Annotated in this window: 213 protein-coding genes and 1 pseudogene (2 of these 214 running past the window's edge); 113 read left to right on the plus strand and 101 right to left on the minus strand. The window is 71.2% G+C overall.

Annotated elements, in window-relative coordinates:
* The 4 genes in view from KK087_RS02470 to KK087_RS02485 are tightly spaced (each overlapping or abutting the next) and all read right to left on the minus strand, a layout consistent with a single transcriptional unit that may run on beyond the window.
* Window positions 1-626, minus strand: partial view of a hypothetical protein gene (locus tag KK087_RS02470; RefSeq protein ID WP_214564093.1) — the 5' portion only. Its footprint begins 253 nt before the window's first position; only the first 626 of its 879 coding nucleotides appear in the window; it begins with the start codon at window positions 624-626; the stop codon falls past the left edge of the window.
* Window positions 623-1147, minus strand: coding sequence for a glycosyltransferase (locus KK087_RS02475; RefSeq protein ID WP_214564094.1), 525 nt, complete (start codon window positions 1145-1147; stop codon window positions 623-625). The genes KK087_RS02470 and KK087_RS02475 overlap by 4 nt, the downstream gene beginning before the upstream one ends.
* A complete protein-coding gene (locus tag KK087_RS02480) occupies window positions 1144-1599 on the minus strand; it encodes a glycosyltransferase family protein (RefSeq protein WP_214529968.1) in 456 nt (151 codons plus the stop codon). The genes KK087_RS02475 and KK087_RS02480 overlap by 4 nt, the downstream gene beginning before the upstream one ends.
* Window positions 1596-2702 (minus strand): glycosyltransferase, encoded by a 1107-nt coding sequence (locus tag KK087_RS02485; RefSeq protein ID WP_214564095.1) that lies wholly within the window; start codon window positions 2700-2702, stop codon window positions 1596-1598. The genes KK087_RS02480 and KK087_RS02485 overlap by 4 nt, the downstream gene beginning before the upstream one ends.
* A gap of 57 nt (window positions 2703-2759) precedes the next feature.
* Between KK087_RS02485 and KK087_RS02490 the strand changes: the two genes are divergently transcribed.
* The gene (locus tag KK087_RS02490; protein ID WP_214564096.1) at window positions 2760-3299 is read left to right on the plus strand and encodes an acyltransferase; all 540 of its coding nucleotides are present in this window, start codon (window positions 2760-2762) and stop codon (window positions 3297-3299) included.
* A 14-nt stretch (window positions 3300-3313) separates the two neighbouring features.
* On the opposite strand, the gene KK087_RS02495 is transcribed toward KK087_RS02490, so the two are convergent.
* The 4 genes from KK087_RS02495 to KK087_RS02510 form a co-directional block, all read right to left on the minus strand.
* A complete protein-coding gene (locus KK087_RS02495) occupies window positions 3314-3841 on the minus strand; it encodes an LbetaH domain-containing protein (RefSeq protein ID WP_214564097.1) in 528 nt (175 codons plus the stop codon).
* An 83-nt stretch (window positions 3842-3924) separates the two neighbouring features.
* The gene (locus KK087_RS02500; RefSeq protein ID WP_214545109.1) at window positions 3925-4359 is read right to left on the minus strand and encodes a DUF3060 domain-containing protein; all 435 of its coding nucleotides are present in this window, start codon (window positions 4357-4359) and stop codon (window positions 3925-3927) included.
* The gene (locus KK087_RS02505; protein ID WP_214564098.1) at window positions 4356-5807 is read right to left on the minus strand and encodes a tyrosine-protein kinase domain-containing protein; all 1452 of its coding nucleotides are present in this window, start codon (window positions 5805-5807) and stop codon (window positions 4356-4358) included. Before KK087_RS02505 ends, KK087_RS02500 begins: the two co-directional genes overlap by 4 nt.
* A gap of 137 nt (window positions 5808-5944) precedes the next feature.
* Complete coding sequence (locus KK087_RS02510; RefSeq protein WP_214564099.1) at window positions 5945-7960, minus strand: Ig-like domain-containing protein; 2016 nt, start codon at window positions 7958-7960, stop codon at window positions 5945-5947.
* Between the two features lie 418 nt (window positions 7961-8378).
* Here KK087_RS02510 and KK087_RS02515 point away from each other — a divergent pair, with 418 nt between their 5' ends.
* The 5 genes from KK087_RS02515 (at window position 8379) to KK087_RS02535 (ending at window position 13013) form a co-directional block, all read left to right on the plus strand.
* Window positions 8379-8573, plus strand: coding sequence for a hypothetical protein (locus KK087_RS02515; protein ID WP_214564100.1), 195 nt, complete (start codon window positions 8379-8381; stop codon window positions 8571-8573).
* A gap of 273 nt (window positions 8574-8846) precedes the next feature.
* Window positions 8847-10712 (plus strand): molecular chaperone DnaK, encoded by a 1866-nt coding sequence (gene dnaK / locus KK087_RS02520; RefSeq protein WP_017886379.1) that lies wholly within the window; start codon window positions 8847-8849, stop codon window positions 10710-10712.
* 2 nt (window positions 10713-10714) lie between these two features.
* Window positions 10715-11374, plus strand: coding sequence for a nucleotide exchange factor GrpE (locus KK087_RS02525; RefSeq protein ID WP_214564101.1), 660 nt, complete (start codon window positions 10715-10717; stop codon window positions 11372-11374).
* A 41-nt stretch (window positions 11375-11415) separates the two neighbouring features.
* Window positions 11416-12417, plus strand: coding sequence for a DnaJ C-terminal domain-containing protein (locus tag KK087_RS02530; protein ID WP_214564102.1), 1002 nt, complete (start codon window positions 11416-11418; stop codon window positions 12415-12417).
* Between the two features lie 176 nt (window positions 12418-12593).
* The gene (locus tag KK087_RS02535; RefSeq protein WP_214564103.1) at window positions 12594-13013 is read left to right on the plus strand and encodes a heat shock protein transcriptional repressor HspR; all 420 of its coding nucleotides are present in this window, start codon (window positions 12594-12596) and stop codon (window positions 13011-13013) included.
* A gap of 75 nt (window positions 13014-13088) precedes the next feature.
* Here KK087_RS02535 and KK087_RS02540 read toward each other — a convergent pair whose 3' ends face one another.
* Window positions 13089-15167: a hypothetical protein gene (locus KK087_RS02540; protein ID WP_214564104.1), complete on the minus strand. Its 2079-nt coding sequence runs from the start codon at window positions 15165-15167 to the stop codon at window positions 13089-13091.
* 115 nt (window positions 15168-15282) lie between these two features.
* Between KK087_RS02540 and KK087_RS17765 the strand changes: the two genes are divergently transcribed.
* Complete coding sequence (locus tag KK087_RS17765; protein WP_214564105.1) at window positions 15283-16422, plus strand: class I SAM-dependent methyltransferase; 1140 nt, start codon at window positions 15283-15285, stop codon at window positions 16420-16422.
* A 22-nt stretch (window positions 16423-16444) separates the two neighbouring features.
* Here KK087_RS17765 and KK087_RS02550 read toward each other — a convergent pair whose 3' ends face one another.
* The 3 genes from KK087_RS02550 to KK087_RS02560 all read right to left on the minus strand — a co-directional run bounded on the left by KK087_RS02550 (window position 16445) and on the right by KK087_RS02560 (window position 19810).
* Window positions 16445-17803: a M60 family metallopeptidase gene (locus KK087_RS02550; RefSeq protein WP_214564106.1), complete on the minus strand. Its 1359-nt coding sequence runs from the start codon at window positions 17801-17803 to the stop codon at window positions 16445-16447.
* A complete protein-coding gene (locus tag KK087_RS02555) occupies window positions 17800-18894 on the minus strand; it encodes a M60 family metallopeptidase (protein ID WP_214564107.1) in 1095 nt (364 codons plus the stop codon). The genes KK087_RS02550 and KK087_RS02555 overlap by 4 nt, the downstream gene beginning before the upstream one ends.
* A gap of 85 nt (window positions 18895-18979) precedes the next feature.
* Window positions 18980-19810, minus strand: coding sequence for an aldo/keto reductase (locus KK087_RS02560; protein ID WP_214564108.1), 831 nt, complete (start codon window positions 19808-19810; stop codon window positions 18980-18982).
* A gap of 112 nt (window positions 19811-19922) precedes the next feature.
* Between KK087_RS02560 and KK087_RS02565 the strand changes: the two genes are divergently transcribed.
* Window positions 19923-24152, plus strand: coding sequence for a CLIPPER-2 domain-containing protein (locus KK087_RS02565; RefSeq protein WP_214564109.1), 4230 nt, complete (start codon window positions 19923-19925; stop codon window positions 24150-24152).
* A gap of 54 nt (window positions 24153-24206) precedes the next feature.
* On the opposite strand, the gene KK087_RS02570 is transcribed toward KK087_RS02565, so the two are convergent.
* Window positions 24207-24626, minus strand: coding sequence for a hypothetical protein (locus KK087_RS02570; RefSeq protein ID WP_027464885.1), 420 nt, complete (start codon window positions 24624-24626; stop codon window positions 24207-24209).
* Window positions 24627-24863: 237 nt separating this feature from the next.
* Here KK087_RS02570 and KK087_RS02575 point away from each other — a divergent pair, with 237 nt between their 5' ends.
* The 18 genes from KK087_RS02575 to KK087_RS02660 all read left to right on the plus strand — a co-directional run bounded on the left by KK087_RS02575 (window position 24864) and on the right by KK087_RS02660 (window position 47145).
* Window positions 24864-27518 (plus strand): glycoside hydrolase family 2 protein, encoded by a 2655-nt coding sequence (locus tag KK087_RS02575; RefSeq protein ID WP_214564110.1) that lies wholly within the window; start codon window positions 24864-24866, stop codon window positions 27516-27518.
* A 267-nt stretch (window positions 27519-27785) separates the two neighbouring features.
* The gene (locus KK087_RS02580) at window positions 27786-29168 is read left to right on the plus strand and encodes a sugar transferase (RefSeq protein WP_214564111.1); all 1383 of its coding nucleotides are present in this window, start codon (window positions 27786-27788) and stop codon (window positions 29166-29168) included.
* 151 nt (window positions 29169-29319) lie between these two features.
* A complete protein-coding gene (tatA, locus tag KK087_RS02585; protein WP_214564112.1) occupies window positions 29320-29604 on the plus strand; it encodes a twin-arginine translocase TatA/TatE family subunit in 285 nt (94 codons plus the stop codon).
* Between the two features lie 121 nt (window positions 29605-29725).
* Window positions 29726-31126, plus strand: a complete 1401-nt coding sequence (locus KK087_RS02590) for an MFS transporter (protein ID WP_214564113.1) — start codon at window positions 29726-29728, stop codon at window positions 31124-31126.
* Window positions 31127-31179: 53 nt separating this feature from the next.
* Window positions 31180-33348, plus strand: a complete 2169-nt coding sequence (locus KK087_RS02595; RefSeq protein WP_214564114.1) for an ATP-dependent Clp protease ATP-binding subunit — start codon at window positions 31180-31182, stop codon at window positions 33346-33348.
* Between the two features lie 74 nt (window positions 33349-33422).
* Window positions 33423-33977 carry a DUF2231 domain-containing protein gene (locus KK087_RS02600; RefSeq protein WP_214564115.1) on the plus strand — a complete coding sequence of 185 codons (555 nt, stop codon included), beginning with the start codon at window positions 33423-33425 and terminating at the stop codon, window positions 33975-33977.
* Between the two features lie 45 nt (window positions 33978-34022).
* Window positions 34023-34676 (plus strand): response regulator transcription factor, encoded by a 654-nt coding sequence (locus KK087_RS02605; RefSeq protein ID WP_214528815.1) that lies wholly within the window; start codon window positions 34023-34025, stop codon window positions 34674-34676.
* Window positions 34673-35836, plus strand: coding sequence for a sensor histidine kinase (locus tag KK087_RS02610; RefSeq protein WP_214564116.1), 1164 nt, complete (start codon window positions 34673-34675; stop codon window positions 35834-35836). Before KK087_RS02605 ends, KK087_RS02610 begins: the two co-directional genes overlap by 4 nt.
* Window positions 35837-35883: 47 nt before the next feature.
* Window positions 35884-36432: a hypothetical protein gene (locus tag KK087_RS02615; RefSeq protein ID WP_214564117.1), complete on the plus strand. Its 549-nt coding sequence runs from the start codon at window positions 35884-35886 to the stop codon at window positions 36430-36432.
* Window positions 36429-37550 (plus strand): peptidoglycan-binding protein, encoded by a 1122-nt coding sequence (locus KK087_RS02620; protein ID WP_214564118.1) that lies wholly within the window; start codon window positions 36429-36431, stop codon window positions 37548-37550. The genes KK087_RS02615 and KK087_RS02620 overlap by 4 nt, the downstream gene beginning before the upstream one ends.
* The gene (locus KK087_RS02625) at window positions 37547-38236 is read left to right on the plus strand and encodes an ABC transporter ATP-binding protein (protein WP_214564119.1); all 690 of its coding nucleotides are present in this window, start codon (window positions 37547-37549) and stop codon (window positions 38234-38236) included. The genes KK087_RS02620 and KK087_RS02625 overlap by 4 nt, the downstream gene beginning before the upstream one ends.
* The gene (locus tag KK087_RS02630; RefSeq protein ID WP_214528820.1) at window positions 38233-39420 is read left to right on the plus strand and encodes an ABC transporter permease; all 1188 of its coding nucleotides are present in this window, start codon (window positions 38233-38235) and stop codon (window positions 39418-39420) included. The genes KK087_RS02625 and KK087_RS02630 overlap by 4 nt, the downstream gene beginning before the upstream one ends.
* 288 nt (window positions 39421-39708) lie before the next feature.
* Window positions 39709-41034 (plus strand): sugar ABC transporter substrate-binding protein, encoded by a 1326-nt coding sequence (locus KK087_RS02635; RefSeq protein ID WP_214528821.1) that lies wholly within the window; start codon window positions 39709-39711, stop codon window positions 41032-41034.
* Between the two features lie 3 nt (window positions 41035-41037).
* On the plus strand, window positions 41038-42096 hold the full coding sequence (locus KK087_RS02640; protein WP_214564120.1) for a carbohydrate ABC transporter permease: 1059 nt from the start codon (window positions 41038-41040) through the stop codon (window positions 42094-42096).
* Window positions 42093-43049, plus strand: coding sequence for a carbohydrate ABC transporter permease (locus KK087_RS02645; RefSeq protein WP_307859936.1), 957 nt, complete (start codon window positions 42093-42095; stop codon window positions 43047-43049). Before KK087_RS02640 ends, KK087_RS02645 begins: the two co-directional genes overlap by 4 nt.
* Before the next feature lie 112 nt (window positions 43050-43161).
* Window positions 43162-43950 (plus strand): DeoR/GlpR family DNA-binding transcription regulator, encoded by a 789-nt coding sequence (locus KK087_RS02650; RefSeq protein ID WP_214528823.1) that lies wholly within the window; start codon window positions 43162-43164, stop codon window positions 43948-43950.
* Window positions 43947-44960 (plus strand): 1-phosphofructokinase family hexose kinase, encoded by a 1014-nt coding sequence (locus KK087_RS02655; protein WP_214528824.1) that lies wholly within the window; start codon window positions 43947-43949, stop codon window positions 44958-44960. The genes KK087_RS02650 and KK087_RS02655 overlap by 4 nt, the downstream gene beginning before the upstream one ends.
* 76 nt (window positions 44961-45036) lie before the next feature.
* Window positions 45037-47145, plus strand: coding sequence for a PTS fructose transporter subunit IIABC (locus tag KK087_RS02660; RefSeq protein ID WP_214564121.1), 2109 nt, complete (start codon window positions 45037-45039; stop codon window positions 47143-47145).
* Window positions 47146-47333: 188 nt separating this feature from the next.
* Here KK087_RS02660 and KK087_RS02665 read toward each other — a convergent pair whose 3' ends face one another.
* A complete protein-coding gene (locus KK087_RS02665) occupies window positions 47334-49034 on the minus strand; it encodes a beta-N-acetylhexosaminidase (RefSeq protein ID WP_214564122.1) in 1701 nt (566 codons plus the stop codon).
* 50 nt (window positions 49035-49084) lie between these two features.
* On the opposite strand from KK087_RS02665, the gene KK087_RS02670 reads away from it, so the two are divergent.
* Window positions 49085-50269 carry an ROK family transcriptional regulator gene (locus tag KK087_RS02670; RefSeq protein ID WP_214564123.1) on the plus strand — a complete coding sequence of 395 codons (1185 nt, stop codon included), beginning with the start codon at window positions 49085-49087 and terminating at the stop codon, window positions 50267-50269.
* Window positions 50270-50320: 51 nt separating this feature from the next.
* Window positions 50321-51091, plus strand: coding sequence for a DedA family protein (locus tag KK087_RS02675; RefSeq protein ID WP_250900756.1), 771 nt, complete (start codon window positions 50321-50323; stop codon window positions 51089-51091).
* Window positions 51092-51094: 3 nt separating this feature from the next.
* Here KK087_RS02675 and KK087_RS02680 read toward each other — a convergent pair whose 3' ends face one another.
* The gene (locus KK087_RS02680) at window positions 51095-51298 is read right to left on the minus strand and encodes a hypervirulence associated TUDOR domain-containing protein (RefSeq protein WP_214528828.1); all 204 of its coding nucleotides are present in this window, start codon (window positions 51296-51298) and stop codon (window positions 51095-51097) included.
* Between the two features lie 200 nt (window positions 51299-51498).
* On the opposite strand from KK087_RS02680, the gene KK087_RS02685 reads away from it, so the two are divergent.
* On the plus strand, window positions 51499-52551 hold the full coding sequence (locus tag KK087_RS02685; RefSeq protein WP_111224826.1) for a serine/threonine-protein kinase: 1053 nt from the start codon (window positions 51499-51501) through the stop codon (window positions 52549-52551).
* A gap of 82 nt (window positions 52552-52633) precedes the next feature.
* Complete coding sequence (locus tag KK087_RS02690) at window positions 52634-53254, plus strand: phosphoribosylanthranilate isomerase (RefSeq protein WP_214528829.1); 621 nt, start codon at window positions 52634-52636, stop codon at window positions 53252-53254.
* Between the two features lie 173 nt (window positions 53255-53427).
* Here the strand turns inward: KK087_RS02690 and KK087_RS02695 are convergent, their stop codons facing one another.
* The 3 genes from KK087_RS02695 to KK087_RS02705 form a co-directional block, all read right to left on the minus strand.
* Entirely contained in the window at window positions 53428-54186 is a 759-nt protein-coding gene (locus KK087_RS02695) for an HAD-IIB family hydrolase (RefSeq protein ID WP_214528830.1), read from the minus strand.
* A gap of 82 nt (window positions 54187-54268) precedes the next feature.
* Complete coding sequence (locus KK087_RS02700; RefSeq protein ID WP_214528831.1) at window positions 54269-54703, minus strand: acyl-CoA thioesterase; 435 nt, start codon at window positions 54701-54703, stop codon at window positions 54269-54271.
* A gap of 100 nt (window positions 54704-54803) precedes the next feature.
* Window positions 54804-55400 (minus strand): nitroreductase family protein, encoded by a 597-nt coding sequence (locus KK087_RS02705; RefSeq protein WP_214564124.1) that lies wholly within the window; start codon window positions 55398-55400, stop codon window positions 54804-54806.
* An 84-nt stretch (window positions 55401-55484) separates the two neighbouring features.
* Here KK087_RS02705 and KK087_RS02710 point away from each other — a divergent pair, with 84 nt between their 5' ends.
* Both KK087_RS02710 and KK087_RS02715 read left to right on the plus strand, forming a co-directional pair.
* On the plus strand, window positions 55485-56408 hold the full coding sequence (locus KK087_RS02710; RefSeq protein ID WP_071246473.1) for an AEC family transporter: 924 nt from the start codon (window positions 55485-55487) through the stop codon (window positions 56406-56408).
* A gap of 342 nt (window positions 56409-56750) precedes the next feature.
* Complete coding sequence (locus tag KK087_RS02715) at window positions 56751-57158, plus strand: four-helix bundle copper-binding protein (RefSeq protein ID WP_214564125.1); 408 nt, start codon at window positions 56751-56753, stop codon at window positions 57156-57158.
* A gap of 49 nt (window positions 57159-57207) precedes the next feature.
* Here KK087_RS02715 and KK087_RS02720 read toward each other — a convergent pair whose 3' ends face one another.
* A complete protein-coding gene (locus tag KK087_RS02720) occupies window positions 57208-57456 on the minus strand; it encodes a nuclease (protein ID WP_214528834.1) in 249 nt (82 codons plus the stop codon).
* Window positions 57457-57591: 135 nt separating this feature from the next.
* Window positions 57592-58428, minus strand: coding sequence for an exodeoxyribonuclease III (locus tag KK087_RS02725; RefSeq protein ID WP_214564126.1), 837 nt, complete (start codon window positions 58426-58428; stop codon window positions 57592-57594).
* A gap of 210 nt (window positions 58429-58638) precedes the next feature.
* Here KK087_RS02725 and KK087_RS02730 point away from each other — a divergent pair, with 210 nt between their 5' ends.
* From KK087_RS02730 to KK087_RS02755, 6 genes are read left to right on the plus strand one after another with little or no spacing between them, the layout of a single operon-like run.
* Entirely contained in the window at window positions 58639-59133 is a 495-nt protein-coding gene (locus tag KK087_RS02730) for an Asp23/Gls24 family envelope stress response protein (RefSeq protein WP_110858766.1), read from the plus strand.
* Window positions 59130-59321 (plus strand): DUF2273 domain-containing protein, encoded by a 192-nt coding sequence (locus KK087_RS02735; RefSeq protein ID WP_027464859.1) that lies wholly within the window; start codon window positions 59130-59132, stop codon window positions 59319-59321. The genes KK087_RS02730 and KK087_RS02735 overlap by 4 nt, the downstream gene beginning before the upstream one ends.
* Window positions 59318-59689 (plus strand): hypothetical protein, encoded by a 372-nt coding sequence (locus tag KK087_RS02740; protein WP_214528836.1) that lies wholly within the window; start codon window positions 59318-59320, stop codon window positions 59687-59689. The genes KK087_RS02735 and KK087_RS02740 overlap by 4 nt, the downstream gene beginning before the upstream one ends.
* The gene (locus KK087_RS02745) at window positions 59686-60300 is read left to right on the plus strand and encodes a hypothetical protein (RefSeq protein WP_214564127.1); all 615 of its coding nucleotides are present in this window, start codon (window positions 59686-59688) and stop codon (window positions 60298-60300) included. The genes KK087_RS02740 and KK087_RS02745 overlap by 4 nt, the downstream gene beginning before the upstream one ends.
* Entirely contained in the window at window positions 60297-60899 is a 603-nt protein-coding gene (locus KK087_RS02750) for a hypothetical protein (RefSeq protein WP_214564128.1), read from the plus strand. The genes KK087_RS02745 and KK087_RS02750 overlap by 4 nt, the downstream gene beginning before the upstream one ends.
* A gap of 10 nt (window positions 60900-60909) precedes the next feature.
* Complete coding sequence (locus KK087_RS02755) at window positions 60910-61713, plus strand: phosphotransferase (protein WP_307859937.1); 804 nt, start codon at window positions 60910-60912, stop codon at window positions 61711-61713.
* Window positions 61714-61741: 28 nt separating this feature from the next.
* Here the strand turns inward: KK087_RS02755 and KK087_RS02760 are convergent, their stop codons facing one another.
* The 7 genes from KK087_RS02760 to KK087_RS02790 all read right to left on the minus strand — a co-directional run bounded on the left by KK087_RS02760 (window position 61742) and on the right by KK087_RS02790 (window position 69461).
* A complete protein-coding gene (locus KK087_RS02760; protein ID WP_214564129.1) occupies window positions 61742-62329 on the minus strand; it encodes a hypothetical protein in 588 nt (195 codons plus the stop codon).
* A gap of 159 nt (window positions 62330-62488) precedes the next feature.
* Complete coding sequence (locus KK087_RS02765) at window positions 62489-62947, minus strand: hypothetical protein (RefSeq protein ID WP_214564130.1); 459 nt, start codon at window positions 62945-62947, stop codon at window positions 62489-62491.
* Window positions 62948-63068: 121 nt separating this feature from the next.
* Window positions 63069-63656, minus strand: a complete 588-nt coding sequence (locus tag KK087_RS02770) for a hypothetical protein (protein ID WP_214564131.1) — start codon at window positions 63654-63656, stop codon at window positions 63069-63071.
* Window positions 63657-63727: 71 nt separating this feature from the next.
* Window positions 63728-64408 carry a hypothetical protein gene (locus KK087_RS02775; protein ID WP_214564132.1) on the minus strand — a complete coding sequence of 227 codons (681 nt, stop codon included), beginning with the start codon at window positions 64406-64408 and terminating at the stop codon, window positions 63728-63730.
* Window positions 64405-66171, minus strand: a complete 1767-nt coding sequence (locus KK087_RS02780; protein ID WP_214564133.1) for an alpha/beta hydrolase — start codon at window positions 66169-66171, stop codon at window positions 64405-64407. The genes KK087_RS02775 and KK087_RS02780 overlap by 4 nt, the downstream gene beginning before the upstream one ends.
* A 193-nt stretch (window positions 66172-66364) precedes the next feature.
* Window positions 66365-67717 (minus strand): M23 family metallopeptidase, encoded by a 1353-nt coding sequence (locus KK087_RS02785; protein ID WP_214528845.1) that lies wholly within the window; start codon window positions 67715-67717, stop codon window positions 66365-66367.
* A 76-nt stretch (window positions 67718-67793) separates the two neighbouring features.
* A complete protein-coding gene (locus tag KK087_RS02790) occupies window positions 67794-69461 on the minus strand; it encodes a hypothetical protein (RefSeq protein ID WP_214564134.1) in 1668 nt (555 codons plus the stop codon).
* Window positions 69462-69558: 97 nt separating this feature from the next.
* Between KK087_RS02790 and pyrE the strand changes: the two genes are divergently transcribed.
* From pyrE to KK087_RS02805, 3 genes are all read left to right on the plus strand, one after another.
* Entirely contained in the window at window positions 69559-70110 is a 552-nt protein-coding gene (pyrE, locus tag KK087_RS02795) for an orotate phosphoribosyltransferase (protein WP_214528847.1), read from the plus strand.
* Window positions 70107-72383: a septum formation family protein gene (locus KK087_RS17770; RefSeq protein ID WP_214564135.1), complete on the plus strand. Its 2277-nt coding sequence runs from the start codon at window positions 70107-70109 to the stop codon at window positions 72381-72383. The genes pyrE and KK087_RS17770 overlap by 4 nt, the downstream gene beginning before the upstream one ends.
* Before the next feature lie 252 nt (window positions 72384-72635).
* Window positions 72636-73280, plus strand: a complete 645-nt coding sequence (locus KK087_RS02805; RefSeq protein WP_214564136.1) for a HEAT repeat domain-containing protein — start codon at window positions 72636-72638, stop codon at window positions 73278-73280.
* A gap of 375 nt (window positions 73281-73655) precedes the next feature.
* Here the strand turns inward: KK087_RS02805 and KK087_RS02810 are convergent, their stop codons facing one another.
* Window positions 73656-74345 carry a metal-dependent transcriptional regulator gene (locus KK087_RS02810; RefSeq protein WP_214528850.1) on the minus strand — a complete coding sequence of 230 codons (690 nt, stop codon included), beginning with the start codon at window positions 74343-74345 and terminating at the stop codon, window positions 73656-73658.
* A 451-nt stretch (window positions 74346-74796) separates the two neighbouring features.
* Here KK087_RS02810 and KK087_RS18010 point away from each other — a divergent pair.
* Window positions 74797-74976: pseudogene (locus KK087_RS18010) on the plus strand (CPBP family glutamic-type intramembrane protease); the annotation flags it as partial.
* Between the two features lie 273 nt (window positions 74977-75249).
* On the opposite strand, the gene KK087_RS02820 reads toward KK087_RS18010, so the two are convergent.
* A complete protein-coding gene (locus tag KK087_RS02820) occupies window positions 75250-76047 on the minus strand; it encodes an HAD-IIA family hydrolase (protein WP_214564137.1) in 798 nt (265 codons plus the stop codon).
* A gap of 179 nt (window positions 76048-76226) precedes the next feature.
* Here KK087_RS02820 and KK087_RS02825 point away from each other — a divergent pair, with 179 nt between their 5' ends.
* The 3 genes from KK087_RS02825 to KK087_RS02835 all read left to right on the plus strand — a co-directional run bounded on the left by KK087_RS02825 (window position 76227) and on the right by KK087_RS02835 (window position 81234).
* Complete coding sequence (locus KK087_RS02825; protein ID WP_214564138.1) at window positions 76227-79679, plus strand: SdrD B-like domain-containing protein; 3453 nt, start codon at window positions 76227-76229, stop codon at window positions 79677-79679.
* A 181-nt stretch (window positions 79680-79860) separates the two neighbouring features.
* A complete protein-coding gene (locus KK087_RS17180) occupies window positions 79861-80559 on the plus strand; it encodes a TetR/AcrR family transcriptional regulator (protein ID WP_214564139.1) in 699 nt (232 codons plus the stop codon).
* Window positions 80560-80586: 27 nt separating this feature from the next.
* Window positions 80587-81234, plus strand: coding sequence for a TrmH family RNA methyltransferase (locus KK087_RS02835; protein ID WP_214528855.1), 648 nt, complete (start codon window positions 80587-80589; stop codon window positions 81232-81234).
* Between the two features lie 94 nt (window positions 81235-81328).
* Here KK087_RS02835 and KK087_RS02840 read toward each other — a convergent pair whose 3' ends face one another.
* The gene (locus tag KK087_RS02840) at window positions 81329-82318 is read right to left on the minus strand and encodes a LacI family DNA-binding transcriptional regulator (RefSeq protein ID WP_214528856.1); all 990 of its coding nucleotides are present in this window, start codon (window positions 82316-82318) and stop codon (window positions 81329-81331) included.
* Window positions 82319-82536: 218 nt separating this feature from the next.
* Here KK087_RS02840 and KK087_RS02845 point away from each other — a divergent pair, with 218 nt between their 5' ends.
* Both KK087_RS02845 and KK087_RS02850 read left to right on the plus strand, forming a co-directional pair.
* The gene (locus KK087_RS02845; protein ID WP_214564140.1) at window positions 82537-83433 is read left to right on the plus strand and encodes an endonuclease domain-containing protein; all 897 of its coding nucleotides are present in this window, start codon (window positions 82537-82539) and stop codon (window positions 83431-83433) included.
* A gap of 10 nt (window positions 83434-83443) precedes the next feature.
* Entirely contained in the window at window positions 83444-84247 is an 804-nt protein-coding gene (locus tag KK087_RS02850) for an NAD-dependent epimerase/dehydratase family protein (RefSeq protein ID WP_214564141.1), read from the plus strand.
* Between the two features lie 73 nt (window positions 84248-84320).
* On the opposite strand, the gene KK087_RS02855 is transcribed toward KK087_RS02850, so the two are convergent.
* The 3 genes from KK087_RS02855 to KK087_RS02865 are packed head-to-tail and all read right to left on the minus strand — an operon-like array spanning window position 84321 to window position 87837.
* Complete coding sequence (locus KK087_RS02855; RefSeq protein ID WP_214564142.1) at window positions 84321-86402, minus strand: YhgE/Pip domain-containing protein; 2082 nt, start codon at window positions 86400-86402, stop codon at window positions 84321-84323.
* Complete coding sequence (locus KK087_RS02860; RefSeq protein ID WP_214564143.1) at window positions 86399-87184, minus strand: P-loop NTPase family protein; 786 nt, start codon at window positions 87182-87184, stop codon at window positions 86399-86401. Before KK087_RS02860 ends, KK087_RS02855 begins: the two co-directional genes overlap by 4 nt.
* On the minus strand, window positions 87181-87837 hold the full coding sequence (locus KK087_RS02865) for a TetR/AcrR family transcriptional regulator (RefSeq protein WP_214564144.1): 657 nt from the start codon (window positions 87835-87837) through the stop codon (window positions 87181-87183). Before KK087_RS02865 ends, KK087_RS02860 begins: the two co-directional genes overlap by 4 nt.
* Before the next feature lie 160 nt (window positions 87838-87997).
* On the opposite strand from KK087_RS02865, the gene KK087_RS02870 reads away from it, so the two are divergent.
* Complete coding sequence (locus KK087_RS02870; protein WP_214564145.1) at window positions 87998-91645, plus strand: S8 family serine peptidase; 3648 nt, start codon at window positions 87998-88000, stop codon at window positions 91643-91645.
* Between the two features lie 177 nt (window positions 91646-91822).
* Entirely contained in the window at window positions 91823-91987 is a 165-nt protein-coding gene (locus KK087_RS02875) for a hypothetical protein (RefSeq protein ID WP_155896763.1), read from the plus strand.
* Window positions 91988-92091: 104 nt separating this feature from the next.
* Here the strand turns inward: KK087_RS02875 and KK087_RS02880 are convergent, their stop codons facing one another.
* Window positions 92092-92265, minus strand: a complete 174-nt coding sequence (locus tag KK087_RS02880) for an antitoxin (RefSeq protein ID WP_214564146.1) — start codon at window positions 92263-92265, stop codon at window positions 92092-92094.
* A gap of 208 nt (window positions 92266-92473) precedes the next feature.
* Between KK087_RS02880 and KK087_RS02885 the strand changes: the two genes are divergently transcribed.
* Together KK087_RS02885 and KK087_RS02890 are read left to right on the plus strand one after the other, a co-directional pair.
* Window positions 92474-93820: an adenylosuccinate synthase gene (locus KK087_RS02885; RefSeq protein WP_214528864.1), complete on the plus strand. Its 1347-nt coding sequence runs from the start codon at window positions 92474-92476 to the stop codon at window positions 93818-93820.
* A gap of 2 nt (window positions 93821-93822) precedes the next feature.
* A complete protein-coding gene (locus tag KK087_RS02890) occupies window positions 93823-94380 on the plus strand; it encodes an arsenate reductase/protein-tyrosine-phosphatase family protein (protein ID WP_250892817.1) in 558 nt (185 codons plus the stop codon).
* A 60-nt stretch (window positions 94381-94440) separates the two neighbouring features.
* On the opposite strand, the gene KK087_RS17775 is transcribed toward KK087_RS02890, so the two are convergent.
* The gene (locus KK087_RS17775) at window positions 94441-97020 is read right to left on the minus strand and encodes a LamG-like jellyroll fold domain-containing protein (protein WP_214564147.1); all 2580 of its coding nucleotides are present in this window, start codon (window positions 97018-97020) and stop codon (window positions 94441-94443) included.
* A gap of 131 nt (window positions 97021-97151) precedes the next feature.
* On the opposite strand from KK087_RS17775, the gene KK087_RS02900 reads away from it, so the two are divergent.
* From KK087_RS02900 to KK087_RS02915, 4 genes are all read left to right on the plus strand, one after another.
* Complete coding sequence (locus KK087_RS02900) at window positions 97152-97643, plus strand: SRPBCC family protein (RefSeq protein WP_214564148.1); 492 nt, start codon at window positions 97152-97154, stop codon at window positions 97641-97643.
* 261 nt (window positions 97644-97904) lie between these two features.
* On the plus strand, window positions 97905-98879 hold the full coding sequence (locus tag KK087_RS02905; protein ID WP_214528868.1) for a CPBP family intramembrane glutamic endopeptidase: 975 nt from the start codon (window positions 97905-97907) through the stop codon (window positions 98877-98879).
* Window positions 98866-100254: a sensor histidine kinase gene (locus KK087_RS02910; protein ID WP_214564149.1), complete on the plus strand. Its 1389-nt coding sequence runs from the start codon at window positions 98866-98868 to the stop codon at window positions 100252-100254. Before KK087_RS02905 ends, KK087_RS02910 begins: the two co-directional genes overlap by 14 nt.
* Window positions 100251-100922 carry a response regulator gene (locus KK087_RS02915; protein WP_214528870.1) on the plus strand — a complete coding sequence of 224 codons (672 nt, stop codon included), beginning with the start codon at window positions 100251-100253 and terminating at the stop codon, window positions 100920-100922. The genes KK087_RS02910 and KK087_RS02915 overlap by 4 nt, the downstream gene beginning before the upstream one ends.
* A gap of 5 nt (window positions 100923-100927) precedes the next feature.
* Here KK087_RS02915 and KK087_RS02920 read toward each other — a convergent pair whose 3' ends face one another.
* Both KK087_RS02920 and KK087_RS02925 read right to left on the minus strand, forming a co-directional pair.
* On the minus strand, window positions 100928-101422 hold the full coding sequence (locus tag KK087_RS02920; RefSeq protein ID WP_214564150.1) for a hypothetical protein: 495 nt from the start codon (window positions 101420-101422) through the stop codon (window positions 100928-100930).
* Window positions 101423-101454: 32 nt separating this feature from the next.
* Window positions 101455-102261 (minus strand): SGNH/GDSL hydrolase family protein, encoded by an 807-nt coding sequence (locus KK087_RS02925; RefSeq protein WP_214564151.1) that lies wholly within the window; start codon window positions 102259-102261, stop codon window positions 101455-101457.
* Window positions 102262-102433: 172 nt separating this feature from the next.
* Between KK087_RS02925 and KK087_RS02930 the strand changes: the two genes are divergently transcribed.
* Complete coding sequence (locus KK087_RS02930; protein ID WP_214564152.1) at window positions 102434-103072, plus strand: TetR/AcrR family transcriptional regulator; 639 nt, start codon at window positions 102434-102436, stop codon at window positions 103070-103072.
* A 158-nt stretch (window positions 103073-103230) separates the two neighbouring features.
* Here the strand turns inward: KK087_RS02930 and KK087_RS02935 are convergent, their stop codons facing one another.
* Complete coding sequence (locus tag KK087_RS02935) at window positions 103231-104514, minus strand: PP2C family protein-serine/threonine phosphatase (protein ID WP_214564153.1); 1284 nt, start codon at window positions 104512-104514, stop codon at window positions 103231-103233.
* 74 nt (window positions 104515-104588) lie between these two features.
* The gene (locus KK087_RS02940) at window positions 104589-105311 is read right to left on the minus strand and encodes a CPBP family intramembrane glutamic endopeptidase (RefSeq protein ID WP_214564154.1); all 723 of its coding nucleotides are present in this window, start codon (window positions 105309-105311) and stop codon (window positions 104589-104591) included.
* A 152-nt stretch (window positions 105312-105463) separates the two neighbouring features.
* Between KK087_RS02940 and KK087_RS02945 the strand changes: the two genes are divergently transcribed.
* From KK087_RS02945 to KK087_RS02970, 6 genes are all read left to right on the plus strand, one after another.
* Window positions 105464-106915, plus strand: coding sequence for a tyrosine-protein kinase domain-containing protein (locus tag KK087_RS02945; RefSeq protein ID WP_214564155.1), 1452 nt, complete (start codon window positions 105464-105466; stop codon window positions 106913-106915).
* Window positions 106916-106930: 15 nt separating this feature from the next.
* Window positions 106931-107878, plus strand: coding sequence for a beta propeller repeat protein (locus KK087_RS02950; protein ID WP_214564156.1), 948 nt, complete (start codon window positions 106931-106933; stop codon window positions 107876-107878).
* Window positions 107879-107892: 14 nt separating this feature from the next.
* Window positions 107893-109335 carry a sugar transferase gene (locus KK087_RS02955; protein WP_214564157.1) on the plus strand — a complete coding sequence of 481 codons (1443 nt, stop codon included), beginning with the start codon at window positions 107893-107895 and terminating at the stop codon, window positions 109333-109335.
* 80 nt (window positions 109336-109415) lie between these two features.
* The gene (locus KK087_RS02960) at window positions 109416-110408 is read left to right on the plus strand and encodes a glycosyltransferase (RefSeq protein ID WP_214564158.1); all 993 of its coding nucleotides are present in this window, start codon (window positions 109416-109418) and stop codon (window positions 110406-110408) included.
* Between the two features lie 29 nt (window positions 110409-110437).
* A complete protein-coding gene (locus KK087_RS02965) occupies window positions 110438-111634 on the plus strand; it encodes a lipopolysaccharide biosynthesis protein (protein WP_214564159.1) in 1197 nt (398 codons plus the stop codon).
* A gap of 8 nt (window positions 111635-111642) precedes the next feature.
* Window positions 111643-112377, plus strand: a complete 735-nt coding sequence (locus KK087_RS02970) for a hypothetical protein (protein ID WP_214564160.1) — start codon at window positions 111643-111645, stop codon at window positions 112375-112377.
* Here KK087_RS02970 and KK087_RS02975 read toward each other — a convergent pair.
* On the minus strand, window positions 112267-113736 hold the full coding sequence (locus tag KK087_RS02975) for an O-antigen ligase family protein (RefSeq protein ID WP_214564161.1): 1470 nt from the start codon (window positions 113734-113736) through the stop codon (window positions 112267-112269). The genes KK087_RS02970 and KK087_RS02975 overlap by 111 nt on opposite strands.
* A 48-nt stretch (window positions 113737-113784) precedes the next feature.
* Between KK087_RS02975 and KK087_RS02980 the strand changes: the two genes are divergently transcribed.
* A complete protein-coding gene (locus KK087_RS02980) occupies window positions 113785-114414 on the plus strand; it encodes an acyltransferase (RefSeq protein WP_214564162.1) in 630 nt (209 codons plus the stop codon).
* A gap of 13 nt (window positions 114415-114427) precedes the next feature.
* Here KK087_RS02980 and KK087_RS02985 read toward each other — a convergent pair whose 3' ends face one another.
* From KK087_RS02985 to KK087_RS02995, 3 genes are read right to left on the minus strand one after another with little or no spacing between them, the layout of a single operon-like run.
* On the minus strand, window positions 114428-115561 hold the full coding sequence (locus KK087_RS02985; RefSeq protein WP_214564163.1) for a glycosyltransferase: 1134 nt from the start codon (window positions 115559-115561) through the stop codon (window positions 114428-114430).
* Window positions 115548-116660, minus strand: a complete 1113-nt coding sequence (locus KK087_RS02990) for a glycosyltransferase (RefSeq protein ID WP_214564164.1) — start codon at window positions 116658-116660, stop codon at window positions 115548-115550. The genes KK087_RS02985 and KK087_RS02990 overlap by 14 nt, the downstream gene beginning before the upstream one ends.
* Entirely contained in the window at window positions 116653-117177 is a 525-nt protein-coding gene (locus KK087_RS02995) for an LbetaH domain-containing protein (RefSeq protein WP_307859941.1), read from the minus strand. Before KK087_RS02995 ends, KK087_RS02990 begins: the two co-directional genes overlap by 8 nt.
* Before the next feature lie 125 nt (window positions 117178-117302).
* Between KK087_RS02995 and KK087_RS17780 the strand changes: the two genes are divergently transcribed.
* Window positions 117303-118550 carry a glycosyltransferase family 4 protein gene (locus KK087_RS17780; RefSeq protein WP_214564166.1) on the plus strand — a complete coding sequence of 416 codons (1248 nt, stop codon included), beginning with the start codon at window positions 117303-117305 and terminating at the stop codon, window positions 118548-118550.
* A 24-nt stretch (window positions 118551-118574) separates the two neighbouring features.
* On the opposite strand, the gene KK087_RS03005 is transcribed toward KK087_RS17780, so the two are convergent.
* Window positions 118575-119078: a serine O-acetyltransferase gene (locus KK087_RS03005; protein ID WP_214564167.1), complete on the minus strand. Its 504-nt coding sequence runs from the start codon at window positions 119076-119078 to the stop codon at window positions 118575-118577.
* Window positions 119075-120211, minus strand: coding sequence for a glycosyltransferase family 4 protein (locus KK087_RS03010; protein WP_214564168.1), 1137 nt, complete (start codon window positions 120209-120211; stop codon window positions 119075-119077). The genes KK087_RS03005 and KK087_RS03010 overlap by 4 nt, the downstream gene beginning before the upstream one ends.
* A 244-nt stretch (window positions 120212-120455) precedes the next feature.
* On the opposite strand from KK087_RS03010, the gene gmd reads away from it, so the two are divergent.
* The 4 genes from gmd (at window position 120456) to KK087_RS03030 (ending at window position 125247) form a co-directional block, all read left to right on the plus strand.
* Window positions 120456-121484, plus strand: a complete 1029-nt coding sequence (gene gmd / locus KK087_RS03015; RefSeq protein ID WP_214564169.1) for a GDP-mannose 4,6-dehydratase — start codon at window positions 120456-120458, stop codon at window positions 121482-121484.
* Window positions 121484-122455 (plus strand): GDP-L-fucose synthase family protein, encoded by a 972-nt coding sequence (locus tag KK087_RS03020; RefSeq protein WP_214564170.1) that lies wholly within the window; start codon window positions 121484-121486, stop codon window positions 122453-122455. The genes gmd and KK087_RS03020 overlap by 1 nt, the downstream gene beginning before the upstream one ends.
* 35 nt (window positions 122456-122490) lie before the next feature.
* Window positions 122491-124311, plus strand: coding sequence for a DUF4012 domain-containing protein (locus tag KK087_RS03025; protein ID WP_214564171.1), 1821 nt, complete (start codon window positions 122491-122493; stop codon window positions 124309-124311).
* Between the two features lie 378 nt (window positions 124312-124689).
* Entirely contained in the window at window positions 124690-125247 is a 558-nt protein-coding gene (locus tag KK087_RS03030) for a hypothetical protein (protein WP_214528890.1), read from the plus strand.
* A gap of 82 nt (window positions 125248-125329) precedes the next feature.
* On the opposite strand, the gene KK087_RS03035 is transcribed toward KK087_RS03030, so the two are convergent.
* The 3 genes from KK087_RS03035 to KK087_RS17785 are packed head-to-tail and all read right to left on the minus strand — an operon-like array spanning window position 125330 to window position 127313.
* Window positions 125330-125620 (minus strand): hypothetical protein, encoded by a 291-nt coding sequence (locus KK087_RS03035; RefSeq protein WP_250900759.1) that lies wholly within the window; start codon window positions 125618-125620, stop codon window positions 125330-125332.
* 47 nt (window positions 125621-125667) lie between these two features.
* Entirely contained in the window at window positions 125668-126831 is a 1164-nt protein-coding gene (locus KK087_RS03040; RefSeq protein ID WP_214564173.1) for an ATP/GTP-binding protein, read from the minus strand.
* 14 nt (window positions 126832-126845) lie between these two features.
* A complete protein-coding gene (locus tag KK087_RS17785) occupies window positions 126846-127313 on the minus strand; it encodes a VanZ family protein (RefSeq protein ID WP_214564174.1) in 468 nt (155 codons plus the stop codon).
* 259 nt (window positions 127314-127572) lie between these two features.
* Between KK087_RS17785 and KK087_RS03050 the strand changes: the two genes are divergently transcribed.
* The 3 genes from KK087_RS03050 to KK087_RS03060 all read left to right on the plus strand — a co-directional run bounded on the left by KK087_RS03050 (window position 127573) and on the right by KK087_RS03060 (window position 134160).
* Window positions 127573-127902 (plus strand): hypothetical protein, encoded by a 330-nt coding sequence (locus KK087_RS03050; protein ID WP_214564175.1) that lies wholly within the window; start codon window positions 127573-127575, stop codon window positions 127900-127902.
* A gap of 101 nt (window positions 127903-128003) precedes the next feature.
* Entirely contained in the window at window positions 128004-128333 is a 330-nt protein-coding gene (locus KK087_RS03055; RefSeq protein ID WP_250892803.1) for a hypothetical protein, read from the plus strand.
* A 247-nt stretch (window positions 128334-128580) separates the two neighbouring features.
* Entirely contained in the window at window positions 128581-134160 is a 5580-nt protein-coding gene (locus KK087_RS03060; RefSeq protein WP_214564176.1) for an Ig-like domain-containing protein, read from the plus strand.
* An 86-nt stretch (window positions 134161-134246) separates the two neighbouring features.
* On the opposite strand, the gene KK087_RS03065 is transcribed toward KK087_RS03060, so the two are convergent.
* The 3 genes from KK087_RS03065 to KK087_RS03075 all read right to left on the minus strand — a co-directional run bounded on the left by KK087_RS03065 (window position 134247) and on the right by KK087_RS03075 (window position 136421).
* A complete protein-coding gene (locus KK087_RS03065; protein WP_214564177.1) occupies window positions 134247-134978 on the minus strand; it encodes an SOS response-associated peptidase in 732 nt (243 codons plus the stop codon).
* 108 nt (window positions 134979-135086) lie between these two features.
* A complete protein-coding gene (locus KK087_RS03070; protein ID WP_214564178.1) occupies window positions 135087-135722 on the minus strand; it encodes a hypothetical protein in 636 nt (211 codons plus the stop codon).
* Window positions 135723-135725: 3 nt separating this feature from the next.
* Entirely contained in the window at window positions 135726-136421 is a 696-nt protein-coding gene (locus KK087_RS03075; RefSeq protein ID WP_214564179.1) for a hypothetical protein, read from the minus strand.
* A gap of 250 nt (window positions 136422-136671) precedes the next feature.
* On the opposite strand from KK087_RS03075, the gene KK087_RS03080 reads away from it, so the two are divergent.
* Window positions 136672-137097, plus strand: coding sequence for an organic hydroperoxide resistance protein (locus KK087_RS03080; RefSeq protein ID WP_214564180.1), 426 nt, complete (start codon window positions 136672-136674; stop codon window positions 137095-137097).
* A 10-nt stretch (window positions 137098-137107) separates the two neighbouring features.
* Window positions 137108-137494, plus strand: a complete 387-nt coding sequence (locus tag KK087_RS03085; RefSeq protein WP_214543859.1) for a YchJ family protein — start codon at window positions 137108-137110, stop codon at window positions 137492-137494.
* 42 nt (window positions 137495-137536) lie between these two features.
* Here the strand turns inward: KK087_RS03085 and KK087_RS03090 are convergent, their stop codons facing one another.
* A complete protein-coding gene (locus KK087_RS03090) occupies window positions 137537-138403 on the minus strand; it encodes a shikimate dehydrogenase family protein (RefSeq protein WP_214564181.1) in 867 nt (288 codons plus the stop codon).
* A gap of 58 nt (window positions 138404-138461) precedes the next feature.
* On the opposite strand from KK087_RS03090, the gene KK087_RS03095 reads away from it, so the two are divergent.
* Window positions 138462-139469, plus strand: coding sequence for an iron-siderophore ABC transporter substrate-binding protein (locus tag KK087_RS03095; RefSeq protein WP_307859945.1), 1008 nt, complete (start codon window positions 138462-138464; stop codon window positions 139467-139469).
* 132 nt (window positions 139470-139601) lie between these two features.
* On the opposite strand, the gene KK087_RS03100 is transcribed toward KK087_RS03095, so the two are convergent.
* A complete protein-coding gene (locus KK087_RS03100; RefSeq protein WP_214543856.1) occupies window positions 139602-140006 on the minus strand; it encodes a DUF1304 domain-containing protein in 405 nt (134 codons plus the stop codon).
* A gap of 60 nt (window positions 140007-140066) precedes the next feature.
* Here KK087_RS03100 and KK087_RS03105 point away from each other — a divergent pair, with 60 nt between their 5' ends.
* Genes KK087_RS03105 through KK087_RS03115 form a run of 3 tightly spaced genes read left to right on the plus strand, consistent with a single transcriptional unit; the run spans window position 140067 to window position 141939 of the window.
* On the plus strand, window positions 140067-140426 hold the full coding sequence (locus KK087_RS03105; protein WP_214528902.1) for a chorismate mutase: 360 nt from the start codon (window positions 140067-140069) through the stop codon (window positions 140424-140426).
* Window positions 140423-141508 (plus strand): lactonase family protein, encoded by a 1086-nt coding sequence (locus KK087_RS03110; protein ID WP_214564182.1) that lies wholly within the window; start codon window positions 140423-140425, stop codon window positions 141506-141508. The genes KK087_RS03105 and KK087_RS03110 overlap by 4 nt, the downstream gene beginning before the upstream one ends.
* A 2-nt stretch (window positions 141509-141510) precedes the next feature.
* Entirely contained in the window at window positions 141511-141939 is a 429-nt protein-coding gene (locus tag KK087_RS03115; protein WP_214564183.1) for a GNAT family N-acetyltransferase, read from the plus strand.
* Window positions 141940-141956: 17 nt separating this feature from the next.
* Here the strand turns inward: KK087_RS03115 and KK087_RS03120 are convergent, their stop codons facing one another.
* Genes KK087_RS03120 through purS form a run of 4 tightly spaced genes read right to left on the minus strand, consistent with a single transcriptional unit; the run spans window position 141957 to window position 146242 of the window.
* Window positions 141957-142877: a 2-hydroxyacid dehydrogenase gene (locus KK087_RS03120; RefSeq protein WP_214564184.1), complete on the minus strand. Its 921-nt coding sequence runs from the start codon at window positions 142875-142877 to the stop codon at window positions 141957-141959.
* A 13-nt stretch (window positions 142878-142890) separates the two neighbouring features.
* On the minus strand, window positions 142891-145272 hold the full coding sequence (purL, locus tag KK087_RS03125) for a phosphoribosylformylglycinamidine synthase subunit PurL (RefSeq protein WP_258373872.1): 2382 nt from the start codon (window positions 145270-145272) through the stop codon (window positions 142891-142893).
* A 17-nt stretch (window positions 145273-145289) separates the two neighbouring features.
* The gene (purQ, locus tag KK087_RS03130) at window positions 145290-145985 is read right to left on the minus strand and encodes a phosphoribosylformylglycinamidine synthase subunit PurQ (RefSeq protein WP_027465024.1); all 696 of its coding nucleotides are present in this window, start codon (window positions 145983-145985) and stop codon (window positions 145290-145292) included.
* Between the two features lie 5 nt (window positions 145986-145990).
* On the minus strand, window positions 145991-146242 hold the full coding sequence (gene purS / locus KK087_RS03135; RefSeq protein WP_017886272.1) for a phosphoribosylformylglycinamidine synthase subunit PurS: 252 nt from the start codon (window positions 146240-146242) through the stop codon (window positions 145991-145993).
* Window positions 146243-146420: 178 nt separating this feature from the next.
* Between purS and KK087_RS17600 the strand changes: the two genes are divergently transcribed.
* Together KK087_RS17600 and KK087_RS03145 are read left to right on the plus strand one after the other, a co-directional pair.
* Window positions 146421-147029, plus strand: coding sequence for a PadR family transcriptional regulator (locus tag KK087_RS17600; RefSeq protein ID WP_214528906.1), 609 nt, complete (start codon window positions 146421-146423; stop codon window positions 147027-147029).
* On the plus strand, window positions 147026-148570 hold the full coding sequence (locus tag KK087_RS03145) for a DHA2 family efflux MFS transporter permease subunit (protein ID WP_214564185.1): 1545 nt from the start codon (window positions 147026-147028) through the stop codon (window positions 148568-148570). Before KK087_RS17600 ends, KK087_RS03145 begins: the two co-directional genes overlap by 4 nt.
* A 95-nt stretch (window positions 148571-148665) precedes the next feature.
* Here KK087_RS03145 and KK087_RS03150 read toward each other — a convergent pair whose 3' ends face one another.
* Window positions 148666-149487 carry a cytochrome c oxidase assembly protein gene (locus KK087_RS03150; RefSeq protein ID WP_307859947.1) on the minus strand — a complete coding sequence of 274 codons (822 nt, stop codon included), beginning with the start codon at window positions 149485-149487 and terminating at the stop codon, window positions 148666-148668.
* Between the two features lie 166 nt (window positions 149488-149653).
* Window positions 149654-150967 carry an acyltransferase family protein gene (locus KK087_RS03155; RefSeq protein ID WP_214564186.1) on the minus strand — a complete coding sequence of 438 codons (1314 nt, stop codon included), beginning with the start codon at window positions 150965-150967 and terminating at the stop codon, window positions 149654-149656.
* Window positions 150968-151136: 169 nt separating this feature from the next.
* Between KK087_RS03155 and KK087_RS03160 the strand changes: the two genes are divergently transcribed.
* Window positions 151137-151634, plus strand: a complete 498-nt coding sequence (locus KK087_RS03160; RefSeq protein WP_250892804.1) for a Fur family transcriptional regulator — start codon at window positions 151137-151139, stop codon at window positions 151632-151634.
* Between the two features lie 95 nt (window positions 151635-151729).
* Window positions 151730-153247, plus strand: a complete 1518-nt coding sequence (locus tag KK087_RS03165) for a catalase (protein WP_214528910.1) — start codon at window positions 151730-151732, stop codon at window positions 153245-153247.
* Between the two features lie 140 nt (window positions 153248-153387).
* Here KK087_RS03165 and KK087_RS03170 read toward each other — a convergent pair whose 3' ends face one another.
* From KK087_RS03170 to KK087_RS03180, 3 genes are all read right to left on the minus strand, one after another.
* Window positions 153388-153954 (minus strand): GNAT family N-acetyltransferase, encoded by a 567-nt coding sequence (locus tag KK087_RS03170; RefSeq protein ID WP_214543848.1) that lies wholly within the window; start codon window positions 153952-153954, stop codon window positions 153388-153390.
* Between the two features lie 110 nt (window positions 153955-154064).
* Entirely contained in the window at window positions 154065-154934 is an 870-nt protein-coding gene (locus tag KK087_RS03175; RefSeq protein WP_214564187.1) for a VOC family protein, read from the minus strand.
* Between the two features lie 68 nt (window positions 154935-155002).
* Window positions 155003-155788 carry an SDR family oxidoreductase gene (locus KK087_RS03180; RefSeq protein ID WP_214564188.1) on the minus strand — a complete coding sequence of 262 codons (786 nt, stop codon included), beginning with the start codon at window positions 155786-155788 and terminating at the stop codon, window positions 155003-155005.
* A 127-nt stretch (window positions 155789-155915) separates the two neighbouring features.
* On the opposite strand from KK087_RS03180, the gene KK087_RS03185 reads away from it, so the two are divergent.
* The 4 genes from KK087_RS03185 to KK087_RS03200 all read left to right on the plus strand — a co-directional run bounded on the left by KK087_RS03185 (window position 155916) and on the right by KK087_RS03200 (window position 159780).
* Window positions 155916-156491, plus strand: a complete 576-nt coding sequence (locus KK087_RS03185; protein WP_214564189.1) for a hypothetical protein — start codon at window positions 155916-155918, stop codon at window positions 156489-156491.
* Complete coding sequence (gene lepB / locus KK087_RS03190; protein WP_214564190.1) at window positions 156488-157132, plus strand: signal peptidase I; 645 nt, start codon at window positions 156488-156490, stop codon at window positions 157130-157132. Before KK087_RS03185 ends, lepB begins: the two co-directional genes overlap by 4 nt.
* Window positions 157129-157956, plus strand: a complete 828-nt coding sequence (locus KK087_RS17790) for a helix-turn-helix transcriptional regulator (protein WP_214564191.1) — start codon at window positions 157129-157131, stop codon at window positions 157954-157956. Before lepB ends, KK087_RS17790 begins: the two co-directional genes overlap by 4 nt.
* Before the next feature lie 207 nt (window positions 157957-158163).
* Window positions 158164-159780 carry an MFS transporter gene (locus KK087_RS03200; protein WP_214528917.1) on the plus strand — a complete coding sequence of 539 codons (1617 nt, stop codon included), beginning with the start codon at window positions 158164-158166 and terminating at the stop codon, window positions 159778-159780.
* Here KK087_RS03200 and KK087_RS03205 read toward each other — a convergent pair.
* Complete coding sequence (locus tag KK087_RS03205) at window positions 159761-160078, minus strand: hypothetical protein (RefSeq protein WP_214528918.1); 318 nt, start codon at window positions 160076-160078, stop codon at window positions 159761-159763. The genes KK087_RS03200 and KK087_RS03205 overlap by 20 nt on opposite strands.
* A gap of 88 nt (window positions 160079-160166) precedes the next feature.
* Between KK087_RS03205 and KK087_RS03210 the strand changes: the two genes are divergently transcribed.
* Window positions 160167-161381 carry a PP2C family protein-serine/threonine phosphatase gene (locus tag KK087_RS03210; protein WP_214564192.1) on the plus strand — a complete coding sequence of 405 codons (1215 nt, stop codon included), beginning with the start codon at window positions 160167-160169 and terminating at the stop codon, window positions 161379-161381.
* A 193-nt stretch (window positions 161382-161574) separates the two neighbouring features.
* On the opposite strand, the gene KK087_RS03215 is transcribed toward KK087_RS03210, so the two are convergent.
* Complete coding sequence (locus KK087_RS03215) at window positions 161575-162444, minus strand: phosphoribosylaminoimidazolesuccinocarboxamide synthase (RefSeq protein ID WP_214564193.1); 870 nt, start codon at window positions 162442-162444, stop codon at window positions 161575-161577.
* Window positions 162441-163709 carry a phosphoribosylamine--glycine ligase gene (gene purD, locus KK087_RS03220; protein ID WP_214564194.1) on the minus strand — a complete coding sequence of 423 codons (1269 nt, stop codon included), beginning with the start codon at window positions 163707-163709 and terminating at the stop codon, window positions 162441-162443. The genes KK087_RS03215 and purD overlap by 4 nt, the downstream gene beginning before the upstream one ends.
* Window positions 163710-163766: 57 nt before the next feature.
* On the opposite strand from purD, the gene KK087_RS03225 reads away from it, so the two are divergent.
* Window positions 163767-164138 carry a sterol carrier family protein gene (locus KK087_RS03225; protein ID WP_214528922.1) on the plus strand — a complete coding sequence of 124 codons (372 nt, stop codon included), beginning with the start codon at window positions 163767-163769 and terminating at the stop codon, window positions 164136-164138.
* Between the two features lie 291 nt (window positions 164139-164429).
* On the opposite strand, the gene KK087_RS03230 is transcribed toward KK087_RS03225, so the two are convergent.
* Window positions 164430-167018 carry a LuxR C-terminal-related transcriptional regulator gene (locus tag KK087_RS03230; protein WP_214564195.1) on the minus strand — a complete coding sequence of 863 codons (2589 nt, stop codon included), beginning with the start codon at window positions 167016-167018 and terminating at the stop codon, window positions 164430-164432.
* A 108-nt stretch (window positions 167019-167126) separates the two neighbouring features.
* On the opposite strand from KK087_RS03230, the gene KK087_RS03235 reads away from it, so the two are divergent.
* Window positions 167127-167528, plus strand: a complete 402-nt coding sequence (locus KK087_RS03235; protein ID WP_214528924.1) for a hypothetical protein — start codon at window positions 167127-167129, stop codon at window positions 167526-167528.
* A gap of 84 nt (window positions 167529-167612) precedes the next feature.
* On the opposite strand, the gene purF is transcribed toward KK087_RS03235, so the two are convergent.
* On the minus strand, window positions 167613-169070 hold the full coding sequence (purF, locus tag KK087_RS03240) for an amidophosphoribosyltransferase (protein WP_214528925.1): 1458 nt from the start codon (window positions 169068-169070) through the stop codon (window positions 167613-167615).
* A gap of 74 nt (window positions 169071-169144) precedes the next feature.
* On the opposite strand from purF, the gene purM reads away from it, so the two are divergent.
* The gene (gene purM / locus KK087_RS03245; RefSeq protein ID WP_214564196.1) at window positions 169145-170260 is read left to right on the plus strand and encodes a phosphoribosylformylglycinamidine cyclo-ligase; all 1116 of its coding nucleotides are present in this window, start codon (window positions 169145-169147) and stop codon (window positions 170258-170260) included.
* Between the two features lie 487 nt (window positions 170261-170747).
* Here purM and KK087_RS03250 read toward each other — a convergent pair whose 3' ends face one another.
* The gene (locus KK087_RS03250) at window positions 170748-170966 is read right to left on the minus strand and encodes a DUF3073 domain-containing protein (protein ID WP_017886249.1); all 219 of its coding nucleotides are present in this window, start codon (window positions 170964-170966) and stop codon (window positions 170748-170750) included.
* Window positions 170967-171124: 158 nt separating this feature from the next.
* Here KK087_RS03250 and KK087_RS03255 point away from each other — a divergent pair, with 158 nt between their 5' ends.
* On the plus strand, window positions 171125-172252 hold the full coding sequence (locus tag KK087_RS03255) for an NAD(P)-binding domain-containing protein (RefSeq protein WP_214564197.1): 1128 nt from the start codon (window positions 171125-171127) through the stop codon (window positions 172250-172252).
* 128 nt (window positions 172253-172380) lie between these two features.
* On the opposite strand, the gene KK087_RS03260 is transcribed toward KK087_RS03255, so the two are convergent.
* From KK087_RS03260 to KK087_RS03275, 4 genes are all read right to left on the minus strand, one after another.
* Window positions 172381-172821, minus strand: a complete 441-nt coding sequence (locus KK087_RS03260; RefSeq protein ID WP_214543836.1) for a DoxX family protein — start codon at window positions 172819-172821, stop codon at window positions 172381-172383.
* 120 nt (window positions 172822-172941) lie between these two features.
* Window positions 172942-173217: a DUF3072 domain-containing protein gene (locus KK087_RS03265; RefSeq protein ID WP_017886246.1), complete on the minus strand. Its 276-nt coding sequence runs from the start codon at window positions 173215-173217 to the stop codon at window positions 172942-172944.
* A gap of 133 nt (window positions 173218-173350) precedes the next feature.
* Complete coding sequence (locus KK087_RS03270; protein ID WP_214528930.1) at window positions 173351-174103, minus strand: hypothetical protein; 753 nt, start codon at window positions 174101-174103, stop codon at window positions 173351-173353.
* A gap of 11 nt (window positions 174104-174114) precedes the next feature.
* The gene (locus KK087_RS03275; RefSeq protein WP_214564198.1) at window positions 174115-176352 is read right to left on the minus strand and encodes an APC family permease; all 2238 of its coding nucleotides are present in this window, start codon (window positions 176350-176352) and stop codon (window positions 174115-174117) included.
* A gap of 129 nt (window positions 176353-176481) precedes the next feature.
* Between KK087_RS03275 and KK087_RS03280 the strand changes: the two genes are divergently transcribed.
* Window positions 176482-176934: a MerR family transcriptional regulator gene (locus KK087_RS03280; RefSeq protein WP_214564199.1), complete on the plus strand. Its 453-nt coding sequence runs from the start codon at window positions 176482-176484 to the stop codon at window positions 176932-176934.
* 146 nt (window positions 176935-177080) lie between these two features.
* Here the strand turns inward: KK087_RS03280 and KK087_RS03285 are convergent, their stop codons facing one another.
* From KK087_RS03285 to yczE, 3 genes are all read right to left on the minus strand, one after another.
* A complete protein-coding gene (locus KK087_RS03285; RefSeq protein ID WP_214528933.1) occupies window positions 177081-177662 on the minus strand; it encodes a PadR family transcriptional regulator in 582 nt (193 codons plus the stop codon).
* Window positions 177659-178537, minus strand: a complete 879-nt coding sequence (locus tag KK087_RS03290; protein ID WP_214564200.1) for a DUF4097 family beta strand repeat-containing protein — start codon at window positions 178535-178537, stop codon at window positions 177659-177661. Before KK087_RS03290 ends, KK087_RS03285 begins: the two co-directional genes overlap by 4 nt.
* Before the next feature lie 157 nt (window positions 178538-178694).
* Window positions 178695-179384 (minus strand): membrane protein YczE, encoded by a 690-nt coding sequence (gene yczE, locus KK087_RS03295; RefSeq protein WP_214564201.1) that lies wholly within the window; start codon window positions 179382-179384, stop codon window positions 178695-178697.
* A gap of 61 nt (window positions 179385-179445) precedes the next feature.
* Here yczE and yczR point away from each other — a divergent pair, with 61 nt between their 5' ends.
* From yczR to KK087_RS03310, 3 genes are all read left to right on the plus strand, one after another.
* Entirely contained in the window at window positions 179446-180897 is a 1452-nt protein-coding gene (gene yczR / locus KK087_RS03300; RefSeq protein ID WP_307859949.1) for a MocR-like transcription factor YczR, read from the plus strand.
* Between the two features lie 87 nt (window positions 180898-180984).
* Complete coding sequence (locus KK087_RS03305; RefSeq protein WP_214564202.1) at window positions 180985-181659, plus strand: DUF6518 family protein; 675 nt, start codon at window positions 180985-180987, stop codon at window positions 181657-181659.
* Window positions 181660-181736: 77 nt separating this feature from the next.
* Window positions 181737-185183 (plus strand): efflux RND transporter permease subunit, encoded by a 3447-nt coding sequence (locus KK087_RS03310; RefSeq protein WP_214564203.1) that lies wholly within the window; start codon window positions 181737-181739, stop codon window positions 185181-185183.
* On the opposite strand, the gene KK087_RS03315 is transcribed toward KK087_RS03310, so the two are convergent.
* Window positions 185180-185467: a hypothetical protein gene (locus tag KK087_RS03315; RefSeq protein ID WP_214529181.1), complete on the minus strand. Its 288-nt coding sequence runs from the start codon at window positions 185465-185467 to the stop codon at window positions 185180-185182. The genes KK087_RS03310 and KK087_RS03315 overlap by 4 nt on opposite strands.
* A gap of 89 nt (window positions 185468-185556) precedes the next feature.
* A complete protein-coding gene (locus KK087_RS03320; RefSeq protein WP_214564204.1) occupies window positions 185557-186573 on the minus strand; it encodes an alpha/beta hydrolase in 1017 nt (338 codons plus the stop codon).
* 164 nt (window positions 186574-186737) lie between these two features.
* On the opposite strand from KK087_RS03320, the gene KK087_RS03325 reads away from it, so the two are divergent.
* Entirely contained in the window at window positions 186738-187592 is an 855-nt protein-coding gene (locus KK087_RS03325) for a PPK2 family polyphosphate kinase (RefSeq protein WP_214564205.1), read from the plus strand.
* 270 nt (window positions 187593-187862) lie between these two features.
* A complete protein-coding gene (locus KK087_RS03330) occupies window positions 187863-189929 on the plus strand; it encodes a DEAD/DEAH box helicase (protein ID WP_214564206.1) in 2067 nt (688 codons plus the stop codon).
* A 136-nt stretch (window positions 189930-190065) separates the two neighbouring features.
* Here the strand turns inward: KK087_RS03330 and KK087_RS03335 are convergent, their stop codons facing one another.
* Both KK087_RS03335 and KK087_RS03340 read right to left on the minus strand, forming a co-directional pair.
* Entirely contained in the window at window positions 190066-190575 is a 510-nt protein-coding gene (locus KK087_RS03335) for a mycothiol transferase (RefSeq protein WP_214564207.1), read from the minus strand.
* A 36-nt stretch (window positions 190576-190611) separates the two neighbouring features.
* On the minus strand, window positions 190612-191178 hold the full coding sequence (locus tag KK087_RS03340) for a MarR family winged helix-turn-helix transcriptional regulator (RefSeq protein ID WP_214564208.1): 567 nt from the start codon (window positions 191176-191178) through the stop codon (window positions 190612-190614).
* Window positions 191179-191386: 208 nt separating this feature from the next.
* On the opposite strand from KK087_RS03340, the gene KK087_RS03345 reads away from it, so the two are divergent.
* From KK087_RS03345 to KK087_RS03360, 4 genes are all read left to right on the plus strand, one after another.
* Window positions 191387-191986, plus strand: a complete 600-nt coding sequence (locus KK087_RS03345; RefSeq protein ID WP_214529175.1) for a M73 family metallopeptidase — start codon at window positions 191387-191389, stop codon at window positions 191984-191986.
* Between the two features lie 67 nt (window positions 191987-192053).
* Entirely contained in the window at window positions 192054-193247 is a 1194-nt protein-coding gene (locus KK087_RS03350) for a S24/S26 family peptidase (protein WP_214564209.1), read from the plus strand.
* A gap of 61 nt (window positions 193248-193308) precedes the next feature.
* Window positions 193309-194472: a metallophosphoesterase family protein gene (locus KK087_RS03355; protein WP_214564210.1), complete on the plus strand. Its 1164-nt coding sequence runs from the start codon at window positions 193309-193311 to the stop codon at window positions 194470-194472.
* Window positions 194472-197456 (plus strand): AAA family ATPase, encoded by a 2985-nt coding sequence (locus tag KK087_RS03360; RefSeq protein ID WP_214564211.1) that lies wholly within the window; start codon window positions 194472-194474, stop codon window positions 197454-197456. Before KK087_RS03355 ends, KK087_RS03360 begins: the two co-directional genes overlap by 1 nt.
* A 114-nt stretch (window positions 197457-197570) precedes the next feature.
* On the opposite strand, the gene KK087_RS03365 is transcribed toward KK087_RS03360, so the two are convergent.
* Window positions 197571-197747, minus strand: coding sequence for a hypothetical protein (locus tag KK087_RS03365; protein ID WP_214529195.1), 177 nt, complete (start codon window positions 197745-197747; stop codon window positions 197571-197573).
* Window positions 197744-198553, minus strand: a complete 810-nt coding sequence (locus KK087_RS03370) for a class E sortase (RefSeq protein WP_307858419.1) — start codon at window positions 198551-198553, stop codon at window positions 197744-197746. Before KK087_RS03370 ends, KK087_RS03365 begins: the two co-directional genes overlap by 4 nt.
* Window positions 198554-198648: 95 nt before the next feature.
* Between KK087_RS03370 and KK087_RS03375 the strand changes: the two genes are divergently transcribed.
* A complete protein-coding gene (locus tag KK087_RS03375; RefSeq protein ID WP_214529171.1) occupies window positions 198649-199083 on the plus strand; it encodes a GNAT family acetyltransferase in 435 nt (144 codons plus the stop codon).
* 154 nt (window positions 199084-199237) lie between these two features.
* Here KK087_RS03375 and KK087_RS17795 read toward each other — a convergent pair whose 3' ends face one another.
* Window positions 199238-200161, minus strand: coding sequence for an EamA family transporter (locus tag KK087_RS17795; RefSeq protein WP_214564212.1), 924 nt, complete (start codon window positions 200159-200161; stop codon window positions 199238-199240).
* A gap of 36 nt (window positions 200162-200197) precedes the next feature.
* Between KK087_RS17795 and KK087_RS17800 the strand changes: the two genes are divergently transcribed.
* The 6 genes from KK087_RS17800 (at window position 200198) to KK087_RS03410 (ending at window position 206348) form a co-directional block, all read left to right on the plus strand.
* Window positions 200198-201346, plus strand: a complete 1149-nt coding sequence (locus KK087_RS17800) for a CPBP family intramembrane glutamic endopeptidase (RefSeq protein WP_214564213.1) — start codon at window positions 200198-200200, stop codon at window positions 201344-201346.
* A 9-nt stretch (window positions 201347-201355) separates the two neighbouring features.
* A complete protein-coding gene (gene recQ / locus KK087_RS03390; protein WP_214545365.1) occupies window positions 201356-203206 on the plus strand; it encodes a DNA helicase RecQ in 1851 nt (616 codons plus the stop codon).
* Window positions 203207-203293: 87 nt separating this feature from the next.
* Entirely contained in the window at window positions 203294-204040 is a 747-nt protein-coding gene (locus KK087_RS03395) for a lysophospholipid acyltransferase family protein (protein WP_214564214.1), read from the plus strand.
* Between the two features lie 135 nt (window positions 204041-204175).
* Entirely contained in the window at window positions 204176-204523 is a 348-nt protein-coding gene (locus tag KK087_RS03400) for a hypothetical protein (RefSeq protein ID WP_214529166.1), read from the plus strand.
* A gap of 157 nt (window positions 204524-204680) precedes the next feature.
* Window positions 204681-205409, plus strand: coding sequence for a M23 family metallopeptidase (locus KK087_RS03405; protein ID WP_214564215.1), 729 nt, complete (start codon window positions 204681-204683; stop codon window positions 205407-205409).
* A 102-nt stretch (window positions 205410-205511) separates the two neighbouring features.
* Window positions 205512-206348 (plus strand): NAD(P)-dependent oxidoreductase, encoded by an 837-nt coding sequence (locus tag KK087_RS03410; RefSeq protein WP_307859957.1) that lies wholly within the window; start codon window positions 205512-205514, stop codon window positions 206346-206348.
* 9 nt (window positions 206349-206357) lie between these two features.
* Here the strand turns inward: KK087_RS03410 and KK087_RS03415 are convergent, their stop codons facing one another.
* Complete coding sequence (locus KK087_RS03415) at window positions 206358-206561, minus strand: hypothetical protein (protein WP_214529164.1); 204 nt, start codon at window positions 206559-206561, stop codon at window positions 206358-206360.
* An 83-nt stretch (window positions 206562-206644) separates the two neighbouring features.
* The gene (locus tag KK087_RS03420) at window positions 206645-207163 is read right to left on the minus strand and encodes a MarR family winged helix-turn-helix transcriptional regulator (RefSeq protein WP_214545369.1); all 519 of its coding nucleotides are present in this window, start codon (window positions 207161-207163) and stop codon (window positions 206645-206647) included.
* Window positions 207164-207295: 132 nt separating this feature from the next.
* On the opposite strand from KK087_RS03420, the gene KK087_RS03425 reads away from it, so the two are divergent.
* Window positions 207296-208189: an alpha-E domain-containing protein gene (locus tag KK087_RS03425; RefSeq protein WP_214529162.1), complete on the plus strand. Its 894-nt coding sequence runs from the start codon at window positions 207296-207298 to the stop codon at window positions 208187-208189.
* A 173-nt stretch (window positions 208190-208362) separates the two neighbouring features.
* On the opposite strand, the gene KK087_RS03430 is transcribed toward KK087_RS03425, so the two are convergent.
* The 5 genes from KK087_RS03430 to KK087_RS03450 form a co-directional block, all read right to left on the minus strand.
* The gene (locus tag KK087_RS03430; RefSeq protein WP_214564217.1) at window positions 208363-209700 is read right to left on the minus strand and encodes an MFS transporter; all 1338 of its coding nucleotides are present in this window, start codon (window positions 209698-209700) and stop codon (window positions 208363-208365) included.
* Complete coding sequence (locus KK087_RS03435) at window positions 209697-210107, minus strand: MarR family winged helix-turn-helix transcriptional regulator (RefSeq protein WP_214564218.1); 411 nt, start codon at window positions 210105-210107, stop codon at window positions 209697-209699. The genes KK087_RS03430 and KK087_RS03435 overlap by 4 nt, the downstream gene beginning before the upstream one ends.
* Before the next feature lie 220 nt (window positions 210108-210327).
* Window positions 210328-211272, minus strand: a complete 945-nt coding sequence (locus tag KK087_RS03440; RefSeq protein ID WP_214564219.1) for an acetamidase/formamidase family protein — start codon at window positions 211270-211272, stop codon at window positions 210328-210330.
* Window positions 211273-211449: 177 nt separating this feature from the next.
* On the minus strand, window positions 211450-211719 hold the full coding sequence (locus KK087_RS03445) for a hypothetical protein (protein WP_214529159.1): 270 nt from the start codon (window positions 211717-211719) through the stop codon (window positions 211450-211452).
* A gap of 11 nt (window positions 211720-211730) precedes the next feature.
* Window positions 211731-212888 (minus strand): inorganic phosphate transporter, encoded by a 1158-nt coding sequence (locus KK087_RS03450; protein WP_214545374.1) that lies wholly within the window; start codon window positions 212886-212888, stop codon window positions 211731-211733.
* Window positions 212889-212976: 88 nt separating this feature from the next.
* On the opposite strand from KK087_RS03450, the gene KK087_RS03455 reads away from it, so the two are divergent.
* The 3 genes from KK087_RS03455 to KK087_RS03465 all read left to right on the plus strand — a co-directional run bounded on the left by KK087_RS03455 (window position 212977) and on the right by KK087_RS03465 (window position 215543).
* Window positions 212977-213846, plus strand: coding sequence for an alpha/beta hydrolase (locus tag KK087_RS03455; RefSeq protein ID WP_214564220.1), 870 nt, complete (start codon window positions 212977-212979; stop codon window positions 213844-213846).
* 131 nt (window positions 213847-213977) lie between these two features.
* Window positions 213978-215027 carry a lipoate-protein ligase LplAB gene (lplAB, locus tag KK087_RS03460; RefSeq protein WP_214564221.1) on the plus strand — a complete coding sequence of 350 codons (1050 nt, stop codon included), beginning with the start codon at window positions 213978-213980 and terminating at the stop codon, window positions 215025-215027.
* 186 nt (window positions 215028-215213) lie between these two features.
* Complete coding sequence (locus KK087_RS03465; RefSeq protein WP_111088717.1) at window positions 215214-215543, plus strand: hypothetical protein; 330 nt, start codon at window positions 215214-215216, stop codon at window positions 215541-215543.
* A gap of 37 nt (window positions 215544-215580) precedes the next feature.
* Here the strand turns inward: KK087_RS03465 and KK087_RS03470 are convergent, their stop codons facing one another.
* Window positions 215581-215871: a GNAT family N-acetyltransferase gene (locus KK087_RS03470; protein ID WP_027465074.1), complete on the minus strand. Its 291-nt coding sequence runs from the start codon at window positions 215869-215871 to the stop codon at window positions 215581-215583.
* Between the two features lie 113 nt (window positions 215872-215984).
* Here KK087_RS03470 and KK087_RS03475 point away from each other — a divergent pair, with 113 nt between their 5' ends.
* Window positions 215985-216875, plus strand: a complete 891-nt coding sequence (locus tag KK087_RS03475; protein ID WP_214564222.1) for a DNA-methyltransferase — start codon at window positions 215985-215987, stop codon at window positions 216873-216875.
* 211 nt (window positions 216876-217086) lie between these two features.
* On the opposite strand, the gene KK087_RS03480 is transcribed toward KK087_RS03475, so the two are convergent.
* From KK087_RS03480 to KK087_RS03530, 11 genes are all read right to left on the minus strand, one after another.
* Window positions 217087-219579 carry an MDR family MFS transporter gene (locus KK087_RS03480; RefSeq protein ID WP_214564223.1) on the minus strand — a complete coding sequence of 831 codons (2493 nt, stop codon included), beginning with the start codon at window positions 219577-219579 and terminating at the stop codon, window positions 217087-217089.
* Between the two features lie 222 nt (window positions 219580-219801).
* Window positions 219802-221421, minus strand: coding sequence for a phosphoglucomutase (alpha-D-glucose-1,6-bisphosphate-dependent) (gene pgm / locus KK087_RS03485; RefSeq protein ID WP_214564224.1), 1620 nt, complete (start codon window positions 221419-221421; stop codon window positions 219802-219804).
* Between the two features lie 145 nt (window positions 221422-221566).
* Complete coding sequence (locus KK087_RS03490; protein ID WP_128781611.1) at window positions 221567-221812, minus strand: hypothetical protein; 246 nt, start codon at window positions 221810-221812, stop codon at window positions 221567-221569.
* Window positions 221813-221938: 126 nt separating this feature from the next.
* Window positions 221939-222535: a response regulator transcription factor gene (locus KK087_RS03495; protein WP_214564225.1), complete on the minus strand. Its 597-nt coding sequence runs from the start codon at window positions 222533-222535 to the stop codon at window positions 221939-221941.
* Window positions 222532-223713: a sensor histidine kinase gene (locus tag KK087_RS17805; RefSeq protein ID WP_214564226.1), complete on the minus strand. Its 1182-nt coding sequence runs from the start codon at window positions 223711-223713 to the stop codon at window positions 222532-222534. The genes KK087_RS03495 and KK087_RS17805 overlap by 4 nt, the downstream gene beginning before the upstream one ends.
* Window positions 223710-224648: an alpha/beta hydrolase gene (locus tag KK087_RS03505; RefSeq protein ID WP_214564227.1), complete on the minus strand. Its 939-nt coding sequence runs from the start codon at window positions 224646-224648 to the stop codon at window positions 223710-223712. Before KK087_RS03505 ends, KK087_RS17805 begins: the two co-directional genes overlap by 4 nt.
* A gap of 184 nt (window positions 224649-224832) precedes the next feature.
* Complete coding sequence (locus KK087_RS03510; protein ID WP_214529145.1) at window positions 224833-225495, minus strand: class I SAM-dependent methyltransferase; 663 nt, start codon at window positions 225493-225495, stop codon at window positions 224833-224835.
* Window positions 225492-226169, minus strand: coding sequence for a TIGR04282 family arsenosugar biosynthesis glycosyltransferase (locus KK087_RS03515; protein ID WP_307859952.1), 678 nt, complete (start codon window positions 226167-226169; stop codon window positions 225492-225494). The genes KK087_RS03510 and KK087_RS03515 overlap by 4 nt, the downstream gene beginning before the upstream one ends.
* On the minus strand, window positions 226166-226915 hold the full coding sequence (locus KK087_RS03520) for a glycosyltransferase family 2 protein (RefSeq protein WP_214564228.1): 750 nt from the start codon (window positions 226913-226915) through the stop codon (window positions 226166-226168). The genes KK087_RS03515 and KK087_RS03520 overlap by 4 nt, the downstream gene beginning before the upstream one ends.
* A 456-nt stretch (window positions 226916-227371) precedes the next feature.
* Entirely contained in the window at window positions 227372-228442 is a 1071-nt protein-coding gene (locus KK087_RS03525) for an NAD-dependent epimerase/dehydratase family protein (protein ID WP_214564229.1), read from the minus strand.
* A complete protein-coding gene (locus KK087_RS03530) occupies window positions 228439-229383 on the minus strand; it encodes an MTAP family purine nucleoside phosphorylase (protein ID WP_214564230.1) in 945 nt (314 codons plus the stop codon). Before KK087_RS03530 ends, KK087_RS03525 begins: the two co-directional genes overlap by 4 nt.
* Window positions 229384-229489: 106 nt before the next feature.
* On the opposite strand from KK087_RS03530, the gene KK087_RS03535 reads away from it, so the two are divergent.
* Window positions 229490-230686 carry the 5' portion of a molybdopterin molybdotransferase MoeA gene (locus KK087_RS03535; RefSeq protein ID WP_307859953.1) on the plus strand. It continues 45 nt past the right edge of the window, so only the first 1197 of its 1242 coding nucleotides appear in the window; it begins with the start codon at window positions 229490-229492; the stop codon falls past the right edge of the window.

Here is a 230686-nt window from a genome sequence, read left to right on the forward strand (position 1 = left end):
AGCGCGTCGAGGAGCGACGGCGGGTAGAGGACTCCGGACACGCCGGTCAGGAACGACGCGTGCGAAGGAGTCGTGCTCCGACAGGGCGGCCAGGTCATGTACGGCGCCAGGGTCGAGTCCCCTGTCAGGACGATGCGGTGGGCCCGATGACAGTGGATGGTGTCCGGAGCGGCGGTGTGGGCGTCCAGCAGCGCTCGCAGCCATGCACGGCCGTAGCGGATGTCGTCGTCCGCCGTGACGAGTGGGAAGGTGTGGTGCTCCTCGGACTGCACGTACGGCCACCACTTGCCGTGCGGACCGACCGGCTCGCCGACCCGCAGTTCGAGCCCACGCGCGATGAGCCGGCGGAGCGGACGGGAGCGCAGGGCACGCTCGCGATCGGCCTGGTCGTCGACCCAGAGGACGAGGCGCTGCGGTCGCGCACTCCCGCTGACGATGGACTCGATGGCCAGCGACACCGACCGGAGTCGGCGGCCGTGCGAGGTGAGCGACACGACGACGGGTGCGGTCCCGGTCACCGGACGCGTCCGGACGGCGTAGCCCGCGGCACGGCAGAGCTGCGCCACGGAGACCAACGCGGCGACCGTTGCGCGTCGGACGAAGGACCTCCGAGGAGCGAGCGTCATGCGACGTCCCCGAGCACACGCCAGACATCGGTCCGGAAGCGTGCGGCGTTCTCGGCGGACCGGTCGGCAGCCTGGCGGCACCGTCGCTGTCGGTCGGCGCAGTCCAGCTGGTCTTCCTCGGCGAGGGCTGTGGCGAGTCGTCCTGCGGTCTGGAGGTCGAGCGCGAGGCCCGCGCGGTCGAGCTCCCGCGCGAAGAGGACCTGGTGGTCGTCGACGTGCTCGTCGAACGCGAGCTGCCGTCCGAGGACGAGGGGCCAGGCGCCCGCAGCGAGGGCGCCGAACACGGTGCCGGGGCTGCACTGACTGACGACCACGTCGGCCCAGGCGAGGTGTGCCTGCATGCCCGGGGCGTCGAAGTAGTCCGCAGCGGCACGGATGCTCGGGAGGTGGAGGTTCCACGCGCCGACCCCGTACTGGACGACCCACTCGTCGTCGGGCCGGACGAGGAGTGTCTGCTGGGCGGCGTCGAGGAGGCGCTGGAACGGCTGCTCGTGCGTCCCCACGGTGAGGAGGACCTTCATCGGCTGACCGCCACACGTTCGCGCCGCGGGAACCCCGCGAGCTGGTCGTCCCACTGGGCGATGAACCGGTCAGTCACTGGTCGGACCAGCTTCGCCGTGAGCGTGGGGTTGTCGATCCGGTCGACGCACTCGATGAAGACGGTGGGCGTCCGGAAGAACAGCTTCCCCAACCAGAAGAAGGGGACAGCTGCGGCGGCACCGCTGCTGACGATCAGGTCGGGACGTTCCTGGCGCAACGTCCGGGCGGCGATCACGAGGTTCCGGACGAGCGCGGTGACGCTCCGGTTGGTCGGCCAGTGCAGGCCGTACGCGCGGTGACCAGCGACCTTGGCGACGGCGTCGGGCTTCATGAACGTCGCGATCGCGACGTCGGTGCCGTCCGGTGCCGGGAGGAGCGCGAGCAGCTGGTCGAGGTGGCCACCACTGCTGCAGACGAAGAGGATGTTGGTCATGCTGGGGACTCCATGAGGTCGTGTGTGCGCCGCTCCCACAGAGCGACGGCGTGGTCGAGCGTCACCGGTTCGATGTAGGTGTCGCAGTCGTCGAGACGGGGCCGCGGTGCGTGCAGTCGCGCGTGCAGACGGGCTTGCAGGTCCGGCACGGAGCCGTTCTCGAAGAGTTCGAGGAGGTCGTTCCGCACCCCGAGCAGCGCCTGCATCTCCGACGGGCCGATGGTGTCCGCCGCGAGGACCGGGGTCCCGACCGCGAGGGCTTCGAGGAGGACGATCCCCCAGGCCTCGCTCCGCGCGCTGTGGACGAGGACGTCGGCTGCTGCCACGAAGGAGTACGGCTCGGCGTGGGCACCTTCGACGGACACCGTCACGAGCCCCTTCGGGTCGTGGTGCCGAGCCAGTTCCTCTGCGAGCGGTCCGGCGCCGACGACGCGCCAGCGCACCGGGACGCCGAGGCCTTCGAGGGCTGCGAGCGTGACGTCCAGTCCCTTGCGTCGGATGAGGCTGCCCACCGAGACGACGGTGAACGCAGCGTGGCGTTCGCGAGGGCTCGCTGCAGCGGCCGTCCGGATCGCGACCGGGTCGACGGTGCTCGGGATGACGGCGGGTCGGTGGTCGAGTCGGTAGACCTCGGTCATGGAGTCGGCGACCGTGTGCGTGTTGGCGGAGAGGGCCTGTCGAGCTCGGAAGACCGATCCGATCAGGTGTTGCTTGAGTCGACCGAAGCGGATGTACTCGGCGTGGTCGGTCGGGTCGAGGTCTTCGCAGTAGTTGAAGACGTGGTGGGCGACGGATCGGCGCCGGTCGATCATGGCGCACGCGAGGATCGACGACCAGAGCTTCACGACGACGAGCGATCGGGGCAGCGATCGGAGCACCGCGTGCAGTCGTCGTGCGACGTCGACGGTTGCCGCATGGCTCTCGATCCCGAGGACGTGGACGGAGACGTCCGCGCGCAGCAGCGTGACGAGGCCGCCTCCGCCGGAGTGGAGGACCACGGCGACCCGGTGGCCGTTCATCGCGAGTCGGTTGGCGACGATGACCGTCTGGCGTTCTGCACCACCGAAGCGGAGATGCGGCTGGACGAAGATGTAGGAGGCCACGGGGTCCTTCGGGATAAACTAGTATCTGATATGTAAACGCTACATGAGAGGAACGCCATGCGCAATCGAGTCCCGCTCCGCATCCCGCGACCCTGGGTGTTCGCAGTCGTGTCGCGTGTCGCAGGCGGCGATGTGGCCGCCCGCCGACTGGGCGTCGAGGTCGGGAGCGGATGCCGCATCTACTCGTGCCGCGTCGCCTCGGAGTACTCGATGGTGTCCATCGGCAACGACACGACGATCTCCGTCGACGTGCTCTTCGTCACCCATGACGGCACCGGCTGGTTGTACCGGGACGAGCGCGGTCGTCGGTACCGGTACGCGCCGGTGAGCGTGGGGGACCGGTGCTTCATCGGGGCCCGGGCCACGCTCATGCCCGGGGTCCGGATCGGCTCGGACTCCGTGGTCGCTGCCGGGGCGGTCGTCACCAGGTCGGTGCCGGATGGCTCGATCGTCGGCGGTGTGCCCGCGAAGGTGATCGGGCGGACCAGCGATCTCATGGCGAAGATCGCCACCTGGCCGGCCGAGGACGACAAGCGCGGTCGGACCGCTGCGGAACGGATCGCGTCCATCGCCGAGGGCCATCAGCCCCTGGGGTGACGACCCGTCGCCGACTACGGCCGGGTCTGGGTGATGACCCGAGCGGGGTTGCCGACGGCGACGCCGCCCTCGGGGACGTCGCACAACACGATCGCGCCGGCCCCGATCCGGGCTCCAGCGCCGATCTCGATGTCGCCGAGGATCTGCGCGCCAGCGCCGACGTCGACACGCGGGCCGAGCCGGGGTACCCCGGGAGTCGACTCACCTGATCGACGAACGCCGATCGTGACGTTGTGCCGGAGGGTGCTCTCCGGACCGATTGCTGCTGCCTCGTGGACCACGAGTCCACGGCAGTGCGGCAGGGCCAGCCCGGGGCCGACCTGTGCACCGAGCGGGATCTCGGCGCCGAGCACCGTCGTCGACACCACCCGGTAGGTGATGCGGAGCGGAGCCGCCAGGAGGCGTGGTGCCGCGGGCAGTGCCTGCGTTGCCCGTGCGACACGGAACAGCCAGAGCATCGTGCGGGCCGAGCGGCCGACGTTCGCCGCTCGGTCCTCCTTGATCTCGTATTGCAGGGTACGCAGTGACTCGATGTAGCTCATGGTGCCTCCGTCCGGACGTCCAGGTCACGTGCAACGGCACTGATCGGGAGCAGGCGTCCTGCCCCGATCAGTGCCGCGTGTCGTCAGTGTGCAGCGATCGAGTTGTGCTGGCCGAGGTCCTGAACCGCGGCCTCACCGGAGTACTCCACGGTGTTGTCGGACCCGGGCACCGTGATGCTCTTCGCGCTCTTGACGTCGATCGTGGCACCGCTCGCTTCGACGAGGAGGTCGTCGACGGCGCCGAGCGTGATCGTCGACCCGTCCTTGGCGGCGCCCAGCACGGAGACATGCGTGCAGTCGCCCACGGAGAGCGGCTTCTCAGCCGTGGCATCGGAAGCGTCGATCGTCGCGAGACCGTCGATGCACTCGTTGTAGACGGTCTCGTTGGCGGCGCTCGTCTTCGTCGGGGAGGGGGTCGGAGAGGAGGTCTTGTCCGGGTTCGCACCGCCGCTGCAGCCGGTGAGTGCGGCAGCCAGGGCGGCGCCGAGTGCGACGGTGACGATGGTCTTGCGCTTCATGGGGTTCTCTTTCTGTCAGAGGTGGGACGGTCGGTGGGCAGCTCGCGGGTTCGCCGACCCGGCTTGGGGGCGCTGGGGGTGCTGAGAGCTGCGTTCTCAGCTGCGTAGTAGGTGTCGTAGGCGCCGCGGTCCTTGGTGGGGACCATCGTCATGACGACCCCCAGCGTCTTGCTGCCGATGCTCCGGAGGGCATCGAGTGCCGAGGCGAGCTGCTTCTGCGTGACGCGGCGGACGGAGGAGATGACGACGGCGCCGCCGGTGAGGCGACTGAGGACGGCCGCGTCAGTGACCGGCAGCAGTGGCGGTGCGTCGAAGATGACGAAGTCGAACTCGGTGGTCAGTTGGTCGATCAGGGCGAGCATCGCGTTGCTCCCGAGGAGCTCGCTCGGGTTGGGCGGGATCTGGCCCGCCGGCAGGACGGAGAGGCTGCCGCGTCCCCACGGGATCGTCACGTCTTCGAGCTCGGTCCTGCCGATGAGGAGGTCGGAGAGCCCGACTGCCCCCTCGATGCCCATGAGCTCGGCGATGCGAGGACGCCGGAGGTCGGCGTCCACCAGGACGACGCGAGAACCGCTCTCCGCCATGGTGATCGCGAGGTTCGCGGCGGTGGTCGACTTGCCCTCTGACGGGACGGCCGAGGTGATGGTGAAGCTCCGACGCTGCGCATCGGTCTCCACGAACTGGATGTTCGTGCGCAGGGAGCGGAAGGACTCCGCTCGGGGATTCCGCGGATCGGAGTGGACCACGAGCGGGTTCGTCGTCGCTGCGGCGTCGAACCCGATCGCCCCGAGGACCGGCACCGAGGTGACACGGACGACGTCCTCTTGTGTCCGCACCTTGGAGTCGAGTGTCTGTCGGACGAGCGCTCCACCCACGCCGAGTGCGAGTCCGAACGCGAGCCCCAGTGCGACGTACTTCACGAGGTCTGGTGAGCTCGGTTCTCCGGGGACGAGCGGCGGCTGCACGGTCTCGATCCGGACGAGTGAGGCGCCACCGTCGGTCGGCTTCTCGAGGTTCTCGGTGACCACGTGCGTGAAGCTGGAGATGACGGCCGCGGCGACACGGGCTGCTTCCTTCGGGTCGTCCTCGGTCACCGAGATGTCCAGAAGCACACTGTCGACCGTGGCGGTGGACGTCACGTGTTGCGCGAGCTCGGTCACCGTGGTGTCCAACCGGAGCTCGTCGATCACGGGTTGCAGCACGCTCGCGCTCCGGACGACCTGCACGTAGGAGTTGACCTTCTGCTGTGCCGCGTTGTTGCCCTGCGCCAGGTCGGTCACGTCCGGGGCGCCGGGCTGCACCGACACGAAGACCTGACCGGTCGAGCGGTACTGGGGGCTGCTGACGACGGCGATGAGCGCGCCGACGCCGCCCCCGACGACGGTCGCCACGAGGAGCACGACCAGCGAGCGGCGGATGATGCGGAGGAAGTCGGCGAGCGTCATCATGCTCCAGTTCGGGTTGATGTATGCCGTTAGTATATCACATGAGATGACAAGAGCGGCGACTCCGTGGAGTCGCCGCTCTCGTGGTTCCGGCTGCGGTCAGCTGACGGGGTCAGCTGGCCAGGGTCAGACGCCGGCGGTCAGTTGGCGGGGGTGAGGTGGACGCCGGTGATGTTGGTCGGCTCGCCGTCGACGGGCTGCTGGACGAGGGTGAGGTCGTAGGTGATCCCGGGGGCGAAGGCTCGGCGGATCTCCCAGTGGCCGTTGTCGTCGACCTCGGTCTTGAAGATCTCGTTGTTGTTCCAGGCCGGTGCGATGGCGGTGATCGTCGCGCCGCGGGTGCCGGTGCCGGTGAAGGACACGGGAACCCCGGCTTCGAAGGTGGAGTCCATCGTGGGCGTGGTCAGGGTGAACGGACGGTCGATGCCGGTGGCTTCGAGGGTGAAGGTGTTCGACAGTGACGTGGTGCCGTCGGCGCGGAGCTGCTTCGCGGTCAGCTCGTAGGTCGCGGCGGGGCCGTAGGCGCGGACGATGTTCCAGTTGCCCTGGGCGTTGGCGGTGGCGGTGCCGTAGACGGTGTCGTTCCACTGGAAGCGGAGCTCGATCTTGGCGAACGGGGTGGCGGTGCCGGTGACCCGGGTCGGCTCGCCGGGCTTGTAGGCGTGGTCGGCCGGTCCGGTGATCACGACCTCCTGGTTGCTGATGCCCTCGGGGTCGAGGTTGAACATGGTGGAGGTGGACGTGGTCTTGTCGAAGCGGGTCTGCGTCGCGGTCAGTTCGTACTTCGCTGCCGGGCCGAAGCCGCGGGTGATCGACCAGTTGCCGTTGATGTCTGCCTTGGCCGTGCCGTGGACGGTGTCGTTCCACTGGAAGCGGAGCTCGACCGTGGCGTAGGGGGTCGCGGTGCCACTGATCGTGGTCGCTCGGTTCGGCTGGTAGGTGTGGCTGGTCGGCTCGGTGATGACGACATCGCGCGCGGTCTGGGCGCCGTTGGGGGTGACCGTGATCGTGTCGGAGGTGGTCAGGTTGCCCTTGGAGTGCTGCTGCGCGGTGAGGGTCTTCGCGGTGTTCGAGGGTTCGAGTTCGACCTCCGTGCTGAAGGTGCCGTCGCTCTCGACCGTGGTCGTGACCGGCTTGGCGCCGCCGGTGATGGTGACCGTGGTGCCCGCCTGGCCGGCACCCGTGACGGTGACGGCGCCGGGGATGACCGTCGAGGAGGCAGGGTCGTCGAGCGTGACCGCGGCGCCGTACTCCGCGGTGGTCTCAGCGGTCTGGATGCCGTCGATGCCGGACTGTTCGATGCGGATCTTCTGGTCGCCCGCGCCGATGGGGTCGATCGTGGTCGACCAGGTGCCGTTGTTCACCACGGCGGTGCCGATGGCGGTGGTGGAGTCGCCGGCGTAGAGGGTGATCGTGGCGCCGTCGACACCGGTTCCCGACACGGTTGCCTTCTGGGTGACGTCGTCTGAGAACGTCACCTTGCCCGTCGGGGCCGCGACACTCGCGGTGACGGTGGTGGTGGTCTTGCCCTCGGCGCGGAAGTCGTTCGTGCTGCTCGTGCCGCTGAAGACGAAGTCCATGGCGCTCGGCTCCTCGGGAGCTTCGTCGCCGGCGGTGACGTCGATCATGAAGCGGTACTGCTGGTCAGCCGGCCGCTCGCTGGCCCAGTCCGCGTCGAACGTCAGGGTCGTGTTGTCGTTCGACAGGGTGGCGTTGGTCAGCGGGATGGAGGTGGAGGCGTTCCATGCGGTGTTGCCGACGCGGCGCCAGGAGCCCTGGATGGTGTCCTGCTCGGAGAAGGTCGCGCCGTCCGGAGCGGTCAGCACGACGGTGCCCTCGGTGTCGGTTCGCGAGACGCGGTTCTCGACGACGAACGGCACCTGGGTGGTCGCATCCCGCTTGAGCTCGACCGGCCCCTGGTCAACTGCGAACAGGCCCCCGCCCTCGACGATTGTCGCGTACACGGTCTTGCGGTCGAACTCATCGTTGTCGATCTTCTGGATCACGACCAGGTCGTTCTTGCCAGGCTTCAGTACGGACACCGTCATCGACCAGGCGCCGCTGGCGTTGACGTCTGCACTCTGTTCACCGATCCACACCTTGGCACCCGGCGTCGCCATCCCCGACACCACCGCCGTCTTCGCAATGTTGTTCACCTTCGTGACACTCGCACTCAGGTCGGAGGTGTGCGGGGCAAGGAACTGGCCCTGAAGCTTGGCCGCGTGGTTGCCATTCGCGTCAGCACGCCAAGAACTGGACGTGTACGTCAGATAGTTGCCTGTCTTGGCCAGGATCCTGTACGCACTCGGCCCGCCATAGAGCCTGAACGACTGGCTATCTGATCCGTCACATCGGTGGTTCGTGATGGCAACCTGGGCCGCGCTGATCTGCAAGCAGACATTCGATGCACTGCCGGTTCCACGGATCTCGCCCCAGGTTCCCGAGGCTGGGAAAGTCCAGACGGCAGCATCGGCTGCTGCGGCATTCGCGGAGTCCTGCTTGCTTCCACCGCTCATCACTCCGTTGTCCACTGGAGCGTGGGCACCGCGATATCCGTATCCGTAACCGTTGGTGATGACCTCCACCACGAACTTGCCGATGAGGCGGTTCCCGAGGGTTGTGGACGTGTTAGCCGGCTCAACGTCCGAATCCGGTGCCGCCGCAGCTGATGCGGCCGTGGATCCGAAGGAAAGACCGCTGACGATGGTGGCTGCGACCAGGCCGGCGGCACCCATGGACTTGAGGGCAGTCGAGGCCCTCTTCTTGTGAGACATGTGCATCTTTCAGGACAGGCCGCAGACCGCGGCTGTTCGGGAAGGGGAGCACGCGCGCTCACCGAACGGCTCGCTGCGCATGTGTATTCAGAATATCACGTGAAATACCAACATACGAACGCGCTACCGCGCCTCGCCGGCGACCTGAGAGTTGAGTGTGACCGGCGCAAGTTCCCGTGCTCAAAGTTGACGCAACTCCACTCAGGAGTAGAGTTGAGTGCATCGGACGCAAGTCCAACGACTTACCCCCAAGCAAGAGGAGCAACACATGGGACGTGCAGTAGGCATCGACCTCGGAACCACCAACTCCGTCGTCTCCGTTCTCGAAGGTGGCGAGCCCACCGTCATCGCCAACGCCGAGGGCATGCGCACGACGCCGTCGATCGTGGCGTTCACGAAGGACGGCGAGGTCCTGGTCGGCGAGACCGCCAAGCGTCAGGCCGTGACGAACGTCGACCGCACCATCGCGTCGGTCAAGCGCCACGTCGGCACCGACTGGACCACCGAGATCGACGGCAAGAAGTACACGCCGCAGGAGATCTCGGCTCGCACCCTCGGCAAGCTCAAGCGCGACGCCGAGCAGTACCTCGGCGAAGACGTCACCGACGCGGTCATCACCGTGCCGGCGTACTTCAACGACGCCGAGCGCCAGGCCACGAAGGACGCCGGTGAGATCGCCGGCCTCAACGTCCTCCGCATCATCAACGAGCCGACCGCGGCAGCTCTGGCCTACGGCCTCGACAAGGGCAAGGAGGACGAGCTCATCCTGGTCTTCGACCTCGGTGGCGGCACGTTCGACGTCTCCCTGCTCGAGGTGGGCAAGGACGACGACTTCTCGACGATCCAGGTCCGCGCGACCTCCGGTGACAACCGCCTCGGTGGCGACGACTGGGACCAGCGCATCGTCGACTACCTCGTCAAGAAGTTCAAGGACGAGCACGGCGTCGACCTGTCCACGGACAAGATCGCCAAGCAGCGCCTGAAGGAAGCGGCTGAGCAGGCCAAGAAGGAACTGTCGTCGCAGATGTCGGCGAACATCCAGCTCCCGTACCTGACGCTCACCGCCGAGGGCCCGCTGAACCTGGACGAGACCATCTCGCGCGCGCAGTTCGAGCAGATGACCTCCGACCTGCTCGACCGCACCAAGAAGCCGTTCAACGACGTCATCAAGGAAGCGGGTGTCTCGGTCAACGACATCGCCCACGTGGTGCTCGTCGGTGGCTCGACCCGCATGCCCGCCGTGGCCGAGGTCGTCAAGTCGCTGACCGGTGGCAAGTCCCCGAACCAGGGTGTCAACCCGGACGAGGTCGTCGCCGTCGGCGCCGCACTGCAGGCCGGCGTGCTGAAGGGCGAGCGCAAGGACGTCCTGCTCATCGACGTCACGCCGCTGTCGCTCGGCATCGAGACCAAGGGCGGCCTGATGACGAAGCTCATCGACCGCAACACCGCCATCCCGACCAAGCGGAGCGAGACCTTCACCACCGCTGACGACAACCAGCCGTCGGTCGCGATCCAGGTCTTCCAGGGCGAGCGCGAGTTCACCCGCGACAACAAGCCGCTCGGCACCTTCGAGCTCACCGGCATCGCCCCGGCTCCCCGTGGCGTCCCGCAGGTCGAGGTCACCTTCGACATCGACGCGAACGGCATCGTGCACGTGTCCGCCAAGGACAAGGGCACCGGCAAGGAGCAGTCGATGGTCATCTCCGGCGGCTCGTCGCTGCCGAAGGAGGACATCGAGCGCATGGTCCGCGAGGCCGAGGAGCACGCCGCCGAGGACAAGGCCCGTCGCGAGGCAAACGAGCGTCGCAACCAGGCCGAGCAGCTCGTCTACTCGATCGAGAAGCTGATCAAGGAGAACGACGAGAAGCTCCCCGCGGACGTCAAGTCCGAGGTGCAGGCCGACGTCGACGCGCTCAAGTCCGCACTCGCGGGCGAGGACGACGACGCCGTGAAGACCGCCTTCGACAAGCTCAACGAGTCGCAGGGCAAGCTCGGTCAGGCGATCTACAGCCAGCAGGACGCAGCAGCCGGTGCCGCCGGTGGCGAGCAGCCCGCGGGTGAGCAGCCGGCCGACGACGAGGACATCGTCGACGCCGAGGTCGTGGACGACGAGGACGACAAGGACAAGAAGTAACGATGACGGATCCCAAGGACAACGTGCCGAACGAGGAAGACCCCCAGGTCGAGGGCGACGCCACGAACGCGGCCGAGCCCGAGGACCTCATCGAGGCGGAGGGGCCCGACGTCGAAGTACCGACGGACGGCCCCGCCGCCGGGGGCCCGGCGGCCGAGGCGGCGAACGACCTCTCCCCGGAGGACGAAGCGCTGCTCGCCGACGCCGCCCGCGGCATCGCCGAGGACAAGCTGGGCACCGACGACCGTGACCTCGTCGCCGAGATGCGTGCGGACATGCTCCGTGCGCAGGCCGAGCTGGTGAACTTCCGGAAGCGCGTCGAGCGTGACCGTGAGGCCAACCGCGAGGTCGCGATCGCCGAAGTGGTGCGGGCCCTGCTGCCGGCGCTCGACGACCTCACCCGGGCCGAGGCCCACGGTGACCTCGCCGAGGGACCGATGCAGGTCATCGGCCAGAAGATCCGCGGGGGCTTCGAGAAGTTCAAGCTCGTGCAGATCGGCGAGAAGGGCGAGGCGTTCGACCCGAACATCCACGAGGCGATCGTCCAGCTCCCCACCCCGGGTGCCACCGGACAGACCGTCGCGGACGTCGTCGAGCCGGGCTACAAGCTCGGTGAGCGCGTCCTCCGCGCGGCCAAGGTCGCGGTGGCGGTCCCGGCCTGAGCCGGGTCCCCACGGTGACGACAGAAGAAGGCAGGTGATCCATGGCCAGTCAGGATTGGTTCGACAAGGACTTCTACAAGGTCCTCGGCGTGTCCAAGGACGCCTCCGACGCCGAGCTGAAGAAGACGTACCGGAAGCTCGCGCGGCAGTTCCACCCGGACTCCAACCCGGGTGACGCCGCCGCCGAGAACCGCTTCAAGGAGATCAGCGAGGCGTACTCGGTGCTCTCCGACAAGGAACAGCGGCAGGAGTACGACCAGGTCCGCGCCATGGGCTCCGGCGCCCGCTTCACCGCGGGCGGCGGGGGCCAGGGCGGGTTCGAGGACGTCTTCGGCGGGATGTTCGGGCAGCAGGGCGGCGGACAGCGTGTCCGCTTCGGCCAGGGTGGCCCGGGCGGCGCCGGCGGCTTCGAGGACATCCTCGGCGGGATGTTCGGCGGGGGTGGCGGCTTCGGCCAGAACTCCGGGGGCTACCGCGGCTTCGGGGGGCCCACGAAGGGCCGTGACGTCACGGCGTCGACGACGCTCGACTTCACCACGGCGATCGCCGGTGACACGGTCAAGCTCTCGCAGGGCAACGGCCGACCGGTGAACGTCCGGATCCCCGCGGGCGTCGCCGACGGTCAGAAGATCCGACTCCGCGGTCGCGGCGAGCCCTCGCCGGACGGTGGTGAAGCCGGTGACCTGGTGGTCGCCGTGTCGGTCCGCAAGCACCCGGTCTTCGAGCGCGACGGACTCAACCTGCGCGTGGACGTCCCCGTGACCTTCACCGAGGCGGCACTCGGCGCGACGATCGAGGTCCCGACGCTCGGTGGTTCGCCCGTGAAGCTCAAGGTCGCCCCCGGCACGCCGTCGGGTCGCGTCCTGCGCGTCAAGGGCCGCGGCGTCACGACGAAGAACGGCACGGGCGACCTGCTCGCGACCGTCCAGGTCGCGGTGCCGTCGCACCTGTCGGACAAGCAGCGCGAGGCCGTCGAGGCACTCGCGGCTGCGCTGCCCGACGAGAACCCCCGCGAGGACCTCCTCGCCAAGGCGCGCGACTAGCGTCGCGCACTGAATGCAGTAGACCCAGCCTGGGCCCACGCCGCCGGTACCGGCCCGTCGCGAAGCGGCGGGCCGGCCGTGCCGGTGGGGAGAGGCTCGGCGCGGCTTCCCGGCGGACGCTCGCTGAGCCTCCAGGCTGGTTTTCACCCCACGCGGACGACGGAAAGGAGCGCGCCATGACCGACCTGGACGAGAACTCGCCCGTCTTCGCGATCGCGGTCGCCGCGGAGCTCGCCGAGATGCACCCGCAGACGCTGCGGCAGTACGACCGGCTCGGCCTGGTCGTGCCGGGACGCACCCGGGGTGGGTCGCGGCGCTACTCGATGCGCGACGTGGTGCAGCTTCGCGAGATCGCGCGCCTCGGCTCCGAGGGAGTGTCGCTGGAGGGCATCCGGCGGGTGCTCGACCTGGAGAACGAGAACAAGGCGCTCCGCGATCGTGTGCGGGAACTCGAGTCGGCGCTGGCCGACCAGCTCATCAACCGGCCCGGCGCACGGGTGTTCGCCGCCACCGCGAGTGGTGCGGCGATCTCGCTCAAGGCGGGGTCGCGGCCGCAGCGGAACACGCAGATCGTGTTGTACCGCGGGCCGCGCTGACGGCGACCGGACCGTCGCATGCACGGGGAACGCCCCGGACAGCACTGCTGTCCGGGGCGTTCGTCGTGCTGAGGGTCAGGACTTCGGGGCAAGGGGGGACTTGACCTGCTTGACGACGTCGCCGTCAGCGTCCTGCCGGAACGCCGCGTCGCCGTACTCCCAGTCGGCAAGGCTGCGCTCGATGGTCCAGACGCCGGAGGAGTTCGCCTGCGTGGTCAGGTCGTAGCGTGCGTTGCTGGGGTCGAAGCCTGCCGGGTTGAAGGTCACGGTCGCGCCGGGGGTCGCCGTGCCGGTGAAGCGCTGCCGCCCCGGTGTGAACGTTCCCTCCTGGTGCGAGGTGAGGGCGAGGTCACGCGGTGCGGCGTCCTCCACCTCGGGGATCAGGGGGGACTTGACCTGCTTGACGACGTCGCCGTCGGCGTCCTGCCGGAACGCCGCGTCGCGGTACTGCCAGTCGGCGAGGCTGCGTTCGATCGTCCAGACGCCGGAGGAGTTCGCCTGCGTGGTCAGGTCGTGTCGGGCGTTGCTGGGGTCGAAGCCGGCCGGGTTGAAGGTCACGGTCGCGCCGGGGGTCGCCGTGCCGGTGAAGCGCTGCCGCCCCGGTGTGAAGGTCCCGGCCTGGTGCGAGGTGAGGGTGAGGTCACGCGATGCGGCGTCCTCGTCGGCGGTGAACGCGATGTTCCGCATCACCGACGTGCGGCCGTCGGCGGTGGTCTGGGTGAACGTCAGGTCGTACCCGGCAGTGCTGGTCAGGTCGGCGGAGGCCTTCCACGTCCCCACGCCGGAGCGCGCACCGGCGACCGGCGTCTTGAAGAGTTCACGGCCGCGCTGGTCGGTGGCGGTGATCGTCGCGCCGGCCTCGGCCGTGCCCTCGAACGCGCGAGCGCCGGGCGTGTACGTGTTCTCGTCCTTGACGCCGTCGACCTGCAGGAGACGGGGGAGGGCCACGCGCTCCGACAAGGAGGAGAACCCCTGCCCGTCGAAGCCGACGTTGGCGATCTCGAGCTGCTTGCCGGTCTCCTGAGCACGGATGACGTAGCTCCAGATCTCCTTGCGCGGAATGCCGGCGATGACGCGGTCGCCGTCGAGGATCCAGAGCGCCGCGGCGCCGTCCGCTTCGCCGACGACCTGGACGCGGCCATCGGTGTGGACGTACACGGAACTCAGCGTCGGCTTCGGCACCGAGGCATCGGTGGGGAGCTGCGCCAGCGGGGCTGCGGTGCGGCTCGAGGGCGTACCGTCGGCGGCCTTCGCGACGACGTAGACCGTCGATCCGAGGCGGTCTTGGGGGATCCGGGCGACGTAGCCGGTCTCCTCGAGCGTCGCGTCGGCGATCGTCGCGCCGGCCGCGTCCTGGACGGCGACCGAGGCGACCGAGTCGTCGTACTTGCCGGTCAGCACGAAGGAGCCGTCGAGCCGCCGTTCGGTCGTCTGCAGCGTGGGTGCAGTCGGCGCGTCCGATGCCGCCGGGGAGAACCGCACGTCGCGGAGCTCGTTCGTCCGGCCGTCGGTCGTCGTCTGCGTGAGGGTGATCACGTGGTCGGAGTCGGAGAGGTCGGCATCGGCGTTCCAGGTGCCGGTCCCGTTGCGTGCCCCGCTGACCTCGGTCGTGAACAGGGTGGCGCCCGACGTGGAGTCCTTCGCGACGACGGTGGCGCCGGCGGTTGCACTGCCGGAGAAGTGGGTGGTGCCTGGCGTGAACGTGTTCTGCTCCTGCAGCCCGTCGACACGGATCATCAGGGGCATGGCGATGCGCTCGGTGCGGGTCCGCGAGCCGTCCGCGGCGGTGTGGACACGGATGACCTCGAGCCCGAGGTCCTTGTGGCGGTCCTGCACGTTCAGGAAGAACGCGCCGCCCGCGGGTGAGTGGTCGAGGACCTCGTCGCCGGCGAGCAGCCAGACCGCGTCACGCCCGGCGTCACCGGCGACGATCCGTGCGCCGTGGAGCGTGCTCCAGTCCTGGAGGAAACGGGGCGCGCTCAGCGCCGGGTCCACCGTGATCGCGTCGAGGTCGTGGGCCGCGGCGGTCGAGGCATGCGTCGCGAGGGTGGACGGGGCAGCGGTCGCGGCGGCGGGCGTCAGCAAGCCGAAGCCGAGGGAGGCGGTGAGGACGCTGCAGACGACGGCAGCGCGACGGAACGGGGAGGGTGCCATGTGAGGACTCCTTTGACGGGGATTGACAGTCTATTGACATGTAACATTCCGAATCTGGTCACATGTCGGGTGCGATCCTCACCGCGTCACGTCAGCCGCCGGGTACGCTGACGCGGTGCCAGACTTCGCCGACCTCTTCCGCCGACGCGACGACGACGCGCCCGACCTCATCGCGATCGACGGCACCGACCGCTTCCTCCTCGATGAAGCACCGCACGTGCACGGCGACGCGCTCCGCCAGCCCGGCGAGGTCGCTGTGGTCGACGATCGGTACGGGGTGCTGACGCTCGGTCTCATCACGCAGTACGGCGCGAGCGACATCCGGGTCGTGCAGGACTCCTTGGTGGGCGAGCGGGCGCTCGAGGCCAACGCCGGCACGTTCGGGCTGCGGGGGTTCCACCACCCCGACTCGTTCGAGGACGCCTTCCGCGACGTCCGGCTCGTGGTGCTCCGTTTGTCGAAGTCGCACGACCGACTGGACGAGATCGCCCGCGCCGTCGCCCGGTTCGCGGCGCCCGACGTGGTGCTGCTCTGCGGTGGCAACGTGAAGTTCATGCACGTGACGCAGAACGACGTGCTGCGGCGGTCGTTCGGCGAGGTCACGGCATCGCGTGGTCGGGGCAAGTCGCGCCTGCTCATCGCGCAGGACCCACTGCAGGCACAGGCCAACCGTGCCGCGACGACGAATCCCTGGCCCCGGTCGGTGCACGTCGACGACCTCGGCATGACCCTGGTCGCCCACGGCGGCGTGTTCGCCGGGACGTCGCTCGACCACGGCACCCGGGTGCTGCTCGAGGCGATGGACGCTGCGGTGCCGTCGGCGCGCACCGTGGTGGACCTCGGCTCCGGCAACGGGGTCATCGCGGCAGCGATCGCGCTGCGCCGCCCGAACGTCCGCGTGATCGCCACCGACGTCTCGCGCATCGCGGTCGAGTCGACGCGCGCCACCGCCGAGGCCAACGGTGTCGCCGACCGGGTGACGGCGGTCCGGACCGACGCCGGCGACGAGCTCGCGGCGGGGTCCGCACAACTGGTGCTGTGCAACCCGCCGTTCCACGCGGACACCACGGTGACCACGGACGCCGCCGAGGCGATGTTCCGGAACGCGGCCACGATCCTCCAGTCCGGCGGTGAACTGTGGTGTGTCTGGAACTCGCACCTGCGGTACCGGCCGTCCTTGGAGCGCGCGGTGGGACCGACGCGTCAGGTCCTCCGGACGGACCGGTTCACCGTGACTGCCTCGCGCCGCGCGTAGCGGGCGGCCTGCCGGTCGGCGGTCAGCTCACGACGCGGGTCGCCGCCCCGTCGGCCGTGCCCGTGACGGTGTAGCCGAGCCCACTGGTCCCAGCCGGGGCCCCGCGGGTGACCCGGACGAGCGGTGACCAACGGATCAGGGTGCCGGACGGCAGGTCGATCGCGATCGGATCCAGCGTGGCGGTGAGCACGGTGCCCGAATCGTCCGTGGAGGCCCCTCCGAGATCCAGGGTGGGCGCCGGGGTCCAGGAACCTCCGGGGCGACGGACCTCGGCGATCAGGGTGGTCTGCCCGGGAGCGAAGGTCGTCGCGTCCGGAGCGGTCAGGGTCACCGAAGCGCTGAGTCGTGCGATCGGCCGCGTGGTCGCGAGCCGCGCTTCGACACGCGTGTCCATGCCGCGGGACAGCGCCACCGACGCACCCGGACTCGGGACGATCGGATCAGCGGCCATCGGCTCGAAGCGTCCGTCCACGATCCGGTAGCGCTGGACCGTGGCGGGGTCCGCCTGCTGGAGCACGTTGTCGGCCCAGCGGTCGAGGCGCGACCGCGCCTCGGCATGGCGCACCTCGAGCACCTGACCGTCCTCGTAGGCCTGCGCGAACCCGGATGCCAAGGCGTGCGCGTTCTCGTTGCCGCGAACCGACCACGTGCCGATCTGCTCGCGGCGGTCCGCGCTGCGGAGTGTGAAGCCGACGTACTCGTTGCCGCCCCACGAGGCGTGCGCGTTGTACGTCGTCCCGGCGAAGAGCCGCAGGACGCGCTCCCTCGGGTCCGTGACCAGACGCATGACGTTCCGCTCGGCGAGCCCGTCGAAGGAGAACATGTCCCCGGGGGTCACGGTGACCGGGCGGGTCAGGACCTCGCGGATGCCCAGGCTGTTCCGGAGCGCCACGAGCAGCGTTCCGGTCCCCGTCGCGGTTGCCGAGACGAGTTGCCCGGCGTACTCGGGCACGCCGTGGCCGTCCGTGTTCTGCAGGTCGGTGACCTCGGGTGTCTGGTCGAGGCGCTGTTGTCCCACCACGACCGACGGCTGGTCTCCGGTGATGCGGCCGACCGGGACGGCGTACGGGTCGAGGTCGTGGTCGAGGCTGTCGGTCGCGGACGTCCGGTTCTCCCAGATGTCGGTGGTGAGCGGGGGGAGTTCGGCGAGCACTGCGGAGGTCTCCGCGGAGAGCGGGAATCCCCACTCGGCGAAGAACGGGCGGAGGTCGCGGTCGGCGATCGTCGCGGCCGTCCGCGCGAACAGCTGGTGCTTCGAGTCGCCGTTGTCCGGCGTGCTGACCTCGCCGAGCGCGAGGCCGGTCCGGAGGGCCTGGTTCAGCCGGGGGTAGAAGTGCTCGCCGAAGCTCCGACGGAGCTGGTCGAACATGAGGATCTTCACCCAGCGTCCTGGGAGTGGTAGGCCCGCTCGTCGAGCGGCTTCGCGAAGTACGCGGCGACCGCGGACGCGCTCTGGCGGTCGAGTCGGTTCTCGCCGCTGATCGCGTGCTGGACGTCGAGCACGGAGGTGTTGACGACGACCTCTCCCATGCCCGCCCAGTTGTACGCGGGCGTCTGGTACGTGTGGCCGACCTCGTGCCAGAAGCCCCACATGTCACCCGGTGCCGCTGCGAGCAACTCCGATGCGGCGCCGCTGCTCCGCGGCATCGTGATCCGGTCGTGCCCGGCGCTCGCGTAGGCACCACCGGTGTCGGGCATCGTGATGTGCAGGCGCTGCGGGGACTTGCGTGCGAGCCCGACGGCGTCGTCGAGGAGGCCGAAGTGCGCGTTGGTGAGTCCGACGACACGGTCCCAGAGCTCGACCCGGCCGGAGAGGTCTCGCGGAATCCGTGAGAACGCGCCGTTCGGTGGCTCCGAGAACGTCCGCGCACCGATGATCGTGACGAAGGCCGCGTCGTCGTTCTCGCCCATGTCGCTCGCGAACTCGTCGTCAGAGGTCGTGCCGAGGATGAAGGCAGGCAACGCCTCGCCGCCACGGACGGTCACGTCGTGCGAGCCGGACGGGGACCGGTCGATCAGGTAGACGAGCCCGTCCACCGGTGCGGTCACGGTGGTGGTCCCCTCGGCGACCGGGAAGGTCTTGATGCCGACCGCCGATCCCTCGTTGTAGGCGCCGTAGTTCCCGTAGAGACCGATGCCCACCTGCATCGCGGGCGCACCGGCAGGCAGGGTCACCTCGACCTCGGTGCCCTTCGGTGCGAAGCGGGAAGCGGGCTGCAGGTCGCTGTGCCGGTAGCTGCGGCCCTCACGGCGTCGCTCCGTCTCGGCGTCGCCCTGGCCCCAGACCCGCACGGTCGTCGCGAGGTCGTCATCCGTGTGCACGATCGAGGCCCTGCCTGCCGGGGCCGTCGAGGACGAGGAGGGTATCGGAGCCGATGCTGCCCCGACGGCGGTGATCCCACCGCCGACGATCGTGCCCGCGACGACGAGGACAGTGGTGAGGACGCGTGAGGACAGGATCGCATAGCGCATGAAATAAGAATATCAGATACGGGCCGGCCGAAGCGCGAAAGAGGGCGGCCGCGCGCTGCGCGACCGCCCTCCGATGAACTCCTGACTACGCCGGCACGTAGTCGAACGTGTCGGGGTCCGGGCCGGTGCGGTGGCCCTTGTCGAGTGCGGTGATGTCCGTCATGTCCTCGTCGGAGAGCTCGAAGTCGAAGATCGCGAAGTTCTCCTCGACCCGGGCGCGGGTGACGGACTTCGGGAACACGATGTCGCCGCGCTGGATGTGCCAGCGGAGGACGACCTGCGCCGGAGACTTGCAGACCGACGCGGCGATGCGGGTGATGGTCTCGTCGTCGAGGACGAGGCCCTGCGCGATCGGGGACCACGCCTCGGTCGCGATGCCGAGCTCGCGGTTCACGGCGCGGAGGTCGTCCTGCACGAGGTACGGGTGCACCTCGATCTGGTTGACGGACGGCGGGACGTCGGTCTCGGCCCGCAGGCGGCGCAGGTGGTGTGCCTGGAAGTTCGAGACACCGATCGAGCGGGCGGTGCCGGCGTGGTACAGCTCCTCGAGGGCCTTCCACGTCGGGACGAAGTCCGACACGGTGGGCAGCGGCCAGTGGATGAGGAACAGGTCGGTGTAGCCGCCGAGCAGGTCGGCCGACTTCTTGCCGTTCTCCAGCGCAGCCTCGGGGTCGTGGAAGCCGTTGTTGAGCTTCGAGGTGACGAAGATCTCCTCGCGCGGGATGCCGGACGAAGCGATGGCCTCACCGACCTCCTTCTCGTTGCCGTACATCTCGGCGGTGTCGATGTGGCGGTAGCCGACCTCGAGCGCAGCCAGCGTGGCGGCCTTCGTCTCGGAGGGGTCGATCTGGAAGACACCGAAGCCGAGCTGCGGGATGGTCTTGCCGTCGTTCAGGGTGATGTTCGGAACCGTCATGACTCCAGGAAACACCCGAGCGGCTCCCAGTTGTCCGGGCAGCGTCCAGCCAAGTAGCCTCGCCAGGACTCGAGTTGTCATAGACATTTCACATGTTTGATATTCTGCCTGGATGAACAGACACCATTTCCGGCGACGCGTCGGTCGCGGCGCCGCTGTCGTGACGGCTGCGGGCCTGCTCGCGACGCTTTCGGCGCCCCTCGCCGCGACAGCGGTCAGCGGCCAAACCGTCCTCACGCCCGCTCCGACGACCACGACGGTGGGGGAGAACGACCCGCGAGTGCTGTTCGTGGAGGACTTCGAGCACGGCGTCGGCACCACGCCGATCATGCTCGACCAGTACATCGGTGTCGACGGCGCGGAGTACACCGCCGATCCGGCGTGGATCAACGCCGCGGAGTGCAACGGCATCATCACGAGCCACAGCAGCACCGCTGTCTCGGGATGCAATGCCAACGGCGAACTGCGCGCACTCGGGTCCGTCCTCGGACAGATCACTGGCGAGGACCGCGAGACGAACCACGTGGTCAGTGCCTGGACGTCATCTCGGACCCTGCCGACGAACGGTGTGCAGATCGAGTCGCTCGACGAGTTCTCGCTCGGGGCGTCCGGCCGCTACGTGTCCTTCGGCGTGAGCGCCGCGGCCGGCGCCTGTGTCGGGTACGCCCACCCGCTGCTCGACTTCCTCCTCGTCGACGGCACGGTCGAGCGCCCGGTGTCGAGCCGCCCGATCGACCCTTGTACGGATCCCCGGTCGACGAGCTACACGGTCGACGGAGCCACCTACCAGGGCGGGCAGTTCGTGTCGTCCGGCGGCATCCTGTTCTCCGGAGAGACCCTGCGGTGGCGTCTCCGGAACGCACAGTCGTCCGCCAACGGGAATGACGGAGCCTTCGACCACGTGACCATCGTGGACTCGACCCCGACGCTGGCGAACGAGTTCACGGGCGCTCCGATCGTCGGCGACACCGCCCGCATGACGATCAGGGTCGTGAACACGAGCGAGCACGGCTCGAAGCCAGGCTGGTCGTTCTCCGAGGAACTCCCGGACGGTCTCCGCGTCGCCGCCGATCCGAAGACCACGACCAACTGCGCCGCGTCGGACCTCGACGTCGTCGCCGACGGCGGATCCGTCGGCGCCAGCGGGAACCTGGCGCTGGACGCGGTCGACTGCTCGATCTCGTTCGACGTCACCGCGTCGGCATCGGGCACCTACGTGATCGACGCCGACGACGTGACCGAGCGTGTCGGGCTCGACCTGCCGGCGTCCGCGAGCGTCACCTTCGCTCCCGAGCAGAACCAGCTCCGAGTCGTGGACCGCGCCGTCCTGACCGGCGGCAACGAGGACGGCGTCGCCGACCTCGGTGAGTCGGTCGCGTTCCACAGCACGGTCGAGAACGCCGGTGACGTGCTGGTCCGCGAGCTCGCGCTCACCGGTACGAACGGTGTCGTCACGTGCGACACCGGTCAGCTCGAGGCTGGTGCGTCGACTTCCTGCGCCACGGAGGCGCGTCCGGTCAGCCAGGCGGACATCGACCGCGGGTCGATCGACGACTCCCTCACGGCTGAGGCCACCTCTCGCTCCGGCGAGTCCGTCACGGCGACGGCGACGGCGACCGTGCCGACCACGCAGGTCGCCCCGGCGGCGACGCTCGAGCTCACACCGGCCGTCCACGGTGGTGCCCCCGGCGTGGGTGACGACGTCGGACTCACCGTGACCGTGACGAACGCCGGCAACATCTCGCTCAGTGGCCTCGCGGTCACCATCGCCAACGAGTCCGGCATGACCGTCGACTGTCCGGCAGTGCCACTCGCGCCCGGTGCGTCGGTGGAGTGCGAGGTGACGGGAGCGCACCGTGTCTCCCAGGCCGATGTGGACCGAGGAGCAATCCCGTTCACGGCGAGCATGACCGCCGTGGGGCCCGCCGACCAGCCTGTGCGCACTGATGCGAGGACGTCCCAGCCGACCGTCGCGCAGGCGCCTGCGCTCGGCACCTCGGTCACGGCCGACCTCGACGCGGCTGGTGCCGCGCCGGCCCCCGGGGACCGGATCGACCTCGCCGTCACGGTCCGGAACACCGGGAACGTGACCCTCACGGACGCCGCTTCGACCTTCGCCGACCGCGAGGGGCTCGAGGTCACGTGCGCCTCGGACCCGGTGGCAGTCGGTTCTGAGGTCGAGTGCACCGTCTCCGGGTACGCGCTGACCCAGGCGGACATCGACGCCGGTGTCGTCGACTTCGCCGTCGACTCCACCGCAACGACGCCGACCGGCGCGACGGTGTCGGCGAAGGACACGGCCTCCGTGACCGTGGACCGTCGGAGCGGCGTCGTCGGCACGCTCACCGCAGGGCTCCGCGGAACGGACGCACCGAAGGCAGGAGACCCGGTGTCCCTCGACGTGCACGTGCGGAACTCGGGCAACGTGACGCTGCGGGACTTGGTCGCGGTGATCGACGGTCGCGAACTCGCCGTCACCTGCCCGGACGGCGCGCTGGTTCCGGGAGCCGAAGTCGACTGCGCCGTCGAGGACCATGAGCTCACGCAACGGGAGATCGACGCCGGGAAGGCCGACTTCGGCCTCACTGCGACGGCGGAGGACCCGGCCGGCTCGACGGTCCGGGGGTCCGACGCAGCCTCGGTTGCGCTCGCCCGAGCGGGTGCCCTGTCCCTGAGCGCCACGAGCGTCCTCGACCCGACCGAGCACGAGGTGCCCGAGGCTGGAGACCGGGTGACGGTGACGGTCACGCTGCAGAACACCGGCAACGTGACCCTCGACGACCTCGCCGGGAAGGTCTCCGACCGTGCGGGCATGACGGTGACCTGTCCCGACGAGTCCCTCGCTCCCGGTGAGCGAGTCACCTGCGAGGTCGGCTCGTACACGCTGACCCAGGCGGACGTGGACGCGGGGTCCGTGCGGTTCGCGCTCCAGGGCACGGCGACGGATCCGGACGAGTCCCCGGTCGAGGCAGCCGGCGAGACCGCCACGACGATCGTCCGTGCGCCGTCGATCTCCTCGGCTGGGACCGCGTCCGTCGACACCGAGGGGCGCGACCACGGCACGGCCGGTGACGCTGCCTCCCTCAGTGTGACGGTCGAGAACACCGGCAACGTCACCGTGTCGGACCTCGTCGGCGCGGTCGAGGACCGCACCGGGATGCTCGTGTCGTGTGCTCCCGACGCCCTGGCTCCCGGGGAGACGGTGACCTGCAACGGTGGCACGACCCCGGTGACCCAGGCCGAGGTCGACGCCGGTGAGGTCGCGTTCGTCGTCGTCTCCTCCGCCACCGGCTCGAACGGGCAGGGCGTCGTCTCGACAGCGGAGGCCACTGCGGCGATCAAACGCGCCCCCGCCGTCGACGTCACCGTCGTCGCGCACCTGGCGGCCTCGGACCACGCCGTCCCGCACGCTGGCGACCACGTCAACGTGGCGGTGCGCGTGGCGAACGCCGGCAACGTCACCCTGTCGGACGCGACCGCCGAGCTCGTCGAGCTCGCTGACATGCCGGTCACCTGCCCCACCGCCGACCTGGCTCCGGGAGCGACGATCGACTGCGTGGTGGAGGACCACGTCCTCAGCCAGTCCGACGTGGACCACGGGGTCGTCCCGGTCGCCGCGGTGGCGAACGCCGCCGGGCCGGACGGCACCCCGGTCGACGACCGGGACGACGTGCGGGTCGGGCTGACCGCGGCGAACGTGCTCGACCTCTCGGCCGAGCCGCTCCTGCACGGTGCGGGCGACCGGGTGCGCGTCATCGGCGAGGACCACGTCCTGCGACCGGGCGACCGGGTCTCCGTGCGGTACCAGGTCGTCAACACCGGGAACACCACGGTCACCGACCCGCAGCACGCGGACGGCACGTCCGCCCTGGACTGCTCGGCGGCGCCGCTGCGGCCCGGCGAGCGAGCAGTCTGTGACCGGGCTGAGGTGCACGTCGTCACGGACGCGGACGCGGACGCCACGGCTGGTGAGGTCGTGTTCGTCGGCCAGGTAGCGGGACACGCACCCCGTGCGGACGGCTCCTCGACCGAGGCGCCCGGCGCGGCCAGCACCGGGCAGCTCGCCCCGGTCAGCACCACCCGCGGCGCGGCGAGTGCCGGCAGCGCGACGGCGGAGCCCGTGTGGGTCTTCTCGGAGCGGGTCCGCACGACGCTGACGGTGGAGCCCGCCCCGGTCGTCCCGGCTGCGGCCGGTCCGCTGGAGCTCGCCTTCACCGGCTCGGAGATCCTGATGGTCGGGGTCCCCTCGGCGATCGTGCTCCTGCTCGCCGGCGCCGTCCTGATGCTCCGTCAGCGACATCGCGCCGCCAGTTCAGACAGTGTCGACGACCGCCAGGTCTGACACCGCTCAGCACAACCGGCCCTCGGCTCCGCTCGCGGAGGCGGGGGCCGGTTGCTACGCGAGCGCAGCCGTGATGTACGCCTGCAGGGCCTGTCCGTACGCGATCGCCGGCACCTCGGACGCGAAGCTGCGGTCGGCCCCGCCGATCGTCGCCGTCACCGTGAAGACCACGCGGCCGCCGACCTGCACCCGCGTCAGGCCGATGAACGAGGGCCCGAGCAGTTCGCGCAGCTGGTCCTCGCGGGGCAGCCAGAGCGACTCGGTGGCGGTGACCGAGTCGAGCGCCCACTCGGTGGTCCCGTTGAAGCCGAGGATCGTGCCGGTGGGGGAGTCGTGCCGCTCGACGGTCATCTCGGACACCGTGTAGACGTCGTCGTCGATGCCCGGCTTGTCGATCACGAACCGGTCCCCGGTCTCGGGGTGCCAGCGGAGGCCGGCGTCGCGGAGGGACCGGGCGAGTTCGACGGTGATCACGTTCCCACCTTGCCCGCGTGACCCGCCCCTGTCACCACCTAGGTTGCCGAAAGCATCCCGTACTAGCATCGCCGAGCACCCCTCGCGCGAGCGCAACCCGTTCGCGCGCGCGACGTGACGACGCCCGGGCAACCGGCACCGCGCCTCCGGACCGTCAAGACCGGTCGTGGGGCGGGCCGCCGGCCGGCGTCCCGACCGAGGCTGACGGACACCCTGCCGCCGAAGAGAAGGACCCGCATGACCCTCGACCGCGAGGAACTCCGCGACGACTGGACCGTGACCATGGCCGGAGGGACCGGTGCACCGGACGGTGTCGCCGGCCGCACCATCCCGGCGACGGTGCCGGGCCAGGTGCACACCGACCTGGAGCGGGAGGGCCTGCTGCCGGACCCGACGTTCGACCGGAACGAGCAGGCCGCGAAGTGGGTCGGCCGTGCCGACTGGGCCTACCGGCGCACGGTCGACGTCGACCCGCGCGGCCACGAGCGCGTCGACCTGGTGTGCGACGGCCTGGACACCGTCGCGGAGCTCAGCCTGGACGGCGTCGTCGTGGGCACGACCCGCAACATGCACCGCCGGTACCGCTTCGACGCACGGGTGCAGACCGGCTCGGGCGGCGCCACGAAGGACCTCGAGATCCTGTTCGAGTCGCCGTACCGCGAGGCCGGCCGGGTCGCCGCGAAGGCCGGCAGCATGCCCGGTCCGTACGACGAGCCGTTCCCGTACATCCGCAAGATGGCCTCGAACTTCGGGTGGGACTGGGGCCTCACGGCGGTCACGAGCGGCCCCTGGCGGCCGGTCGCGATCGAGCGCTGGTCGACCGCGCGCCTGCGCGAGGTCCGCCCGCTCGTCGACGTCGAGGCCGGCGAGGGCGTGCTCGACACGCACATCACCGTCGAGCGCTCGGGCATGAACGACCTGGACCAGGACGGCGAGGACGACGACCTGGTGCTCGTCGTCACCGTGAGCGGTGAGACCGAGGCCGGGGGCACCACCCGTCAGCGGTCCCGCGCGCAGCTGACCCCGAAGGACGACGAGACGGTCGTGACCGTGCGTGTCCCCGAAGCGCGGCGCTGGTGGCCGCGCGGGTACGGCGCGCAGGCGCAGTACGACGTCGTGGTCGAACTGCAGACCGTCGACGGCGAGGTGCTCGACCGCGACACGTTCCGTACCGGTTTCCGGTCCACGCGCATCGACACCCAGGTCGACGGCATCGGCCGTCCCTTCGCCGTCCACGTCAACGGCACCCTCGTCGACGTCCGCGGCGTCAACTGGATCCCGGACGACGTCATCGTCTCGCGCGTCGACCGTGCCCGGCTCGAGTCCCGGCTGGGCGCCGCTGCATCGCTGGGCACGAACCTCGTGCGTGTCTGGGGCGGCGGGGTGTACGAATCGCGCGACTTCTACGAGGTCTGCGACGAACTCGGACTGCTCGTCTGGCAGGACTTCCCGTTCGCGTGCTCGGCCTACCCCGAGGTCGAACCGATCCGCAGCGAGGTCATCGCCGAGGCGCGCGACAACGTCGCCCGGCTCGCCCGCCACCCCTCGCTGGTGGTGTGGAACGGCAACAACGAGAACATCTGGCTGCACGACGCCGACGGCTGGGGTGCGGAGCTGGGCGATCGGGGCTGGGGCCTCGACTACTACCTCGACCTGCTGCCGACCATCGTCGACGCGGTCGACCCGTCGCGCTTCTACACGGTGGCCTCGCCGTGGTCCGGCTCGGAGTCGCTCCCCGCGAACGAGGTCGACCACGAGACGCACCACTCGTGGGACGCCTGGAACCGGCTGCCCGACACCGCCTACCGCGAGTCGGTGCCGCGGTTCGTGTCCGAGTTCGGCTGGCAGGCGCCGCCCGCCTGGCGGACGCTGCGTGAAGCGGTCACGGACTCGCCGCTCCGGGTCGACTCGCCCGGTGTCGTCCACCACCAGAAGGCCGCGGACGGGATGGCCAAGCTGGCACGCGGACTCGAGCCGCGCTTCGGCGCGGTCGACCCGGCCGCGTTCGACGCGTGGCACTACCTGACGCAGCTGCAGCAGGCGCGGGCGATCGCGACCGGCATCGAGCACTGGCGCACGCACTGGCCGCGCAACACCGGCGTCGTCGTGTGGCAGCTGAACGACCTGTGGCCGGTGGCGTCGTGGTCGGCGATCGACTCGGCGGGGCGGCTGAAGCCGCTCGCGCACGAGCTGCGCCGGCTGTACGACGACGTGCTGCTGACGATCCGTCCGGTGTCGTCGGTCTCGGTGACGCCGGGTGCGGAGCGGACTGGAGGCCCGGATCACCCGGGTGGGTCGGCTCCCGTCGGCGAGACGGCCGATCTGGGCGAGCTGGCGGACACCCTGTCGCTGGGGGTCTCACCCGGCGCGTTCGGGTCGTCGCCCGTCGAGGTCGCCGTCCGGTCGACGCGCGGTGGGCAGGACAGCGTGGTCCGGGTGCGCCGGGTCACCACGGCCGGCACGATCCTGGCCGAGGTGTCGCTCCCGGTCCGGCTCTCGGCTGCTGGCGTCGCGGTCGTGGCGCTGCCCGAGTCGGTGGGCGTCGTGGACGACCCGACGAACGAGCTCATCGTAGCCGACATGGACTGGCGCCGCGCCGTGTGGACCCCCGGTCCCGACGCCGCGATGCGCTGGCAGCCGGCGCGCTACCGCACCTCGTTCGCGGTGGTCGACGGTGGCCTGGACCTGGCCGTCGAGGCCGATTCGCTCGTCCGCGACCTGCTGGTGCAACCGGACCGGGTCGCCGCCGGTGGAACCGTCGACCGCGGGTTCATGACGCTGCTGCCCGGCGAGCGGGTGGTGTTCCGGCTCGGCGGTGTGACCGAGGCCGACATCCCGGCACTGCGTGCGGCACCCGTGCTCTGGAGTCTGGACCGCGTCCTCGCTCGTTGATATACAGAACGACACGGTGATATATTCACTGTTGCGCCGCTCGTTGTCGTGACCTGAGCGACTCCGGCGTCCGATCGGCCTCCTCGTCGACCGGTCGACAGGAGGTCTCACATGTCGCTCGCCATGCGTCCACCCACCGGAGTGGTCCCGACCGTGCGGATTCCACCCGTGCATGTTCCACCCGAGCCGGGGATCGCCTCCGTCGCTGTCACTGCGTCGCACCGCACGGTCGCTCCGGCGGGAGCGCGCCGAGGGTTCGTCCCCGCGGTGGCGCTGCTCGACCTCGTGCTGCTGCTCGCCGCGTTCGTCATCGCCCACGTCGTGCGGTTCCCCTGGGAGCTCGGGTCCGTCCGACCGCGGTCGGGCTGGTTCGAGTTCGTCGTCGCCCCGGCCATCGTCGTGGTCTGGATGCTGCTCCTCTCGGCGTTCCGGACCCGCGACCCACGGATCGCCGGCATCGGCAGCGACGAGTACCGCCGTCTCGTCACCGCCAGCCTCGTCGCCATCGGCGGTGTCGCGGTCGTGGCGTACGCGGCGCAGCTCGACCTGGCTCGCGGGTACGTCGCGATCGCGTTCCCCCTGGGCTTCGCGTTCCTGGCGCTCGGTCGCAAGGGCGTCCGGACGGTGCTCGCCCGGAGCCGCGCCCGGGGTGAGCACCTGCAGGACGTCCTGATCGTCGGCGACGCCGAGGACGTCCGGTACGTGGGTGCGCGGATCGCGGCCGCGCCCAGTGCCGGCTACCGAGTGCGTGCCGTCGTGACGGACTGCGTTCCGGTCGGGGCCCGGGTCGACATGGGGGTGTCGACGGCTCCGGTCGTCGGCGGTGTCGAAGACGTGCTCGCACATGCCCGGAGCGAGGACGTCTCGGCCGTCGTCGTCGCGGGTGCTGTCCGTGGTGGGCACGCGCGCCTCCGTCGGCTCGGGTGGCAGCTCGAGGAGCACGGCGTCGAACTCGTGGTGTCCTCTCCCCTGGCCGACATCGCCGCGGGGCGGGTGCACGAGCGCCCCGTCGACGGGCTGCCGCTCATGCACGTCGAGACACCCGACTACCGCCGACGCGCGGGCAAACGGGCACTCGACGTCGTGGGCGCCGCGCTCGGCCTGATCCTGCTCTCCCCCGTCCTCGCCGTGGTCGCGCTGGCGATCCGCGCCGACGACGGCGGGCCGGTCTTCTTCCGGCAGGTCCGCGTCGGCCGCGGTGGCGCCGAGTTCCCGATCCTGAAGTTCCGGACGATGTGTGTCGACGCCGAGGCGCGCATGGCTGACCTGCAGTCCGAGAACGAGGGCGCCGGTCCGCTGTTCAAGATGAAGGACGACCCGCGGGTGACCCGGGTCGGAGCGTTCCTGCGACGCACCTCGCTCGACGAACTGCCGCAGCTGTGGAACGTGCTCACCGGTTCGATGAGCCTGGTCGGCCCACGTCCTGCCCTGCCGCGTGAGGTCGCGCTGTACGAGGACTTCGCGGACCGCCGACTCCTCGTCACCCCGGGGATCACCGGCCTGTGGCAGGTCAGCGGCCGTTCGGACCTCGACTGGGCCGAAGGCGTCCGGCTCGACCTGCACTACGTCGAGAACTGGTCGTTCCTGCACGACCTCGTGATCCTCGCCCGCACCGTCCCGTCGGTGCTCCGGTCGCGCGGCGCGTACTGAGCGCTGCGCTTCCCTGTGCGAACCGTGACGGTTCCGGGGGCCGGCCTGGGCATCCAGGGGCGGGGGAGTTACGATGAGGTCACACGGACTTCCGTTGCGTTGGTCGACGATGACCGGCAGGCAGCGACCAGTTCCAGATCAAGGAGTCAACATGTGGCAAGGCTTGGGCGGGGTTCACCTGCTGATCATCCTCGGCATCATCATCCTGCTGTTCGGCGCGACCAAGCTCCCTGCGCTCGCCAAGGGCCTCGGCCAGTCCATCAACATCTTCAAGAAGGAGATGTCGGACGACGAGAAGAAGGCCAAGGCGGAGAGCGCAGCCCAGAACGGCACGGTGCACACCACCACCGTTCAGAACGTCCCCGCTGAGCCCGCCGCCGGTCCGGTCCTGAACCCCGAGCCGAGCGCGCAGCCGAACACCGACTCCCGGCGCTAGGGCACCCGCCCCGTCCTGTCGGCAGCCCCCGCGACCACCTCGGTCGCGGGGGCTTCCTCGTGCGGGGCTCGTTCCTGCACACGGAGTAGCCCCCGGGTACCGCGTGCCGCAAGATGAGCACATGACCGCCCCCGCGCCCCACGCCGTCGCCCCGCTCCGGGACGACCGGCGGATCGTGCTGGTGGTGGCGATCCTGGCGTCGTTCGTCGTCGGGCTCGACTCGAGCGTCGTGAACGTCGCACTCCCCGCGATCCGGCAGGAGCTCGGCGGCGGACTCGTCGTGCAGCAGTGGGTCGTCGACGCCTACCTCGTGACGCTCGGCTCGCTCATCCTGGTCGCCGGCAGCCTGTCCGACCTGTTCGGCCGGGTCCGGATCATCACGTGGGGGCTCGTGGTCTTCGGCATCGCCTCGGTGGCGTGCGCGATCGCCCCGACCGGCGAGGTGCTCATCGTCGCCCGGGCGCTGCAGGGCGTGGGTGGGGCGCTCGTCATGCCGAGTGCGCTCGCCCTGATCGTGGCGGCGTTCCGCGGGGCGGCGCAGGCGAAGGCGATCGGGACCTGGACGGCGTGGTCGAGCGCCGCGACCATCGTCGGGCCCGTGGTCGGCGGGTTGGTGGTGGACGGCATCGGGTGGCGATGGATCTTCGTGCTGACCGCGGTGCCGATCGCCGTGACGATCCCGTTGGTCCTGCGCATCACGGGCGACGTGCACCCCGCCGTCCGCCCGCGCATCGACGTGGTCGGTGCCGTACTCGCCGTCGTCGGGGTCGGCGGTGTCGTGCTCGGGCTGATCGAGCAGGAGCGGCTCGGGTGGGGCACACCGGTGGTGGTCGCCGCGCTCGTCCTCGGTGCCGCAGCGCTCGCAGCGTTCGTGCCGTGGGAGCTGCGGGTGACGCGGACGACGGGGTCGCCGCTGGTGCCGCTCGAACTGTTCCGGGAGCGGAACTTCACGGTCGGCAACCTGGCGACGCTGTCCATCTACGGTGCGCTCGGCATGGTGTTCTTCGTCGTCACCCTGTTCCTGCAGGAGGTCTGGCGGTTCCCGGCCTGGCTCGCCGGCCTCGCGACGCTGCCCCCGACGATCATGCTGCTCGCGCTCTCCACCGCCGTCGGAGCGTCCGCCGGTCGGTTCGGCCCGCGGTGGTTCATGGCCGCCGGGCCGGCGGTCGGTGCCGTCGGTGCGCTCCTGCTGCTGCTCGCCGGCGACGACCCGAACGGGTACTGGTGGTCGGTGTTCCCCGGGCTGGTGCTGATCGGCGTGGGCATCGCGCTGATGGTCACGCCCCTGACGAGCGCGGTGCTCGGGTCGGTGCCGCAGTCCGAGGCCGGCGCTGGATCGGCCGTGAACAACGCGGTCGCGCGGATCGCCGGACTCGTCACGGTGGCACTGGCCGGCGTGGTGCTCGGCGGCGAGGTCAGCGTCGACGGGCTGCACCGGGCCATGGTGGTGATGGCGCTCCTGTTGCTGGCCGGTGCCGTCGTCTGCGCCGTCGGAATCCGGAATACGTCCGCGCGGACGTAAGTTGAGTGGAGTAGACTCAACTACAGGACCACCGCAACGAAAGGACGGAACGCATGGCGAACCTCCAGGGCGCTCCTGACTCCCAAGAACGACAGAAGACCGCCCTCGAGCAGTACGGCATCGACCTCACGGCGATCGCCCGCAGCGGCAAGCTCGACCCCGTGATCGGACGCGACTCCGAGATCCGGCGCGTCTCCCAGGTGCTCACGCGCCGCACCAAGAACAACCCCGTGCTCATCGGTGAGCCCGGCGTCGGCAAGACCGCCGTCGTCGAAGGGCTCGCGCAGCGCATCGTCGCCGGGGACGTCGCCGACTCCCTCAAGGACAAGCGGCTCATCTCGCTCGACATCTCCGCCCTGATCGCCGGCGCCAAGTACCGCGGCGAGTTCGAGGAGCGGCTCAAGTCCGTGCTCAAGGAGATCAACGACTCCGACGGCCAGGTCATCACCTTCATCGACGAGCTGCACACCCTGATGGGCGCCGGTGGTGGCGAGGGGTCCGTCGCGGCGTCGAACATGCTCAAGCCGATGCTCGCCCGCGGTGAGCTCCGGCTGATCGGCGCGACGACCCTCGACGAGTACCGCGAGTACATCGAGAAGGACGCCGCGCTCGAGCGACGCTTCCAGCAGGTCTACGTGGGTGAGCCCAGCGTCGAGGACGCCGTGGCGATCCTCCGCGGGCTCAAGGAGCGCTACGAGGCGCACCACAAGGTGACGATCAACGACTCCGCACTGGTCGCCGCCGCGAGTCTGTCGAACCGGTACATCTCCGGCCGCCAGCTGCCCGACAAGGCCATCGACCTGATCGACGAGGCCGCGAGTCGGCTCCGCATGGAGATCGACTCGAGCCCGGTCGAGATCGACGAGCTGAAGCGGAACGTCGACCGCCTGCGCGTCGAGGAGTTCGCGCTCAAGCAGGAGAAGGACGACGCTTCGAAGGCCCGCCTCGAGACCCTGCGCAACGAGCTGCACACGCGCGAGGAACGGCTGGCCGAGCTCGAGCAGCGCTGGCAGGCCGAGCGCGCGAGCCTGAACCGCATCGGTGAGCTCAAGCAGCAGTTGGACGACCTGAACATGCGGTCGCAGCGGGCCCAGCGCGAGGCCGACTACGAACTCGTCTCCCGGTTGGAGTACGGCGAGAAGCCCCGGATCGAGGCCGAGCTCGCCGCCGCCGAACAGGCCGAGAGTGCCGACCGGATGGTGAACGACAGCGTCACCGACGAGGACATCGCCGCCGTCATCGCGCAGTGGACGGGCATCCCGCTCGGCCGACTGCTGCAGGGCGAGACCGAGAAGCTGCTGCACCTGGAGAGCGAACTCGGCCGCCGGATCATCGGGCAGCGCACCGCCGTGACGACCGTTTCCGAGGCCGTCCGTCGTACCCGCGCCGGCATCTCCGACCCGGACCGTCCGACCGGTTCGTTCCTGTTCCTCGGCCCGACGGGCGTCGGCAAGACCGAGCTGGCCAAGGCGCTCGCCGAGTTCCTGTTCGACGACGAGAAGGCCCTCGTCCGCATCGACATGAGCGAGTACGGCGAGAAGCACTCCGTGGCTCGCCTGATCGGTGCCCCGCCCGGGTACGTCGGGTACGAGGCCGGTGGACAGCTGACCGAGGCCGTCCGCCGCCGCCCGTACTCGGTGATCCTGCTCGACGAGATCGAGAAGGCGCACCCCGAGGTGTTCGACGTGCTGCTCCAGGTGCTCGACGACGGCCGCCTGACCGACGGCCAGGGGCGCACGGTCGACTTCCGGAACACGATCCTCGTGCTGACGTCGAACCTCGGGTCGCAGTTCATGACGGACCTGTCCCTGAGCGACGTGCAACGGGAAGAGGCGGTCCGTGAGCTCGTGCAGCAGGCGTTCCGACCCGAGTTCATCAACCGGCTCGACGACATCGTGGTGTTCCAAGCCCTGACGGCCGACGACCTCGGGCAGATCGTGTCGCTCTACGTCGACCGGCTCGCCCGCCGCCTGACGGACCGTCGGCTCGAGCTCGCGGTCACGCCACAGGCACGCAGCTGGCTCGCGGAGCGCGGGTACGACCCGCTGTACGGCGCGCGGCCCCTTCGTCGTCTGATGCAGCGGCAGATCGACGACAAGCTGGCACGCGCGATCCTGTCGGGTGACGTCCGCGACGGCGACACCGTCCGCGTCGACGTCGCCGCGGACGGCGACGGCCTGACGGTCGAGCCCTTCGAGCTGGCCGAGATCGTCGAGGAGTAGCCCACCAAGACGAACGGGAGGCCCGTCGCCGGTTCCTGGGACCGGTGATGGGCCCGTCGTCTAGCGTCCAGGGCATGCCAGAGATCCGCGCGATCCGCCGCCTCACCGACGCCGTCGAGCACGCGAGCGTGCTCGACAAGGCCGTCGACATCGACCGTGCCGTCGTGAACGCCCTCGCGAAGCCGAAGGCCCTGCGCCAGCTGCTCCACGGTGTGCCGTTCGGCCACCCGATCCACCCGCTCATGGTCCAGGTGCCGCTCGGCGCCTGGATCTCCGCCGCGGTGCTCGACCTGCTCGGCGGGAAGGGCAACGCGAAGGCCGCCAAGACCCTGGTCGGCGTCGGGGTCGTCTCCGCGGGCAGCGCCTCGGTCGCCGGGTACGTCGACTGGTCCGAGCTGAACCGCGAGCAGCTCCGCACCGGATGGGTGCACCAGGCCGTGAACTGGACCGGCCTGTCGCTGTACGGCCTGTCGTGGCTGCAGCGGAAGCGGGGCAACCACGGCGCCGGCAAACTGCTCGGCTTCGCGGGTCTCGCCGTCGTCAGTGTCGGCGGCTACCTCGGCGGGCACCTGTCCTACCGCCAGCGCGCCGGCGTGAGCGACCACGGCGAGGTCCCGTACGACGCCTGACCCCGCTCACAGCCTGCACAGAGGTACGTCACGTGTGATGTATCGATGCGCGTACTCGTGGTGGACGACGAACGGTCCCTCGCCGACCTCATCGCGACGGGCCTGACCCGTCAGGACATGGCGGTCGACGTCGCCCACCGCGGCGACGACGCCGACGAACTGCTCTGCGTGAACGACTACGACGTGGTCGTGCTGGACCGCGACGTGCCGGGTCTGCACGGCGACGAGGTCGCTCGGCGGCTCAACGCCCGTGGTGCGATGACACGGATCCTGATGCTGACGGCGGCGACGACCCTGGCGGATCGGGTCCACGGACTCGAACTCGGTGCGGACGACTACCTGACGAAGCCGTTCGAGTACCCCGAGCTCGTCGCCCGGGTCCGCGCCCTCGGCCGACGGAGTGTCGCGCCCGTCGCTCCTGTGCTCGAACGCGCGGGGCTCGTCGTCGACACGAACCGCCGGATGGCCATGCGCGACGGGCGGCCGCTCGACCTCACGTCGAAGGAGCTCGGGGTGCTCGAAGCACTGCTCCGCGCCGACGGCCGCGTCGTGCCGGCCGAGGAGCTGCTCGAGAAGGTCTGGGACATGAACGTCGACCCGTTCACCGCGGCGGTCCGTGTCACGATGTCGAAGCTCCGGCGGAAGCTCGGGTGCCCCGACCCGATCCGGACGGTGCCCGGGCAGGGCTACGCGCTGTGAGCAGGTGGTCGCGCGGCTGGAGCATCCGGACCCGGACCGCCGTCACCTTCGCCGTCGCCGCGATGGCGCTGGCGACCGGGGTCGTCGTGTTCAGCAACGTGATGTCGCTGGCGGGTGTCGGTGCCGGCCTCGACAACGCAGCGGTCCGGCGGGCCGTCCCCTCGGAGGGCGGTGCCTCGGCCGTACCCCGGCCCGTCGCACCGGACAGCGGTGCACCGGGCGACGGCACGGCCGTGGCGGTGATCCAGCTCGTCGCGGCGCAGCAGTGGCAGTGGTCGGCGGTCGGGATCGGCGGCGCAGGGCTGGCAGCCGGGGGCATCGGGTGGCTCGTCAGCCGTCGGGTGCTCCGACCGATCGACCGGATCACGGCGACCGCGAACCGGATCTCGGCCTCGAACCTGCACGAGCGGATCGCGCTCGACGGCCCCGACGACGAACTCCGGCGACTCGCACGCACCGTCGACGATCTGCTGGAGCGGCTCGAGACCGCCTTCGAGAGTCAGCGGCGGTTCGTCGCGCAGGCGTCGCACGAACTCCGCACCCCGCTCGCCGTGCAGCGCGCCGCCGTGCAGATCGGGCTGCACGACGACGCCGACCGGCAGGACGTCCGGGCCGTCCGCGAGGAACTGCTCGAGCAGAACCGGCGGACCGAACGGCTGGTCGAGTCGCTGCTCGTGCTCGCCGAGGCGGATCGCGGGTTGGCGGGCACGACGCGGACCGTCGATCTCGTGGAGGTGACCGACGCGCTGACGGCGGCGGTGTCCGTGACGGCGGCCGAGGCGGAGGTGACCGTGACCCACGAGCGCCGCGCCGGGCCTGGCGGTCTGGTCGTCACGGGAGAACCGACGCTGCTGCGCCAGCTGCTCGGCAACCTGGTCGGCAACGCCGTCGAGTACAACGAACCCGGCGGGTTCGTCCGCGTCACCACGTCGGCTGACGGGTTCGTCGTCGAGAACTCGGGGCCGATCGTGCCGGCGGGGGACGCGCCCCTGCTGGTCGAGCCGTTCCGCCGCGGCGCGTCCGCCACCGGTGCGGGGCGGCACAGCGGGCTCGGGCTGTCCATCGTCGCCGCGATCGTGCAGGCGCACGGATGGCGGATGATGATCACGGCGCGGCCGGTCGGCGGACTCGTCGTCCGCGTGGGTGTTTCGTCGGTGTGACCCGGCGGGCACGCGGCCCGAAACAGTCGGTGCGCTGTCCTGGGGACATGGACATCACGAAGACCATCCGACGGAACCGATCCCTGCTCGCCGTGGCCACCGCGGTCGTGCTCCTGCCCGCCGTGCTCACGGGGTGCTCGAGCGGTGGTCCGGGTGGCGGACCCACCGACACGACCGGCACCGCGGCGGCCGGCGTCACACTCGCCGAGTGCATGCGCGACCGCGGGTACGACATGCCGGATCCCGGGAACGGCGGGCCCACCGTGCAGCTGAGCGCGCCGGACGGCGTCGACGAGGAGCAGTACCGCGATGACCTGACGGGGTGTCTCGACGACACCGCGGGAGCGGGGGAAGCGGATGCTGCGAAGCCCGCGCCCGGGATGGCCGGGAAGGCACTCGAGGCCGCCGCCTGCATCCGGGAGCACGGGTTCTCCGACTACCCGGACGACGAGGAGGGCTGGATCGCCTACCAGCCCGAGGACGAGGCCGCCTTCGACGAGGTCGCCCGGTCCTGCGACGACCGGGTGTTCGGCTCGAGCGGCCAGGGCTCGAGCGGCCAGGGCTCGGGCTCGAGTGGAGAGGACGCTGACTCGTGACGACGAGTGTGCGGCGACGGGCGGTCCTCGCGGCCGTGACCGTGCTGACCGTGATCGCCGTCGGCACCGGTGTCTGGGCGGTCGTCGGTGTGTCGACCGGCGCCCCGGCCTCGGCGGACGCCGGCGCCGGTGCGTCCCCGGCGACGACGGCCACGGCGACCGTGACCGAGGGCGACCTCGTCGACTCGAAGGTCTTCGCGGGGACACTCGGGTACGGGGCGGCTGTCGGGGTGCCCGGCGCCGCGACCGGCACGCTCACCTGGCTGCCGCGGCCCGGTGCCGTGATCGAGCGTGACGGCTCCCTGTACGCGGTGGACGAGCGTGCCGTGCGCTCGATGTACGGCACGGTGCCGCTGTGGCGCACGCTCGAGCGCGGGCGGACGGGCACCGACGTGCGGCAGCTCAACGAGAACCTGGCAGCGCTCGGGTACGACGTCGCCGTCGACGATGCGTTCGGACCACGGACGGAGCGCGCCGTGCGGCAGTGGCAGGTGGACCGCGGGCACGAGACCACCGGGGTGCTGACGGCCGACGACGTCGTCTTCGTGGACGGCCCGGTTCGGGTGGCGGCGGTCGACGGACGGCTCGGGCAGACGGTCGGGGGCGGCGCGGGTGCGTCGGCCGGTGCGGCCGGGCAGCCGGCCGGCTCCGGCACGGGGGCGGCCGAGGACGTGCTGCAGGTCACGAGCACGAAGCGGATCGTGCGCGTCACGGTGTCCCAGCGCGACGCGGAACGACTGTCGGTCGGCACGGTGGTGGACGTGCGGGTCAACGGTGCGGGGGCATCGATGGTCGGCGAGGTCCTCGACGTGCAACCGGACACGGAGGACGACGGCGGCACGAAGGCCGACGTGTCGATCGGGTTCGAGGCGGGTGACCGGAGGCTGCCGGCGGCCGCGTCCGCGCAGGTGGACGCGAAGGGCGCCACCGAGCGGCACGTGCTCTCCGTCCCGGTCGCCGCACTCGTCGCCGGGGCCCGCGGGACCTACGCGGTCGACGTGGTGCAGCGCGACGGCACCACGAAGCGCGTTCGGGTCGAGCCCGGCTTCACGGCTGACGGCCGGGTGGCGATCACCGGTGCCGTCGCGGCGGGCGACCGGGTGGTGGTTCCCCGATGACCGCGGAGACCGGTGCCGATGCCGTGCTCTCGCTCCACGAGGTGACGAAGGTCCACGGCGACGTCCACGCCCTGCGCGGGGTGTCGCTCGAGGTCGGCGCCGGGGAACTCGTCGCCGTCGTCGGACCGTCGGGCTCGGGCAAGTCGACGATGCTCAACGTGATCGGCACGCTCGACCGGCCGACCTCGGGCACCGTCACGATCGCGGGCAACGACGTCGCCGCGATGTCGGACGACGCGCTCTCGCAGCTCCGGGCCGACCACATCGGCTTCGTCTTCCAGCACTTCCACCTGCAGGCCGGTGCGACCGCGCTCGAGAACGTCGCCGACGGCCTGCTGTACACGGGTGTGGCGCGACGCGAGCGGCACCGGCGCGCGGTCCATGCGCTCACGAGCGTCGGGCTCGGTGAACGCGCCGACCACCGGCCGCACGAGCTGTCGGGCGGCGAGAAGCAACGGGTCGCCATCGCCCGAGCGATCGTCGGGGACCCCACGATCCTGCTCGCCGACGAGCCGACCGGGGCACTCGACACGGTGTCCGGCGCCGCGGTCGTGGAACTCCTGCGGGAGCGCAACGCAGCGGGCACGACGGTGGTCGTCATCACGCACGACCTGGACCTCGCCGCGTCGCTGCCCCGCCAGGTCCGGATGCGGGACGGCCGGATCGAGCACGAGGGCGCCCGGTGAGCCGGCGACGGTCCGTCGGCGCGGTCGACCTGCTCCGCCTCGGGGTGTTCGGGTTGCGGACCCGCCCGGGCCGCGTCGTGCTGTCGGCGCTGGGCATCGCGATCGGCATCGCCGCGATGATCGCGGTGGTCGGCATCTCGTCGTCCAGCAAGGCGAAGGTCGACCAGGTGCTCGACGCCCTCGGCACGAACGTGCTGACGGCGACCCCGGCGCAGGGCTTCGGGGAACCGGTCCCGTTGCCGTCCACCGCCCTCGAGTCGGTGCTGCGACAGGACGACGTCGAGTCGGCCGCTGCGGTCGGCACGGTGCCGGACACCGGGGTGTACCGGAACCCGTACGTCCCGGCGCCGCAGACGAAGGGCATCGGGGTGCTCGCCGCGTGGGGTGACCTCCCGGAGGTCCTCGGCGGTGAGCTCGCCGCTGGTCGGTGGATCGACGACGCGGTCGGGGCCCCGCCGCAGGTCGTGCTCGGGTCACAGGCTGCGGCGGTGCTCGGCACGGAGGACCTGCGGCCGGACAGCCGGGTCTGGATCGGTGGACAGTGGGTGCAGGTGGTCGGGGTGCTCGAGCCCGTCGCGCTCGCCGAGGACCTCGATTCGCGGGTCTTCGTCCCGCGCGGGTTCGCCGAGCGGCTCGGCTTCGACGGTGCGCCGACCGCGGTGTCCACCCGGGTCGACCCGGCGCACGTCGAACGGTCGCGGGACCGGCTCGCAGGGGCCATCCGTCCGGGTGCCCCGCAGGACGTCGGGGTGACGCGACCCTCGGACGCGTTGGCCGCGAAGAACGCGACCGACGACTCCTTCACCGGGCTGCTCGTCGGCATCGGTGGCGTGGCGCTGCTGGTCGGTGGGATCGGGGTGGCGAACACGATGGTGATCACCGTCCTGGAGCGTCGAGCCGAGGTCGGCGTCCGCCGTGCCCTCGGTGCCCGTCGTCGGAGCATCCGTGACCAGTTCCTGGTCGAGTCGTTGCTGCTGTCGTTCCTCGGCGGGGTGGCCGGCGTGGTGATCGGCGTCGGCGTGACGGTGGTGTTCGCGGTGACGCAGGGCTGGCCGGTCGCGTTGCCGGTGTGGGCCGTCCTCGGGGGACTCGGCGCGACGGTGGTGATCGGCGGGGTGTCCGGGCTCTACCCGGCGGCACGCGCGGCGCGGATCCCGCCGACGTCCGCCCTGGCGGCCGTCTGACGCGTGCGGTGGACGCGCGTACGGGAGGCCCGGTGCCGGCCCGGCGGACCGACACCGGGCCTCCAGGCGGTGGCTCGCATCCGCCGGACGCGAGTCGCAGATCATGCCTGGTCATGACCACCTGGTCAAGCATCTGCGTCGATCTGTTCGACATCCGTGATGCCCCGGAAACACGCGGATCGAAAGACGTCACAGGGACCGATCCAACGGTTGACAAGGTGCCCCCGAGGGTCTTCTATTGCCGAATACGCAACGTCCTTTCATAAAGGTCGGACCAAGGGAGTCATCGTGACACGCACGCGTTTCGCCGCACTCGGTGCGCTCGCCCTCGCAGGCGCGCTCACCCTCACCGGGTGCTCCGCCGGGAGCAACGCCGCTTCCGACGGCGGCACGAAGTCCATCGGCACGCCCGATGGCGAGGGCAAGACCATCACCGTCTGGATGATGAACGGCGACCTGAGCGACAAGGTGCTCGACGCCGCCGGCAAGCAGTTCACCGCCGACACCGGGGCGAAGGTGACGATCCAGACGCAGCAGTGGGACGGGATCACCACCAAGCTCACCACGGCGCTCGCGCAGAGCGACGCCCCCGACGTCGTCGACCTCGGCAACACGCAGGTGCCCGTCTACGCGGCCGCCGGTGGGCTGACCGACCTGACGCCGTACCGCGACGAGCTCAAGGACGGCCAGACCTGGCTCACCGGGCTCGAGGGGCCGGCCACCGTCGACGGCAAGCTCTACGGCGCACCGCTGTTCGCCGGCAACCGGGCCGTCATCTACGACAAGCAGGTCTGGAAGGACGCCGGTGTGACCGACGTGCCGACCACCTACGACGAGCTCACCGCCGACCTCGACAAGGTCAAGGCGGCCAACCCGGCGAGCGACTTCTCCGCCTTCTACATGCCCGGGCAGTACTGGTACGGCGGGCTGCAGTGGGTCTGGGACGCCGGCGGCGAGATCGCCACGGACAAGGGCGGCAAGTGGACCGGCACGCTCGACTCCGCGGACGCGGTGAAGGGGCTGACCGCTTGGAAGGACTTCCAGAACGCGTACTCGGCGAAGTCCACCCAGGACATCAACACCGACAAGCCCTCGCAGAGCGACGTCTTCGCGCAGGGGAACACCTCGGCGTTCCTCGGGTCTGCATGGGAGATCGGCTCGATCACCACGGCGAAGCCGGAGCTCGCCGACCGCATCGGCACGTTCCCGATGCCGTCGTCGACGGCGGGGAAGACGCAGCCGGTGTTCCTCGGCGGCTCGGACCTCGGCATCCCTGCGAAGGCGAAGAACCAGGAGCTCGCGCTCTACTACCTGAAGATCCTGACCTCGAAGGAGTTCCAGCAGGACCAGGTGTTCGGGGTCGACGGCTGGGAGCCGAACTCGACCGAGCTGCTCGATGCCGTTGCCGCCGACGTCGACGAGCTGCACAAGCCGTACTTCGAGGCGGCCGGCACGAGCCGACCGACCCCGGCCACCCCGGGCTGGGCCACCATCGAGGGCGATGCGTCGTTCCAGTCGATGTTCGCCGACGTCGCCACCGGTCGGAAGTCGCCGGAGCAGGCCGCCGAGGGCTTCTCGAAGCACCTCACGACCGCGCTGAACGCGCAGCCCTAGGCGATGACCTCGACTGCGGAGCCGGTGACCGACGCGGAGCAGTCCGCGCCGGTCACCGGCGGGCGGGCCGGCGGCGGGCGGGGCGCCGGCGGCCGGCGGGCCGGCGGGCGGGTTCGGGGCCCGTCGAGGGGTTCCCGTCGGGGCGTTCGCGGCGCGGGTCGTCGGTCGCCGGTCGGGTCGCGGGCACCGCTCGTCCTGCTGGCGCCGGCGGCGCTGCTGCTCCTCGCCCTCGTCGTCTACCCGCTCGTCCGGCTCGTCGTCATCTCGTTCCAGGACTACGGGCTGCGGGCGATCTTCACCGGGGAGGCCGGGTTCACCGGGCTGACGAACTACACGGACGTGCTGACCGACGCGTCGTTCTGGCCGGTCATCCTGCGCACCGTGCTCGTGACGGGTGCGATGGTCCTCGGCACGATCGTGATCGGCATGGGGGTGGCGCAGCTGCTCACGCGACTCGGCGTCGCGATGCGCACGGTCGTCAGCGTCGTGCTCGTGTTGGCCTGGGCGATGCCGAACGTGGCCTCGAGCCTGGTCTGGCAGTGGCTCTTCCAGCCGTTCTACGGGGTGCTCAACTGGCTCATCACGCAGCTGCGGGTGTTCGGGGACCACACGCAGGACAACTGGGCGTCGCACCCGGGGCAGGCGTACACGATCGTGCTGACGCTCGTCATCTGGCAGGCCGTGCCGTTCGTGGCGCTGACGCTGTACGCGGCGCAGTCCCAGATCGCGCCGGAGTACTACGAGGCCGGTGCGCTCGACGGGGCGTCGGTGTGGACGATGTACCGCGCGATCACGCTGCCGGCCCTCGCGCCGACGCTGCTGCTCGTGTCGATCCTGTCGGTGATCTGGGACTTCAACGTCTTCAACCAGATCTGGCTGCTCACCCGCGGTGGGCCGGAAGAGGCCACGCTGACCCTCGGCATCTGGACCTTCGTGCAGTCGTTCGTGTCCAACGCCTACGGGCAGGGTGCCGCGATCGCCGTGATCTCGACCCTGATCCTCGGGGTGCTCACCAGCTACTACATCCGCCGGCTCGTCCGCAGCGGTGAGGAGGACCTGTGACGTCGACCACCACCCCCGGTGTGACCGGTGTGACCGGGGTGACCGGGGTGACCGGGGTGACCGCGTCCGGGACGCGACCGGACGTGGCGGGCGCGAGCCGCGCCTCCAGGCCTGGTCGGCTCCGGACGCGCGGACGCAAGCCGCGTGTCGTCGCGAACACCATCGCCGTCGTGTTCTGCCTGGTCTGGGTGTTCCCGATCTACTGGATGGTGAACACGGCCTTCAAGCCCGCCGACGAGGTCACCACGATGACCCCGATCTGGGCGCCGCTGCACCCGACGCTCGACAACTTCACGCGGGCACTCACCCAGGAGGGTTTCCTGGTCTACCTGCGGAACTCCACGATCGTCGTGGTGGCGGCCGTGCTGCTGTCGATCGTCGTCGGGTTCCTCGCGTCGGCGGCGCTGTCGCGGTTCCGGTTCCGCGGGCGGCGGGCCGTCCTGGTCGCGATCCTGTTCGTGCAGATGATCCCGTCCGGTGCCCTGCTCATCCCGCTGTTCCTGTCGTTCCAGACCCTCGGGTTGCTCAACAGCTACGTGGGACTGATCCTGGTGTACGTCGCGAGTGTGCTGCCGTTCTCGATCTGGGTGATGCGCGGGTTCTTCGTGGCCGTCCCCGTCGAGATCGAGGAGGCGGCGAAGGTCGACGGTGCCGGCACGTTCCGGATCCTGTGGAGCGTCCTCTTCCCGCTCGTCATGCCCGGGGTGATCGCGACGAGCGTGTTCGCCTTCATCGCGGCGTGGAACGACTACCTGATCGCGTACGTGATGCTCAAGGACCAGGGGATGTACACGCTGCCGGTGTGGCTCGCCGGGTTCTCGACGAACAAGGGCACCGACTTCGGCGGGCTGATGGCGGCGAGCGTGCTGTTCTCGATCCCGGTCGTGGTGTTCTTCCTGATCGTGCAGCGCCGGCTGGTCAGCGGGATGACGGCGGGTGCCGTGAAGGGGTAGGACGCGGACGGCCGGCACCTGCGAGCGTGTTGGTTTCAGGACGGAACGGTTGCGTTCCTGTGGGTTTCGGACGTACAGTGCTCGAAACCCAACGGAACGAAGGAGTTCGGGCATGTACGCAACCGAGCGGCACACCGCCATCGCCGCCGAGCTGCAGTCCGCCGGTCGCGTGTCGGTCGCCGGTCTGGCCGAGCACTTCGACGTCACCACCGAGACCGTGCGCCGTGACCTCGATGCGCTGGAGTCCGCCGGGGTCCTGCGCCGGGTGCACGGGGGAGCGGTCCCCGTCGGCAGGTCGAGCGTCGTCGAACTCAGCGTCGCCGAGCGCGAGGGTCAGCACGGCACCGCGAAGTCCTCGATCGCCCGTGCCGCGATGCGCCTCGTCCCGCCCACCTTCACCGGCTCCATCGCCCTCGACGCCGGCACCACCTGCGCCGCCGTCGCCTCCGAACTCGCACGCTGGGAGCCCGAGACCACCGGCTCGACCATCACCGTCATCACGAACTCGGTGCCGATCGCCGCGACCCTGCAGCACAGCGACCACCTCGAGCTGCACCTGCTCGGCGGGCGGGTCCGCGGGGTCACGAGCGCCGCGGTCGGCACGGCCACCGTCGAGCAGATCGGCGCGCTCCGCCCCGACATCGCGTTCATCGGCACGAACGGCTTGTCCGCAGGCTTCGGTCTGAGCACCCCCGACGAGTACGAAGCCGCGGTGAAGGGCGCCTACGTCCTCGCAGCCCGCCGGGCCGTGGTGCTCGCCGACGCCGCCAAGCACGGCGTCGAAGCCCTGATGCGGTTCGCGCGCCTGGACGAGATCGACACGCTCGTCACGGACGAGCAGCCCCCGGCCGACCTCGCCGGTGCGCTCGCCGACGCCGACGTCGAGGTGGTCGTGGCATGACCCCCCGCACGGACCCCGGCGCCCGGATCGTCACCGTCACCCCGAACCCGTCGCTCGACCGCACCATCGAGCTCGCCGGCGAACTGCAGCGCGGCGCCGTCCAGCGCGCGACCCGGTCCACCGCGGAGCCCGGCGGCAAGGGCGTCAACGTCTCGCGCGTGGTGGTCGCGAGCGGCGGGGACACCGTCGCCGTCCTGCCCGGCGACGAGCTCGACCCCGTCCTCCTCGGCCTGGCCACGCGCGGCATCCCGACCGCCGCGCTGCCCATCGGCGCCCCGCTCCGCTCGAACGTCACCGTGACCGAGCCGACCGGCACCACCACGAAGCTCAACGAACCCGGGCCCTCGCTCGCCGGCCGCCTCGACGACCTCGCCGCGCTGGTCGCGGACACCGCCGCCGCGACCGCCACCGGTCCCGCCGCCCGCTGGGTCGTGGTCGCCGGGTCGCTGCCGCCCGGTCTGCCCGACGACGCGCTCGCCGTGCTCGTCCGTGCCGTCCGCGCCCGCCACGGCGCGGCCGTGCGGATCGCCGTGGACTCGTCGGGCGTGCCGTTCACCGCACTGCTGCAGTCCGGCGAACGGATCGACCTGGTCAAGCCGAACGCCGAGGAACTCGCCGAGGTCGTCGGCGGCGACCCCGAGGAGTACGAGCGCGACCTCGACGCCGCGGTGGCCGGGGCCGAACGACTCCGGCAGAAGAACGTCGGCACGGTCCTGCTCACCCTCGGCAGCGCCGGCGCCGTGCTGGTCTCGGACGAGGGGGCCTTCGTGGCCGCCGCGCCGACGATCGTGGCCCGCTCCACGGTCGGCGCGGGGGACTCCTCGCTCGCCGGCTACCTGCTCGCCGAGGTCGCGGGGGCATCGCCCGAGCAGCGCCTCGCCCAGGCCGTCGCCACCGGTGCCGCCGCCGCCGCACTCCCCGGCAGCGACGTCCCGGCACTCGACCACACCGACCCGACGGCGGTCTCCGTCCGGGTGCTCGCCACGCACCCGGCCCCGGGACCCGCCTGACCCACTCACCACACCCGATCACCCCACGAACACCTGCACCACCGCGCGATCAGCGCCATTGCGAAGGAGCAAGCACATGTCCGCAGACTCGAGTCCGCGCCTCATCAGCGCACAGCTCGTCGGCCTCGACGAGGACCTCGGTGCCACGTCCACCGACGTCATCCGGGTGCTCGCCGACCGCGTCGCCGCGACCGGCCGCGCCGCCGACGGTGCCGCGCTCGCCGACGACGCCATCAAGCGCGAGGCGAGCGTCGGTACCGGCGTCCCCGGCGGCATCGCGATCCCGCACGCCCGATCGGCGTCGGTGGCCGAGCCGACGCTGGCGTTCTCGCGTCTGGCCCGGAAGGTGCCGTTCGGTGCCCCGGACGGCGACGCCGACATCGTCTTCATGATCGCGGTGCCCGAGGGAGCGGACAAGGACCACCTGACGGTCCTCTCGACCCTGGCCCGGGCGCTCATCCGCGAGGACTTCACCGCCGCCCTCCGCGCTGCGACCACCCCGGACGAGATCGTCCAGCTGGTCGACCACGAGGTGAGCGGCGAAGTGGCCGAGGCCGGCGTCGGGAAGGCGAGCAGTGCCTCCGCTCCGACGACGGCCGACGGCGCGACCGCCGCTGCCCCCGCACCCGACCGCAAGGTCTTCGTCGGCGTCACCGCGTGCCCGACCGGCATCGCACACACGTACATGGCTGCCGACGCCCTCGTCGCCGCAGCCCAGCGCGCCGGTGCCGAGATGCACATCGAGACGCAGGGCTCCTCGCAGGTCGAGCCCCTCGACCCGGCACTCATCGCCCGCGCCGACGCCGTCGTGTTCGCGGTCGACGTCGACGTCCGCGACCGCGGTCGGTTCGCCGGCAAGCCGCTCGTGTCCGGGCCCGTCAAGCGCGGTGTCGACGAGCCCGACAAGATGATCGCCGAGGCCATCCGCGCCTCGGAGGACCCGCACGCCGCACGCGTGCAGGGCGGCGCCGCCGTCGAGGGCGAGTCCACGGCCAAGAACGAGCACTTCGGCCAGTCGCTCAAGCGCTGGCTCCTCACCGGCGTCAGCTACATGATCCCGTTCGTCGCCGGCGGCGGGCTCCTCATCGCGCTCGGCTTCCTGCTCTCCGGGTACGGCATCGCGCTGGACCACGGTGACTCGGGGATGAGCAACGCCGCCTACACGCTCACGAACTCCACGCTGCTGAACCTGCCGCCGGAGGGCCTCGGGTACTACCTCGGCGCCGCCGCGTTCCAGATCGGACAGGTGTCGCTCGGGTTCCTGGTCGCCGCACTGGCCGGGTACATCGCCTACGCCATCGCCGACCGGCCGGGCATCGCGCCGGGCTTCGTCGCCGGTTCCATCGCCGTCTTCATGAACGCCGGGTTCCTCGGTGGCCTGGTCGGCGGCCTCATCGCCGGTGCCGCCGCGTACTGGATCGGCCGCATCCCGACCTGGCGCTGGCTGCGTGGCCTGATGCCGGTCGTGATCATCCCGCTCTTCGCGTCGATCATCGCCTCGGGCCTCATGCTCCTGGTGCTCGGCGGTCCGATCGCCTGGCTGATGGTCCAGCTCACCGGGTTCCTCAACTCGCTGTCCGGCGCCTCCGCGGTCCTGCTCGGGATCATCCTCGGCCTGATGATGGCGTTCGACCTCGGCGGGCCGGTCAACAAGGTGGCGTACGCGTTCGCCGTCGCCGGGCTCGGTGCCGGGACCGCGAGCAACACGGTGCCGTTCGAGATCATGGCCGCGGTGATGGGTGCGGGCATGGTGCCGCCGCTCGCGATGGCACTCGCCTCGACGCTCTTCTACCGCAAGGGCTTCACGAAGCCGGAGCGGGAGAACGGCAAGGCCGCCTACCTGCTCGGCCTCTCCTTCATCTCGGAGGGTGCGATCCCGTTCGCCGCAGCCGACCCGCTCCGCGTCATCCCCGCGTCGATGGTCGGGGCTGCGGTCACCGGTGCGATCTCGATGGCGGTCGGCGTGACGTCACGGGCGCCGCACGGTGGCGTGTTCGTGTTCTTCGCGATCGGCAACTTCTGGGCCTGGCTCGGGGCGGTCGTGCTCGGTGCGTTCATCTCGGCCGGTGTGCTCGTCGCCCTGAAGAAGTGGGTCCGTCGTCGCCCCGTCGACGAGGCCGCTGCGGGCAGCGAGGCTGCCGTGGCCGGCGACACGGTGGGCCAGCGCGCGCCGGTCGCCGCGTAGTCGACGCAGCACACGACGGACGGGAGGCCCGGTGCCAGCTGGCACCGGGCCTCCCGTCCGCTGTGTGGTCGCGACGCACCGCCGGCCGCGCGTCGGGCGGTCACGTCACGTCGCTGGCGTGGCGCCCACACGTCGGAACCTGACCGCTCGGCTGAACCGAGCGGGGTGTCGAAACCGCTCGAGGTGCGCTACTCCGCGATGTTGGCGGTGACCGCGTCGATGTAGGCGGCACGCTCCTCGCGCGAGTGCGGGCGCCCCGGCACACCCGGTCGCTGCTCCCACGGGAACGGCCCGGCGTCGTGCCGGTACTCGATGCCCATCGCCTCGAGCCGCGCCGTGTGCTCGGCCAGGCGCCCGCGGAACTCGGCGAGGTCACGCGGCCCGGCCACGTCGGCCGACCACAGGGCCTCGGCGAGGGCGGCGACGCGGGGGAAGAGCTGGTAGTCGAGCCGCCGGGCGGTGTCGACGTGCTCCGTCCACATGTTGCCCTGGCCGCCGATGACGTGGGCGCGCTCGGCGTCGGTGAGCCCGGACGGCACCGGGTCGAAGGCGAAGACGTCGTCGACGGTGAGCACGATCGAGACCGGGATCGGCTCGGTCGGCAGGTCGCTCTGGCGGTAGTCGAGGTACACCTGGTCGTCCGGCGAGGAGATGACGTCGTGTCCGCGTCGGGCGGCGGTCCGCGCGCCGGTCAACCCGCGCCACGACACGACGGTGGCGGACGGGTCGAGCGTGCCGCCCTCGAGGACCTCGTCCCACCCGAACGCCCGCCGGCCGTGCGACTCGACGTGCGCGGCGAGCTGCCCGATGATCCAGGCCTGCAGCTGTTCCTCGTCCTGCAGCCCGAGCTCGCGGATGCGCTCCTGCGTGCGGGGGTCGGTCTCCCACTGCACCTTCGGGCACTCGTCACCGCCGATGCCGATGTAGGCGGAGGGGAACAGTGCGATCACCTCGTCGAGGACGTCCTTGAAGAAGTCGATCGTGGTGTCCTCGGCGTTGAGCACGTCGTCCGCGATGCCCCACTCCGTCCAGACCTCGACCGTGCGGTCCGGGTGCACGCCGAGTGCCGGGTACGCGGCCAGGGCTGCGCGGACGTGCCCCGGGGTCTCGATCTCGGGGACGACGGTCACGAACCGGTCGGCCGCGTACGCGACGATCTCGCGGATGTCGTCCTGCGTGTAGTACCCGCCGTGCGGGCGGCCGTCGAACCCGGCGACGACGAGCTCGCCGTCCGGCCCGGGGACGTGCGCGCCGACCTGGGACTCCCGGCGCCAGGACCCGACCTCGGTGAGGCGCGGGTACTTCCGGATCTCGATGCGCCACCCCTGGTCCTCGGTGAGGTGGAAGTGCAGGCGGTTGATCCGGTGCGCGGCGAGCTGGTCCACCACCCGCATGACCTCGTGCTTGGTGCGGAAGTGGCGGGCGACGTCGAGCATCACGCCGCGCCAGGCGAAGGCGGGGGCGTCCTCGACGACCACGGCGGGGACGGACCACGGCCCGGTCCCGACGCGGCCGTGGCGGTACACGTCGGCGGGCAGCAGCTGCAGGAGCGCCTGCACGCCGTAGAACACCCCGGCGGGCGAGCCCCCGACGACGTCGATGCCGTCCGGGGTCACCGTGAGCCGGAAGGACTCGGCCCGGTCGCCCTCCGGCGTCGTCGGACCCGCGGGCAGGGACGGGTCGTCGGCGACCCGCAGGGCGATCGCGCCGGTGCCCGGTGCCGTGTCGTCGAGGGCGTCGCGCACCGGCAGTTCGGTCGATCCCCGCAGGGTCTGCTGCAGGTACAGTCGGACCGGCTCGCTCGCCGGGTCGGCGGCGATCCGGGTCGACGGGGTGATCGCGAAGGCCCCGGCACCGGGAGCGGTGCGGCGCGGTCGTGGGACGAGCATGTCGGAGCCACCATTCCTCAATGATCTTTCGTAATGTGGAGGCTATGGCCGTGGAGCAGACCGTGTCAACGACGCCGAGTGGGATCGGGACGACCCCCGGGGTCCTGCGGCAGATGAACTCGCGGGCGATCCTCGACGAGCTCCTCCGCGACGACGTCTCCCGCACGGTCACCGAGCTCAGCCGCACGGTCGGACTCTCCCGCCCCACCGTCGAGGCGGCGCTGGCCGACCTCGTCGACGAGGGCTGGGTGACCGAGGCCGAGGTGATCGCCACCCCGAACAAGGCCGGCCGACGGGCCAAGCGCTTCGCCGCCGACGCGTCGGCCGGGTCCGTGCTCGGCGTCGACCTCGGCCTGCACGGGATCGTCGGGGTGCGTGCGGACCTGCGCGGCGTCACGCTCGCCCGGGTCGAGGAGCGCTACGCCGACCTCGCCGACGCCGAGCAGGCCTGGCTGAGCGTCCAGGACGTCGTCCGACGACTCACGTCGTCCGAGGGCGGCTCGGTCGGAGACGCAGTCGGTGGCACCGGCGGTCCTGCGGGTGGTGCGCCGGTGCTCGCTGCGACGTTCGGTGTCCCGGCGGTCGTGGACCGCGACGGCGCGATCGACTACACGGTCGCGGTGCCCGAGTGGGTCGAGCGCCGGGTACCCGGCCGCATCCAGGACCTCTTCCCCGGGATCGCGACCTTCTTCGACAACGACGCCAAGCTCGCCGCCACGGCCGAGGCCCGGTGGGGGTGGTTCCGCGGCGTGCAGGACGGCCTGTACCTCGTGATGGGCCGGCAGATCGGTGCCGCCATGGTGATCGACGGCTCGCTGGCGCGCGGGGCACACGGCGCGGCCGGCGAGATGGGCGGCATCGCCTCGACCGGCTGGCCCGCCGCGCCCGCCCGCCTGGAGGCCCGGATCCCGTCCGACACGGACCTCGAGTCCGTCCTCGCCGCGGCCGGGCACGGGTCGGAGCCGGCGGTCGAGACCGTCCGGGCGTTCGCGGCCGACGTGGCACCCGGCGTCGTCCAGCTCGTGACGACGATCGACCCCGAGGTCGTCGTCGTCGGTGGCGAGGTCCTGCCGGCCGCCGAGGTGTTCTGCGCCGCGCTCGACGAGATCGTGACGCCGCGGCTCCGGCACCCCGTGCGGTTCGTCCCGTCGACGGTCGGACGGGACGCCGTCGCCCGGGGTGCACTTGCCCGGTCGCTCGCCCACGTCCGGTCCGCCCACATGGGACTCGGCTGACACCCAGGTGGCGCGCCGGGTCCTGACAGGGCGTTCAGGGATGCTGGGGGGATGACGACTGCCGTGACCGCCCGTGCCATGACCGTCGCCAGTGGCGACTCCACCGCTCCGTCGGACCTCGGTGGGCTCTCCGGCCTGGTGCTGCAGCTGATCGACGCGCTGGGGGAGTGGGGCGTCGGGCTGATGCTCTTCGTCGAGACGGTGTTCCCGCCCATCCCGTCCGAGGTCATCCTGCCGCTGGCCGGGTTCCTGGCGGGAGCCGGCCAGATGAACCTCGTGCTGGTCCTGGTGCTGGCGACGATCGGTTCGTACCTCGGGGCGCTGGTGCTGTACTGGCTCGGCGCGAAGATCGGCTTCGAACGCACCACACGGTGGTTCGGCAAGCTGCCCCTCGTCGACGAGGACGACTTCCGCAAGGCGGCCGGCTGGTTCCACCGACACGGCAAGAGCGCGGTCTTCTTCGGCCGGTTCGTCCCGATCGTCCGGAGCCTCATCTCGCTGCCGGCCGGCGCCGACCGCATGCACCTCGGCACGTTCTCGGTGTTCACGATCATCGCGAGCGGCATCTGGAACAGCGCACTCGTGCTGCTCGGGGCGGCGTTCGGCTCGCAGTACGACCAGGTCGAGGCGTACACGGAGTGGATCGACCGCGTGCTCTACGTCGCGATCGCGGTGGTCGTGGTGACCTTCGTCGTCCGCCGGATCCGTCGCGTCCGTGCCGAGCGGCGTGCGGGCGGCCGCGATGACCACGGCGACGACGCCGGCAGCCCTGCCGTGGGCGGTGCCCGGGGTCGTCGTCGCGCCGAGTCCGCCCGCGACTGACCCTCAGGCCTTCGTCAGTGCCGACTCCTTGTGAGCGGCCTGCTTGCCGCTCTTCTCCGACTCGACGATCCAGTAGGGATCGTCGTCGGTCGGCGTGAAGTGCTGCCCGTCGAACTCGAAGTCGCTCGTCCGCTTCCGCACGAGCCTGCCGGTCGTCTTCCCCTGCGAGGTGTTCCAGTGCACCTCGTCGCCCTTCGACAACGCCATGCTGTCCTCCTTGCGCGGTCTTCGTCCTGGTGGATGTCGGACTGTACCCCGCCGGATCCCCGGAAACTCAGGGAAGCAGGGCGGTCACGATGTCGTAACGACCATGCGGATCAAGAGTCGGACGCGTACCGTTTCCCATGAGCCCCACACGCCGGCAGCGGCCGCGGAACCACGGAGCTCTGGACGGGACGACGGACACCATGACCCTGCTGGACAGCGCGCGGGCGGACACGGTCCTCTCTGCGCGGTACCGGCTCGTGAAGCTCATCGGCACCGGCGGCATGGGGTCCGTCTACGAAGCCCGTGACGAGCACACGTACCGGGCCGTGGCCGTGAAGCTCTTCGCGACCCCGGACAAGATGACCACGGCGGACCGCGTCCGTCAGGAGCGCGAGATCCGGTTGCTCAGCATGCTGTCGCACCCGGGCCTCATCCCGCTGTACGACGCCGGCACCCACGAGTTCGAGGACGGTCCGCACCGCTTCATCGTGATGGAGCTCATCGCCGACACGACGCTCCTCCGCCGTCTGTCCGAGGGGGCCCTGCACAACTACGAGGTGGCCGACCTCGGTGCGCAGCTCGCCGACGCCCTGGCGTACGTGCACTCGCGCGGCATCGTGCACCGCGACGTCAAGCCGGCCAACATCCTGATCAGCGACGAGGGCTCGTCCGGCTTCGCCCGCACGGTCAAGCTCACCGACTTCGGCGTCGCCCACTTCGTCGACGGCTCGCGCCTGACGAACGACGGCACGGTCATCGGCACCGCCGCCTACCTCAGCCCGGAGCAGGTCGCCGGTGAACCGATCAGCTTCGCGACGGACGTCTACTCGCTCGGCCTGGTGCTCCTCGAGGCGCTGACCGGCAAGCAGGAGTACTCGGGCACCCTGATCGAGGCCGCACTCGCCCGGCTCCGTCGCGACCCCGAGATCCCGGACGACGTCGCCGACGAGTGGCGCGAGCTGCTCAGCCGGATGACCGCCCGTGACCCGGAGCGCCGGCCCACCGCGGTGGCGATCGCCAACGCGCTGCGCGGCGGCTCCACCCAGATCACCGGCCCGGTGCCGCTCGGCCCGGAACGCGTGAAGCACCAGCGCGACCACCGCATGCACCGTGCCGCCCACCGGCACGCCAGGCGCGGCACGTTCTCGGCTGTCCGCCGCTGGCGTCGCCGGAACGTCCTGGTGGGCTCGTTCGCGGCCTTCGGGGTGACCGCAGCGTGCGTGGCGGCCTACGTCGCGGGCGCCCTGCACTGAGCCCGGAGCCCGGAGCCCGGAGCCCGGAGCCCGGACGGCCCGCGTGTCCCGTTCGTCCGTGGTCCCTGGCAGGATGGACAGCATGACCGACCAGCGCTGGATCAAGATATGCGGCCTGTCGACGCCCGACACCGTGGACGCCGCCATCGACGCGGGTGCCGACGCCGTCGGGTTCGTCTTCGCGGCCGGCAGCCCCCGGACCGTCACCGCCGACCTCGCGAAGGAACTGGTGGAGCGGGTGCCGGACGGCATCGACGCCGTCGGGGTCTTCCGTGACCAGAAGATCGACGAGATCGTCGGCATCGCGTCCGAGGTCGGGCTCACCACGTTGCAGCTGCACGGTGGCGAGTCGGCGTCCGACTTCGCTCGCGCCCGCGACGCCGGCTTCTTCACGATCCGCGCCATCTCGGCCGAGGCCTACCTGCGCGAGACGCCCGAACAGCGCGCAGCGTTCGACCACGACCTGCTGCTGCTCGACGCAGCCGTGCCCGGCAGCGGCCGGCTCATCGACCCGGCCACGATCAGCGGCGTCGACGAGGCCTGGATCCTCGCCGGCGGCCTGACCCCCGCCAACGTGGTCGCCGCGGTCGAGGCACTCGACCCCGACGGCGTCGACGTCTCGAGCGGCGTCGAGTCGGAGCGTGGCGTCAAGGACCCCGCGAAGATCCGCGCCTTCGTCGAGGCCGTCCGCAGCCTGGGCTGACGCACGCGGCTGCCGGACTGGAGGCGCGGTGTGGGCCCGCCACGGGCCTCCCGTCCGCCGTGCCGGCCGTCTCGGGCACGCAAGACGCCGGCGGGCTCGTTCGGCGCCGCCCTGCACGCGAGACGCCGCCGAATTCGGCGGCGTCTCGGCGTGACGCCGGCGTCTTGCCGCGGTCAGCGCAGGGTGGGGATGAGCTCCGTCAGGAACGCGTCGGTGTCCTCCCAGCCCTCGACCGCGTGGCAGGGCACGCCGAGCGCCTTCACCGGGTAGTCGTTGCCCTCGGGGTCGAGGCGGTCGCCGACGAAGAGCATGTCGTCGAGCGCGATGCCCGTGATCTCGGCGAGGCGCTGCATGCCGTACGCCTTGTCGATGCCCTTGCGGGTGATGTCGATGCTCGTGGAGCCGCCCGAACGGACCTCGAGGTCGGGGAGGTCGGCCTGCACCAGACGGCGCAGGTGGTCCTTCTTCTCGCCGGTCGGGTCCCACAGCTTCTTGACGTCGACCGGGGCCGACTGGCCGAGGGCCGAGAACGTGATCTGCGACCCGCGGTCCTCGAGGATGGCACCCCAGGTCTCGGGCTCCCAGTAGCCGGCTTCCTTCGCCCGGGCCTCGACCGCGGCGAGGGCGCGGTCCTTCTGCTCGTCGGTGAGGTCCTCGGCGTACTGCAGCGCCCAGTCCTGGTCTTCCCAGCGGTAGTACCGGGTGCCGCAGGTCGGCAGGAGGTGCAGGGCGTCGAGCGTCAGCCCGTCGCGCTGTCGCAGCGGGGTGACGAGCTGCTGCTCGAACTGCGTGAAGTTGCCGCCGGAGATGACCGCGACCGGCACGACCTCGAGCAGGGACGCGAAGGTCTCGAGCATGCGGGGGTCGAGGGAGGACTTCGACGGGGCGAGCGTGTCGTCCAGGTCGAAGGCGACGAGGCGGGGCGTGGTCATGCCCCTGATCCTGCCAGAGCCCGCCGATCACCTGCCGGGTGCGGGGATCTCCGAGCCACGGTGCTGCGCGATGTCTGCGGGGTCACGCGCGATGCGTGGCGGGGACCCGGTCGCGGGCGTAGGTGATGTCCGTGTAGCCGTGCGGGGCGGGGTTGCCGTCCTCGTCGAGGTTCACGAACACGACCTCGTCGATGGTCAGGATGCTGCGGTGTGTGAAGAGGTTGCGTGCCTCGGCCCGCATGGTGAGCGACGTCCGGCCGAACCGGGTGGCGACGAGGCCGATCTCGACGATGTCGCCCTCCTTCGCGGAGGACAGGAAGTTGATCTCCGACATGTACTTCGTGACGACCTTGCCGTTGCCGAGCTGGATGATCGCGTAGACGGCGGCTTCCTCGTCGATCCAGCGGAGCAGGCTGCCCCCGAACAGGGTGCCGTTGGCGTTGAGGTCCTCCGGCCGCACCCACTTGCGGGTGTAGAAGTTCATCTCCGGTGCGACGTCGTCCTGGTGCTGCTCCATGTCCCGTCATGGTACGCCGACGGCCGCGCCCCCGCAGGGTCGCGGCCGTCGTGACGATCGCGGGCGGCCCGGGGCCGGCGCGCCCCGGGTGCTGCGGTTGCTACTCCTTGACGAGGACGACCTCGTCGAGGGGGATGCGGGTTCGCGGGGCGACCTCGCGCTCGGCGGCCTTGTCGTCGAGCTGCGACGGGTGCGCGACGGTGCCGATCGCGGTGACGGTGTACGGCACGAACCGCTCCGGCAGGTCGAACGCGGCACGGAGCCCGGCGGCGTCGATGCCCGCCATCTGGTGCACGTGCAGGCCCTCGGCGTGCGCCTGCACGGTCAGCGCGGCGAGCGACTGGCCGAGGTCGTACTGCGCGAAGGGGCGCTCGTCGCCGTCGGCGGTCACGGTCTCGAGCACGCCGACGACGAGGGCGCTGGCGCGGAAGGCCCAGGCGGCGTTGAAGCCGAGCAGGTTCTCGTTGATCTTCCGGAACGTCTCGGTGCCGCGGCGGCCGGCGATGAAGCGGCGGGGCTGGAAGTTCATGGCCGACGGTGCCCAGCGAGCGGCCTCGAGGACGGCGTCGAGCTGCGCGTCCGAGATCGTCGCGGTCTCGTCGTAGGAACGGGGGCTCCACCGCTCCTCGAGCAGCGGCACCAGCGGCTGGCTGGAGTCGGTGGACCGGGTCAGGGTGTCGGCGTTCGTCGAGGTCATGGTGCCGTCAACGGTATTCGATGCGTACGCATTTCCGACCTGAGTGACGTCACATCCCGTCCCGCAGGTGCCAGGATGGACGCGATGGGTGGCGTGTTGACCGGCTTCGCGATCATCGGCGCGATCATCGCCGGTGGGTACGTCGTCGGGCGCATCGGACTACTGGGCCCGCACGCGCAGTTCGTGATGAGCCGGCTCGCGTTCTTCGTGCTGATGCCGTGCCTGCTGTTCCACACCATCGCCACCGCCGACATCGCGTCCCTGCTGTCGTCGATGCTCTGGGTCTCCCTGCTGAGCGCCGCCGTGGTCGCCCTCGGTGCCGCCGCCGTGTTCCGCCTCGTGCTGCGCCGGCCAGTCACCACGACGACCGTCGGGGCGCTGGCGTCGAGCTACGTCAACGCGAACAACATCGGGCTGCCGGTGGCCGTCTACGTGCTCGGCCAGGCGACCGCGGTCGTGCCGGTGATCCTGCTGCAGCTCGTCGTGATGGCGCCGATCGCGCTGACGATCCTGGACGCCGCGACCGCGGGTGGTGGCGGATGGGGCCGACGGATCGCCGGGCCGTTCCGGAACCCGATCATCATCGCCTCGCTCGTCGGGCTCGTGTGCTCGGCAACCGGGATCACGCTGCCCGACCCGGTGCTCGAGCCGTTCTCGCTCGTGGGTGCGGCCGCGGTACCCGTCGTGCTGCTGTCCTTCGGGATGAGCCTGCACGGTGCGACCCCGCTGCGGGACCCCGCGATCCGGACCGACGTCATCGTCGCGTCGTCGATCAAGCTCGTGGTGATGCCGGCCGTGGCGTTCGTCTTCGCTCGGTTCGTGTTCGGGCTCGGCGACCAGGAGGTCTTCGTGCTCACCACCCTCGGCGCCCTGCCGGCGGCGCAGAACGTCTTCAACTACGCGCAGCGGTACGGGGCAGCGGTGCCGGTGGCCCGCGACGTCGTGCTCATCTCGACGCTCGGCTCGGTGCCCGTGCTCGTCGCGATCGCCGCCCTGCTGCACCCGTAGCGCGCGCTGGACGCGCCGTCGTGTTGTCGAGACGCCTCGATGTCGCCGAGACGCCGCCGGATTCGGCGGCGTCTCGCGCGCGTGCGGGCGTCGTGCGGACACGCCGGCGTCCCCCGCGCCCTCGACGCGCGTCGGGACGGACGGGAGGCCCGTGGCGGGGGCGCACCGGGCCTCCCGTCCGGCTGTGGTGGCGGCCACCGCGGATGGTGAGCAGCAGGGGTCGGGTGGCGGTCGCGGACTCGGCCATTCCTGCCTCACGAAGCGCGGACGGCGCGCGCGTACCCTGGCGGGCACGCGGGGCGGACCGCTCCGTGACCGATGACCACGACGAGGAGAGCTCCGATGGACACGATGGCGATGATGCAGAACATGTCGAAGACGGACATGCCCATGGAGATGGACATGGGCATGATGCAGGACACGATGATGGCGATGAACGCCGCGTCGATGGCCGCGACGATGTGCTCGGCTGCCGACATGCGGATGGGCGGCGAGATGGCCACCTGCGCCGCGATGTGCTCGAACACCGCGATGCTCGCCGACACCGGCATGCGGATGATGATGCGCCCGATGGGGATGGACATGCCCGCGATGCAGGCGATGCTCATGGCCGTCGTCGCGATGGGCACCGCGTGCGCTACCGAGTGCCGCCAGCACCAGGACATGGACGAGTCCTGCCGCTACTGCGCCATGGCCTGTGACGAGATGGTCGCGAAGTGCCAGGCGATGCTGGGCTCGATGACGGCCTGAACCGGTCCGCCCGCGTCACGCGACGCGCGCGCTGAGCGACGCGTGCGCGCTACGCGACGCGCGCGGTGGTCTGCCGACCGCCGGCGCTGAGGATCTCCGCGACCGGGTGGTGGGCGACCGGCTCGCCGACCGACAGGACGCCGTCCGCGTCCGCCACCCGGAGCTGGGTGATGTCCCCGTCGAGGAACAGCACCACCGCGTCGGCGGTGCGGGTCTCGACGACGATGCCGTCGCGCCACGCGCCGGGGGCAGCGCTCGCCATGACGCGCTGGATGGGAAGGATCGTCGTGCGGGACATGGCTTCACCTGCTCTCGAAGGGGTTCGGTGCAGGAAACCTACGTCGGCGTGACGGACGGCTCAATCGCGGCGGACGCCGGGCGTAACAGAGCCGGACGGGCGCCGATCCGGGCCGGGCCGGCGACCCGACTCCGATCAGAAGATCATCGGGCGGTCGTCGTCGAGCGACGTGTCCAGGTCGAGGTCGACCACCACGGGGACGTGGTCGCTCGGGGCGTCGCCCTTCCGCTCGTTCCGGTGGATCGAGGCGTCGGTGACGACGTCGGCGAAGGCCTGCGAGCCGAGCACGAAGTCGATGCGCATGCCCTCGTTGCGCGGGAACCGCAGCTGCTTGTAGTCCCAGTAGGTGTAGCCGTCGGGCACGATCGGGCGGACGACGTCCTGCAGGCCGCGGGCCTCGAACTCGCGGAACGCGGCTCGCTCGGGGTCGCTGACGTGGGTGGACCCCTCGAAGACCCGCATGTCCCAGACGTCCTGGTCGAGCGGTGCGACGTTCCAGTCGCCCATCAGCGCGAGCGGGGTCTCCGGGGACGCCTCGATCCACTCCGAGGTGCGGTCGGCCAACTGGGCGAGCCAGTCGAGCTTGTACGTGTAGTGCGGGTCGCCGACCTCGCGGCCGTTCGGCACGTAGAGGCTCCAGAGCCGCACGCCGTCGACCGTGACGCCGATGGCGCGGGCCTCGACCGGCAGGTCCGGACCCTCGTGGCCCTTCAGGAACCCGGGCTGGCCGGGGAAGTCGCGGGTGACGTCCTCCATCGGCAGCCGGCTGGCGAACGCGACGCCGTTCCACTGGTTCAGGCCGTGCGCCTCGACGTGGTAGCCCGCGGCCTCGAACTGCTCGACCGGGAACTGCTCCGGCTTGCACTTGATCTCCTGCATGCCGAGGACGTCGACGTCCTCACGCACCAGCCAGTCGACGATCCGACCCACTCGGGTGCGGACGGAGTTCACGTTCCAGGTCGCGACGCGCATGGAACAAGAACCTACCGGTGCCGACTGACGACGAGGTCGGCGTGGGCAGCGGTGCGGGCGAGCGGGACGAGTGCCGTCCGTGCGGCGTCCGGGACGTGCGTCGTCCGGGACGTGCGTCGTCTGTGCGGCGTACGGGACGTGCGTCGTCTGTGCGGCGTCCGGCACGATGGTGTTCGCTGGAGGCCAGCAATCGATCGCACGGAGGCAGCAATGGCATCGACGACGAACCGCGTCGACGGGACCACGACCGGGGCCACGCTCGGCACCGGGGCCGGGAGCACCCAGCCCGCCGGCACCACCACGACGCAGGTCACCGCCAAGGGCAGGACCATCATCGACGACACGGTCGTCGCCAAGGTCGCGGGCATCGCCGCCCGCGACGTCCCCGGCGTCTTCGCGCTCGGCGGCAACGCCTCGCGGGCGTTCGGCGCCATCCGCGACGCGATCGGCTCGAGCGCGCTCGGCCAGGGCGTCCGCGTCGAGGTCGGCGAAACCCAGGTCGCCGTCGACCTGACCATCGTCGTCGACTACCCGACGCCGATGATGGAGGTCGCCTCCGCGGTCCGTGCCGCCGTCACGAACGCCGTCACCGAACTCGTCGGCCTCGAGGTCACCGAGGTCAACATCGCCATCAACGACGTGAACATCCCGGCGCTCAACGGCGTCGCGGACGAGCTCGACACCCGGGACGGTCGGGTCCGGTGAACGCCACCGTCGTCGGGATGGGCACCGGGGCCCTGCTCGCCATCGTCGCCGTGACGCTCGGGTTCTGGGCGTTCGTCGTGGTCGCCGTCTGCATGGCCGTCGGCGCCCTGGTCGCCCGCATCGTCACGGGTGACGTCGACTTCCGTCGCCTGCTCGACGTGCTGCGCGGACGCCGGAGCTCGTCGTGAGCGACGCCGCCGTCGCCACGACCGGCGACAGCGGCGTCCGGCTCCGCGGCTCCGACCGCATCGGCACGTCGGCGCTGGTGCACACCGCCCAGGCGGTCGCCGCCGAGGCGCTGCGCGTGGCCTTCCGGGAGGTCCGTGCCCGGGTCGCCGACGACGGTCGCGGCGCGCTGGCGGTCGAGATCACCGCCCCGCTCGCCCTGCCGGTGCTGGGCTCGCACGCACTGCCCGACGAACCCGTCGTCGCCACGGCGCACCGTGCCCGCGGCACGATCGCCGAGCGCTTCCGGACCATCACCGGCCGACAGGTCGCCCGGGTCACCGTGACCTTCGCGTCGTCGGTCGTGGAGACCCCGAGGAGGGTCCGGTGACCGCCTCACCCCTGGTCGGCGAGCCCGCTACCGACCACGTCGCCACGTACCGCCGACTGCTGCGCCGTGAGACCCACGTCTCCCGCTCGGCCGCTGTGGTCGTCGCGATGCTCATCGCCCTCGTGCTGGCCGCTGTCGCGATCTTCGCCGGTGCGCTCGTGCTGCTCGACCAGAACGTGCTCGGCGTCGACCCCCGTGCCGTCGTGGACGCCGTTCGTGCGGCACCGGACGGACTCGACACCACGATCGTCCTGGCCGCCGCCTCGCTCGTCGCGCTCGTCGGGCTCGTGCTCCTGCTGCAGGGGATCCTGCCTCAGCGCCGCCCGCGGCACGCGATGTCGTCGGACCGCCTCGCCGTGGTCGTCGACGACGAGGTCCTGGCCTCCGCTGCGGCCCGCGCCGCTCGATCCGCGACCCGACTCGGTGCCGACGCAGCGGTGGGCACCGTCGGCCGCCGCACGGTCGACGTCGTGCTCCGTCCGCCGGCGGGGGTGGACGTCCCCTCGGTCGCCGCCACCGAGGCCGTCGAGCGTGAGTTCGCCCACATCGACGCGCAGCCGCCGCTCACCGCCCGGGTGCGGGTGCAGCCGACCGGACGGGTGGACGGATGAACGCCACGAACCGTGGGCTCGGCCGTGCGGCACTCGTCGTGCTCGGGCTCGTCCTGCTCGTCGCAGGGGTGGCCGCGATGCTGGTGCAGACCGCGCAGGGGCTGCCGGTCGTCGCGTCGTGGTGGCGCACGGCGGGCGATGCGCTCGCCACACTCGGCACCGGGGCGCCACGTGACGACTCGGTGTTCGCGTGGACCTGCGTGCTCGGCGGTGGCGTCGTGCTCGGCGTGCTCGCACTCGTCGTGCTGACGACGCTCGGCGGTGGCCGCGAGAGCACCGTCGTGGACAGCGACGGTTCGGCCGACGGCGTCGCCGGCTCGGTGCGCATCGAGTCCACGGCCGTGCAGCACGCGCTCTCCTCGGCCATCGGTGCGATGCCGCAGGTCGGCTCGCTCGCCGTCGACGTCTACCGGGTCCGTGGTGGTCGGGCGATCCGGGTGCGGGTCCGTCCGCGCCGGGGTGCCGCGCCGCGGGAGATCACCGAACGGGTGGAGGCCATGGTCGCCGACCTCGACGCCCTGCTCGGTGAGCGCCTGCCCGTGCTGCTCGAGATCGCCCGTGGTGGGTCGGGATCGTCCCGGCCGGACCGCGTGCACTGAGCGTCGCCTGGTGCGCTCGATCGGTGGACTGCCCCGACCGGGCGAGACCGTCCCGGTGCCGCACGTCGTCGCCGAGGCCGCTCGGGGGCGTGAGGTCGCCCTCGTCTGGCACAACCAGATCGGCGGGACGACGTTCCGCATCGGGCCGGACGCGCACGCCGAGGAGTTCGTGAAGGTCCTGCCGCACGCCTACGGTTCGTGGATCGGCGGTGAGGTGGCACGGCTGACGTGGGCATCCCGGTACGCCCGGGTGCCGGAGGTCATCGGCCATGGCTCGGACGACGACGGCGTCTGGCTGCACACCCGCGCGGTGCCCGGCTGGAGCGCCGTCGACCCGCGCTGGCACGACGACCCCCGGACCGCCGTGGTCGCGGTGGGGGAGGGCCTGCGCGCACTGCACGACACCCTTCCTGTCGACGACTGCCCGTTCACGTGGTCGACCGCGGACCGGCTCGATCGCGCACGCGGGGCTGCCGCCGACGCTGCCGCCGACGCGGTCCGCGGTCCGGGCGGTCTCGGTCCGGAGCCGCCGACCGACCGGATCGTCGTCTGTCACGGTGACCCGTGCACGCCGAACACGCTCATCGGTGCAGACCGGCGGTGGAGCGGGCACGTCGACCTGGACGCGATGGGCGTCGCGGACCGGTGGGCGGACATCGCGGTGGCGACGATGGCTCTCGGCTGGAACTACGGACCCGGGTGGGAGCCGCTGTTCCACCGGGCGTACGGGCTGCCGGACGACCCGGAGCGCACCGCCTGGTACCGGGCGCTCTGGAACGGGGACGTGGACGACGTGGGGCCTGCGGCGCGCTGAACCGGAGCCGTCGTGGTGCTCGATCCGATCAGATCTTCGGCGGGTTGATGATCGGGTCGTCCCACTGGGGGAAGTCCGGGTAGACGCCGGGGAGCGACCGGTCGGGGAAGTCCGCCCGGGAGCGTCCTGCCACGGCTCGCCGGAGCTTGTGTGCGTCATTGGTCCAGAAGGGTTCGCTGTAGACGGTGAGTGGGTTGTCGCCGTTCTCCTGTGCGGTGTACTGGATCTGCCAGCCGTCGCCGGTGGTGGCCCAGATTTCTTGGTCGCCGGTGATGGTGCGGCGTTCGATGGCCCAGCCCTGCTCGGTGAAGTAGTCGATCATCGGTTTGAGTGCCTGCTGTTGGTCGGTGCCGCTGGGCGGGGACCAGAGCCGGGTGGTGCTCATGTCGTAGCTGTTCTTCGTTTCGGAGCCGGTCAGGGGTGCGACGCCGTCTCCGCCGATGCCGGGGACGTCGTCGTCGCCGCCCCATTCCCATTCGCCGTCGGGGACCTGGAGTTGCGCGGCTTTCAGGAGCCGCTGCATGTGCTCGTAGTGGTCGCGGTAAGCGTCGTACTCCTGGTGGAGAGACATCTCCGCGACGTCGTCCTGGGTGAGGCCGGCTGCGTCCGTGGGCATCTCGGTTCCTCCTGCCGCGCACCCCGACAGCAGCCCGAGCGTCAGGGCAGCAGTCGTGATGGCACGGAGCATCGGGTCAGATCTTCGGCTGATTGATGATCGGGTCGTCCCACTGGGGGAAGTCCGGGTACACGCCGGGAAGGGACCGATCAGGGAACTTCACGATCGAGCGTCCGTAGATGGCCGTCGAGAGCGCTTGGCGTCGTTGGTCCAGAAGGGTTCGCTGTAGACGGTGATGGGGTTGTCGCCGTTCTCCTGGGCGGTGTACTGGATCTGCCAGCCGTCGCCGGTGGTGGCCCAGACTTCTTCGTCGCCGGTGATGGTGCGGTGTTCGATGGTCCAGCCCTGTTCGGTGAAGTAGTCGATCATCGGTTGCAGGTCGCGTTGCTGGTCGGTGGGGCCGGGTGGGGACCAGAGTCGTGTGGTGCTCATGTCGTAGCTGTTCTTCGTGTCGGACCCGGGCAGCGCTGCGACGCCGTCTCCGCCGATCCCGGGTAGGTCGTCGCCGCCACCCCACTCCCATTCTCCGTCGTGGACCTGGAGTTGCGCGGCTTTCAGGAGTCGTTGCATGTGTTCGTAGTGGTCGCGGTAGGCGTCGTACTCCTGGTGGAGAGACATCTCTGCGACGTCGTCCTGGGCCAGGCCTGCTGCGTCGGTGGGCGCTTGTGTTCCTCCGACTGTGCAGCCGCTGAGGAGTCCCAGGGCGAGGACCGCCGTCACGAGGGCGCGAAGCATCGGGTCATATCTTCGGCGGGTTGATGATCGGGTCGTCCCACTGGGGGAACGCCGGGTAGACGCCGGGGAGTGACCGCTCGGGGAAGTCGGCCCGGGAGCGTCCTGCCACGGCTCGCCGCAACTTGTGTGCGTCGTTGCTCCAGAAGGGTTCGCTGTAGACCTCGAGCGTGTGCCGGCCGTTCTTCTGCGCCGAGTAGATGATCTGCCAGCCGTCACCGGTGGTGGCCCAGACCTCGTGGTCGCCAGTGACTGTGCGTTGCTCGATGTCCCAGCCCTGCTCGGTGAAGTAGTCGATCATCGGTTGGAGGTCCCGCTGTTGGCCGGTGGCGCCAGGCGGGGACCAGAGCCGCCCGCTCCGCATGTCGTAGCTGTTCTTCGTGTCCGAACCCGGTAAGGGGGCCACGCCGTCGCCGCCGATCTGCGGGATGTCGTCGCCGCTGTCCCATTCCCATTCGTCCTCGTGGACCTGGAGTTGCGCGTTCCGCAGGAGTCGCTGCATGTGTTCGTAGTGGTCGCGGTACGCGTCGAACTCTTGGTACAAGGACATCTCGGCGACCTCGTCCTGGGTGAGGCCGGCTGCGTCGGTGGGCATCTGGGTTCCTCCTGCCGCGCACCCCGACAGCAGCCCGAGGGTCAGGGCGGCAGTCGTGATGGCATGGAGCATCAGATCTTGGGTGGGCTGACGATGGGGGATTCCCAGGACGGGAACGAGGGGTAGACGCCCGGGAGCGATCGATCGGGGTAGGCCCCGTCGTTCCGTCCTCCGACTGCCTCGGAGAGTGCATCCGCATCGTTGGTCCAGAAGGGTTCGCTGTAGATCTCGAGTGAGTACCTCCCATTCGTCTGCGCTGTGTAGATGATCTGCCAGCCGTCCCCGGTGGCCCCCCAGACTTCGTGGTCGCCGGTGATGTCGCGTTGCTCGATGGCCCACCCCTGGTCGGTGAAGTAGTCGACCATCGGTTGCAAGTCGCGCGCCTGGCCGGTCGCGCCGGGTGGGGACCAGAGCCGTCCACTGCGCATGTCGTAGCTGTTTTTCGTGTCGGACCCGGGCAGCGCTGCGACGCCGTCACCGCCGATCAATGGAACACGGTCGCCGCCATCCCACTCCCATTCGCCGTCGTGGACTTGGAGTTGCGCGGCTTTCAGGAGTCGTTGCATGTGTTCGTAGTGGTCGCGGTAGGCGTCGTACTCCTGGTGGAGAGACATCTCCGCGACGTCGTCCTGGGTCAGGCCAGCTGCGTCCGTGGGCATCTCGGTTCCTCCTGCTGCGCAGCCGGTCAGCAGTCCCAGGGTCAGGACTGCCGTCGTGATGGTGCGGAGCGTCGATTGCATGGTGTTCATCATGGCTTCCCCGTCGCGATGATCTTGGCGATGGTCTGCTGCGACGTGGCGTCGCGGGACAGGTAGCCGACGCCGCTGTCCGGGTACATGTCGTGACCGGTGACGGCTTTGCTACCGGCAGCGGCAGCGGCAGCGGCCTCGGCACTGAACGTGCCGACGTCGGGCAGGTCGCGAGGATCGGTGCGCCCGATCCTCCCGAAACTCGCGGTGTGGTCCTCGGCACCTTCGGTAGCGTAGACACGGCCCACGTTGAGGTGCTCTGGCGTCGTGGTGTCGGTGAACCCGACCGAGCCGTAGGTGACGAACGATTCCACGCGGTGCCGGGTCTGCGCGAGTGCCTCGGCCGCGGTCGTGGAGCCGTAGGAGTGTCCGAGGACGGTCACGGACTGCGGTGCCGTGCTGCGGCTGTCGTGGATGCCGTCGAGGAACGACGCGAGGTTCGCTCCGCCCGCGTTCGCGCGGTCTTGACCGGGGACCTCGATGACACCCGGGGCGCGGTAGCCGATCCACGATACGATCGAGAAGGAGTCGGCTACCGATCCCTTGCGGGAGGCTGAGAGGAGCAGTTCCTTCGCAGCACGGACCTTTTCATCCATACTGTCGAGGGTGGTCATCGCGCCGGGGACGTTGACGGTCACGTTGGATGCCGTGTCCAGATCGCCGAGTGCGACGGCGGCGACGAGCGCTCCGTTCGACACGCCGAATCCGACGAGCTGTGCGACGGCGCTCGAAGGGGCTCGAAGATCTGCCGCCAAGCGATCGGCACGCTTGAGTGCGTCGCCGAGGCCGATGACCTGCACCCGGAACTCGTCGAGGCTGACCGCACCGTAGGTGTACGGCAGCCCCATCAGCCGGTACAGCCGCTCCGGGTCTCGTACCGCGGCCGAGAGGACGGCCCGGGACGCGATGTCGCGCTGCGCTGCCGGAACGCCGTCGAGTCCTGCGAACTGCAGCTGCGTGGTCAGGGGCAACGCCCGGACGTCGGCGTCGGTGAAGCCGAGCGCGGCCCAGGCCGCTGCGACCTCCGCCGGGGTCAGGGACGGATCGAGCAGCCGCTGCAGCCCGAGTGGGAGTTTGGAGGTGCCGGCGACGTCGAGTGCAGCGTTCGCGAGGGAACCGCCGCCAGCGGCGCTGAACGCGCTGGCGATCCGATCGATCCACGATGCGTCGTCGGCGTTCTCGGCGAGGTAGTCGGCGAAACCACCTGGCAACGACGCCCCGTCGACCGGGACCCAGCTGCAACCGCTGCGGAACACGGTCCACGCGTTGCGCACCCGCACGAGGTCTTGCTCCGTCGAGGAGTCCTGCACCCGAGCCACGGCAGCGAACTTCCGCAGCCGAGCGGGATCTGCCCCGCTCCGTTCTCCGGACCGGCCGCCGGTGCGCTGCCGGGAGCGCGCGCTGAACACCGCGGACACCGGAGAAGGTCGCTGTGGCGTGCCCGATGGTTCAGGGTCGAACACCGAGCTGCTCCAGTCGAGCACGGGCTGCATCGGGAGTCCGCCGCCGGCGCGAACCAGGTCACGGTCGGCCTCGCGCTGCCGCCACGCGGCGACGTCCGCCAACCGCTTGCGTTCGGCGTCGGCCTGCCGCTGCACTGCCCGGAGCTGCTCGACCAGGGACTCGAGCGCCTTCGCCAGCCGGATCCGGTCTTGTGACTCCGTGAGCCGTGCGGCCTCGAACAACCTCGAGTACGCGCCGTCGAAGTCGAGCAACGCGGCGTCGGCGATGCTCTGACGCGGTGCTGCGCTGGCTCGCAGTGTCATTGCCACCTCCACACCGCGATCGATCAACCGCGACGCCGCGGCGTCGTCGAACTCGATTCCCATCGTCCCCCCCATACCTGACCGGCCCCCTGATGGAACCGTAGCAGCGGAAGCACGAACGGTGAAGTTTCACGCCGATATGTGGAGAAGTTACCGCGGCGATGCGCGGCGGTCCCCACCGGGACCGTTCGGGTTAGAAGGCGACGCCCCGCGCCGACATGAACGGCACCGGGTCGGTGGTGGCGCCGTTGATGTGCACCTCGACGTGGCTGTGGCAGCCGGTCGAGGCCCCGGTGGAGCCGACGAGCGCGATGAGCTGCCCCGCGGAGACCTGCTGGCCGGTGGCGACCCGGAAGCCGCCGTCGACGATGTGGCCGTACGCGGTCTGCACCCCGCCACCGTGGCTGATGCGGACGTAGTTGCCGTAGCCGCCGTACCAGCCGACGTAGTCGACGGTGCCGGACGACGCCGCGACGATGGGCGTGTAGCAGCCGCTGGCCAGGTCGGTGCCCTCGTGCATGGTCACGGCACCGGTGATCGGGTGCACGCGGTAGCCGTAGGGGCTGATCACGTAGCCGCTCGCCGGACGGACCCAGCCGGTGCCCGAGCCCGCGCCGACGGAACCGCCGCCGCCCGAACCGCTGCTGCCGGTCGAGCCGCCACCAGACGGAGCGCCCCCACCGGAGTTCGCGGCGGCCTGAGCGGCGGCCGCGCGCTGTGCGGCGGCTGCGCGCTCTGCGGCTTCGCGCGCCGCCTTCTCCTCCGCCGCCTTGCGGACGCGCTCACCCTTGGCGAACTCGGCTTCGGTGCGGACACGGCCGGAGGTCAGGGTCGCGAGCTGGGCGTCGAGTCGTGCCTTGTTGGACTGCTGCTCGTCGTAGGCGGCCTGTGCTGCGTCGGAGGCCGACTGGGCTTCCTGCATGCGGTCCTGAGCTTCGGCGGCGAGGTCGCCCAGTGCTTCGGCGGCCCGGTCGGCCTGGGCCTCGAGCGAACGGGCGACGGCGGCGTCGGCACTCGCGGCGGCCTGGACGCGCTCGGCCTGCTCCGAAAGCTTGCTCAGCGCACCGAGGTTGTAGAGGAGGTCACTGGCGTCTTCGCCCTGGGTGATCACCGACGTGGTGACGTCGGCACCGCCGGAGCGGGACATCTGCGCGGCGAACTGCCCGGCCTGCGCGGCGCTCTGGTCGGCGACCTTCGCGTGGTCCTTCGCGTCGGCGCGGAGCTGCTGTTCCTTCTCGGCGGCGGTCTGGGCCTTGCGCTGCGCCTTGTAGAACACGTCACCGAGCTTCTTGGCCTTTGCCTCGGCAGCCTCGACCTTGGCGTCCAGCTCGCTGATGATGCCCCGGATCTCGGTGATCTGCCCCTGCTTCGCGGACTCCTTGCCGCGGGCGGACTTCACTTCGTCCCACGTGGGGTAGCTCACCGCCTGGGCTGCCGGGGCGTCGGCGATGACCGTGCCGACGAGGCCCGCGAGCGCGAGGCCGGTGACGGCGAGGCGCAGGCGCACGGGGACACGGGGGGCGCGGGGGCTGGTGGGGCGAGACATCGAGCACGAGCCTATACATCCGTACAGCGAGTATCGGACGGCGACGCGCCGCTGTGGACAACTTCAGCAGTGCACGTCAGAAGCCACGGTCACGGCGGATGACCTCGGCGCTCCCGACGACCTCGCGCCGCAGGACCGCTTCGCCCGCGGTGCCGGCGTAGTCGTAGACGTCGAAACCCGTGCAGTGCGTGATGGTCGCCGGTGCGCCGAGGGAGTCCTCCACGGCCGTCGTCCAGAGGTCGTGCGAGCCGACCACCACGAAGGTCGGGTCGGCGTCGCGGTAGGCGCCGAGGTCGACGAGCCACGGGTACGTCTCGAAGGTGTCGCGGACCTGCAGGAGCTCGACGTTCGTCGCCGCGTAGGTGGCGAGGGGCCGCACGGTCCAGAACTGTCCGACGCCGGTGACCTCGCGTCCGTCCGCCCAGCGGTCGAGGCACGCAGCCGCCGGGTACCGCGCGGTCGCCACGGCGTGCGCGGTCCTCGGGGCCACCGCGATCCCGACCGCGAGCACGGCGGCCATCGCGACGGCGACGCCGGCGCGCACCCCGCGGCGCGGACGGTGCACGCGGGTGCGGCGGACCGCGGTGCGGGTGAGTTCGGCGACGGCGACGAGCGCGAGCAGCGGTGCGGTGACGATCGGCTGGAGGTAGCGGGGGGTCTCGGACCCGGCGACGACGACCCCGACGGAGACGGCGACCACGGTGACCAGGGGGAGCAGCGTGGCGACGAGCACGGTGCGGGCGGTGTGGACCCGCCAGGCCCAGACCGTGCCGCCGACGGTGACGAGCACCCCGGCGAACAGCAGCAGGAGCCCGAGGTCGCCCGCGGCGGAGCCCGCCCGGTCGTCGGTCAGTGCCGCGAAGAACCGCACGGTGGCACCGGCCCGCGACGGCTGCACGTACGTCGCCGGGTCGAGCGAGACGAAGGGCCGCAGCGGGATGCGCACCAGGTACCCGATGACCGAGCCGACCGTGACGGTGCCGCCCAACAGCACCGCCGGGTGCCACGGCACCCGTCGCGCGAGCACCAGGAGCCCGAGCGTGACCACCACGGGAGCCGCCGACCACGGCACGTACAGCGGGTTCGACGCCGTCGTGCACGCGGCGACGAGTCCGAGCACCACGAGGAGCGGCACCGACGCCCGCCCGAGCCGCACCGCACGCAGCACGAGCACCGCGGTGCCGAGCATCGCCAGCACGGCGCCGTAGTAGTAGGTGGTCGTGAGCAGCAGGGACGCCAGCTCGAGCGAGGTCGCCGTCGCCGACGACTCGGTCAGCACCAGCAGCGTGACGATGCCGAGCGCCCCGGCGGACACCGCGATCCGGGCCGGGCGGCCGGCTGACGGCATCAGCTCGTTCGCGGCCGCCCGCACCAGCGCGTACACGGCGAGGAGCACGAGCACCCCGTTCAGCGCCAGGGCCTGCTGCGGCGTCGCGGTGACGAACGAACTGACCAGGTACGCGGGCAGCTCGGGGAAGAAGAACAGCGCGGGCGACATCGCCCACTCAAACGGCTGCCCGGCCTGCACCGAGCGCTCGACGAGCGGCAGCAGCACCGAGTCGCCGTCGTACCAGAGCAACGCCACCCGGTCCGTCGCGATGACGTGACGCAGGGCGATGACGGCCAGGGCCAGCGCGACCAGGCCGCCCAGGGCCTCCCGACCGATCCTGACGGCCACGGGGCCGGGCCGACGGCCGCCGGACGGAGCCGGCGCCACGGCGGGGCGGCGCGGTGCTCGGGACATGCCCCGGAGCGTACCGAGGCAGCCTCGGTGCCGGCGCTCGATGACCCCACAGGACGGGGGAGCGGGCTGCGAGCCCGACCGACTACCCTTGTGGGCTGTGACCGACGCGCGCGAACAGTTGATCCAGTACATCTCCTCCGAAGCGGTGTTCCACGGCGACTTCACCCTGACCAGCGGGAAGAAGGCGACGTACTACATCGACCTGCGGAAGGTCAGCCTGGACCACCGCGTCGCGCCCCTGATCGGGCAGGTCATGACCGAGCTCGTGCAGCAGGTGCCGGACGTCTCCGCCGTCGGTGGCCTCACCATGGGCGCCGACCCCATCGCCAGCGCCGTCCTGCACCAGGCCGCCGCGCAGGGCCTGACCTACGACGCCTTCGTCGTGCGCAAGGAGCCGAAGGACCACGGCCGCGGCAAGCAGGTCGAGGGACCGGACCTCAGGGGCAAGCGCGTCGTCGTACTCGAGGACACCTCCACCACGGGCGGCTCGCCGCTCAAGGCGGCCGAGGCGCTCGAGCGCGAGGGCGCGATCGTCGCCGCCGTCGCGGTCGTCGTCGACCGGGACACCGGTGCGAAGGAGACGATCGAAGCGGCCGGGTACCCGTACTTCGCGGCCATCGGGCTGGCTGATCTGGGGCTGACCGCGTGACCGGGGAGCGTCCGGACGACGCACGCGAACCCGACGGCACCGCCGGCCCGGCAGACGGGGACGACGGCCTGGAGGCTCGGCGTGCGTCCGGATCGGACGCTCCGTTCCACGGTCTCCGCAGCGCTGCGGACATCTTCGGTGCTCCGCGTGGCGAGGAGGACTGGCCGTCGCGGCGGGAGCGCCGGGAGGCCGAGCGCACCGCTCGGGAGACCGGCGCACCGCTGCCCGAGCCCTTCGTGGCGGACGCGGACGCGGAGGCTGCCGATCCTGCTGCTGATGCTCCGGCTGCTGACGCTCCGGCTGCTCCGGTGCTCGACGACGGGGCGACCCAGGCCATCTCGATGCCCGCCGAGCTGCTCGCGCCGTCGGAGAACCCCGACGCCGCCGTCGAGCACGAGCGCTCCACGCTGCACGACCGGATCCCGGCCGCCGCCGACGTTCCACCGGACTCCACCGCACCGCACCCGTCCTCGATCGTGCTGCCCACCGCCCAGACCCACCGAGACGAACGGGCTGCCGCCTCGAAGGCCATCGAGGACGAGCGCCGACGGGTCGACCCGTTCGGCGAGGGCCGTGCCGACGTCGACTGGCTCGGCCGTGCGACCGGATCGCACCCGGAGCCCGTCGCCCCTGCTGCGCCGCAGCCCCTCGGCGTCGAGAACGTGCTCCCCCCGACCGAGGAGCCGCCGACCTTCACCGACCTGCTGCGCATCACGAGCACCGGGCCGGTGCCCACGCAGACCGGCGCGCACGACCGGCCGTTCGACTGGGCGATCCACGACGACGAGGCCGGCGAGGTCCCGGCGACGCTGACCACCGACTCGTTCGACACCACCGCGCTCGCCACCGGGTCCTGGTCGCTCGCCGACGAGTCCGACGACGAGGACGAGGTCGTCGCGGGCGAGGTCGACACCCCGGCGGACGGGCTGCCCCAGGCACCGCGCACGTACCCGGTGCCGCCGGCCGTCCCGGTGCCGCCGGTGGTGCCCCCGGCGGTCCCCGCTGCGGGTGCCGCTGCCGCCGTCGCTGCCGGCGCTGGTTCGTCGGACGCGAGCGAGGCCGCGGAACCGACCGAGGCCGTGGAAGCACCCCGTGGGCCCGCCGGGGACGACGTGCCGGACGCGACCGAGCGCCTCCAGTCCGATGCCCCGACCACCGCGTTGCCGGCTGCCGGGACGCCCTGGTGGTCCGAGCCCGACGCGACCGTGCCGCCGACCGCTGCGCCGCCGCTCGTCCAGCCGGCCGCCGACGAGCCGTCCTACCCGGCGCACCTGCCGCCCTCGGTGGGACAGGACCTCGACGCCGTGCTCGGGCTTCGCGGGAACGACACGGGCCCGCAGCCGGAGTCCCTTCCGGCCGCTGCGCCGGAGGACCTGGACCAGTCCGAGTGGGACGGTCGCGAGACCAGCGACACGAGCGCCATCAAGGACCTGTTCGGCACCGAGGCCGTCGGGCAACTCGGCGGCACCGGCTACGACCCGGAGGACACCGGGACGCGGATGATGCCCGCTGCCGCCGTTCCCGCAGCTGCTGCTCCTGCTCCTGTTGCTCCTGCTGCCTCCCGCTCGGCTGTTGGTGCTGCTGGCGGTCCGGACCGTGAGCCCGGCGAGCGCGACAACTTCATCAACGAGGGCTTCGCGCGGCTGCGGAACGAGGGCAAGCGCGGCAAGCAGCTGCTCATCTGGGGCTCGATCGCCCTGATCCTCGTGCTCATCGTCCTGGTGTTCCTGCTGTCGAAGTGGATCCTGGGGAACAACATCGCCGACCAGGCCGTGCCGACGAAGTCGCCTGCTGCGGCCTCCTCGGCACCGGCGACACCCACCGCTGCGCCGTCGGAGTCCGCCTCGCAGCCGAGTGACGCCACGGCACCGGGCACCACGCTGCAGTTCGCCACGACGCCGGCGTTGCCCGGTGAGCACGCCTGGACCGACCTCGCCGGCGGGGAGTGCCTGTCGCCGTTCACGAACGCGTGGTCGCAGACCTTCACCGTCGTCGACTGCGCGACGCCGCACATCGGGCAGCTGACCGCACGGCTTGCCGTCGAGGGGGACACCTACCCCGGCGCCGAGGCCCTGGCGACCCAGGCAGCCGACCAGTGCCAGTCCGACGCGGCGCTGAACGCCTCGGCCGCTGCGGCCGTGGGTGACGTGCAGGTGCAGGGCTCGTACGCGCCGGACCAGGCGACGTGGGACCAGGGCAACCGGTTCATCTCGTGCTTCGTGACGCGGTCGTCGGGGCAGCCGCTGACCGGGTCGCTGGCGCCAGGGGCGTAGGGGCGGGGCGGTCGGTGCGGTCGGTTGCCGGGTCCGACGCGGAACGACGATGTCGACGTCGTACGACAACGACATCGTCGTTCCTCGTGCGCCGGGACTGTCTGCGTGTGCAACGAACGACATCTCCGCTGTCGTACGACAACGACATCGTCGTTCCTCGTGCGCCGGGACTATCGACAGCGGACCGCACGGCTCCCGACGCTGTGCCCCGAGGCTTGACACGGCCCCGGCGCGAGGGGCTTCGATGGTGAGATGACCGTGCTCACCGATGCCCTCGCCGACCCGCGATCCTCCGTCCGCCTGCAGGCCGTGATGGCCGCGGGGACCACCCCGGACCCGGCAGACATCGACGTGCTCGTCGCGCAGTGCGCCGTCGAGCCGGACTTCTTCGTCCGCGACATGCTCACGTGGGCGCTCACCCGGCACCCCGCCGAGGACGTCGTCGCGCGCGTCCTGCCCGAGCTCGAGCGCCCCGAGCCGCAGGCCCGCAGCCAGGCGCTGCACACCCTGTCGAAGATCGGCGACCCGGGCGCGTGGCCCGCGGTGCGCCCGCTGCTCGGGGACCGGGACGACGAGGTGCTCCGCGCGGCCTGGCGGACCGCCGTCGCGCTGGTGCCCGACGACGAGCGGGCGTCGCTCGCCCGGACCCTCGCGGTGCAGCTCGGCGTCGGCGACCGGGAGCGTCGGCTCAGCCTGTCGCGTGCCCTGGTGGGACTCGGCGAGGACACCGTCGCGCCGATCCTCGCAGCGGCCGCCGACCGGGGGACCGACGCCGTCCTGGAGCACGTGCGCGAGACCGAACGACTCCTGCACGACCCGGACGCTGCGTCCGCGCTCGCTGTCGAGCGGGCCCGGCGCGAGGTTGCCCTCGGCCGGACCCGGTCCGTCAAGGGCTAGGGCCTGCGGGCGCGCCCGGCCGGGAGCGCCGGGTGGTCGCGAACCGTCGGCTGCGGGGCTCCCGGGCGACAGATGGTGACTTCTCGACGGACGTGAGCGGGGTGTCGTGACCGGTGGGGGCGCCGGACGGGAGGCCCGTGGCGGCCGCGCACCGGGCCTCCCGTCCGACGCCACGCGCGTTCGCGGGCCGCGGTGCGGTCATGACGCCCCGTGCGCTGGGCACCGGGTGGTCGCGAACCGTCGCCTGCGGAGGCTCCCGGACGACGGTTCATGACCCCTCGGCGGATGTGAGCGGGGTGTCTCGACCAGCCGACCAGCCGACCAGCCGACCAGCCGACCAGCCGACCAGCCGACCACCCCGCGCGCGCAGCGCCGTCAGTCGCCGTCGGGCGCGAGCCAGATTGCCGACGCGGCCGCGGCCGGCAGGTCGACGAGTGACTCCGAGCCGTCGGTGGACCGCCGTGACACCGCGATGACGCCGGCGTAGTCCCGCACCCGCTCGACCCGCAGGTGTGTGCCGAGCCCGACCCCGAGCTCGTCGAAGTACCGCAGCAGCGAGGGGTCGTCGTCCGAGACACGGTCGACGGTGCCGCACGCTCCCGGCTCGATCGCGCCGAGGAGGGTGCCGGGGGAGTCCGGCACGATGCCGTCGGCGCCGGGGATCGGATCACCGTGTGGGTCGTGCGTCGGGTGGCCGAGGTCGGCGTCCACCCGGTCGAGGAACTGCTCCGACACGGCGTGCTCGAGGGCCTCGGCCTCGGTGTGGACCTCGTCCCACGAGTAGCCGAGCCGCTCCACCAGGAACGTCTCGATCAGCCGGTGCCGCCGGACCATCGCCACCGCGACCTGCTGCCCGAGCGGGGTGAGCACGACGCCGTAGTACGGGGTGTGCTCGATCAGGCCGTCACGGTCGAGCTTCTTGAGGTTGCCCGAGACCGTCGACGCCGACACCTTCAGGGACGCCGCGATGTCCCGCGTCGCCAGGCCGGGTCCGCCGCGCTCGCTGGCCTTCCAGATGAGCTTGACGTAGTCCTCTGCCATCGTGGACAGGGAGGGCAGGCGCATACCGCCAATCGTACGTCCCGCCTGGTACAACCAGCAGATGACCACCACCGCCCCCGTCCGAGCGCCCCGCCGTCGCTGGCCGGTGCCGCCGTCGCTGCTGCTCGGGCTCGCGCCGATCGTGGTGTTCGCGGCGATCAGCGCCTGGCGGTCACGGCCGAGCGACGACTACGCGACCCTCGGGCAGACGGTCGACAGCGTCGTGCACGCCCTCGTCATCCCCGAGGGCATCGCCGTCGCGGCACTGGCCCTGTTCGTCACGGCGCTCGGCTGGTGGCGGATCGCCACGGTCGACCCGGTCCGGACGCGACTGCGGTGGACGATGGTCGCGCCGATCCTCGTGCTCGTGGTGTGCGTCGTCCGGCTGCCCCTGATCGACTGGTCGGCGCTGCCCGCGCACTACTTCCTGCTGCTCGCGGTCGGGGTGCTGTTCGTCGGGGTCTTCGAGGAGCTGATGGCCCGAGGCACCCTGCTCGTGGGGCTGCGGCGACGGCTGCCGGAGATGTGGGTGTGGGCCCTGTCGTGCGCGCTGTTCGGGCTGCTGCACCTGCTCAACGCGCTCGCGGGCGCCGGGATCGGGCCGACGCTGGTCCAGGTGGTGTTCGCAGCGTCGTTCGGGTCGACGCTGTACGTCGCGCGTCGGCTGACCGGCTCGCTGCTCGCCCCGGTGCTGCTGCACGCCTTCTGGGACTTCGGGTCGATCGGGTTCTCCGCGACCGTGGACACGAGCGACTCGGGGCGCGTGGTGCTGCTCGGTCTGATCGGGCTGTTCTCGTTCGGGGTGCTCGCGTTCGGCATCGTGGCGGGCGGGATCATCGCCTGGTACGACGACCGGCCCCGTCGGCTCGCGCCGCGGTCGCGTCCGGTTTCGGGGTCGACGCGCGTCAGCGGTCGCGTCCGGCCGGGGCTAGAGCTCGACCTCGAACGGCTCGGTGCGCACGAGCTCGTGCACGCCGGAGATGACCTCGCTCGGACGGAACGGGTACCGGTCGATCTCCGCCTGGTCGCTGATGCCCGTCATGACGAGCACGGTGTGCAGCCCCGCCTCGATCCCGGCCTGCACGTCGGTGTCCATGCGGTCGCCGATCATGCCGGTGTTCTCGGAGTGCGCCCCGATCCGGTTCATCGCGGAGCGGAACATCATCGGGTTCGGCTTGCCCACCACGTAGGGCTGCTTGCCGGTTGCCTTCTCGATCATCGCGGCGATGGCGCCGGTGGCCGGCAGGACCCCCTCGGCGCTCGGGCCGGTGGCGTCGGGGTTCGTCACGATGAACCGGGCTCCGGCGCGGATGAGCCGGACGGCCTTGGTGATCGCCTCGAACGAGTAGTTGCGGGTCTCGCCGACGACGACGTAGTCGGGAGCCGTCTCGGTCATGATGAACCCGGCCTCGTGCAGGGCAGTCGTCATGCCCGCTTCACCGATGACGAACGCCGAGCCGCCGGGCATCTGTGACTTGCAGAAGTCGGCGGTCGCGAGCGCGCTCGTCCAGATCCGCTCCTCGGGCACGTGCAGGCCCGATCCCCGGAGCCGGGCGCTGAGGTCGCGCGGCGTGAAGATCGAGTTGTTCGTCAGCACGAGGAACTCGGTGCCGTCGTCGAGCCACTGCTGGATGAGCTCCGGGGCGCCGGGGAGCGCCTGGTTCTCGTGGACGAGCACGCCGTCCATGTCGGTCAGCCAGCACTCGACGTCTTCTCGGGTCGCCATGGCCCTCACCCTACTGCGCAGGGGTTCACGCCTGCCGTCGCGATGCTCGGCAATCACCATCAACGATATTCGGAACATGAATAATTGTTGTGAGATGCAATATGTGCGTACGCTGCCGGTCGGGGCGGTCCTCGTCCCCACGATCTGCGCGACATCAGCTCGCGAGAACAAGGAGACCCATGCGATCTCGAAGTAGAGCGCGCATCGCCGTGTCGACGCTGGCCACCACTGGAATCGTCCTCGGCCTTGCCCTGCCGACCACCCCGGCGGGGGCGAGCGAGCCGGAAGGGCCCGACGGCACCGCATCCGCCGCGACGCAGAGCACGGTCGCCGTCGCGATCGACGTCACGAAGGACGGCAACGGCCCCGTCACCCCGACGGACGGCGCTGGTGGCGATGCGAGCGAGAAGAACGGCATCGTCCGCACGATGGACGCGATCACGTACCGCGTCTCCCTCAACTCGAACGACGGCACCAGCACGAACGAACGCTTCAGTGCGACCGCTCCCGCCGGCACGTCGTGGGCAGGGGTCCCGACCATCTGCGTCGGTCCGGGTTCGGCGGTCTCGGGGGCCGTGCTGACCTGCAACATCGGCACGCTCCGAGAAGGCCGGACGGTCTCCGTGCCGATCGTCCTCGACGTCTCGGGCGAGTTGCAGAACGGCGACACGATCGCCGTCCCGGTGACCGCGACGGCGGACGAGGCCGAGAACGGGACCGCCACCGCGGTCGCTGACTCCGTCACGGTGTCCGCAGCCGCGCGCTACAACCTGAGCAAGAACGTCCACGCGTCATCGCTCCGGACCGACGTCACCGGTCCGGACGGAACGACGAAGGGGTTGCAGCTGATCTACCCGATCGCCGTGGACTGGCAGCCGCTCGTGCCCGGACAGGGGCTCCTCGGGTTCGAGAAGAGCGTCGGCCCGATGTCGTTCACGGACGACCTCTCCGAGATCCTCGGCGATGTGCCCTCCGACGCCGTGCTGTGGAACGGCGGCAACCCGGTCTGCGGCCCGAACGCCGACAATGACTGGCGGATGGCCGGCCTCCCCGGCGGCAAGGGCGGCGGGGAGACAGCCGTCACCGACTCCGGGACGTTCAGCTGCACCCAGACCGCAGCAGGGCAGGACGTCGACGTCACGATCACCGACACCGTCACCGACCCGACGCGCATCCCCTCGAAGAACGTCGCCGGTGGCCCGATCAGGGGTGGTGCCAAGTCGTACTTCGTCAGCGGGTACATCAGCCTGTGGATGCCCATCCCCCCGGTCGGTACTTCGGTTGACTCGATCAACACGTTCACCCCGCTCCAGACCACCTCACTCAGCGGTGCATCGAACTTCCCGGGCGGCACCGAGCCCACCGGAGACAACTCCGCGAAGCGCAACATCATCGAGTACGCACCCGGCGGAACGCAGAAGCAGTTCCACCGGGTCATCGACAACGGCAGGGTCGTCGAAGACGGATCCGCGAAGCACGGCGACCCGTGGACCACGCCCGGAACACTGCTCCGGAGCGACGTCGGCGCATGGAACAACGGCCTCTCCCCGTACGAGAACGTGATCCTCTGCGACACGTTCGACCGTGACACCCAGCGTGCCACCCGCGTCGGAGGCAGCAGGACCGTGGCATGGACCAGCGGTCTCACCGGCGCTGAGGTGCAGTACGCCGCGTACGACATGACCTCTCCGGCCGCCGGTCAGAAGGCGACGTGCGACGACGGCGACGGCCCCTGGTACGACCAGCCGGAAGACGTCCCCGGCGGCCTCGACGCCGTCGGCGCGGTCCGCGCAACCGGCGAAATCCGGGGCGGCAACACCGGCACGCTCTACAGCTACGTCACCACCGAGGACGCCGCCGACGGCACACGGGCCTACGACTTCGGTCACGCGTGGTTCGGCGACCGCTCAGAGCGCTGGGTGCACGACGTCTGGTCCGACGCGGACCTCGGTGCCGGCCCCCTTTCCGACAGCGTCATCCTCACCGAGAACCTCGCCCGGATCCAGAAGAAGATCGTCGACCCCGGCCACGACGCGGCCGACACCCCCGACGAGACCACCTTCGCCGTCGCCGGTGGCACCGTCGACTACGCGCTGTACCCGTCGCTCACGAACGGCAACACCACCGGGAAGGAGACCTCCGTGGCGGTGCGGGACGTCCTGCCGAACCACGTGACCTACGTCGCCGGCAGTGCCTCCGAGGTGCCGGAGATCGACACCACGAAGGACGACGAGGGCAACGAGGTCCAGCGCCTCACCTGGACGATGCAGGTCAAGCCGAACGAGGCGATCGACCCGATCACGTACACCGCCGCGGTCTCGAAGCTCGCTCCGGCGGGGGCGATCACCAACACGACGGACATCGCCTCGCCGACGGACAAGTCGCCGCAGGCGCTCCGCAACGCCGAGCGCGCCGTCCAGGTCGTCGCAGCCGGCGGCGTCGGCGTCGAGAAGACCGCCGTCGAACCGGTCGTCGTCTCGGGGGACCACCTGGCGTGGGACCTCGGGTACACGAACATCGACGCCACCCCGATCGACGGCCTGGACGTCATCGACGTCCTTCCGTACCGGGGCGACACCCGCAACTCCACCTTCCACGGCACGGTCGGACTCGCCGCGCCCATCGCGGTCGCCGCCGCCGCCGGTGAGCGCGTCCGCTACACGAACCGCAACCCGCACGACGTCGTGCTCGACGCCGCTGACCCGTCGAACCAGGGCGGTGGCGCCACCACCTGGTGCTCGGCGTCGGGGTTCGGCACCGGGGGATGCCCGGCCCGGCTCGCGGACGTCACGGCTGCGCGCATCCTGCGGACGGCCCCCGTGGGCGTGGGCGAGACCGTGACGCACCGGGTCGTGGTCGCGACGGCGGGCCAGCGCGACGGTGACACGTACACGAACCGGTTCGGCCTCCGCGCCTCGAACCTCGCTCTGCCGGTCCAGTCCAACCCGGCGACGGTCACGGTCGTCGCCGGTTCGATCGGCGACTTCGTGTGGTCCGACGAGGACGGCGACGGTCTGCAGGACGACGAAGCCGGCATCGCCGACGTCGCGGTCCGCCTCACCGGCTCGGACGACCGCGGCGACGCCGTGCGCCGGACGACCACCACGGACGGCGACGGCGGGTACGCCTTCGACGACCTGCGCCCCGGCTCCTACACCCTGCACTGGACGGCACCGGACGGTCGGGAGTTCACGAAGGAGTTCGTCGGCGACGACCGCGCGATCGACTCCGACGCCGACTCCTCCGGTGCGACCGCCCCCGTCGAACTCGCCGCGATCCGTTCCGACGAGGGCCAGCTCGAGCACATCGAACAGGACCGCACCGTGGACGCGGGGCTCCTGCCCGCAGCGGACACACCGACCGGACCGCCGGTGACGCCCGGTGGTCCGGAAGCGCCCGGTACGCCCGGACATCCCGGGAGCGCCGGTTCTTCGGGAACACCCGGCACGCACGACGACGCGGAGGCGTCGGCGGGTACCGGCGACGGGTCCGGCGACTCGGCACGCAGCGGGCTGGCGTTCACCGGAGCCGACGGACTCGGGCTGGCGGCGGTGACAGCAGTGATGCTCCTGGCCCTGGGCGTGTTCCTCGTGGTGCGCAGACGTCGCACCCGCGGATCGAGCCAGCGCTGAACCAGGGGGCCGCGGCGGGGCGGTCGTCGCGGCCCCACTGACGTTCCGCTCAGAAAGGGCCGGGAGGCCCGGAGCGGCTCTTGCGCGCTGCTCTGAGACCCGAGATGGTCGAGACACCGAACCGCGGTCGGCTTTTGCCCTACGCTTTTCGGGACACGTACCGAATCAAGGAGGCCCCCTCGTGCTCGTCGAACCCGGAACCCCGTCCACCGCGCCCCGACCCACCCCGGTGTCGGAGACGGAGCTCGAGGTGACGCCGCGACGACGCCGAGGCCGCCCGAACGTGTTGTCCCGTGAGCAGGTGATCGACGCCGCCACGACCATCGCGAACGAGGACGGCCTCGACCGCCTGTCCTTCCGGGCACTGGGCGTGCGGCTCGGCGTCGCCCCGATGACCGTGCACCGGACCATCGGCGGCCTGGACGACCTGCACGCGGAACTCGTCCGCCGCACCGTCGACGAGTTCACCGCGACCTTCGTCTGGCCGGACGAGTGGCACGCCGTCGTCCGCACCTTCGCCACGACGTTCCGCGACCTGATGCGCACCCACCCGCTCGTGCTCGAGTCGCACAGCCAGCGTGCCCCGCTCGCCTCGACCGAGTCCGATGCCGTCGTCGCGAAGGTCGTCGGTGCCCTGCAGGACGCCGGACTGCCGCCGGCCGAGGCGATGTACACCTTCTTCGTCGTCTACGACTTCGTGGTCGGGCACGCCGGGGTGCAGGTCGGGCGCGGGGACTCCGAGGCCGGACGCCCGGAACGGCACCGGCTGGTGGGTGAGATCCTCGGCGAGCACTCCTACGACGACCGGTTCGCGCTCGGCCTCGACATCCTGATCGCCGGCATCGAGTCGCGCATCGACCACTGGGCCCGCACCGCCTGAGCCCGCGCCCGGCCGTACGCTGGTCGGGTGACCACTGCGCCCGAACCGTCGCACGAGCTGACGACCAACGGGGTGGGGCCGCACCCGGAACCCTGGCCCGACGACCCGAGGCTCGACCCGGAGCTGCTGGCAGCGGGGGACTCCCGGAACGTGCTCGACCGCTACCGGTACTGGTCGATGGACGCGATCGTCGCCGAGCTCGACACCCGCCGGCACGCGTTCGACGTGGCGATCGAGAACTGGCAGCACGACCTGAACATCGGCTCGATCGTGCGGAGCGCCAACGCGTTCCTGGCCGGCACGGTGCACATCATCGGGCGACGGCGGTGGAACAAGCGCGGGGCGATGGTCACCGACCGGTACCAGCACGTCCGGTACCACCCCGACGTCGAGGCGTTCCTCGCCGCGATGGCCGAGGAACAGCGTCCCGTCGTGGCGATCGACAACACCCCCGGTGCCGAGCGCATCGAGACCGCGACGATCCCGGAGCGATGCGTGTTCCTGTTCGGGCAGGAGGGCCCCGGCCTCACCGAGCAGGCGGTGGCCGGAGCGGACGCACACCTCGAGATCACCCAGTTCGGGTCGACCCGGAGCATCAACGCGTCGGCCGCTGCGGCGATCGTCATGCACAGCTGGGTCGTCCAGCACGCGGAGTTGCCTGACGCGACTTCGTGAGCAGAAACGGGCGGGTACGGGCCCTGAACCCGACCATTTCTGCTCACGAAGCGGGCGGGGCGGAGGCGGGTCGGGCCTCCCGGCCGGGGTGCCGTCAGCGCGCGGCGGTGGTGCGGCGCGCGACGAGGCGGGGTTCGACGAGGAGTTCCGTCGCGGCGATCCGTGGATCCGCGATGCGGGCGAGCAGGCGCTCGCCGGCGCCGCGGCCGATCTCGACACTGCGGTCGTCGATGCTCGTCAGGCCGACGTACCGCATCGCGGCGACGGGGGTGTCGTCGTAGCCGATGACGGAGACGTCCTCGGGGACGCGCAGCCCGCGTTCGGCGAGTTCGGACAGCGCGCCGAGGGCCATCACGTCGTTCGCGGCGAAGACGGCCGTGACGTCCGGGTGCTCGTCGAGCAGGATGCCCAGGGCGCGGGAACCGGCCTCTTCGGTGGGTTCGCCCGGCAGCACCGTCGTGACGACGGACGCGCCTGGCACAGCGGACTGCTCGAACCCCGCCTGGCGTTCGGCCGAGGCCGCCGAGCTCGCACCGACGAACCCGAGGCGGGTGTGGCCGAGGTCGAGCAGGTGCTGCGCCGCGATGCCGCCACCGGCGTGGTCGTCGTTCGCCACGGTGTCGGCGCGGGGGATCGCGACGCGGCCGCCCGCGATGACGAGCGGCATCGAGGCCGGGATCGCGAGGTCGGTGGTGGGCTCACCGGCGATGACGATGCCCTCGACGCGCATGGAGAGGAAGCCCTCGACCGGAGAGGCATCGAGCCCCGTGTTGAGGAACCGGTCGGCGACCACGAGCCGGTGCCCCTGGTCCTGCAGGCTCTCGCGCAGGCCGGTGAGCAGGTCCACGAACCACTGGTTGCGGAAGTCGTCGAGCACCACGCCGATGGTGCGGCTGCGGGTGCCCGCGAGGGACACGGCAGCGGTGGAGGGGCGGTAGTCGAGCTCCTGGATCGCCTTGAGCACGGCGGCCCGGCGCTGGTCGCTGACCCGGGGGGAGCGCTGCAGCACGAGGGAGACGAGGGACTTCGAGACCCCGGCGCGTGCAGCGACGTCGTAGATGGTCGCGGGCTTGCCGTCTCCCATGATGCGCTTCGACCTCCGTTGGCTCGTCCGTCGATCGTAGCGGGCGCGGGCCGGTTCGCTTCTTGAGCAGAAATGGTCGGGTGCGGGGCGGAGACCCGACCATTTCTGCTCACGATCGACGCGTGGCTGGTCCTCCACACGGGAGGCCCGGGGTGCGTTGTGCACAGAAGTCGCGTTCGGCGCGCGGGTAGCGGGCGCGGGGCGCGAACGTGGTGGCCATGCGAGCGCGACCACTTCCGACACCGCTGCGCGGGCGCGCGTTCGACGTCGGTGCCGCCGACCGCGCGGGCGTCTCCCGACAACGACTCCGACGGCGTGACCTGATCCGGCCGACCCGGTCCATCCGCTGGGCACGTGACCGTCCGCCCGACCCGGCCCACCGGATCCGGGCGTTCCGGCCGGTCCTGGTTCCCGGGCAGTTCATCAGTCACGTCTCGGCTGCGGTCCTCGGGCAGCTCCCGGTCCCGGTCGCCGACGACGGCCCCGTGCACGTCACGAGTCCCGTGCCGATCGCGCAACCGCGCCGCCACGGGGTCGTCGGGCACCGCATCACACCGGACCGTGCCCGGGTGACGGAGCGGTGGGGGATGCCGACGAGCACGCCCGCGGCGCTGTGGGTGGACTGCGGTGCGATGCTCTCGGTCGACCAGCTCGTCGTGCTCGGGGACGCCATCGTCACGGAACGGCGGTGCGGGACGACGATCGAGGACCTCGCTGCCGCCGTCGCCCTGGCCGGAGCGCGATCGGGTGTCCGACGACTGCGTGTGGCGCTCGAGCTCGTGCGGGTGGGTGCCGGGTCGCCGCAGGAGACCAGAGCGCGGCTGGCGATCGTCCGCGCGGGGCTACCCGAGCCCGAGCTGCAGGTCCACGTGCTGGACGAAACCGGTCGGTTCGTCGGCCGGGTCGACCTGGCCTACCCGGAGCATCACATCGTCATCGAGTACGAGGGCGACCACCACCGGACCGACGCCGAGCAGTGGAGCCGTGACCTCCGCCGCTACCGTGAGATGGAACGACTCGGCTGGGCGGTCGTCCGGTGGACGAAGTCCGACCTCGACACCCCGGCGTTCGGCGCGGTCGCACAGCTGAGGTCGCTGCTCGCGCGCCGGGGGTAGCGTCCGCGGCATGGCGACGCTGCTCATCACCGGAGCCGCGGGCCGGATCGGGAGCGCCCTGCGTCCTCGACTGCGGTCCGCGGGGCACGACCTCGTGCTGCTCGACGAACAGCGGCCCCACGATCCGATCGTCGCCGGGGAGCGGTTCGTGGCCGGATCGGTGAACGACCCCGCGGTGCTGGACGACGCGCTCGCCGGGGTCGACACCGTGGTCCACCTGGCGGGCATCCCGACCGAGGCCGCCTGGGACGACCTGATCGCGGCGAACCTGACCGGCACGAAGAACGTGCTCGAACGGGTGGCCGCCGCCGGGGTGCTCCGGGTGGTGCAGGCCAGCTCGATCCACGCGGTGGGGATGGTGCCCGAACCCCTCGACCAGCCGGGGAGCGTTCCCGGCGACCGGCTGCCCCGTCCGGACACGTACTACGGCGTGACGAAGGCCGCGATGGAACTGCTCGGCAGCCTGTTCGCCGACCGGTACGAGATGTCGATCGTGTCCGCGCGGATCGGTGCGTTCGGTGCGCTGCCGCCGACGACCCGGGGGCTGCTCATGTGGACCTCGCCCGACGACCTGACACGCCTGGTGCTCGCCACCGTGGCACTCCGCGACCCCGGGCACCACGTGGTCTGGGCCCTGTCGCGGAACACCGGGTCGCCGGCTGACCTGTCCGCCGGGGAGCGCATCGGGTTGCACCCTGTCGACGACGCGTCCGCCGTGCTCGATGCGGACGCCCGTGCGGCCCTGCCGACCGACGACCTGCGCACCCTCGGCGGCGGGATGGTGCACCAGCCGCTCGGCGAACGCGCTTCGTGAGCAGAAATGGTCGGGTGACCTGACGTCACCCGACCATTTCTGCTCACGAGGCGTGCCGCGCCGCCGCGCCCCGCTACCCGATCAGGCTCGGGCGCAGGTCGCGCAGCGTGCGGGAGCGGGTCTGCCGCGCCGTGACCACGAAGGACACCAGGAGCGCCCCGAGCAGCCAACAGAGCAGCACGCCCGCGTCGGACCACGCGGCGCCGAGGTTCCCGCCGTACATCGTCTGCCGGATCGCGTCGACCGAGTACGTCATCGGCAGCGCGAAGTGCAGCGCCGCCAACGGCCCCGGCAGCGTCTGCCACGGGAACGTGCCTCCGGCGGTGACGAGCTGCACGAGCATCAGCACCAGGCCGAGGAACTGCCCCACCGATCCGAGCAGCACGTTGAGCGCCATGATGATCGCCGCGAAGGTCGCCGAGGCCAGGACCATGATCCCGATCGTGCCGCCGACGTGCACCACGTTCAGGTCGAGGGCGAAGCGCACGATGAAGAACAGCGCCACCATCTGCACCAGGCCGAGGAGCGCCGGGGTCAGCCAGCCGCCGAACACCACGGCGAGGGGCTTCCGCACCGCCGTGATGGCCCGCTTCGAGATCGGCTTGAGGATGAGGAACAGCGCGTACATGCCGATCCAGGCCGCGAGTGAGATGAAGAACGGTGCGAGGCCGGCTCCGTAGTTCGACGCGGCGGCGACGTTGTCGTCCCCGACCTTGACCGGGTCGGAGATGACCGAGGCCTGCGACTCACGCTCGGAGGCGTCCGACGCGGGGATCTTCGTGCGGCCCTCGTCGAGCGACGACGCGAGCTTCGACGAGCCGGTCGTGAGCTTGTCGAGCCCCGATGCGAGCGATGACGCGCCCTGGTCGGCGGTCTTCGCACCGGTCGCGAGCTGCGACGCACCGGATGACAGCGTCGGAGCGGCCGAGGCCAGCTTCGACGTGCCGTCCGCCACCTGGGCGGCCCCCGATGCGAGCGTGGATGCCCCCGTCGCCGCCGAGGAGATGCCGGACGCGAGCGTCGGCGCGGCGGAGGCGAGCGATGACGTACCGGCTGCGACCTGTGCGGAGCCGTCACGGAGCTTGTCCACCGAGGACTTCGTCGTTTCGTAGGTGCTCTTCGCCGAGGCGCCGGCGGTGTTGACCCGGGTGACGGCGTCGGTGACGGTCGACTGCAGGGCAGCCTGCTGTTCCTCGGTGAGCTCGACACCCTCGGGCAGGTTGTCGGTGATACCCGAGATCACGGTCTCTGCGTCGAGGGGTCGGAGCGAATCGACGTCGGCGCTGTACGAGTCGACCGTGTCGGCGAGCTGCTTGTTGCCGGCCGCGACCTGCTGCGCCCCCGCGTTCAACTGCTGCGTCTGCGACGGCAGCGCCGCCGTCTGCTGCTGCGCACTCGCCAGCCCGGACGCCAGGGTCGACGCCCCCGACGCCACCTGCTGCGCCCCGCTGTCGAGCTGCTGGGTCTGCGACGGCAGGTCGGCCGTGCCGGACGCGAGCTCAGCTGCACCGGACGACAGCTTGCCGGTACCGTCCGCCAGCGTGTGCGCACCCCGGTCCGCCTTCTTGGTCCCGGACGCGAGTTCATCGGCCCCGTCGACGGCGTCGCCGAGGCTGTCCCGCACGTCGGCGAGCCCGACGAGCAGGGTCTTCGCCGCCTGCTTGCCGACGCGCTCGGCGACGGCGGTGCGCATGGTCTTGCCCGCCTGCTCGGCGATGGTCGAGGCCAGGTACGAGTTCGTGTCGGCCGTCGTCATGACGAGCTTCGCCTGCGTCGGGTCGTCGGACTGCGCGGACACCAGGTGCTCGGAGAAGTCGTGCGGGATGGTGACGACGAAGTCGTAGGTGCCGTTGCGGACGCCGGAGCGGGCGTCGGCGGCGCTCGTCGTCGTCCACTTGAAGTCGGCCCCGTCGATGGCCTCCTTCGTGACGTCCTCGCCGTAGTCGACGTGGTCGCCGTCCAGCGTGGCACCGGCGTCGAGGTTCACGATCGCGGCGGGGATCTGGTCGAGCTTCGCGTACGGGTCGCGGTTCGCCCACAGGTACGCGCCGCCGTACAGCAGCGGCACGATCATCAGCGCGATGAACGCCAGGCGTGCGAGCGGGGTCGCGGTGAGCCGCGCGAGTTCTGCGCGGACGAGCGAGGTGGTGGTCACTTCTGTGCCTCCGTCGGGACGGTTGCGGATGCTTGGGTGACGGGGGGAGCGGTCGGGAGGCCCGGCTCGGTTCCGTCGGTTCGGGCCACGTCCTCGGGGTCCTCGGTCTGGGGCGTCGCGAGCGTCGCGACGTCGTCGTGCGACTCGGCGGCGTCGTGCGTGTCGACGTCGTGCGTCTCGATCGTGTCGAGCAGGTGCTGGACGGTCGTGGCGGCGGCCTTCGAGGTCACGAGGACCACGGTCACGCCTCGCCGGGTCACGTCGCGGACCACCTGGAACCAGTCCTCGACGGCGCCGCCGTGCCGCTCGGGCGAGGTGATCACGATGCCGGTCACGCCGTCGCGGAGCAGGGCGAGCTCGACGAGCAGTCGGACGCGCACGGCCGTCGGAACCCGCTGGACGTGGGTGTCGCCGTACTCGCGCAGCCCGAGTTCGTCGAGCACGGTGTCGACGTGCGCGCGGGTCGGACGCTGCCCGGCGAACGCGAGCTCCTCGCGCACGATCTGCGTGAGGGTCATGACGGGGAAGGGCTCGGCGACCCCTGGGGTGTCCACGAGGGCGAACGAGCGCCGGACGGCCGCCGGGTCCTCGTGGCCGTCGAGCAGCAGGCGGCCGGTGTCGGGCTGCATGCGGCCACCGGCGACGAGCGACGCGAGCACCGGGGCCTGCTCGGTCTCGACAGCGAGGACCCCCGGGCGCCCGGGTGCGGCGACGGCGGAGACGACGGGCAGGGGTGCACCGGGCTCCTCGCCGATACCGACGTGGTCGAGTTCGAGCGTCATGCGTGGTCCTTCGGGGCAGGAGCGGGAGCGGGAGCAGCGGGTTCGGAGAGCAGTGCGGTGCGCCAGTCGATGCCGGCCATGCCCAGCGCCGACACCACCACCATGCGCCGTCCGTCCTCGTCACTCGTGCCGGAACGGGTGGCCTCGTCGAGGACGGCGATGCACGCGCCCTCGACCAGACGGCCGAGCGTTCCGGGGTCGACGTCGTCCCGCATGGCACCCTCGTCGATCCCGAGCGCGCACGCCTGGCGGACCTGTGCGCGCAACGGCGCGAACACCTCGGCGACGGGTTCGGCGAACGGGCTGCGCACGGCGACCCGGGCCATCGACCGGACGTGTGACACCTCGGCCCAGAGCGTCACCGCGATGGCGGCGAGGCGTGCGGCCGGCGGGAGCTCCTGCAGGTCCGAGCTGGTCGGCATGGCGGCGGCGATCCGGGCGGCACCGGCGGTCACGACCTCGCGCACCAGGTCGTCGCGTGACGGGAAGTGTCCGTACACCGCACGGCGGGAGAGCCCGGCCGACGCGGCGATCGTCTCGATCGAGGCGTCCGGGTCCTGCTGCAGGCAGGTCTTCGCCGCGTCGAGGAGTGCTGCCCGGTTCTCCGTGGCGTCGCGGCGGGGCGCGCGGGAGGGCTGCTCGGTGGTGGTCACGCTGCCCATCGTAATAACGTGCACACAGGTGTGCAACTTAACAGGAAGCGACCCCCGGACGAGGGGTGTCCCCCGAAGTGCGGACTGTCCCGCCTGAGAACGAACGCATAGCTTCACAGGAATCTCATGCGAACCACGGACTGAGCCAGGAGTGTCCTCTTTGAACCGTGCAACACCGAACACCGACCCGAATCCCACCCCCCATCGCTTCACCCGCGTCCTGACCGCCGGCATCGCCGCCGCGGCCCTCGCGTGTGGCGGTCTCGCAGTCGGGGGCGCGGCCTCCGCAGCTCCGGCCGGGATCTCGGTGGCCGACCTCAAGCTCTCCGCCCCGCTCCGTGACGCCAAGCCGACGAAGACCGTCGCTGCGTTCGTGCGCACGACCGGCCAGGGTGCCCTCGAAGTGGACGCCAAGGCGAAGGGCGGGGACCTGACGAAGTCGCGGACCCAGTCCTCCGCGGCCAAGAACCGCGTCGAGGCGATCCAGTCGACCGTCGCCGCGGTGCGGTCGGCCGTCAAGCGCGCCGACGCCGACGCGACCGAGCTCTACTCGACCGAGTACACCGTCCCCGGAGTCGCGGTCGTCGCCGACGTCGACGCGTTCCGGCAGATCGCGGAGCGCTCCGACGTCGAGAGCATCATCCCGCTCACGCCGAAGAAGATCGTCGAGCCGACGGTCAACGAGAACGCCGACGCCGCTCCCTCGGGCGTCGATCCCAGCCTGGTCCAGCCCGGTGCCGACGGCGTCTCGCCGAAGAACTCGGCGAGTGACGTCTACACGCGCTCGCTCAACGCCTGGCAGCAGACCGGGCACACCGGCAAGGACGTCAACGTCGCCGTCCTCGACACCGGTCTCGACTACACGCAGGCCGACTTCGGCGGCCCCGGCACCACCGAGGCGTACCAGCAGGCCCTGGCGGACGCGAGCGGTGGCGCTCCGGATCCCAGCCTGTACGACGCGTCGAAGTTCCTCGGCGGGTACGACTTCGCCGGTGCGACCTACAACGCCGACCCGACGGACCCGAACTCCTACGACCCGGTGCCGGCTCCCGACGACAACCCGATCGACGGCAAGGGCGGCGACCACGGCACGCACGTGTCCGGCTCGATCGCCGGCTACGGCCTGACCGCCGACAAGCAGCAGTTCGACGGCGACTACACCAAGCTCACCACGCAGCAGGTGCAGGACATGTGGATCGGTCCGGGCACCGCGCCCGAAGCCGGCCTGTACGCCCTGAAGGTCTTCGGTGACAACGGCGGTTCCACCGACGTCACCGGTGCCGCGCTCGACTGGGTCGGCCAGGCGCTCACCGAGGGCAAGGACATCAACGTCCTGAACCTGTCGCTCGGCTCCGACTACGGCGCGCCGGACGACCCCGACAACGCCAAGATCGACGCACTGACCGCTCGCGGCGTGCTCCCCGTGATCGCCTCGGGCAACGCCGACGACTTCACCGACATCGGTGGATCGCCGGGCAACGCCGAGGGTGCGCTCACCGTCGCCGCGAGCGCCACCGGCCAGTCGCTGTACGACGGTGTCGAGGTCACGGCCCCGGCCGACGTCGCGAAGACCTACCGCTCGCAGTACTCGCAGAACTTCCAGGGCACGCTGCCGGTCGAGGGTGACGTCGTCGTCCCGTCCGCGAACATCGACGGCTGTGCGGCGTTCAGCGCCGCCGACGCCGCGAAGATCGCGGGCAAGGTCGTCTGGCTGAAGTGGACGGACGCCGCGCTCGAGTGCGGTTCCGGCGTGCGCTTCAACAACGTCGAGGCCGCCGGCGGCGTCGGCGTGCTCCTCGCGGGGACGCTCGACACCTTCGAATCGGGCGTCGGTGGCAACGCGACCATCCCGGGTGCCGAGCTGACCGCGAAGAGCGTGGCGAGCCTCCGGGCCACCGCCACGGCGGGGACCCTGCACGTGCGCTTCGCGGACGAGCTCACGGGCTTCGAGGTCGCCACCGAGGCGGACGCCGTGAACACGCTCGCGTCGTTCACCAGCCGTGGCGTGCACGGGTCGTTCGACGACATCGTCAAGCCGGACATCGCCGGCCCCGGGGTCAACGTGATCTCCGCGGCCAACGGCACCGGTGACGGTCGCATGTCGATGAGCGGCACCTCGATGGCCACGCCGGACGTCGCGGGCATCGCAGCGCTGACGTTCCAGTCGCACCCGACGTGGTCCGCCCCGCAGGTCAAGGCGGCGCTGATGAACACGGCGACCCACGACGTGAAGGACGGCGACCGTTCGGCGACCCTGCTCCGCCAGGGCACCGGTCGTGTGGACGCGCTGCAGGCGGTCACCGCCGGCACCACGGTCCGCAGCGCCGACAACGACCAGCTCGTCACCGCGTCGTTCGGTGTCGTCGAGGTCGCCGGCGCGACGAGCGAGACCCGGACCCTGCGGATCGACAACACCGACAGCACGGCGCACACGTACGACGTGTCGTACCAGCCGCAGGTGACGCAGCCGGGCGTGACGTTCGCGCTCAGCTCGAAGCAGGTCACGGTGCCCGCCAACGGCACCGCGTCGGTCACGCTGACCTTCTCGGTCACCGACCCGACGCAGCTCCGCCGGGTCATCGACCCCACGCAGGAAGCCGTCCAGCAGGGCTACCAGCGCGAGTTCGTGGCAGCAGCCTCCGGCATCGTGGCGTTCGCGCCGACCGACAGCACGCTCAACCCGATGCGTCTCGGTGTCTACGTGGCACCGAAGCCCGTCAGCGCGGTGCGTGCCCGGACCACGGTCTCGTTCACGGGACCGGGCAAGTCGGCCGAGCTCACGCTCAAGGGCCGCACGCTCGACCAGGGCGGACTGACGACCGGCTACCACGCCGCCGTCGCTCCGTTCGTGCTCGGCGGCACCGACCCGGCCGAGGCGTTCCCCGAGGGTTCGGCGACGCGCTCGCTGCAGGCGGCCGACGTCCGTTCCTACGGTGCGTCGTACGACAAGGCCTCGGGCACCCTCGCGTTCGGCGTGCAGACCGCTGGTCCGGACGCCAACCCCGGTGCCGTGACCAACGTCGAGGTCCTCATCGACACGGACCGTGACGGCGAGCCCGACTACCTGGTGTACGACGCGAAGTCAGCGACCGTGGACGCCACGCTCGCCACGACGGTCAACCTGGCGACGGGCAAGACGGTCGACGCGCAGCCGCTCAACGGCGGTGCACCCGGGCAGGACGTCAACACGTTCGACAGCTCCGTGAAGGTGCTGACCGTCGCTGCGAAGGCGATCGGTTCGTCGAAGAAGTTCGACTACACCGTGCTGACGGAGTCGGCCTACGCCCCGGGTGCCGCCACCAGCGGTTCCTCGGTCGTGGACGAGACGAAGGCGGCCACGTTCGACCCGTCGAAGCCGAAGCTGTCGTTCTCGCAGGACGGTGCGACCGGCGTGCTGTTCGCCGACGCCGACTCCCTCACGGTCACCCGTGCGTCGGGTGTCACCAAGGCGACGGTGCTGCTGCTCCACCTCGACAACGCGGCGGGCAAGCAGGCCGACACGTCGACGATCACCGTGATCCCGCCGACGCTGGCGCTGGCCGAGGGCAGCAAGGTGACCGTGAGCGGGACGGCGAAGGTCGGCTCGACCCTCGCCGCGAAGCACGGCACCTGGAGCACGACGAAGGCGACGTACAAGTACCAGTGGCTGCGTGACGGCAAGGCCGTCGGGTCCGCCACGGGCACGAAGTACAAGCTCGGCTCGTCCGACGTCGGGCACCGCATCAGCGTGCGGGTGACGGCCCACGCCTCCGGGTACGAGGACGGCACCGCCAAGTCCGGGGCGACCGCGAAGGTCACGCGCCGCTAGCCAGGCGCTCGGCGCGGTTCGCGCGTCACATGGTGAGCAGAAGAGGTCGGGTCCCGAGTGGGGATCCGACCTCTTCTGCTCACGAAGCGCATGCGACGTGCACCCCACGCATCATGAGAACGCGCGTTCGGGACAGGTAGTTAGACAAACTAGTGAAGCGGTGCCAGTGTTGTTCACATGCAGAACACGCTGAACCAGCTCCGGTCCAACCCGGTCGAATGGCGCCGTCGTGGACTCACCCCGCCGGACGTCATCCAGGCCATGATCGAGCAGCGCCTGGCCGAGCCGGGGCACTCCCAGCCCGTCGGTGACCCGTCGTACCAGGACTTCTTCCGCAGCTGACGCGGGGCCGGTCGGGCGGTTCGTGACGTTCCGACCGACGGACAGGAGGCGCGGTGCCAGCTGGCACCGCGCCTCCTGTCCGTCGGTCCGTGACGTCTCGGACGTCACCTGCCGATCTTGCCGTCCGCCGCGTTCTGCGCCTTGTCGACCTGGTCGCCGTGCCCGCCGCCGGTCGCCTTGTCCGCGGCGTCGCCCGCCTTGTCGAGGCCAGCGTCCGTGGCCTTCTCGCCCTTGTCGCTGTCGGCGAAGTCCTTCGCCTTGTCTCCGAGGCCGCTCATGTCGTGCTCCTTCGTGTCGTGGATCTGGACGCGTCCGACCGTGCTCCGACCGATCCGGACGGGCACCCAGGTGCGCAGGTTGTGGACAGAGGGCCGACCGTCCACCGCTGTCGTGCCGGGTGACGCGGAGGTGACCAGCCGATAGACTCGGGTGGACCACCGGCCCGGACGGCCGTGTGCGGTCCTCCGCCAACGTGAGGAGAACCAGATGCCCGCAGCAGTCATCATCGGCGCCCAGTGGGGCGACGAGGGCAAGGGGAAGGCCACCGACCTCCTCGGCTCCCGCATCGACTACGTCGTGAAGTTCAACGGCGGCAACAACGCCGGACACACCGTCGTCGTCGGCGGCGAGAAGTACGCCCTGCACCTGCTGCCCTCCGGCATCCTGACGCCCGGCGTGACCCCGATCATCGGCAACGGCGTCGTCGTCGACCTCGAGGTGCTGTTCCAGGAGCTCGACGCCCTGCGCGCCCGCGGTGTGGACGTCTCGAAGCTCCTCGTGTCGGCGAACGCCCACGTCATCACGCACTACCACCGCACCGTCGACAAGGTGACCGAGCGGTTCCTCGGCAAGCGCCAGATCGGCACCACCGGTCGCGGCATCGGGCCGACCTACGCCGACAAGATCAACCGCGTCGGCATCCGCATCCAGGACATCTTCGACGAGAACATCCTGCGCCAGAAGGTCGAGGCCGCGCTCGACCAGAAGAACCACCTGCTGGTCAAGGTCTTCAACCGCCGTGCGATCGACCCGGAAGAAGTGGTCGAGTCGCTCCTCTCCTTCGCCGAGCGCCTGCGCCCGATGGTCGCCGACACCGCCCTCGAGATCCACCGCGCCCTGGAGCGCGGCGAGACCGTCCTGTTCGAAGCCGGTCAGGCCACCATGCTCGACGTCGACCACGGCACCTACCCGTTCGTCACCTCGTCGTCCGCGACCGCCGGTGGGGCCGCGACCGGTTCCGGCATCGGCCCGGGCAAGCTCGAGCGGATCATCGGCATCGTCAAGGCGTACACGACCCGCGTCGGCGCCGGTCCGTTCCCGACCGAGCTGTTCGACGAGTCGGGCGAGTTCCTGCGCGCCAACGGCTTCGAGTTCGGCACCACCACGGGTCGCCCCCGTCGCTGTGGTTGGTACGACGCCCCGATCGCCCGCTACACCGCGCGGATCAACGGCGTGACCGACTTCGTGCTCACCAAGCTCGACGTGCTGACCGGACTCGAGACGATCCCGGTGTGCGTCGCGTACGAGGTCGACGGCGTCCGCGTCGACGAGGTCCCGGTCAACCAGTCCGACTTCCACCACGCGAAGCCCGTGTACCAGGAGTTCCCCGGCTGGACCGAGGACATCACCGGCGCCCGCACCTTCGACGACCTGCCGAAGAACGCGCAGGACTACGTCCTCGCGATCGAGGCGATGTCCGGTGCCCGGATCTCGGCGATCGGCGTCGGCCCCGGCCGTGACGCCATCGTCGTGCGGCACGACCTGCTCGGTGCCGACGAGCGTGCCGACGAGCGCACCGGCCAGCGAGCCGGCGCACACACCGACGCAGCGTGACGATGCGGATCCTGTTCGTCTGCAGCGGCAACATCTGCCGGTCCCCGCTCGGCGCGCAGGTCCTGACGGCGCGGCTCGGCCCGGACGCCCCGGCGTTCGTCGTCGAGTCGGCCGGCACCATCGCCGACGACGGCGCCCCGATGGACGCCGCCGCGGCCGAACAGTCCGTACGGCTCGGGGGTGACCCGACGACGCACCGGTCGCGGTACCTGACGGCGGACATCGTCGAGCGTGCCGACCTGGTGCTGACCGCCGAGCGGTCGCACCGTGCAGCCGCCGTCTCCCTGGCGCCCCGGGCGTCCAAGCGGACGTTCACGATCAAGCAGTTCGCGCGGGTGCTCGCCGGCCTCGAGCCCGGTGACCTGGCCGACGTCACGTCGCCGCAGGAGCTCGTGGAGCGCGTCGCCCGGCTGCGCGGCACCGTCCCGCCGCCCGCCGACCCGGCCGACGACGACGTGGACGACCCGTACCGCCGCTCGACGGCGACCCACCAGCGCGTCGCCGACGAACTCGACGTGGCCCTGACGGGCATCGCGGACGCGTTGCGCGCCGTGGTCTGATCCCCTGACGGTCAGGAGGCCCGGTGCCAGCTGGCACCGGGCCTCCCGTCCGTCCTCGTCCTAGCGACCGGTGCCGGCGTCCGTTCCGGGGCCGGTCACGCGGGGCAGGCCGGCGAAGCGGCGCCTCAGCAGCACCGCTGCGCCGGTCACGAGCAGCAGCAGCGCGGTGACGCCGAGGAGTCCGAGGCCGTGTGCGCCGGTGTAGGCGAGTTCGCCGTCGGCGACCGGACGGTCGTCCGCGCCACCGTCCGCACCTGGGACGACCACGGGGACCGCCGGAGCGACGGCGTCGCCGTCTCCCGCGCCACCGTCACCGGCACCGGGCGTGCCGTCACCGGCACCGGGCGTGCCGTCACCGGGGGTACCGGGCGTGGGAGCGTCCGGGTCCTCCGGCTCGGCCGCGGCGGGCACCGCGACCGCGAACGCGACGGGCGTCCCGCTGCGTGTGCCGATCGACTGGACGGCCTCGGCCGCGCCGGTCTCGACCGCACGGGCGGCGGCGACCCGTCGGGTGTCGTCGCCGGTCAGCTCGACCGTCCAGCTGCCGTCGGAGGCGACCTCGGTGCGGCCGTCGACCGCGCCGGAGAGCGTGACGGTGGCACCGGGGTGTCCGTCACCGGAGATCGCGGTCGGGACGACCTCGGTGCCCGGCTCGTCGACGGTGAGCGCGTCGAGGTCGGCGCGGGCCGTCAGCCAGGACTCGGCACCGATCGGGTGGTCGACCACGCGGGTCTCACCGATGCAGCCGTTCCAGCCGTTCGTGGCGGCGTCGTCGACCCAGTCGCTGCCGAACAGCCACGGCATGCCGTCCTGCACGGTCTGCCCGCCGGTGTCGGTGGCGTTGCGGAGCACCGGAGCACCGTCGATGTACATCGTCGTGGTGCGGGCGTCGGCGTCGTTCACGAGGGCGACGTGCAGCCAGCGGCCGGGGATGATCTCACCGGACCACGCGGTGCGGTCACCCTTCGCAGCGTCCGCGGTGATCTCGGTCCACTGGAACTCCTTGAGGTTCGAGATGCCGAGGGCGACCGGCGACGCGGTCCAGTCCCAGCGGGTCTGCGGGACACCGATCTGCGAGCGGTTGCCGCTCCGGACGATGGCCTTCGACCACGAGTTCGCGCCGTCGGTCCAGGACGGGTCGACCTCGAGGAACGTCTCGATCGTGTAGCCGTCCGGGAACGTCGCACGGTCGACGGTGGTGTCACCGGGCGAGGTCAGTGCGCTGAAGCGCTTCGCGGCCTTGTCGGCGTTCGCGAAGCAGAGCCCGGCGCCGTCGGACGACAGCGGGTGGGCCTCGTCGACGATCGTCACGTCGGCGTCCTGCGCGGTCGGGGAGCCCGACTCGGCGTGGGTCATGCGGGTGAGGTCGGCGTCGCCGACGACGTCGTCCACGGTGGCACCGGGGGCGAGGGTGCCGGGCTCCTGTGCACCGGGGCGCCACCACGCCAGGGTGCCGTCGACCTCGGTGTGGTCGGCGCGGCCACCGGGGAGCTCGGTGGTGACGGGCGGAGCGCCCTCGAACCCGTCGAGCAGCATCTGGCGGGCCCGGTCGATGAGCGGCGGCTCGTCGGCGGAACCGGCACGGAAGTCCGGCGCGAACCCGGCGAAGCGGGTGCGGAAGTCGACCGGCACCGTGTAGCGCTGGTTGGCGGCGTCGAGCAGCGGCTGGTCGTAGGAGGTCAGGGTCTCGGACGGCTTCCACGTCACCCACGGCGACGCGGTCTGCATCGCGAGGGTGCCGTTCGTCAGGTCGAACTCCATCAGGCCGAGGTAGCCGTTGCCGCCCTCGTAGTCCATCTGGTGGTCGATGAGGACCTGGGTGACCGCGTGGCCCGCGGTGTTCGTGCGGCTCTTCCACGTGGACCCGTGGAAGTGCCCGTTGAGCGTCAGGAACACCTGGTCGTTCGGGGCGATGACGTTCTTCCACAGGCGTTCGCCGTAGGCCGTGTCGACCGCGGTGAGGCCGTCGGTGGCGATGTTGATGACCTCGTGCGAGGTGAGGATCGTCGGCAGGGTGGGGTGGGCCGCGATGACCTGGTTCGCCCAGGCGAGGGTCTCGTCCGAGGCCCGCCACGGCAGCGCGAGCGAGAGGAACCGCTGCCCTTCGGCCTCGAACACGTGGAACTGGCTCAGCCCGGTGCGGTCGGTGCCGGACTCGACGGTCGACTGGCCGGTGGCGCGGGACGCCGGGAAGGTGCGCAGGTACGGCTCGGCGGCCAGGTCGTACGAGGTGTCGAACACGGTGTCCGCGGAGTTCCGGACGTCGTGGTTGCCCGTCGTGATGCTGTACGGCAGGTCGGCGTCGTCGAGCACCGACATCGCCCGGTCCGCTGCCTGCCACTCGCCGGCCTGGCCGACCTGGTCGACGACGTCGCCGACGTGCGTGGTGAAGGGGATGTGCAGCTCGTCGGCGTGCTCGGCGAGCCACTCCGTCTGCACGTGGAACGGGTCGTCGCCGTAGCGGGGGACGAACTGCGAGGCCGAGTAGCGCGAGTAGAACTGCGTGTCCGGCAGCACCGCGAGGGTGAAGCGGGAGGCGAGGTCGGCGGCGGGGGCGGCGGCTGCGGCGGCCGGTGCCGGAACGGCGGCGAGGAGGGGGACACCGACGGCGGCGGCGAGGGCGAGGGCGGTGGCGGCCACTGCGGGGGATCTGTGGCGGGAGCGGGGTGGGGTCACGCGACGATGCTGGTGGCGACGTCTGTCCCGCTGGTTTCCTGAGTGTGACCACAGCGTGAGCGGCGGGCGACGACCACCCCTGCCACGATGAGCGCATGCCCGTCGTCGAGTCCCGCTGCGTCATCCCGGTCGAGCCGCAGGTGGCGTTCGCCGTCTCGCAGACGCAGGGGGCGATCCGGAAGCGGTGGGACCCCTTCATCCGCCGCCAGCACCTGATGGACGGTGCGACCGTGCCGGCGAAGGGCGTCCGGACGTACACGGTGCAGCGGTTCGGGCTCGCGATGGAGAGCGAGTACGTCTCGTACCACCCGCCGTCGAACGTCGGGATGAAGATGACGAAGGGCTCCTGGTTCTTCGAGCGGATGGGCGGCGGCTGGCGCTTCACGGCGGCCGACGGCCAGCCCGGGCACACCCTGGCCGTCTGGCGCTACAACTTCACGTGCCGGCCGAAGTGGCTCGCGCCGGTCGCCGAGCGGATCGGCGCACTGGTGCTGCAGCGGGACATCGACCGCCGCATCGCCGGGTTCGCCCGCGGCTGCGAGGACCCGGTCGTCCTGGCCCACGTGGCCGCCCAGCGCGCCGCCTGAACGGGCCCACCAGACGCCGGCGTCGTGCAGGCCGAGTCGGTTCGGAAGACGCCGTCGTCGTACTGAGGCGCCGCCGAATGCTCGAGACGCCTCCGGATTCGGCGGCGTCTCGAGTGCAAGGCGGCGTCGAGCGATGACGACGGCGTGTCCAGGAGTGCCGAACGAACCGAGCGAAAAGCACTTGCATCCTTCGATGGAACTCCCGCAGGTGCGTCCCGAAGCCGGTCGTCCCCGGGCGCGATCGTTCCTAGCGTCGTGGTCATGACGAACACCACCGAAGCCCGGCCCGCCGCCGGCACCGCACCCCGCGACCGAGGGGGTGTCCGCGGCCTCATCGCCCGGCACCCGCTCGCGTCCTTCTTCACCATGGCACTCGGCCTGAGCTGGCTCGCGTGGGTGCCGTACATCCTGTCGCCGCACGGCATGGGCGTGTGGGACATCCACTTCCCCGAGGTGCTGGGCAGCGGGCAGTTCACGGGCGTCCTGCCCGGTGCGCTCCTCGGCCCGCTGGGCAGCGCGTTCATCGTCACCGCGGTCGCCGACGGTCGCGCGGGCCTCCGCCGCTGGGTCGGCCGGCTGTTCCGCTGGCGGGTCGCCTGGTACTGGTACGCACTGGCGCTCGTCGTCGTGCCGGCACTGATCGTCGTGTCCGCGCTGCCGTTCGCCGGCGGTGACGTGCGGGCCCCCTCGGCCCTGGCCTTCGCCATGCTCGTTCCCGGACTCATCATCCAGCTGTTCTCGACCGGCCTGAGCGAGGAGCCCGGCTGGCGCGACTTCGCCCTGCCCCGCCTGCAGCACCGCTTCGGGGGCCTCGGCGCCGCCGCGATCCTCGGTCCGATCTGGGCGCTCTGGCACATGCCGCTGTACTTCAGCGACTGGGGTGGCTGGCCGAACGCGCACTGGAGCGAGCCCGTCGTGTTCGCCCTGTTCACCATCACCTTCAACGTCGTGATGATCCAGGTCTTCAACAAGACCCGCGAGAGCCTGCCCCTGGCCCTGCTGCTGCACGTCGGCGTGAACAACACGATCTCGACGCTGTTCCCCGAGATGTACCCGAGCATGACCGCCGGCACGCTCATGATCGGCCTGACCATCATGTCGACGATCGCCGCCGTGGTGCTGCTCGTCGCGACCCGTGGCCGCCTGGGCTACGACCCCGCCCGACGCGCCCTGCCCCTCGACGCGCCGGTCCCCACCCGCGCCCGCCTCGTAGGATCCAACGATGGCACCCGCTGAGCACGACGCGCTGCGCGCACCGGCCGAGCCGACCGCGCAGTCCGCGCAGTCCGCGCGCCCGGCCGCGCCCGCCGAGCAGCCTGCCGCGCAGCGCGCCCGCCGCGTCGACGTCTTCGTCGCGCTCGGCACGGCCGTCGTCGCCCTCGGGCTGCTGCTCGGGCTCCCACCGCTCGACGCCGCCGAGCCGGACGGCGCCGCGCTCGCCCTGCGGGCACCCGCCCCGTTCACGGCGGCGTGGAGCGTCCTGGCCCTCGGGCTGCTGGCCCAGTCCGCCGCGCTGCTCGCCGCCCGTCGGGCTCCCCGGACCGTGCTCGTCGTGGTCGCCGCCCTGCCGGTGCTCGTCGCGGCGCTCGCTCCGCAGGCGTCCGACCTGTTCGGCCTCACCGCCCTGCCGGTGGTGGTCGCCGTCGTCCTCGCCGCGCTCCGTGTCCCACTGGCCCGACTGTGGCCGACGCTCCTGGTCACCGGTGCGCTCGTCGCCGCCGGCAGCGCGGTGCTGTTCGCGGTCGCCGCGCCGTCTGGTCCCGACGTCACCGAGGGCCTGACCGGCTCGCTCGGGCAAGGCGTGCTGCAGGCGATCGGCGCCGTCGGGGTGCCGCTGCTGGTCACCCTGCTCGTGCAGTCCCGCCGCGAGGTGCGCGTCGCCCGCACCGCCGAGGCCAGCGCCGTCGGCCGTGAGCAGGACGCCCTGGTCGACGCCGCCGTGTCCCGGGAGCGTGCTGCGATGGCCCGTGAGCTCCACGACATCGCCGCGCACCACCTGTCCGGCATCGCCCTGATGGCCGCGGTCATCGACCGGCAGATCGACGCCGACCCGGAGCGTGCCCACGAGGGCGCTCGCCAGGTGCGGGAGCAGAGCACCGCCGTGCTCGACGACCTCCGCCGCCTGGTCGGCCTGCTCCGCGACGACACCCCCGCAGAGCGCGCCGTCGAGACCGTCGCCGGGATCGTCGACCTGACCGAACGTGCCCGGTTCCGCAGCGACGTCCGGCTCGACGTGCTGCCGGGGGACCGCCCGCTCGCCGACGGCGTCGGCCCGCTCGCGCAGCTCGCCGCCTACCGCACCGTCCAGGAGGCGTTGGCCAACGCCGCCCTGCACGCCCCGTCCGCCCCGTGCACCGTCACCATCGACGACCGTGACGCGACCCGTCTGGTGATCCGGGTGGAGAACGCACCGGCCGCCGTGCCGGCAGCGGAGACCTCGCCGTCGGGCGGCAACGGTCTGCGGGGGATGCGCGAGCGGGCGGACCTGGTCGGGGCGCGCCTCCAGACCGGCCCGACCGCCACCGGCGGATGGCTGGTGGAGCTGGCGCTCGGCCGGGAGGCACCTGCCGCACCCGCACAGGACGCCGACGGTTCCGGGGTGGTCGCGTGATCCGCGTGCTGGTCGCGGACGACCAGCCCCTGGTCCGTGCCGGGGTGTCCGCGCTCCTCGGCGCGGAGCCGGACATCGAGGTGGTCGGCGTGGCCGCGGACGGCGGCGAGGCGCTCGCACTGGCGCGCGCCACGCGACCCGACGTCGCCTGCCTGGACATCCGGATGCCGGTGATGAACGGGATCGAGCTCGCACGGATCTTCTGCGCGCCGGACGCCGACCCGGCGATCCCGGCGCTCATGCTGACGACGTTCGACCTGGACGACTACGTGTTCGGGGCGCTCGAGGCCGGGGCCTCGGGCTTCCTGCTCAAGGATGCCGAGCCGGACACCATCATCGACGCCGTGCGCCAGGTCGCCGCCGGCAACGGCACGCTCGACCAGGCCCTGACCCGGCGGGTGCTGCGGGAGTTCGTGTCACGCCGGAGCCTGCAGCCGGTGTCCGGCGACCGGGCCGACGGCGTGCTGACGGCCCGTGAGCGCGAGGTGCTCCTGCTGCTGGCGCAGGGGATGTCGAACGAGGAGATCGCGGCCGCGCTCGTGCTCGAGGTGTCGACCGTCAAGTCGCACCTGGCGCGGATGCTGCCGAAGCTCGGGGTGCGGTCGCGGCTGCAGGCCGTGGTGTGGGCCTACCAGAACCGGATCGTGACGGTGCCGGAGCAGCCGTAGGGGTGTCAGTCGGCGGGCTGCGGCTCGGCGGCGCCGGGGACGACGAGTCGCCAGACGTCGTCGTCTCCGTCGTGGGAGAGGTACAGGCGGAAGGTGCCCTCGTCGGCGAGCGGGTCGCCCGAGGGGTACTCGACCGGCTCGCCGCTCGTCTCGCACTGAGCCGAGGTGCTGATGACCTGGATCGTGTCGCCGGGGGCGGCGGCGTCACCCTTCGTGACGTCGGTGACCGTCGCCTCGTACACCTCGTAGATGCCCTGCGGTTCCACCGTGCGGTCGGTCTTGGTGACGTCGGCGTCGACGACGAGTTCAGCGGCGTCCCGGCGTTCGGCCGGGGTCTTCAGGGGGACGTAGTCGGCGCAGAACCCGGAGTGCAGCGGCCCGGCCTGGGTGCTCGGGTTCGTGGGGGCGGCATCGCCGCTCGTCTCGCTGCCACAGCCCGCCAGAGTGCCGCCGAGCACGATGACGAGTGCCACGACCGGTGCGATCCGTCCCCACTGCATGGGGCGAGTATGGCTCACGACGCGACCGGGGGCTAGCCCGCTGCGCCCTTGGCACCCTCGGCGGCGATGTGGATGGCCTGCTGCATCCGGACCGAGACCTTCTTCGACATCGCGACCGTCGGGTGGACGCCGTCGTACGTGCGCGAGGACGGCCAGCCGCCGTCGAGCCGGCGGTCGGCTGCCCACGGGTCGACGAACATCCAGCCGCGGGTGAGTGCGTGGTTCTGCAGGTCGCGGTTCAGGACCTCGCCGAGCTTGCGGCGGTCCACGTGGCTCTTGCCGGAGTTCGTCGCGTTCGACGGTGCGATCGCCGAGATCACGACGTGGTCGGCACCCACCTTCGTGGCGATCTTGTCGATGTTCTGCAGGATGGACGCTGAGCTGCGTTGGTAGCGCAGGTCGTTCGTCCCGGCCATGACGACCAGGACGTCGGCGTCGTGGGCTTCGGCGTCGTCGAGGATCCTGGTCGTCGTCGCGTTGCCGATGGCGGTGCCGCCGACGTTGGTCATCGTCGTGTCCTTCAGCTGTCGCATCCACGACTTCGGCATCTCGGTGAGCGAGTCACCGGCGTAGGTCCACGTCAGTTTGCTCGGGGCGGCAGCGGCAGCGGCAGCAGTGGCCGGAGCGGCGGGTGTCACAGCGGCCGTCGAGGGTGCCGCCGAGGACAGTGCGACTGTTGCGATCGGGGTCGCGGTGGGTGCCGAGAGCGACACCTGCGTGCTGCCCTCCACAGCGGAGGCCTCGGTCGGGGCCGACGTGAGCACCGAGCCGGCGACGACGGCGACCGCCGCAGCGGCTGCGATGACGGGCAAGCGGGCGGGGAGCTGGAGGCGCGGCAACGTGAGCTTTCGTTTCGGGTGCGAACCGTCTCACCCTAGGGAAGCCCGTCGCCGCTTCGGTCCCCCCAGATCTGGGGTCGCGCAGGTGTTGCGCTCGGTGAACCTGTCCGGGGAACGCGCGTTCCCGTTCGGGGGACTGTGCAGGGCTGCGGGACCCTGCTGGAGTGTGTGCATGCACATGGGAACGCCGCCGGTCACCTCGCACGACGACCCCTCCCTCCGGGGCGAGGTCATCCACGGGATGATCACCGCGCTGCGTTCCCGTCCGCTGCACGAGGTGACCCCCGAGGTCGTCGCGGCTGCGGCCGGTGTGGACACCGCCGTCGTCGGCCGGACGTTCCCGAGCTGGGACGGCCTGCTGCTCGCGACCATCGACCGGTGGAACGAGGACCGCACCACGCCGCTCATGCCCCTGGCCGAGCAGCACGGGACCATCCGGTTCCTCCGCGCGATCGTGACCGCGAACGTGGCCGACCCGTCGCTCATGCGCTTCCTGACGGCGACGCTCAACATCGCGGCGTCGCCCGAGCACCCGCTCGCGCCCATGCTGCACGCCCGGTGGCGACGGTTCCACGCCTTCGTGCAGCACGCCCTGGAGCGCGACGTCATGCTCGGGCGGGAGCCCAGCACGATGGAGCCGGCACGTGGATCCGAGCAGCTGCTCGCGACCTACGAGGGGCTGCAGCTGCAGTCCATGGTGCGACCGGAGATGGACCTGCTCGAGGCCTTCGACCGCGCCGTGACGCGCCTGCGCGAGGGCTGGTCCCGCGCGTACGTGCCGCCGCTCTGGGACCTCGACCGGGTCGGTTGACCCTCCGAGCGGCACATCGAGCCGCCCCCACAGACCGAGGACGCTAGGGCGTTCCGAGGGCAGACGCTCGTCGTCTGCACGCGTCGCCGCACGATTCGGGTTCGAGCGGCGGCGCGTACCAACCGCTCCGGCCCCGGGCCCGGCGCTCGGCCGTGCCGTCAGTCGGCGTGCATCGCGAGCGGTCGCTCCGTGTCCACCTCGACCGGCTGCCGGCGGATCGCGATCACCGTGACGTCGTCGTCGTGCGGCACCTCGTCGGCGCGGGCCGACAGTGCGAGGACGACGGCGTGCGGGTCGCGGCCGGCGCGGGCGATCGCGGCGACGGAATCGATCGTGTCGTCCAGGTCGTCGTACAGGTCGAGCACGCCGTCGCTGAACGAGACGAGCAGGTCGCCCGGTTCGAGGGTGCCCTCGGCCGTCGCCCACTCCTCGCGGATGCCGAGCCCCAGCGGCATGTCGCCGGATCGCAGTCGGTCGACGTGTCCGTCGGCGCGCAACACGAAGCTCAGCCCGTGCCCGGCGTCCGACCACCGGAGGGTGCCGTCGTCGGAGATCCGGGCGTGGAACAGGGTGGTGAAGGCGAGGTCCGGTCCGACGCCCTCGGCGGTCAGGCCGTCCGACGCGCGCCGCAGAGCATCGGCAGGGTCCTCGACCGTGCGGGCGCTCCGCAGGGTCGCCCGCACCGCGGCGGCGATCAGGCCCGCGCCGACGCCCTTGCCCATCACGTCGCCGAGGCTCACCGCCACGCCGGTCGGTGTCGGGTACCAGTCGAAGAAGTCGCCGCCGACGCTGCGTGCCGGCAGACATGCTCCGGCCACGACGACGTCGTCGGTGATGCGGCCCGTGGTGGTCGGTAGCAGTGAGCGCTGCACGGCGGCGGCGCGGTCGATCTCCGCGCGGACCTTGCCCTCGCGCGCTTCAGCCGAGCGCAGGCTCAGTCGGGCCCGGCGGGAGAGTTCGTGCACGACGACGGCGACCGTGCCGAACACGACGACGAGGATGGCCAGGCGGACCAGTTCACTCGCGCCGGGCGCGTCGGACGGGGTCAGGACGTAGGGCGCGAGGATCACGAGCACGACGCCCGTGATCGCGAACACCACGGTCCGACGGTTCTCGAGCGACGCCCACCAGACCACCGGGAGCACCACGATCGCTGTGAACAGCGAGGAGCCGGCACCCGTCCCGGTGCGCAGCAGGGCGATCGTCAGGAAGTCGACGGTCAGCAGGATCGGTACCACCCAGGCCGCGCGGCGCACGAGCGTGGGGATCGCGCTCAGCAGCGTCGCGACGGCCATGCCGATCACGCTCGCGACGAACAGGTTGTGCTGGGTGATCGCCAGCGACGGCATCACCACGCTCAGGAACGCCGAAAGCGCCAACAGGCCGCTGATCGGAGCCTGACGGACGAGAGGGTTGTCGACGATGCTGGTTGGGCGAGTCATGCTCAGTGCAGGTTAGTGGTCAGCGATGGTCCATGACCGCTCCTGCCCCCATCTGGGGACGCGGCGATGGCCGCTCAGCGCGGCCAGGTGGCGACGACGGCGACCGCGTTGAAGAGCACGTGCGCCAGGATCGCGCCGCCGATGCGGTCGGTCATCGCGACGAGCGCGCCGGTGAGGAGCCCGAGCACGAACGTCGTCACGAACACCTGGAACCCGCCGAGCGTCGTGCCACCCGCACCGAGCAGCAGGTGGAGCAGCGCGAACAGGACCGCGGTGACCAGCACGGCGAGGAACCGCGTGCGGGGCGTGAGCTCGGCGGCCAGCCGGCGCTGGAACAGCCCGCGGAACACCACCTCTTCGAGCACCGGGCTGACGATGACGATGCCGATCGCCGACACGAGCAGCAGCCCGACGTCCGGTGTGCCGAGCGTCGGAGCGGGGACGAGCCCGGTCGTGCCGGTGAACGCGATGGACAGGAACACGTCGAGCACGCGGCAGATGATGACGATGCCGATCGCGAAGACCACGATCCCGAGGTCCAGCCGCAACCGTGACAGCATCGCCGAGCGCGAGGTCCGACGGAGGACCACCGCGGCGCCGACCGCGAGGGGCAGCCACACGGCCGCATCGGCGGCGAGCACCTGCAGGACCGGCGACGGGATGCCCCCAGTCCGGGTGACCTGTCCGACGATGCGGGTGAGGATCACGGCGACGCCGAGTGCGACGAGGATGACGATGAGGTCCCGCTGCCGCCGCTCGCCGGGGTCGGTGGAGATCGGGGCCGGCTCGGAGCTCATGGGGCCACCGTAGAGGACACCGCGCGGCGGATGGCGACTTGCCCCGAGCAGCGCTCGTTCCTGTGGCACTATTTGTATGCCGTGCGCTGGGAATACCCCGGGGCGCCTGTGTCGGGACCACGGGGACGGCCATGATCGGGGAAGGCAAAGGCGTGGAACTCCGCGACTACATCACGGTGCTCCGCAAGGGATGGGTACTCATCGTCGTACTCGCCCTGGTGGGAGTGGCCGCGGCCGCAGGGTTCTCCCTGCTGAAGAAGCCGGTCTACTTGGCATCGGCGCAGGTCTTCGTCTCCACGGAGACGTCCGGCAGCGCGAGTGACCTGGCACAGGGCAACACGTTCACCCAGCAGCGGGTGCTGACGTACTCGAACCTGGTGTCGACGCCGATCGTGCTGCTGCCCGTCATCTCGACGCTCAAGCTCGACATGAACGCCGACCAGCTCGCGACGATGGTGTCGGCGACGGCGCCGACGAGCACCACCCTCATCGCCATCTCGGTCGAGGGCACCGACCCGGTGCAGGCCGCGAACATCGCCAACGCGACCTCGCAGAGCCTGACCAACGTCGTGCAGGACATCGAGGCCACCGACGCGAGCGGCAAGAGCACCGTCAAGCTCACCCGCGTCAAGCAGGCCGACGTGCCGAGCACGCCGGTCAGCCCGAACGTCCCCGTCAACGTCGCGCTCGGGCTGCTCGTCGGGCTCGCGCTGGGTGTCGGCATCGCGGTCCTGCGCCAGACCCTGGACAACCGCATCCGCACCGAACTCGACGTCGAGAAGATCAGCGACAAGCCGGTCGTCGGTGGGATCGCCTACGACGCCAAGGCCGCCGAACGGCCCCTGATCGTGCAGGTCGACCCGCGCAGTCCCCGCGCCGAGTCGTTCCGCACGCTCCGCACGAATCTGCAGTTCCTGGACATCGGCACCGGTGCCCGCACCTTCGTCATGACGTCGTCGATGCAGTCCGAGGGCAAGAGCACCACGGTCGCGAACCTCGCCATCGCACTGGACAGCGCCGGGTTCCGCGTCATCCTGATCGACGCCGACCTGCGTCGCCCCCGTGTCGCCGAGTACATGGACGTCGAGAGCAACGCTGGTCTGACCGACGTCCTGATCGGCCGCGCCGACCTGGAGGACGTCGCCCACCCGTGGGGTCGCGGCAAGCTCGTCGTCCTGCCCGCCGGCCAGATCCCGCCGAACCCGTCCGAGCTGCTCGGCTCCCGGGCGATGCAGGACCTGATCGAACGGCTCGAGCAGCAGTTCGACTACGTCCTGTTCGACGCCCCGCCGCTGCTGCCCGTCACCGACGCGGCGATCCTGGCCAAGAAGGCCTCCGGCGCGATCCTCGCGGTCGCCTCGGGGCAGACCCTCAAGGGCCAGCTCGCCGCAGCCGTCGCGTCGCTCGAGAACGTCGGCGCCCCGATCTCCGGCTTCGTCTTGACGAAGATGCCGCTGAAGGGCCCGGGAGCCTACGGTCACGGCCGCTACGGCTACGGCTACAGCTACGGCCACGACGAGGACGACAACACCGTGACCACGTCGACGCACCCACCGAAGCGGGTCGGCAAGAAGCTCGGCGTGCTCCGCCGCGCCGGACGCTGAACGGGGCCGCGAACGATGAAGAACCGCCGAGGGACCCGAAGCCTCGGCCGCGCACTGCCCCGGACCACGTTCATCCTGGTGGCGGTCGTGGTGGTGGCGCTGATCGTCATCGACGTCGTGCTCGTCGCGCTCGCCCTGGGCCGAACGGCACCCGAGGAGAACGGACCCGCCGGTCCGATCCCCACCTTCACGCGGACGCCGGATCCGAGCGAGACGCCACGGGCAGGTGCATCTGCTGACGCAGACGCCGCTGCGACCAAGCAGCAGGGCCGCCGCCTGTTGGCAGCGGTCGACGGCCAGGAGGCGTGGCGCGCGTCCGGCGGGTCGTGTGCCGGCCCCCGGCCGGTGCTGGAACACACCGTGGACGGCGGGGCGACGTGGGTTCCGGTAAGACTCGGGACGGATGTCGGATCGCTCATGGCGATCCGGGCCTCCAGTGCGGAGCTCTCGATCCTGGCGGGGGTCGGCGACGACTGCACCACGACGGCACGCACCAGCACCGACGCGGGCGTGACGTGGAAGGCCGGCAATGCCGGCGCCGCCGGCGCCGGCATCACCACCGACGGCGTCGTGCTCGCCAGCGGGACCGTCCAGGCGCCGTGCTCCGACCCGATCGAGGCGTTCCAGGGGGAGCAGACCTCCGTCGTGATCTGCGACGGCCAGCTCGAGTGGCGGACCGGCACCGACGCCTGGGTCGACGTGCCGATGGGCGGCGTGCGCTCCATCGCCGTCGACGGCGGCGAGTACACGCTGGCCCGCGTGGGCGTCTCGTCGTGCGACGGCGTGCAGCTCGTGACCATGTCCGCTGCCGGAGTGACCCCCAGCACCCCCGTCACGCCGGTCGGTTGCGCCGACGGCACGGACTCCGACGTCACCGTCACGATCGACCGCGCCGGGCAGGACGTGTGGTTGTGGGACGGTGAGACGGTCCGGGTCTCGAGTGATGGTGGCGCGTCGTGGTGACCGTCACGAAGCGGATGACCCAAACCGGCGACAGCTGGGAGACCTCGTACTCTCGCCGCCTGGTCGTGACTGACGTCCTCGCACTCATCTGGGTGACGTTCGGCGTGCAGATCGCGTGGTTCGGTCTCGACAGTCGTCGCGTCGACGGGAACATACCGGACCTCGCGATCGGGTACACCGCCGTGTCGATCTTCATCATCGTCGCGTGGCTCGTCGTGCTCGCGCTCTACGACACCCGGGATCCCCGCTACATCGGTGCCGGTTCCGGTGAGTACCGGCGAATCGTCGACTCCGCCATCCGTCTGTTCGCCTTCGTCGCCATCCTCGCGTACGGCTTCAAGATCGATCTGGCTCGCGGCTACATCTTCATCGCGTTCCCGCTCGGCGTGCTCCTGCTCTTGCTGACCCGCTGGATGTGGCGTCAGTGGCTCGGTGCGCAACGTCGGAGCGGACGCTTCTCGGCGCTCGTGCTCCTCGTGGGCTCCGACGAGAGCGTGGAGTACATCAGCAGGGAGCTCGGCAAGCACCCTGAGGAGGGGTACCGCGTCGTCGCCGCCTGCGTGCCGAATGCGCCGATCGGATCGACCCTCCGCGGCGGCGACATACCCGTCGTGGGACGCATCCCCGACGCACTCGCCGCGCTCGCCACGTCGGGTGCTGACACCGTCGCGGTGACGAGCTCGGACGAGCTCGGCGCCAAGGCGGTGCGCGAACTGAGCTGGGGGCTCGAGAGCGGCCGCCAGCACCTCGTCGTGGCCCCGAGCCTCACCGACATCAACGGCCCGCGCATCCACATGCGCCCGGTCGCCGGTCTCCCACTCATGCACGTCGAGATGCCGCGGTACGAGGGGGCCACCCACTTCGCGAAACGAGCCTTCGACATCGTCGGTTCGAGCTTGATGATTCTCGGGCTGTCGCCTCTGCTGATCGCGATCGCGATCGCCGTGCGGGTCAGCAGCGTCGGTCCGATCCTCTACCGCCAGCAGCGGATCGGGCTCAACGGGAAACCCTTCAACATGCTGAAGTTCCGCTCGATGCGGGTCGGCGCGGACGCCGAACTCGCAGCGCTGCTGTCGGAGCAGGGGCGTGGAGGCGAGCCGCTCTTCAAGGTCGAGAACGACCCCCGCATCACTCCCGTGGGGCGGTTCCTCAGGAGGCATTCGCTCGATGAGTTCCCACAACTGCTGAACGTGTTGACGGGGAGCATGAGCCTGGTCGGTCCACGCCCGCAGCGCGAGGGCGAAGTGGCGCTCTACGACAACGCGGCACGCCGACGTCTGCTGCTCAAGCCGGGGATGAGCGGGCTGTGGCAGGTCAGCGGCCGATCGAGCCTCTCGTGGGAGGACGCCATCCGCCTCGACTTGTTCTACGTGGAGAACTGGTCGGTGACGGGGGACGTCGTGATCCTCTGGAAGACCCTCCGAGCCGTGCTCGCCCCAGGGAAGGAAGCGTCATGACCACTCTGGGTCACGGGGGCCGGAACACCGTACTGATCGTCGAACAGAACCCGACGGGGCATCGTCTGTTCTACGTCCGCGTGCTCGCGGAAGCAGCGCTCGCGACGGGTGCTCGTGTCGTTGTCCTCCTCGGAGCGGACCCGGTACCGAAGGCCGAGCAGGTTCACCTGGCCTCCGTCGCCGGCAGGGTCGAGGTGCTTCGGCGGGGACCGATGAGCCAGGACGAAGTCGCGCGACTCTCGCACGAGGTCGAGGCGCATCGCGTCGTCATCCCGGACGCGGATCGCTTCGCGCTGCGTCTTGCCCTCCGACGACGGTGGGAGGGCTCAGGGCGGCTGAGCCTGCTCATCATGCGTGAGTCGGCGCAACCGACGAGGGTCCCGTTCGTGGACGGTCTGAAGACGCGGCTGAGGACCATGGCGTTCCGACGAGTGGCTCGTCTGCGCAACGCGGACCTCCGCGTTCTGAAGTCTGCTGGATGGACGGGCGCCGCACCGTTCCCGGTCGCGGTCGATCCCGTCGTGATCGCCTCGTCCGATCAGTCGGCGGAGCGGTTCCGCGAAACTCACCGGATGGACGGTGATCGGTACTGGTTCGCAGTCCTCGGAGCGATCTCCGCCCGGAAGAACCTCGACCTCATCGTCGAGGCACTCCGCGACGTTCCGTCCCGCTGGGGACTCCTGGTCGCAGGCCACCTCGACGAGGACATCAGCGAGGAGCTTCGAGACCGGCTGCGCTCGATGGTCTCCGACGGCTCCGCGATCGTTGTCGACCGACTTCTCTCGGATGACGAGCTCGACACCGCTGTGCGGGTCGCGGACTGTCTCGTCCTGGCGCATTCGAACGAGGGACCGAGCGGACTTCTGGGGAAGGCCGCCGCCTCCGGCACCCGGGTTGTTGCGGCGGGCGCCCGAAGCCTGAAACACGACGTGGAAGCACTGGGAGGGCTCGGCGAATGGACGGACCTGAACGCCGCTGAGCTCGCCACCCTCCTGCAGCGTGCGACGCAACAGCCACGACCCCGGGCGGTGCTGCCCGCGACGACGTCGGCCTTCACCGACGCGCTCCTGTGAACATCGGACCGACCGGAGGTGAGCGGCCGATGGCGCACCAGGCGGTGCTCCTCGCCGGAGCGACCGGACTGTCCCAGGTGCTCGTCGCCGTGCTCTACCTCTTCGCCGCCCGGGGTGTCGGCCTCGAGGCCTTCGGGTCGGTGGTCTCGGCGATCGCGCTGGGAACCGCAGCGGCAGGGTTCATCGACTTCGGCACGAACAACCACTGGACGAGGGAGCTCGCGCGTCAGGTCCTGAGTCGCGACGTCTTCGTCGCGCGCCTGTTCTCCAAGCTCGCCATCACCGTCCTCCTCGCAGCGACCTGGACGGTGGTCCTGGGGATCGCGGCGCCAGCCTCCCACCTCTGGCTCGCCGGCCCCATCGCCGCCGCACTCGTGGCCAACCAGGCGTACCAGGTGCCGCTCCGAAGCGCGGCACGCGGGGATCTGGTCGCGCTCGTCATCATCTCGGACCGAGCGGCCGCCGCGGTGTTCTTCTTCGGACTGCTGGCCGTTCAGGTTCCGTCGACCGTGGCGCTCTGGATCGCTCTCGCCGCGGGCTCGGTACTCGCTTCCGTCATCGGGGGTTCACTCGCGCCAGGTCGCACCGGTCGTGTCCGCCCACGCTTGGTCAACCCCTGGGTCGGGGCCCGCTACTTCGGCATCACCGTGGTCGCGACCAGTGCGCAGTCCCTCGACCTGACGCTGCTGTCCGCCGTCAGCGGGAGCGCCGCTTCGGGTGTGTACGGCGCAGTGAGCCGATGGACCCAACCCATGAGCCTGCTCGCTGCCGCGTTCTCGTCCGCGCTCGCACCGTACGCGGCAAGGAGTCCCGATCTCAGAACGGCCTGGAGCGAGCTGCGCCGGGCACTCTGGATGCCGATCGCTGCGATCGGGCTCGCCGTCGTGGTCTTCTTCGCGGCGCCGCTGGTCGTCGACGTGCTCCTCGGGGACGAGTACGCAGGGTCGGCAGGAGTGCTGCAGTTGCTCGCGCTGGTCGTGATCCCGTCGATCATCTGTCAGCCGCTCGTCGTGATCCTGCAAGCCTTCGGACGGGACCGGTACGTTGCGCTCGTCATGGTGATCGCCGCGATCGTGCAACTCGTCCTCGTCGTGGTCCTGGGGCACGTCGGCGGTGCGATCGGGGCGGGCCAGGCTGCTCTGGTTGCTCAGCTGCTCATACTCATCGCGCTCATCGCCGGAGTGCTGCACTTCAGGAGTACCGCTTCGAAGGAGCGTCGACCATGACAGGGACCGTGCTCCTCACCGCGACGGTGCGTCCGAACACGACGATGAACCTGGTGCAACACGACCCGGATGCCCGGCTCGCACAGTACCGCCACGCAATCGGGGTGTGGGCCGCACAGCTCGATGGCACGTCGTTCGGGCTGACCGTGGTGGAGACCAGCGGCGCCACCGCTACCCAGTTGTTGTCGTCGGTCGACGCCGGGTCCCGCCATCGCATCCGAGTTGTGCAGTACGACCCGACCGAGTCGGACCCGAGTCGGGGCAAGGGGCGTCTCGAAGCGGATGCCATCGTGCACGGGCTCGCCAGCATCGAGCAAGCGTCCGGCTCGGACCAGAGCATCTACAAGTCAACGGGCAGGCTCGTTCTCCGGAACGCCCGCCGGCTCGTCGTCCCGATCCCGAGCCGTACCGTCCGCGTTCGGATGACCCTTGACCGCTCCTTCGCGGACACACGCTTCGTCGGCGCCCGTGCGCACGACTGGCGGACGGTCCTCCTCGCAGATGCCGCTGCGATCGACGAGGAAGCTGGCGTCTACTTCGAGCACGTCCTCGCGGCGGCAGTGGCTCGGTCCGCAGCGCTGAAACAGATCCGCGTCGAACACTTCCCGGAACGGCCGTACCTCACCGGCCAATCAGGCTCGACGGGGCGCCGGTACGGCCGTGGCTTCGCGTCCTCCGTGCCGGCGCTTTCGCTTCTCGCGGAGCGCGGACTCGCTGTTCTCGCTTCGAAGAAGCAGACCTGAGGGTTCCGGTGCCTGCTCGGCGAGCGCCGCACCGACGAGCAGGACGGCGAGGCCGACGGTGATGGCAAATCCCTTGTCCTCCAGCGACGCCCCGAACGGCAAGAGCGCGATGAGGATGGCAACACACCCACGAACAGCGGTGTTCGCGAGCGTCCAGCGGAACATCGGAGCCCGCCGGAGCAACGGCACGAAGATCAGCACGAGGCACGCGAGCAGGATGATGCAGCCGATGATCCCGAACTTGGCCAGGTACACGAGCGGACTGTCGACGGAGAAGTCGGTGCCGGCAACCCCCGTCGTGGGGTTGATGAACGTCTGACCTTCGCCACGACCCATCAGGACGTTCTGCCGCCACAGTGCGAGGCAGTACTCGTACGCGCGAGAACGGATCGCCCCCGATTGGTCGGAACCGACACCGTTCTGGATGGTCTGCCAGATGCTCGCGAACCGCTGCGCCAAGAAGTTCTCGTTCTGGAAGAACTGTGCGGTCAGGGGAACAGCCGCTGCGATCGCCGCAAGCCCGACCACAGCGGCCGTGATGATTCGACGCACCGGCGCTCGCAGCTTGTCCCGTGCACCCACGATCCCGATGAGCACCGCAGCGAAGACCACTCCGGTGCGAGTCCCCGTCACGAGGACCGCGAACACGAAGGCGACCCCTGCTGTGAACCAGACCCATTGGATGCGCGAGCCTGCCAGGGCCATCGCGAAGCTGAGCGACACCGCCAAGGTCAGCGCTGTCAGCGAGGACAGGAGTGCCGCGTCGCCGTCCACGGGCTGCGTCGTCACCAGACCGCGTGCGGCGATCCAACGTGCGGCGAAACTGTAGGCCGCGAGCGCGCCCACCAGGACCACCAGGATGCGGGAAGTCCGAACACTCGTGGTGCCGATCGCGTCCAGGGCGATGATCACGGCACAGCCGATCAAGATGTACGTCGCTCCGTCGCGGAGCCAGTTCGACATCGTCGCCCCCTGCACCGCGACGGAGTACGGAAGAACGATCAGCACCTGCCACAGGATGATCCCGATCCCGCCCAGGTACGAGGGGAACAGCGCCCGCAACGCGGGCGACTCGGACAGCCCCCGGAGTTTCGTCAAACTGACCAACACGGACACGCCCACCACCGCGAAGTAGAACAGCTTCGGCGCGCTCAGGCCACTTGAGGTCTGGAAGACGAGGAACGCGCCGAACACGAAGAACGCGGCTCGTGCCCACGAGTAGCGGACGACCAGGACGAGTGCGAGCGCAGCGGGGATGATCAACGCCAACCGGGGGTCAGCGGATGCTCCGATCGCGAGCACGCAAGTGAGCGCCGCGGCGAGGACCACGAGGGCGCCTGTGCGTGTCCCCGATCGCATGTCGCAACTCTAGCCGGTCGGACGAGCTCGACGACCTAATGTTGAGGCATGAGGCGTCTCGCTCTCCTGCTCTTCGGGGACTTCCGTATTTCTTGGCTCCGCACACTGCTCCAGCTGATACGCGGTCGCCGGATTCTCATCGGACGGCGATTTCGTCTCAAGGGCACGCCAGAACTGGTCGCTGGTCATTCCCGTTTGACGCTCGGAACGCTTCCCTACGGTTTCGCAACCGGACGCGATGACGGCATCCTCCGGGTCCGCGGCCGGCTGAGGGTCCGGGGCAGGGTCGCGATCGGAGTCGGATCGAGGATCGAAGTGGGGCCTGACGCCTGCATGGACGTCGGTGAGGGCACGTACTTCTCCCCGAACGTCCGCATCATCGTGAGTTCAGGGCTCACCATCGGGCGGGGATGTGCCATCGGATGGGACGTCCAGATACTGGACGACGACCAGCACGCCTTCCGAAGCGGGAATCGCCAACGGCCTAGGACAGCGCCGGTCGTCCTCGGGGATCGCGTGTGGGTCGGGAGCAAGGCGATGATCTTCAAGGGCGTCGAGATCGCAGACGGCTGCGTTGTCGCAAGCGGTGCGGTCGTGACGAGGAGCGTCGACGAACCGAACAGCCTCGTCGCCGGAAATCCGGCGTCGGTCGTTCGACGAGGAATTGTCTGGGAGTGATCGAGTAGCGGGATCAATGCTGGTCGAGCGCGCCGAGGAAGACCGAAGCGAATGCGGCCGGAGTGTGCTCGAGGATTTCTGGATCGCTGATGTGTCCGCGCCAGTTCGACCTGGACACGACGAGCGCCTCCGCAAGGGAGTCTTCGTCCGCATCGCAGATGTAGACGCCCCTCATGTGTTTCGTCGAGGCTGCGACGCCACTGCTGGCGGTGACCACTGCGTGAAGACCGGCTGCCAGCCCCTCGTTGACGACGAGCCCCCAGACCTCCTCGGAGGACGGCAGGACCAGGGTGTTGCTCGCGATCATCTCGTCGATCGCCGCGTCGTTCTCCGTCGTGCCCTTGAACGCGACGTGCCCGGTGAGGCCCAGGGTCCGGACACGGTCTTCCAACGTGCGGCGCTCGGGGCCGTCGCCGACGAAGACCAGCTCGTCCTCCGGCTCACGGACCTTCGCGAACGCCTCCAGGAGGAGGGCGGGCTGCTTCCGGCTGATCAGCTGTCCGACGAAGACGAAACGGTGTCCGCCTGATCGTTGATCGTTCATCCGGGAGGAGCGGGCACGATCCGCGATGTGCTGCACATCGACGGCGTTGAAGCCGCGATGTATGCGCTCGGCCGCCACGCCGAAGCTCCTGAGCGCGTCCTCCGCGTCAGCACCCGGGACGACGATCGCGTCGAGATTGCGCATGAACAGGCTCCGCGCTCGGGCGATGACACCGGAACGATGGCGATTCGTCTTGAGCGTCGACTCGTAGAAGCCGACGGTGCGGATCCGTCGGAGCTTGGCGACGAACAGGAGCTGCCAGTACGCAGGGGACTCCCACCCTCCGAGCAGGACCGCGCTCGGTTTCCGGGCGAAGGCGAACCGCGGGTCGAGGAGCGTGTACAGGCTCGTCTCGCCCCGGCGAAGCTTGAGCGTGTGAAGCGTTCGGTGTCTCAAGCGCCGGAGCCCCCGGTCGGACCAGTCGGCCGGGCGCCGTCCTTCGCGGACACGTTGCCGGTCGCTCTCCAGGAGGAACACCGTCAGGTCCGCCCGGCTCGCAAGCTGTTCCCAGACCGGGACACGGTACGGGGCCGCGATGTTGGTGAACCAATGGAGGACGGGCAGCGGTCGGCGGGCGGCGTCCGAGGCGTCACGCTCCGGCATAGATGTCCTGCAGACCTTCCACGACCTGGCGGAGCGAGAACCGCTCCTGCGCAAGTCGCCTCGCGCGTGCTCCCGTCTCGGCTGTTGCCTGTGGCGAGTTCAGTGCTTCTTCGAGGCGGGCTCGCAGCTCATCCGCGGACCCGAACGTCCACCCCGCGCGCGCCTGCGAGATGAGTGGGGCGAGCGCGGACGTGTGGTGCACGATGGGCGGTGTCCCGGCAGCCATGGCCTCCAGGATGGTCATCCCGAAGGGTTCGTCAACGGCGGGCTGCACGAACACCTGGGCTCCCTTCATGTGGTCGTTGACCTCGTCTGGAGGGACTGGCCCCACGAGCACGACCCGCTCGCCGCCGGGCCGGGTCGACAGCTCGTTCCGGACGTTGGCCAGGTCGCCTTCGTCGGGCCCCGCGATCCGGAAAGTGTCGTCCGGGTAGCGGCTCGCCAGCTCAGCAGCCACGGATGCGAACACGGCAGCGCCTTTCCTCGGATGGAGCCGGCCGAGGAACAGCGCTCCCCGTCGGCGGTCAGGCTCGGGGTCGTCTTGCAAGGCGATCCCGTTCCCGAACAACACCGAAGGCGTCGCCCCTCCCGACAACCGAGCGATCTCACGGCCCTCGTCGGGTGTGAGCACCAGTGCGGTCCGGGCGGCGGCGATCACGCGTTCGGTCATCAACGAATCGACGAGGTGCGCGGACCGCTTCGACGACGCATCGATCATCCCGTGCGTGTGGACGACGTAGGGGAGTGATCGTCTGCGCAGCGACATGGCGATCGGCAGGGTGACGAGATCACGCGCGAGGTGAACATGGAAGATCTCTCTGCCGGTGAGCCCACGAAGGACCTTCCGTCCGAGGCCAGGCGCAACCGTGGTCGCAAAGCCCATCCCCGGCACGAGCCGCCGTGAGCGGGCGAGCTGAAGCGGGACGTCGTGCCACTCCGTTGGCAGTGTCTCGAAGCCGTCCGCTCCCGCGAACACCGAGGAATCGATGCCTCGACGACGCTGCTCCGCCGCGATGTCGAGAGCGACCTTCGTCGGACCGCCGAAACGCCCGTCTGGGGAAACGAGCGTGACGATGTGGCGAACGACCTGGTCAGGCATGCCGCGGGCCGGTAACGACTGCGGGGTTCCCGACCGCGATCGTGTTCTCGGGGATCGCACCGCGGACCACCGAGAGTGGCTGCACGAGTGCCGACCGACCGATGTGGGCACCTCCGAGGACCACGCAGCGGGCCGTGACCCAGGCGCCGTCGTCGATCACGATCGGTCGAGTGATCAGTCCCATGTCCCGACGGTGCGCGTGACTCCCGGTCGTCACGAACGTGTCCTGCGAGACGACGACGTCGTGGCCGATGGTCACTTCGTCCTGGTTGTGGATCCAGACGCCCTCTCCGATCCAGCTGTCGTTGCCGATGCGGAGCTTCCAGGGAAAGCGCACTCGGGTGCGGGGACGGAAGATCACGCCGTCGCCGATGTCGGCGCCGAAGCGGCGCAGCACAGCGACGCGGAGGCGCGAGCTGATCTGGATTGGGTTGGTGACGAACAGCAGCTCCGCGATGCCCCAGAGGTAGACGATCGGAGCCGGTCGTCCCCACGTCGTGCGCTCTCCGGGTGCCACTCGCAGGCTGATTATCCGGGGCTGCCCAGAAGGCGCGTTGTCGAGGTTCACAGTTCAACGTCCCGTGGTCGGTCGAGGAAATCCTCGGCTGTTACTGTCCTCGGGTGTCCCCCCGAGTGTCTGTCGTGATCTTCGCACAGAACTACGCGCCTGAACCGAGCGGCAACGCACCGTACGTCACCTCGCTCGCCGAGGGACTCCAGGCGAGTGGGGAATTCGATGTGACGGTCGTCACTGCGCATCCGTACTACCCCGATTGGAAGATTCGAGCGGGGTACGGCCAATGGAAGCGTCACGAAACGCTTCGAGGTGTGCGCCTCCGCCGGAAACTGCACTACGTCCCCCGTCGGCCCACAGCGCTCCGGCGCCTCGTGTCCGAACTCTCCTTCGGTGCCCGGTCCGCGCTTTCGTCCTGGGGGAGGCCCGATGTGGTCGTCCTCGTGTCTCCGAGCATGTTCGCGAGTGCGGTGACGATGCTCCGCCTGAAGTTGCTGCACCCCCGCACGCCGGTCCTGACCTGGGTGCAGGACTTGTACAGCCTCGGAGTCCGTGAGACCGGAGGCCGAGCGGGGGCGGCGAACGTGGTCACGGCGGTCGAATCATGGCTGTTCCGGAGCGCCAGCAGCGTGACCGTCATCCACGAGCGTTTCCGGCAGACGGTGACTTCGTTGCTCGGCGTCGACCCCGACAACGTGGAGGTCATCCGGAACTGGACTCACATCAGCCCGGTCGACGGGAGCCGCCGAGCTGCAGCACGGTCGACGCTGGGCTGGGGAGACGACGAGCTCATCGCGCTGCACACGGGCAACATGGGCGTCAAGCAGGGGCTCGAGAACGTCGTGCGTGCCGCGGCGCTCGCGGAACAGCGCGGGGTCGGGGTCCGATTCGTCTTCATCGGGGGCGGCAACCAGCGAGAGCGCCTCGTTGCCATGGCCGATGGCCTCCAGCAGGTCGACTTCATCGACTCCCTGTCGGATGAGGAGTACGCACTCGCGTTGGTTGCAGCCGACGTGCTCCTCGTGAACGAGCTGCCGGGTGTGGCCGGGATGGCAGTGCCGAGCAAGCTGACCTCCTACTTCGCAGCCGGGAGACCCGTCATCGCCGCAACTGACGCCGGGGGAGTCACTGAAGAAGAGGTCACGGCTTCCGGAGCAGGAGTGTGCGTCCCCGCCGCCGACGAATCAGCGCTGTTGAACGCGGTCATCGAAGTCGGTAGCGATCCGCAACGCGCATCGCTCATGGGACTCGAAGGAGTTCGGTACTACGAACGGCTCCTGTCTCCCGGTTCGGCCTTCGAGGCGTTCAGGCACGCCCTCCACAGTGCTCGACGATCGGATTCGGGAAACCGGCGCTCGCGTCCATCGCATCACTGACACGAGCCCCGATTCGCGCTCACTTCACGACCGGGTGCCGATCTTCCGTGCCGGGCAACCGGCCCATATCTCGCCGGCCGGAACGCTCTTCGTGACGACGGCGTTCGCGCCGATGACCGCGCCCTTCCCCACGGTGAGGAAACCGCGAGCGCAGACGATCTTGGCACCGGCGCAGATGATGACGTCGTCTTCGACGATGAAACCCTCGAGCGAGGATTCTGGCTCCGGCATCCACACGTCGCCACGGCCGATCGTCACTCCGTGGTAGATCGTGACGTTGTCCCCGATCACCGTGCGCGGGTGGAGGACGACCCCGAAACCCCGGTGCATCACCTGTAACCCGGATCCGATCTCGACGTGTGCCGGGATCTCGAGACCGTAGAGCGACAGGACCTCTCGCACCACCCGCCTGAAAGGTCCGCGGCGAGCCCTGATCAAGCGGTCGAGAATCGACATGTCTCTCTCCGTCGGCGCGAAAAGGTCAATGGAAAGACCGTAGTCGATCGTCGGTGACGGGCAGGGTCTCATCTCGGTGCGACCGACGACGGATACCCGAGCAACTGCTCAATGGATCGCTGCATCCGGTCCACCATGTCTTCGAGCTTGTACTCGCCCGCTCGGGATTCTGCAGCGCGAGCGAGGCGACGTGCCTCCTCGGGGTGAGCGATCAACGCATCGAGGGCAGTAGCGAGCGCCTCGGGTGAATCCTCAGTGACGACCGAATCGATGCCAGGGCGGAGGTACTCGAACTCGGGAGCGTGGAACGCGGACTCGGCCGTGACGATCGGGAGTCCGAGCGAGAAGCTCTCCGGAGCGATGAGACCAACTCTGCCCGGATTGAAGATGCCAGTGCAGACCCTGGCCAGCAGAGCCTTCTCTCGATCGCCGGCGTACCCGATGGAGCGCACCTGCTCCCGGTCGATTGCTGGCCTCAACAGGTGCTCCAGCTGTCCTCGGCCAGCAACCACGAACCGGGCGGGTGACTTCCGCTCCCAGAGACAGTCGAGCGTGGAAGCAAGAAGATCGACGCGCTTGCTGGCATCGAGACCACCCACGACCGCGAAGTAGGAACCCTCGCCGATACCGATCGCGGAGCGGACATCGTGTTCGGGCCGTTCACGTGCAGCGAGAACGGCCCGGCGAAGCGCGCCGGTGTCCGAGGTGTTCCCGAGGACGGAGACCTTGGCAGGGTCTGCGCCGTAGGCGACTGCGATGTCACCACCGCTCGGCGTGTACGCGAGGACGGCGTCTGCTCGGCGGACCTGCCAGCTGCGCAAGGTTCTCGACGCGAACGAGTCTCGACTGACGTAGGACCCGACATGCCCCCACACGCCAGTCGGAGTGGCGCTGAGCAGCGCGCGGTAGGAGTAGAACGCTCCCGCTGCGAGTTCGACGATGACCGCGTCAGCCGTGCCCCACACAGACGGACCCGGTGACGTTCGAAGCGTTGCTGGCCCCAGCTTGAGCGACTTCGACGTGAAGATGCGGTGTCGAACGTCCGAAAGCTGGACGCTGTCCTGGCGCTCGCGTTGTTCCGGATCCGGCTCTCCCGACGCGATCACGAGTTCGTGGCCGTTCGACCGGAGCCGCCGGGCGAGCTCGGAGAAGAGCGCCGACCGGTATGCCGGGACGTACGGCTGCACGATCACGATCTGGGCCACGGCGCCACGCTTCTCATCGGTTCGAACCCCGAGACGGTCTCTCTGGATTGGATGGGATCGTAGCGCTCCGGTGTCAGAGAGTGGCCGCTTCACCAGGACTGTCCGAGACACGCGTCGCAACTCGGCGGCCACGCGCTTGGGGACATGGACCGATGTCGTCTCTCCCCGAGTACGTCCGTATGCTCAGGGGCTGGAGGGGCCGCTGGACCACCTACGGGCTCCATCACGAGAACTGGGGAATCGTTTGACGAAGCGGGCGCTCATCACTGGCATCACCGGACAGGATGGGTCATACCTGGCCGAGCTGCTGCTCCGGAAGGGGTACGAGGTGCACGGACTCATCCGTCGCGCCTCGACGTTCAACACGTCGCGGATCGACCACCTGTACGTGGACCCGCACAACCCCGACGCCAAGCTGTTCCTGCACTACGGCGACCTCGGCGACGGAGCGCGACTCGTCAGTCTCCTCAGTGAGCTGAAGCCCGACGAGGTCTACAACCTCGCCGCGCAGTCACACGTGCGGGTCTCGTTCGACGAGCCCGAGCACACCGGCGACGTGACCGGTGTGGGCACGATGCGCATGCTCGAGGCCGTCCGCGTGTCCGGCATCCACACGCGCTTCTACCAGGCGTCGTCATCCGAGATGTTCGGTGCCACCCCGCCACCGCAGAACGAGGAGACGCCGTTCTGGCCGCGTTCTCCGTACGGCGCGGCGAAGGTCTACAGCTACTGGGTGACCCGGAACTACCGCGAGGCCTACGGGATGTTCGCGGTCAACGGCATCCTCTTCAACCACGAGTCGCCGCGTCGTGGTGAGACGTTCGTCACCCGGAAGATCACCCGCGCGGTCGCTCGGATCAAGGCCGGCCTCGAGGACCACGTGTACCTCGGCAACCTCGACTCGGTGCGCGACTGGGGGTACGCAGCCGAGTACGTCGAGGGCATGTGGCGGATGCTGCAGGTCGACGAGCCAGACGACTTCGTCCTCGCGACCGGTGGCGACTTCACGGTCAAGGACTTCCTGACCACCGCGTTCTCGCACGCTGGGTTGGACTGGGAAGACCACGTGCGGTTCGACGAGCGCTATCTGCGTCCCAGCGAGGTGGACGCGCTCGTCGGCGACGCCTCGAAGGCCAAGGAGAAGCTCGGCTGGGAAGCGACGGTCGACACCGCCGAGCTGGCGAGGATCATGGTCGACGCCGACATCTCCGCCCTCGAGCACGAGGGCCGTCCCTGGATCGACAGCGTCCGTCTCGAGAGCTGGGGTTCCTGATGACCACGACCGACTTCACCCCCGGTCCGATCGATCGAGCCGACCGCGTCTACGTCGCGGGACACCGCGGCCTGGTGGGCTCGGCGGTCTGGCGCAAGCTCGAATCGGAGGGCTTCGCCGACCTGGTCGGGCGGGCCTCGTCCGAGCTCGACCTCAAGGACCGCGGCGCCGTCTTCGCCTTCTTCGCGGACCAGAAGCCGAAACACGTCGTGCTCGCCGCCGCCAAGGTGGGCGGGATCATGGCGAACAACACGTACCCGCACGACTTCCTGAGCGAGAACCTGCAGATCCAGGTCAACGTCATGGACGCCGCTGTCGAGCACGGTGTCGAGCGGCTCGTGTTCCTCGGTTCGTCCTGCATCTACCCGAAGATGGCCGAGCAGCCGATCCACGAGGACGCGTTGCTCACGGGGCACCTCGAGCCGACGAACGACGCCTACGCCATCGCCAAGATCGCGGGCATCCTGCAGGTGCAGGCCGTTCGCCGGCAGTTCGGCCGCCCGTGGATCTCCGCCATGCCGACCAACCTCTACGGCCCCGGCGACAACTTCTCGCCGACCGGTTCCCACGTCCTGCCGGCCCTCATCCGTCGGTACGACGAAGCGGCTCGCAGCGGCGCACGGACCGTCGAGAACTGGGGGACCGGTTCGCCCCGACGCGAGTTCCTGCACGTCGACGACATGGCAGCTGCCGTGTTCCACCTCATGGAGCACTACGACGGCCCGGATCAGGTCAACGTGGGCACCGGGTCGGACGTCACGATCAAGGAGATCGCCGAGACGATCGGCAAGATCGTCGGGTTCGAGGGCGAGACGGTCTGGGACACGACGAAGCCGGACGGGACCCCGCAGAAGCTGCTCGACGTGTCGAAGCTGGCGGACGCCGGTTGGACGGCGCAGATCGGCCTCGAGGACGGGCTCCGCAGCACCATCGACTGGTACCGGGAACACGCGGACTCCGTCCGTCAGTGACGGGTGTGGGACGCACGGAACCGTAGGATCGCCTCATGTCCGACCAGCCCGAGTCGCGACGCACTGCAGTACGCCGGGGGTCCAGGGCCCGGATCGTCCTGTGGGTCGTCCTCGCCCTTGTCCTGCTGCTGATCCTCGCCGTCGCGTGGGTGGGCGTCCGCGGCGTACTCGCCAAGGGGCACCTGGAGCGGGCCGTCGCCGACGTCGACACCCTCCGGTCACAACTGACCGGTGGTGACACCGGGGCCGCGCAGAAGACCGCGAGGCACCTCGAGGACGAAGCCGCGTCGGCTCGGTCACTGACCGGCGATCCGGTGTGGGGCGCGGCGCAGTCCGTGCCGTTCTTCGGGACCAACCTGCGGGCCGTGCGGGACGTGTCGGTGATCGTCGACGACGTGGCCAGTGACGCCGTCAGTCCGGTCGCCGGGGTCCTCGGGAAGCTCGGTTCGGACTCGTTCGCGCCGAAGGACGGCAAGATCGATCTCCAGCCGATCGAGGACGCGCAGCCCGCGGTCGACAAGGCCACGAAGACCCTCGAGCAGGCGCGTTCCGACGCGGCGCGGATCGACACCAGTGGGACCCTCTCGCCGGTCACCACCGCCGTGGGGCAGCTGCGGAACGCGCTGTCGTCGGCGTCCGAGCAGGCGGTCGCAGCGAACCGCATCGTGCAGCTCGCGCCGGCCATGCTCGGCCATGACGGGGACAGAAACTACCTGCTGCTGTTCCAGAACAACGCCGAGTTGCGCGCGGGCGGCGGCATTCCCGGGGCAGTGGCGCTCCTGCAGGTGAAGGACGGTGCGATCAGCTTGGGAAGCCAAGCGTCCGGATCGTCCTTCGGACCCTACGACAAGCCGGTGCTGCCGCTGACCGACGACACGCGTGGGCTCTACGGTGACATCACGGGCGAGTACATGCTGGACGTCACGCTCACGCCGCGCTTCGACGTGTCGGCGGAGCTCGCGCGGGAGATGTGGAAGCAGCGGTTCGCGCAGCAGGTCGACGGCGTGCTCGCGATCGACCCCGTGACGCTGAGCTACCTGCTCAGGGCGACCGGCCCCGTGCAGCTGCCGACCGGCGACACCCTGACCGCGGACAACGCGGTCCAGTTGCTGCTGAGCGATGTGTACGCCAGGTACCCCGACCCGGCCGTGCAGGACGCGTTCTTCGCGTCCGCCGCCAGCGCGGTGTTCGCCAAGGTCTCGTCGGGCGGGTTCGACGCGAAGGCCTTCGTGTCGGCGCTGACGCAGAGCTCGGACGAGGGGCGACTGCGACTGTGGAGCGCCGACGAAGCCGAGCAGCGCCGCATCAGCGGGACTCCGGTCTCCGGCGAGCTGCCGACGGCGAGCGTCGACTCGAACCAGTTCGCCGTCTACCTGAACGACGGAACCGGCGCGAAGATGGACTACTACCTCGACAAGAGCGTCTCGGTCGGCAGTTCGGTGTGCCGGAAGGACGGCCGCCCGACGTCCGTCGTCGAGATCACCCTGAAGAACACGGCTCCAGCCGATGCCGCGACCAGGCTGCCGCGGTACGTCACCGGCGGTGGGGACTTCGGCGTCGAACCGGGCAAGATCAAGACCCTGCTCGCCGCGTACGCGCCGCGGGACGCGATCTTCCTCGGCGCCACGAAGGACGGCAAGACCACTCCGGTGCAGACAGCGACCGACGGCGGTCACCCGGTGGCCCAGCTGCAGACGCTGCTCGCACCGGGCGAGAGCTTGACCTACCGCGTGGCCTTCCTCGGTGAGACGCAGTTCGCGAAGTCGCCCGTGCAGGCGACCTCCACGCCTGGCGTCCGTCAGACCAAGACGGAGCCGCTCACGTTCGACTGCGAGCAGCCGCTCGCCGCAGGGTGACGCCGGAACCTCCACAATGCGAACCGGATCGCGCCCCCACTCCGGGGGGCAGCAGGCAAACCTGTCCGAGGCCAAAGGCTCTTGACCTGACGCACAGCCGGCTCCATCGCCGCGATTGAGCGGCTCTCATCTGGGGTTTCCGATTCCGAGGGTCAGGGCTGGCCGGAGACGGTGCTTCGTGGCGGGACGGTCACGGTCGTGAACACACGTCGACCAATGACCAAAATCCACGTGATCTGGTACCAAGCTGGGAAAGTCCGCTAGATTGAGACAACTTCGCCATAACAACCGCCATTTCTGTGGCTGGGGTCAACCACCGGCGAACAGCGGGCTCTGGGTGTCAGGGTCTGGATATTCAGATCTTTAGGGGAACCATTCATGAAGAAGCTCATCGCAGCGGTGGTGCTGGCTGGCGCCGCACTGCTCGCCACCCCGGCCGTCGCCAACGCCGCCGGTTACACGCCTGACTCCGACGTCTCCGTCTCCGGCACCGCCGTCGCCGGTGGCACCGCTTCCGTGAACTTCACGGCCGGCGCCTTCCAGGACAACGAGACCGTCAACGTCCAGGTCACCGGTGCCGGTGCGGTCACGCTCGGCGCGCTGCCGACCACGACCGTCTCGAAGACCTACACGGCCGCCTCGGATGGCTCGCTCGACGTCAACGTCACGTTCCCCCAGGGTGCCTCGGGCACCTACAACCTGACCGCCACCGGCGCCACCTCGGGCGTCGTCGGCTTCGCGGCCTTCACCGTCGCCCCGGCTGACGCTGCTGCCGTGCCGGTCGCCGGTGCTGGCGACGGCACCGACGGCACGCTGGCCTTCACGGGTTCGACCGTCTCCGCCCTGGCCCTGTGGGTCGCCGGCGGCGCAGTCGTCCTCGGTGGTGGCCTCCTGCTGGTCCGCGGCTCGGTCCGCCGCCAGCGCGAGTCCGTCTGAGTCTCGACGAACTGAACGAAGCCCCCGGAGCATCTGCTCCGGGGGCTTCGTCGTGCTCGGCGTCCGCCCGCCAGATCTGACGTCAGGCAGCGGGCGGGGTCGGCCGGTCCCACACTGCGGCGTACCGGTCACGCACCAGCGGCCAGACTTCCGTCAGGGCGTCGTCCATCGAGCGAACGCGCTCGCTCAGCGGCGGGAAGAGCACGAACTCGTGGGGGATCGGACGACCGGCACGATCGCGCCGACCCTCGGGGTCGGTGAACCGCAGGGCCGCGGACCCGTCCTGGTGTCGAAGGACCTCGGCCGCGTCACCCACGCCGTCGAACGCCTCGTCGTAGGCCCGGAGCGGGTCGACCCCGCTCCCGTCGGGCATCAGGAAACGGAAGCCCCAGGTCCGGCCACGCGTGGCCCAGATCAACGTCACGCGTCGCCCCGACGGAGGATCCGTTGCGCGACACCCCGGTCGAGGTCGTCGGCGAAGCGTTCCAGCACGGCGGTCACGAAGTCCGCCTCGGCCGTCGTCTCCTTCTTCAGCTTGGCCACGCGCGCGGCAGCGAACTTCGTTCCGCGTCGACCGGCCTCGCCCGCGACGAACCCGACCAAGGCGCCAACCGGCGTAGGGAGCTTGAGGCGCTTGCTCCCGAGGAACCCCAGGACCGGCCCGGCGAACCGCAGGAGCTGTTCGGCGACGGCGACGGCGCGCTGCTTGTTCGTGGCCCACTTGGCGAACCGCTCGAAGGGGAGCATGGCGGTGATCGGCATGAGCAGGTCGACCCCGGTGCGTGTCCCGACGTCGATCCTGCCGGGCTCGAAGCGCGCCGACGACAACAGGAGGAAGTCCTCACCGACGTCGAGCGCGTCCGGGTCCTCGACGTAGCTCCGCAGGACCGACCGCAGTTCCTCGAGCTCCCCGCCCGCCTTGCCGAGCACCAGCTCGCGGAACCGCTCGACGTCGACGTCCGGCAGCAGGTCGGACTTCGACAGCCCGATCGCCCAGATCCGCGGGAACCGGGCGAGTCGTCGCCCGCCGTTCAGCACGTCGTCGCGGAGCTCGGACAGCCCGGTGTGGAAGTCCGTCAGCAACGCCTTCAGGTACCGTTCCTCTTCGCCCGGGTGCTCCGCCACGCGCTGTCCGTCCACCATCAGGATCGCCACATCGGCGCTGAGCAGCGAACGGAACGTCTCGACCCGCCGCTCCGCCTCTTCCGCGGAGCTCGGGTCCTGCTCGAACCACTCACCGGGGTAGTCGTGCCACACGACCCGGAGCGTCTTCGCGGCCTTCGGCTTCCCCCGGACCTTCGACTTCGACGCCGCATCGGCCGTCGGTTCGATCGTGAACACGTACTCGGTCGAGGCGAAGCGGTTCGCCGTCGGGGCCGACTCTGAATCGCGCATGCCGAGGTAGTTCTGGTGCAGCTTCCGACCCTGCGCCTTGTCCACGGCCCGGACGGCGTACCCCTTGGTTCGGCGGAAGCTCGGTTCCTGCGCGCCGCCGTAGAACGACGACAGCAGCACGGTCTTCCCGCTGCCGCTCCCTCCGAACACGGCGACGTGTTGCTCCAACGGATCCGTCTGTGTGCTCATGCGGTGAACGGTAGTCACCGTCGGCGATGAGCCGCACGGCTGAGCAGCAGCACCCCCACCACGGCTCCCAGGAGTGCCCCTACGCCGTTCGCGACGACGTCGTCGATGGTCGCGGTGCGGGCGGGCAGGAACAGCGCCTGGCCGGTCTCGATGCACGCGCTGACGACGAGCCCCGCGGCGATGGCGGCCCACCACCACCTGGCGCCGGCGAGCAGCACGACGAGCAGGCCGAGCGGTACGAAGTAGGCCACGTTCGCCAGCGACTCGACGGTGGCGTAGTCGATGCGCTGTGGCAGGCCGTGACGGTGCGCGGCCGCGAGGGCGCGGGTGAGCCACGGGCCCCCTGCAGCGTCGACGGGGGAGCCCCAGAACCCGACGAGCACCAGGGCGACGCCGTAGGCGATCGCCAGCCCCGTCGCGAACCGACGGCTGCGCCAGGTGGCCGGAGCGCGGTCGTCGACGGGGGGCTTGTCGGAGGTCACGTGCCGACGCTAGCGAGTCGCGCCTCCAGGCAGGTGTCCGCACCATCTCGTCCCCCGATCGCGGCGATCCGGAAAACGAGTACCCCGATCCTGGCGCTGTACCCCGGAAGTGCGTCACACCACCCCGGAAATCCGGGGCAGCCCGATGAAGGGCATTGACGGAACCCGTGAATCCACGGGCCTCGCTGGCGATCCCCTCGGCGCTTCTCGTAGCGTTCTCGTGTCAGCAGATGTACCCCGGATCGTGAAGGAGAGCGACATGAGCATCACCGTGAACAACGCGACGCAGGCCGAGGTCACCCTCGACACCGACACCGTGGACACCATCGCGATCCTCGAAGCCGACGCAGCGCTCGCGTCGCGTCCGAAGCGGGCCAAGGTCACCTGGGTGCAGGAAGACCAGGGCGAGTGGATCGCCGGCTACGGCGGGTACTTCGGCGGCAGCGTCGACAAGCGTGACGACCGGTACGTCGCCTCCGACACCTTCGGGCTCGTCGTCGGCGAGTTCGCCTCCCTCGAAGAGGCGCAGACGAAGCTCGAGGACCAGCTGCACGTGATGCTCCCGCCGGTCATCCGGCCGGTCGAGTGACGACAGCTCCCACCAGGACCACCGGCGTCGACCGCGACGCCCGCACCACCCGGAACCACCGGCACCACCCAGTACGCAGCACAGCACGAAGGAGCAGGACCATGAGCACGACCGTCGCCCACCGCCAGCAGGCCGAGGTGACCCTGGACACCCAGACGATCGAGGTCATCGCCGAGATCGAGGCCGAGGTCCTGGCTCCCGTGCAGGCATCCCCCGTCCGGATCTCGTGGGCGCAGGCCGACACCGGTCTGTGGGTCGCGAACTACGGCGGCTACTACGGCGGCACCGTCGACCGGCAGGGCACCCACTTCTTCGTCGCCGACACGTTCGGCGAGTACGTCGGGGACTTCCGCTCCCTTGACGAAGCCAAGTCGCGGCTGGCCGAGCGTCTGCACGTGCTGCTGCCGGACGTGATCCGTCCGACCGCCTGATCCACTGCTGATCGCTCGCTGATCCTCGAACCCCCGCCGGCATGCCGGCGGGGGTTCGTCGTGTGCGCACGAGGTGGCGCGCCGCTGTTCCGGCCGTACCCCCAGAACGAGTGGTCCCCCCAATTGGGGACCGGAATTGTCCCCGATGCGACTCGGGGAACTGCCAGGATCAACCTGGCGCCGTCCACCGTTCTCCCTGATCCTCCGGCCGGTTCGGCGCCCGCATCGTCTCGACCCGAAAGTGATCATGCAGCGTACGAACCCGGGCACCGCTGTGCCCACCGACGGTCCCGACCGTCCTGCCGGCACCCGTGCCACCCGTCGACCCGGCCTGCGCGCCGTCGCCGTGCTCGGAGCCGCACTCCTGGTGGGCACCGGTCTCACCGCGACCTCGGCCGTCGTCGCGGCTGCGCCGGCCTCGGCGGTCAGCGCCACCAAGGACGGCGCCCTGGTCTGCACCCCGCAGGAGACGCTCTACGCGATCGACGGCACCGGCAAGGTCGTCGCGGTCGACATCAGCACGGGAGCCTCGCGGGGCACGACCGCCGACGTCACGAACCTCGGCACCGGCGCGAACAACGGTCTCGGCATCTCGCGCGAGGGCGTCTCGATGTTCGCGGCGTCGAACAACCAGACCGCGACCCTGCGGCAGTTCGACCCGAAGACCGGCGTCGCGTCGGCCCCGGTCGCGACGGAGTCCGTCCGCTCGGTGATCCGCGGCGCGGTCAACCCGGTGACGGGCATCTACTACTACGGCTCGAACAAGGGCTGGCTCGGGGCGTACGACCCGAAGAGCGGCAAGTACCTCGGGCAGGTCGGCCAGATCGACGGCCTGAAGGACGGCAACGGCGACTTCGCGTTCAGCTCGCGCGGTCTGTTCTTCGTCGTCGCGTCGGACACCGTGTACCGGGTCAACACCGACGCCGTCCCCACGGCCTCGGGTACGACTGCCATGACCACCAGCGCGATCGCCACCCTGCCCGCCGGCACGAACAGCCCCGGCATCGCGTTCTCGTCGGACGGCTACCTCTACGTCTCGAACACCCCGACGAACAGCACCGTCACGACGATCTACCAGCTCGACCCGACCTCGGGCAAGGAAGTCCGCAACTTCCGGATCGCCGGCGACTTCGCCGCGTCCGACCTGGCGAGCTGCAACTACGCCGACACCGTGACCGGTGCCGCGAGCGTCGACCAGCGCTGGAACAGCGGCGACCAGTTCGCCCTGGCCATCAGCGGTGGCGGCATCGACACCACCAAGCCGGGCAGCGCCGGCACGACCAGCGGATCCGCCACCGGCGTGCAGGCGCAGAAGGCCGGCGCCGTCCTGACCACGCCGAACAAGGACTACACGGTCAAGCAGACCGCCGCGGGTACCACCGACCTGGCGAACTACGACACGACGTGGAAGGCGGTCGACCAGACGACCGGCACGACCGTCGCCGGCGGTACCGGCTCGACGGGGACCTTCACGTTCCCGGCAGCCACCACCGCGGACGGCACCGACGTCCTGGTCACCTTCACGAACACGCTGAAGGCCACGCACGTCACCACCAGCAGCGACACCGCCACGACCCCCACGGGCACGGCGCTGTCGGTGCCGGCTGCCTCGGGTGTGCTCGCGAACGACCGCGGCACCGGCCTGTCCGTCGTCTCGAACACCACGCCGGCGCACGGCACCGCCACGGTCGCCGCCGACGGCTCGTACACCTACACCCCGGCCGGCGGGTTCTCCGGCTCGGACACGTTCCAGTACACGGCGAAGGACTCGTCGGGGCAGACCTCGACCAGCACCGTGACCGTCACCGTCGCCCCGAAGGGCTCCGACGACGCGTACAGCGTGCACGCGGGCACCGTGCTGAAGGTCACCGCCTCGGACGGGGTCCTGACGAACGACCGCGGGTCGGACCTGACGCTGACCGGCCACGGCCAGCCGTCGCACGGTCTGGTCAAGATCGCCGCCGACGGTTCGTTCTCCTACGGCGCCGAGAAGGGGTACTCCGGTCCGGACTCGTTCACGTACACCGCGAAGGACGGCGCCGGCGCGACCGTCACCGCGACGGTGCGGCTCACCGTGCTGCCCACCGCGACGGCCGATGCCGTCACCGCGACGGCCGGGGCCACGGCGACCGGCAACGTGCTGGCGAACGACCTGGGCACCGGCCTGACGGTCACCGGCAACCGCACCCCCGCCCACGGCTCGGCGACGGTGCGTCCGGACGGCTCGTACTCGTACACCCCGTCGGCCGGGTTCTCCGGCACGGACTCGTTCACGTACACGGTGACCGACGGCAGCGGCGGGACCGACACCGTCACCGTCACCGTGCAGGTCGCCCCGGCCGCACAGGACGACACCGTCAAGGTCGCCGCGGGCGGCACGGCCACCGCCGGCACCCGCGCGACGGGCGTGCTCGGCAACGACTCCGGCACCGGGCTCACCGTGGCGTCGAACACGACCCCCTCGCACGGTGCGCTGACGCTCGACAAAGCCACCGGCACGTTCACGTACACGCCGGCCGAGGGGTACTCCGGCCCCGACGCGTTCACGTACACGGCGGTCGACGGCTCCGGTTCGCCGAGCACCGCGACCGTCACCATCACCGTGAACCCGACGATCGGTGCCGACACCGCGTCGACGAACGCCCGTACCCCGGTGACGATCGACGTGCAGGGCAACGACCGAGGGTCCGACCTCGGCACCACGATCGCGACCGGTCCGACGCACGGCACCGCCGTGGTCGCCACCGACGGCGCGGTCGAGTACACGCCGACCGCCGGGTTCTCCGGCACCGACTCGTTCACCTACACGGTGACCGACGGCAGCGGTGTCACCACCGGTGCGGCGACCGTCACGATCACGGTGCGGCCCGTCGCGACCGGTGACACGGTCTCGACCAAGGCCGGCGAGGCGCTGTCCATCGCTCCGGCCGCGCTGACCGGCAACGACCAGGGCGCCGGGCTCACCCTGACCGGCGTCACCGCCGGCAGCGGCAGCGGCACCGGCGCCGACGGCACCGGCACCGGCACCGGCACCGGCACCGACGGCAGCACGGGCACCGGCACCGTCGTGCTGGACCAGGCCACCGGCCGGGTCGTCTACACGCCGGCGTCCGGCTTCTCCGGCACGGACACCTTCACCTACACGGTGACCGACGCCGCAGGCCGCTCCACCACCGGCACGGTCACGGTCGTCGTCGGCCCCCGCGCCACGGCCGACACCGCCACCGCCACGGCCGGCTCGACGCTGACCGTCGCGAAGGGCGACGGCGTGCTCGCGAACGACCGGGGCACCGGCCTGACCGCGGCCGTCGACCAGCAGCCCGCACACGGCACGGTCGAGCTCGCCGCGAACGGCTCGTACACGTACACGCCGAAGGACGGCTTCTCGGGCACGGACACCTTCACCTACACGGCGACCGACCCCTCCGGGCGCACCACCACCGGCACCGTCACCATCACGGTCCGCCCCGGCACGGAGCCCGACACCATCACGGTCGCGGCGGGTGGCAGCACCACGGTCACCTCCGGCGCCCTGACGGGCAACGACCACGGCACCGGCCTGACCGTCGTGTCCGTCACCGACGGGAAGAACGGCACCGCCACCCGCAACGACGACGGCACGATCACGTACACGCCGAAGGACGGCTTCTCCGGCACGGACACCGTCACGTACACGGTGACGGACCCGTCGGGGAACACGAACACCGGCACCGTGACGGTCACCGTCACCCCGGTCGCCGGCGGCGGATCGACGTCCGCCGAGGCCGACACCCTCACGACCGTGCCGGCCGGCACCGGTCTGCTCGACGGCGCGAAGGGCACCGACCTGGCGGTCACCGACCACACCAAGCCCGGGCACGGTGACGTGGAGGTCGGCAAGGACGGGTCGTACACGTACAAGCCCGAGCCGGGCTACTCCGGCCCGGACGGGTTCGACTACACGGTCACCGACGGCTCCGGCACGCCCGCCACGGGCACCGTGACGATCGTCGTCGCCCCGAAGGCCGCCGCGGACACCGCGACGACGAGCGCCGCGACCCCGGTCGACGTCGCCGTCACCGGCAACGACTCGGGCACGAAGCTCGCCGTCACCGCGGTCTCGAAGCCCGGCCACGGCACCGCCACGATCACCGGCGGCGCGACGGGCGGCAGCACGACCACCCCCGGCAACGTCACGTACACGCCCGCCGAGGGGTTCTCCGGCACGGACACGTTCACCTACACGGTGACCGACCCGACCGGTGGTACCGCGACGGCGACCGTCACCGTGACCGTCACGCCGACCGCGGTCGCCGACGCCCTGCGCACCGCGGCGAACACCGCGCTGCCGATCAGCGGCGCGACCCTGACCGGCAACGACCACGGCACCGGCCTCGCCGTCACTGCGCACGGCCGCGCCGAGCACGGCACCGTGACCGAGGGCACCGAGCCCGGCTCGCTCGTCTACACCCCGGAGAAGGGCTTCTCCGGCGCGGACACGTTCGAGTACACGGTGACCGACGGCGCCGGACGGACCTCGACCGCGACGGTCACGGTCGTCGTCGGGGTCGCCGCCGTCGACCACTGGCACACCATGTCGACGAACCGCTCGATGCGCATGTCCGCCGACAGGGGCGTGCTGGTCGGCGACTCCGGTCGTGGGCTGTGGGCGGCGATGGAGACGAAGCCGCTGCACGGCGCGCTGGCGCTCGAGAAGGACGGCTCGTACGTCTACGAGCCGACGTCGAACTGGTCGGGACGTGACTGGTTCACCTACTCGGCCAACGACAGCGCCGGCACCGCGGCGTTCGCGCTCGTCGTGATCGACGTCACCCCGGCCGCGAAGGACGACAGGGCGACGACCACGGCCGGCACGACCGTCCGCGTCGCCGGCCCCGGCGTGCTCGGCAACGACCACGGTGATGCCCTGACGGTCGTCACGGCGGGGACCGCCCGCCACGGGAAGGCCTCGATCGCCGCCGACGGCACGTTCGTCTACACCCCGGCGAAGGGCTTCTCGGGCACCGACACCGTCACCTACCGCGCGCAGGACTCGATGGGCCAGCAGATCGGCGCGACCGTCACCGTCCGGGTCGGCATCGCCGCCGGGGACGACACCGGTCGCACCGTGGCCGGCACCCCCGTCGCCCGCGACGCCCGCCACGGCCTGCTCGTCGACGACCAGGGCACCGGCCTCACCGCCGCCGTGGCCCGGAAGCCCGCCCACGGCACCGTGACGATCGAGCGGAACGGCGCGTACGTCTACACGCCGGCCGCAGGCTTCACCGGGAAGGACACCTTCACCTACACGGTGACGGACGCCTCGGGGCAGACGGCCACCGCCACCGCGACCATGACCGTGGTCGCCGCGGCCGTCGCCACCGACGACTCGGCCACCGGGATCGTCGGACACCGGGTCGTCGTGGATCCGCTCGACAACGACTCCGCCACCGGCGGCGCCACGTTCGAGTCGGGCACGCTGCACCTGCTCCACCCCGAGTCCGGCACGCCGACCGACCGCGTGGTCGTCGCCGACCAGGGCACGTGGACCATCCGCGACGGCCGGGTCGTCTTCACCCCGCAGGAAGGCTTCACCGGAACCACCTTCGTCGGTTACGTGGTCACCGACAGTGCGGGACAGACGGTCACTGCGACCGTAACGGTCACGTTCCCGACCGGGCTCGCCGCGATCGTGCACGGCACCGAGCTCGCCTTCACGGGCGTGACCGGCCTGGTCGGCCTCGGGCTCGCGGCACTCGCGCTCATGTTGGCGGGCGTGCTCCTGGTGACCCGACGACGGATCGCGGTCCGCGTCGCGCCGGGCATCCGCCGCACCGCACGTCCGTAACAGGGCACCGGACTGGAGGCCCGGATCACCGCAGCAGACCCGCTGCGGTGATCCGGGCCTCCTGTCTGCGCGCGGGGCGCGACCGCCTACGCGACGGGCGCGATGAGCTGCGGTCCGTCGTTCCGCACGCTGTTCACCGTGCGGGAGACCTCGTACTGCGCAAGGCCCGCGGCCACCGTCAGCGACTCGTGGTCGAGCAGGGCCAGCAGGTCGTCGGCGTGCAGGTCGCCGCCGAGCCAGTCGTCGTAGCCGTCGGGCGTCAGGAACGCCGGCATGCGGTCGTGGACCTCGCCGGGGGCGACGTGGGCGTCACGGGTGATGATCGCGAGCGACAGCCGCCACTTGTCCGGGTCGCCCTCGGGCTTCGTGGGGTCGGGCCAGGCGCTCACGACGCCGGCCATCGCCAGGGCGCCGCCGGGTTCGTGCACGAAGTGGGGTTCCTTGCCGTCCTCGCGCACCACCCACTCGTAGTACCCCTGTGCCGGGACGATGCAGCGGTTCGTGGCGAAGGCGCGCTTGAACATGCCGCTCGTCGCGACCGTCTCGATGCGGGCGTTGATCGGCTTCGGGCGCTGCTTCTGGAAGTCCTTCGCCCAGCTCGGCACGAAGCCCCAGCTGATCTGCGGCAGTTCCCGTTCGCCGTGCCGCTGACGGACGGCGTACACCGGGTCGGTCGGGGCGACGTTCCAGCTCGGGGCGAGGCCGGGCTGCACCTCGCCGGTGTCCTCGTCGACGTGCTCGGTCCGGGCGGCGAGCTCGCCCATGAGCTCGGGCAACAGATCGGCCGTGGTGTCGGAGACGACGAACCTTCCACACATGCGCCCAGTGTGCCCGCCGCCGCCGACAGTGGTGCGCGTCGGGGTGCGGCGTTCACGCTTCGTGAGCAGGAATGGTCGAGTGCCCCACAGCAACTCGACCGCTTCTGCTCACGAAGTGGGGCGTGCGGGCGTCTCGGGGGCGGGCTCGGGCTCGAGGGACTCGGCGGCCAGGCGGGCTCGTTCGGAGCGGCCGAGGCGGACGACGTACTCCGACAGCACGAGCACGTAGCTCGCCATCCACAGCACGTGGAACCACCTCGCGTTCCCGAGGATGAACGCCGCGAGGACGGCGGCGACACCGGCTGCGACCACCGGGGCGACCCGGGCGAGCATGCCGATCATGCCGCGCCGCAGCAGGACCGTGTCGGTGCGGACGATGTCGCGGTGTTCCGGCAGGACCGGCACCGGACGACGCTGCACGTACAGCTGCGTGGCGCCTCGCGCGGCGAGCTGCCACGAGGGTCGCACCTGTCGACCGTTGATCGTGGTCGAGGGGTCCGGCGGCCGCCACGTCGGGATGCACGCGAAGGTGAGCAGTCCGACGCCGAGCGCCAGCAGCACCATCGCGACCACGCTGCGGACCGGGGTGGTCCCCGTCCAGTCGACCCGGGCCTCCAGGACGACCATGCCGACCAGCGCGACGACCGCTGCGATGCCGGACCACAGGGCGGCACGACGGACGCGTGCCGGATCCAGCACGTCCGTGACGTGCCGGCGGAAGACCTGCCAGCCGAGCGTGAACACGGGTCACTCCTCCGGCAGGGCGAGCTTGCTGCCGCTCCGTGCGCCGGGACGGCCGCGGGGTGGCAAGGACGGGGGGAGCGGCGGGAGCGCTTCGGCCTCGACCCGGAGCTGCTCCTGGCGGCCGAGGGTGCGCAGTCCTCCGATCCCCGTGGCCGACCCGGTGATGCCCAGGAAGAACCAGAACCACGGCAACCGGGGCAGGCCGGTACCAGCCGAGATCGCGGCGACGTCGACGATCACCACGGCGAGCAGGGCGGCCGCGCACCCGGTCAGGATCAGGAGGCCGCCGAGCGCCGAGCGGACGAGCAGGTCGCGGGTCTCCGGCAGGCGGTCGAGGACGGCGTCGCGGTGCTTCGGGTCGACCGGGGGCGGGTTGCGGCGGTAGTACCGGGCGACCGCCTCCTGCGTGCGCCACCCGATGCCGGGGATCGGCGCGATCGCCCACCCCTTCGGCCCGGACGGGACGCAGGCGGCTGCGAGGCACCCGAAGCCCACGGACAGGAGCAGGCCGACGACGACCGCTCCGGCCGATGGGAGAGGTGTGGCGTCGAACACGTCCGTGGTCAGCGCGAGCACCAGCAACCCGACGAGCGCCACCACCACCCCGATGATGCCGACGAGCAGGATGCGTCGGCGGCGTTGCGGGCTGACGAGCGCGGGGAGACGCTCGCGGAACACCTGCCACCCGATCTTGAACACTCATCATGTCTACCCGGCGCGCGGTGTCCGTGCTCGCTCGGTCGCGCCGACGCCCGCGACGCCCGTTCAGTGAGCAGGGATGGTCGGGTGCGGGCGAGGGACTCGACATCTTCTGCTCACCAAGCGACGCGCTCGCGCCCGCCGCCGGCCCGCCCGGACACGCCCGAGCGCTCCCCGCCCGGAGCCACCGCACCCGCGACGTGGTGGTGCCGCTCAGGATTCGTCCAGGCGAGCACGGTGACCTCGGACCATGAGTCTCGACATCGTCTACACCGCCGCTGCCCACGCCACCGGAGGCGGCCGCGACGGGCACGTCCGCAGCGAGGACGACCGGCTCGACCTCGACACCCGCCCGCCCAAGGAGATGGGCGGCAGTGGAGAGGGCACCAACCCCGAGCAGCTCTTCGCCGCCGGGTACGCCGCGTGCTTCCTGGGTGCCCTGCACGCCGCCGGCAAGGAGCTCGACCTCGACACCACCGGCGCCGAGGTCTCCGCCGAGGTCGGCATCGGCGGCACCGGCAACGGCGCCTTCGGCCTCGCCGTGGAGCTCGACGTCTACGCCCCGAACGCCCCGCAGGAGCAGCGGCAGCGCCTGGCCGAGCGTGCACACGAGATCTGCCCGTACTCGAACGCGACCCGCGGCAACATCACCGTCACGCTGTCCATCGTCGACTAGCGTTCCGCCGGTGGTCACCGACGCGACGCGCTGCCCCTGCCTGAGCGGCAACCCCTACGGCGAGTGCTGCGGTCCCCTGCACGCCGGGGCCGTGGCGCCGACCGCGGAACGGCTCATGCGCTCCCGCTTCAGCGCGTTCGCGCTGGGCCTGCCGGAGTACCTGTTGCTGACCTGGCACCCGCGCACCCGCCCGGCGGGTCTCGAGTTGGACCCGTCCCAGCGCTGGACCCGGTTGGACGTGCTGGCGACCACCTCGGGAGGCCCGTTCGACTCCCACGGCACCGTCACGTTCCGCGCGTGGTGGCGTTCCGACGACGAGCGCGGCACGCTCGAGGAGACGAGCGACTTCGTCCGCGAGCAGGGCCGCTGGTTCTACGTGGACGGCGTGGTTGCCTGACCGACGTCGTCCTCGGTATCGGCGGCGTCGCTGCCCCCGGGACTAGCGGCCGATGACGGCGGGCAGGCCGACCGCGGTGCGCATCGCCCGTCGGACCCCGGCTTCGTCGGGGAGCAGCTCGTCTTCGTCACCGGTCAGGAAGAACCGGATCTGCCCGATCGCCTGCTCGGTGAGCATGTCGAGGCCGTTCAGCACCCGGCCCCCGGCGTCGGTCCAGCGGCTGGCGACCGCGGTGGGCCACGGTTCGTAGGCGACGTCGAACAGGACGGCGTCCGGCCCCGACGGACGGAACTCGAGCGGGTCGGCGGCACCGCCCGGCAGCGTCGAGAGGACGAACCCGTGGTGCGTGCCGGCGAGTTCGGTCAGGGGGTGCACCTCAAGCGTCACACCGAGCCGGACGGCCAGGTCGACGAGCGTGTGCGTCTTCGCAGTGTCGCGGACGAACACCCGGACGAGCGACGCCCCGAGCCGCACGGCAGCGGTCAGCGCGCTCGCCGCGGTGGCTCCGCCGCCGAGGATCGTGGCCTCGCCGGGCAGATGTCCGAGTGCCTCGACCGGGCGGACGAGCCCCTGCACGTCGGTGTTCGCGCCGGCTCGGACGATCGCGGAGCCCTCGTGGCGGAACGCGACCGTGTTGGCGACCCCGAGCTCGTCGACGAGCGGGGTCGTGCGGTCGAGCAGCGGCAGGACCTCGCGCTTGAGCGGCATCGTGAGGCTCAGCCCACGCCATTCCGGACCCAGCCCCGCGACGAACGCGGCGAGCTCGCCGGACGCGACCTCGTGCCTCCCGTACGTGAAGGCCAGGTCGAGCGCGTCGTAGGCCGCAGCGTGGAGCGTGGGCGAGAGCGAGTGCGCGATGGGGGAGCCGAGCACCGCGAGGTGCGTGCGGCCTGGATCGGTGAACGCCACGGTCACCCAGCCTAGCCAGCCGTGTTCCTGAGCACCCCGTTAGGTTAGGCTACCCTTCGTGAACCGTTCTCCCTTGCGTCTCCGACGCGTGCTCGCCGCAGCCGGCGCCGTCGTCGCAGCGTCCCTCGTCCTCGCCGGCTGCGCGTCCGGCTCCGGCTCCTCGACCGACTCGGCGTCGTCGGGGTCGTCCGACGCCGCGTTCCCGGTCTCGATCACGACCGGTCTCGGCACCACCACCATCGAGTCGGCACCGAAGCGCGTCGTCGCGCTCGGGTGGGGCGACGCCGAGACCGCGCTCGAGCTCGGTGTCCAGCCGGTCGGTGCGAGCGACTGGCTCGCCTTCGGCGGCGACGGTGTCGGTCCCTGGCTCAAGGGCGCGTACGACAAGTCCCCGAAGATCATCCAGACGCTCGAGCCGAGCTACGAGGACATCCTCAAGCTCGACCCCGACGTGATCCTCGACGTGAAGTCCTCGGGCGACAAGGAGCGGTACGACAAGCTCTCCGCGATCGCGCCGACCGTGGCGATCCCGAAGGGCGGCGAGAACTACCTCGCCTCGACCGAGCAGCAGACGACCATGATCGCGAAGGCGCTCGGCAAGGAGTCCGAGGGCAAGAAGCTGCTCTCCGGCCTCGACGACGCCTACGCCGCAGCACGCAAGGCGCACCCGGACTTCGAGGGCAAGACGGCCGTCGTCGGGGCCTACAGCTCCGAGGGCTTCGGAGCGTACGCCTCCACCGACAGCCGTTCGACCTTCATGCGGAACCTGGGCTTCGAGATCCCGAAGGCCATCGACGAGCAGGCCGGCAAGGAGTTCTCCGTGCACCTGTCGGACGAGAACCTCGACCTGCTCGACGCCGACCTGACGCTGATCCTGCCGATCTACGTCGACGCGTCAGAGGCCTCGTCGAACAAGCTGTTCCAGAAGGTGCCGTCGGTCGAGGCCGGGCACGCGATCGTCTTCGACGACAAGGACGTGTCGTCCGCGTTCTCGATGGGCACCACGGCCGCGATCGAGTGGGCGCTCGACGAGCTGCCGGCGCAGTTCGAGGAGAAGCTCGGCTAGGGCTGGTCGTTGCTGCTGGCCGGTGCTGGTCAGCGCTGGCCGGTTCCGCTGGTCAGGACCGCGAAAGCGACAGGGTGCCGCCGATGTTCGGTGGCACCCTGTCGCTTTCGCAGTTCGGGGAGGGAAGCGGGGCTAGACGCCGACGGTGGAGCCCAGCAGCGCGAAGAGCAGCGCGATGAGGGGGAGCGTGCCCTGCTTGAAGGCGGAGTTGACGTACTTGCGACCCGAGCCGAGCAGGATCACCGCGGCACCGAGCATGCTCGCGGTCGAGAACACCACGAGGGTCCAGCCGCTCACGGTGTTGCCCGCGAGCACGAGCACGACGCCGAGGATCGCGCCGATCGCCAGGAAGAGGTTGTAGAAGCCCTGGTTGAAGGCGAGCGAGCGGGTCGCCACCGCTTCTGTCTCGGAAGCGATGCCGAAGATCCGGCGCGCTTGCGGACTGGTCCAGATGACCGATTCGAGGAAGAAGATGTACACGTGGACGAGGCCCGCGAGGACCGCACAGACACCCGAGATCACCAGCAGGACCGACATGTGCACATTCTCGCAGGAGCGGGCCGGGTTCCGCTGCACGTCCGCCAGTAGGCTCGGATCATGAACGACGACGTCACCCCGCCCGAGGCCGACGCAACCTCTGACACGCGCGCCGACGCGAGTGCCGACGCGACGGCCGTCGCCGAACTGCGGAGCATCCGGCAGAGCATCGACAACATCGACGCCGCCGTCATCCACATGCTCGCGGAGCGCTTCAAGTACACGCAGCGCGTGGGGCACCTGAAGGCCGAATCGGGCATGCCGGCCGCCGACCCGGACCGCGAACGGACCCAGGTCGCACGGCTCCGGTCGCTCGCCGCCGACTCCCACCTCGACCCGGCCTTCGCCGAGAAGTTCCTCAACTTCATCGTCGCCGAGGTCATCCACCACCACGAGCGCATCGCGGGCCGCGACGAATGAGCGCCGAACTGCCGACGCTGCTCATCGGCTCCTACACGGCGACGGGCGGCGGCAACGCCACCGGCATCTCGCTGGTCGACGGCGGACCGGTCGGAGCCGCGGCGCCCCGGACCGTCGCGGTGCTCGACGACCCCTCGTTCCTGGCGGTCTCGGGCGACCGGGTGTACGCGGTCTCCGAGACGAACGACGGTGCCGTGTCGGCCTTCCGGCTGCACGGCGGCGCACTCGAGCACCTGTGGGACGCCCCCGCCGGCGGTGACGCCCCGTGCCACGTCCGGGTCGACCCCTCGGGCGTGCTCGTCGTCACGAACTACGTCTCCGGCACGGTCACGGCGATCTCCCTCGCCGCGGCCGAGTCGCACGCCGCCTCGGTGACCGCCAGCGACGGCGTGGTGCTGCACGGCGAGGCCGACCAGCGCTCGGTGCCGGCCGAAGCGGTGGCGGTCGCGGTGCTGCCCGACGCCACCGGTCCCGACGAGGAGCGTCAGGACGGCCCGCACGCGCACCAGTCGATCGCCACTCCCGACGGCACGGTCCTGGTCGCCGACCTCGGCGGGGACGCCCTGCACGAGTTCCGCATCACCGTCACGGCGGACGGGGTCCCCGGCGTCGAGGCGCTGCGCGTGCACCGCGTGGCACCCGGTACCGGACCGCGGCACATGGCTTGGATCGACGGTGACCTGCTCGTCGCCGGTGAGCTCGACGGCCGCGTGCACCGCCTGCGCCGCGACGACTCCGGCTCGCTCGTGACGATCGTCGCCGTGCCGACGTTCGACGGTGCCGTGGGGGAGTCGCTGCTCAGCCACATCGAGGTCGACGAGGCCGGCCGCGTCTACGTGGCGGTGCGCGGGCGTGACCTGCTCGTGGTGCTCGACGCGCGCGACGGCGGGCTCGCCCTCGTCGGGTCGGTGCCCTGCGGTGGCGCCTGGCCGCGGCACTTCGCGCGGGTGCCCGGGTTCGTCCTGGTGGCGAACCAGATGTCCGACGCGGTGGCCGTGCTGCCGCTCGACGCCGAGGGCATGCCCGGCGAAGCCGTCGCGCAGATCCCGGTCGGCACCCCCACCTGCGTCGTCCCGCTCTGACCATGACCTCCGCCACGGAACAGCCCGAGTACCGCATCGTCGTCGGTCCGCCGCCGCTCGAGGACTACCTGCGGCTGCGCCGGGAATCCGGTCTGTCCCCGAAGGACCCCGCCCAGGGTGCCGGAGCGATCGCCGGCAGCTGGTCGGCGTGCCACGTGGTCGACGAGCACGGCACGCCCGTCGCGATGGGTCGCACGATCGGCGACGGCGGGTGGTACTTCCACATCGCCGACATCGCCACCGATCCCGTGCACCAGCGACGGGGGCTCGGTCGCCGGGTCGTCGAGTGGTTGCTGGCGGACATCCGTGACCGGGCGCCAGCGGGTGCGTACGTCACGCTCGTCGGCGACCCGCCGGGGCAGCGGCTCTACCGGTCCCTCGGGTTCGACGACGTCGCGCCGAGCCTGGGGATGGCGCTGCGACTCGAGTGACGCCGCGGTTCCGCTCGCTAGAACTCGATCAGGTTCTCGAACGGGCGACCCTCGGCCAGCGCCGCGACCTGCTTGCGCATCAGTGCGATCGACCGCGGCACGCTCAGGTCGGTGTTGCCGCCGACGTGCGGGGTGAGCACGGTGTTCGGCGTCGTCCACAGCGGGTGTCCGGCGGGCAGGGGCTCCGGGTCGGTGACGTCGAGGGCCGCGAACAGCCGCTCCGACCGCAGCTCGGCGACCAGGGCGTCGGTGTCGACGACCTTGCCGCGCGCCACGTTCACCACGAGGGCGCCGTCCGGCAGTGCCGCGAGCAGCTCCGCGTCGACCAGGCGTTCGGTCTCGGCGGTGAGCGGTGCGATGAGCACGAGCACGTCGGTCGTCGGGGCGAGCTCGGGCAGCTCGCCGAACGCGTGCACGTGCCGGCCGTCCTGCTCGCGAGCGGTCCGGGCGACCACCGTCACCTCGGTGCGGAACGCCTCGAACCGGGTGGCGATCGCGGACCCGATCGCCCCGTAGCCGACGACGGTCACCCGGCGGTCGGCGAGCGATCGGGTCTCGCGGGCGTCCCAGACGCCGTTGGCACGGTCGACCTGGAACGCCGAGATCTCACGGAGTGAGGTCAGCGCGAGGCCGACCGCGAGCTCGGCGGTCTCGTCGTCGTGGATGCCCCGACCGTTCGCCAGCTGCGCGTGCCCGGGCACGTGCGGGATCGCGTGCTCGTACCCGGCGCTCGGCAGCTGCAGCAGCTGCAGCTCGGGCAGGTCGTGCACGAACTGCCAGCGGTGCCGCCCCTCGAAGTAGAACGGCAGGAAGGTGATCGCGACGTCGTCCGGGCGACCGTACGGCGACTCGACGTCCCAGACGTCCAGCTCGACGCCGTCCGGCACGGGGCCGAACCGGTCGACGAGCTCGGCGAAGGGCAGGGTGACGATCGGCATCCGCGACCCGGGCCTAGGCGTCGGTGCGCGGCGAAAAGGCACCGTCGGAGTCGAGCGGCCCGCGGCCGACGTACCCCTCGGTGACGTCCTCGACGATCACGTCGCCGAAGCGGGCCGGCAGCGTCGCGGCGTGTGTGCCGCGCAGCTCGTCGACCGTGGCCTCGAACGCGCCCTGGACCTCGAGCGTGCTCGACGTCGCGTCGGTCACACCGATGCGCAGCACCGGGAAGCCCCGGCCGTCGCACATGCCCTGGAACCGCACGTCGTCCTCGCGGCGGACGGTCACGATGACGCGACCGGTCGACTCGGAGAACAGCGCCGTCGCGGTGTCGATGCCGTCGCGGGTCTCGAGTTCGTCGAGGACCACGCGGGCACCGATGCCGAACCGGAGCACCGACTCGGCGAGCGACTGGCCGAGGCCGCCGTCCGCCAGGTCGTGCGCGCTGGTGAGCAGCTGCTCGCCGGACGCCGCGTACAGCAGCTCGGCGAGGGCCTTCTCGCGCTCGAGGTCGACCGCCGGCGGACGCCCGCCGAGGTGCCCGTGCACGGTGCCGGCCCAGGCGGAGCCGTCGAGCTCGAGGCTCGTGGTGCCGAGCAGGTAGATGTTGTGGCCGTCGTCCTGCCATCCCGACGGCACGCGCTTGGCGACGTCGTCGATGATGCCGAGCACACCGACGACGGGCGTCGGGTGGATCGGGGTCGAGCCGGTCTGGTTGTAGAACGACACGTTCCCGCCTGTGACCGGGATGCCGAGCTCCATGCAGCCGTCGGCCAGCCCCTCGACCGCCTCGGAGAACTGCCACATGACCTCGGGGTTCTCGGGGGAGCCGAAGTTCAGGCAGTCGGTGACGGCGGCGGGGACGGCACCGGTGACGGCGACGTTGCGGTACGCCTCGGCCAGGGCCAGGCGGGCGCCCTGCTTCGGGTCGAGCTGGCAGTAGCGGCCGTTCGCGTCGGTGGCGATGGCGACGCCGAGCCCCGTTTCCTCGTCGACGCGGATCATGCCGCCGTCGTCCGGGAAGGACAGTGCGGTGTTGCCGAGCACGTAGGTGTCGTACTGGTTCGTGACCCAGTTCTTCGACGCCAGGTTCGGCGAGCCGAGCAGGCTGAGGAACTGCGCCTTCAGGGCGGGGCCATCAGCCGGACGGTCGAGCGAAGCGGCGGTGTCCGCCTGCAGTGCGTCGATCCAGGTGGGGTACGCGACCGGGCGGTCGTAGACCGGGCCGTCGACGGCGACCGTGCGCGGGTCGACGTTCACGATCTCCTGGCCCTGCCAGTCGATGACGAGGCGACCGGTGCCGGTGACCTCGCCGAGCACGCTGGTCTCGACCTCCCACTTGCCGACGACGGCGAGGAACTCGTCGAGCTTGTCGGGACGGACGACCGCCATCATGCGCTCCTGGCTCTCCGACATCAGGATCTCTTCGGCGGTGAGCGTCGGGTCGCGGAGCAGGACGTCGTCGAGCGAGATGTGCATGCCACCGTCACCGTTGCTCGCGAGCTCCGAGGTGGCGCACGAGATGCCCGCGGCACCGAGGTCCTGGATGCCCTCGACCAGGTCCTTCTGGAACAGCTCGAGGCAGCACTCGATGAGCACCTTCTCGGCGAAGGGGTCACCGACCTGCACGGCCGGACGCTTGGTCGGGCCGCCCTCGGTGAAGGTGTCGGACGCCAGGATCGACGCGCCGCCGATGCCGTCGCCACCGGTGCGGGCACCGAACAGGACGACCTTGTTGCCGGCGCCGGACGCGTTCGCCAGGTGCAGGTCCTCGTGGCGCAGGACGCCGACCGCGAGGGCGTTGACCAGCGGGTTGCCCTGGTACACCGGGTCGAAGTAGGTCTCGCCGCCGATGTTCGGCAGGCCGAGGCAGTTGCCGTAGAACGAGATGCCGCCGACGACACCGTGCACGACGCGTGCGGTGTCCTCGTGGTCGATCGCGCCGAAGCGGAGCTGGTCCATCACGGCGACCGGGCGGGCGCCCATCGAGATGATGTCGCGGACGATGCCGCCGACACCGGTGGCCGCGCCCTGGTACGGCTCGACGTAGGACGGGTGGTTGTGCGACTCGACCTTGAAGGTCACCGCCCAGCCGTTGCCGACGTCGACGACACCGGCGTTCTCGCCCATGCCGACCATCAGGTTCTTCGTCATCTCCGGCGTGACCTTCTTGCCGAACTGACGGAGGTAGTTCTTCGAGGACTTGTAGGAGCAGTGCTCGCTCCACATCACCGAGTACATCGCCAGCTCGCCCGAGGTGGGGCGGCGGCCGAGGATCTCCTTGATGCGGGCGTACTCGTCCGGCTTCAGGCCCAGCGCGTCGTACGGCTGCTCCTTGTCGGGGGTGGCTGCCGCGTCCTGCACGGTGTCGGGCTTCGGGCGAACGGGTGTCGTCACGGTGTCGTTGTTCCCTGTCACTTGACGAGCGCGTGCTCGATCACGGAGGTGAAGAAGGTCAGGCCGTCGGTGCCCGAGGCCATCGCAGCGGGGGTGTCCGGGCCGAAGCCGGCCTCGGTCGCGTGCTCGGGGTGCGGCATCAGGCCGACGACGTTGCCGCGCTCGTTCGAGACGCCGGCGATGTCGTCGATGGAGCCGTTCGGGTTCACGCCGACGTAGCGGAACACGACCTGGCCGTTGTCCTCGATGCGCTTGATGGTGTCGGCGTCCGCGACGAAGCGGCCATCGGCGTTCTTCAGCGGGATGGTGATCTCCTGCTGGGCGCTGAAGCCGGAGGTCCAGGCGGTCGCGGTGGTCTCGACGCGGAGCTTCTGGTCGCGGCGGATGAACTGCTGGTGCGCGTTGCGAGTGTGCGCGCCGGGGACCAGACGGGCCTCGGCCAGCATCTGGAAGCCGTTGCAGATGCCGAGCACGGGCATGCCCTTGCCGGCGGCGTCGATGACCTCGGCCATGATCGGGGCCTTCGCGGCGATCGCGCCGGCGCGCAGGTAGTCGCCGTAGGAGAACCCGCCGGGGAGCACGATCGCGTCGACGCCCTGCAGGTCGTGGTCGCCGTGCCAGAGAGCGACGGGGTCGGCGCCGGCGAGACGGACGGCGCGCTGGGCGTCGCGGTCGTCGAGCGAGCCCGGGAACGTGATGACGCCGATGCGCATCCGGGTCACTGACCTTCCACGGTCACGGACACGACGTCCTCGATGACCGCGTTGGAGAAGACGTCGGCTGCGATGTCGCGGACCTCGGCCAGCTTGGCGTCGTCGACGGGGCCGTCGACGGTCACCTCGAAGCGCTTGCCGATGCGGACGTTGGTCAGGTCGGCCTTGCCGAGGCGGGCGAGGGCGTTGCCCACGGCCTTCCCCTGGGGGTCGAGGATCTCGGCCTTGGGCATGACCTCGACGACGATCGTTGGCACGTGTTCTCTCCAGCACTTCAGGGGTGGGGGGACGCGACCAGTCTACGGGGCGCGCGCGACACGCCGGGACGGCTCCGGGCCTCCAGGCGGGTGCCTGCTGTGCGTTTGCTCACGTGTGTTCCAGCGCGTATATTCCAAGTCGAATAGTCAACAACGAACAAGCGGACTGGAGGCACGTGTGCCGTCGCTCACGCCACTCGCGTTCGCCGCGCTCGGGCTCCTGGCCGAGGGGCCGACGCATCCCTACGAGATGTTCCAGACGATGATGCACCGCCGTGACGGACGGAACGTCAAGGTCCGGCCCGGCACCCTGTACCACCAGGTCGGCCGCCTGGTGGAGCTCGGCTACGCCGAGGTCGTCGGGACCGACCGGGCGGGGAACCGTCCGGAACGCACCACCTACGCCATCACGGACGCCGGGTGGACGGCCCTGCACGACGGGCTCGTCCGGCTGATCGCCGAACCGGCCGAGGAGTACCCCGTCTTCCACCTGGCCGTCGCCGAGATCGAGAACCTGTCGGTCGACGAGGCCGAGTCGGCCCTCCGCGCGCGGATCACCGCACTCGGGGCCCAGCGCGACGAGACCGACGAGATCCTCGGGGTCGTCCGCGCGAAGGACCTGCCCGAGCGCTACTGGCTCGACGTGTCGTACGTCCGTGCCACGCTCACGACGCAGATCGAGTGGCTCACCGCCACGGCCGACCGCATCGCCGCCGGCCACATCTCCTGGGACGCCCCCGCCGCGTCCGCAGACACCACCACGAACAGCAAGGAAACCACTCGATGACCACCGTCACGCCTCCGCGGACGACCGAGAAGAAGCCGTGGCCTGCCCTCTGGGCACTCGTCGTCGGGTTCTTCATGATCCTCGTCGACTCGACCATCGTGTCGGTCGCCACCCCCACCATCGCCCAGGAGCTCGACGCGGACATCAACTCCGTGATCTGGGTGACGAGCGCCTACCTGCTCGCGTACGCCGTGCCGCTGCTCATCACCGGCCGGCTCGGCGACCGCTTCGGCCCGAAGGTCATGTACCAGATCGGCCTCGTGGTCTTCACGCTCGCCAGCCTGTGGTGCGGCCTGGCCGGGTCCATCGAGATGCTGATCGTCGCCCGCGTCGTGCAGGGCCTCGGCGCCGCGATGATGAGCCCGCAGACCATGTCGGTCATCACGCGCATCTTCCCGCCGCAGAACCGCGGGGCGGCGATGGGCCTCTGGGGTGCCGTCGCCGGCATCGCGTCGCTCGTCGGCCCGATCCTCGGCGGCCTGCTCGTCGACGGCTTCGGCTGGGAGTGGATCTTCTTCGTCAACGTCCCCGTCGGTGTCGTCGCCTTCGTGCTCGCGCAGCGCTTCGTGCCGTCGTTCGAGCGGCACGGACACCGCTTCGACTACCTCGGCATCTTCCTGTCCGCGGTGGGGCTGTTCCTGCTCGTCTTCGGCATCCAAGAGGGCGAGACCTACGACTGGGGTGTCATCGCCGGCCCGATCTCGGTGTGGTCGCTCATCATCGTCGGCCTCGTGGTGCTCGCCGGGTTCGTCGTCTGGCAGGGCGTGCAGAAGGGCGAGCCGCTGCTGCCCCTCGGCCTGTTCAAGGACCGCAACTTCACCCTGGCCAACGTCGCCATCACGGCCGTCGGTGTCGCGATCGCCTCGTTCGCGCTGCCGATCATGCTGTGGGCGCAGGACGTCCTGCGGTTCTCGCCGACCCAGGCCGCATTGCTCCTCGTGCCGCAGGCCGTGCTGTCCGCGGCCCTCGCGCCGATCGTCGGCAAGAACCTCAACCGCTGGAACCCGCGCTGGGTCGCCTCGTTCGGGCTCGCCTGCTTCTCGGTCGGCCTGTTCTGGTTCGGCCTGCTGCTGTCGAGCGGTGCCGAGTGGGGCTGGGTGCTCCTGCCGAGTGCGCTCCTCGGTCTCGCCAACGCCTGCATGTGGGGACCGCTGTCGGTCTCGGCGACGCGCAACCTGCCGCCGAAGCTGGCCGGTGCCGGCTCGGGCGTCTACAACACGACGCGCCAGATCGGTGCGGTGCTCGGTTCCGCCGGCATCGCGGCCCTGATGGAGGCCCGGATCACCGCGAACTTCCCGGCGTCGTCCGGTGGGGTGTCCGCCGGCGGCGCCGAGCAGCAGGTCGGCGCGATGCCGGGCTCCCTGCTCGAGCCGTTCTCCCGGGCCATGGGCGAGTCGCTCTACCTGCCGGCGATCGTGCTGGTCGTGGCCATCGTCGCGGCGCTGTTCCTGGCGAAGCCGAAGCAGACCGTCGCGTGGGAGCAGACCGGTTCGGTCACCACGCAGCCCGACGCCGAGCCCGCGGGAGCCCCGTCGAAGTAGGGCACGAGCGCACTTCGTGAGCAGGAATGGTCGGGTCGCCTTCGGGAACCCGACCATTGCTGCTCACGATGTGGAACGAGGGACACTCCGACTCGTCAGCCGCGGCGCTGCAGGTGCGCTCGGGTGAGCGCGTCCATCTGCTCGTCGGTCAGGGCGTCGACTGCCCGGGCCTCGCGGCGGTCGGTCCGCTGCCACCGGATGAACAGGGCGACGAGCACGGGGATGTCCGCCACCTCGGCGATGAACCACAGCAGGTCGCCCGCCAGGTGCTGGTCCTGCAGCGGCGACGGGTACCACGCCCGACCCGCCACCGGCACGAGGGACCCGTCGAGCACGTGGTTCGTGATCCGCAGCACGATGCCGGGCACCGCGTCGACGACCAGTTCGACGAACGCGAGCAGGAACTCGGCGGTGGCGAACGTCGACGAGACCAGCACACCGACCTCGGACAGGGGCGCGAGCAGGCCGAACCCGAGCGCCGGCACCGTCACGGTGATGGCGGCCGCCCAGGTGGGGGACTCCCGGATCGCCGCCGAGAACGGGGTGAGCAGGACGGCGAACAGCGCGAGCGCGACCAGCGGTGCGACGATCGCGTTGCCGAGCAGGCGCACCGGACGTGAGCCCATGACGGCGTCGGCGGCGCGGACGAGGCGAGGCGGGCCTCCCGTCCGGAGCAACGGGACGGGCGCACCGAGCGCGGCGAAGGTGGGGACCGCGAAGAACAGCAGGGCGGCCCGCAGCACGAACGCCCAGCGCAACCGCTCGTCGTCGACGCCGACGATGCCGAACTGCAGGACGCCGAACAGCGCGAGCGCCGTCGCGAAGGCGAGCGTGCGCCACCACGGCCAGCGGGTGCCCCGTCGCGCAGCCCCCACGATCAACCGGCCGTAGGCGACCGCGGCGACGAGGATGAGCACCGCCGCCAGGGGATCGAACCGCCAGGTGCTCCAGAACTCGGGTGTCGACGGCGTGGGGAGCCTCCTGGGGATCGGGCGGACTCGTCTGTCGTTCCGCCGGAGCCATCCTCCGTCCGCCCGAGGTCCACCGGGGGTCCGTCCTGGCCCCGCGTCGGTGAGAACCGGCTCAGATCCGGGCGACCCCGCGTGCCGGGACGGTCCGCGACAGCAGCCAGACGCCCGCCGGCACGGCCACGGCTCCGACGAGCGCGACGCCGAACGACAGGTGCAGCTGCATGACGAGGAACGCCGGACCGATCGTGCAGACGACCGCGACCGCGACGACCGGCCACGACGGACGGTCCGCGGACGGCAGCAGCCGGGGGAGCGGCCGGTCGAACCAGCGCAGAGCCCGGGCGACCCCGATCGCGACGGCGAGGACCACGACCAGTGCGACGACGCGGGACGCCCACCACGGGCCCGACCCCGGCGGGGGGAACGGCACCCCGACGAGCAGGGCGACCCCGTTCAGCACGATGAACAGCGGCAGGTGCCAGAGGTAGATCGTCATGCCGTCGCGGCCGAGCACGAACACGGCACCGAGCGCTGCCCGGGTCCGCATCAGCCGGGTGAGCGGAGCGTGCACGAGCTGGACCAGGCAGGCCTGCGCGATCGCGAGGAACGCCAGCGGGAGCATCGGCGGGTTGAGGTCCTGCAACATGTCGGGTGCCCACAGCCCGATCGAGGTCATCGGCACGAGCACGGCGTACGCGGCGACGGCGACGCCCAGCAGCAGCACCTTCGAGCGCCGCGCGAACCAGCCGTCGGCCCAGAGGAACCCGAGCTGCTGCGCGAAGAGCCACACCGGCCCGAGGTTGAGCAGCCCGACCTCGGCGACGCCGGTGGCCAGGCGGACGGCGTCGACCGCTCCGGCCAGCACCAGCAGCACGGCGAGGGTGGCCCAGGGTGCACGCTCGTGCAGGCGCATCATCAGCGGGACGCAGCACTGCGTGATGCCGTAGGCGGCCAGGAACCAGAGCGGGGAGCCGATGCCGAACGCGACCTCGGCGAGGAGCTCCGGCGGGGTCCCCGCGGCCGTGGCGACCCCGAGCCCGAGGGCCAGGAAGACGAACAGCGGCACCGCGGGCCGGAACAGCCGCACCAGACGGGTGGCGAGGTAGTCGCGGGCTGGGCTCGGCGCACCACGGGCGACGGTGCTGCGCCAACCGACGGCACTCGCGAACCCGCCGACCACGAAGAACAGCGGCATCACCTGCCCGACCCAGGTGGCGGCGACGTACCAGGGGAGTTCCTGCAGCGGGCTCGTGACCCGCACCCCCTGGTCGTCGGCGGCGACGCCGACCATCGTGACGTGCACGACGACGACGAGGACGACGCAGGCCGTCCGGATGAGGTCGACGACCAGGTCCCGCTTCGCGATGATCCCCCGGACGTCTGCGGTGCTGTTCGCCTGTTCAGGCAGACCCTGGCTCGTGGACATGTCCGGACGCTAGCGTGCGGATCAGTCGGTCCAGCGTCGTTCCAGCTGATCGCGACCGGATCGTGACACTTCGTATTCCGGTAGCGGCATGCGTCGTGTCGCGGGCCGGCAGCAGAAGCTCGTGTACAGTGAACCTGTTGTCTTGATTCCTGCAAAAGAAAGGCTCAGCATGGATGCCGACGCCGATCTGCTCCGTTCCTCGGGGCTCCGGGTCACGACCCCACGACTCGCTGTGCTCCGCGCGACGGACTCGATGCCGCACGCCACCGCCGACGACATCGTCACGGCGCTCGCCGCGGAACTGCCGACCACCAGTCACCAGGCGGTCTACGGCGTGCTGAACGCCCTGACCGGCGTCGGGCTCGTCCGCCGCATCGAGCCGGCCGGCAGCCCCGCGCGGTACGAGCGGCGCACCGGCGACAACCACCACCACATCGTCTGCACGCTGTGCGGCGCGATCGAGGACGTCGACTGCGCGGTCGGACACTCGCCCTGCCTCACGCCGTCCGAGACCCACGGCTTCGCCGTCACCACCGCCGAGGTCACCTACTGGGGCATCTGCGAGCGCTGTGCAGCGGCAGAGCGCGACGACGCAGAGCGCGACGACGCAGAGCGCGACGACCCGGACGCGAGCGCGCAGGCGCCCGACGCCCCCTTGCCCGCCTGACGGCGACCGCCCTCCGCACCGGCGCGACGACGCGCCGGACCCCGAACCACCCGAGCATCCCTGACCGAACCAACGTCCCACCCCCAGGAGGAACCGTGTCCGACCAGAACACGCCGACCGGCACCCCGACCACCACGACCAACAGCGGCGCACCCGTCTCGAGCGACGAGCACTCGATGGGCGTCGGGGCCGACGGCCCCCTCGCGCTGCACGACCACTACCTGGTCGAGAAGCTCGCCCAGTTCAACCGCGAGCGCGTCCCGGAGCGGGTCGTGCACGCCAAGGGCGGCGGCGCCTTCGGTACCTTCACCGTCACGCACGACGTCTCGCGCTTCACCCGTGCGGCCTTCCTGCAGCCCGGCCAGACCACCGAGATGCTCGCCCGCTTCTCGAGCGTCGCCGGTGAGCAGGGTTCGCCCGACACCTGGCGCGACCCCCGCGGCTTCGCGCTGAAGTTCTACACGTCCGAGGGCAACTACGACCTCGTCGGCAACAACACCCCGGTGTTCTTCATCCGCGACGGCATCAAGTTCCCCGACTTCATCCGCTCCCAGAAGCGCCTGCCGGGTTCGCACCTGCGCGACCACGACATGCAGTGGGACTTCTGGACCCTGTCGCCCGAGTCGGCGCACCAGGTCACGTGGCTGATGGGCGACCGCGGTCTGCCGGCGAGCTGGCGCGAGATGGACGGCTTCGGCTCGCACACCTACCAGTGGATCAACGCCGAGGGCGAGCGCTTCTGGGTCAAGTACCACTTCATCACCGAGCAGGGCCACAAGACCCTGACGCAGGAGGACGCCGACCGCATCGCCGGTGAGGACGCGGACTTCCACATCCGTGACCTGCACGCCGCGATCGACCGTCAGGACTTCCCGCGCTGGACCCTCAAGGTGCAGGTCATGCCCTACGAGGACGCCGCGACCTACCGCTTCAACCCGTTCGACCTGACGAAGGTGTGGCCGCACGCGGACTACCCGCTCATCGAGGTCGGCACGATGGAGCTCAACCGCAACCCGGAGAACTACTTCGCGCAGATCGAGCAGGCGACCTTCGCCCCCTCGAACTTCGTGCCCGGCATCGCGGCCAGCCCCGACAAGATGCTCCTCGCGCGCATCTTCAGCTACGCGGATGCCCACCGCTACCGCGTCGGCACGAACCACGCCCAGCTGCCGGTGAACGCCCCGAAGAACGAGGTCCACTCGTACTCGAAGGACGGCGGCATGCGCTTCGACTTCCAGAAGTCCGAGGTGCCGGTGTACGCGCCGAACTCGCTCGGTGGGGCGCACGCCGACCCGAACGCGACCGACGACGCACCCGGCTGGGAGTCGGACGGCGCGCTGCAGCGTTCCGCCGCGACCCTGCACCCGGAGGACGACGACTTCGGCCAGGCCGGCACGCTCGTCCGTGAGGTCCTCGACGACGCCGCCCGCGAGCGCCTGGTCGGCAACATCGCCGGCCACGTCTCGAAGGTGACGCGCGACGACCTGCGCGAGCGCGTGTTCGCCTACTGGACGAACGTCGACGCCGACCTGGGTGCGCGCGTGCGCGCCGCGGTCGCGCCGAGCGCGCCGGGCTCGAACGAGGACCCGGAGAAGGTGGCGGTCGAGGCGTAAGCCCCGCTGGACGACCTGACGGACAGGAGGCCCGGTACCAGCTGGTACCGGGCCTCCTGTCCGTTGGTCTGAAGCGGGTCAGACCTGCTGGCCGTTCAGCCGGATCGGGCCGGCGCGTCGGGGGTACCCAGTCCTCGTGCTCAGACCTGCTGGCCGTTCAGCCAGATGGGTCCGTCCGGCCAGTCCTCGAGCTGCGCTGCCACCGGCAGCGCCATCCAGCCGCCCTGCTCGGTGTTGCTGACGCCCGCGCCCTCGGCGGTGAACGCCGAGAAGGTGCCGACGGCCTCGGGGAACTCGTGCCAGCCGAGCTTCGCGTAGAAGGGGATGCGGTCCTCGCCCGCGCCGAGGAAGCCGTACGGCACCCGGAGCCCTTCGAGGACCGCCGCGGTCCGGGTCATCAGCTCGCGGCCGACGCCGGTGCCCTGCAGGCGGGGTGCGACGGCGACCAGGCCGGTGTCGCCGACCAGCACGTCTTCGCCGCCGACGGAGATGTACATCCGGCGGATTCCGACGTGGGCCAGGACGACCCCGTCGGCGTCGTGCGCGAGCACCCGGCGTTCCGGCTGCATGCCGGACCAGCTCCTGCCGCCCACGTACCAGTGCGACCAGTCGGGGAAGGCCTGCCCGAGCAGCGCCGCGATCGCTTCGTGGTCGGGGAGCGACAGCGTGCTCTCCTCGACCACCTCCCACCGGATGTCGTCAGTCACGCGTCCATCCTGCCGGTCCCGCGGCCGGAGTGCCGAGGTTTCGCGCTGCGCGACACTCCACGGGTCCGGGCGCGCGTGAGGTGTCGGGCAGCGCGAAACCTCCCGAGCCGTCAGCCGCGACCGGGCGCGGTGACCTCGATGCGGTTCGCCCAGGGGTCCTCGAAGGCCAGCGTGCGGCCGTCGTCGGCGAGCTCCACGCCGCCGTGCCGCATCCGCTCCGTCAGGGCACCGAGGTCCTCGGCGCCGGGCACCTCGATGCGCACGAGCCCCAGCCCGAGCGCCAGTTGGCGTCGCCCGGCACCGCGGGAGTTCCACGTGTTCATCGCCATGTGGTGGTGGTACCCGCCGGCGCTGACGAACAGCGCCTCGCCGAAGCCCGCGGTGGTCGCGAACCCGAGCGTGTCGACGTAGAAGGATCGTGCGGTGGCGACGTCGCCGACGGACAGGTGCACGTGCCCGACCTTGCCGGGGCGCGCCGCTGCGGTGTCGAGGGCGTCCTCGGTCAGGTGGGACTGCAGGAACGCGTTCGGGTCGACGTACTTCGTGTCCATGTCGACCATGCCGTGCGTCCACGACCACTCGGTGCGGTCGCGGTCCCAGTACAGCTCGACGCCGTTGCCATCGGGGTCGGAGAAGTAGAACGCGTTGCTCACCAGGTGGTCGGCGCTGCCCGTGAACGTGGCCGGGTACTGCGTCGCGACCGAGTACAGCGCGGCGGCCAGGTCGGCGCGGGTGTCGAACAGGATCGCCGTGTGGAACAGTCCGGCTTCGCGGGGTCCGGCATGCCGCATCGCGGGGGCGTGCTCGAGGACCACGATCGGCGTGGCGCCCCGGCCCAGCACCGCGACGCCGCCGTCGTGGGAGAGCAGCGACAGCCGCACGCCGTCGCGGTAGTACCGGATCATCGCGTCCAGGTCGGCGACGCGGAGCGTGACGGCGCCCATCCCGGTGTCGGCGGCGAGGAGTTCGTGCGTCTGCATGCACCCAGTGTGCGCCGGATTGGTTGACGCGTCAACTAAGTTGATGACGCGTCAACCGAGCGGGTGTCCTACGCGCTGTTCGAGATCCCGCCGTCCGACTTCAGCAGCTGGCCGTTCACCCAGGCGCCCTGCTCCGAGCAGAGGAACCCGACGAGCGCGGCGGTGTCCGACGGGCGTCCGAGCCGGCCGAGCGGGGTGCCCTCGACGGCCCACCCCTTGACCTCGTCGGACATCCAGCCGGTGTCGTTCGGCCCCGGGTTCACCACGTTGGCGCTGACCCCGAGGCTGCCGAGCTCCTTCGCGGCACCGAACACGATCCGGTCGAGCGCGCCCTTCGATGCCCCGTACGGCAGGTTGTACGCGATGTGGTCACTCGTCAGTGCGACGATCCGGCGTCGGTCGCGCGGCGCGGCGTCCCCGGCGCGCTCGAGCCCGGCCGCGTAGGCCTGCACGAGCAGGAACGGTGCGCGGGCGTTCACCGCGAAGTGCCGGTCCCACGACTCGACCGTGGTGGTGCGGAGGTCGGAGTCGACGGACTCGCAGTGCGACATGACGAGGGCGGTGACGGGGGCGCCCGCCTCCGTCTCGGCGCGGCCGATGAGCGCGGCCGCATGCTCCGGGTCCGCCAGGTCGACCGGGAGGCGCGTCACACGTGCTCCCGCCGCCTCGCAGTCCTGCACCACGGACTCGATCCCGTCCGGGTCCGCCCCGCCGCTCACGCGGTCGTCGTAGGGTCCCCACCACGAGATGGCGAGGTCCCAGCCGTCGGTCGCCAGCCGGGTGGCGAGCGCTGCGCCGATGCCGGCTCTGCGGCCCACCCCGGTCACCAGGGCGAGTGGTCGTGCGGACGTCATCCGTGCCTCCTGTCCGGCGCTCCGTCGCACCGATCGGCACCCAGTCTGCCGGAACCGGCCGTCCGCGTGACCATCGCATCCGGTGTCCTGTCGGCGGACAGCCGACCGCAGGGGCCAAGATGGACGGATGCCACGCACACGACGGCCGTCCCGACCGGGGCACGGACCCCGAGGCGGCCGTCCGGACCCCCGCGACCTGCCGCTCGAGCACGTGCGCGACCGGATGTCCTCGTACATCTACGGCAACATCACCGTGCTCGCGGTCGCGATCGCGGTGAACCCGGAGCAGATCCACCACGGGGCCGCGGTGGCGACCGTCCTGGCGACCGCCGTGCTGACCTACCTGGCGCACGTGCTGGCGCACCTCGTCGCGCACGGCCTCGGTGACGACGGTGGCGAGGGCGACGACGAGCGTGCCGCCCGCCGGGACTCCGTCGCGACGATCGTCCGCAACGCCAACCCGATCGCGACCTCGGGGCTCATCCCGGCGGTCCTCTACGCGGCGGCCTGGATCGGCTGGCTCCCGGCCGAGTGGGCGCAGATCGCGGCGACCGTGATCCTGGTCGTGCGCATCGGGCTGGTCGGCGTGTTCATGCAGCGGTTCAGCGGGAAGCAGCCGACGTTCCTCGGCCTGTGGGGCGGGATCGTGCTGGCCGCGGTGGCGTTCGTGATCGGTCTCGTCAAGGTGGTGCTGACGCATTGAGCGACACGCACGCACCGGCCGACGACGCCACCCACCACGCCGAGACCGAGCCGAAGCGCGGCGGTCTGCGGTTCCTGCGCGACCTCGTCATCATCGTCGTCGTGGCACTCCTGGCGTCCTTCCTGGTGAAGGCGTACCTGGTCCGGTCCTTCTACATCCCCTCGGCCTCGATGCAGAACACCCTGCTGATCGGGGACCGGGTGCTCGTCAACGAACTCGTCCCCGGGGTCGTGCCGCTGCAGCGCGGTGACGTCGTCGTGTTCGAGGACCCGGGCGGCTGGCTCGGGATGGGCCAGGGCGACGACCTGATCAAGCGGGTCATCGGCCTGCCGGGCGACACGGTGTCGTGCTGTGACGCCCAGGGTCGCCTGTCGGTGAACGGGCACGCGGTCGACGAGCCCTACGTCGTCCACGAGCCCGGGTCGGACCGCGTGGCGGCGGAGGACTTCGAGGTCACCGTGCCGAAGGGTCGCATCTGGGTGATGGGCGACAACCGGTACGACTCCGCCGACTCGCGGGTGCACGGCACCGTGCCGGTCGACGACGTCGTAGGGCGCGCCTTCGTGACCACGTGGCCGATCTCGCGGTGGACGGTGCTGTCCCGGTACGGCGACGAGTGGGACCGCGTGCCGTCGCGGTGACCATCGACGACGAGGGGTTCCGTTACGAGACCGGCGGTGACGACGACCTGTCGATCCACCGCATCGCCACGCCGGGAGCGCGGTCGGGCACGATCGGGCCGCGCCCCGACCACGTCGTGTTCTGGCTCGCCGACGGCCGGGCCAGCCTGACGGCGGACGACGGCGAGCACTGGGAGGTCGGTGCCGAGCGGCCGATGATGCTCTCGGCGTCCGTCGCGTACGGCTTCGAGACCGACGCGACCGCCACCACGCTCCTGCACCTGTCGCCGTCACTGCTCGCTGACACCGGGGCGTCCTCGGTGTTCCGCCAGCCGGACGCCGCCGATCCCGCACTCGAACCGTTGCGGGCGGTGCTGCGCGAGGTCTCCGGGCGCATCCTCGACCCCGAGCTGCCCGCCGACGACCGGGCCGCCCTGAACCGGCGGATCGCGACCGTGGTGCTCTCGACCTTCACCCGGTCGCGGTCGGACGTCGCGGACCGGATGCGGCGGGCGATCGGATTCGTCCACGACCACGCCGACCGGGTCCTGACGGTCGCCGACATCGCCGCGGCCTGCGACCTGAGCGAGCGCGGGGTGCAGGACCTGTTCCGCCGCCGCCTCGGGGTCACCCCCATGGAGTACCTGCGCGAGGTCCGGCTCGACCGGGTGCACCTCGAACTCGGACGGTCGGGCTCCCGCACGCTGCTCGTCGGCGAGGTCGCCCGGCGCTGGCGGTTCACGCACCTGGGGCGGTTCGCGGCGCACTACCGGGTGCGGTTCGGGGAGCGGCCGCACGAGACCATCGAACGGAGCGCCGTCCGACCGGACCAGCCGGTGCGGTGATCCCCCGAGCGGCTCGGCTCGCTGCGCTCCCCTCGGCGCACCCGCTGGCCGCTCCCGAGCACCGCGGCGCGCTCGGAGTTTGCGGATTCCGGCTATCCTGCCCGGAGTCGCCACTCCGAGCGTGACGCGACCACGGCACGGAGGCACGGCGCGCGTCCGACGCGCACCGCGCCTCCCGGTCGTCCCCACTCCACCGCAGGAGGCGACGTGACCACGGAACGCACCACCCCCGCACCCCGCGGCGGCGCCCTCGCGCCGCTCGCGATCCCGGTCTTCCGCGCCCTGTGGATCGCGGCCCTGGTGAGCAACATCGGCAGCTGGATGCAGACCGTCGGCGCGCAGTGGCTGCTCATCGACGAGCACGCCGCGCCCGTCGTCGTCGCCCTCGTGCAGACGGCCTCGAGCCTGCCGGTGCTGCTCGTCGGGATCCCCGCCGGGGTGATCGGCGAGTTCGTCGACCGGCGGCGACTGCTCATCGGCGTGCAGGCGTTCCAGGTGGTCGTGGGCGTCGCGATGACCGTGCTCACCGCGACCGGAGGCATGACCCCGGCGCTCCTGCTCACCGTCACGTTCCTGCTCGGCACGGCGTCCGCGCTCCAGCTGCCCGCGTACCAGGCGCTCGTGCCCGAGATCGTCCCGCGGGCGGCGATCACCGACGCCGCCGCGCTGAGCTCGGTCGGCGTCAACGTCGCCCGGGCGATCGGCCCCGCGCTCGCCGGTGTGGTGATCGCGCAGCTCGGCGTGCCGTTCGTGTTCGCTGCGAACGCACTGTCCTTCGCACTCTTCCTGGTGGTGCTCGTGGCCTGGCGCGGCTACCAGCGCCCGGAGACCCGGGCCGAGCCGTTCATCGACGCGACCCGCGCGGGCCTGCGGTACGTGTTGCACGCCGCGGTCGTCCGCCGGCTGCTCGTGCAGCTGGCCGTCTTCATGGTGCCGGCGAACGCGCTGTGGGCGCTCCTGCCACTCGTCGCCGACGGGTCGCTCGGACTGTCGTCCGGCGGGTACGGACTGCTCCTGGCCGCGGTCGGCACCGGATCGGTCGGTGGTGCGTTCGTGATGCCGGCCGTCCGCGCTCGGCTCGGCATCGGCCGCACGGTCGGGGTCGCCTCGGTGGTGTTCGGACTCTGCACCGCGGTCGTCGCGCTCGTCCCGGTGCTGGCGGTCGTCCTGGTCGCGCTCCTGATCGGTGGAGTGGCCTGGATCGCCGTCGTGACCACCCTGAACGGCACGGTGCAGGCGTTCCTGCCCGCCTGGGTCCGGACCCGCGGGCTCGCCGCGTACCAGCTGGTGCTCTTCGGCTGCACGGCGATCGGTGCGGCGGTGGCCGGCGCGGTCGCCACGCCGCTCGGTGTCACCGGCGTGCTCGCCGGTGCCGGTGTCCTCACCGCCCTGAGCGCCACCGCGCTGTTCGTGTCCGGGTTCCCCGTGCTCACCGACCGGCAGCGCACCGCCACCCCGATGCCGTTCGCGGACGACGCCTTCGTGCCGGACGGCCGCGGTGCGGAGACGGGGGAGACCCTCGTGCTGCTGCACTGGACCGTGCCAGCGGAGGCCGTCGACGAGTTCCGCACGCGTGCCGCCCGGCTCGGCCGGAGCCGTCGGCGGACCGGAGCACGCGATTGGAACCTGTACCGGGACGCCGCATCCGGACCGGACGCCTGGGTCGAGGCGTTCCGGGTGGGGTCGTGGCAGGAGCACGTCGACCAGCACGAGGTCCGCCAGACCGGGGACGACGCCCGGACCCTGCAGGCCGTGCGCGAGGTCGCCGGTGAACCGCGCGTCGAGCACCTCGTCGCGGTCGGGGTCAGCAGCCCGTCGTCGTGAGGGTGACCGTCGCGACCGAGCCACTCGAGACCTCGGTCGTCTGCGGGCACAGGTCACCGGCGCGGACCGTGACCTCGCCGAGCGGGACGCCCGCGAAGTCCGCCGTGCCGCCCGGGAACACGCGCTGGTGTTCGGAGAGCTTGCCGGTGGACGCGAAGACCTTGACCTCGTAGGGGTGGTCGGCGGCGTTCGACGACACCGTGACCGAGACCCGGCCGGTGGAGTCGTGGGCACCGCAGCCGGTCAGTGTCAGGAGGGCGGCCACGCCGAGGACGGTTGCGGGGACGACTCGGAGCACGACGTCCAGGGTAGACCGCCGCGCCCGAGGATCTGCGCCCTCCGGACTGGGGACAGGACCTGTCCGTTCAGCGCGTTACCGTGGGAGCATGCAGCCGGAAACCGCGATGTCCGTGCCCGCGTCGACCGGGGCCGAAGCGATCCGGCGAGCGGCCCTGATCGCGGCGCTCGACGTCGTCGACGGTGGGGTCGAGGAACGGTTCGAACGGATCACGCGGATCGCCCGTGAAGCCCTCGGTGTGTCCGGTTCGTTCCTCAACCTGGCGGGCGAGACCACGCTGACGATCAAGTCGCAGCAGAGCGACACCGTGTTCGACCCGGTGATCCCGCTGCAGGACACGTTCTGCGGGCGGACGCTCGGCCAGCGAGAGCCCGTCGTCGTGCCCGACGCCCGTGCGGACGACCGGTACGCCGAGATGCCGATGGTCGTCGGCGACCCGAACGTCCGTTTCTACGCCGGGGTCGGGCTCCGTGCCGGCGACGACGACGTGAAGATCGGCACCCTCTGCCTGATCGACCCCGAGCCCCGCACCCTCGACGCCGACGAGCTCGCCCTGCTCCAGGAACTCGGGGTCTGGGCGGAGCGCGAGTTGCTCGCCGGCGCCGACGAGGACCGGCTGCGCACCGTGTTGAACGGCCTCGAGCCCCGTGCGGTCGAGGTGCCCGGGTACCGCATCACGGGTGTGTCGATCCCGCACGGGCTCGTCTCCGGCGACTTCCACGACTGGCACCGCTCCGGCGAGGACTCGATCCACCTGACCGTCTCGGACGTCATGGGCAAGGGCATGTCCGCCGGGCTCCTCGCGGCGAACATCCGCGGCGGGTTGCTCGCCCGCGGTGACCTGGAGCCGGGCGTCGCGGTCGCGGAGCTCGAGGCGCAGGTCGCCCCGGAACTCAGCCGTGCAGAGTCCTTCGCGACGATGTTCCACGGACGGCTGACCCCGTCCACCGGACGTCTCGACTTCGCCGACGCCGGCCACGGGCTCGTGCTGCAGCTCCGCGACGACGGTGCCGAACGGATCCTGCGGTCGTCGGACCTGCCGATCGGGCTGCACCCCGCGGGGATGCCGCGCGCAGCCGGGTCGCTCGTGCTCCGGCCCGGTGACGTGCTCATCGTCGTGACGGACGGCGCGCTCGAACTCTGGGACTCAACGCTCGCGTCGCTGTCGGAGCTCGGTTCCCTGTACCGGGAGTCCCCGGACGTCGAGACGTTCCTGCAGCGGGTGCGCGCGCGGGTCCTGGAGCACGACCCGGGCGACGACCTGACCGTCGTCGTGGTGGCGCGCGACGCGCTCGGGGCCTGAGCGGTCGAGAACTGTCGCCGGCTCGTCGCCCGTCGTGCGGCGAGTGGTCGTGACGTGTCGTGCGTGGGGCGCCGAGTGGTCGCGAACCGTCGGTCGGCGGGGCCTCGGGCGACGGTTCGTGACCGCCCGCCGGAGCTGAGCGGGGTGTCGTGACCGTTGGCCGGGCGGCACCACGCACCGACCGGGCGCGTCGTCAGGCGCCGAGGCGCTCGATCAGCTCGGCGTAGCGCGCAGCCGTGCGCTCGACGATCTCGTCCGGGAGCACCGGCGGCGTTCCCTGGCGGTTCCAGTGGGCGCTGAGCCAGTCCCGCACGATCTGCTTGTCGAACGAGTCGGTGCGGTCGGTGGACCGGGCGTCCCAGTAGCGGCTGGAGTCGCTCGTCAGGACCTCGTCCGCGATGCGGATCCGGCCGGTGGCGTCCTGCCCGAACTCGAACTTGGTGTCCGCGATCACGACGTCACGGTCGAGCGCGATGGCCGCTGCCTCGGTGTAGACGTGCAGCGAGAGCTCGCGCAGCGTGGCAGCGGTCTCGGCCCCGACGAGGTCGACGGTCTGCTCGTACGAGATGTTCTCGTCGTGCTCGCCCTGCGGCGCCTTGTACGCCGGCGTGTAGATCGGCTCGGGCAGGCGGTCGCCGTTCGACAGCCCGTCGGGGAGCGCGACACCGCAGACGCTGCCGGTCTCCTGGTACTCCGCCCAGCCGCTGCCGACCAGGTACCCGCGCACCACGCACTCGACGGGGAACATGGTGAGCGGCATGACGTGCATCGACCGCGCCTCGACCTCGGCGGGCACCGGTGTCCTGCCCGAGGACGGACCGATGATGTGGTTCGGCACGTCGCTCAACTGCGTGAACCAGAACCGCGACAGGCGGGTGAGCAGCTCGCCCTTGCCGGGGATCGGTGGCTCGAGCGCGAAGTCGTAGGCACTCACGCGGTCCGAGGCGACGAGCAGCAGCTCGGTGGCGCTCGCGATGTCTGCGGTGCCGGCGGGCACGTAGAGCTCGCGGACCTTGCCGGAGGAGACGTGCCGCCAGCCGTCGATCGTGGCGGGGGCGGTCACCGGGTGACCTTCGCGGCGATGTCGGTGCGGAACTGTGCGCCGTCGAGCGTGATGTCGCCGAGTCCGGCGTAGGCGCGCTCACGGGCCTCGGTGAAGTCGGACCCGGTCGCGACGACGCTGAGCACCCGGCCGCCGGTGGCGATGAGCGTGTCGTCGAGGACGGCGGTCGCGGCGTGTGCGACGGAGACGCCGTCGCGGGCGTTCGCGTCGTCGATGCCGGTGATCGGCCGGCCGGTCTGCGGGTTCTCCGGGTAGCCCTCGCTGGCCAGGACGACGGTCACGGCGACCTCGTCGCGGAACACCGGAGCGGGGACGGCGCCGAGCTGCCCCGTGGCCGCGGCGAGCAGGAGTGCGCTGAGCGGGGTCGCCAGGCGGGGGAGGACGACCTGCGTCTCCGGGTCGCCGAAGCGTGCGTTGAACTCGATGACGCGGACGCCCTGTTCGGTGACGATGAGCCCGCAGTACAGGAGCCCGACGAACGGCGTGCCCTCGTGCTCGAGGCGGCGGACCGTCGGCAGGGCCACGAGGTCGGTGACCTCGTCGACGAAGGCCTGCTCGGACGGCCAGCGGTCGGCGAGCCACGGCAGCGGCGAGTAGGCGCCCATGCCGCCGGTGTTCGGGCCGAGGTCACCGTCGGCGAGGCGCTTGTAGTCCTGCGCGGGGCTGAGCGCGCGGACGTCGTGTCCGTCGCTCAGGAAGAACAACGAGACCTCTTCGCCGTCGAGGAACTCCTCGACCACGACGTGTCCGTGCTGGAGCCAGTAGGTGGCGTGGTCGATCGCGGCCTGACGGTCGTCGGTCACGAGTACGCCCTTGCCGGCTGCGAGTCCGTCGGCCTTGACGACGTACGGTGCGCCGAGTTCGTCGATCGCGGCGACGGCTTCGTCCACGGTCCCGGCGGAGATCGGACGTCCCGTGGGGACACCGGCCTCGCCCATGATCCGCTTGGCGAACGCCTTCGAGCCCTCGAGCTGGGCGGCGGCCTTGCCCGGACCGAACACCGGGATGCCCCGTGTGCGCACCGGATCGGCCACACCGGCGATGAGCGGGGCCTCCGGACCCACGACGACGAGTTCGACGTCGTTCTCGATCGCGTACTCGGCGACGAGCGCACCGTTGGTGGGGTCGAGGGAGACGGTCTCGACGTCGGCGGCGATGCCGGCGTTGCCGGGCGCTGCCGTGATGACGTGACCCGCACGCTCAGCGAGGAGGGCCGTGATGATCGCGTGCTCGCGGGCACCGGAACCGAGGACGAGGATTCGCACCCGATCACCCTACCCAGCCCGACTCGCCGCCCGCGATGCGAGGGCTAGCCTGTGGAGATGCCACCCAGGAGGATCGAGGACGCCGACGGCCGTGCAGCACTGGCCGCGGTGCGTGGCGGGGAGACGGCTCGACCGGCGGTCGCGACCGCCGTGCGCTGGACGCTGCAGTGCCTGGCGGACGAGGTGCCGGGCAACAGCGTCGAGGTGCGGGTGCCGCCGTTCGCCGCCGTCCAGGCCGTGCCCGGCCCTCGGCACACGCGTGGCACGCCGCCGAACGTCGTCGAGACCGACGCCACCACCTGGCTGGCGCTCGCGTCCGGCGAGCTCACCTGGGCCGAGGCGGTCGCGCAGTCGCGCGTCAGCGCCTCGGGATCCCGCGCGGACCTGACGGCGTTCCTGCCGGTCCGGCTACCCGCTCCCGGCAACTGACCAGGACCGGTCGGCGGCGTTGGTTGCCTGCTCCGCGAATTAGGTAGTGCTTACCGATGCGCCCGCATCGATCGCGTTCCTAAGCTTGAAGTCGCCGGGATTCGGACCCGACCCGAACGGGTCCGAACCCGGCGACAGGGACCAAGGTACGCGATGTTCCGCGTGACGTGTCAATCGCGGCGGCGCGTCGTGCTGCAGTCCGCAACGTTCTTGCGTGCGCGACAGCCGATGCCGAACGCCGAGCTGCCCGAACTGAGCACCGATCCGTCAGATCACGTCGCCCCGATCCGCTCAGAGCAGTTCGCTGAGCTCCGACCGCGCGTGCAGGTCCCACTTCGAGAAGACCCGGGACAGGTGCGCGTCGATGGTGCGGGTCGACAGGCCGAGCGACTCCGCGATGCGCCTGTTGCTCAGCCCGTGGGCGGCGAGCTCGGCGACCTCGTACTCCCGCTTCGTCAACGCCGGCCTCGTGCGCCCGGCGGACACCGAGACACCGTGCGAGGCGAGCAGCCCCTGCGCCGCGATGACCCGGGTGCGGTCGTCGGCCTGCACCGCGTCGGCGTACTCCACGATCGCGCCGGCGAGTGGCCCGTCGACCCGGGCCGCTGCCGCGCGCATCCGTTCCAGCGACCCCGAGGTGTCACGGCCGTTCAGGACGCCCACGGCGTAGTGCAGGGCGTGGCCGTACATGACGTGCGTCCACGAACCGTTCGCCGTGCTGCGTTCGATGATCTCGTCGGCGTGCTGCAGTCCGGCCGGGTTGCCGAGGACGGACTCGGTCCAGGCGATCGACACGGCCACCTGCTCGCCGGTGATCCGCATCGCCCGGGGCGGCGTGGTCCGAGCACGCTCGAGCGCCCGGGTCGCCGCCTCCGTGTGACCGGCGTACGCGTGCGCCAGGGCCAGGCGCGCCCAGGGGTACGCCGCGAACCCACCGTGGTCGGCGATGTCGTACCGCTCGCACGCCGCCGAGAACGCCGCGACGGCGTCGTCCCAGCGGCTCTGCGCGATCGCCAGGTTGCCCTGACCGATGAGCTCGAGCGTGAAGTCGTACTTCAGGTACGGGCTGGACCGTCCCGCCGGCACCTCGGTGATCAGGTCGTCCATGTCGCCGCGCCACATCTGCGCCTGGTGCAGGACGGAGGCGTTCTCGCCGACGCTCCACGGGGCGTCCTCGACGTGTGCCACGGCGGTCGCCAGGGCGCGGCGACCGAGTGCGGCGGCGTCGTCCAGCCGGCCGGCCGTCGCCAGGGCCATCACGGCGCAGGGCGCGACGGCGAGGAAGGACATCGGCATCGTCGGGGCGTGCACGATGCCGCTGCGCTCGATCTCGGCGCGGACCTCGGTGAAGTCACCGGCCCAGCCGAGGTGCGCCATCCGCAGCAGCCGCAGACGCTCGGCCGCATCGGCGGACGACACCAGGCGCGTGGCGGCGTCGGTCAGGGCCACCGCTGCCGTGACGTCGTCGTCGTGGAACTGCCGGATGTTGGCGAGGGTCTCGCACGCCTCGATGACGGCCTCGTCGGTGACCTCGGGCACGTGCTGCTTCGCGACGCCCCACGCCGCCTCGGCGTCCGCACGCCCGGCTTCACGGCCGTCGGAGTACGAGTGCGCCAGCGATCGGAGGCAGTGCGCGGTCACCTGCTCGGTGGGCGTGAGCGTCGTGCGGAGGGCCGCCGAGGCGAGGGCGATCCCACTCTCGTGCTCCTGCAGGCGCACCGCGACCTGGGCCGCGTCGAGCAGCTGGTCGACCGACGGCAGGACCCCGCACTCGAGCGACCACAGTGCGGCTCGCAGGCGTGCGGCGGGCGGTGCGCCCTCGGGACGGTCGGTGCGGAAGGCGTTGGCGCGGGCGAACAGCGCCGTGCGTCGGGCCACCGGCACGAGGGTGCGGATGACCTCGCCGACGAGCGGGTGCGACGGTCGGACGACCGCGGCACCGTCCTCGAGCGAGTCGATGCGGACGAGCCCGAGCGCGACGACACGGTCGACGTCCCCGCCGCTGACCAGGCCGAGCAGTCGGGCGAGCGGGATCGGGTCGGCGAGGGCGACGATGTCGACGACGTCACGGAGGTCCTCCGGCAGCGACCCGAGCTCCGTGCGGTACATGTCGGCGAGGCTGTCCGACGCGGTCACCCGGCCGCGCCAGTACCACCCGCTCGCCGTGTGGTCGAGTGCGCCGGAGGCCCGCGCCGCACGGACGACCTCGCGCAGGTACAGCGGGTTGCCCGCGGTGGCCCGGTGGACGCGCTCCGCGGAGGCGTTCTCGAGCGGTGAGCCCAGCGCCTCGGCCACGAGCGCGGCGGTCTCGTGCAGGGCGAGCGGCTGCAGGTCGATGCGCTCCAGCAGGTCGTCCTGCCACAGCGCGCGGAGTGGTTCGGGGAGCGCCGTGAAGTCGCGGCAGGTCAGGACGAGCCGGGCGCCCTGGCGGCGGACCAGCCAGGCGACGTAGCGCGCGGAGATCGCGTCGAGGTGGTCGGCGTCGTCCACGCGGAGCAGGACGTCGCGGTCGACGAGGTCCTCGATAGCCCGGAACCGCTGTTCGGCGCTGGTGTCGTCGGACAGCTCCGAGATCGACGCCGGCAACTCACCGAAGCGCTCGGCGAAGGCGCCGAAGGGCATCGAGCGACTCGCGGCGACCGCCGTGATCGGCACGACGACGGTGCGACCGGTGCCGTCACGACCGGCGACCCGGTCGGTGACCCGTGCTGCAGCGGTGCTCTTGCCGAGGCCGGGCGCACCGACGATCGCGACGCTCCAGCGGTGCTCGGCGACGACGGCGACGGCGCGGTCCTCCTCCACGCGCTGGGCGACGGGCCAGGCGACGCGGACGGGAGACGCCGGTCGCCGACCGCGGGCAGAGGCCGTTCGCTCACGCATCCGACACACCTCCTCCGCTTGGGATACCGACCAGTAGCGACCATCCTCCCCCGGATCGGTCGCCGCGCACAGGCCGCGGGACGTCCCACAGTGGGGGACAATGGACGGGTGAGCACCACCGATCAACCCGACGAGCAGCCGCTCCCCACGCCGGCGCCGGCTCCCAGCGCGGTCTCCACCCCCGACGAGGTCACCATCCGCCGTGCCCCGAAGTTCGGCGTGTTCATCGTCGGCGGTGCCGTGCTCGGCTTCCTCGTGACGCTCGTCGTCATCACCCTCACCATGAACCTCGGCGGCCAGCAGGACGACACCAGCTTCGGCAGTCTCGTGGGGTACTTCAGCCTGTGGGGCGTCACGATCGGCGCCTTCGTCGGCGCGGTCATCGCCATCGTCCTCGACCGGGTCTACGCCCGGCGGTCGGCCCGCCTGACGGCGGAGCGCGTCGAGGTCGAACTGCCGCCGGAGACGGTGGACGGCGAGCTCGACGACCACGGTGACCAGCGGCCGTAGCCGCGACCAGCAGACGGACTGGAGGCCCGGTGCCAGCTGGCACCGGGCCTCCAGTCCTCCTCTTGGTCGCGTCCCGGATGCGACCTAGCTGAGCTGGTTCGCCTCGACCCAGGACAGGTACTCCGGGCTCACGGTGCCCGTGACGTACTCGCCCGTGAAGCAGCTCATCTCGAGGTCCGTCACGTCGGAGCCCTCGATGATGGCGTCACGCATGTCCGCGACCTCCTGGTAGATCAGGTGGTCGCTGCCGAGCACGCGGTTGATCTCCGGGATCTTCCGGTCGTGCGCGATGAGCTCGTCGCGCGTCGGCATGTTGATGCCGTAGACGTGCGGGAACCGGACAGGGGGAGCCGCGCTCGTGAACGTGACCTCGTTCGCGCCGGCGGCCCGCGCCATCTCGACGATCTCGCGGCTCGTGGTGCCGCGGACGATCGAGTCGTCGACGATCAGGATGTTCTTGCCCTTGAACTCCGAGGACATCGCGTTGAGCTTCTGGCGCACCGAACGCTTGCGCTCCGCCTGACCCGGCATGATGAAGGTCCGGCCGACGTAGCGGTTCTTGTAGAAGCCCTCGCGGTACTCGATGCCGAGCTTCCGCGCGACCTGCATCGCCGCCGGACGGCTGGAGTCCGGGATCGGCATGACCACGTCGATGTCACCGGTCGGCGCGTACTGCTCGATGGTGTCCGCGAGACGGTCACCGAGACGCAGACGCGCTTCGTAGACCGAGATGCCGTTCATCACCGAGTCCGGACGGGCCAGGTAGACGTACTCGAACGAGCACGGCACCAGGCGCGGGTTCTTGGCGCACTGGCGGGCGTGCATCTGACCGTTCATCTCGATGAAGACGGCCTCGCCCGGGGCGATGTCGCGGACGATCTCGTAGCCGCCGGACTCGAGCACGAGCGACTCGCTCGCGACGACCCACTCGGGCTGCCCGGCCTCGTCGAACTTGTGCCCGAGGATGAGCGGGCGGATGCCGAACGGGTCACGGAAGGCGAGCAGCCCGTGCCCGGCGATGGTCGCGATCGTGGCGTAGGAGCCCTCGACCCGCTCGTGCACGCGCTCGACGGCGTCGAAGACCTGGCCGGGGTCGAGGTTCGCCCCGCGGACCTGGCCCTGCAGCTCGTGCGCGAGCACGTTCACCAGGAGCTCGGTGTCGCTCGTCGTGTTCAGATGGCGACGGTCGATGTCGAACAGTTCACGCGTGAGTTCCCGCGTGTTGGTGAGGTTGCCGTTGTGGACGAGGACGATGCCGTACGGCGCGTTCACGTAGAACGGCTGGGCTTCTTCCTCGTTCGTCGCGGCACCCTTGGTGGCGTAGCGGACGTGTCCGAGGCCCATGGTGCCGAGGAGGGCGCGCATGTCCCGGGTCCGGAACGCCTCGCGCACGTGGCCGCGGGTCTTGTGCATGTGGTGCACGTGACCCTCGACCGTGGCGATGCCCGTCGAGTCCTGCCCGCGGTGCTGCAGGAGGAGCAGTGCGTCGTAGATGGATTGGTTGGCGGGGCCCTGCGCAACAAGGCCGACGATGCCGCACATTCGCGGGTGTGCTCCAGATCAGTAGAATCGGGGGGTACCGCACAAGTCTGCCATGTCACCGCGAAGGACTCCGCATGCCCAACCCGTACGCCGAAGCCGGAGTGGACACCGCTGCCGGTGACCTGGCCGTCGAACTGATGAAGTCCGCGGTCGCGGCCACCCACAACGCCTCGGTCCTCGGTGGCGTCGGCGGGTTCGCCGGGCTCTACGACGTGTCGTTCCTGAAGGACTTCTCACACCCGCTGCTCGCGACCTCGACGGACGGCGTCGGCACCAAGGTCGCCATCGCGCAGGCGATCGACAAGCACGACACCATCGGGCAGGACCTGGTCGGCATGGTCGTCGACGACATCGTCGTGGTCGGCGCGAAGCCGCTCTTCATGACGGACTACATCGCCTGCGGTCGCGTGGTGCCGGGCCGGATCGCCGACATCGTCGCCGGCATCGCCCGCGGCTGCTCGGAGACCGGCACCGCCCTGGTCGGCGGCGAGACCGCCGAGCACCCGGGGCTGCTCGGCCCGGACGACTACGACGTGGCCGGTGCCGCGACCGGTGTCGTCGAGGCCGACGCGCAGCTCGGCGCGCACCTGGTGCAGGACGGCGACGTGGTGCTGGCGATCGAGTCGTCGGGTCTGCACTCGAACGGCTACTCGCTCGTGCGACACATCCTGGCGTCGCGGGGTGTCGGGTTCACCGACCAGCTGGCCGAGCTGAGCGGTGCCGGGTTCGGCGGCGCGGTCTCCGTCGGCGAAGCCCTGCTCGAACCGACCCGCCTGTACACCGCACCGCTCCTGGCCCTGCTCGAGCAGCACCCGGGCGCCGTGCACTCGCTCTCGCACGTGACCGGCGGTGGCATCGCGGCGAACCTGGCGCGCGTGCTGCCCGTCGGCTCCTGGGTCGAGGTCGACCGTTCGACCTGGCAGCCGCTCCCGGTCTTCCGGGTCCTGGCCGACATGGCCGGCACCCCGATCGAGGACACCGAGGGCACCTGGAACCTGGGCATCGGCATGTTCGCCGTCGTCTCGGCCGGTGCCGCGACGGAGGTCATCGCGTCGCTCGGTGCCGCGGGGATGCCGACGTGGCCCGTCGGCACGATCGCGACGTCGGCGCGCGACCTGACCGGCTTCGAGCAGGGCGCCAAGGGCGTCGACGGCGGTGCCGTGCGGCTCGTCGGGAGCTACGCGGCCTGACCCGCTGGGCGGCTGGCTGCCGCCGCGCCGTTCTGCGTGCGGTGCGTGGTCACGAACCGTCGTTCGGCGGGCCCGCAGCCGTCGGTTCTTGACCACTCGGCGTCGTGCACGCGGGGAGTCGTGACCACTCGGGGCGTGGACTCGGGGGCGCTACCGGCTCGCCGTGGAGCCTGCGGTGCCTGGTCGCGAAGCGTCGTTCGGCGGGCCCGCATCCGATGCTTCGTGACCGCTCGGCGTCGTGCGCACGGGGAGTCGTGACCACTCGGGGCTGGGACCCGGGCGCGCAACCGGCTCGCCGTGGTGCGTGCGGTGCGTGGTCACGAACCGTCGCCTGGCGGGCCTGCGACCGACGGGTTGTGACCGCTCGGCATCGTGCACGCGGGGAGTCCTGACCACTCGAGGCCGGGACCCGAGCGCGCCGACGCGTGTCCGGGCACGCGGAAACGCCGCGCTGCCCGAGGGCTGCGCGGCGTGACTGCGAGAGAGGTCAGGCGGACTTGTTCTGGTCTGCCTGCGTCTCGAACTCGTCTTCGTCTTCCGCCGGTTCCGGACCGTACTGGTCCGCCCAACGGTCGACGTAGTTCTCGTCGGAGTGTTGTCCGGCGGAGAGCTCCTGCTCGAGCGCACCGTAGTTCGTCTGCGGGCTGAAGTACTTCAGCTCACGGGCGACCTTGGTGTGCTTCGCCTTCTGACGGCCGCGCCCCATGCGTGACCCCCTCGTTCGGCTCTGGTCCGGTCCTGGCGAATGACGGAAGATCACTCGGGGAACCAGACGGTTCGTGGTTTGAAATCTGCCGATCACTCTACCATGTACCTCGATCTGGACGTCGCGCGACGGCTGGCCCGCACAGCAGAATCGAAGTGATGACGGAACCCCTCGAGACCCCGGTCGACCAGCACGCCCGCGTGGTGGTGATCGGTGCGGGGCAGGCGGGGCTCTCGGTGGGATACCACCTGCGCCGGCTCGGGCTCACTCCCGGCAGCGACCTCGTGCTCCTCGACCGCGCGCCGAGCACGGGCGGGGCGTGGCAGTTCCGGTGGGAGGCCCTGCGGCTCGGAGCAGCCCACCGCGTGCACGACCTGCCGGGCATGCGGGCCATGGGCCTGGAGTTCGACGACGCCGACCGGTCGCGGCCTGCACGGGACGTCGTCGGCGAGTACTACCGGCGGTTCGAGCAGCACTACGACCTGCGGGTGCGGCGTCCCGTCACGGTGACGTCCGTCTCGCGCATCGAGGACGAGGGAGCGGTGAGCGCCGGCTTGTGCGTGACGACCCGGAGCGCGGACGGCGCCGTCAGCCGGATCCACGCGGACGTCGTGGTGAACGCCTCCGGCACCTGGGGGACACCGTTCGTACCGTGGTACCCGGGTCGCGACGCGTTCCGCGGGCGCCAGGTCGACACGACCGAGTACCGGAGCGCCACCGACTTCGCCCGCCAGGACGTCGTGGTGGTGGGCGGGGGCACGAGCGCGATCGGCTTCCTGCTCGAGCTCGACGGCGTGGCCCGATCGACGCACTGGTTCACCCGTCGTCCGATGGTGTGGGCGGGTACGGCGTCGCTCGACGTGGAGTCCGCGGTGGCCGCCGTCGACGAACAGGACCGGGCTGCCCGCGCCGGCGAGGTCCTGCCGAGCATCGTCAGCGGCACCGGTGTCCCGGTGTCGCGACGGATCCGTGCGGGCATCGAGCGGGGCGTGCTGCGGGACGAGCCGATGTTCACGCGGATGGACGCGACCGGCGTGGTCGCCGCGGACGGCACCCACGTGCACGCCGACGCGGTGATCTGGGCCACGGGGTTCCGCGCCGACCTGCGACACCTCGCCCCGCTGCACCTGCGGACCGCGGCCGGGGGTGTGGTCGTGGAGGACGGCCGGTCGGCGGAGGAGCCGCGGTTGTTCCTGGCCGGCTACGGCCCGCAGGCGTCGACCATCGGTGCGAACCGCGCCGGACGGCGCATCGCCCGCCAGGTCATGGACGCGCTGGCGAGCTGACCGGACGCACGCCCCCTCGCACCGTGCGAGAGGCCACGTGAACGGTGCGAGGTTCCGTTCCCGGTGCGGCCCTCGCGAGCTCGCACCGAGTACGGAACCTCGCACCAGACGAAACCGGGACGCGCGGCTCAGGCGGGCAGGGGCTCCTCGACGCCACGACGACGGCGCGACGACTTGAGGAACAGGGCGTCGACCGAGAACCGCCCGGGCCCGGTCAGCGCCACGGCGAGCGAGGCCACCGCGAGCACGAGCACGTACTCGAACCCGCCGTCCTGCGAGTAGAAGCCCGCGGAGGCATGGGCGAGGAACCCGGCGGCCACCATGTCGACGGCCAGCAGTACACCGACGACGCGGGTCGCGACACCGAGCACGAGGAGCACCCCGCCGACGAGTTCGAGCCCGGCGACGAGGGGTGCGGCGACCTCGGCGAGGGGCACACCCATGCCCGAGAAGCCCTGCACCACGTTCGGGATGCCCTGGGCGAACTTCTGGGCCCCGTGGGCGATGAACACCACCCCGAGGACGATGCGGAGCGCGGTCAGGCCGATGGAGGTCGATGTCGTTCGCATGGCCACGAAGCTATCCGGTGACGCGTCATCGATGTCCCTCCAACAGGGGACTGACCGCGCTTCGCCAGTACATGCCCAGAGCATGCACAGACAACGGTCCGCCGAAGGGCGGACCGTTGCTCAGGAATCGGCGCCGCGGCCCGTCTGCTGCTGGAGGCGGTCGATGTGCTCCGACGCCTGGGCCTTGGTCAGGTCGGCCGGGAGTTCCTCGCCGGCTTCACGGGCCAGGGTGTCGAGGTAGCTGCGCTGCGGTCCGGTCATCGGCTCGTCGCCGGTGACCCACTGCTCGGGGTCCTTGCTCGCGTCGGTGGAGGGGTCGGGTCGGGGGCCGCCGAGGGTCTCGCCCTGGATCGGTGCGTCCGGGGTCTGCTGCTGGTCGCGGTCTGCGTCACTCATGTCCGCGACGGTACGCCGCACCCCCGTCACGGCACGCAGCAGCGGCGTCCCCCGAAGCGGCGAGCGATCGCACCGCCGGAGCGGCGCATGACCGCCCACCGAAGCGGCGCGCAGCCGTCCCCGACACCGCGGGTCAGACGGGCGCGGCGGCGTACCGGACCAGGTCTGGCCCGACGGCGCTCGACGCGATCGGCACCACCCGGTCGTCCCGCCGGATCCAGATCGTCGCGGCACGCTCGTCGATCCGGTCGACCTCGTGCAGCTCGCCGTCGAGCAGCACCGACGCCGTCACCCGGACGTGCCCACTGGCCGGCCGCGGGGGCAGCCCGACCACGTCGTCGTACGCCGGGTGCTCGCCGGGCTGCAGGAACGGGGACACGGGCGCGGTGACGACCTCGAGGCCCTCGTCGACCGCGCGCACGGCGACCAGGCGGACCGCCTGGTCGGTCGGCAGCGGCACGTCGACGACGGGCTCGTCGGTGGGTCCGGCCAGTGCACGGAAGGCGGGCCGACCGTCGGGGGCGAGGTGGGCCTCCAGACCGTCGATCCGGACGCGACCGCGCCCACGGGAGTCGGCGTAGAGCCCCGGCTCGATGCCCGACTGCCGGGCCTCGAGCCGGGTGAGGACCACGCGGTCGGGGCGGTACCAGTCACGGAGTGCGGCGGGGTCGACCCAGCCGACGCTCGGCACCCCGCGCGAGAGTGCGGCGGAGTCGTCGGCGGCCCGCTCGTCGAGCGCGCCGAGGGGGTGCTCGCCCCGCACGGCGACGAGCCCTTCGAGCGGGCTGCCGGCCGGCGGCTCGTGGTCGAGCACCTCGACGCGCTTCGAGACCTTGCCGCCGTGTCCGTCGAACGTGGCGAACGTCCGCAGGTCACTGATGGTCATGGGGTCACATGCTACGACTCGTCGGCTCCCCGTCGCGGCGGCGAGGGGACGAGGGCGTGGATCTCGCCCGTGCAGAGCGCGGGGTCGACGCCCTCGGCGGGGCCGGCCGGACGGGTCGCGCGGCGCGGCTGGATGCTGTTGCGTTCGGCGGACCGGAGCAGGCGGTCCTCGGCCGAAGCCGAGGCGGCGGCCTCGGCCGACGAACCGGGCTGCGCGGGGCGGCGGAGCGGCGGTCGGACGGGCTCGCCGCGGCGCTCCTGGCCGGGCAGCGGGCGGGAACGGCGGCCGTACAGCAGCTCGGACGAGTCGAGCAGCCACGGCACCAGGGCCACGGTGACGCCGTGCACGAGCAGCAGCTTCTTGCGGATGCGGCGGCCCCGGTGGTTGTGGAGCAGACCCTCCCACCAGTGCCCGACGATGAAGATCGGGGTGTAGACGGTGACGACCTCGGAGCCGTGTTCGGCCCGGTGCGCCTTGATGTACTTGATGAGGGGCATCGAGATGTCGCGGTACGGGCTCGGCACGATCGTCAGCGGCACCTGGATGCCGTACTCCGCCCACTGGTCGCGCAGCCGCTGGGACTCGGCGTCGTCGATCGCGACGTGCACCGCCTCGATGCTCGCGTGCTCGGCGGCGACCGCGTAGTCGAGCGCCTTGAGCACGGGCTTCTGCAGCTTGTTCACCAGGACGATGGCGTGGTCGCCGGTCGCACCGAACTTCGTCTCGACGTCGGCCTCGATCTCGTGCGAGACGTCGCGGTAGTAGCGGTTCACACCGAGCATGAGCACGTACAGCACCGGCATGATCAGGAACACGAGCCATGCACCGTGGGTGAACTTCGTGATCGTGACGATGACGAGCACCACGAGGGTGAAGGTCGCGCCGATCGCGTTGATCGTGCGGGAGCGGACGACCTGCCCGCGGTTCACGGCAGGGTCACCCGCGGGCACCGTCCCGTCTCGGTCTGCTCGGAGCAGTCGTGTCCAGTGCACGACCATGCCCGTCTGTCCGAGCGTGAACGACACGAAGACACCGATGATGTAGAGCTGGATGAGGCTCGTGACGTTCGCCCGGTAGACCACGAGCAGCGCCGCGGCGACGAGGGCCAGGACGATGACGCCGTTCGAGTAGATGAGCCGGTCGCCGCGGGTCGACAGTGCCTTCGGGGCGTACGAGTCGCGCGCCAGGATCGAGCCGAGCAGCGGGAACCCGTTGAACGCGGTGTTCGCGGCGAGGAGCAGGACCGCGGCCGTCGTCGCCTGGATCACGAAGAACAGCACCGAGTTGTTGCCGAACGTCGCCGCCGCGATCTGCGCGATGAGGGAGCGCTGCGGCGTGGTCGCACAGTTCGCGAAGCCCTGCAGGTCGCAGGCGCGCTCGGCGTAGTGCACGTGCGACACGAGCGCCAGGGTGATGAGCCCGATGAACAGGACGATCGCGATGCCGCCCATCGCGACCAGGGTGGCCTGCGCGTTCTTGATCTTCGGACGGCGGAACGCCTGCACGCCGTTCGCGATGGCCTCGACGCCGGTCAGGGCCGAGCAGCCCGAGGCGAAGGCGCGGAGCAGCAGCAGGATGAACGCCGCCTGCGTGGTGTGCTCGACGTTGTCGACCGTGTACGCGGCGGACTCGGCGATGGGGGCGTTGCCGGCGGCGACCCGGACGAGCCCGGTGACGACCATCACGAAGACGCTCGCCACGAACAGGTAGGTGGGGATCGCGAAGGCCTTGCTCGACTCCCGCACACCGCGCAGGTTCGCGGCGGCGAGCAGCACGACGAACAGCAGGGCGAGCTCGACGCGGAAGTGGTCGAGCATCGGGAGCGCCGAGATGATGTTGTCGACACCGGAGGCGACCGACACGGCCACCGTCATCACGTAGTCGACGAGCAGTGCACTCGCGACGACCAGCCCGGCCTTCTCGCCGAGGTTCCGGTGCGCCACCTCGTAGTCGCCACCGCCGGACGGGTACGCCTTGATGAGCTGCCGGTACGACGCGACGACCACGACGAGCAGCAGCACGACGAGCGCGGCGACCCACGGAGCGAACGTCAGGAAGGCCATGCCGCCGAGCAGCAGGATCATCAGGAGTTCCTGCGGCGCGTACGCGACAGAGGACAGCGGGTCACTCGCGAAGATCGGCAGGGCCAGATGCTTCGGGAGGAGCTGTCCTTCGAGCTTCTCGGAGGGGAGGGGATCCCCGATCAGTCGTGCTTTCAACGACCGGATCTCGTTCGTCACGAGCGGCAAACCTACTCAGTTCCGGGCGCGAGTCAACACGGTTCGCCTGCCGCACATTCCCGGGTGACCACGGGCGCTCGACGCTGGGTGCCGGGAACCCCTTGCGGTTGACGCGGCGTCAAGCACTACAGTCCCAGCATGAGCGCATCGACAGGCCCGGACGACGCAGCTGCGAAAGCGCCCCACGCGATCACCGAGGTGGCGCGTTCCGCCGGCATCTCGAGCCGGACGCTGCGGCACTACGAGGCCATCGGGCTGCTGCCGGCCACCGCGATCGGAGCGGGTGGCCTCCGCCGCTACGACGACCGCGCGCTCGTGCGCCTGCAGCGCATCCTGCTGCTGCGCCGGCTCGGGCTCGGCCTGCCGGAGATCGCGCGGCGGCTCGACACCGAGGGCGACGACCTCACGGCCCTCGCGGCGCACCTCGCGTGGCTCGAGCGCGAACGGGACCGTCTGGCGCGACAGCTGGCGGCCGTGCGCACCACCGTGACGCGGATCGAGCACGGCGAGCGCCTGACGGCGGTCGACGCGTTCGCCGGCTTCGCGCCGACGCGGGTGTCGGCCGTCGAGTCACCGGTTCCGGGGCGGTGAGGGAACCAGGTTCCGGACACCACACCGCGCATCGGCACGGTGTGGTGTCCGGAACCTGGTTCCGCGGGCGGTGTCGGTCGCGACCGCGGGTGGTCCCGGTGACGGCCGGGAGGCCCTGGTCGCCACCGTCTGTCGGCCGCGGGTCGTCAGAGCGACTTGCGCAGGGCCTCCAGGCCGTCGCGCAGGCGCGTCACGGTGTCCGCACCGAGCGTGCCGCGGGTCGCCCGACGACGGAGGTCCGCACGCACCTGCTGCCGGAACGACGACAGTGCCATCTCGAGCTCGCGCAGGGCGCGGGCGCTGTCCGACGGCACGGACACGGGCTCCTCGGCGGGACCGGTGGCCGGGCTCTCGGCTGCGGCCGCCAGGTCGGCCCGGAGAGACCGCATGGCCTCGCCGACCGAGGCTCGCACGCCGTCGGCCAGGGACTTCACCGAGTCGCTGACCCCGGACTCGACCGCGGCGATCTCGTCGGCCCGGGCCGCGAGTTCGGCGCGGCCGGCGTCCGTGATCGCGTAGACGGTCTTGCGGCCGTCGGCGGTCTTCGTGACGAGGCCGTCGTCCTCGAGCTTCGCGAGCCGAGGGTAGACGGTGCCGGCGCTCGGCACGTAGGTGCCGCCGAAGCGGTCGCCGAGTGCCTGGATGAGCTCGTAGCCGTGCATGGGGTGGTCGGCGAGCAGGACGAGCAGGTAGAGGCGCAGGTGGCCGTGGGCGAAGACGGGGCTCATTCGGGCACCTCGCTCTCGTTCGTCGGGGCGGTCGGAGCCATCGGTGTACTCGGAGCCGTCGGGGGTGCCGGCTCGGCGACCGGCGGGGCGTGCAGCACCGCGATGTCACCGGAGACGGAGTTCACGCGCAGGTCGAGCCACTGGCCGGACAGCTCGCCGCCCTGCTTGACGTACGAGCCACGCACGCCGCGGATCTCGGCGTCGTCGAACTGCAGCTTGCCGGTGGCGGTGTTGACCGTGCACTTGTAGGCGACGCCGTCCTCGAGCCGGACGCTCACCGAGCCGGACACCGTGTTGATGCGGGCGGACTCGGGGACCCCGTGCAGGTCGAGCACGACGTCGGCCGAGACGCCGTCGGCCTGGAACCGCGGGATCTCGCCGGTGGCCACGACGTCGCCGGAGACGGTGTGCACCGCGAGCGCGCCGTCGAGGTCGCGGATCGTGGTGGCGCCCGAGACGGCGTTGACCGTGACGTCACCCGCGACGCCGTCGACGACCAGGTCGCCGGACACCGTGTTGAGGGTGGCACCGCGGTTCGTGCCGGACAGCAGTGCACCGGCCGAGACGACGCCGAGCGTGATGCCGGCGTCGCGGGGGACCAGGATGCTGACGTCGGCGTGGGCCTTGCCGCGGAAGGACTTCAGGAACCCGATGGGGTCGTCCCACCGGACCTGGGGGTGGTCGACGGTGAGGGTGTCGCCGTCAACCTCGATGAGCATCTGCTTGCCGGACACGCTGTGGACCTCGACCCGGGCCGTGGGTTCGTCGTGCGCGACGACGTCCACCTGCCCACCGACGAGCCCGATGCGCACGGTGCGCACGATGCCGGTGTCGATGACCTTGGGCTCGTCGACGAGCCACTTCTCCTGCGCCATGTTGCCTCCTGAAACTCGCGATGTATCGCGTCTGTGGAGGTCACGCTATATCGCGTTCACCGCGGCCGCAAGGGTCGCCGGGCGACTGCCGGGCGACTGCCGGGCGGATCGTGAGCAGGAATGGTCGGGTCGGCGCCGTGGACCCGACCATTCCTGCTCACGGAGCGGGCGTGGCGGGGGCGGGGTGGGCCTCCAGGGCGGGTGCGGCGGCGCTGGGGACCGTGTCGGCGCGTGCCGCCGTCCGCTCGGGGCTCCACGGGAACCGGCGGAAGTGCGGCATCAGCGGCTGCACCATCGGGCCGATCGCGAACGCCGCGATGACGGTGCCGGCGCCGACGTCCCCGCCGAGGACCCACCCGACGATCACCACCGTGACCTCGACCAGGGTGCGGGCGAACCAGATCGGCCAGCCGAGCCGCTCGTGCAGGCCCACCATCAGGCCGTCCCGCGCGCCCGTGCCGAACCCTGCGCCGATGTAGAACGCCGTCGCGACCGCGAGCAGCACGAGCCCTGCGGCGAACAGCCCGATCCGGGCGACGATCCCCGACGGCTCCGGCACCAGCCAGAGCACCAGGTCGGCACTCGGCCCGATCGCCAGGGCGTTCAGCAGCGTCCCGATGCCCGGCTTCTGGCGCAGCGGGATCCAGAGCAGCAGGATCACGCCGCTCGACACCACCGTGATGACGCCGAACGACCACGGCACGACGTTCTCGAGCCCCTGGGTCAGCACGGTCCACGAGCTCACGCCGACCACAGCGCGGACCTGCAGGGCGGTCGAGGCACCGTAGAGGAACAGGCCGACGAAGAGCTGGACGAAGCGCAGGGTGAGGGCGGTGCGGCGGGGCATGGCTCCATGGTCCCGACAGATTGGCCTGCTGGTCGAGAGCCAATCGCGCTACCGTGGACCCGTGCCTCCTGTCCTGATCAGTGCCCGCGCGGCGTCGCTCCTGCTGACCGACTGGCGCGCCGGTACCGACGCCCCGGCCTACGAGGCGCTCGCCGACGCCCTCCGGGTCCTGGTCATCGACGGCCGCGTGGCCCAGGGCGTCCGGCTGCCGGCCGAGCGCGGACTGGCCGCAGCGCTCGGCGTCTCGCGCACCACCGTGGCGAACGCCTACGCCCGACTGCGCTCCGACGGGTTCCTGGTGTCCGTCCGTGGCTCCGGCAGCGTGGTCCACCTGCCCCGCGACCTGGTCGGCCGGCCCGATCCGGAACGGCTCGGCGGGGTCGTCGAGGGGGACCTGCTCGACCTCCGGAAAGCGGCCCTGCACGCGGCCCCCGGCATCGACGAGGCGGTCGAGCGCGCGGTTCGGCACGTGCCCGCTGCGCTCGCCGGCATCGGCTACGACACCGTCGGCGACCCCGGCCTCCGCGCCGCGATCGCCGAGCGGTACACCGAGCGGGGATTGCCGACCGAACCGGCCCAGGTCATCGTCACCATCGGCGCGCAACACGCCATCGCCCTGCTCGCACGCGTGCTCGTCCGCCGCGGCGACGCCGTGCTCGTCGAGTCCCCGACCTACCCGCACGCGCACGAGGCCTTCCGGGAGGTCGGCGGCCGCCTGGTCGGCGTCCCCGTCGACGCCCACCGTGGCTGGGACGCCGCCGCGCTCGAGACCGCGCTGCGCCGCACCGCACCGTCCGTCGCCTACGTCATGCCCGAGCTGCACAACCCGACGGGCGCGACGATGGCGGCGTCGACCCGCGCCACGCTGCTGTCGGTCGCCGCGAGCGTCGGCACGACCGTCATCGCAGACGAGACGATGGGGGAGCTCCGGATCGACGGCGAGCCGCCGCCGCCGTTGGCAGCGGCTGACCCGTCGGGGGCGTCGGTCGTGATGATCGGTTCCGCCGCCAAGGTCTTCTGGGGCGGCCTGCGGATCGGCTGGATCCGCGCCCATCCGGCGCTCCTGCAGCGGCTGCTCCTCGCCCGCCCGACGGGCGACCTCGGCACCCCCGTGCTCGACCAGCTGGTGGTGCGCGAGCTGGTCCCGCGCACGGCGGCCGTCCTGGAGGCGCGGCGTGCGTCCCTGCGCGAGGGTCGCGACGCGGTCGTGGGTGCGCTCCGAGCGCGGCTGCCGGAGTGGGACGTCCCGGCACCGGCGGGCGGGCTGACGACGTGGGTGGGGCTCGGGCGGCCGGTGTCGAGCGCGCTCGTGCTCGCCGCGCGGGCTGAGGGCGTCGTGCTGGCCTCGGGCTGGGTGTTCGGGCCGGACGGCGGGTTCGAACGGTTCCTGCGGGTGCCGTTCACGATGGCGCCGGCCGACCGGGGGCGGTTGGTCGACGTGCTGTCGCGTGCGTGGGAGCGGGTCGGTGGCGAGTCGACCGGGGTTCGGGGGTCGTTGGCGGCGGTGGTCTGAGAGGTCATCCTCTGGGGTGAGGCTCGGTCGGGGGTTCTCGCTCCTCGGGGTGATGTGCCGCCGCAGCCGTGCGGCGAGGCTGGTGCCATGAACGCGACCCTGTCCGCCGGAACCCGCCCCGCTCGGCCCCTGCCCGTCGAGCCGCCCGTGGCGGTCCCCGCCGTGGTGCGCGTCACCATCGCCCTGAGTGGGGCCTTCCTGGCGGGCGTCCTGACCTCGTTCGGGCAGGCGGTGCCCGCACTCGCCTCGGTGTCGAACTCGGCCGGACCGTGGTTCCTGGTGGCCGCGCTGCTCTGCCTGGCGGCCGGAGCACGAGTGGGCCGGGTCGCCCTGCCGCTCGCGATGGTGCTCGGCGTCGTGCTCCTCGAACTCATGCACGTCGGCTACTGGCTCACGACGGTCCTGCGCGGGTTCCCGGACGTGCTGTCGATCACGAACCCGTGGGTGCTGCTCGGGGTGCCGGCCGGGCTGCTGGCCGGGGCGGTGGCCGTGGCCGTGCGGTCCGGCGACGCCCGGTGGCGTGCGGGGGCCTCCGGCGTGACGGCCGCGGTGCTCGTCGGAGAGGGCGTCCGGGGGCTGCTGCAGGTCGCCGCGACGACGGGGCACGAGACCTGGGTCGTCGAGATCGCGGTCGGGGTCGTGCTCCTCGGCATCGGGGTCCTCGGCACCCGCTCACCCGTCGCGCGCGTGGTGGCGCTCGGCACGGGGGTCGTCGGGACCGTCGCGGTGCTCGGGGCCTACCTGTTGCTCGGCGGGTTCTGATCCTGAGGTCCTGATCCGACGGCGGGTTCTGGCTGCCAGCCGAACGTTCGTCGGTCGGTCCTGCGAGGATCGATGCCGTGCACCTCCTCTCGGTCTTCAGCCTGCGCAACCGGGCCCTCATCGCGCTCGTCACGATCGTCGTCGCGGTCTTCGGCGGCATCGCGCTCTCGAGCCTGAAGCAGGAGTTGATCCCCAGCGTCGAGTTCCCGCAGGTCGCGATCGTCAGCGCCTACCCCGGAGCCACGCCGGAAGTCGTCTCGAACGACGTCTCGACCAAGATCGAGCAGGCGATCCAGGTGGTCCCGGACCTCGAGTCGACCAGCGCCACCTCGTCCACCGGACAGAGCGTGGTGTCGGCCTCGTTCCAGTACGGATCGAACCTGGCCAGTGCCGAGGACAAGATCCAGACCGCGGTGAACGCGTTGTCGCTGCCCGACTCGGTGCAGACGCAGATCGTCACCGGGTCCTTCGACGACCTGCCGGTGCTGCAGGTCGCGGTCTCGGCGTCCGGCAACCAGGAGCAACTCGTCGACCGGCTCCAGGCCTCGGCGATCCCCGACCTCGAGAAGCTCGACGGTGTGCGCCAGGCGGACGTCTTCGGCAACCCCGGACGTCGGGTCGTCATCACGCCCGACCAGGACGAGCTCGCCGCCCGTGGCCTCAGCCAGACGGCGATCTCGGACGCGCTCGACGACAACGGCACCCTGATCCCCGGCGGCACCATCACCGAGGACGGCTCGACGCTGTCGGTGCAGACGGGTGAGCGGATCGCTTCGCTCGAGGACATCCGCGCGCTGCGGCTCACCGGCTCGTCGGACTCGGGCGCTTCCGGTTCCGCCTCCGGGACCGCCGCCGGTGCGGGTGACTCGACGACCGGTGCCGGCGGGGCTGACGGGGCCGCCACGGGTGCGACCGGTACCGGTGCAGCCGGGACGAGCGACACCGCTGCGGGCGCGACGGGGACGGCGACGACGGACGGCGCGACGACGGGCGGAACCACGACCGCGGCCACGCCGACCGACACCACGCTGGGTGACGTCGCGAAGGTCGCCATCACCGAGTCGCCACGTACCTCGATCAGCCGCGTGGACGGCCAGCAGGCCCTGACGATCTCGATCACGAAGACGCAGGAGGCCAACACCGTCGACGTCTCGACGACCGTGCGCGACGCCCTGCCCGGCATCGAGGACAAGATCGCGGGTGACCCCCGCTTCACCGTCGTCTTCGACCAGGCGCCCTACATCCAGCAGTCCATCGACTCCCTGGCCGAAGAAGGCCTGCTCGGGCTCGCCTTCGCGGTGATCGTGATCCTGGTGTTCCTGCTGTCGTGGCGTTCCACGCTCGTCACCGCGATCTCGATCCCGACGTCGGTGCTCCTCGCCGCGATCGGCATGCGGGCCGCCGGGTACACGCTCAACATCATCACGCTGGCCGCCCTCACGATCGCGATCGGCCGTGTGGTCGACGACTCCATCGTCGTCATCGAGAACATCAAGCGGCACATGCTGCCCGGTGTCGACCGCGGCCGCGCCGTGCGGGACGCCGTGCGCGAGGTCGCCGGTGCCGTCACCGCCTCGACCCTGACCACCGTCGCGGTGTTCCTGCCGGTCGCGTTCGTCGCGGAACTCGTGGGGGAGCTGTTCCGGCCGTTCGCGGTCACCGTCACCCTGGCGCTCGTCGCGTCGCTGTTCGTCTCGCTCACCATCGTCCCGGTGCTGGCGTACTGGTGGCTGCGCGCGCCGAAGGCGAAGCCGGGCGACGCCACGTCGACAGCGCATGCGGACGCCGAATCGGCACCGTCGGCGGCCGTCGCCGAGGGTGATCGGTCCGAGGGTGCGCTCGCCTCCGCCGCAGACCTGCACGACGCCGGCCGGGCCGACCGTCTGCGCCGCGTCTACCTGCCGGTGCTCCGGTGGGTCGTCCGGAAGCCCGTCGTCGTCATCCTGCTCGCCGTCGTGGTGCTCGGCGGTACGGTCGCCACGCTGCCGTTCGTCACCACGAACTACCTCGGCGACTCGGGGCAGAACACGTTCACGGTCACACAGGACCTGAAGGCGGGTTCGAGCCTCGCCGTCCAGTCCGAGTCCGCGCGCAAGGTCGAGCGGGCGCTGCAGGACGTCGAGGGCGTCGAGACCGTGCAGACCACCATCGGCACGAGCGGCCAGTCGATCCAGGCGGCGTTCGGCGGTGGCGGCTCGGCCTCGGTGCAGTACGCCGTGACGACCGACGCCGAGGCCGACCAGCCGACGATCCAGGCGGACGCCCGGAAGTCGATCGCGGGGATCGACGACGTCGGCGAGGTCACCATCGCGTCGTCCGGCGGCGGGTTCGGCGGCAGCAGCGACATCGAGGTCGACGTGACCGCGCCGACCCAGGCACAGCTCGAGACGGCGTCGCGCCAGGTGCTGAAGACCATGCAGTCGGTCCCGGACACGACGGGCGCGACCAGCAACCTGTCCGCCGCGGAGCCGTTCCTCGCCGTCCGCGTCGACCGAGCGGAGGCCGCGTCCCTCGGCCTCACCGAGACCCAGGTGGGCGGCCTCGTCGCCGCCGCGGTCTCACCGCGGGACACCGGCAGCATCGAGATCGACGACGCGACGCTCGACGTCTACATCGCCGACCCGGAGCCGCCGACCACGATCGCCGCGCTCCGTGCCCTCGACGTCCCGACGAGCACCGGTACCGTGCCGCTGTCCGACGTCGCCACGGTCGAGGAGTCCGAGGGCCCCACCACGGTCACCACGACGAACGCCGCCCGCACCGCCACGATCACGGTGTCACCGGATGCCACGAACCTCGGTGCAGCAGTGCAGTCCGTCACGACCGCCGTCGACGAGCTCGACCTGCCGAAGGGCGCGACCGCCTCCATCGGTGGCGTCGCCGCCAGCCAGTCGTCGGCGTTCTCGCAGCTCGGGCTCGCGGTCCTCGTCGCGGTGCTGATCGTCTACGTGATCATGGTCGCGACGTTCCGGAGCCTGCTCCAGCCGCTGCTGCTGCTCGTGTCGGTGCCGTTCGCGGCGACGGGCGCGATCCTGCTGCAGATCGTGTCCGGCGTCCCGATCGGCGTCGCATCGCTGATCGGCCTGCTCATGCTCGTCGGCATCGTCGTGACGAACGCGATCGTGCTCATCGACCTCGTCAACCAGTACCGACGGCGCGGATTGCGGGTGCGCGAGGCGTTGATCGAGGGCGCCACGCGACGCCTCCGCCCGATCCTGATGACGGCGATGGCGACGATCTTCGCGCTGCTGCCGATGGCGATCGGCCTGACCGGCAAGTCCGGGTTCATCTCGCAGCCGCTGGCACTGGTCGTGATCGGCGGCCTGGTGTCCTCGACGCTGCTGACGCTCGTGGTCCTGCCGGCGCTGTACTTCGTGGTCGAGCGGGCTCGCGAACGCAACGACGACCGGATCGCCGCGGGGAAGACCCGGAAGCAGGCGCGGGCGGAGCGCCGCCACGAGCGGTCGGAGCGACGGCAGGAGCGACAGCGTCGCCGGGCGGCGCGTTCCGGCAGCGCTGCCTAGCGGCGGTACTCGGCGTCGACCGCGGCGAGGGGCGACACCACGGTCCGCTCCTCGCGCTCGACGGCGCGGAACCACGACACCAGCACCAGGGTCAGCGTCACGACGAACACCACGGCGGCGCCCTGCGACACGACGGCCAGCTGTCCGGTGACCGATGCGTAGCCGCCGAAGGCCACCGCGGCGACGAACGACAGCCCGAGGAGCAGCTCCGCGAACGTCTGCAGCGCGGGGCGGTCCCAGCGGGTCGCAGCGGCGCGGGCAGGGCGGGTCGAGGTGTCGGTCACCACGGAAGTCTGCTGCCGGACGCGCGGCAGCGGCAGTCCCGACTCCGGGTGCCACCCGCCCGGGGCACGCGGTCCGTCGCCCGGACGGGTCAGCCCAGCTGGGTCCGCAGGAACGTGACCACGCGACGGCTCATCGCTTCGTCGAGCTGGGCGATGGAGTGCGCCGTGCCCTCGACCGCGACGAACGTCACCGGCACGTCGTGGGACCGGAGCGTCGCCGCGAACTCCTGCGACTCCCACATCGGGATGAACTCGTCCGTGGAGTGCCCGATGAAGAACGGCGCGGTGTCCGAGGTGACGTGGAACTCCGGCGACGCCCGGGTCGCGGCCGGGCACTTCGCGTAGGACCGGCACCCGAGGTAGAGCAGCTGCTTCCGCTGGAAGGCCGCGGACACCCCGTCGGGCTCGGTCGACCGGGTCGTCAGGTTCGTCGGCCCGCTCAGGTCGACCACGGCGCGGATCCGGTCGCCGTCGGCGTAGGCGGCGGACTCGTGGTCGGTGACGGCGAGCATCGCGGCGAGGTTGCCGCCTGCGCTCCCACCGAACACGCCCACGCGCTGGGAGTCGACGTCGTAGGTCTCCAGGGTCGCCGGGCGGAACACGTAGTCGAGCGCACGGCGGACGTCGTCGAGCCCTGCCGGGAACGGGTCGGTCGGCGCGAGCCGGTAGTCGACGTTGAACGTCACGAAGCCCTCGGACGCCAGGTACTTGCACACCGACCGGTACGCGGCCGTCGCCTTGTCGCCGTGCGACCAGCTGCCCCCGTGGATCATCAGGACCGCCGGACGACCCGTGGTGGCCTCGACCGCGTCGGCGTCTGGTTCGGCGGTGGCGCTGGCGGTCGGCGCCGCCGTGGGGGTCGCGGTCGTCGCGGGGTCGCTGTCCGCGGGCAGGCACACGTCGAGCCGCTGCAACGGATCGGCGCCGTACGGCACGTCCGCCACCACGTCGATGCCGTGGTACCGCAGCGACAGCGGGTAGATGGCGCTGTCCGCGGTCACCGTGGCGTTCTCGTCGCCGACCGGGTCCGTGCTGCAGGACGCCATCGCGCCGAGCGCCACCACCGCGGCGACGAGCGCGAGCACTGAGCGGCGGACGGACTTCATCACGTCCACGCTAGCCGCCCCGGCGACCGCCGACGTCACCCGAGCGGAGGAACCCGAGCGGAGGAACCCGAGCGGAGGAACCCGGGTCGACCGGACCACTGGCGACACCCGGCAGTGCGAGGATGAGCACGGCAGTCGCCGACCGGAGCACCGCAGGAGGACCCGTGAGCAGTCGCAAGGCCTGGAACGCCGATCCCGAACCGCTGCTCCGCGTCGAACCGGGGTTCCGCCTCGACCAGGTCGACCCCGACGGCACCCCGGGCTTCCCCGGTCGCAAGATCGACGGACTCGAGGCCCTCGCCGCCGGCGCCTCGCGCCTCGCGGCCCTGCAGGAGCGCCTGTACGCGGCGTCGACCGCCGGCGACGAGCGCCGGGTGTTGCTCGTGCTGCAGGCGATGGACACCGCGGGCAAGGGCGGCATCGTCTCGCACGTCGTCGGTGCGGTCGACCCGAACGGCGTGCACTACGCCGGCTTCACGGCCCCGACGGCCGAGGAGCGCGAGCACGACTTCCTCTGGCGCATCGAGAAGCAGCTGCCGACCGCCGGGCAGCTCGGCGTGTTCGACCGCTCGCACTACGAGGACGTGCTCGCCCAGCGCGTCCGCGGGCTCGCCGCACCGGACGAGATCGAACGACGGTACGGCGCGATCACCGCGTTCGAGGACGGCCTCGCAGCCGCCGGCACGACCATCGTCAAGGTCATGCTGCACATCTCGAAGGACGAGCAGCGCGAACGCCTCGGCGACCGGCTCGACCGCCCCGACAAGCACTGGAAGTTCAACCCGGCCGACATCGACGACCGCCTGCTCTGGGACCGCTACCAGCAGGCGTACCAGATCGCCCTCGACCGCACGTCGACCCCGCAGGCGCCCTGGTACGTCGTGCCGGCGAACCGCAAGTGGTACGCCCGCCTCGCCGTCCAGCAGCTCCTGCTCCGCGCGCTGGAGGACATGCACCTGTCCTGGCCGAAGGCCGACTTCGACGTCGCCGAGCAGCGTCGTCGGCTCGCGGAGTCCTGAGCGCCCGACCACCGGCCTGGAGGCCCGTCCCGCGCCCGGCACGCCGCCGCCGGACCGAGCAGGGCTGGCGTCAGGGCACCGGCTCGCGTAGACTCGGTCGGTCGGCCTTCGACGTCGTGACATTGTGATCACGGAAATTCTGCTGGGTGTGTGTTGCTCGAGGGCTGGAATCACGTCGACTCGCGACGGGATGAACCCCCTCTCCGCAAGCAGCCCCCGCCGATGTCGCTGTCGGGCGCTGCGGTACGTTGCGCACCCGAGAAAGTAGCCATGGCCCCGTACAACAAGGGCGGCGCGGACAACCGCGCCTCCGACCGCGTCCGCCACCCGAACGGCACCCCTGCCGCCCGCAGCAGCAAGCACCGCGGGTTCCGCGCCGCCGACTCGTCGCAGCCGCGTCAGAAGCAGCGCTGGGACGCCGAGGAACGTCGCGGACGTGCATCCCAGGGCGAGCGTCCGGCCCGTCCGAACTGGGAGCCGCGTGACGGCGGCGGCCAGCGCCGCCCCTCCCGCGACGACCGTGGTGGTCGCGACTTCAACCGTGACGACCGCGCCCCGCGTCGGTTCGATCGTGATGACCGTGCGCCGCGTCGTGACAACGACGACCGGCCCCGTCGTTCGTTCGACCGCGATGACCGCGCTCCGCGTTCCTTCAACCGGGACGATCGCGCTCCGCGTCGTGACAACGACGACCGTCCGCGTCGTTCGTTCGATCGTGACGACCGCGCACCGCGCAGCTTCAACCGTGACGACCGTGCGCCTCGTCGTGACAACGACGACCGTCCCCGTCGTTCGTTCGACCGTGACGACCGCGCTCCGCGCAAGTTCGACCGCGACGAGCGTGCCCCCCGCCGTGACAACGACGACCGTCCCCGTCGCAGCTTCGACCGTGATGACCGCGCTCCGCGCAAGTTCGACCGCGATGACCGCGCCCCTCGTTCGTTCAACCGCGACGACCGTGCGCCCCGTCGGGACAACGACGACCGTCCCCGTCGCAGCTTCGACCGTGACGACCGCGCACCGCGCAAGTTCGACCGCGACGACCGCACCCCGCGCCGCTCGTTCGACGAGCCCGAGCGCGGCAAGTTCGTGCCGGCCGACGACGTCAAGCTCGAGAAGCTCCAGGCCGAGGCCACCATCGCGGCCGACGTCGAGGGTGTGACCTTCGGCGACCTCGGCATCGGCGGCAACATCTCCCGTGCCCTGCAGGAGCTCGGTGCCTCGAGCCCGTTCCCGATCCAGGCGGCGACGATCCCCGACGTGCTCGCCGGCAAGGACGTCCTCGGCCGCGGTCGCACGGGCTCCGGCAAGACCATCGCCTTCGGTGCGCCCCTGGTCGAGAAGCTCATGGAGCACGGCGGCGGCACGAAGCGCAAGATGGGCCGCGCCCCGCGTGCGCTCATCCTCGCGCCGACCCGCGAGCTCGCCCTGCAGATCGACCGCACGGTGCAGCCGATCGCCCGTTCGGTCGGCCTGTTCACGACGCAGATCTACGGCGGCGTGCCCTACGGCCGTCAGGAGGGCGCGCTCGAGCGCGGCGTCGACATCATCGTCGGCACCCCCGGTCGTGTGCAGGACCTCATGAACAAGGGGAAGCTCGACCTCAGCGAGGTCATCATCTCCGTGCTCGACGAGGCCGACCACATGTGCGACCTCGGGTTCCTCGAGCCGGTGCAGGAGATCCTCTCCGCCACGGCCGAGGTCACCCCGCAGGGCAACCGCGCGCAGAAGCTGCTCTTCAGCGCGACGCTCGACACCCAGGTCGCGGCGCTCGTCGAGCAGTTCCTGCACGAGCCGAGCGTGCACGAGGTCGCGGGTGAGGACCAGGCGTCCTCGACCATCGACCACCGTGTCCTCGTGGTCGAGCAGCGCGAGAAGGACCGTCTCCTCGAGGAGCTGGTCGCCGGTGACGGCAAGACCATCGTCTTCGCCCGGACCCGCGCCTACGCCGAGCGCCTGGCCGACCAGTTCGAGGACGCCGGCATCCGTGCCACCTCGCTCCACGGTGACCTGAACCAGTCGCGCCGCACGCGCAACCTCCAGCTGCTCACGAGCGGCCGGGTGAACGTGCTCGTCGCCACCGACGTCGCCGCCCGCGGCATCCACGTCGACGACGTCTCGCTCGTCGTGCAGGCGGACGCCCCGGACGACTACAAGGCGTACATGCACCGTTCCGGCCGCACGGGTCGTGCCGGCAAGGAGGGTACGGTCGTCACGATCGTCCCCCGTGGCCGCATCCGCAAGATCGAGGGCATCCTCGAGCGCGCTGAGATCGAGGCGGACCTCGTGCAGGCGGCGCCCGGCGACGGCATCGTGTCGGAGCTCGCCGCGCGCTAGTCGCGACCACACGACGGACGGGAGGCCCGGTACCAGCTGGTACCGGGCCTCCCGTCCGTCACATGGTGAGCACCAATGGTCGGGTCGCGACGTCAGACCCGACCATTCCTGCTCACGAAGCGACCGCGGGACCGCGTCAGCGGTTGAAGAACAGCAGCCCGCGCACGAAGCCGGCCTGCCCGGCGTGCTGCGTGCAGTCGTCGAGGATGCTCACGAGCCGCGCGCCGGCGGTGACGGGCGGGTCCCACGCCTCGTCGACGACGGGGTCGAGGTCGTTCGGGCCGAGCGTACCGAGGTAGGCGACGGTGCGCTCGTGCACCGCGCGCAGGTACCCGGTGAGCAGCTCGGCAGAAGCCCGCACCCGACCGACGTCGTCGCGGGACATGCCGTAGCCGAGCGCCTCGGCCGGGAACGGCAGCCCGAACCGGTCGTACCAGCCGTCCGCCGTCCAGACCTGCTCGGAGCCGGCGAGGTCGGCGATCTGCGCGTCCTGGCCGCGGGCGATGTGCCACGCCAACCACGCCAGGGTGTTCGCCCCGGCTGCCGGTCGTGCCGCGAGCTGGTCTTCGGAGAGCCCGTCGACGGCCCGCTCGACGGTCTCGGGGACGCGGGAGAACGCTTCGGTGAGGAGTTCAGAGGGGGTCATGGCGCTCACGCTACGCGCGGGCCGTGACACCCGCTGTCACGCTGTGGACGACCGGTGGTGGCGTTCCAGGGCAGCGGCGAACCCCTCGAAGGCGGTGGCGACGACGGCGCGGTCCGACGGTGCGACGACCTGCTGGAACGCCTGCGAGTAGACGGCTCCGACCTCGCGGGCGACCGCGGTGCCCGACGGCGTGAGGTGCAGGAGCACGCTCCGACGGTCCTCGGGGTTCGGGCGGCGCTCGAGGTGCCCGTGCTTCTCGAGGCGGTCGATGAGCGACGTCATCGCCCCGGTGGTGAGCTCGAGGTACTCGCCGGCCTGCTTCGGGGTCACGCCGTGGCCGCCGGCTGCGTTGAGGAAGAACACGAAGCGGGTGTCCGTCGCGTTCAGTCCGCGGCTCGTGCTCTCGTGGAGCAGGACGCGCGCGTGCTGCATCTGGAGCACCCGGAACGCGGTGAGCAGTCGCGGAAGGTCGGCGTCGGTGCCTGTCGGGTCGGCCGCGGTGACGTCGGGCGACACCGGTGCCGGGGGCGTGCGGGGCGCGATCCTGGCCGCGGGGACGGCGGGTGCGCGCTGGGGGAGGACGACCGGGTCGGTGTCCGTCATGGGGGCTCTTCTCGGGTGCAGGGGTGGAACTTCAGTGAACAAGTAACTCACTCGTCAAGATACCCCCATCAATGGGGGCATCCCGGGTATTGAGAGCTGCTCGAGGGCCAAGTAGCTTGATCGTCGTACCACCTCGGCACGTAGCGCGACCAACCACCGCGGGCCCGTCCGAACCACCGATCAGATCTCTTCCTCACGGAGTCCAACCATGTCTCGTGTCACGCCTCGTGCTGCCCGCCTCGCCGCCTGGATCGCCATCCCCGCTGCTCTCGTCGCCTCGGGGGTCGTCGTCTCGACGGCCTCGTACGCGGCCTTCTCCTCCACCACCGTCAACCCGACGAACAACTGGACGGCCGGCAGTGTCGCCCTGTCCGACGACGACAACAACACCGCGCTGTTCACGGCCAACAACCTGAAGCCCGGTTCGACCGGCGCGAACTGCATCACGGTGACCTCGACCGGCTCGCTGCCCTCGACCGTGAAGCTGTACGGCACGAACGCCTCGACCACGAAGGACCTGGCGGGCAACATGACGATGACCGTCGAGCAGGGCACCGGCGGTGGCTTCGGCTCCTGCTCCGGCTTCACCCCGGCCGCCACCGGTGGGACGCTCTACAGCGGCACCCTCGCCGCCTTCGGCACCGCGTCGACCAACTACGCCACCGGCGTCGGTACCTGGGCCCCGACCGGCACCGCGTCCGAGTCGCGTGTCTACCGCGTCACCTACACGGTCTCGAGCACCGCCCCGAACACCGTGCAGGGCGGCACCGCAGCCCTCGGCCTCACCTGGGAGGCCCAGAACAGCTGAGTCGGGACCGGGGCCGAACCAGCCCCGTCCGTTCCCTCCCGCAACGCGCCCCCGGTCGAAGGCAGTCATGAGCAGCATCGCAGTGCACGGTGGTCACACACCGCACGCAGCGGTCCGTGACGCCGTCGAGTGGGGGCGCGTCGTCGTCGCCACCGTCGCCCGCGGGGTGGTGGCGACACTGCTCGGACTCGCGCTCTGGGCGGCCGCGCCGGCACTCATCGGCTGGCAGCCCACCACCGTGATGACCGGCTCGATGGAGCCGCGCATCGTCCCCGGCGACGTGGTCGTCTCGCGTCCCGTCGGCTCGGGCGAGATCAGCATGGGCAAGGTCCTGCTCGCCGACGACCCGGACCAGGCGGACCACCTGCGCATGCACCGCTACGTCGAGGACGGTCCGCGACGCACCATGGTCACGAAGGGCGACGCCAACCCGCAGCAGGACTCCACACCGATCGAACGCTCCGCCGTGCACGGCGTCGCCTTCCTCCGCATCCCCTACATCGGGGCGCCGATCCAGTGGATCAGCACCGGGGAGTGGGGCCGCGTCGTCCTGCTCGCACTGGGCCTGACCGCGCTCCTCGCCCTCTGCACGATCGACGGGTCGCTCCGCCGGCTCGTCGCCGAGGACGGCGCGGACGACGACGCCGGTCCCGATGACGACGCCGGTGCGGACGACGCCGCCGGCCCGGCAGACGGAGCCGACGACGGCCGGGAGGCGCGGGACGGCGCCGCCACGGGCCTCCAGACCGGTGCGTCCACTGTCCTCACCCGTCGCGCGCTCCGTCGACGAGTCCGTCGCGGACGGCGGCTGCGCCGCATCGGCGGAGGCGCCGCGGTGCTCGTGCTCGCGGCGGCCGCCGGCGTGCTGCTGCCCGCGCAGGCGGACGCGGCCCCGTGGTCGCGGACCACCGTGGCACCGACCGCGAACTTCACGGCGGGCACGGCGACCGGTGTCCCCACCCTGACCTGCGCCCCGGCAGGGTCGAACACGGTCACGATCGCCTGGACCTACGACAACGGCGCGACCGTCCCGGCATCGTTCGACCTGATGAACGGGACGACGCAGGTGGCGACGACGACGATCGCCGGCGCTCGTTCGATGACCTACGGTGGCGCCGGGCTCCTGAACCTCGGGACGACCTACACGCTGCACCTCCGCACGAACCTCGGGGGCAGCTGGACCGCGACGAGCACGCCGACGGTCAAGGTCCGGGTCGTCTCGGTCCTGGGTCTGGCGTCCGCGAGCTGTGTGACCGCCTGAGTCGTCCACAGGGCACCGCGAGGTGTCCTCGGATGTCCCCGGCCGGCGTTACCGTGGCCGCATGCGCATCCTGCACACCGGCGACTGGCACCTCGGCCGCACACTGCTGGGTGCCGACCTGCTCGAGCACCAGGCGGCGTTCACCGACTGGCTCGTCGACCTCGTGCGCGAGCGCGCGGTCGACCTCGTCGTCATCGCCGGCGACGTCTACGACCGCGCGATCCCGCCGGTCGACGCCGTCCGCATGCTCTCCCGGACCCTCGAGCGCCTCGCCGAGACCACCACGGTGGTGCTCACCCCGGGCAACCACGACTCCGCGGCTCGGCTCGGCTTCGGCGCCGGGGTGATGGGGCAGCGCGTCCGCATCCTCGCCGAGCCCACGCACGTGGCCGATCCCGTGCTCGTCACCGACGACGACGGCGTGGTGGCGGTGTACGGCATCCCGTACCTGCACCCCGACCTCACCCGGTACGCCCTGGCCGCGGTCCCCGACGAACCCCTCGCCCGCTCGCACCACGCCGTCGTGCACGCCGCCACCGAACGCATCCGCGCCGACCTCGCCACCCGGGCCGACACCCGCAGCGTCGTCGTGGCGCACGCCTTCGTCGGGGGCGCCGACCCGAGCGACAGCGAGCAGGACATCCGCGTCGGCGGGGTCGACCGCGTGGCCGAGTCGGTCTTCGACGGGTTCGACTACGTCGCCCTCGGGCACCTGCACGGCCCACAGCGCGTCGGGGACGACGGCCGGATCCGGTACGCCGGGTCGCCGCTGGCGTTCTCGTTCGGGGAGCGGCACCAGCGGAAGTCCGTGACCATCGTCGACCTCGACGCCGCCGGTGCCGTGACCGCCGAGCTCGTGCCGACGCCGGTTCCGCGGCGGCTCGTCGACGTCCGGGGCAGCATCGACGCCATCGAGTCCGGCGATTTCCGGGCCGACGCCGACGCCTGGGTCCGCGTCGCGGTGACCGACACCGTGCACCCGGAGCGCATGTACGCCCGCGTGAAGGACCACTTCCCGCACGCCCTCGCGATCACGCACGAACCGGCCGACCGACCGGCCACGACCGCCGCGCGGGCCGTGACGGCGACGTCCGACCCGGTCGAGGTCGCCGGCGACTTCGTGGCCTTCGCCACCGGCGGCCTCCCCGACGACGACGAACGGGCCGTCCTGACCGAGGCGTACGAGGCCGCGGTGCTCGCCCTGCAGCGCGAAGGGGACCGCTGATGTACCTGCACCGGCTCGAACTGCGCGCCATCGGGCCGTACCCCGACCTCGTGACGATCGACTTCGCCGCGCTCGCCGCGTCCGGGGTGTTCCTGCTCGAAGGGCCGACCGGTTCCGGCAAGTCGACGATCATCGACGCCGTCGTGTTCGCCCTGTACGGCGGACTCGCCGGGTCCGACGCCAGCTCCGACCGGCTGCACAGCCAGCACGCCGACCCCGTGGTCGAGCCGTTCGTGGAGCTCGTGTTCGAGACCGGTGCCGGCACCTACCGGGTCCGACGCACGCCGCAGTACGACCGACCCAAGCAGCGGGGGACCGGCACGGTGAAGCAGCAGGCGTCCGTCCAGCTGTTCCGGCTGGCCGCGCCGACCGACGTCGCCGGGGAACCGATGTCGTCCCGGATCCCCGAGGTCGCGGTCGAGATCGCCCGGCTCGTCGGACTCGACCGCGCGCAGTTCCTGCAGACCGTGGTGCTGCCGCAGGGCGAGTTCGCCCGGTTCCTCCGTTCCCCGGGGGAAGACCGCCGGAAGCTCCTGCAGTCGCTGTTCGGCACGCAGGTCTACGACCGCACCGCCGACGAACTCGCCACGCGCCGTCGGGCCGTGCAGGCCGAGGTCGAGGGCGCCGACGACCGCGTCCGCGATGCCCTGGCCCGGTTCGCGCAGGCCGCCGGTCTCGACGACGCCGACGAGTCCGTGGTCCCGCACACGGTGGACTCCCTCCGGGCTGCCGCCGACTCGGCCGGGGCGGCCCGTGCCGGTGCGGCCGCGACCGCGGCAGCGGCGGTCGACCACGAACGATCGGTGACCGCGCGTGCAGCGGCCCTCGAGCGACGAGCGGCGCTGCTCCGACGGCGGGCGCTCCTCGACGCCGACGCCCCGGCGATCGAGCGGGCACGGTCCGCGGTCGCTGTGGCTGAGCGTGCCGCCCGGGTCGCCGCGGTGGCCGACGGCCTCGACGCCGCGTCCGCACGTGCCGACGACACCGCAACGGCGTCCGCTCGCCTGCGGGAACAGCACGGGCTCGACGCCGTCGACGCGGCCGACGCCGTCCGGCGCCGCGACACCCTGACCGACGCCCTGTCCGGGGTCCGGCACCTCGTCGCGATCGACGACGGTGCGGCTGCCCGGCGCACCGCCATCGCCGAGGACACCGCGACCGTCGCGCGACTCACGGACGAACTGCGCGCGCTCGACACCGCGCTCGAGGCCCGACCGGCGGAACGCGCGCGGATCGTCGAGGCTGCCCGAGTCGCCTCCACGACCGCTGCCGACGCGGACGCCGCGACGCACGAGGTCGCTCGGGTGCAGTCGCTCCGCGCCGACCTGGCCGCCCGCGACCGCGCCGAGCACCGCGTCGCCGAGGCCGAACGGATCGTGGCCGATGCTCGCCGCCGGGCGACCGAGGCCCTCGACGCCGAACGATCGCTGCGCGAGCGCCGGATCGCCGGGCTCGCCGGTGAACTCGGCGCAGCGCTCCTCCCCGGCGACCCCTGCCCGGTCTGCGGGTCGACCGCGCACCCGTCGGTGGCCTCGCCGCAGGACGACCACCCGACCACCGAAGCGGTGGAGTCCGCGGGCGACGCCACCCGCCTCGCCGATCAGCAGCTCGCCGACGCCGCGGCCGACCTGGCGGTCGAGCGTGCCGAGCACCTCCGCCTGACCGACGTCGTCGGCGCGGTCGACGGTGCCGCGCTCGACGTGCTGGCCGCTGCCGCAGATGCGCGGGTCCGGGCCGCGCACGACGCCTCCGCGCTGGTGCTGGAGCACGAGCGGCAGCGGTCCGCCCACGACACCGCGACCCGCGCGCTCGAGCGGGAGCGGAACGACCTCGACGCTCGCCGAACGGTGCTCGCGTCGACCGCGGCGTCGGATGCCGAGCGGCTCGAGGCGGACCTGCGATCCGTGCAGGACGCGGCCGCCCGGCTCGGTGCGCTGCTCGACACCGACACCGAGCCCGTCTCGCTCCGTGCTGTGGTCGCCGAGCTCGACGCACGACTGACCGTGCTCCGTGCCCTCGCCGAGGCCGACGAGCGCGCGGCGACCGCGGCCCGCGCCCGTGACGAGCGCGGGGCCGAGGTCGCCCGGGTCCTCGACGAGCAGGACTTCCCCGACGTCGCGGCAGCACGGGCGGGCCTGCTCGACCCCGGCGCCGTCGCCACGTTCCGCAGCCGCATCAGCGCCGCCGAGGCCGAACACGCCGTCGTGCAGGCGGGGCTGGACGAACCAGCGGTGGTGGCGGCGGCCGACGACGACCCGGAGCAGCTCGACCTCGAGGCAGCACAGGCCGATCGGCTCCGAGCCACGGCCGAACTGGACGAGGCCACACGGCTCGCGGTGACCGCAGCGCACCGCGCCGAGGCCGTCGAGCAGTGCGCGACGGAGGTCGACCGGACCGTCCGCGCTCGGCAGGAGACCTCGGCCCGCAGCCGCGCCGTCGTCCGGCTCGCCGACGTCGCGAACGGTGTCGCCTCGGTGAACCCGACGGGGATCACGCTCGGTACCTACGTGCTCATGCGCCGCTTCGAGGACGTCGTGGCCGCGGCGAACGACCGGCTGCGCGGCATGCTCGCCGGCCGGTTCACGCTCGAGACCTCCGACGAGCGGGAGTCCGGTTCGCGGGCGCGTCGGACGGGGCTCGCCCTCGCCGTCCACGACCACACGACCGACACCGTGCGCGATCCCCGCAGCCTGTCCGGTGGCGAGACCTTCACCGTGTCGCTGTGCCTGGCGCTCGGGCTGGCCGACGTCGTGCAGGCCGAGGCCGGCGGCGTCTCGCTCGGCACCCTCTTCGTCGACGAAGGGTTCGGCACGCTCGACCCCGAGACCCTCGACGACGTCATCGGGCAGTTGTCACGGCTGACGGCCGGCGGGCGACAGGTCGGGATCGTCAGCCACGTCGAGGAGCTCAAGCAGCGGATCCCGGAGCGGATCGCTGTCCGACGCACCCCGGCCGGCGGGTCGCAGGTGACGACCACGGTCTGATGGGTCTGATGGGCCTGACGGGCCTGACGGGTCTGACGGGCCAGGCGCAGGCGCAGGGGCAGGGGCAGGGGCAGGCGCAGAACCGGGCGCGGGTCCGATCCGGGTCGGTGCCGTCTACGGGGTCGGCGTCGACTCCACCGTGCCGTCCGGCGGCGGCAGGATGTCGGCCGCGATCCACGGGAAGACCCACTGGAACAGCACGAACACGATGGCTGCGAGGAGCACGAGCAGTTCGAGCACCTTCAGGGCGGTGGGTCCGGGCAGCAGACGCCAGACCAGGGGGAAGATCACTTCGCGGTCTCCGAGAGTTCCTTCGGGGTGCCCTCGGACGCGGGCATCCAGTAGTCGAGCTTCGCGTGCGTCACGAACCGCTCCGCCGCCGACCACATCGGGTGGCAGGCGGTCAGGGTCAGCCAGCGGTCCTGCGGGGTCGGCTCCACACCCGGCTCGTTCGGCACCGGCGCGATCGTCTCGATCTTGTCCGGCGTGACGATCTGGCTGCCCGTGACCTTGTAGACGTACCAGACGTCGAACTTGGTCTTCGCGTCGGTGACCCGGACCACGATCGAGTCGTCCTTCTTCAGCTCTGCGATCTGGTTGAGGGGCTTGCCGTAGGTGACCCGGTGTCCGGCGACGGCGAAGTTGCCGGGTGCGCCGGGCATCGCGGTGTCCTGGTAGTGGCCGAGCCCGATGGTGTTGAGGACCTGCTCGCGGTCGGTGCCCTCGCCGATCGGCCGGTTGTAGTCCTTGCCGAACCGAGGGATCTGCATCGTCCCGAACACGTCCGACAACCCCGGCGGTTCGTCCAGCACGGGTGCGGTGCCGCGGTGCTCCGTGCCCTCGACCTTCGGGGTCGTGACCTGGTCGAGGCCCTGCACGAGCTTCGTCTGCTCGTTCACGGCGACCACGTCGGTCCACCACGCGGTCCACACGACGTACAGGCCGGTGCCGGCGCCCGCGATGATGAGCAGTTCGGCGATGAGTGACACGATCGCGCCGCCGACCGTCTGCCGTCTGCGGGGGGATCGCCGGGACCGCGAACCGGCTTCGTCGTCCCGTGCGCTGCGGCGCGACGGGAGGGTGTCGTGTGCGGTCACGGGGCTCCTGATCGGCTGGGTGGTCGGACAGGTCTATCAGATCACGGCGACAGGTCGGTGACGACGTTCTCCCCACCCCCGTTAACGTGGGGGACATGGAGTACCGGATCCGCCCCTTCCGCACCGAGGACACCGACGCGGTCGTCGCCCTGTGGGAATCGTGCGGCCTCGTCCGACCCTGGAACGACCCGCGCCGTGACATCGCCCGCAAGCTGACGGTCCAGCCCGAGCTCTTCCTGGTCGCCGAGCAGGAGGACGACAGCGAAGGCGTCGTCGGCGCGGGCATGGCCGGCTTCGACGGACACCGCGGCTGGGTGAACTACCTCGCCGTCCGCCCGGACCTGCAGGGCTCGGGCCTCGGTCGCACCCTGATGGCCGAGTTCGAGCGGCTCCTGACGGACCTCGGCTGCCCGAAGCTCAACCTGCAGGTGCGCGCCGGCAACGAGCAGGTGCTCGGCTTCTACGAGTCCCTCGGGTACACCGACGACCGGACGGTCTCCCTCGGCAAGCGCCTCATCCCCGACGCCTGACCGCGCCCGCCCGTCGCACCGTGCGGGTTCGCGAATCCGGTGCGGCGTTGGCGGCTCGGTGCGGTGCTGCAAGTCCGCACCGGGCGGTCAACCTCGCACGGTTCGAACGACTCGGCATCGTGCCGGCTCCGCCCGGCCCCGCGCCGCCGCCCCGCTACGCCAGCGCCAGCGCCACCGACGCGACGAACGCCAGCACGATGCCGACCCACTGCTGCACGGTCAACCGCTCCCGCAGCACGACCCCGGCCAGCACCACCGTGCCGATCGGGTACAGCGCGTTGAGCACGCTGACGACGGGCAGGGTCGCCGGGTCGTCGCTGCTGTGCAGCCCCGCCTGGATGAACACGTTCGCCATCGCGTCGAAGACGCCGCACGCGGCCACGATCACCAGCAGCCGCGGACCCCACCCGCGACCCGACCGACGCCCGTGAACTGCGGCAGCCCCGTCCGGGCGAGCCGACCTCGAGGGGTGCACCGAGCCTCCCGTCCGGACCGCGACGACGATCGCCGCCGCACCCAGCAGCACCGCCTGCAGCACCCGCGCGACCACGAGTGGAGCGACGCCCGAGTCCGACGGCGTCATGTCGTAGGCGAGCACGATCCCGCCGAAGCCACACCCGGCGACGGCCGCGGCGGCCACGCCCCGGGCGGTCAGCCGGGCGCCCGAGGCGTCCCGGACCACCGCGACCAGGACCACCGCGACGACCGCGACCACGAGCGCTCCGGTGGCGACGGGCGACAGCACCGTGCCGCGGAGCACCGCGACGAGCACCGGCACGACGGCCGCGAAGACGGCGGTGACGGGGGACAGCACGCTCATCGGTCCGATCGCGAGTGCCGCGTAGAGCAGGAGCACGCCGACCCCGCCGGAGATCCCGGCGACCGCACCCCAGACCGCGGCCGGCCACGAGAACACGCCACCGACCACCGCCAGGCCGATCAGCAGCGGCACGATCCCGATCGCGGCCGCCACCGCGGTGACGGTGACCGGCCGGACCCGCCGCGACGCGAGTCCGCCGAGGAAGTCGGCGAACCCGTAGACGATCGCGCCGGACAGGCCGAACAGGACGGTGAGCACGGCTCCCATCCTGCCTCGCCCGGTAGCCTGCGGGACGTGAGTGTTCCCTACCAGCGCCTGCCCCGGATCGACGGACGGTGGAGGTGGTGGCGGCCGCTCGTCGCCCTCGCGTTCCTGGCGGGGTGGTACCTCGTCTCGCAGATCGTCATCGCGGTCGCGTACTTCGTGCCGATCGGCGCCACCCAGGGGCCGCAGGCCTTGATCGACCTGCAGGACGACCTGGCCGGCGGCGCGCTCGATCCCACCGACCCGCTGGTCCTGTCGCTGTCGCTCGTGTCGCTCGTGGTCCTGCTGCCGGGGATCCTGCTCGCGGTGAAGATCGCGCGGATCGGACCGGCCGGCATCCTGTCGTCGACGCGGTTCCGGGTCCGGTGGGCCTGGACGGCATGGTGCCTGCTGCCGACGCTCGTCATCGCGGCGGTCATGTTCGTCCTGCAGACCGGCCTGTTCTGGGACGACGGGATGATCACGACCGACGGCGGCTTCGCCTGGAACCACGACGCCATCGGCCAGTCGACGGTCTCCCTCGGCACGCTCACCCTGACGATCGCCCTCGTCGTCCTGCTCGTCCCGTTCCAGGGCGCTGCCGAGGAGTACATCTTCCGCGGGTTCCTCATGCAGGCCGTCGCGTCGTGGATCCCGCGTCGCGCGGGCACGATCATCGCCGTCGCGGTGTCGACGGTCGTGTTCGCCCTGCTGCACATCCCGAACGGCTACAACGTGTGGGGCATCCTCGACGTCGGCTCGTTCGGTCTGATCGCCGCGATCATCGTGCTCCGGACCGGCGGGCTCGAGGCCACGGTCCTGCAGCACGCGTTCAACAACATCATGATCTTCGTGCTGCAGGCGCCCGGCTGGTCCGGGATCGACCTGACCTCGTCGGACGCGAACGGCACGTGGCAGGGCACCCTCACCACGCTCGTCACGTCACTCGCGTTCTGGGGCATGGTCGAGATCCTGGCCTGGTGGCGGGGACTGGACCGCCGGTTCGCCGGCCATGAGGCGCCCCGGTTCCGCGGTGTGACCCCGGCCTGGGCGGGCGGCGTCCGCTGGATCCGGCCTGGAGGCACGGGCTGGGCGACCACGCCGGCCCGCGCCGACGACGTGGCCGGTTCCGACCACCGTGCCGGTTCCGGCACGGACGGCGCTGTGGACAGTGCGGTGGGTGTCGCCGGTCGCCCGTAGGCTCGTGCCATGAGCACCACGCCCGCGCCCGCTGCCGTGTCTGCTTCCCGTGCCGCTGCGCTCGACGTGCTGCACCGCGTGTGGGGCTACGACGACTTCCGCGGCGAGCAGGCGGCCATCATCGACCAGGTGGTGGCCGGCGGCGACGCCCTCGTGCTCATGCCGACCGGTGGCGGCAAGTCCCTCTGCTACCAGGTGCCGTCGCTCGTCCGAGACGGCGTCGGCGTCGTGGTGTCACCACTCATCGCCCTCATGCAGGACCAGGTCGACGCCCTCGCGGCCAACGGTGTCCGGGCCGCGTTCCTCAACTCCACGCAGGGCCCCGACGAGCGGTCCCGCGTCGAGCGTGCCGTGGTGCAGGGCGAGGTCGACATGCTCTACCTCGCGCCCGAGCGGCTCCGGCTCGAGTCCACCCGCGCGCTCCTCGACCGGGCACGCGTGTCGCTGTTCGCCATCGACGAGGCGCACTGCGTCGCCCAGTGGGGCCACGACTTCCGACCGGACTACCTCGAGCTGAGCGTCCTGCACGAGCGGTGGCCGACGGTGCCGCGCATCGCCCTGACCGCCACCGCGACGCCGCAGACCCACCGCGAGATCTCCGCCCGGCTCGGCCTCGACGACGCCGCGCACTTCGTCGCCGACTTCGACCGACCGAACATCCAGTACCGCATCGAGCCGAAGACCGGCGCGCTGCAGCAGCTGCTCACCTTCATCCGCACGGAGCACAGCGGCGACGCCGGCATCGTGTACTGCCTGTCCCGCAACTCCGTCGAGCGCACGGCGACCGCGCTGGCCGAGCAGGGCATCAACGCCCTGCCGTACCACGCGGGTCTCGACGCCCGGGTGCGCGCCCGCAACCAGTCGACGTTCCTGCGCGAGGACGGCGTCGTGATGGTCGCCACCATCGCGTTCGGCATGGGCATCGACAAGCCCGACGTCCGGTTCGTGGCACACCTCGACCTGCCGAAGTCGGTCGAGGGCTACTACCAGGAGACCGGCCGTGCGGGTCGTGACGGGCTGCCGGCCACCGCGTGGCTCGCGTACGGCCTGAACGACGTCGTGCAGCAGCGCCGGATGATCGACCAGTCCGAGGGTGACGCCGCACACCGTCGACAGCTCAGTGCCCACCTCGACGCGATGCTCAGCCTCTGCGAGACGATCGAGTGCCGCCGGGTGCGGTTGCTCGCGTACTTCGGGCAGGAGAGCACGGCGTGCGGCAACTGCGACACGTGCATCGCGCCCCCGGAGTCGTGGGACGGCACGGTCCCCGCGCAGAAGCTGCTGTCCACCGTCGTCCGGCTCGAGCGTGAGCGGCGCCAGCGGTACGGGGTCTCCCACCTCGTCGACATCCTCGTCGGCAAGCAGTCGCCGCGCGTGCAGGAGCTCGGGCACGACTCGCTGGCGACCTTCGGCATCGGCTCCGACCTGTCCGACGGCGAGTGGCGTGCGGTCGCCCGACAGGTGCTGGCACAGGGCTACGCGGCGGTCTCGGGTGACGGCTTCGGCACGGTGGTCCTCAGCCCGACCAGCGCCGAGGTCCTGAAGGGCGCCGTGCAGGTGCGGATGCGTCGCGACCCGGTCAAGGCGCCCCGGGCGGGCCGCAGCAGCCGGCGGACGGTGGTCACCGACATGCCGCAGGAAGCCGTCGGCCTGTTCGAGTCCCTGCGTGCCTGGCGTGCGGCCGAAGCACGCGAACAGGGTGTTCCCGCCTACGTGGTGTTCAACGACGCGACCCTCCGGGGCATCGCCGCCGTCCGCCCGGCCGACGTCGACCAGCTCGGCGAGATCTCCGGGGTCGGCGCCGCCAAGCTCGAGCGGTACGGTCGCGCGGTCCTCGACGTCGTCGCAGCGGCCGACTGACGACCTGCCACCACTGCATGCCGCCACCGGCATGTGCCGTCCGCGCGCCTCATTACACTCGGTAGCTCGTCATCACGAGGAGGTCCGGTGTCCGGTTCGACGAAGTTCGCCACCGTGCTCAGCCGCGCGGTCGTGACCCCGCTCGCCCGGCTGCTGTGGCGTCCGAAGATCATCGGTCGCCGGAACGTCCCGAAGCGCGGCCCGGTGATCCTCGCGAGCAACCATCGCTCCTTCATCGACTCCCCGGCGATCACCCTGATGGCCCCGCGCAAGGTGTCATTCCTCGCCAAACAGGAGTACTTCACCGGTTCGGGCGTCAAGGGTGCGGTGTCCCGCGCGTTCTTCGGCGGGATCGGTGCCATCGGCGTCGAGCGTGGTGCCGGCGCCGCGGCGCAGCAGGCCCTCGACCTCGGGCTCGCGCGACTGCAGGAGGGCGAGGCCTTCGCGATCTACCCGGAGGGCACGCGCTCGTTGGACGGCCGGATCTACAAGGGCCGCACGGGTGTGGCATGGCTGGCGCTGACGAGTGGCGCTCCCGTGGTGCCCGTCGCGCTGCGCGGTACCGAGGACGTGCAGCCGGTCGGGTCGCGGTTCCCGAAGCTCGCCCGGGTGACGATCGAGTTCGGGCGACCGCTCGACCTGTCGTCCTTCGGTGAGGCGTCGTCCGGTCGAGCCCGTCGGCATGCGACCGACGCGGTGATGGCGGCGATCCAGGAGCTCAGCGGCCAGGAGCCGGCGAACACGTACAACAACCCGCCGGCGACGATCGTCGAGCGGGTCCGACGTGCGCTGCAGCCGGACGACCCCACCGCCGCTGCCGTCGATCCGGACTGATCGCGCCGACTGTCCGGTCACTATTGCACATCTGAAATATCGATGGTTGAATGGCGGACGTGCCGCACGGCACGTCTCCATCGCCGGTCGCCCGAGAACGACCAGCCACGACATCCAGATCGGACCGTCCGCAGCATGTCCTCCACCCCGCTCTTCGACTCCATCGCCCAGCGTCGCGATCAGGCCGACGCTCCCCGACCCGTCCCGACGCCGGCGCGTGCCGTCGTCACCCCGGCGGTGCCGACCTCGCCGATGTCCGCGCCCGTCCGCCCGGGGAACTCCACCCTGGTGCCGGCGGCCCTGGTCGCCGCGATCGACGAGATCCCGGTGCAGGTGGCATCGGCCCTCGTGACCGAGGTCACGGTCCGTCCCGAACACCTCGTCCTGGTCGAGACCGTGGCCGACGCGATCACCCGCGCGGTCGTCGATGCCGTCGTGTCCGAACTCGATCGGATCGCCCGCGACGGCGTCGTCCGCGTCTGAGCCGGCCGGTCCCCGAACGATGACGGCGTCCGGCGACGACCTTCCGCTGCGTCCCCGCGGTGCCCAACGGCGCACCGCCAACCGATCGACCGCGTCCCGCCGACGCCGTGCGCATCACAGCGCCGAGCCGGACGCCCTCCGAGCCGCCGGGGTGGCGGTGCCCCCTCCCGCCACCCCGGCTTCCACCCCCGCAGCTGCGCGGAGCAGACCCGCTCCGCGCAGCACCTCGTTCTTCCGCGGTCCGGTCCGGCACACCCTCCCGGCCGCCGCAGCCACCGCGGTCGCGTGCCTGTTCGTCTCCGTCACCGCGCCGCAGACCGCCTCCGCCGCAGCCGGGGTGCTCCCGGCGGCGTCGGCAGCGTCCGGCACGCAGCACTTCACCGCCGACGGTTCGACCGGGCCGACCGCCGGCCGCGACGACTTCTCGGTGGGTCGTACTGCGGCAGCCCTCCGGGTTCCCGGTGGCTCGGGCCCGACCGGCGGCGCGGTCCGTCCCACCGTCGGCGCGGTCCCCGACGAGGGTGGCTTCGGCTCCCGCTGGGTGGTCGGCTGCGCGGCATGCTCGTCGAACCACCAGGGAGTCGACTTCGCCGCGGCGATCGGGACCCCGGTCGTCGCCGCGCTGCCCGGCCGGGTCGTCTCGGCCGGGGTCCTCGGCGGCTACGGCAACCAGGTCCTCCTGCAGCACGCCGACGGCACCGAGACCCGGTACGGGCACCTGTCCGTGATCGACGTCCGTCCCGGCCAGGTCGTCGCCGTGGGGGAACGCCTCGGGGCCGTCGGCGACACGGGCGTCTCGACCGGCGCGCACCTGCACTTCGAGGTCATCGTGGCGGGGACCCCGATCGATCCCGCTGCCTGGCTGCAGGCCCGCGGTCTCCTCTGACCGACCCGGACCCGGCTCGGTGCCTCCGCGGCGCTCGGGCGTAGCGTCGACACGGTCGCGGCACGGTGTCGCGCCAGGACGGAGACGCACGTGCGAGTGACGGTGTTGGGGACGGGTGCGATGGGCGCCGGCGTGGCCGGATCGCTGCTCCGCGAGGGCCACGAGGTCACGGTGTGGAACCGGAGCGCCGACCGGGCAGCGCCCCTCGGTGACCGTGGGGCGACGGTGGCCACGGAACCGGGCGTCGCGGTCGAGCGCGCCGAGGTGGTCCTGCTCACCCTGTTCGACACCGACGCGGTCGTCGACGTGCTCGAGCAGGCCGCCGGCGATGCCCCCACCGACGCCGTGTGGGTGCAGGCCTCGACGATCGGGGTCGAGGGCACCGCGACCGTCGTGCAGCTCGCCGAGAAGTACGGCATCACCCTGGTCGAGGCGATGATGCTCGGCACGAAGGCCCCCGCCGAGCAGGGGAAGCTCACCATGCTCGCAGCCGGGCCGAGTGACCTGCTCGACCGCGTCGACCCGGTGCTCGACGCGATCGGTGCGAAGACCGTCCGCGCCGGGAACAACGTCGGCGACGGCACCGCGCTGAAGCTCGCGGCGAACGCCTGGATCGCCTCGATCACGGCGGCGACCGGGCAGTCGCTCGCCCTGGCGGCCGCACTCGGACTCGACCCCGCGCTGTTCCTGCAGGCCATCGAGGGGAGTGCGAGCGACTCCGCCTACGCCCACGCCAAGGGCGCGGCGATGATCGCCCGGGAGTTCCCCGCGCAGTTCGCGCTCGACGGGCTGCGCAAGGACATCGGACTCATCACCGATGCCGCCCGGACGTCCGGGGTGTCCACGACACTGCTCGAGGCGCTCGGGCGCGTCTACGCCGATGCCAGCGCGGCCGGCCACGGGGGCGACGACATCGCCGCGGTCGGCACCGCGTTCTGACGCGGGGGATCAGCCCCGACGGAACAGCCGTCGTAGGCGCTTCGTGAGCCGCCCCACGGCCTCGTCGTTCATGGTGTTGGCGAGGTCGAAGGCCTCGCGTGCGGGATCGGCACCGGCCTGGATCCGTCGGAGTGCGGCGTCGGCCCGGGCCTGCGAGTCGAGCTCGGCGAACGGCATGTCGTCCTCGGGGTGGTGCTCGCCGCGAGGGTCCATGGCGTCGAGGGTACGCGCGACGGGCGTCGAGGTCACACGGGCGTCGCGGTCACGCGGGCGTCGCGGTCACACGGGCGTCGCGGTCACGCGCGACGGGGCTGGTCCGACCCGGCGTCGAGCTCGTCCACGACCCGGACCATCTCGTCGAGGAAGTCCACGACGACGGCCATCTCGTTGGTCGGAAGGTGCTCGGTGACCTCGAGCGCACGGGCATCGAGTTCCTCGATGACGCGGAGCGCGTGCCGCATCGAGGTGCCGGTGGCGGTGAGGATCACGCCGCGGCGGTCGTTCGGGTCCGGGTGTCGTTCCACGTGACCGCTGCGGACGAGCCGGTCGACGAGTGCCGATGTCGACGCCGCCGTGATCTCGAGCCGCTCGGCGAGGTCCTTCGCGTTGACGGTGCGGCCGTCGTGCTCGGCGTCGATCAGGAAGCGCAGCGCCAGCAGGGCGTTCTCCCCGATGCCGAGTGCCTCACGCGCACGACGCTGGGCAGCGCTCTCGGCCGTTCGGTACCGTCGCAGGGCGTTGAGGACGTCCACGGCGGAGACCGCGGAGTCCTCGTACCAGTACCCTGCGGTGCTGGTCATCACCTCGGACGTCATGGCCCCAATGCTAGACGCTCTAGTTAGATTGTCTAGCGAGCGCGGTGACGGGACACCCGCAACACCCATGACCCCGTTCCGTAACACCCCGGCAACGACGGCTCGTTAGGTTCTCGGCATGCAGGAGCAGCCGTGCTGAGCCGACTCGCGGGGAACGTCTTCCACGTGGGGAGCGCGGTCGAGCGCACCGACGTGGTCGCACGGTTGCTCGACGTCTACGTCGCCCGGCGAGAACCGGGCACCCTCGACGACGACCGGCTCGTGTCCGCCGAGCTCCGCGGCGTCATCGGCGCCTCCGGCCCGGCGAACGACACGGACCGCGCCACCACCGTCGACGCCCTCGCGCTCGACCGGCACGAACCGGCGTCCATCGCCGCCGCGGTCGCCGTCGCGCGCGACCACGCCCGCCGTGCCCGCGAGGTCGTCTCGAGCGAACTCTGGGACTGCCTCGACGTCACCCGGTCGCGGATGCCCCGGAAGATCGCTCCCGACCGGGCGCACGAGTTCCTCGGCTGGGTCCGGGAACGCAGCGCCCTCGCCATCGGAGTGGTCGAGGGCGACGCCAGCCGCGACGAGGTGTGGGAGTTCTTCACCCTCGGCCGGTCGCTCACCCGCTGCGTCTCCACGGCACGACTGCTCGCGTCGCGGCTGCTCGAACCCGACGCGGTCACCTCGTGGACCGCGGCGCTCCGGGCATGCGGTGCGGGGGAGGCGTTCCTGCGTGGACGCGACCATGCTCCGACGCCAGCCGATGCCGCCGCCTTCATGCTCCTCGACGAGCACAGCCCCCGCTCCCTGCGCTTCACCGTGCACCGCGCCGCCGAGTGTCTGGCTGACGTCGCCCCGTCGTGCGTCGCGGACGAGGTCGCCGCGTTCGCCGAGGTGCGCGCACAGCTCGACGGGATCCCGGAAGAGTCGGTGCTCGCCGCGGTCGGTGACGTGGGGGAACGCCTGGCGGTCGCCGCCGACCGCGTCGCGGCGGCACTCGACGAACGCGTCTTCGCGGCGTCGGCACCCGTGCTCTGAGCCGACCGGACGCGCGTGTGGCGGAACGGGGCCGGTCCTTGCGTCGCGACCGCGGCCGTGGACGCGCGTCGCGCCGGACGGGAGGCCCGGGGCGGCGCCGGCACGGGCCTCCCGTCCGGCGGCCGGTGGCGTCACGGGCCGTCGGCCGACGCGCAGGTCGTCCCGCCGGTCCGTCAGACGGCGCTGGAGCGATCGGCGAGCGTCTCGTCGCGTTCCAGCTCGCGGCGGAGCGCAGCGTGCGAGCCCACCACGGGCACCGCGTGCGTGATCGCCAGGTGCAGTCGCGAGTCGGCGTCGTACCGCAACCGGACCCGCTGGTACCGGACGAGCCACACGAGTGCGATCCCGAGCGCCACGAAGCCCGAGGCCGCGCCGACCACGATCGCCCAGCGGGGGCCGAAGGCGTCGGCGACCGCACCGACGAGCGGGGCACCGATGGGGGTGCCCCCCGCGAAGATCGCCATGTAGAGGGCCATCACACGGCCGCGCATCGCGGGCTTCGTCGTGGTCTGCACCAGGGCGTTCGCCGTGGTCATGAACGTCAGGGACGCGAGTCCGACGAACATCAGCACGATCGCGAAGGTCCAGTACGTCGGGGCGACGGCGGCGGCCGTGCACGCGAGCCCGAACCCGCCGGCGGCGAGGACGAGGGTGCGCATCCGGGGCTTGTCGCGCCGGGCGGACAGCAGCGCACCGAGCACCGAACCGACCGCCATCACCGAGTTGAGCAGCCCGAACTCGCCGGCGCCCTGGTGGAACTCGACCCGTGCCATGGTCGAGGTGAAGATCGGGAAGTTCACGCCGAAGGTGCCGACGACGAAGATCATGCAGAGCACGACGACGATGTCCGGCCGGGTGCGGACGTACCGGAAGCCGGCGACGATCTGCCCCTTGCCGCGGCCGGCTCGGACCCGTTCGGCGAGCTGGGCGGGGTCGACGAACCGCAGCGCGAGCAGCACGGCGAGGAACGACCCGGCGTTGATGACGAACACCCATCCGGACCCGATCGCCGCGATGAGCACGCCGGCGACCGCTGGACCGATCAGGCGTGCGGCGTTGAACGACGCCGAGTTCAGCGCGACGGCGTTCGACACGTCCTCGCCCTGCACGACGTCGGAGACGAAGGCCTGCCGGATCGGGGCGTCGAACGCGGCCACGATGCCGAGTGCCAGGGCGAAGCCGTACAGCGCGAGCAGGGTGGCGGTGTGGGTGAGGACCATGACACCGAGTCCCAGCCCGAGCAGGCCCATCAGGCCCTGGGTGAGCATGAGCATCTTCCGGCGGTCGAACCGGTCGGCGGCGAGGCCGGTGAGTGGCAGGAGCAGCAGCTGTGGGCCGAACTGCAGGGCCATCGTGATGCCCACCGCGACGGCGTTGTTGTCCGAGAGCTGCGTCAGGACGATCCAGTCCTGGGCGGTGCGCTGCATCCACGTGCCGACGTTCGACACCAGGGCCCCGGCGAACCAGATGCGGTAGTTGCGTCCGGCGAGGGAGCGGAACATGGCGGTCACTGCTGGGCCAGCCTCCTCATGATCTCGGTGGCGTCGGTGAGGGTGCTCCGCTCGTCGGCGGTCAGGGCTGCGAGTCGCGGGGTGAGCCAGCCGTCGCGGCGGCGTCGGGTCTCCTCGACGAAGGACGCTCCGGCGGGCGTCGCGCCGAGCAGCACCTTGCGGCGGTCGTCACCGTGCCCGCACTTCGACACCAGGCCCCGCTCGACCAGCACCGCGACGGTCTTCGTCATCGAGGGCGGGGTGACGCCGTCCTGCCGGCTCAGGTCGGCCAGGGTCATGGCGCCGTCGCGGTGCAGGCGGGCGAGGGCGGAGAACTGGGCGTCGGTGACGCTCGAGTCGGCCTTCTGGGCGCGGAGGGTGCGGGACAGCCGGTTCACCGCGATGCGGAGGTCGGTGGCATCGGTCATCGATCGTCAGCCTAACTCATTAGTTCAGCGAACGAACTGCATATCGGGTGACAGGTGACCGTTCCGGGCGTACCTGGTCGAAACGGGCGTACCTGGTCGGTCCTTTCGACCAGGTACGCCCGTTTCCGCTTTCCAGCGCGGGTGCAATGGGAAGGAACGTCGGACGGGAGGCCCGCCCAGCGTGCGCCGGTCGGCTCGCGCTGGGCGGGCCTCCCGGCCTTCAGTGCCGCGCGTCCGTCAGGATCGCGTCGTGCGGGAGCAGGGCGTGCACGCCCCACGTGCGGTTCGCGACCTGCGTCACCCGCATGCTCACCGCCACGCTCGCCATCGCGAGTGCCTCGGCTCGGCCGATCCCGTGCAGCCCGGCGATCCAGTCGACCATCCGGTCGAGCGCCGTGGTGGTCGCCACGTTGAGGTCGACGTCGAAACCGAAGGTGATGCGTCCGGCCGGGGTGTCGGCGTGCACGCCGGCGACCGGGGCCTCGTCGAGGAGGTCGAGCGTCATCGTGGTGGTCATGCCGCACTCGACCGCGGTGCCGGAGACCTCGCCGTCGCCCTGGGCCGCGTGCCCGTCCCCCACGTGGAGCAGGGCGTCCGGCACGGTCACCGGCAGGTACAGGGTCGAGCCGGCGACGAGTTCGCGGCAGTCGATGTTGCCGCCGCCGACCGTGCGGGGCGGGATCGTCGAGTGCTCCCCGGTGGCCTCCGGTGGGACGCCGACGACGCCGAGGAACGGCGCCGTGCGCACCCCCAGGCCGAGCTGGTTCACGGCGACGCCGGCGGAGACGTCGATGTCCCAGAGCAGCGGGCCCCGCGACGCCGGGTCGGTCAGGCCGAGTGCGCGGGTGACCGGGGAGTCGACGCCTCCCGAGGCGGTGTAGCCCCAGTCGTCGGGCACGAGGTCGTCGAAGTGCACGGCGACGACCATCCCCGGACGGGCACCCGCGACGGCGATCGGTCCGACGAGGCAGTGGCCCCGGCGGGGGTCGATGAGCGTCGGCGCCTCGATGCCCGGACCCGACTGGCGCTCCGTGTAGCCCGCGGCGCTCAGGGTGCGGACGGTGACGGTGTCGCCCGGCGCGACCGTGTGCACCGGTGGGCGCTCGGCGGTGAAGACGTCGACGGCGGAGTCGGCGGAGGCATCGAGGTGGTGGTGGGTCGTCACCGCTCGATCATCCCAGGCGGGCGCGGCGTACCTGGTCGGATCGGGCGTACGGGGTCGAATCGGGCGTACCGGGTCGAATCGGGCGTACCGGGTGGAATCGGGCGTACCTGGTCGGAAGTTCTGACCGGGTACGCCCGATTCCACCAGCCATCGCGGGTGTTCTGGGAAGGAACGTCCTCAGTGGAACTGGGGGATCGTCAGCCAGATGCCCGCGAGGACCGCGGCGACGCACACCGCGAAGCACAGCACAGCACCCGCCAGTGCCGCCGGCGGGGTGTGCCCGGAGCGCGGGCTCTCGTCGGAGTACTGGGTGCGCTCGCCGCCCGCGTCGTCCGGCTGCCCCGTCCCGAGCAGCCGGAGGCCGAGCGTGTACACGAGCACCAGGCCCACGGCGGCCACGAAGCCGACGCCGGCGACCGTGCCGATCGCGGTGAAGTCGATGTCCATCGTCGTTCCCCTCAGTTCGTCGCGCCGGTCGGCTGCGGCTCGGCCTGCTCGGCCGGCCCGGACTCGGTGGTGATGTCCTCGTGCGAGATCGGCTTGCGCTTGGCGAGGACGTAGAAGGTGAGCCCGCCGGCCAGGGCGAGGACGGCGACGAGCACCAGCCCGAACGCCGAGGTCGACGCGAGCCAGGTCGCGAGCGCCCCGACCACCGCAGCGGCGGGCAGCGTGATCACCCACGCGGCGACGATGCGGCCGACGACCGACCAGTGCACGTCGGCGAGCTTCTTGCCGAGCCCCGAGCCCACGACGGCGCCGCTCGTCACGTGGGTCGTCGAGAGCGCGAAGCCCAGGTGCGACGAGATGAGGATCGTCGCGGCGGAGCTCGTCTCGGCGGCGAAGCCCTGTGGCGACTGCACGTCGGAGATCTTCTTGCCGACGGTCTGCATGATCCGCCAGCCGCCCATGTAGGTGCCGAGGCCGATCGCGAGCCCGCACGCCAGGATCACCCAGAGCGCGGGACCCGTGCCGGCGGCCTGGTAGTTCGCGGCGATGAGGGTCAGCGTGATGACGCCCATCGTCTTCTGCGCGTCGTTCGTGCCGTGCGCGAGCGACACCAGCGACGCCGAGATCGTCTGCCCGTGCCGGAACCCCGTCGCCGCACCGTGCGTCGTCGCGTTCTTCGTGAGCACGTACGCCAGGTACGTCGCCACGAGGGCGATCACCCCGGCGATGAGCGGCGAGAGGAGCGCCGGCAGCACGACCTTCGACACCACCGTCGCCCAGCTGATCGAGCTCAGCCCGGCACCGATGATCGAGGCACCGATGAGCCCGCCGAACAGCGCGTGGGTGGAGGACGACGGCAGCCCGACGTACCAGGTCGCCAGGTTCCAGAGCACCGCGCCGACGAGGCCGGCGAAGATCATCGTGGGGGAGATGCTGACGCCGCCCTCGCCCTCACGGATGATGCCCTGCGAGACGGTCTTGGCGACCTCGGTGGACAGGAACGCGCCGACCACGTTGAGCACGGCGGAGATGAGCACGGCGGTCCGGGGCTTCAACGCTCCCGTCGCGACCGACGTGGCCATGGCGTTCGCGGTGTCGTGGAAGCCGTTCGTGAAGTCGAACACGAGGGCCACGACGATCACCAACGTGACGATGACGATGACGTCCATGCGCAGGACGGTAGGCCACCCTCGGAACCGCCTGCGTGAACGCCGGATGAACAGGTCCGCGAAGGTGCCTGTCTGCGAGGATGCTCACGTGCCAACCTTCTCCGCCGCTCGAGGCGACGCCTCGTTCACCGACGCACACGGCGTCGAGATCGTCTACTCGACCTGGCGTGCGGCACGGCCCAGGGGCGTCGTGCAGATCGCGCACGGCGTCGGCGAGCACGGACTGCGGTACGAGCCCCTCGCGCAGGACCTGGTGCGGGCCGGCTACACGGTGCACGCGAACGACCACCGCGGGCACGGACGCACCGGCCTGGCGCAGTGGGACGGCGACCACGCCAAGCTCGGTCGGCTCGGCCCCGGCGGGCTGCGTGCGGCCATCGCGGCGGTCGAGCAGATGGGTGCGGTCGCACGCGCCGACGAACCCGGCCTGCCGCTCGTGCTGCTCGGGCACTCGTGGGGGTCGCTCATGGCGCAGCGGATCGTGAACACCTCGTCGGAGTCGTACGACGGGGTCGTCCTGTCCGCGAGCGCCTACCGGCTGCCCGGCTGGATGAACAGCGGCGACCTGAACGCCCGTCACGCCGGCTCGGGGCCCACCAAGTTCGAGTGGCTCACCCGTGACCGGAAGATCATCGACGCCGTGGCGGTCGACCCGCTCGCGGTCGAGGCCGACGTCATCGGGCTGTTCGGGCTCGCCGACACCCTCCGGCTGCTCGGGGTGCCACGGCGGGGGATCCCGCACGACCTGCCGATGCTGCTGCAGGTCGGGTCCGACGACGCACTGGGCGGGCCGCGGTCGATCGAGCGGCTCGCGCAGGCCTACCGCCGCCGCGGCCGGCTGTCCGACGTGACCGTGCAGGTGTACGAGGGCGCGCGCCACGAGATCTACAACGAGACGAACCGCGACGAGGTCGTCGCCGACCTGGTCGCGTGGCTCGACCGGGCGACGGCGCGCTGACGGCGCTCGCCGGGTCCTGAAGCGGGACCGGCGACGGACTGGAGGCCCGTGGCGGCACCGCCACGGGCCTCCAGTCCGTCACCAGGCTGGCTCACTGCCGGGCCGTCGGCCGTGCGGAATAGGGTTGCGGCATGCACGGTGAGTACAAGGTCCCCGGAGGCAAGCTGGTCGTCGTCGACCTCGAGGTCGTCGACGGCACGATCGAGCAGTTCCGTCTGGCGGGTGACTTCTTCCTGGAACCCGACGACGCGCTGCCGCTCATCGACGCGGCCGTCAACGGGCTCCCCGCCACCACCGACGCACCGGGCATCGCCACGGCCGTGCGGGCGGCCCTGCCGACCGACGCCGTGCTGCTCGGCTTCACGCCCGAGTCGGTCGGCGTGGCCGTGCGCCGCGCGCTGTCGCGGGCCTCGACCTGGCGCGACCACGACTGGCAGATCGTCCACGAGGGGCCGATCAGCCCGAACGAGCACCTCGCGCTCGACCAGGTGCTCACCGAAGAGGTCGGCGCCGGACGCCGTGGGCCCACCCTCCGCATCTGGGAGTGGGACCAGCCCGCCGTCGTGATCGGCTCGTTCCAGTCGCTCAAGAACGAGGTCGACCCCGCCGGCGCTGAGAAGTACGGCGTACAGGTGGTCCGGCGGATCTCCGGCGGTGGCGCGATGTTCATGGACGCCGGTGCCGTCATCTCGTACTCGCTGTACGTGCCGTCCGACCTGGTGCAGGGCATGACCTTCGCCGACTCGTACGCGTTCCTCGACGAATGGGTGATCGAGGCCCTCAAATCGCTCGGCATCGAGGCCTACTACCAGCCGCTCAACGACATCACCTCGACCAAGGGCAAGATCGGCGGGGCCGCCCAGAAGCGCCTCGGCACCGGATCGCTGCTGCACCACGCCACCATGAGCTACGACATGGACGGCGAGAAGATGGTGCAGGTCCTGCGGATCGGGCGCGAGAAGATGAGCGACAAGGGCACCACCAGTGCCGCGAAGCGCGTCGATCCGCTCCGGTCGCAGACAGGCCTGTCGCGTGCCGAGATCATCGAGCGGCTGATCGGCACCTTCACGAAGCTGTACGGGGCGACCGAGGGGCACGTGACCGCGGCCGAGCGCGAGCGTGCGCAGGAGCTGGTGCGGACGAAGTTCGCGACGAAGGAGTGGCTCGAGCGGGTGCCGTGAGCCCCCGGGGGCTGCCGGGCGTCCGCGCTCGGTCGGGCGTTGACGCGGCGGCCGGAGCTGAGGGGGGACGTCCCGGCCGCCGCTGGTTCGAGTGTGCGCCCCGACCTCATGAACCAGACGTGTGGATGATGAGAATCCCCCGCGCGGCTGATCCGCTCGCCGCGCAGCCCACGTAGCGTCGCTGCCGTGAACTGGTTGATCTTCCTGGGGGCGGTGGCCGCCGTGGCCGTCGTGGTGTGGATCGCCGATCGCATGGGGTGGATCGACCTGTCGAACAAGTCCCAGCGGAGCGGCGGATCCGGAGGCATGGGCGGGATGCTGGACGAGGTGTTCGCACCGACCCGGCACGAGACGCAAGCCGAGTACGAACGGCAGGCGCGCCTGCCGAAACAGGCCCCGTCGCCGGCGGACGACGACCACGACCTGCTCAGCGGCAGCGTGCTCATCCGGGTGCCGACGGTGCGGAGTGCCGGGCGGCACGAGGCCCGCGTGGGGACGCACGACCGGTCGTACTGAGCTTCTGCGCGTCGTGCTCGTGTGTGCGTCGCTCGCTTCAGCGCGTCGTGAGCTCCTGGTAGTCCGGGTGCCGCTCGATCCACGCGTGCACGTAGCTGCACTGCGCGACGACCCGGCGTGACGAACTCGCACGCACGTCGTCGAGGGCGTGCTGCACCAGGATCGACGCGTGCCCACCACCGCGGTGCTCGGGGTCGACCTCGGTGTGCACGAAGCGGATCTCGTCGCCGTCGATCTCGTACGCGGCGAGGCCGATGACCTCGCCGTCCTCGATCAGGGAGTACTGCTGCTTGTCGGTGTCGTTGCGGACCTCGGGTGCTGCTGCCATGCACTCGACCGTACGCCGGGGCCTGGGTGCGCGCTCTGGGCTGCGCGCTGGCTCCGTGCGCTGCGCGTCCGCTCGGTGCGGTGCGTGCTCGCTCGGTGCGCGACAATGGGTCCGTGCGCAGGGGAGACGACCGAGGCCCGGACCGCGTCGTCCTCGGCGACGCCCTCGACGTGGTCCCCGCCTACCCGGACGGCTCGTTCACGCTGGTGTACCTCGACCCGCCGTTCAACACCGGCCGGTACCAGCGCCGCCACGCGACCTCAGCGGTGCCGAAGGCCGACGGGCCCGTGATGGGGTTCCACGGCCGGACCTACGAGCGGGTGCGTGGCGACCTGATGCGCTTCGACGACCGGTTCGAGGACTACTGGTCGTTCCTCGAACCCCGGCTCATCGAGGCCTGGCGCCTGCTCGCCGCCGACGGCACGCTGTACCTGCACCTCGACTACCGCGAGTCGCACTACGCCAAGGTGCTGCTCGACGCGCTGTTCGGTCGCGAGTCGTTCCTGAACGAGATCGTCTGGGCGTACGACTTCGGCGCCAAGTCCAAGACGCGCTGGCCCACCAAGCACGACACGATCCTGGTCTACGTGAAGGACCCTGCGCGGTACTGGTTCGACTCCGAGGCCGTCGACCGCGAGCCGTACATGGCGCCGGGACTCGTCACCCCCGAGAAGCGCGAGCGCGGCAAGCTGCCCACCGACGTCTGGTGGCACACGATCGTGTCGCCGACCGGCCGCGAGAAGACCGGCTACCCCACGCAGAAGCCCGAGGGGGTACTGCGGCGGATCGTGCAGGCGTCCTCACGCGAGGGGGACTGGGTGCTCGACTTCTTCGCGGGCAGCGGGACCACGGGCGCCGTGGCACAGGCGTTGGGGCGGCGGTACGTGCTGGTGGACGACAACCCGGCGGCGATCGACGTGATGCGGAAGCGGTTGCCGGGGGCGTCGTTCGAGGTGGCCGGAGCACCGGCGGCAGCGGCGGGGGACGCGGCGCCGGCGGTCTGAGGCGAGCGGGGTCTGCGACGATCCACGAGTGGTTCGACGCGTGGATCGTCGGAACATGCACACGCAACGAGCGACGATGTCGACGTCGCACGACGTCGACGGTGTCGCCCCCGCGCGGCCGCAACAGTTGCTCGCGCGCAGATGCGACGAGGTCGCTGTCGTACGACAGCGACCTCGTCGTTCGGCATCAGCAGGCCAGTGCCCGTGCCAACTACTCCGCGGAGTGCCGCCCGTGTGCGTGCGCGTCGCCAGCGTCCGGCCGGGAGGCCCGGCTCCCCTCCGCCGCGTCGGCTCCGGCCCCTGGGGCGTCCGGCTCCACGACCGGGGCAGCGTGGGCGGCCCGGGTCCGGATGGCACCGGTCGTCGTCGGGGGCTCGTCGACCGGCGCAGCCGCCGAGTGTGCACCGTGCGTCGTGGCGTTCGGCAGCGGCGCGCGGGTGTCGTCGACCCCGATCGGCAGCACGTCGTTCGGTAACACCGAGACGTCCGACGCTCCGGCGGCCCGGGCGGACCGTGGCTGTACGTCCGGCGACGTTGGCACGTCGGGCGAGGTCGGCACGTCGGCAGAGGCCGACGCAGGCGCCGACGCCGACCCCGTCGGCACCGGACCAGCCCCGGGTGCCGCGGCGGCAGCGGCTGCGGCGGCGCTCCCGTCCGACCCCGCACCGGCAGCGGTGCGTGCGGCGTCCGCCTGCTCCTGCAGGGCCGAGGTCTTGCGGAGCGGCGGCACCCGGAAGAACCACGTCAGCACGAAGGCGATCAGGATCACCGCGAGGCCGACGTAGTAGACGCGGACGGCCGAGTCACTGAACCCGACGAGGAACGGACGGCTGAGCCGGGGGTCCGCCCCGTTCAGGAACGACGTGTCGCTCGTCGCCGAATCGGTGGACGAGCTCGCGGCCGAGTCGCCGCTCTTGAGCTGCTTGACGAGCGTCGGGGCGACCTGGTCGACGACGTTCTCCCGCTGCGCCTTGTCCGAGTAGTCGATCTGCAGCTTCCCGTCGACGACCGAGGCGTTCGCCTTCGTGGCTGCCGTCTCGAGCGCCTGCTGCTCGGCTGCGGGCTTCGCGTCGTCGATCTGCTGCGCGATGATCGTGTCCGCTGCTGCGGCGGGGACCGTGCCCGCGGCGACCTGCCGCTGCACGGCTGCGGTCACCTGCTTGGTCACGGCGGCGTCGGCAGCCTGCTTCGCCTGCGCGGTGCCCTGGTCGAGACCGTCCTGCACGTTCTTCTGCACGGGGTCGACGATCTTCGTCCAGATCTCGTCCATCACGCCCTGGTTCTTCGAGGCGTTCGCGACCGAGGGGGTCAAGGCGGCGTTGAGGGCGCTCTTCAGGTCGGACTCGTTCTGCATGGCGGCGCTGATGTTCGTCGGCATCAGGGTGAACAGCACGGAGAGCAGGACGGCGGTGCCCATGGTGCCGCCGATCTGGCGGAAGAACGTCGCGGCGCTCGTGGCGACACCGATGTCCCGCGGCGAGACCGAGTTCTGCGCGGCGAGGGTCAGCGTCTGCATGAGCTGCCCGAGCCCGAGACCGATCAGGAACATGCCGGTCATCAGGAACCAGAGGGGCCGGTCAGCGGTGAGGAAGGTCAGGACCGTGAAGCCGATGGCGGTGAACGCGGTGCCGGTGATCGGGAAGACCTGGTAGTTGCCGGTCTTCGAGATGATCTGGCCGGAGGCGATCGACGAGATCATCAGCCCGAGCACCATCGGCAGCATGGCGAAGCCGGACTCGGTCGGGGTCACACCCTTCACGATCTGCAGGTAGAGCGGGATCGTCAGCATCGCGCCGAACATGCCGAAGCCGACGAGCACGGACAGGATCGCGGACATCGAGAACACCCGTGAGCCGAACAGCTTCATCGGCAGGATCGCGTCGTCGCCCATGGCGCGTTCGACGAGGATGAACGCGATCAGCCCGGCAGCCCCGACGCTGTAGCAGGCGAAGGCGGCGGGGGAGTCCCAGCCCCACTCGCGGCCCTGCTCGGCGATGAGCAGCAGTGGCACCAGGGTGACGATGACGAGCGTGGCGCCCCACCAGTCGATGCGGGGCTTGCCGCGGTCGCCGAACTTCGGCAGGTGCAGGAACGTCAGCACCATGAACAGCGCGATGATCCCGATCGGCACGTTGATCAGGAACACCCAGCGCCAGCCGGCGATGAACAGCAGCTGGTCGGCGCCGGCGAAGACGCCACCGACGAGGGGTCCGATGACCGACGAGATGCCGAAGACCGCCAGGAAGTAGCCCTGGTACTTCGCCCGCTCGCGCGGGGCGAGCATGTCGCCCATGATCGCCAGCGGCAGGGACATCAGACCACCGGCACCCAGGCCCTGCAGCGCGCGGAACCCGGCGAGCATGAGCATCGAGTCCGAGAACGACGCCGCGAACGAACCGACGATGAAGATGCCGATCGCGGTGATGAAGAGCGGTCGGCGACCGAAGATGTCGGAGAGCTTGCCGTAGATCGGCGTGGTCACCGTCGACGCGATGAGGTACCCGGTGGTGACCCACGCCTGCTGGTCGAGCCCGTGCAGGTCGTCACCGATGGTGCGGATCGCGGTGCCGACGATCGTCTGGTCGAGGGCGCCGAGGAACATGCCGGCCATCAGGCCGTAGATCACCAACAGGATCTGTCGGTGCGTCATCACGACGTTGGACGCCGTGGTGGGGGCCGCGGGGGCGGTCGCCGTCTGGGTCATGAGCAGGGTCTCCCGGGTACCGATGCGCTGGCAGAACGATTTTTGCGCTGCCTGCAAAGTTACAACTGCCGCAAGTGCTCGGTCGCACCGAGACGGCTTCCTGAGTGGATCGGCAGTCACGGTACGCCCGGTGCGCCCCGGCGGCACACGGCCTGGAGGCCCGGATCGGTTCCGGCGGACGGGTTGCGGGAAGCGAGTCCCGCAGCCCGTCCGATGGGGGCGCTAGGCGCCCAGTGCCGCGTCGACGATCTCCTTGGCCTCGCGCTGCACCTGCTCGAGGTGCTCCTGTCCGACGAAGCTCTCCGCGTAGATCTTGTAGACGTCCTCGGTGCCCGACGGCCGGGCGGCGAACCAGGCCTTGTCGGTGACGACCTTGACGCCGCCGACGGCAGCGTCGTTGCCCGGGGCCTTCGACAGCTTCGCGGTGATCGGGTCACCGGCCAGGGTGTCCGCGGTGATGGCGTCGCCGTCGAGCTTGCCGAGGCGGGCCTTCTGCTCCTTCGAGGCCGCGGCGTCGACGCGCTGGTAGACCGGGGCGCCGAAGCGGTCGGTCAGCTCGGCGTAGAGCTGCGACGGGGTCTTGCCGGTGACGGCGACGATCTCGGACGCCAGGAGCGCCAGGATGATGCCGTCCTTGTCGGTGGTCCACGCGGTGCCGTCGGTGCGCAGGAACGACGCACCCGCGGACTCTTCGCCGCCGAAGGCCACCGAGCCGTCGATCAGGCCGGGGACGAACCACTTGAAGCCGACCGGGACCTCCCACAGGCGACGGCCCAGGGACTCGGCGACGCGGTCGATGATGCTCGACGACACCAGCGTCTTGCCGATCGCGGCGTCGTCGCGCCACTCGGGCCGGTGCGCGTAGAGGTACTCGATCGCGACCGCGAGGTAGTGGTTCGGGTTCATCAGCCCGCCGTCGGGCGTGACGATCCCGTGCCGGTCGGAGTCGGCGTCGTTGCCGGTCAGGACGTCGAAGTCGTCCTTGCGGGCGAGCACCGAGGCCATCGCCGAGGGGCTCGACGGGTCCATCCGGATCTTGCCGTCCCAGTCGAGCGTCATGAAGGCCCACGTGGGGTCGACCTCGGGGTTCACGACGGTCAGGTCGAGGCCGTAGTGGTCACGGATGGCGTTCCAGTACGGCAGCGAGGCGCCACCGAGCGGGTCGGCGCCGATCTTCACGCCCGCACGCTTGATCGCCGCGATGTCGATGATGTTCTCGAGGTCGGCGACGTACGTGTTGAGGAAGTCGTAGCGCTCGGGCTCGGCGTCCTCGGTGCGCTGCACCTCGGCGTTGCCGCCCTCGATGATCGCGTTCGCCCGGTTCGCGATCCAGCTCGTGGCGTCGCTGTCGGCGGGACCACCGTGCGGCGGGTTGTACTTGAAGCCGCCGTCGCGGGGCGGGTTGTGGCTCGGCGTGATGACGATGCCGTCGGCCGTGTCCGGGTTGCCGGCGCGGTTGTAGCGGATGATCGCGTGGCTCAGCGCGGGCGTCGGCACGAAACCGTCCTGGCTGTCGGCGAGCACGCGCACGCCGTTGGCGGCGAGGACCTGCAGAGCGGTCTGCTCGGCGGGGGCGGAGAGCGCGTGGGTGTCGCGGCCGATGAAGAGCGGTCCGTCGGTGCCCTGGTCGCGGCGGTACTCCACGATCGCCTGCGTGATGGCCGCGATGTGGGTGTCGTTGAAGGCGGTGTCGAGCGATGACCCGCGGTGTCCGGACGTGCCGAACACGACCTTCTGCTCGGGGACCGAGACGTCGGGCACTCGGTCGTGGTAGGCGGCGAGGAGCTCGTCCAGGTCGACGAGGTCGTGTGCGGTCGCTGGGGTGCCGGCGCGGTCGTTCATGCGTCCATCCTGGCATCGGCCGCCCTGGCGCGTTCGGGGGAAGTGCGCCGGAGGTCGGGGGAACGCGAGCGAGCGGCCGCCCGACCCGGGTTGAGGGGGGACCCCCGGGGTGGACGACCGCTCGCGGTCTGTGGAGGCAGGTGCCTCAGGCGGTGCGGAACGAACCAGTCGCCGTGCGGAACGAGCCGGTCACGGTGCGCGTCGAGGACGTCGCGGTGCCGGGACGGCGGAACTGCGTGTCGACGAAGCGGCCGAGTGCGCGGCCGATGCCGGTGCCGGTGTAGCTGCCGATCGGGCTGCGGGTCGCGTCGCCGGTGAAGGCGCCGAGCTCGGCGCGGGTCTCGAGGCCGGTCACGTAGGCGCCGCCCAGGGGGTTCTGACGGTTCTGCATGGGTGCTCCTCGTCGTCGTGCCGAGGTCCGCAGGTCACCGAGCCGGCGACCGCGACGCCGTCGGCTGGATGACCAACACTCTACGCGCTTGTCTTGCATCGTGCAAAACAAGGATGCGTTCTGCGGTCAGATCCACCCTCGGTCCCACGCCAGGGCGGCGGCTGCGACGCGGTTGTCGACGTGCAGTTTTGCGATCGCCGCCGACAGGTGGTTCCGGACCGTGCCGTGTGCGAGCGAGAGCTCCCGGGCGATCTGCTTCGTCGCGAGCCCGTCACGGGTGCAGCGCAGGACGTCGGCCTCGCGCGGGGTGAGCGGGCTCTCGTCCTCGGTGAGCGCGGCCGCCGCGAGACCGGCGTCGATGTACCGCTCGCCCGCCGCCACGTCACGGATGATCTCGGCCAGCCGGGCGGCCGGCGTGGATTTCGGGACGAAGCCGCGGACCCCGGCGGACAGGGCGCGCCGGAGGGTCCCCGGCCGCGCGTGGCGGGTGACGATCACGGTGGGCATCGCGTCCGACAGCGCACGGGCGGCCTCGATGCCGTCGAGGACGGGCATCTCGAGGTCGAGCAGGACGACGTCCGGCAGGTGTCTCCGGGCTGCGGTCACCGCTGCTGCACCGTCGGCGACGTCGGCGACGACCTCGAGGTCGGGTTCCAGGCCGAGCAGGGCGACGAGTGCGCCGCGGATGAGTTCCTCGTCATCGGCGATGACGATCCTGATCACGTGGACACCACCGCTCGTGCGGAGGCCGGGATGCGGATCACCAGGGTGAAGCGGTCTGCACGCCGGTCGACGTGGACCGTCCCACCGTGTGGCGTGACGCGCTGCCGGAGCCCGTCGATGCCCGTCCCCGTCCCCGTCCCAGTCCCCGTGCCCGGTCGTTCGGACGACCGCGGTGCGTCGTTCGCCACCGTGAGTCGCCAGGCGTCGCCGTCGGGCAGCAGCTCGATCGACGCGGTGCTGGCGTGGCTGTGCCGGATGGTGTTCGTCGCGGCCTCGCGGATCGCGACGGCGAACAGGGCGCCGACCGCGTCGGGCATGCCGGCAGTCTCGAGCCGCACGCGGCAGTCGACCCCCGCCGACCGCAGGACAGCTGCGGCGTTCCGGGCCTCGACCGCCACCGTCACGGTGCGGTAGCCGCCGACGAGCGCCCGGGTGTCCTCGAGCGCTTCCCGCGCCACGGTCCGGATGTCGGACAGCTCACCCCGGGCACGCTCGGGGTCGGCGTCGAGCAGCCGTTCGGCGAGCTCGCTCTTCAGCGCGATGACCTGCAGGTGGTGGCCCTGGATGTCGTGCAGGTCGGTTGCGAAGCGGAGTCGTTCCTCGGCGACGGCGAGGTCGGAGGCGGTGCGACGTGCGGCTTCGAGCCGGAGCACGACACGGTGTATCCAGACGACGCTGAGCGGCATCAGGGCGAAGAGCGCGAGTGTCCCGACCAGGACGAGTTCGGCGGGCTCGGCGCGGGCGTCGGCTGCCCCGACCAGCAGGACGACGGTGCCGGCGAGCACGGTGACCCGGGCCCACCCGCGCAGCAGGCAGCCGACCGTGCCGCCCGCGATCGCCAGGGTGAACGACCACGCGGAGCCGGTCGCCGACGGGACGAGCGCGACCACCCACGTGGCGACCGCGAGCACCAGCAGGGCGAGCACGGCCGGGTGGCGTGCCGACGCCGCACCGGCGGGACGGAGCAGCAGCGGGATCGATGCGAGCGCCGTCACCGTCGCGGCGACGGTGAGCACGACGAGCACGGGGGTGCGCGCCGTCGGCGGACCGTCGGTGCCGATCAGGACCTGCGCGCCGCCGCCCACCAGCACCACGAGCCACAGCGACGCGACCGAGGACCAGCGGACGACCCGGACGTCGGCGTCGGCGCGGGGCCGCTCCTGCCCGGGGTGCGTCACTCGCTCAGGGTAGCGAGGACCGCGTCGGTGTCCCTGGCGATCCGCTCCGACAGGGTGTGGTGCAGGTAGTGGTCGCCGACGAGACCGATCACCCGGCCGTGGTCGACGCTCGCCGCCTGGCGCTCGTGCAGTCGGACCCAGTGCGGCACGTCGGTGTCGTTCGTCCGCACGAACAACAGCACGGGCAGGTCGGCAGGGAACGTGGCGTCCGCCACCGACCGGAAGTTCTGCGGTGCGTGGTCCATCTCGTCGATCATCGTCGGGGCGGCGCCGTTCTTCGCGGAGAGCAGCCGCATCTGCCGCTTCGTCGCGTCGTCGTAGGCGTCGCCGTACGTGTCGGGCGAGAGGCTGCTCACCGCCCGCGTCACGCCGAGCCGGTCGAGCGCCACGATCGCCCCGGTCGGGATCGGCTCGTCCCAGCTCGACTGCTCCGGCACGCTGCTGTCGATGCCGACGAAGGCGGTGACCTCGTCGCGGTACGTCTCCGTGTAGGGCAGGGCGTAGATGCCCGCGACCGAGTGACCCATCAGCACGTACCGGTCGACGTGCAGGTGCTGCAGGGCCTCGTGTACCTCGCGGATGATGTTCGCGGCGGTCCGCGGGACGTCGGTCTGGTCGCTCAGGCCGGTGCCGAACGGTTCGACGGCGACGACCCGGTGGGTCCGGGCGAGCTGGTCGATGAGCGGCCCGAAGTCGAGTCCCGGTGCCGCGGTGCCGAGCCCGGGCAGGAGCACGATCGTCCCGGTGCCGGAGGTGGTGCCGGTCCCGCGGACGACGACGTTCATCTGCTTGCCGTCGACGGGCACGCGCTCGCCGTAGTCCTTGATGTCGGACGCCTCGGCGTGCGTCGCGACGACGTTGACGACCGTCGTGGTCGCCAGGGCGAGCACCGGGACCGCCACCAGCGCGCCGAGGGTGATCAGGGTGATGCGCATGGGCTTCCGCACGGTGCTCGTCTCGATCGGGCCGCGCAGGGTGCGCGCGGCGGGTCCGATCAGTCAAACGGTGCGAGCGCCGGAGCGGATGTGCCCCGGTGTCACGATCGATCGTGACGGATGTCACGGTCGACCCGGCCGCGACCCGCGACCCGCGGTCCGCGGCCGGCGGCCGGCGGCCCGCTCAGGCCAGCAGCTCGCAGAAGTTCCGGCCCTCGGCCGTCCAGCTCTGCCGCGCGACCAGTCCGGCGTCCGCCGCGTGCCGGTGCAGGGCGTCGAGGCCGACCTCGGCCCAGGGGAAGCCGGCGCTCTCGTTGCCGTCGGCGTCCACGACCCGGGCCGTGTAGACCCGGTCAGCCGCGGCTTCGGGGTTCGTCTCGACGATGACCCGGCCGCCGGCCCGCACGATCTCGCGGCACCGAGCGAGCAGGGCCGTCGGGTCGCCACCGATGCCGATGTTGCCGTCGATCACGAGCGCGGTGTCCCAGTGGCCCTCGTCGGGCACCGCGTCGAACACGGAGCCCTGCAGGGCTGTGCCGCCGGAACGTTCCGCGATGGCGACGGCCTCGGCGGAGACGTCCACGCCGAGCGCCGGGATGCCCCGGGAGCGTGCGGCGACGAGCATCCGGCCCGGGCCGCAGCCGATGTCGATGACCCCGCCGTCGACGTCGTCGAGCAGCGAGCGGTCGACGCGGTCGGCGGCGGCGCTCCAGCGGCCGACGTCCATCGTGGTGACGGCGTCCGGGCGGTCGGGGTCGGTCAGGCGCAGGTGGCCGTCGGTGCGGAGGGCCCGGGCGTACGGCTCGCCGCCACCGGCACCGAAGGAGACGGGTGCGTGCATGGTCATCGGGTGCTCCCCACGGTCTCGGCACGGAGTGCTCGGGTGAAGTCGGAGTCGGGTGCGAGGTCGGCGACCCGTTCGGCGTCGGGGATCGTGTCGACGTCGAGCAGTTCGCCGAGCACGCCCACGTCGAGGCCGGCGTCGGTCAGTCGTGCGAGCTGGACGGCACCGGTGTCGTCGCGCGACATCGGGACGCCGCGCAGCAGGTCGCCGGTGGGCTCTCGCAGGTACAGCGACCAGAAGCCGCCGTCCTCGGCCGGGCCGAACCAGGCGTCGCGGGCGGCGTCGTCGAACACCGGGGCGAGGTCCGCGGCGGACACCTGCGGGGTGTCCATGCCGACGAGCAGCAGCGGGCCGTCGATGGCGTCGAACAGGAACCCGAGGCGCTCGTCGAGGCCGCCACCGGGCTGGTGCAGCACGTCGAACCCCTCGGCCGACTCCGGCACGACGTCGCCGTCGAAGAACAGGACCCGATGTGCTGCGGGCAGGGCGCGGACGGTCGCCAGGGTGTCGGCGAGGCTCGCGGACGCGACGCGCGCGGCGCCCTCGGGGGAGAGCGCCGGCGTCAGCCGGGTCTTCACCTTGCCAGGCAGGCACTCCTTCGCGACGACCGCGACGGTCACCGGGACGGACACGCCGTCGGCCACGGTGCTGATGCCGTCGGTCGGGAGGGCGGTCACGAGCGGGCCTCCTCGACCACGGGGGTGGACCCGGCCGCCTGGCGGAGCGGACCCGGTGCGACGACCCGGACACGGGCCTCCCGGCGGTACGCACGGAGCAGGCGGGACATGTCCCGCACCGCGTTGACCGTGCCGCGGAGCGTGCCGGTGACCTTGCTGTCACCGATCCGCTGCGCGTACCCGATGTCGGACTCGTCGACGCGCCAGCCGGCGGCGTGGGCGGCCAGGACCATCTCGAGCGGGTAGCCGCTGCGACGGTCGCGCAGGTCGAGGGAGAGGAGGTCCTCGCGGCGCATCACGCGCATCGGTCCGAGGTCGCGCAGGCGGTAGCCGGTCGCGCGGTGCATGAGGACGGCGAGGACCCGGTTCGCGAAGCGCGCGTGCGGCGCCCAGGCGCCCCGACCGGTCGGGACGCGTCGGCCGAGTGCCAGGTCGACGCGGCCGCTGGCCACGCGGTCGACCAGGGGCGGGAGCTCGGCGGGGTCCATCGAGGCGTCGGCGTCGCAGAAGGCGACGAAGTCGGCGGTCGCCGCGGCGACCCCGGCGGCGCAGGCCGAGCCGAAGCCCTTGACGGGTTCCGTCACCACCAGGGCACCGTGGGCGCGGGCGACGTCGGCGGACCCGTCGGTCGATCCGTTGTCGACGACGATGGCCCGGTAGCCCGTGGGGAGCCGTGCGATGACCTTCGGCAGGGCGTCCGCCTCGTCGAGGCACGGCAGGATCACGTCGACAGTCATGTCCGTCATTCGGTGCGGTCGGTCGGATCGACGGGTCTGTCCTGGCATGTCCTCGACACAACACGACGACAGCCCGCGGGGTACAGGAAACTGCCGGGTCCTGGTCGTTCAGCGCGTTCGGCGTGCGTCCGGTCCCCAGAACGGGGGACGGGGGCACGCGCGTCGTGCGTCCTGGGTGTCGCGAGACGCCGTCGTGTCGTCGGGACGCCGCCGAATCCGGCGGCGTCTCGCGCACCAGGGGGCGTCTTGCCGACACGACGGCGTCCTGCGTGGCCGTGGGCGCGGGGACGGCGGACGGGAGGCGCGGGGCGGGGTCGTCACGGGCCTCCCGTCCGGCGGGTGGGCGCGTTTCGTGCGCGGGGCCCGCTCGGCTCGGGGGCTCGCTCGGCTCGCGTCGCTCGCTCGGTGAGCAGAAGATGTCGGGTCGCGGGGCGTGACCCGACGTCTTCTGCTCACGCGTTGTGGCTAGCGGACGGCGCTCCGGAGCGGAGCCGTCGCGAAGTCGCGCATGCCGGCCGCGAAGTCGACCTCGGCGTGCCAGCCGAGCTCATCGGCGATGCGGGTGGAACTCGCCGTGACGTGGCGAACGTCGCCCAGGCGGTACTCGCCCGTGACGACCGGCTGCGGGCCGTCGGGTCCGGCGATCGCCGCGGCCATGTCGCCGATCGTGTGCACGGTGCCGGAGCCGACGTTGTACGCGCGGAACGTGTCCGACGGCAGGTCTGCGGTCGCGGCGATCGAGGCGGCGTTCGCGCCGGCGACGTCGTCGACGTGCACGAAGTCGCGTCGCTGGGCGCCGTCCTCGAAGACGCGGGGCGCCTCGCCGCGGGCCAGTGCCGAGCGGAACAGGGACGCGACACCGGCGTAGGGGGTATTCGCCGGCATGCCGGGTCCGTAGACGTTGTGGTACCGGAGCGCGATCGCGCGGCCTCCCGTGGCGCGGGCCCAGCTCGAGGCGAGGTGCTCCTGCGCGACCTTCGTCTGCGCGTACACGTTGCGGGGGTCGAGCGCGGCGGACTCGTCGATCAGGCCGGGCAGCAGGGGCTGCCCGTCCGGGCCGATGGGGTCGAAGCGGCCGGCGTCGAGGTCCTCGCGGCGGCGGGCCGGCGGACGCGTGGGGTCGCCGGAGGCGGTGGTGTAGGCGCCCTCGCCGTAGACGACCATCGAGCTGGCGACGACGAGCCGGCCGATGTCGTGCCGGGCCATGCCGGCGAGGACGTGGGCGGTGCCGGCGTCGTTCGACGAGACGTAGTCGGGGGCGTCCTGGAAGTCGACGCCGAGGCCGACCTTCGCGGCTTGGTGGCAGACGACGTCGATGCCGTCGAGTGCGGCGTCGAGGGAGACCCGGTCGCGGACGTCGCCGTGCACGAACGCGATGCCCTGCTGCTGGTGGGCGTGGACGACCTCGGCGGGGTCGCCGTGCACGTCGTCGCGCAGGGAGTCGAGGACGCGGACCTCGTGGCCGTCGGCCAGGGCGCGGCGGACGATCGCGGAGCCGATGAAGCCGGCGCCGCCGGTGACGAGGAGGCGGCTCATGCGGTGGCACCCGCGGTCGAGGCGGCGGGCTGGGCCTGCGTGGCGGTGGCGCCTGTGGACTGGGCCTGCATGATGCTGGCGCTCGCGGTGGTGGGGACGAGCTCACGCGGGGTGAAGTCGGCGGGGATCGCGGCGACGATCTGGCCGATGGCGCGGACGATGACCTCGTTGGCACGGGCGAGGCGCTCCATGACGAGGGCGTGGGTGACGACGGCTCCGGCGTCGTCGACGTCGGGGCCGCTGGCTGCGGCTGCGGCTGCGGCTGCGGCTGCGGCTTCGTCCTCGGTCGGGGCCAGGCCGGCGTCGGCGTCGGTGACGAACGACAGGTTCACGGTGGCGATGCCGAGTTCGGCGGCGAGCGGGACCTCGGGCGTCATCGTCATGTTGACGGTGTGGCCTCCGGCCTGGCGGAGCCAGACGGACTCGGCGCGGGTGGAGAACCGGGGCCCCTGGATGACGACGCACGTGCCGGTCGGACGGAACGGCACGTCGAGCCCGGAGACGGCCTCGATCGCCGCGCGTCGGAGCGTCGGGTCGAACGGGTCGGCGAACGACAGGTGCTGGACGTCGTCCTCGAAGAACGTGTCGGCGCGACCCCAGGTGCGGTCGATGAGCTGGTCGGTGACGACGAAGGTCCCAGGGGCGTAGCCGGGGTGCAGGCCGCCGACGGCGCTCGAGGACACGATGGCGCGGACACCGAGCGAGCGGAGCGCCCAGACGTTCGCGCGGTGGTTGATGCGGTGCGGGGCGACGGAGTGCTCGCGGCCGTGCCGCGTCAGGAACGCGACCCGACGTCCGGCCAACGTGCCGATGCTGATCGGGCTCGACGTCGGGCCGAACGGGGTCGGGACGTCGAGCTCGTCGGCGGTGCCCTCTTCGAACAGCTGGTAGAGGCCGGAGCCTCCGATGACACCGATCGTCACGGCTTCGTCGTTCTCCACAGGTCCTCCGGTTGGTCGTCGGCGCGGGCTGCGCGCTGGATACGCTACTGACGGCGCCACCGGGCGAACCGGGAGCGGCGCCACCAACCCCTGTTCGGAGGCACCTGTGCGAACGATCGGTCAGCACCGCGACGACCTGGCGGCGTTGCTCGCGCCGGTGGTGGCGGGCCTCGGAGCAGAAGAACGGCCGCTCGACGAGCTCGCCGGTGCCGGTGCGCGTGTCGGGTTCGTGCATCGTGTGCTCGCCGCGCCCGTCGTGTCGCCGGTGCCGCTGCCGCCGTTCGACAACAGTCAGATGGACGGGTTCGCCGCGCGGGTCGTCGACGCCGGGCAGGACGTCCGGGTCGTCGCTCCGATCCCGGCCGGCGTCGTGCCCGAGCCCCTCGAGCCCGGCACGGCGGCGCCCATCATGACCGGCGCGCGGATCCCGGCGGGAGCCGACGCGGTGTTCCCGGTCGAGGCGACCGAGCCCGGCGCGTTCCCGGCCGCGCTCGAGCTGCCCCGGGTGACGGTGCCCGGTGACCTGACCGCCGGCACCTTCGTGCGGGCCACCGGCAGCGACCTGGCCACCGGCGCCGAACTCGCACCGGCCGGGGCCCCGGTGACGCCGGCCTTGCTCGGCGCGCTCGCCTCTGCCGGGGTGGCGACCGTGCTCGTGCGCCGACCGCTGCGGGTCCTCGTCGTGTCGACCGGATCCGAACTGCAGGGCGCCGATGCCGACGCGGCGACGATCGGCGACGCCAACGGCATCGCGCTGCGGGCTGCGCTCGCCGAGGTCGGAGCGGACCCGCGGACCGTCCGGGTGCCCGACGACGTCGCTGCCTTCGACCGGGCCCTCGATGCGGCCGTGGGGGACTGGGCCGACCTCGTGCTCACCACCGGGGGCATCAGCGCCGGGGCGTACGAGGTCGTGCGGCAGGCGCTCGAACCCCGCGGGCTCGCGGTGACGCCGGTCGCGATGCAACCCGGTGGGCCGCAGGCGTTCGGCAGCGTCGTGTTCGGAGCTGGCGGCGTCGCTCGTGCCGTTCCGGTCGTGTCCTTCCCCGGTAACCCGGTGTCGGCGCTCGTCTCGTTCGAGGTGTTCCTGCGCCCGCTGCTCGCCGATGCCGTCGGGCTCGCGGCCGACCGACCCGCCCAGGTCCTGCCGGCTGCGTCCGCTGCCGCCTCACCCGTCGGCAAGCACCAGGTCCGGCGCGGCCGGGTGCAGGACGGGGCCGTGCACTTCGTGGGCGGCCCGAGTTCGCACCTGCTCGTCCACTACGCGGCCGCCACGCACCTGGTGCACGTCCCCGTGGGGGTCGAC

The organism is Curtobacterium aurantiacum, assembly GCF_018598555.1.
Lineage (GTDB): Bacteria > Actinomycetota > Actinomycetes > Actinomycetales > Microbacteriaceae > Curtobacterium > Curtobacterium aurantiacum.

Bases quoted from the DNA above. Each gene is read 5' to 3' on its own strand.
- KK087_RS02565 (WP_214564109.1), top strand. From the start codon at position 19,923: ATGAACAGACACCATTTCCGGCGACGCGTCGGTCGCGGCGCCGCTGTC.
- KK087_RS03270 (WP_214528930.1), bottom strand. From the start codon at position 174,103: ATGACCATCAGTGACCTGCGGACGTTCGCCACGTTCGACGGACACGGC.
- KK087_RS02810 (WP_214528850.1), bottom strand. From the start codon at position 74,345: ATGCGCCTGCCCTCCCTGTCCACGATGGCAGAGGACTACGTCAAGCTC.
- KK087_RS02845 (WP_214564140.1), top strand. From the start codon at position 82,537: ATGCGAGCGCGACCACTTCCGACACCGCTGCGCGGGCGCGCGTTCGAC.
- KK087_RS02720 (WP_214528834.1), bottom strand. From the start codon at position 57,456: ATGTCCCGCACGACGATCCTTCCCATCCAGCGCGTCATGGCGAGCGCT.
- KK087_RS03375 (WP_214529171.1), top strand. From the start codon at position 198,649: ATGGAGTACCGGATCCGCCCCTTCCGCACCGAGGACACCGACGCGGTC.
- KK087_RS02500 (WP_214545109.1), bottom strand. From the start codon at position 4,359: ATGAAGCGCAAGACCATCGTCACCGTCGCACTCGGCGCCGCCCTGGCT.
- KK087_RS02615 (WP_214564117.1), top strand. From the start codon at position 35,884: ATGGACATCACGAAGACCATCCGACGGAACCGATCCCTGCTCGCCGTG.
- KK087_RS02665 (WP_214564122.1), bottom strand. From the start codon at position 49,034: ATGCTCGTCCCACGACCGCGCCGCACCGCTCCCGGTGCCGGGGCCTTC.
- KK087_RS02650 (WP_214528823.1), top strand. From the start codon at position 43,162: ATGTACGCAACCGAGCGGCACACCGCCATCGCCGCCGAGCTGCAGTCC.
- KK087_RS02480 (WP_214529968.1), bottom strand. From the start codon at position 1,599: ATGACCAACATCCTCTTCGTCTGCAGCAGTGGTGGCCACCTCGACCAG.
- KK087_RS02930 (WP_214564152.1), top strand. From the start codon at position 102,434: ATGCACATGGGAACGCCGCCGGTCACCTCGCACGACGACCCCTCCCTC.
- KK087_RS03255 (WP_214564197.1), top strand. From the start codon at position 171,125: ATGACGGAACCCCTCGAGACCCCGGTCGACCAGCACGCCCGCGTGGTG.
- KK087_RS02675 (WP_250900756.1), top strand. From the start codon at position 50,321: ATGACGACTGCCGTGACCGCCCGTGCCATGACCGTCGCCAGTGGCGAC.
- KK087_RS03450 (WP_214545374.1), bottom strand. From the start codon at position 212,888: ATGGACGTCATCGTCATCGTCACGTTGGTGATCGTCGTGGCCCTCGTG.
- KK087_RS02695 (WP_214528830.1), bottom strand. From the start codon at position 54,186: ATGACCACGCCCCGCCTCGTCGCCTTCGACCTGGACGACACGCTCGCC.
- KK087_RS03520 (WP_214564228.1), bottom strand. From the start codon at position 226,915: ATGACGGACATGACTGTCGACGTGATCCTGCCGTGCCTCGACGAGGCG.
- KK087_RS02775 (WP_214564132.1), bottom strand. From the start codon at position 64,408: ATGATGAACACCATGCAATCGACGCTCCGCACCATCACGACGGCAGTC.
- KK087_RS03305 (WP_214564202.1), top strand. From the start codon at position 180,985: ATGAACGCGACCCTGTCCGCCGGAACCCGCCCCGCTCGGCCCCTGCCC.
- KK087_RS02680 (WP_214528828.1), bottom strand. From the start codon at position 51,298: ATGGCGTTGTCGAAGGGCGACGAGGTGCACTGGAACACCTCGCAGGGG.
- KK087_RS03360 (WP_214564211.1), top strand. From the start codon at position 194,472: ATGTACCTGCACCGGCTCGAACTGCGCGCCATCGGGCCGTACCCCGAC.
- KK087_RS03250 (WP_017886249.1), bottom strand. From the start codon at position 170,966: ATGGGGCGCGGCCGTCAGAAGGCGAAGCACACCAAGGTCGCCCGTGAG.
- KK087_RS03160 (WP_250892804.1), top strand. From the start codon at position 151,137: ATGGATGCCGACGCCGATCTGCTCCGTTCCTCGGGGCTCCGGGTCACG.
- KK087_RS02690 (WP_214528829.1), top strand. From the start codon at position 52,634: ATGACCGACCAGCGCTGGATCAAGATATGCGGCCTGTCGACGCCCGAC.
- KK087_RS02590 (WP_214564113.1), top strand. From the start codon at position 29,726: ATGACCGCCCCCGCGCCCCACGCCGTCGCCCCGCTCCGGGACGACCGG.
- KK087_RS02940 (WP_214564154.1), bottom strand. From the start codon at position 105,311: ATGAGCTCCGAGCCGGCCCCGATCTCCACCGACCCCGGCGAGCGGCGG.
- KK087_RS03060 (WP_214564176.1), top strand. From the start codon at position 128,581: ATGCAGCGTACGAACCCGGGCACCGCTGTGCCCACCGACGGTCCCGAC.
- KK087_RS03505 (WP_214564227.1), bottom strand. From the start codon at position 224,648: ATGCGCATCACCCTGATCACCCTCGGCGCGCTGGTGGCGGTCCCGGTG.
- KK087_RS02715 (WP_214564125.1), top strand. From the start codon at position 56,751: ATGGACACGATGGCGATGATGCAGAACATGTCGAAGACGGACATGCCC.
- KK087_RS03115 (WP_214564183.1), top strand. From the start codon at position 141,511: ATGACCTCCGCCACGGAACAGCCCGAGTACCGCATCGTCGTCGGTCCG.
- KK087_RS02515 (WP_214564100.1), top strand. From the start codon at position 8,379: ATGACCTCCACCACGAACTTGCCGATGAGGCGGTTCCCGAGGGTTGTG.
- KK087_RS03335 (WP_214564207.1), bottom strand. From the start codon at position 190,575: ATGACCCCCTCTGAACTCCTCACCGAAGCGTTCTCCCGCGTCCCCGAG.
- KK087_RS03100 (WP_214543856.1), bottom strand. From the start codon at position 140,006: ATGTCGGTCCTGCTGGTGATCTCGGGTGTCTGTGCGGTCCTCGCGGGC.
- KK087_RS02595 (WP_214564114.1), top strand. From the start codon at position 31,180: ATGGCGAACCTCCAGGGCGCTCCTGACTCCCAAGAACGACAGAAGACC.
- KK087_RS03185 (WP_214564189.1), top strand. From the start codon at position 155,916: ATGCCACGCACACGACGGCCGTCCCGACCGGGGCACGGACCCCGAGGC.
- KK087_RS03470 (WP_027465074.1), bottom strand. From the start codon at position 215,871: ATGGCAGCAGCACCCGAGGTCCGCAACGACACCGACAAGCAGCAGTAC.
- KK087_RS02880 (WP_214564146.1), bottom strand. From the start codon at position 92,265: ATGAGCGGCCTCGGAGACAAGGCGAAGGACTTCGCCGACAGCGACAAG.
- KK087_RS03080 (WP_214564180.1), top strand. From the start codon at position 136,672: ATGAGTCTCGACATCGTCTACACCGCCGCTGCCCACGCCACCGGAGGC.
- KK087_RS03260 (WP_214543836.1), bottom strand. From the start codon at position 172,821: ATGCGAACGACATCGACCTCCATCGGCCTGACCGCGCTCCGCATCGTC.
- KK087_RS02935 (WP_214564153.1), bottom strand. From the start codon at position 104,514: ATGACTCGCCCAACCAGCATCGTCGACAACCCTCTCGTCCGTCAGGCT.
- KK087_RS02530 (WP_214564102.1), top strand. From the start codon at position 11,416: ATGGCCAGTCAGGATTGGTTCGACAAGGACTTCTACAAGGTCCTCGGC.
- KK087_RS02685 (WP_111224826.1), top strand. From the start codon at position 51,499: ATGACCCTGCTGGACAGCGCGCGGGCGGACACGGTCCTCTCTGCGCGG.
- KK087_RS03110 (WP_214564182.1), top strand. From the start codon at position 140,423: ATGAGCGCCGAACTGCCGACGCTGCTCATCGGCTCCTACACGGCGACG.
- KK087_RS03525 (WP_214564229.1), bottom strand. From the start codon at position 228,442: ATGAGCCGCCTCCTCGTCACCGGCGGCGCCGGCTTCATCGGCTCCGCG.
- KK087_RS03005 (WP_214564167.1), bottom strand. From the start codon at position 119,078: ATGAGACCCTGCCCGTCACCGACGATCGACTACGGTCTTTCCATTGAC.
- KK087_RS02525 (WP_214564101.1), top strand. From the start codon at position 10,715: ATGACGGATCCCAAGGACAACGTGCCGAACGAGGAAGACCCCCAGGTC.
- KK087_RS02575 (WP_214564110.1), top strand. From the start codon at position 24,864: ATGACCCTCGACCGCGAGGAACTCCGCGACGACTGGACCGTGACCATG.
- purM (WP_214564196.1), top strand. From the start codon at position 169,145: ATGCCCAACCCGTACGCCGAAGCCGGAGTGGACACCGCTGCCGGTGAC.
- KK087_RS03040 (WP_214564173.1), bottom strand. From the start codon at position 126,831: ATGAGCACACAGACGGATCCGTTGGAGCAACACGTCGCCGTGTTCGGA.
- dnaK (WP_017886379.1), top strand. From the start codon at position 8,847: ATGGGACGTGCAGTAGGCATCGACCTCGGAACCACCAACTCCGTCGTC.
- KK087_RS02850 (WP_214564141.1), top strand. From the start codon at position 83,444: ATGGCGACGCTGCTCATCACCGGAGCCGCGGGCCGGATCGGGAGCGCC.
- KK087_RS03285 (WP_214528933.1), bottom strand. From the start codon at position 177,662: ATGAGCCCCGTCTTCGCCCACGGCCACCTGCGCCTCTACCTGCTCGTC.
- KK087_RS02900 (WP_214564148.1), top strand. From the start codon at position 97,152: ATGCCCGTCGTCGAGTCCCGCTGCGTCATCCCGGTCGAGCCGCAGGTG.
- KK087_RS03280 (WP_214564199.1), top strand. From the start codon at position 176,482: ATGAGCGCATCGACAGGCCCGGACGACGCAGCTGCGAAAGCGCCCCAC.
- KK087_RS03320 (WP_214564204.1), bottom strand. From the start codon at position 186,573: ATGAAGTCCGTCCGCCGCTCAGTGCTCGCGCTCGTCGCCGCGGTGGTG.
- pgm (WP_214564224.1), bottom strand. From the start codon at position 221,421: ATGAACGACCGCGCCGGCACCCCAGCGACCGCACACGACCTCGTCGAC.
- KK087_RS03340 (WP_214564208.1), bottom strand. From the start codon at position 191,178: ATGACGGACACCGACCCGGTCGTCCTCCCCCAGCGCGCACCCGCCGTC.
- KK087_RS03445 (WP_214529159.1), bottom strand. From the start codon at position 211,719: ATGGACATCGACTTCACCGCGATCGGCACGGTCGCCGGCGTCGGCTTC.
- KK087_RS02605 (WP_214528815.1), top strand. From the start codon at position 34,023: ATGCGCGTACTCGTGGTGGACGACGAACGGTCCCTCGCCGACCTCATC.
- KK087_RS02705 (WP_214564124.1), bottom strand. From the start codon at position 55,400: ATGACCTCGACGAACGCCGACACCCTGACCCGGTCCACCGACTCCAGC.
- KK087_RS02490 (WP_214564096.1), top strand. From the start codon at position 2,760: ATGCGCAATCGAGTCCCGCTCCGCATCCCGCGACCCTGGGTGTTCGCA.
- KK087_RS02535 (WP_214564103.1), top strand. From the start codon at position 12,594: ATGACCGACCTGGACGAGAACTCGCCCGTCTTCGCGATCGCGGTCGCC.
- KK087_RS03055 (WP_250892803.1), top strand. From the start codon at position 128,004: ATGAGCACGACCGTCGCCCACCGCCAGCAGGCCGAGGTGACCCTGGAC.
- KK087_RS02725 (WP_214564126.1), bottom strand. From the start codon at position 58,428: ATGCGCGTCGCGACCTGGAACGTGAACTCCGTCCGCACCCGAGTGGGT.
- KK087_RS03345 (WP_214529175.1), top strand. From the start codon at position 191,387: ATGTCTCGTGTCACGCCTCGTGCTGCCCGCCTCGCCGCCTGGATCGCC.
- tatA (WP_214564112.1), top strand. From the start codon at position 29,320: ATGTGGCAAGGCTTGGGCGGGGTTCACCTGCTGATCATCCTCGGCATC.
- KK087_RS02555 (WP_214564107.1), bottom strand. From the start codon at position 18,894: ATGCGCTATGCGATCCTGTCCTCACGCGTCCTCACCACTGTCCTCGTC.
- KK087_RS03355 (WP_214564210.1), top strand. From the start codon at position 193,309: ATGCGCATCCTGCACACCGGCGACTGGCACCTCGGCCGCACACTGCTG.
- KK087_RS02505 (WP_214564098.1), bottom strand. From the start codon at position 5,807: ATGATGACGCTCGCCGACTTCCTCCGCATCATCCGCCGCTCGCTGGTC.
- KK087_RS02955 (WP_214564157.1), top strand. From the start codon at position 107,893: ATGACCCAAACCGGCGACAGCTGGGAGACCTCGTACTCTCGCCGCCTG.
- KK087_RS03030 (WP_214528890.1), top strand. From the start codon at position 124,690: ATGAAGAAGCTCATCGCAGCGGTGGTGCTGGCTGGCGCCGCACTGCTC.
- purQ (WP_027465024.1), bottom strand. From the start codon at position 145,985: ATGCGCATCGGCGTCATCACGTTCCCGGGCTCGCTCGACGACCGCGAC.
- KK087_RS02875 (WP_155896763.1), top strand. From the start codon at position 91,823: ATGCAGAACACGCTGAACCAGCTCCGGTCCAACCCGGTCGAATGGCGC.
- KK087_RS03180 (WP_214564188.1), bottom strand. From the start codon at position 155,788: ATGACGTCCGCACGACCACTCGCCCTGGTGACCGGGGTGGGCCGCAGA.
- KK087_RS02730 (WP_110858766.1), top strand. From the start codon at position 58,639: ATGGCATCGACGACGAACCGCGTCGACGGGACCACGACCGGGGCCACG.
- KK087_RS02660 (WP_214564121.1), top strand. From the start codon at position 45,037: ATGTCCGCAGACTCGAGTCCGCGCCTCATCAGCGCACAGCTCGTCGGC.
- KK087_RS03415 (WP_214529164.1), bottom strand. From the start codon at position 206,561: ATGGACCCTCGCGGCGAGCACCACCCCGAGGACGACATGCCGTTCGCC.
- KK087_RS03155 (WP_214564186.1), bottom strand. From the start codon at position 150,967: ATGTCCACGAGCCAGGGTCTGCCTGAACAGGCGAACAGCACCGCAGAC.
- KK087_RS02985 (WP_214564163.1), bottom strand. From the start codon at position 115,561: ATGCCGGAGCGTGACGCCTCGGACGCCGCCCGCCGACCGCTGCCCGTC.
- KK087_RS02710 (WP_071246473.1), top strand. From the start codon at position 55,485: ATGGGTGGCGTGTTGACCGGCTTCGCGATCATCGGCGCGATCATCGCC.
- KK087_RS03050 (WP_214564175.1), top strand. From the start codon at position 127,573: ATGAGCATCACCGTGAACAACGCGACGCAGGCCGAGGTCACCCTCGAC.
- KK087_RS03290 (WP_214564200.1), bottom strand. From the start codon at position 178,537: ATGGCGCAGGAGAAGTGGCTCGTCGACGAGCCCAAGGTCATCGACACC.
- KK087_RS03105 (WP_214528902.1), top strand. From the start codon at position 140,067: ATGAACGACGACGTCACCCCGCCCGAGGCCGACGCAACCTCTGACACG.
- KK087_RS03490 (WP_128781611.1), bottom strand. From the start codon at position 221,812: ATGCAGAACCGTCAGAACCCCCTGGGCGGCGCCTACGTGACCGGCCTC.
- KK087_RS03225 (WP_214528922.1), top strand. From the start codon at position 163,767: ATGCCACCCAGGAGGATCGAGGACGCCGACGGCCGTGCAGCACTGGCC.
- KK087_RS02640 (WP_214564120.1), top strand. From the start codon at position 41,038: ATGACCTCGACTGCGGAGCCGGTGACCGACGCGGAGCAGTCCGCGCCG.
- KK087_RS02655 (WP_214528824.1), top strand. From the start codon at position 43,947: ATGACCCCCCGCACGGACCCCGGCGCCCGGATCGTCACCGTCACCCCG.
- KK087_RS03120 (WP_214564184.1), bottom strand. From the start codon at position 142,877: ATGCCGATCGTCACCCTGCCCTTCGCCGAGCTCGTCGACCGGTTCGGC.
- KK087_RS02950 (WP_214564156.1), top strand. From the start codon at position 106,931: ATGAAGAACCGCCGAGGGACCCGAAGCCTCGGCCGCGCACTGCCCCGG.
- KK087_RS03065 (WP_214564177.1), bottom strand. From the start codon at position 134,978: ATGTGTGGAAGGTTCGTCGTCTCCGACACCACGGCCGATCTGTTGCCC.
- KK087_RS02700 (WP_214528831.1), bottom strand. From the start codon at position 54,703: ATGGAGCAGCACCAGGACGACGTCGCACCGGAGATGAACTTCTACACC.
- KK087_RS02475 (WP_214564094.1), bottom strand. From the start codon at position 1,147: ATGAAGGTCCTCCTCACCGTGGGGACGCACGAGCAGCCGTTCCAGCGC.
- KK087_RS02600 (WP_214564115.1), top strand. From the start codon at position 33,423: ATGCCAGAGATCCGCGCGATCCGCCGCCTCACCGACGCCGTCGAGCAC.
- KK087_RS03025 (WP_214564171.1), top strand. From the start codon at position 122,491: ATGTCCGACCAGCCCGAGTCGCGACGCACTGCAGTACGCCGGGGGTCC.
- KK087_RS02840 (WP_214528856.1), bottom strand. From the start codon at position 82,318: ATGGGAGACGGCAAGCCCGCGACCATCTACGACGTCGCTGCACGCGCC.
- KK087_RS03265 (WP_017886246.1), bottom strand. From the start codon at position 173,217: ATGAGTGACGCAGACCGCGACCAGCAGCAGACCCCGGACGCACCGATC.
- KK087_RS02920 (WP_214564150.1), bottom strand. From the start codon at position 101,422: ATGCAGTGGGGACGGATCGCACCGGTCGTGGCACTCGTCATCGTGCTC.
- KK087_RS02905 (WP_214528868.1), top strand. From the start codon at position 97,905: ATGACGAACACCACCGAAGCCCGGCCCGCCGCCGGCACCGCACCCCGC.
- KK087_RS02770 (WP_214564131.1), bottom strand. From the start codon at position 63,656: ATGCCCACCGACGCAGCCGGCCTCACCCAGGACGAGGTCGCCGAGATG.
- KK087_RS03210 (WP_214564192.1), top strand. From the start codon at position 160,167: ATGCAGCCGGAAACCGCGATGTCCGTGCCCGCGTCGACCGGGGCCGAA.
- KK087_RS03230 (WP_214564195.1), bottom strand. From the start codon at position 167,018: ATGCGTGAGCGAACGGCCTCTGCCCGCGGTCGGCGACCGGCGTCTCCC.
- KK087_RS03435 (WP_214564218.1), bottom strand. From the start codon at position 210,107: ATGACCGATGCCACCGACCTCCGCATCGCGGTGAACCGGCTGTCCCGC.
- KK087_RS02990 (WP_214564164.1), bottom strand. From the start codon at position 116,660: ATGCCTGACCAGGTCGTTCGCCACATCGTCACGCTCGTTTCCCCAGAC.
- KK087_RS03175 (WP_214564187.1), bottom strand. From the start codon at position 154,934: ATGCAGACGCACGAACTCCTCGCCGCCGACACCGGGATGGGCGCCGTC.
- KK087_RS02820 (WP_214564137.1), bottom strand. From the start codon at position 76,047: ATGGCGACCCGAGAAGACGTCGAGTGCTGGCTGACCGACATGGACGGC.
- KK087_RS02540 (WP_214564104.1), bottom strand. From the start codon at position 15,167: ATGGCACCCTCCCCGTTCCGTCGCGCTGCCGTCGTCTGCAGCGTCCTC.
- KK087_RS03510 (WP_214529145.1), bottom strand. From the start codon at position 225,495: ATGACCATGCACGCACCCGTCTCCTTCGGTGCCGGTGGCGGCGAGCCG.
- recQ (WP_214545365.1), top strand. From the start codon at position 201,356: ATGAGCACCACGCCCGCGCCCGCTGCCGTGTCTGCTTCCCGTGCCGCT.
- KK087_RS03330 (WP_214564206.1), top strand. From the start codon at position 187,863: ATGGCCCCGTACAACAAGGGCGGCGCGGACAACCGCGCCTCCGACCGC.
- KK087_RS02965 (WP_214564159.1), top strand. From the start codon at position 110,438: ATGGCGCACCAGGCGGTGCTCCTCGCCGGAGCGACCGGACTGTCCCAG.
- KK087_RS02975 (WP_214564161.1), bottom strand. From the start codon at position 113,736: ATGCGATCGGGGACACGCACAGGCGCCCTCGTGGTCCTCGCCGCGGCG.
- KK087_RS03350 (WP_214564209.1), top strand. From the start codon at position 192,054: ATGAGCAGCATCGCAGTGCACGGTGGTCACACACCGCACGCAGCGGTC.
- KK087_RS03145 (WP_214564185.1), top strand. From the start codon at position 147,026: ATGACCACCGTCACGCCTCCGCGGACGACCGAGAAGAAGCCGTGGCCT.
- KK087_RS02790 (WP_214564134.1), bottom strand. From the start codon at position 69,461: ATGTCCCGAGCACCGCGCCGCCCCGCCGTGGCGCCGGCTCCGTCCGGC.
- KK087_RS03420 (WP_214545369.1), bottom strand. From the start codon at position 207,163: ATGACGTCCGAGGTGATGACCAGCACCGCAGGGTACTGGTACGAGGAC.
- KK087_RS02890 (WP_250892817.1), top strand. From the start codon at position 93,823: ATGCGGATCCTGTTCGTCTGCAGCGGCAACATCTGCCGGTCCCCGCTC.
- KK087_RS03020 (WP_214564170.1), top strand. From the start codon at position 121,484: ATGACCACGACCGACTTCACCCCCGGTCCGATCGATCGAGCCGACCGC.
- KK087_RS02980 (WP_214564162.1), top strand. From the start codon at position 113,785: ATGAGGCGTCTCGCTCTCCTGCTCTTCGGGGACTTCCGTATTTCTTGG.
- KK087_RS02780 (WP_214564133.1), bottom strand. From the start codon at position 66,171: ATGACACTGCGAGCCAGCGCAGCACCGCGTCAGAGCATCGCCGACGCC.
- KK087_RS02625 (WP_214564119.1), top strand. From the start codon at position 37,547: ATGACCGCGGAGACCGGTGCCGATGCCGTGCTCTCGCTCCACGAGGTG.
- lplAB (WP_214564221.1), top strand. From the start codon at position 213,978: ATGCACGGTGAGTACAAGGTCCCCGGAGGCAAGCTGGTCGTCGTCGAC.
- KK087_RS02560 (WP_214564108.1), bottom strand. From the start codon at position 19,810: ATGACGGTTCCGAACATCACCCTGAACGACGGCAAGACCATCCCGCAG.
- KK087_RS02750 (WP_214564128.1), top strand. From the start codon at position 60,297: ATGAACGCCACGAACCGTGGGCTCGGCCGTGCGGCACTCGTCGTGCTC.
- KK087_RS03400 (WP_214529166.1), top strand. From the start codon at position 204,176: ATGTCCTCCACCCCGCTCTTCGACTCCATCGCCCAGCGTCGCGATCAG.
- KK087_RS02885 (WP_214528864.1), top strand. From the start codon at position 92,474: ATGCCCGCAGCAGTCATCATCGGCGCCCAGTGGGGCGACGAGGGCAAG.
- KK087_RS02765 (WP_214564130.1), bottom strand. From the start codon at position 62,947: ATGTCTCTCCACCAGGAGTACGACGCCTACCGCGACCACTACGAACAC.
- KK087_RS02760 (WP_214564129.1), bottom strand. From the start codon at position 62,329: ATGCCCACGGACGCAGCCGGCCTCACCCAGGACGACGTCGCGGAGATG.
- KK087_RS03480 (WP_214564223.1), bottom strand. From the start codon at position 219,579: ATGACCCAGACGGCGACCGCCCCCGCGGCCCCCACCACGGCGTCCAAC.
- KK087_RS02785 (WP_214528845.1), bottom strand. From the start codon at position 67,717: ATGTCTCGCCCCACCAGCCCCCGCGCCCCCCGTGTCCCCGTGCGCCTG.
- KK087_RS02860 (WP_214564143.1), bottom strand. From the start codon at position 87,184: ATGACGCTCGAACTCGACCACGTCGGTATCGGCGAGGAGCCCGGTGCA.
- yczE (WP_214564201.1), bottom strand. From the start codon at position 179,384: ATGCCCCGCCGCACCGCCCTCACCCTGCGCTTCGTCCAGCTCTTCGTC.
- KK087_RS03035 (WP_250900759.1), bottom strand. From the start codon at position 125,620: ATGCCCGACGGGAGCGGGGTCGACCCGCTCCGGGCCTACGACGAGGCG.
- KK087_RS02910 (WP_214564149.1), top strand. From the start codon at position 98,866: ATGGCACCCGCTGAGCACGACGCGCTGCGCGCACCGGCCGAGCCGACC.
- KK087_RS02805 (WP_214564136.1), top strand. From the start codon at position 72,636: ATGACCGTGCTCACCGATGCCCTCGCCGACCCGCGATCCTCCGTCCGC.
- KK087_RS02825 (WP_214564138.1), top strand. From the start codon at position 76,227: ATGCGATCTCGAAGTAGAGCGCGCATCGCCGTGTCGACGCTGGCCACC.
- KK087_RS02495 (WP_214564097.1), bottom strand. From the start codon at position 3,841: ATGAGCTACATCGAGTCACTGCGTACCCTGCAATACGAGATCAAGGAG.
- purF (WP_214528925.1), bottom strand. From the start codon at position 169,070: ATGTGCGGCATCGTCGGCCTTGTTGCGCAGGGCCCCGCCAACCAATCC.